At 41.3% G+C, this 230,686-nt stretch carries 235 protein-coding genes, 8 tRNA genes, 2 rRNA genes, 2 other RNA genes, 1 pseudogene, 2 riboswitches and 2 other annotated features (1 of these 252 only partly in view); of the genes and pseudogenes, 231 read left to right on the top strand and 17 right to left on the bottom strand.

Translation table 11 applies throughout. The features are described from left to right. The first annotated feature begins 245 nt into the window (after positions 1-245). Positions 246-3,670: ribosomal RNA gene (locus SRRS_RS13920) — 23S ribosomal RNA — on the top strand. A 363-nt stretch (positions 3,671-4,033) separates the two neighbouring features. On the opposite strand, the gene SRRS_RS13915 is transcribed toward SRRS_RS13920, so the two are convergent. Continuing rightward, complete coding sequence (locus SRRS_RS13915; RefSeq protein WP_371361376.1) at positions 4,034-4,456, bottom strand: HutP family protein; 423 nt, start codon at positions 4,454-4,456, stop codon at positions 4,034-4,036. A 164-nt stretch (positions 4,457-4,620) separates the two neighbouring features. Here SRRS_RS13915 and SRRS_RS13910 point away from each other — a divergent pair, with 164 nt between their 5' ends. The 3 genes from SRRS_RS13910 to holA are packed head-to-tail and all read left to right on the top strand — an operon-like array spanning position 4,621 to position 8,671. Next, on the top strand, positions 4,621-5,223 hold the full coding sequence (locus SRRS_RS13910; RefSeq protein WP_371361375.1) for a helix-hairpin-helix domain-containing protein: 603 nt from the start codon (positions 4,621-4,623) through the stop codon (positions 5,221-5,223). An 11-nt stretch (positions 5,224-5,234) separates the two neighbouring features. Then, the gene (locus SRRS_RS13905; protein ID WP_371361373.1) at positions 5,235-7,610 is read left to right on the top strand and encodes a DNA internalization-related competence protein ComEC/Rec2; all 2,376 of its coding nucleotides are present in this window, start codon (positions 5,235-5,237) and stop codon (positions 7,608-7,610) included. 20 nt (positions 7,611-7,630) lie between these two features. Next, a complete protein-coding gene (gene holA, locus SRRS_RS13900) occupies positions 7,631-8,671 on the top strand; it encodes a DNA polymerase III subunit delta (protein WP_371361371.1) in 1,041 nt (346 codons plus the stop codon). A 42-nt stretch (positions 8,672-8,713) separates the two neighbouring features. Here holA and rpsT read toward each other — a convergent pair whose 3' ends face one another. Continuing rightward, on the bottom strand, positions 8,714-8,986 hold the full coding sequence (rpsT, locus tag SRRS_RS13895) for a 30S ribosomal protein S20 (protein WP_371361369.1): 273 nt from the start codon (positions 8,984-8,986) through the stop codon (positions 8,714-8,716). Between the two features lie 149 nt (positions 8,987-9,135). Between rpsT and gpr the strand changes: the two genes are divergently transcribed. The 37 genes from gpr to SRRS_RS13710 all read left to right on the top strand — a co-directional run bounded on the left by gpr (position 9,136) and on the right by SRRS_RS13710 (position 45,679). Beyond that, positions 9,136-10,107, top strand: coding sequence for a GPR endopeptidase (gene gpr / locus SRRS_RS13890; protein ID WP_371361368.1), 972 nt, complete (start codon positions 9,136-9,138; stop codon positions 10,105-10,107). A 109-nt stretch (positions 10,108-10,216) separates the two neighbouring features. Then, complete coding sequence (gene spoIIP, locus SRRS_RS13885) at positions 10,217-11,320, top strand: stage II sporulation protein P (RefSeq protein WP_371361366.1); 1,104 nt, start codon at positions 10,217-10,219, stop codon at positions 11,318-11,320. Positions 11,321-11,340: 20 nt separating this feature from the next. Then, on the top strand, positions 11,341-11,841 hold the full coding sequence (locus SRRS_RS13880) for a hypothetical protein (protein WP_371361364.1): 501 nt from the start codon (positions 11,341-11,343) through the stop codon (positions 11,839-11,841). Positions 11,842-11,931: 90 nt separating this feature from the next. Then, positions 11,932-13,728 (top strand): translation elongation factor 4, encoded by a 1,797-nt coding sequence (lepA, locus tag SRRS_RS13875; protein ID WP_371361363.1) that lies wholly within the window; start codon positions 11,932-11,934, stop codon positions 13,726-13,728. Between the two features lie 13 nt (positions 13,729-13,741). Next, complete coding sequence (gene hemW, locus SRRS_RS13870; protein WP_371361361.1) at positions 13,742-14,881, top strand: radical SAM family heme chaperone HemW; 1,140 nt, start codon at positions 13,742-13,744, stop codon at positions 14,879-14,881. Positions 14,882-14,994: 113 nt separating this feature from the next. After that, positions 14,995-16,023, top strand: a complete 1,029-nt coding sequence (gene hrcA / locus SRRS_RS13865; protein WP_371361360.1) for a heat-inducible transcriptional repressor HrcA — start codon at positions 14,995-14,997, stop codon at positions 16,021-16,023. Between the two features lie 14 nt (positions 16,024-16,037). Beyond that, entirely contained in the window at positions 16,038-17,621 is a 1,584-nt protein-coding gene (locus SRRS_RS13860; RefSeq protein WP_371361358.1) for a TCP-1/cpn60 chaperonin family protein, read from the top strand. Between the two features lie 19 nt (positions 17,622-17,640). Then, positions 17,641-18,195, top strand: a complete 555-nt coding sequence (gene grpE / locus SRRS_RS13855; protein WP_371361356.1) for a nucleotide exchange factor GrpE — start codon at positions 17,641-17,643, stop codon at positions 18,193-18,195. 27 nt (positions 18,196-18,222) lie between these two features. Continuing rightward, positions 18,223-20,064, top strand: coding sequence for a molecular chaperone DnaK (gene dnaK / locus SRRS_RS13850; RefSeq protein WP_371361355.1), 1,842 nt, complete (start codon positions 18,223-18,225; stop codon positions 20,062-20,064). Positions 20,065-20,084: 20 nt separating this feature from the next. Then, complete coding sequence (dnaJ, locus tag SRRS_RS13845) at positions 20,085-21,227, top strand: molecular chaperone DnaJ (RefSeq protein WP_371361354.1); 1,143 nt, start codon at positions 20,085-20,087, stop codon at positions 21,225-21,227. Between the two features lie 40 nt (positions 21,228-21,267). Beyond that, positions 21,268-22,206 (top strand): 50S ribosomal protein L11 methyltransferase, encoded by a 939-nt coding sequence (prmA, locus tag SRRS_RS13840; protein WP_371361352.1) that lies wholly within the window; start codon positions 21,268-21,270, stop codon positions 22,204-22,206. 12 nt (positions 22,207-22,218) lie between these two features. Then, positions 22,219-22,956: a 16S rRNA (uracil(1498)-N(3))-methyltransferase gene (locus SRRS_RS13835; RefSeq protein WP_371361350.1), complete on the top strand. Its 738-nt coding sequence runs from the start codon at positions 22,219-22,221 to the stop codon at positions 22,954-22,956. Between the two features lie 2 nt (positions 22,957-22,958). Then, a complete protein-coding gene (mtaB, locus tag SRRS_RS13830) occupies positions 22,959-24,281 on the top strand; it encodes a tRNA (N(6)-L-threonylcarbamoyladenosine(37)-C(2))-methylthiotransferase MtaB (RefSeq protein ID WP_371361348.1) in 1,323 nt (440 codons plus the stop codon). Positions 24,282-24,379: 98 nt separating this feature from the next. After that, on the top strand, positions 24,380-24,727 hold the full coding sequence (locus tag SRRS_RS13825) for a histidine triad nucleotide-binding protein (RefSeq protein WP_371361347.1): 348 nt from the start codon (positions 24,380-24,382) through the stop codon (positions 24,725-24,727). 96 nt (positions 24,728-24,823) lie between these two features. Further along, entirely contained in the window at positions 24,824-25,000 is a 177-nt protein-coding gene (gene rpsU, locus SRRS_RS13820) for a 30S ribosomal protein S21 (protein ID WP_021167731.1), read from the top strand. A gap of 19 nt (positions 25,001-25,019) precedes the next feature. Then, positions 25,020-25,472: a GatB/YqeY domain-containing protein gene (locus SRRS_RS13815; RefSeq protein WP_371361345.1), complete on the top strand. Its 453-nt coding sequence runs from the start codon at positions 25,020-25,022 to the stop codon at positions 25,470-25,472. Positions 25,473-25,920: 448 nt separating this feature from the next. Beyond that, positions 25,921-27,234 carry a nodulation protein NfeD gene (locus tag SRRS_RS13810; RefSeq protein WP_371361344.1) on the top strand — a complete coding sequence of 438 codons (1,314 nt, stop codon included), beginning with the start codon at positions 25,921-25,923 and terminating at the stop codon, positions 27,232-27,234. An 11-nt stretch (positions 27,235-27,245) separates the two neighbouring features. Continuing rightward, positions 27,246-28,247 carry a flotillin-like protein FloA gene (gene floA / locus SRRS_RS13805; RefSeq protein WP_371361343.1) on the top strand — a complete coding sequence of 334 codons (1,002 nt, stop codon included), beginning with the start codon at positions 27,246-27,248 and terminating at the stop codon, positions 28,245-28,247. An 11-nt stretch (positions 28,248-28,258) separates the two neighbouring features. Next, the gene (locus SRRS_RS13800) at positions 28,259-28,633 is read left to right on the top strand and encodes a hypothetical protein (RefSeq protein WP_371361341.1); all 375 of its coding nucleotides are present in this window, start codon (positions 28,259-28,261) and stop codon (positions 28,631-28,633) included. Between the two features lie 115 nt (positions 28,634-28,748). After that, positions 28,749-30,317, top strand: a complete 1,569-nt coding sequence (locus tag SRRS_RS13795; protein WP_371361339.1) for an ATP-binding protein — start codon at positions 28,749-28,751, stop codon at positions 30,315-30,317. A gap of 227 nt (positions 30,318-30,544) precedes the next feature. Continuing rightward, entirely contained in the window at positions 30,545-30,820 is a 276-nt protein-coding gene (gene yqfC, locus SRRS_RS13790) for a sporulation protein YqfC (RefSeq protein WP_371361337.1), read from the top strand. After that, positions 30,810-32,024, top strand: coding sequence for a sporulation protein YqfD (gene yqfD / locus SRRS_RS13785; protein WP_371361336.1), 1,215 nt, complete (start codon positions 30,810-30,812; stop codon positions 32,022-32,024). Before yqfC ends, yqfD begins: the two co-directional genes overlap by 11 nt. A gap of 25 nt (positions 32,025-32,049) precedes the next feature. Further along, on the top strand, positions 32,050-33,000 hold the full coding sequence (locus SRRS_RS13780; protein ID WP_371361334.1) for a PhoH family protein: 951 nt from the start codon (positions 32,050-32,052) through the stop codon (positions 32,998-33,000). A gap of 55 nt (positions 33,001-33,055) precedes the next feature. After that, complete coding sequence (locus SRRS_RS13775; protein WP_371361332.1) at positions 33,056-35,242, top strand: HD family phosphohydrolase; 2,187 nt, start codon at positions 33,056-33,058, stop codon at positions 35,240-35,242. Then, positions 35,184-35,636: an rRNA maturation RNase YbeY gene (gene ybeY, locus SRRS_RS13770; protein ID WP_371369830.1), complete on the top strand. Its 453-nt coding sequence runs from the start codon at positions 35,184-35,186 to the stop codon at positions 35,634-35,636. Before SRRS_RS13775 ends, ybeY begins: the two co-directional genes overlap by 59 nt. Positions 35,637-35,646: 10 nt before the next feature. Then, the gene (locus SRRS_RS13765; protein WP_371361331.1) at positions 35,647-36,003 is read left to right on the top strand and encodes a diacylglycerol kinase family protein; all 357 of its coding nucleotides are present in this window, start codon (positions 35,647-35,649) and stop codon (positions 36,001-36,003) included. A gap of 1 nt (position 36,004) precedes the next feature. Then, positions 36,005-36,409: a cytidine deaminase gene (locus SRRS_RS13760; RefSeq protein WP_371361330.1), complete on the top strand. Its 405-nt coding sequence runs from the start codon at positions 36,005-36,007 to the stop codon at positions 36,407-36,409. Then, positions 36,402-37,295: a GTPase Era gene (gene era, locus SRRS_RS13755; protein WP_371361328.1), complete on the top strand. Its 894-nt coding sequence runs from the start codon at positions 36,402-36,404 to the stop codon at positions 37,293-37,295. Before SRRS_RS13760 ends, era begins: the two co-directional genes overlap by 8 nt. Positions 37,296-37,488: 193 nt before the next feature. Beyond that, complete coding sequence (locus SRRS_RS13750) at positions 37,489-38,073, top strand: DUF502 domain-containing protein (protein WP_371361326.1); 585 nt, start codon at positions 37,489-37,491, stop codon at positions 38,071-38,073. Beyond that, positions 38,021-39,421, top strand: coding sequence for a hemolysin family protein (locus tag SRRS_RS13745; protein WP_371361324.1), 1,401 nt, complete (start codon positions 38,021-38,023; stop codon positions 39,419-39,421). Before SRRS_RS13750 ends, SRRS_RS13745 begins: the two co-directional genes overlap by 53 nt. Before the next feature lie 83 nt (positions 39,422-39,504). Further along, positions 39,505-39,672, top strand: coding sequence for a YqzL family protein (locus SRRS_RS13740; RefSeq protein ID WP_371369828.1), 168 nt, complete (start codon positions 39,505-39,507; stop codon positions 39,670-39,672). Next, on the top strand, positions 39,663-40,406 hold the full coding sequence (recO, locus tag SRRS_RS13735; protein ID WP_371369681.1) for a DNA repair protein RecO: 744 nt from the start codon (positions 39,663-39,665) through the stop codon (positions 40,404-40,406). Before SRRS_RS13740 ends, recO begins: the two co-directional genes overlap by 10 nt. A 56-nt stretch (positions 40,407-40,462) precedes the next feature. Further along, complete coding sequence (locus SRRS_RS13730) at positions 40,463-40,903, top strand: DUF4342 domain-containing protein (RefSeq protein WP_371369679.1); 441 nt, start codon at positions 40,463-40,465, stop codon at positions 40,901-40,903. Positions 40,904-41,226: 323 nt separating this feature from the next. Further along, positions 41,227-42,102, top strand: coding sequence for a glycine--tRNA ligase subunit alpha (gene glyQ / locus SRRS_RS13725; protein ID WP_371369677.1), 876 nt, complete (start codon positions 41,227-41,229; stop codon positions 42,100-42,102). Between the two features lie 4 nt (positions 42,103-42,106). Beyond that, entirely contained in the window at positions 42,107-44,170 is a 2,064-nt protein-coding gene (gene glyS, locus SRRS_RS13720; protein ID WP_371369675.1) for a glycine--tRNA ligase subunit beta, read from the top strand. A gap of 41 nt (positions 44,171-44,211) precedes the next feature. Continuing rightward, positions 44,212-44,865 (top strand): helix-turn-helix transcriptional regulator, encoded by a 654-nt coding sequence (locus SRRS_RS13715; protein WP_371369674.1) that lies wholly within the window; start codon positions 44,212-44,214, stop codon positions 44,863-44,865. After that, the gene (locus SRRS_RS13710) at positions 44,858-45,679 is read left to right on the top strand and encodes a pyruvate, water dikinase regulatory protein (RefSeq protein ID WP_371369826.1); all 822 of its coding nucleotides are present in this window, start codon (positions 44,858-44,860) and stop codon (positions 45,677-45,679) included. The genes SRRS_RS13715 and SRRS_RS13710 overlap by 8 nt, the downstream gene beginning before the upstream one ends. Before the next feature lie 187 nt (positions 45,680-45,866). Here the strand turns inward: SRRS_RS13710 and SRRS_RS13705 are convergent, their stop codons facing one another. Next, complete coding sequence (locus tag SRRS_RS13705) at positions 45,867-46,340, bottom strand: LptA/OstA family protein (RefSeq protein ID WP_371369672.1); 474 nt, start codon at positions 46,338-46,340, stop codon at positions 45,867-45,869. 137 nt (positions 46,341-46,477) lie between these two features. Between SRRS_RS13705 and SRRS_RS13700 the strand changes: the two genes are divergently transcribed. The 15 genes from SRRS_RS13700 to rnpB all read left to right on the top strand — a co-directional run bounded on the left by SRRS_RS13700 (position 46,478) and on the right by rnpB (position 57,389). Then, positions 46,478-47,473, top strand: a complete 996-nt coding sequence (locus SRRS_RS13700) for a deoxyguanosinetriphosphate triphosphohydrolase (RefSeq protein ID WP_371369670.1) — start codon at positions 46,478-46,480, stop codon at positions 47,471-47,473. A 292-nt stretch (positions 47,474-47,765) separates the two neighbouring features. Then, the gene (gene dnaG, locus SRRS_RS13695; protein ID WP_371369668.1) at positions 47,766-49,577 is read left to right on the top strand and encodes a DNA primase; all 1,812 of its coding nucleotides are present in this window, start codon (positions 47,766-47,768) and stop codon (positions 49,575-49,577) included. A gap of 56 nt (positions 49,578-49,633) precedes the next feature. Next, positions 49,634-50,743, top strand: coding sequence for an RNA polymerase sigma factor RpoD (rpoD, locus tag SRRS_RS13690; protein WP_371369667.1), 1,110 nt, complete (start codon positions 49,634-49,636; stop codon positions 50,741-50,743). A 63-nt stretch (positions 50,744-50,806) separates the two neighbouring features. Beyond that, positions 50,807-50,882, top strand: a tRNA-Asn gene (locus tag SRRS_RS13685). A 50-nt stretch (positions 50,883-50,932) separates the two neighbouring features. Further along, positions 50,933-51,007: transfer RNA gene (locus SRRS_RS13680), tRNA-Ile, on the top strand. A 78-nt stretch (positions 51,008-51,085) separates the two neighbouring features. Continuing rightward, positions 51,086-51,160, top strand: a tRNA-Glu gene (locus tag SRRS_RS13675). Between the two features lie 73 nt (positions 51,161-51,233). Beyond that, a tRNA-Val gene (locus SRRS_RS13670) sits at positions 51,234-51,309 on the top strand. Positions 51,310-51,507: 198 nt separating this feature from the next. Continuing rightward, positions 51,508-52,197 carry a tRNA (adenine(22)-N(1))-methyltransferase TrmK gene (locus tag SRRS_RS13665; protein ID WP_371369665.1) on the top strand — a complete coding sequence of 230 codons (690 nt, stop codon included), beginning with the start codon at positions 51,508-51,510 and terminating at the stop codon, positions 52,195-52,197. After that, a complete protein-coding gene (locus SRRS_RS13660) occupies positions 52,188-53,306 on the top strand; it encodes a Nif3-like dinuclear metal center hexameric protein (protein ID WP_371369663.1) in 1,119 nt (372 codons plus the stop codon). The genes SRRS_RS13665 and SRRS_RS13660 overlap by 10 nt, the downstream gene beginning before the upstream one ends. A gap of 76 nt (positions 53,307-53,382) precedes the next feature. Further along, positions 53,383-53,492: riboswitch (TPP riboswitch) on the top strand. 58 nt (positions 53,493-53,550) lie between these two features. Continuing rightward, the gene (gene thiS / locus SRRS_RS13655; protein WP_371369661.1) at positions 53,551-53,751 is read left to right on the top strand and encodes a sulfur carrier protein ThiS; all 201 of its coding nucleotides are present in this window, start codon (positions 53,551-53,553) and stop codon (positions 53,749-53,751) included. A 3-nt stretch (positions 53,752-53,754) separates the two neighbouring features. Beyond that, a complete protein-coding gene (locus tag SRRS_RS13650) occupies positions 53,755-54,540 on the top strand; it encodes a thiazole synthase (RefSeq protein WP_371369659.1) in 786 nt (261 codons plus the stop codon). Positions 54,541-54,592: 52 nt separating this feature from the next. Beyond that, the gene (thiH, locus tag SRRS_RS13645; RefSeq protein ID WP_371369657.1) at positions 54,593-55,693 is read left to right on the top strand and encodes a 2-iminoacetate synthase ThiH; all 1,101 of its coding nucleotides are present in this window, start codon (positions 54,593-54,595) and stop codon (positions 55,691-55,693) included. A 5-nt stretch (positions 55,694-55,698) separates the two neighbouring features. Continuing rightward, positions 55,699-56,304, top strand: a complete 606-nt coding sequence (gene thiF, locus SRRS_RS13640; protein WP_371369655.1) for a sulfur carrier protein ThiS adenylyltransferase ThiF — start codon at positions 55,699-55,701, stop codon at positions 56,302-56,304. 15 nt (positions 56,305-56,319) lie between these two features. Then, positions 56,320-56,970, top strand: a complete 651-nt coding sequence (gene thiE, locus SRRS_RS13635; protein ID WP_371369653.1) for a thiamine phosphate synthase — start codon at positions 56,320-56,322, stop codon at positions 56,968-56,970. 69 nt (positions 56,971-57,039) lie between these two features. Next, positions 57,040-57,389, top strand: an RNA gene (rnpB, locus tag SRRS_RS13630) — RNase P RNA component class A. Between the two features lie 52 nt (positions 57,390-57,441). Here rnpB and SRRS_RS13625 read toward each other — a convergent pair. Then, positions 57,442-58,002, bottom strand: a complete 561-nt coding sequence (locus tag SRRS_RS13625) for a nitroreductase family protein (RefSeq protein WP_371369651.1) — start codon at positions 58,000-58,002, stop codon at positions 57,442-57,444. 132 nt (positions 58,003-58,134) lie between these two features. On the opposite strand from SRRS_RS13625, the gene SRRS_RS13620 reads away from it, so the two are divergent. The 13 genes from SRRS_RS13620 (at position 58,135) to SRRS_RS13560 (ending at position 70,350) form a co-directional block, all read left to right on the top strand. Beyond that, on the top strand, positions 58,135-58,806 hold the full coding sequence (locus tag SRRS_RS13620; protein WP_371369650.1) for a TMEM165/GDT1 family protein: 672 nt from the start codon (positions 58,135-58,137) through the stop codon (positions 58,804-58,806). Between the two features lie 288 nt (positions 58,807-59,094). After that, positions 59,095-61,005 (top strand): glutamine synthetase, encoded by a 1,911-nt coding sequence (locus tag SRRS_RS13615; protein ID WP_371369648.1) that lies wholly within the window; start codon positions 59,095-59,097, stop codon positions 61,003-61,005. Between the two features lie 218 nt (positions 61,006-61,223). Next, positions 61,224-61,727, top strand: coding sequence for a ferritin family protein (locus SRRS_RS13610; protein WP_371369646.1), 504 nt, complete (start codon positions 61,224-61,226; stop codon positions 61,725-61,727). A gap of 151 nt (positions 61,728-61,878) precedes the next feature. After that, positions 61,879-62,550 carry an NAD(P)/FAD-dependent oxidoreductase gene (locus tag SRRS_RS13605; protein WP_371369644.1) on the top strand — a complete coding sequence of 224 codons (672 nt, stop codon included), beginning with the start codon at positions 61,879-61,881 and terminating at the stop codon, positions 62,548-62,550. Positions 62,551-62,656: 106 nt separating this feature from the next. Next, positions 62,657-63,910 (top strand): Zn-dependent hydrolase, encoded by a 1,254-nt coding sequence (locus SRRS_RS13600; protein WP_371369643.1) that lies wholly within the window; start codon positions 62,657-62,659, stop codon positions 63,908-63,910. 41 nt (positions 63,911-63,951) lie between these two features. Further along, positions 63,952-64,653 (top strand): 2-phosphosulfolactate phosphatase, encoded by a 702-nt coding sequence (locus SRRS_RS13595; protein ID WP_371369641.1) that lies wholly within the window; start codon positions 63,952-63,954, stop codon positions 64,651-64,653. Positions 64,654-64,783: 130 nt separating this feature from the next. Next, positions 64,784-65,569: a 3D domain-containing protein gene (locus SRRS_RS13590; RefSeq protein ID WP_371369639.1), complete on the top strand. Its 786-nt coding sequence runs from the start codon at positions 64,784-64,786 to the stop codon at positions 65,567-65,569. A gap of 97 nt (positions 65,570-65,666) precedes the next feature. Then, positions 65,667-66,386, top strand: coding sequence for a L,D-transpeptidase family protein (locus SRRS_RS13585; protein WP_371369637.1), 720 nt, complete (start codon positions 65,667-65,669; stop codon positions 66,384-66,386). Between the two features lie 105 nt (positions 66,387-66,491). After that, a riboswitch (cyclic di-AMP (ydaO/yuaA leader) is annotated at positions 66,492-66,637 on the top strand. Further along, the gene (locus SRRS_RS13580) at positions 66,636-67,241 is read left to right on the top strand and encodes a 3D domain-containing protein (RefSeq protein ID WP_371369635.1); all 606 of its coding nucleotides are present in this window, start codon (positions 66,636-66,638) and stop codon (positions 67,239-67,241) included. It overlaps the preceding riboswitch by 2 nt. A 179-nt stretch (positions 67,242-67,420) precedes the next feature. Further along, positions 67,421-67,873 carry a DMT family transporter gene (locus tag SRRS_RS13575; protein ID WP_371369634.1) on the top strand — a complete coding sequence of 151 codons (453 nt, stop codon included), beginning with the start codon at positions 67,421-67,423 and terminating at the stop codon, positions 67,871-67,873. A gap of 105 nt (positions 67,874-67,978) precedes the next feature. Then, entirely contained in the window at positions 67,979-69,112 is a 1,134-nt protein-coding gene (locus SRRS_RS13570) for an acyl-CoA dehydrogenase family protein (protein ID WP_371369632.1), read from the top strand. A 60-nt stretch (positions 69,113-69,172) separates the two neighbouring features. Further along, positions 69,173-69,249 (top strand) — tRNA-Val (locus tag SRRS_RS13565). Positions 69,250-69,495: 246 nt separating this feature from the next. Beyond that, entirely contained in the window at positions 69,496-70,350 is an 855-nt protein-coding gene (locus SRRS_RS13560) for a carcinine hydrolase/isopenicillin-N N-acyltransferase family protein (RefSeq protein ID WP_371369630.1), read from the top strand. 127 nt (positions 70,351-70,477) lie between these two features. Here the strand turns inward: SRRS_RS13560 and SRRS_RS13555 are convergent. The 4 genes from SRRS_RS13555 to SRRS_RS13540 all read right to left on the bottom strand — a co-directional run bounded on the left by SRRS_RS13555 (position 70,478) and on the right by SRRS_RS13540 (position 71,297). After that, a tRNA-Met gene (locus SRRS_RS13555) sits at positions 70,478-70,554 on the bottom strand. A gap of 9 nt (positions 70,555-70,563) precedes the next feature. Next, positions 70,564-70,639: transfer RNA gene (locus SRRS_RS13550), tRNA-Thr, on the bottom strand. Between the two features lie 2 nt (positions 70,640-70,641). After that, a tRNA-Met gene (locus tag SRRS_RS13545) sits at positions 70,642-70,717 on the bottom strand. 217 nt (positions 70,718-70,934) lie between these two features. Then, a complete protein-coding gene (locus SRRS_RS13540; RefSeq protein WP_371369628.1) occupies positions 70,935-71,297 on the bottom strand; it encodes a hypothetical protein in 363 nt (120 codons plus the stop codon). 93 nt (positions 71,298-71,390) lie between these two features. Here SRRS_RS13540 and SRRS_RS13535 point away from each other — a divergent pair, with 93 nt between their 5' ends. From SRRS_RS13535 to SRRS_RS13500, 8 genes are all read left to right on the top strand, one after another. After that, positions 71,391-72,995, top strand: coding sequence for a peptide chain release factor 3 (locus SRRS_RS13535; RefSeq protein ID WP_371369626.1), 1,605 nt, complete (start codon positions 71,391-71,393; stop codon positions 72,993-72,995). A gap of 15 nt (positions 72,996-73,010) precedes the next feature. After that, positions 73,011-73,337, top strand: coding sequence for a GRAM domain-containing protein (locus SRRS_RS13530; protein ID WP_371369624.1), 327 nt, complete (start codon positions 73,011-73,013; stop codon positions 73,335-73,337). A 79-nt stretch (positions 73,338-73,416) separates the two neighbouring features. Next, a complete protein-coding gene (ytxC, locus tag SRRS_RS13525) occupies positions 73,417-74,316 on the top strand; it encodes a sporulation protein YtxC (RefSeq protein WP_371369622.1) in 900 nt (299 codons plus the stop codon). A gap of 310 nt (positions 74,317-74,626) precedes the next feature. Further along, entirely contained in the window at positions 74,627-76,537 is a 1,911-nt protein-coding gene (thrS, locus tag SRRS_RS13520) for a threonine--tRNA ligase (protein WP_371369620.1), read from the top strand. Positions 76,538-76,600: 63 nt separating this feature from the next. After that, positions 76,601-76,732 (top strand) — a sequence feature (ribosomal protein L20 leader region). A 24-nt stretch (positions 76,733-76,756) separates the two neighbouring features. Beyond that, positions 76,757-77,290, top strand: coding sequence for a translation initiation factor IF-3 (infC, locus tag SRRS_RS13515; RefSeq protein ID WP_371369824.1), 534 nt, complete (start codon positions 76,757-76,759; stop codon positions 77,288-77,290). 21 nt (positions 77,291-77,311) lie between these two features. Then, complete coding sequence (gene rpmI / locus SRRS_RS13510) at positions 77,312-77,509, top strand: 50S ribosomal protein L35 (protein WP_371369619.1); 198 nt, start codon at positions 77,312-77,314, stop codon at positions 77,507-77,509. A 39-nt stretch (positions 77,510-77,548) separates the two neighbouring features. After that, entirely contained in the window at positions 77,549-77,902 is a 354-nt protein-coding gene (gene rplT, locus SRRS_RS13505) for a 50S ribosomal protein L20 (protein WP_371369618.1), read from the top strand. A 238-nt stretch (positions 77,903-78,140) separates the two neighbouring features. Beyond that, positions 78,141-78,989, top strand: a complete 849-nt coding sequence (locus tag SRRS_RS13500) for a ketose-bisphosphate aldolase (RefSeq protein ID WP_371369616.1) — start codon at positions 78,141-78,143, stop codon at positions 78,987-78,989. A 61-nt stretch (positions 78,990-79,050) separates the two neighbouring features. On the opposite strand, the gene SRRS_RS13495 is transcribed toward SRRS_RS13500, so the two are convergent. After that, positions 79,051-79,446, bottom strand: coding sequence for a hypothetical protein (locus SRRS_RS13495; protein WP_371369615.1), 396 nt, complete (start codon positions 79,444-79,446; stop codon positions 79,051-79,053). A 65-nt stretch (positions 79,447-79,511) separates the two neighbouring features. On the opposite strand from SRRS_RS13495, the gene SRRS_RS13490 reads away from it, so the two are divergent. The 14 genes from SRRS_RS13490 (at position 79,512) to SRRS_RS13425 (ending at position 96,031) form a co-directional block, all read left to right on the top strand. Then, positions 79,512-79,844 carry a DUF4406 domain-containing protein gene (locus SRRS_RS13490; protein WP_371369613.1) on the top strand — a complete coding sequence of 111 codons (333 nt, stop codon included), beginning with the start codon at positions 79,512-79,514 and terminating at the stop codon, positions 79,842-79,844. An 83-nt stretch (positions 79,845-79,927) separates the two neighbouring features. After that, positions 79,928-81,295, top strand: coding sequence for a TrkH family potassium uptake protein (locus tag SRRS_RS13485; RefSeq protein ID WP_371369611.1), 1,368 nt, complete (start codon positions 79,928-79,930; stop codon positions 81,293-81,295). 16 nt (positions 81,296-81,311) lie between these two features. Further along, positions 81,312-81,971, top strand: coding sequence for a TrkA family potassium uptake protein (locus SRRS_RS13480; protein ID WP_371369609.1), 660 nt, complete (start codon positions 81,312-81,314; stop codon positions 81,969-81,971). Then, positions 81,968-82,786, top strand: coding sequence for a TrmH family RNA methyltransferase (locus tag SRRS_RS13475; protein ID WP_371369607.1), 819 nt, complete (start codon positions 81,968-81,970; stop codon positions 82,784-82,786). The genes SRRS_RS13480 and SRRS_RS13475 overlap by 4 nt, the downstream gene beginning before the upstream one ends. 70 nt (positions 82,787-82,856) lie before the next feature. Further along, positions 82,857-82,946 carry a YqzL family protein gene (locus SRRS_RS13470; RefSeq protein ID WP_371369605.1) on the top strand — a complete coding sequence of 30 codons (90 nt, stop codon included), beginning with the start codon at positions 82,857-82,859 and terminating at the stop codon, positions 82,944-82,946. 266 nt (positions 82,947-83,212) lie between these two features. Continuing rightward, positions 83,213-84,235, top strand: coding sequence for a phenylalanine--tRNA ligase subunit alpha (pheS, locus tag SRRS_RS13465; protein WP_371369603.1), 1,023 nt, complete (start codon positions 83,213-83,215; stop codon positions 84,233-84,235). 23 nt (positions 84,236-84,258) lie between these two features. Beyond that, a complete protein-coding gene (pheT, locus tag SRRS_RS13460; protein ID WP_371369601.1) occupies positions 84,259-86,688 on the top strand; it encodes a phenylalanine--tRNA ligase subunit beta in 2,430 nt (809 codons plus the stop codon). A 188-nt stretch (positions 86,689-86,876) separates the two neighbouring features. Continuing rightward, a complete protein-coding gene (locus tag SRRS_RS13455; RefSeq protein WP_371369599.1) occupies positions 86,877-88,280 on the top strand; it encodes an amino acid permease in 1,404 nt (467 codons plus the stop codon). 112 nt (positions 88,281-88,392) lie between these two features. Continuing rightward, positions 88,393-88,647 carry a cell division protein ZapA gene (locus tag SRRS_RS13450; RefSeq protein WP_371369597.1) on the top strand — a complete coding sequence of 85 codons (255 nt, stop codon included), beginning with the start codon at positions 88,393-88,395 and terminating at the stop codon, positions 88,645-88,647. A 74-nt stretch (positions 88,648-88,721) separates the two neighbouring features. After that, positions 88,722-89,393, top strand: coding sequence for a DUF421 domain-containing protein (locus SRRS_RS13445; RefSeq protein WP_371369595.1), 672 nt, complete (start codon positions 88,722-88,724; stop codon positions 89,391-89,393). 275 nt (positions 89,394-89,668) lie between these two features. Further along, positions 89,669-90,574 (top strand): alkaline phosphatase family protein, encoded by a 906-nt coding sequence (locus SRRS_RS13440; RefSeq protein ID WP_371369593.1) that lies wholly within the window; start codon positions 89,669-89,671, stop codon positions 90,572-90,574. Beyond that, a complete protein-coding gene (locus SRRS_RS13435) occupies positions 90,571-93,081 on the top strand; it encodes a DUF3656 domain-containing protein (RefSeq protein ID WP_371369592.1) in 2,511 nt (836 codons plus the stop codon). The genes SRRS_RS13440 and SRRS_RS13435 overlap by 4 nt, the downstream gene beginning before the upstream one ends. A gap of 19 nt (positions 93,082-93,100) precedes the next feature. Next, positions 93,101-95,458, top strand: a complete 2,358-nt coding sequence (locus SRRS_RS13430; RefSeq protein WP_371369590.1) for an endonuclease MutS2 — start codon at positions 93,101-93,103, stop codon at positions 95,456-95,458. Between the two features lie 42 nt (positions 95,459-95,500). Further along, positions 95,501-96,031: a ferredoxin domain-containing protein gene (locus tag SRRS_RS13425; RefSeq protein WP_371369588.1), complete on the top strand. Its 531-nt coding sequence runs from the start codon at positions 95,501-95,503 to the stop codon at positions 96,029-96,031. Between the two features lie 109 nt (positions 96,032-96,140). On the opposite strand, the gene SRRS_RS13420 is transcribed toward SRRS_RS13425, so the two are convergent. Further along, positions 96,141-96,746: a hypothetical protein gene (locus SRRS_RS13420; RefSeq protein WP_371369586.1), complete on the bottom strand. Its 606-nt coding sequence runs from the start codon at positions 96,744-96,746 to the stop codon at positions 96,141-96,143. Between the two features lie 12 nt (positions 96,747-96,758). Then, positions 96,759-97,079 carry a YbaB/EbfC family nucleoid-associated protein gene (locus tag SRRS_RS13415; protein WP_371369584.1) on the bottom strand — a complete coding sequence of 107 codons (321 nt, stop codon included), beginning with the start codon at positions 97,077-97,079 and terminating at the stop codon, positions 96,759-96,761. A 410-nt stretch (positions 97,080-97,489) separates the two neighbouring features. On the opposite strand from SRRS_RS13415, the gene SRRS_RS13410 reads away from it, so the two are divergent. After that, complete coding sequence (locus SRRS_RS13410; RefSeq protein ID WP_371369582.1) at positions 97,490-97,612, top strand: hypothetical protein; 123 nt, start codon at positions 97,490-97,492, stop codon at positions 97,610-97,612. Positions 97,613-97,986: 374 nt separating this feature from the next. Here SRRS_RS13410 and SRRS_RS13405 read toward each other — a convergent pair whose 3' ends face one another. Continuing rightward, a complete protein-coding gene (locus tag SRRS_RS13405; RefSeq protein WP_371369580.1) occupies positions 97,987-100,173 on the bottom strand; it encodes a transglycosylase domain-containing protein in 2,187 nt (728 codons plus the stop codon). 271 nt (positions 100,174-100,444) lie between these two features. Further along, positions 100,445-100,684, top strand: a binding site (T-box leader). 61 nt (positions 100,685-100,745) lie between these two features. On the opposite strand from SRRS_RS13405, the gene tyrS reads away from it, so the two are divergent. Continuing rightward, positions 100,746-101,963 (top strand): tyrosine--tRNA ligase, encoded by a 1,218-nt coding sequence (tyrS, locus tag SRRS_RS13400; RefSeq protein ID WP_371369578.1) that lies wholly within the window; start codon positions 100,746-100,748, stop codon positions 101,961-101,963. A gap of 42 nt (positions 101,964-102,005) precedes the next feature. Here tyrS and SRRS_RS13395 read toward each other — a convergent pair whose 3' ends face one another. Continuing rightward, complete coding sequence (locus SRRS_RS13395; RefSeq protein WP_371369576.1) at positions 102,006-102,335, bottom strand: small, acid-soluble spore protein, alpha/beta type; 330 nt, start codon at positions 102,333-102,335, stop codon at positions 102,006-102,008. Between the two features lie 127 nt (positions 102,336-102,462). Between SRRS_RS13395 and yunB the strand changes: the two genes are divergently transcribed. The 39 genes and pseudogenes from yunB to SRRS_RS13200 all read left to right on the top strand — a co-directional run bounded on the left by yunB (position 102,463) and on the right by SRRS_RS13200 (position 141,425). Next, positions 102,463-103,167 carry a sporulation protein YunB gene (yunB, locus tag SRRS_RS13390; protein WP_371369574.1) on the top strand — a complete coding sequence of 235 codons (705 nt, stop codon included), beginning with the start codon at positions 102,463-102,465 and terminating at the stop codon, positions 103,165-103,167. 569 nt (positions 103,168-103,736) lie between these two features. Then, positions 103,737-105,527: ribosomal RNA gene (locus tag SRRS_RS13385) — 16S ribosomal RNA — on the top strand. Between the two features lie 841 nt (positions 105,528-106,368). After that, on the top strand, positions 106,369-107,385 hold the full coding sequence (locus tag SRRS_RS13380; protein WP_371369572.1) for a DUF3231 family protein: 1,017 nt from the start codon (positions 106,369-106,371) through the stop codon (positions 107,383-107,385). A gap of 256 nt (positions 107,386-107,641) precedes the next feature. Beyond that, positions 107,642-107,932 (top strand): annotated as a pseudogene (locus tag SRRS_RS13375) (IS3 family transposase); the annotation flags it as partial. Between the two features lie 618 nt (positions 107,933-108,550). Further along, positions 108,551-108,736, top strand: a complete 186-nt coding sequence (locus tag SRRS_RS13370) for a SymE family type I addiction module toxin (RefSeq protein WP_371369570.1) — start codon at positions 108,551-108,553, stop codon at positions 108,734-108,736. A gap of 144 nt (positions 108,737-108,880) precedes the next feature. Beyond that, positions 108,881-109,636 carry a Rossmann-like domain-containing protein gene (locus SRRS_RS13365; RefSeq protein ID WP_371369568.1) on the top strand — a complete coding sequence of 252 codons (756 nt, stop codon included), beginning with the start codon at positions 108,881-108,883 and terminating at the stop codon, positions 109,634-109,636. Between the two features lie 219 nt (positions 109,637-109,855). Further along, the gene (locus tag SRRS_RS13360; protein WP_371369566.1) at positions 109,856-110,593 is read left to right on the top strand and encodes a YebC/PmpR family DNA-binding transcriptional regulator; all 738 of its coding nucleotides are present in this window, start codon (positions 109,856-109,858) and stop codon (positions 110,591-110,593) included. A 110-nt stretch (positions 110,594-110,703) separates the two neighbouring features. Then, the gene (locus SRRS_RS13355; RefSeq protein ID WP_371369564.1) at positions 110,704-111,318 is read left to right on the top strand and encodes a BofC C-terminal domain-containing protein; all 615 of its coding nucleotides are present in this window, start codon (positions 110,704-110,706) and stop codon (positions 111,316-111,318) included. Positions 111,319-111,400: 82 nt separating this feature from the next. Then, complete coding sequence (gene ruvC / locus SRRS_RS13350; protein WP_371369562.1) at positions 111,401-111,907, top strand: crossover junction endodeoxyribonuclease RuvC; 507 nt, start codon at positions 111,401-111,403, stop codon at positions 111,905-111,907. Beyond that, a complete protein-coding gene (ruvA, locus tag SRRS_RS13345; protein WP_371369560.1) occupies positions 111,891-112,517 on the top strand; it encodes a Holliday junction branch migration protein RuvA in 627 nt (208 codons plus the stop codon). Before ruvC ends, ruvA begins: the two co-directional genes overlap by 17 nt. A gap of 19 nt (positions 112,518-112,536) precedes the next feature. After that, positions 112,537-113,562, top strand: a complete 1,026-nt coding sequence (gene ruvB, locus SRRS_RS13340) for a Holliday junction branch migration DNA helicase RuvB (RefSeq protein WP_371369558.1) — start codon at positions 112,537-112,539, stop codon at positions 113,560-113,562. Between the two features lie 10 nt (positions 113,563-113,572). After that, the gene (locus SRRS_RS13335; protein WP_371369556.1) at positions 113,573-114,121 is read left to right on the top strand and encodes an epoxyqueuosine reductase QueH; all 549 of its coding nucleotides are present in this window, start codon (positions 113,573-113,575) and stop codon (positions 114,119-114,121) included. Between the two features lie 6 nt (positions 114,122-114,127). Continuing rightward, on the top strand, positions 114,128-114,355 hold the full coding sequence (locus SRRS_RS13330) for a DUF2905 domain-containing protein (protein WP_371369554.1): 228 nt from the start codon (positions 114,128-114,130) through the stop codon (positions 114,353-114,355). An 18-nt stretch (positions 114,356-114,373) separates the two neighbouring features. Then, positions 114,374-115,726 (top strand): SpoIID/LytB domain-containing protein, encoded by a 1,353-nt coding sequence (locus tag SRRS_RS13325; protein WP_371369552.1) that lies wholly within the window; start codon positions 114,374-114,376, stop codon positions 115,724-115,726. A 22-nt stretch (positions 115,727-115,748) separates the two neighbouring features. Further along, the gene (gene queA, locus SRRS_RS13320) at positions 115,749-116,768 is read left to right on the top strand and encodes a tRNA preQ1(34) S-adenosylmethionine ribosyltransferase-isomerase QueA (protein ID WP_371369550.1); all 1,020 of its coding nucleotides are present in this window, start codon (positions 115,749-115,751) and stop codon (positions 116,766-116,768) included. A 16-nt stretch (positions 116,769-116,784) separates the two neighbouring features. Beyond that, the gene (tgt, locus tag SRRS_RS13315; RefSeq protein ID WP_371369548.1) at positions 116,785-117,894 is read left to right on the top strand and encodes a tRNA guanosine(34) transglycosylase Tgt; all 1,110 of its coding nucleotides are present in this window, start codon (positions 116,785-116,787) and stop codon (positions 117,892-117,894) included. A 61-nt stretch (positions 117,895-117,955) separates the two neighbouring features. After that, entirely contained in the window at positions 117,956-118,249 is a 294-nt protein-coding gene (gene yajC / locus SRRS_RS13310) for a preprotein translocase subunit YajC (RefSeq protein ID WP_371369546.1), read from the top strand. An 81-nt stretch (positions 118,250-118,330) separates the two neighbouring features. Continuing rightward, a complete protein-coding gene (locus tag SRRS_RS13305) occupies positions 118,331-118,912 on the top strand; it encodes a 5-formyltetrahydrofolate cyclo-ligase (RefSeq protein WP_371369544.1) in 582 nt (193 codons plus the stop codon). A 106-nt stretch (positions 118,913-119,018) separates the two neighbouring features. Further along, the gene (locus tag SRRS_RS13300) at positions 119,019-119,687 is read left to right on the top strand and encodes a phosphohydrolase (protein WP_371369542.1); all 669 of its coding nucleotides are present in this window, start codon (positions 119,019-119,021) and stop codon (positions 119,685-119,687) included. A gap of 58 nt (positions 119,688-119,745) precedes the next feature. Further along, positions 119,746-120,951: a protein translocase subunit SecD gene (gene secD / locus SRRS_RS13295; RefSeq protein WP_371369540.1), complete on the top strand. Its 1,206-nt coding sequence runs from the start codon at positions 119,746-119,748 to the stop codon at positions 120,949-120,951. A gap of 13 nt (positions 120,952-120,964) precedes the next feature. Continuing rightward, positions 120,965-121,873: a protein translocase subunit SecF gene (secF, locus tag SRRS_RS13290; RefSeq protein WP_371369538.1), complete on the top strand. Its 909-nt coding sequence runs from the start codon at positions 120,965-120,967 to the stop codon at positions 121,871-121,873. 108 nt (positions 121,874-121,981) lie between these two features. Next, positions 121,982-123,010, top strand: coding sequence for a hypothetical protein (locus SRRS_RS13285; protein ID WP_371369536.1), 1,029 nt, complete (start codon positions 121,982-121,984; stop codon positions 123,008-123,010). Positions 123,011-123,053: 43 nt separating this feature from the next. Beyond that, positions 123,054-123,521, top strand: a complete 468-nt coding sequence (locus SRRS_RS13280) for a DUF456 family protein (RefSeq protein WP_371369534.1) — start codon at positions 123,054-123,056, stop codon at positions 123,519-123,521. 143 nt (positions 123,522-123,664) lie between these two features. Beyond that, positions 123,665-123,955 carry a lipopolysaccharide assembly LapA domain-containing protein gene (locus SRRS_RS13275; RefSeq protein WP_371369533.1) on the top strand — a complete coding sequence of 97 codons (291 nt, stop codon included), beginning with the start codon at positions 123,665-123,667 and terminating at the stop codon, positions 123,953-123,955. 87 nt (positions 123,956-124,042) lie between these two features. Continuing rightward, a complete protein-coding gene (gene recJ / locus SRRS_RS13270) occupies positions 124,043-126,094 on the top strand; it encodes a single-stranded-DNA-specific exonuclease RecJ (protein WP_371369531.1) in 2,052 nt (683 codons plus the stop codon). A 15-nt stretch (positions 126,095-126,109) separates the two neighbouring features. Beyond that, a complete protein-coding gene (locus SRRS_RS13265) occupies positions 126,110-126,622 on the top strand; it encodes an adenine phosphoribosyltransferase (protein WP_371369822.1) in 513 nt (170 codons plus the stop codon). A gap of 173 nt (positions 126,623-126,795) precedes the next feature. Then, positions 126,796-129,024, top strand: a complete 2,229-nt coding sequence (locus tag SRRS_RS13260) for a bifunctional (p)ppGpp synthetase/guanosine-3',5'-bis(diphosphate) 3'-pyrophosphohydrolase (protein ID WP_371369529.1) — start codon at positions 126,796-126,798, stop codon at positions 129,022-129,024. Beyond that, positions 129,024-129,473 carry a D-aminoacyl-tRNA deacylase gene (gene dtd, locus SRRS_RS13255; protein ID WP_371369527.1) on the top strand — a complete coding sequence of 150 codons (450 nt, stop codon included), beginning with the start codon at positions 129,024-129,026 and terminating at the stop codon, positions 129,471-129,473. The genes SRRS_RS13260 and dtd overlap by 1 nt, the downstream gene beginning before the upstream one ends. Before the next feature lie 18 nt (positions 129,474-129,491). Next, on the top strand, positions 129,492-130,112 hold the full coding sequence (locus SRRS_RS13250; protein WP_371369525.1) for an MBL fold metallo-hydrolase: 621 nt from the start codon (positions 129,492-129,494) through the stop codon (positions 130,110-130,112). Between the two features lie 12 nt (positions 130,113-130,124). Then, complete coding sequence (locus SRRS_RS13245) at positions 130,125-131,177, top strand: AI-2E family transporter (RefSeq protein WP_371369524.1); 1,053 nt, start codon at positions 130,125-130,127, stop codon at positions 131,175-131,177. A gap of 6 nt (positions 131,178-131,183) precedes the next feature. After that, positions 131,184-131,633 (top strand): Fur family transcriptional regulator, encoded by a 450-nt coding sequence (locus SRRS_RS13240; protein WP_371369522.1) that lies wholly within the window; start codon positions 131,184-131,186, stop codon positions 131,631-131,633. Beyond that, positions 131,623-133,200 (top strand): coproporphyrinogen dehydrogenase HemZ, encoded by a 1,578-nt coding sequence (gene hemZ, locus SRRS_RS13235; protein ID WP_371369520.1) that lies wholly within the window; start codon positions 131,623-131,625, stop codon positions 133,198-133,200. The genes SRRS_RS13240 and hemZ overlap by 11 nt, the downstream gene beginning before the upstream one ends. After that, positions 133,194-134,459: a histidine--tRNA ligase gene (hisS, locus tag SRRS_RS13230; protein ID WP_371369518.1), complete on the top strand. Its 1,266-nt coding sequence runs from the start codon at positions 133,194-133,196 to the stop codon at positions 134,457-134,459. Before hemZ ends, hisS begins: the two co-directional genes overlap by 7 nt. 35 nt (positions 134,460-134,494) lie before the next feature. Next, positions 134,495-136,291, top strand: coding sequence for an aspartate--tRNA ligase (gene aspS, locus SRRS_RS13225; protein WP_371369820.1), 1,797 nt, complete (start codon positions 134,495-134,497; stop codon positions 136,289-136,291). An 80-nt stretch (positions 136,292-136,371) separates the two neighbouring features. Further along, positions 136,372-136,548: non-coding RNA, 6S RNA (ssrS, locus tag SRRS_RS13220), on the top strand. A gap of 293 nt (positions 136,549-136,841) precedes the next feature. After that, a complete protein-coding gene (locus SRRS_RS13215; RefSeq protein ID WP_371369516.1) occupies positions 136,842-138,104 on the top strand; it encodes a replication-associated recombination protein A in 1,263 nt (420 codons plus the stop codon). Between the two features lie 167 nt (positions 138,105-138,271). Beyond that, entirely contained in the window at positions 138,272-138,541 is a 270-nt protein-coding gene (locus tag SRRS_RS13210) for a metal-sensitive transcriptional regulator (protein WP_371369514.1), read from the top strand. A gap of 32 nt (positions 138,542-138,573) precedes the next feature. Then, positions 138,574-140,997 carry a heavy metal translocating P-type ATPase gene (locus SRRS_RS13205; protein ID WP_371369512.1) on the top strand — a complete coding sequence of 808 codons (2,424 nt, stop codon included), beginning with the start codon at positions 138,574-138,576 and terminating at the stop codon, positions 140,995-140,997. A gap of 5 nt (positions 140,998-141,002) precedes the next feature. After that, a complete protein-coding gene (locus SRRS_RS13200) occupies positions 141,003-141,425 on the top strand; it encodes an EamA family transporter (RefSeq protein WP_371369510.1) in 423 nt (140 codons plus the stop codon). Between the two features lie 116 nt (positions 141,426-141,541). On the opposite strand, the gene SRRS_RS13195 is transcribed toward SRRS_RS13200, so the two are convergent. Then, positions 141,542-142,159 (bottom strand): acetate uptake transporter, encoded by a 618-nt coding sequence (locus SRRS_RS13195; protein ID WP_371369508.1) that lies wholly within the window; start codon positions 142,157-142,159, stop codon positions 141,542-141,544. Positions 142,160-142,458: 299 nt separating this feature from the next. On the opposite strand from SRRS_RS13195, the gene SRRS_RS13190 reads away from it, so the two are divergent. The 50 genes from SRRS_RS13190 (at position 142,459) to SRRS_RS12945 (ending at position 182,680) form a co-directional block, all read left to right on the top strand. Next, entirely contained in the window at positions 142,459-142,893 is a 435-nt protein-coding gene (locus SRRS_RS13190) for an Rrf2 family transcriptional regulator (protein ID WP_371369506.1), read from the top strand. Between the two features lies 1 nt (position 142,894). Then, positions 142,895-144,106, top strand: coding sequence for a cysteine desulfurase NifS (gene nifS, locus SRRS_RS13185; protein WP_371369504.1), 1,212 nt, complete (start codon positions 142,895-142,897; stop codon positions 144,104-144,106). Between the two features lie 26 nt (positions 144,107-144,132). Continuing rightward, positions 144,133-144,504 carry a Fe-S cluster assembly scaffold protein NifU gene (gene nifU, locus SRRS_RS13180; RefSeq protein ID WP_371369502.1) on the top strand — a complete coding sequence of 124 codons (372 nt, stop codon included), beginning with the start codon at positions 144,133-144,135 and terminating at the stop codon, positions 144,502-144,504. Between the two features lie 7 nt (positions 144,505-144,511). Then, entirely contained in the window at positions 144,512-145,609 is a 1,098-nt protein-coding gene (gene mnmA / locus SRRS_RS13175; protein WP_371369818.1) for a tRNA 2-thiouridine(34) synthase MnmA, read from the top strand. Positions 145,610-145,691: 82 nt separating this feature from the next. Continuing rightward, a complete protein-coding gene (locus SRRS_RS13170; RefSeq protein WP_371369500.1) occupies positions 145,692-146,204 on the top strand; it encodes a PRC-barrel domain-containing protein in 513 nt (170 codons plus the stop codon). 11 nt (positions 146,205-146,215) lie between these two features. Beyond that, positions 146,216-146,413 carry a hypothetical protein gene (locus SRRS_RS13165; RefSeq protein WP_371369498.1) on the top strand — a complete coding sequence of 66 codons (198 nt, stop codon included), beginning with the start codon at positions 146,216-146,218 and terminating at the stop codon, positions 146,411-146,413. 1 nt (position 146,414) lies between these two features. Continuing rightward, complete coding sequence (locus SRRS_RS13160; RefSeq protein ID WP_371369496.1) at positions 146,415-146,615, top strand: hypothetical protein; 201 nt, start codon at positions 146,415-146,417, stop codon at positions 146,613-146,615. Positions 146,616-146,727: 112 nt separating this feature from the next. After that, positions 146,728-147,753, top strand: a complete 1,026-nt coding sequence (locus SRRS_RS13155; protein ID WP_371369494.1) for an AI-2E family transporter — start codon at positions 146,728-146,730, stop codon at positions 147,751-147,753. Between the two features lie 92 nt (positions 147,754-147,845). After that, complete coding sequence (alaS, locus tag SRRS_RS13150; protein WP_371369492.1) at positions 147,846-150,464, top strand: alanine--tRNA ligase; 2,619 nt, start codon at positions 147,846-147,848, stop codon at positions 150,462-150,464. A 127-nt stretch (positions 150,465-150,591) separates the two neighbouring features. Continuing rightward, positions 150,592-150,849, top strand: coding sequence for an IreB family regulatory phosphoprotein (locus tag SRRS_RS13145; protein WP_371369490.1), 258 nt, complete (start codon positions 150,592-150,594; stop codon positions 150,847-150,849). Next, the gene (locus tag SRRS_RS13140) at positions 150,850-151,797 is read left to right on the top strand and encodes an aldo/keto reductase (protein WP_371369489.1); all 948 of its coding nucleotides are present in this window, start codon (positions 150,850-150,852) and stop codon (positions 151,795-151,797) included. Between the two features lie 48 nt (positions 151,798-151,845). Then, entirely contained in the window at positions 151,846-152,268 is a 423-nt protein-coding gene (gene ruvX / locus SRRS_RS13135; protein WP_371369487.1) for a Holliday junction resolvase RuvX, read from the top strand. Between the two features lie 78 nt (positions 152,269-152,346). Beyond that, a complete protein-coding gene (locus SRRS_RS13130) occupies positions 152,347-152,685 on the top strand; it encodes a DUF1292 domain-containing protein (RefSeq protein ID WP_371369485.1) in 339 nt (112 codons plus the stop codon). A 216-nt stretch (positions 152,686-152,901) separates the two neighbouring features. Then, on the top strand, positions 152,902-153,915 hold the full coding sequence (mltG, locus tag SRRS_RS13125; RefSeq protein WP_371369483.1) for an endolytic transglycosylase MltG: 1,014 nt from the start codon (positions 152,902-152,904) through the stop codon (positions 153,913-153,915). Position 153,916: 1 nt separating this feature from the next. Further along, the gene (locus tag SRRS_RS13120; RefSeq protein WP_371369481.1) at positions 153,917-154,528 is read left to right on the top strand and encodes an O-methyltransferase; all 612 of its coding nucleotides are present in this window, start codon (positions 153,917-153,919) and stop codon (positions 154,526-154,528) included. Next, on the top strand, positions 154,525-155,757 hold the full coding sequence (locus SRRS_RS13115; RefSeq protein ID WP_371369480.1) for a U32 family peptidase: 1,233 nt from the start codon (positions 154,525-154,527) through the stop codon (positions 155,755-155,757). The genes SRRS_RS13120 and SRRS_RS13115 overlap by 4 nt, the downstream gene beginning before the upstream one ends. Continuing rightward, positions 155,757-155,975, top strand: a complete 219-nt coding sequence (locus SRRS_RS13110; RefSeq protein WP_371369478.1) for a DUF4911 domain-containing protein — start codon at positions 155,757-155,759, stop codon at positions 155,973-155,975. The genes SRRS_RS13115 and SRRS_RS13110 overlap by 1 nt, the downstream gene beginning before the upstream one ends. A gap of 66 nt (positions 155,976-156,041) precedes the next feature. Further along, on the top strand, positions 156,042-157,712 hold the full coding sequence (locus SRRS_RS13105) for a peptidoglycan D,D-transpeptidase FtsI family protein (protein WP_371369476.1): 1,671 nt from the start codon (positions 156,042-156,044) through the stop codon (positions 157,710-157,712). Positions 157,713-157,844: 132 nt separating this feature from the next. Beyond that, a complete protein-coding gene (gene aroQ, locus SRRS_RS13100) occupies positions 157,845-158,297 on the top strand; it encodes a type II 3-dehydroquinate dehydratase (protein WP_371369475.1) in 453 nt (150 codons plus the stop codon). A gap of 3 nt (positions 158,298-158,300) precedes the next feature. Further along, positions 158,301-159,371 (top strand): aminopeptidase P family protein, encoded by a 1,071-nt coding sequence (locus SRRS_RS13095; RefSeq protein WP_371369474.1) that lies wholly within the window; start codon positions 158,301-158,303, stop codon positions 159,369-159,371. A gap of 22 nt (positions 159,372-159,393) precedes the next feature. Next, positions 159,394-159,951 carry an elongation factor P gene (gene efp / locus SRRS_RS13090; protein WP_371369472.1) on the top strand — a complete coding sequence of 186 codons (558 nt, stop codon included), beginning with the start codon at positions 159,394-159,396 and terminating at the stop codon, positions 159,949-159,951. A gap of 104 nt (positions 159,952-160,055) precedes the next feature. Continuing rightward, a complete protein-coding gene (locus tag SRRS_RS13085) occupies positions 160,056-160,529 on the top strand; it encodes a CD1247 N-terminal domain-containing protein (protein ID WP_371369470.1) in 474 nt (157 codons plus the stop codon). A gap of 154 nt (positions 160,530-160,683) precedes the next feature. After that, entirely contained in the window at positions 160,684-161,688 is a 1,005-nt protein-coding gene (gene spoIIIAA, locus SRRS_RS13080; protein WP_371369468.1) for a stage III sporulation protein AA, read from the top strand. Continuing rightward, positions 161,679-162,197 carry a stage III sporulation protein SpoIIIAB gene (gene spoIIIAB, locus SRRS_RS13075; protein ID WP_371369466.1) on the top strand — a complete coding sequence of 173 codons (519 nt, stop codon included), beginning with the start codon at positions 161,679-161,681 and terminating at the stop codon, positions 162,195-162,197. Before spoIIIAA ends, spoIIIAB begins: the two co-directional genes overlap by 10 nt. A gap of 33 nt (positions 162,198-162,230) precedes the next feature. Further along, positions 162,231-162,428, top strand: a complete 198-nt coding sequence (gene spoIIIAC, locus SRRS_RS13070) for a stage III sporulation protein AC (protein WP_371369464.1) — start codon at positions 162,231-162,233, stop codon at positions 162,426-162,428. 11 nt (positions 162,429-162,439) lie between these two features. Next, positions 162,440-162,826, top strand: a complete 387-nt coding sequence (gene spoIIIAD, locus SRRS_RS13065; protein ID WP_371369462.1) for a stage III sporulation protein AD — start codon at positions 162,440-162,442, stop codon at positions 162,824-162,826. A 12-nt stretch (positions 162,827-162,838) separates the two neighbouring features. Beyond that, positions 162,839-163,996, top strand: a complete 1,158-nt coding sequence (spoIIIAE, locus tag SRRS_RS13060) for a stage III sporulation protein AE (protein ID WP_371369460.1) — start codon at positions 162,839-162,841, stop codon at positions 163,994-163,996. Positions 163,997-164,009: 13 nt separating this feature from the next. Beyond that, positions 164,010-164,624, top strand: a complete 615-nt coding sequence (gene spoIIIAF / locus SRRS_RS13055; RefSeq protein ID WP_371369458.1) for a stage III sporulation protein AF — start codon at positions 164,010-164,012, stop codon at positions 164,622-164,624. Between the two features lie 14 nt (positions 164,625-164,638). Beyond that, positions 164,639-165,253, top strand: coding sequence for a hypothetical protein (locus tag SRRS_RS13050; RefSeq protein ID WP_371369457.1), 615 nt, complete (start codon positions 164,639-164,641; stop codon positions 165,251-165,253). 11 nt (positions 165,254-165,264) lie between these two features. Then, positions 165,265-165,807: a SpoIIIAH-like family protein gene (locus tag SRRS_RS13045; protein ID WP_371369455.1), complete on the top strand. Its 543-nt coding sequence runs from the start codon at positions 165,265-165,267 to the stop codon at positions 165,805-165,807. Between the two features lie 134 nt (positions 165,808-165,941). Further along, a complete protein-coding gene (locus tag SRRS_RS13040; RefSeq protein ID WP_371369453.1) occupies positions 165,942-166,343 on the top strand; it encodes an Asp23/Gls24 family envelope stress response protein in 402 nt (133 codons plus the stop codon). 155 nt (positions 166,344-166,498) lie between these two features. Then, positions 166,499-167,038: an alkaline shock response membrane anchor protein AmaP gene (amaP, locus tag SRRS_RS13035; RefSeq protein ID WP_371369452.1), complete on the top strand. Its 540-nt coding sequence runs from the start codon at positions 166,499-166,501 to the stop codon at positions 167,036-167,038. 12 nt (positions 167,039-167,050) lie between these two features. Then, positions 167,051-167,278 (top strand): DUF2273 domain-containing protein, encoded by a 228-nt coding sequence (locus tag SRRS_RS13030; RefSeq protein WP_371369450.1) that lies wholly within the window; start codon positions 167,051-167,053, stop codon positions 167,276-167,278. A 23-nt stretch (positions 167,279-167,301) separates the two neighbouring features. Then, positions 167,302-167,718, top strand: coding sequence for a transcription antitermination factor NusB (gene nusB, locus SRRS_RS13025; protein WP_371369448.1), 417 nt, complete (start codon positions 167,302-167,304; stop codon positions 167,716-167,718). Continuing rightward, on the top strand, positions 167,715-168,668 hold the full coding sequence (locus SRRS_RS13020) for an O-sialoglycoprotein endopeptidase (RefSeq protein ID WP_371369446.1): 954 nt from the start codon (positions 167,715-167,717) through the stop codon (positions 168,666-168,668). The genes nusB and SRRS_RS13020 overlap by 4 nt, the downstream gene beginning before the upstream one ends. Before the next feature lie 67 nt (positions 168,669-168,735). After that, positions 168,736-168,873 carry a hypothetical protein gene (locus SRRS_RS13015; RefSeq protein WP_371369444.1) on the top strand — a complete coding sequence of 46 codons (138 nt, stop codon included), beginning with the start codon at positions 168,736-168,738 and terminating at the stop codon, positions 168,871-168,873. A gap of 139 nt (positions 168,874-169,012) precedes the next feature. Then, the gene (xseA, locus tag SRRS_RS13010) at positions 169,013-170,224 is read left to right on the top strand and encodes an exodeoxyribonuclease VII large subunit (protein ID WP_371369442.1); all 1,212 of its coding nucleotides are present in this window, start codon (positions 169,013-169,015) and stop codon (positions 170,222-170,224) included. After that, entirely contained in the window at positions 170,217-170,474 is a 258-nt protein-coding gene (gene xseB / locus SRRS_RS13005; protein WP_371369440.1) for an exodeoxyribonuclease VII small subunit, read from the top strand. Before xseA ends, xseB begins: the two co-directional genes overlap by 8 nt. A 1-nt stretch (position 170,475) precedes the next feature. Then, positions 170,476-171,363, top strand: coding sequence for a polyprenyl synthetase family protein (locus SRRS_RS13000; protein ID WP_371369438.1), 888 nt, complete (start codon positions 170,476-170,478; stop codon positions 171,361-171,363). A 10-nt stretch (positions 171,364-171,373) separates the two neighbouring features. Further along, entirely contained in the window at positions 171,374-171,832 is a 459-nt protein-coding gene (locus tag SRRS_RS12995) for a divergent PAP2 family protein (protein WP_371369436.1), read from the top strand. Positions 171,833-171,940: 108 nt separating this feature from the next. Further along, on the top strand, positions 171,941-173,833 hold the full coding sequence (gene dxs, locus SRRS_RS12990; protein WP_371369434.1) for a 1-deoxy-D-xylulose-5-phosphate synthase: 1,893 nt from the start codon (positions 171,941-171,943) through the stop codon (positions 173,831-173,833). Next, entirely contained in the window at positions 173,830-174,648 is an 819-nt protein-coding gene (locus tag SRRS_RS12985) for a TlyA family RNA methyltransferase (protein WP_371369432.1), read from the top strand. Before dxs ends, SRRS_RS12985 begins: the two co-directional genes overlap by 4 nt. Before the next feature lie 15 nt (positions 174,649-174,663). Next, the gene (locus SRRS_RS12980) at positions 174,664-175,533 is read left to right on the top strand and encodes an NAD(+)/NADH kinase (protein ID WP_371369430.1); all 870 of its coding nucleotides are present in this window, start codon (positions 174,664-174,666) and stop codon (positions 175,531-175,533) included. Continuing rightward, complete coding sequence (locus tag SRRS_RS12975; protein ID WP_371369428.1) at positions 175,520-176,095, top strand: class I SAM-dependent methyltransferase; 576 nt, start codon at positions 175,520-175,522, stop codon at positions 176,093-176,095. The genes SRRS_RS12980 and SRRS_RS12975 overlap by 14 nt, the downstream gene beginning before the upstream one ends. Continuing rightward, positions 176,092-176,553 (top strand): arginine repressor, encoded by a 462-nt coding sequence (gene argR / locus SRRS_RS12970; protein ID WP_371369427.1) that lies wholly within the window; start codon positions 176,092-176,094, stop codon positions 176,551-176,553. The genes SRRS_RS12975 and argR overlap by 4 nt, the downstream gene beginning before the upstream one ends. A 23-nt stretch (positions 176,554-176,576) precedes the next feature. Beyond that, on the top strand, positions 176,577-178,277 hold the full coding sequence (gene recN, locus SRRS_RS12965) for a DNA repair protein RecN (protein ID WP_371369426.1): 1,701 nt from the start codon (positions 176,577-176,579) through the stop codon (positions 178,275-178,277). Positions 178,278-178,489: 212 nt separating this feature from the next. Continuing rightward, on the top strand, positions 178,490-179,860 hold the full coding sequence (gene spoIVB, locus SRRS_RS12960) for a SpoIVB peptidase (RefSeq protein WP_371369425.1): 1,371 nt from the start codon (positions 178,490-178,492) through the stop codon (positions 179,858-179,860). Between the two features lie 174 nt (positions 179,861-180,034). Further along, positions 180,035-180,820, top strand: a complete 786-nt coding sequence (gene spo0A, locus SRRS_RS12955; RefSeq protein WP_371369816.1) for a sporulation transcription factor Spo0A — start codon at positions 180,035-180,037, stop codon at positions 180,818-180,820. Positions 180,821-180,929: 109 nt separating this feature from the next. Beyond that, positions 180,930-182,000: a butyrate kinase gene (gene buk, locus SRRS_RS12950; protein WP_371369424.1), complete on the top strand. Its 1,071-nt coding sequence runs from the start codon at positions 180,930-180,932 to the stop codon at positions 181,998-182,000. A gap of 17 nt (positions 182,001-182,017) precedes the next feature. Beyond that, positions 182,018-182,680 carry a hypothetical protein gene (locus SRRS_RS12945; RefSeq protein ID WP_371369422.1) on the top strand — a complete coding sequence of 221 codons (663 nt, stop codon included), beginning with the start codon at positions 182,018-182,020 and terminating at the stop codon, positions 182,678-182,680. Positions 182,681-182,718: 38 nt separating this feature from the next. Here SRRS_RS12945 and SRRS_RS12940 read toward each other — a convergent pair whose 3' ends face one another. Further along, a complete protein-coding gene (locus SRRS_RS12940) occupies positions 182,719-182,844 on the bottom strand; it encodes a hypothetical protein (RefSeq protein ID WP_371369420.1) in 126 nt (41 codons plus the stop codon). 77 nt (positions 182,845-182,921) lie between these two features. Here SRRS_RS12940 and SRRS_RS12935 point away from each other — a divergent pair, with 77 nt between their 5' ends. From SRRS_RS12935 to SRRS_RS12845, 19 genes are all read left to right on the top strand, one after another. Further along, the gene (locus SRRS_RS12935; protein WP_371369419.1) at positions 182,922-183,461 is read left to right on the top strand and encodes an NUDIX hydrolase; all 540 of its coding nucleotides are present in this window, start codon (positions 182,922-182,924) and stop codon (positions 183,459-183,461) included. A 1-nt stretch (position 183,462) separates the two neighbouring features. Continuing rightward, positions 183,463-184,647 carry an endonuclease Q family protein gene (locus tag SRRS_RS12930; protein WP_371369417.1) on the top strand — a complete coding sequence of 395 codons (1,185 nt, stop codon included), beginning with the start codon at positions 183,463-183,465 and terminating at the stop codon, positions 184,645-184,647. A 114-nt stretch (positions 184,648-184,761) separates the two neighbouring features. Continuing rightward, positions 184,762-185,406 (top strand): stage II sporulation protein M, encoded by a 645-nt coding sequence (spoIIM, locus tag SRRS_RS12925; RefSeq protein WP_371369415.1) that lies wholly within the window; start codon positions 184,762-184,764, stop codon positions 185,404-185,406. A gap of 612 nt (positions 185,407-186,018) precedes the next feature. Further along, positions 186,019-186,906 carry a site-specific tyrosine recombinase XerD gene (xerD, locus tag SRRS_RS12920; protein ID WP_371369414.1) on the top strand — a complete coding sequence of 296 codons (888 nt, stop codon included), beginning with the start codon at positions 186,019-186,021 and terminating at the stop codon, positions 186,904-186,906. Positions 186,907-186,948: 42 nt separating this feature from the next. Then, positions 186,949-188,136, top strand: a complete 1,188-nt coding sequence (locus SRRS_RS12915) for a phosphopentomutase (protein WP_371369412.1) — start codon at positions 186,949-186,951, stop codon at positions 188,134-188,136. A gap of 4 nt (positions 188,137-188,140) precedes the next feature. Further along, positions 188,141-189,472, top strand: a complete 1,332-nt coding sequence (locus tag SRRS_RS12910) for a pyrimidine-nucleoside phosphorylase (RefSeq protein ID WP_371369410.1) — start codon at positions 188,141-188,143, stop codon at positions 189,470-189,472. Between the two features lie 74 nt (positions 189,473-189,546). Further along, the gene (locus SRRS_RS12905) at positions 189,547-190,722 is read left to right on the top strand and encodes a D-alanyl-D-alanine carboxypeptidase family protein (protein ID WP_371369408.1); all 1,176 of its coding nucleotides are present in this window, start codon (positions 189,547-189,549) and stop codon (positions 190,720-190,722) included. Between the two features lie 121 nt (positions 190,723-190,843). Then, complete coding sequence (gene spoIIAA / locus SRRS_RS12900; protein WP_371369406.1) at positions 190,844-191,182, top strand: anti-sigma F factor antagonist; 339 nt, start codon at positions 190,844-190,846, stop codon at positions 191,180-191,182. Between the two features lie 16 nt (positions 191,183-191,198). Then, a complete protein-coding gene (gene spoIIAB / locus SRRS_RS12895; protein WP_371369404.1) occupies positions 191,199-191,645 on the top strand; it encodes an anti-sigma F factor in 447 nt (148 codons plus the stop codon). A gap of 9 nt (positions 191,646-191,654) precedes the next feature. Continuing rightward, positions 191,655-192,404, top strand: a complete 750-nt coding sequence (locus SRRS_RS12890; RefSeq protein WP_371369402.1) for a SigF/SigG family RNA polymerase sporulation sigma factor — start codon at positions 191,655-191,657, stop codon at positions 192,402-192,404. A gap of 69 nt (positions 192,405-192,473) precedes the next feature. Continuing rightward, the gene (locus SRRS_RS12885) at positions 192,474-192,674 is read left to right on the top strand and encodes a hypothetical protein (RefSeq protein ID WP_371369400.1); all 201 of its coding nucleotides are present in this window, start codon (positions 192,474-192,476) and stop codon (positions 192,672-192,674) included. Between the two features lie 20 nt (positions 192,675-192,694). Next, on the top strand, positions 192,695-192,892 hold the full coding sequence (locus SRRS_RS12880; RefSeq protein ID WP_371369398.1) for a dodecin family protein: 198 nt from the start codon (positions 192,695-192,697) through the stop codon (positions 192,890-192,892). Between the two features lie 137 nt (positions 192,893-193,029). Then, positions 193,030-193,485: a stage V sporulation protein AC gene (spoVAC, locus tag SRRS_RS12875; RefSeq protein ID WP_371369397.1), complete on the top strand. Its 456-nt coding sequence runs from the start codon at positions 193,030-193,032 to the stop codon at positions 193,483-193,485. 14 nt (positions 193,486-193,499) lie between these two features. Then, positions 193,500-194,504 carry a stage V sporulation protein AD gene (gene spoVAD / locus SRRS_RS12870; protein ID WP_371369395.1) on the top strand — a complete coding sequence of 335 codons (1,005 nt, stop codon included), beginning with the start codon at positions 193,500-193,502 and terminating at the stop codon, positions 194,502-194,504. Positions 194,505-194,538: 34 nt separating this feature from the next. Next, a complete protein-coding gene (gene spoVAE, locus SRRS_RS12865) occupies positions 194,539-194,877 on the top strand; it encodes a stage V sporulation protein AE (RefSeq protein ID WP_371369814.1) in 339 nt (112 codons plus the stop codon). An 11-nt stretch (positions 194,878-194,888) separates the two neighbouring features. After that, positions 194,889-195,275 carry a hypothetical protein gene (locus SRRS_RS12860; RefSeq protein ID WP_371369394.1) on the top strand — a complete coding sequence of 129 codons (387 nt, stop codon included), beginning with the start codon at positions 194,889-194,891 and terminating at the stop codon, positions 195,273-195,275. Positions 195,276-195,298: 23 nt separating this feature from the next. After that, a complete protein-coding gene (locus SRRS_RS12855) occupies positions 195,299-195,985 on the top strand; it encodes a hypothetical protein (protein ID WP_371369392.1) in 687 nt (228 codons plus the stop codon). Between the two features lie 11 nt (positions 195,986-195,996). Beyond that, complete coding sequence (locus SRRS_RS12850; protein ID WP_371369390.1) at positions 195,997-196,611, top strand: stage V sporulation protein AE; 615 nt, start codon at positions 195,997-195,999, stop codon at positions 196,609-196,611. After that, positions 196,589-198,139 (top strand): spore germination protein, encoded by a 1,551-nt coding sequence (locus SRRS_RS12845; RefSeq protein WP_371369388.1) that lies wholly within the window; start codon positions 196,589-196,591, stop codon positions 198,137-198,139. The genes SRRS_RS12850 and SRRS_RS12845 overlap by 23 nt, the downstream gene beginning before the upstream one ends. 41 nt (positions 198,140-198,180) lie before the next feature. Here the strand turns inward: SRRS_RS12845 and SRRS_RS12840 are convergent, their stop codons facing one another. Further along, positions 198,181-198,924 (bottom strand): hypothetical protein, encoded by a 744-nt coding sequence (locus SRRS_RS12840; protein WP_371369386.1) that lies wholly within the window; start codon positions 198,922-198,924, stop codon positions 198,181-198,183. Between the two features lie 180 nt (positions 198,925-199,104). Here SRRS_RS12840 and SRRS_RS12835 point away from each other — a divergent pair, with 180 nt between their 5' ends. The 6 genes from SRRS_RS12835 (at position 199,105) to ytfJ (ending at position 203,189) form a co-directional block, all read left to right on the top strand. Next, the gene (locus tag SRRS_RS12835; RefSeq protein ID WP_371369385.1) at positions 199,105-199,725 is read left to right on the top strand and encodes a site-2 protease family protein; all 621 of its coding nucleotides are present in this window, start codon (positions 199,105-199,107) and stop codon (positions 199,723-199,725) included. Positions 199,726-199,740: 15 nt separating this feature from the next. Next, positions 199,741-200,718 carry a tryptophan--tRNA ligase gene (gene trpS, locus SRRS_RS12830; protein WP_371369384.1) on the top strand — a complete coding sequence of 326 codons (978 nt, stop codon included), beginning with the start codon at positions 199,741-199,743 and terminating at the stop codon, positions 200,716-200,718. A gap of 6 nt (positions 200,719-200,724) precedes the next feature. Further along, on the top strand, positions 200,725-201,432 hold the full coding sequence (locus SRRS_RS12825; RefSeq protein ID WP_371369382.1) for a ScpA family protein: 708 nt from the start codon (positions 200,725-200,727) through the stop codon (positions 201,430-201,432). Between the two features lie 4 nt (positions 201,433-201,436). Further along, on the top strand, positions 201,437-201,961 hold the full coding sequence (gene scpB, locus SRRS_RS12820; RefSeq protein WP_371369380.1) for an SMC-Scp complex subunit ScpB: 525 nt from the start codon (positions 201,437-201,439) through the stop codon (positions 201,959-201,961). A gap of 117 nt (positions 201,962-202,078) precedes the next feature. After that, on the top strand, positions 202,079-202,756 hold the full coding sequence (locus tag SRRS_RS12815) for a DUF2953 domain-containing protein (RefSeq protein WP_371369378.1): 678 nt from the start codon (positions 202,079-202,081) through the stop codon (positions 202,754-202,756). Further along, on the top strand, positions 202,749-203,189 hold the full coding sequence (gene ytfJ, locus SRRS_RS12810) for a GerW family sporulation protein (RefSeq protein ID WP_371369376.1): 441 nt from the start codon (positions 202,749-202,751) through the stop codon (positions 203,187-203,189). The genes SRRS_RS12815 and ytfJ overlap by 8 nt, the downstream gene beginning before the upstream one ends. Positions 203,190-203,256: 67 nt before the next feature. Here the strand turns inward: ytfJ and SRRS_RS12805 are convergent, their stop codons facing one another. Then, positions 203,257-203,445: a rubrerythrin family protein gene (locus SRRS_RS12805; RefSeq protein WP_371369374.1), complete on the bottom strand. Its 189-nt coding sequence runs from the start codon at positions 203,443-203,445 to the stop codon at positions 203,257-203,259. 172 nt (positions 203,446-203,617) lie between these two features. On the opposite strand from SRRS_RS12805, the gene SRRS_RS12800 reads away from it, so the two are divergent. The 24 genes from SRRS_RS12800 to spoIVA form a co-directional block, all read left to right on the top strand. Continuing rightward, positions 203,618-204,766, top strand: coding sequence for a D-alanyl-D-alanine carboxypeptidase family protein (locus SRRS_RS12800; RefSeq protein ID WP_371369372.1), 1,149 nt, complete (start codon positions 203,618-203,620; stop codon positions 204,764-204,766). A gap of 71 nt (positions 204,767-204,837) precedes the next feature. Next, complete coding sequence (locus SRRS_RS12795; RefSeq protein ID WP_371369370.1) at positions 204,838-205,419, top strand: nucleoside recognition domain-containing protein; 582 nt, start codon at positions 204,838-204,840, stop codon at positions 205,417-205,419. Positions 205,420-205,438: 19 nt separating this feature from the next. Then, complete coding sequence (locus SRRS_RS12790) at positions 205,439-205,975, top strand: spore maturation protein (RefSeq protein ID WP_371369369.1); 537 nt, start codon at positions 205,439-205,441, stop codon at positions 205,973-205,975. 108 nt (positions 205,976-206,083) lie between these two features. Beyond that, complete coding sequence (locus tag SRRS_RS12785; protein ID WP_371369368.1) at positions 206,084-207,364, top strand: FAD-dependent oxidoreductase; 1,281 nt, start codon at positions 206,084-206,086, stop codon at positions 207,362-207,364. A gap of 14 nt (positions 207,365-207,378) precedes the next feature. Next, complete coding sequence (locus tag SRRS_RS12780) at positions 207,379-208,362, top strand: hypothetical protein (RefSeq protein ID WP_371369366.1); 984 nt, start codon at positions 207,379-207,381, stop codon at positions 208,360-208,362. A gap of 28 nt (positions 208,363-208,390) precedes the next feature. Next, on the top strand, positions 208,391-209,125 hold the full coding sequence (locus SRRS_RS12775; protein ID WP_371369365.1) for a pseudouridine synthase: 735 nt from the start codon (positions 208,391-208,393) through the stop codon (positions 209,123-209,125). A 77-nt stretch (positions 209,126-209,202) separates the two neighbouring features. Next, positions 209,203-210,450, top strand: a complete 1,248-nt coding sequence (locus SRRS_RS12770) for an NAD(P)/FAD-dependent oxidoreductase (protein ID WP_371369363.1) — start codon at positions 209,203-209,205, stop codon at positions 210,448-210,450. Between the two features lie 21 nt (positions 210,451-210,471). Beyond that, complete coding sequence (locus SRRS_RS12765; protein ID WP_371369362.1) at positions 210,472-211,029, top strand: hypothetical protein; 558 nt, start codon at positions 210,472-210,474, stop codon at positions 211,027-211,029. Positions 211,030-211,151: 122 nt separating this feature from the next. After that, positions 211,152-212,180 carry a 3-deoxy-7-phosphoheptulonate synthase gene (aroF, locus tag SRRS_RS12760; protein ID WP_371369360.1) on the top strand — a complete coding sequence of 343 codons (1,029 nt, stop codon included), beginning with the start codon at positions 211,152-211,154 and terminating at the stop codon, positions 212,178-212,180. A gap of 13 nt (positions 212,181-212,193) precedes the next feature. Then, complete coding sequence (gene aroA / locus SRRS_RS12755) at positions 212,194-213,492, top strand: 3-phosphoshikimate 1-carboxyvinyltransferase (RefSeq protein WP_371369358.1); 1,299 nt, start codon at positions 212,194-212,196, stop codon at positions 213,490-213,492. A 12-nt stretch (positions 213,493-213,504) separates the two neighbouring features. Continuing rightward, the gene (gene cmk, locus SRRS_RS12750) at positions 213,505-214,167 is read left to right on the top strand and encodes a (d)CMP kinase (protein WP_371369357.1); all 663 of its coding nucleotides are present in this window, start codon (positions 213,505-213,507) and stop codon (positions 214,165-214,167) included. A gap of 3 nt (positions 214,168-214,170) precedes the next feature. Further along, positions 214,171-214,776, top strand: coding sequence for a lysophospholipid acyltransferase family protein (locus SRRS_RS12745; protein WP_371369356.1), 606 nt, complete (start codon positions 214,171-214,173; stop codon positions 214,774-214,776). A 3-nt stretch (positions 214,777-214,779) separates the two neighbouring features. Next, a complete protein-coding gene (locus SRRS_RS12740; RefSeq protein ID WP_371369354.1) occupies positions 214,780-216,504 on the top strand; it encodes a LytS/YhcK type 5TM receptor domain-containing protein in 1,725 nt (574 codons plus the stop codon). Further along, complete coding sequence (locus SRRS_RS12735) at positions 216,497-217,264, top strand: LytR/AlgR family response regulator transcription factor (protein WP_371369353.1); 768 nt, start codon at positions 216,497-216,499, stop codon at positions 217,262-217,264. Before SRRS_RS12740 ends, SRRS_RS12735 begins: the two co-directional genes overlap by 8 nt. Before the next feature lie 240 nt (positions 217,265-217,504). Further along, positions 217,505-219,358, top strand: coding sequence for a carbon starvation protein A (locus SRRS_RS12730; protein WP_371369351.1), 1,854 nt, complete (start codon positions 217,505-217,507; stop codon positions 219,356-219,358). A 152-nt stretch (positions 219,359-219,510) separates the two neighbouring features. Then, complete coding sequence (locus SRRS_RS12725; protein WP_371369349.1) at positions 219,511-221,475, top strand: bifunctional 4-hydroxy-3-methylbut-2-enyl diphosphate reductase/30S ribosomal protein S1; 1,965 nt, start codon at positions 219,511-219,513, stop codon at positions 221,473-221,475. An 8-nt stretch (positions 221,476-221,483) separates the two neighbouring features. Next, positions 221,484-222,563, top strand: coding sequence for a type 2 isopentenyl-diphosphate Delta-isomerase (gene fni, locus SRRS_RS12720; RefSeq protein ID WP_371369347.1), 1,080 nt, complete (start codon positions 221,484-221,486; stop codon positions 222,561-222,563). 80 nt (positions 222,564-222,643) lie between these two features. Next, positions 222,644-223,411: a DUF1614 domain-containing protein gene (locus SRRS_RS12715; protein ID WP_371369345.1), complete on the top strand. Its 768-nt coding sequence runs from the start codon at positions 222,644-222,646 to the stop codon at positions 223,409-223,411. Continuing rightward, entirely contained in the window at positions 223,401-224,603 is a 1,203-nt protein-coding gene (spoIIP, locus tag SRRS_RS12710) for a stage II sporulation protein P (RefSeq protein ID WP_371369344.1), read from the top strand. The genes SRRS_RS12715 and spoIIP (SRRS_RS12710) overlap by 11 nt, the downstream gene beginning before the upstream one ends. A 133-nt stretch (positions 224,604-224,736) precedes the next feature. Beyond that, positions 224,737-226,044, top strand: coding sequence for a DUF512 domain-containing protein (locus tag SRRS_RS12705; protein WP_371369342.1), 1,308 nt, complete (start codon positions 224,737-224,739; stop codon positions 226,042-226,044). A gap of 167 nt (positions 226,045-226,211) precedes the next feature. Next, complete coding sequence (gene der / locus SRRS_RS12700) at positions 226,212-227,537, top strand: ribosome biogenesis GTPase Der (RefSeq protein ID WP_371369340.1); 1,326 nt, start codon at positions 226,212-226,214, stop codon at positions 227,535-227,537. A gap of 19 nt (positions 227,538-227,556) precedes the next feature. Continuing rightward, positions 227,557-228,177: a glycerol-3-phosphate 1-O-acyltransferase PlsY gene (gene plsY, locus SRRS_RS12695; RefSeq protein WP_371369338.1), complete on the top strand. Its 621-nt coding sequence runs from the start codon at positions 227,557-227,559 to the stop codon at positions 228,175-228,177. Continuing rightward, a complete protein-coding gene (locus SRRS_RS12690) occupies positions 228,152-229,216 on the top strand; it encodes an NAD(P)H-dependent glycerol-3-phosphate dehydrogenase (protein WP_371369336.1) in 1,065 nt (354 codons plus the stop codon). Before plsY ends, SRRS_RS12690 begins: the two co-directional genes overlap by 26 nt. Before the next feature lie 149 nt (positions 229,217-229,365). Next, on the top strand, positions 229,366-230,686 hold the 5' portion of the coding sequence (gene spoIVA, locus SRRS_RS12685) for a stage IV sporulation protein A (RefSeq protein ID WP_371369334.1). 158 nt of this gene lie beyond the right edge of the window; 1,321 of the gene's 1,479 nt are visible here — the first part of the coding sequence; it begins with the start codon at positions 229,366-229,368; its stop codon lies off the right edge, out of view.

Below are 230,686 nucleotides of genomic sequence, written 5' to 3'. Positions count from 1 at the left end.
CTTTGAAAACTGCACAGAAGAAAGCAAAAGTAAAGTAATGCCTCATATATAAATATGAGAAGTTCTTTACGCGCAATTAGGATATACTGAAGGCAAAACGTAAGCTATGTAACGGCTTAGGCTGTTTAGTGTGCGTTAGCTGCTAGGCGGACCGGAGAAGTGAGCCGCGCGCGTACTGGTAAGTACGTAAGCAAACACTTTGAGGACCAACGACGCAGATGACGTGCAATAAACTGCCGTAATTAAGTCAAGTTAGTAAGGGCATACGGTGGATGCCTAGGCGCCAAGAGCCGAAGAAGGACGCGGTAAGCTGCGAAAAGTCATGGGAAGCCGCAAGCAGGCATTGATCCATGAATGTCCGAATGGGGGAACCCGGCGGTGGTAATGCACCGTCACCCATGCAATTACGCATGAGGAGGGCACCCGGGGAACTGAAACATCTAAGTACCCGGAGGAAAAGTAATCAAACGAGATTCCCTAAGTAGCGGCGAGCGAACAGGGAAGAGCCCAAACCCTGTTCGACATTGGATTTTCGACATGCGACATTCGAAGGGAGACGAAAGTCTGTCAAACCCTATCGAAAGTCTAAAGTCGAAGGTCGAATGTCGAGCAGGGGGTTGAGGACTGACAAAAGTTAGGCCAGGTCTAGTCGAACTACCTGGAAAGGTAGGCCGCAGAAGGTAAAAGCCCTGTAAGCGAAAGACAGAGCCTAATGGTCAGAATCCAGAGTACCACGGGACACGAGGAACCCTGTGGGAAGCAGGGGGGACCACCCTCCAAGGCAAAATACTCCTTGGCGACCGATAGCGCATAGTACCGTGAGGGAAAGGTGAAAAGCACCCCGGGAGGGGAGTGAAAGAGAACCTGAAACCGTATGTCTACAAGCAGTCGAAGACCCTTATGTGGTCGACGGCGTGCCTATTGAAGAATGAACCGGCGAGTTACAGTAACTAGCGAGGTTAAGTGGAAAACACGGAGCCGAAGCGAAAGCGAGTCTAAATAGGGCGAGAGTTAGTTATTGTAGACCCGAAACCGCAGTGATCTATCCATGTCCAGGTTGAAGCGCAGGTAAAAATGCGTGGAGGACCGAACCCGTGAGCGTTGAAAAGCTTTGGGATGAGATGTGGATAGGGGTGAAATGCCAATCGAACGCGGAGATAGCTGGTTCTCCCCGAAATAGCTTTAGGGCTAGCCTCAGGTAATGAGTATAGACGGTAGAGCTCTGATAGGGCTAGGGGCCATATTGGTTACTGAACCTTGTCAAACTGCGAATGGCTATACTTTAACCTGGGAGTCAGACTGCGAGTGATAAGATCCGTAGTCAAGAGGGAAACAGCCCAGACCATCAGCTAAGGTCCCAAATGCCGTGCTAAGTGGCAAAGGATGTGGAATTTCCGAAACAACCAGGATGTTGGCTTAGAAGCAGCCACCATTTAAAGAGTGCGTAATAGCTCACTGGTCGAGAGATTGTGCGCCGAAGATGTCCGGGGCTAAAGCACGGAACCGAAGCTATGGCTTTTCGACAGTCGATTTTTGACGTTCGACATTCGATAGGAGTGTGAAAATATGTCTGGCTATAAAGACTTAGCGATATATCAGAAATCATATGATGTATCACTAAGAATTCATAGATTGACACTCACATTTCCAAAACATGAAACGTATGAACTAGGCAGCCAAATGCGTAGAGCGGCCATTTCCGTAGCGCTAAATATAGCGGAAGGGTATGGACGAAAAATACATCAAAATGATTTTAAATCATTTTTGATAAACGCATTAGGCTTCTTGTAATGAAATGCAAGTATTACTGGAAATGGTTAAAGATCTTGGATATATTGGCCAAGAGTATGATGAATTGAAGGATTCATATGACCATTTAGGTAGACAAATTACGAAGTTTATACAGGCCATGCAATAGCGAAAGTCGGAAATCGTAAATCGACTGTCGAGAGGGGTAGGGGAGCGTTCTTATTGGGTAGAAGCATGACCGAAAGGACATGTGGACTGATAAGAAGTGAGAATGCCGGTATGAGTAGCGAAAAGACAAGTGAGAATCTTGTCCACCGAAAGCCTAAGGATTTCTGAGGAAGGATCGTCCGCTCAGAGTAAGTCGGGACCTAAGCCGAGGCGTAAATGCGTAGGCGATGGACAACTGGTTAAAAGTCCAGTACCACCTAAAATCGTTTGAGCAATGGAGTGACACAGCAGGGTAGATGAGCGCGAGGATGGAAATTCGCGTCGAAGCTTGTAGGGTGCAGAGTAGGCAAATCCGCTCTGTGAAAAGCCTGAGGAGTGACAGATAGCTGTTAGAGATAACGGCGAATTCATTGATCCCACACTGTCGAGAAAAGCTTCTAGTGAGAAATTAGGTGCCCGTACCGTAAACCGACACAGGTAGGCGGGGAGAGAATCCTAAGGTGCGCGGGAGAACCCTCGTTAAGGAACTCGGCAAAATGTCCCCGTAACTTCGGGAAAAGGGGAGCTTTTACACCGTGTAGATTAGAAACGATCGAAGCGGAAAAGAGTTGCAAAAAAGAGGCCCAAGCGACTGTTTACCACAAACACAGGTGCCTGCTAAAGCGAAAGCTGACGTATAGGTGCTGACACCTGCCCGGTGCCGGAAGGTTAAGAGGAGCGGTTAGAGCAATCGAAGCTGTGAATTGAAGCCCCGGTAAACGGCGGCCGTAACTATAACGGTCCTAAGGTAGCGAAATTCCTTGTCGGGTAAGTTCCGACCCGCACGAAAGGTGTAACGACTTGGGCACTGTCTCAACGAGGGACCCGGTGAAATTGAAATACCTGTGAAGATGCAGGTTACCCGCGACTGGACAGAAAGACCCCATGGAGCTTTACTGCAACCTGACATTGAGTTTTGGTAAATGATGTACAGGATAGGTGGGAGACTTAGAAGATAGGACGCAAGTCTTGTTGGAGTCGATGTTGGGATACCACCCTTTATTTACTGGAGTTCTAACCGAAAGAGTAACGACCTTCGGGACAGTATCAGGCGGGCAGTTTGACTGGGGCGGTCGCCTCCGAAAGAGTAACGGAGGCGCCCAAAGGTTCCCTCAGCGCGGATGGAAATCGCGCGAAGAGTGTAAAGGCAGAAGGGAGCTTGACTGCGAGTCAGACAAGACGAGCAGGGACGAAAGTCGGGCTTAGTGATCCGGTGGTACCGAGTGGAAGGGCCATCGCTCAACGGATAAAAGCTACCCTGGGGATAACAGGCTAATCTCTCCCAAGAGTCCATATCGACGGGGAGGTTTGGCACCTCGATGTCGGCTCATCACATCCTGGGGCTGAAGTAGGTCCCAAGGGTTGGGCTGTTCGCCCATTAAAGTGGTACGTGAGCTGGGTTCAGAACGTCGTGAGACAGTTCGGTCCCTATCCATCGCGGGCGTAAGAGACTTGAAGGGAACTGCTCCTAGTACGAGAGGACCGGAGTGGACGGACCAATGGTGTACCAGTTATTCCGCCAGGAGTACAGCTGGGTAGCTACGTCCGGAAAGGATAAACGCTGAAAGCATCTAAGCGTGAAACCAGCCTTAAGATGAGGTCTGTCATTCGAAAGAAGTAAGGCCCCTTGTAGATGACAAGGTTGATAGGCCAGATGTGTAAGTGGCGCAATCCACTCAGCTGACTGGTACTAATAGGCCGAGGACTTGACTTAAATACCTCGTTTGCACATGTGCAAACATTGTATATATATCTAATGCGTATGCTTAACTTCTGTGGAGTTTTTAGGGAACATGACACTCACTTTGTGGGTGTTTTTTATTTTTATTGGTTAGATGCGGAAAAATTTTGATATAGGAATAATAAAACCTTATGCAAGAGTGGTATTTAGGGGGGAACAATTATAAGGAAGTTCCGCGCTCCGCTTGGAACTAAGCGATTCACACAAGTTCTAGCGTCGCTGGCGCTCCTAATAACTCGGCTCTCTGCTTATCGCTGGCGCTCCTAATAACTTAGTTCTCTGCTTAAAAAGAACAGAGTACCGATAATGGTACTCTGTTCTTGTATATCCAATAAATTATTCCAAAGGTAACGAACGATGAGCAAGTCCTACGGCGACTTCATTTAGATTCAGTACACCTACTCCAAAATAGACAGCCACACAAAGATGTTCGCCATGACGAGCAATGCCAATCTTACCGCCAACGTTAAGTCCTAATGCTTTTGGTACGATTTGCTCTAAAGCTGCGTGTACAGCTCCGGCAACCGCGCCTTCACCAATGTGGTTGGAAGGCACTAGGTTTTGACGTTGGGCTGCTACAACAGCCCGTTCAATGATTTTCTTTACGGAAGTAATAAATTCCCCACCAAAGTCAACAGCTACCGTTTGTATGTTCTGTTTTGCAAAGATGTGGCGGGTATCATGCTCTTCCTGTCTGGATTCACTGATTGCCATTCGCAAAGCAGCTCGTCCGACTGCTATACTGGTTATTTCACTCATTATCAAAGTCTCCCTATGACTGTATTCAATATAATGGTAATCACCGGCCCAAATAATGTCAATGGTGATATATGTAAGCTTGTTTCCAGAAAATGAAATTTCTTGCAGGATTTTGATTTACTATGTTGAAATATACTGAAAAAGTATTTGGGTGGGATAGACCAATGGAAATTCTGCAAAAGAAGCTTATAATTATTATTGGGTTAGCATGCGGGATGTTAGCCTATAGCTTTTATAGTTTTATTCAAAAAGGTTCGGACCCCCAAGAGTTGAACACCATAAATTCTCCTGCCGATGCACCGTCGGCAAGTAACACGACAAATACTGATGTAGAAGTTGTTGTTTATGTTAGTGGTGGGGTTAATAAGCCGGGTGTATATAAGCTGATACAAGGGAGCCGGGTAGTTGATGCAGTTACTTTAGCCGGCGGTTTTGCTCCAGGGGCAGATGCTGCAAAAATTAATTTGGCTTTACTTACTAAAGATGAAATGCATATTAATGTTCCTTATGCGGCAGTACCTGCCGCTACTACTGCAAATTCGACGAGCAACCCTAGCCATAGCGGCAGCCAAGATGATAAAATAAGTATAAACATGGGCTCAAAAGCCGATTTGGATAAGCTCCCGGGTATTGGGCCGTCATTAGCTGAACGAATTATTGAATACCGGACAAACAACGGACAGTTTAAAGATATCTCCGAATTAAAAAAGGTTCCAGGGATTGGTGAATCAAAATATAACCAATTCAAAGATAAAATATCGTTATAGCTATGGGTATTTTGAATAATATTATTGTCTTTGCCAGTACTGCTTTTGCGGCTGGTATTTGGCAAGCAGAACAATATAATTGGCATATTCCCACGCTTATTATTTTAGCTGCCACGCTGGGGGCAATTGCCCTATGGCGTATTAGAAATAATTTCCAATATAGTTTTTGGCCGATTGTCGGCCTGTTTTTTATTGTGGGAATGATTTATTTTAGTCAAGATAGTATAATACAACCTGACGATATTAGTAATTTCGTGGGAAAGACAGTGAAAATAGAAGGAATAGTGGATGCTGTTCCTGAAATAATGGAATCGGATGGGGAGAATAAGCGGGTACGATATGTAATCAGAGTCGAAAAAGTTAAGCAAGAAAGAACAAAGGAATTTATCAAGAGCAGCGGCCGTCTACGGCTAAGTATTCAATATAAAAGCGACAATTGTAAAGTCGCCTCTTATGGGGATAACCTAGTTGTTCATGGAAAAGTTCTAGAATTGCATGGTTATAACAACCCCGGGCAGATAGATATGACGACGTCTCTTAGACGCGAGAAAATTACTGCCAGGATGGCAGTTCAAGAGCAGGATAGCACAGTTATCGGGTTACTTAAGGGCGTCTCCTGGCAGGAAACGCTTGCCAGCTGGCGTGAGGGAATTATTAAAGCATTTCAAAGAGTAATGCCCTTAAACGATGCTGGGATTATAACGGCCTTACTTTTTGGCGGTTATCAAAACATAAATAAAAGTGTAGTTAATGATTTCGCTGCAACAGGCTTAATTCACATTTTATCTGTATCGGGAGCACATATCGCGCTTGTCGCTGGCTTGATACGATGGATATGCGGACGTTTACGTTTGAGTTCTTTAGTAACCGCAAGCTTAGCGGCGCTCCTGATTACTCTGTACGCCGTTATGAGCGGTCTCACTCCACCGGTGATACGTTCAGCAATTATGGGGTTGATCAGTCTGCTGGCAGTAGTATTCGAAAGGGAGAGCTATGCGCCGACGGCCTTATCCATAACAGCCTTGGGCATGCTTATTTATCAGCCCTTGCTGCTGTTTGATATTAGTTTTCAACTATCATTTGGTGCTACTGCCGGGCTGGTATTTTTATATCGTCCAACAGTAGAATATTTATCTAGATTACCTGATTGGCTGGCTGGACCATTAGCGGTTACCCTAAGTGCTCAAATAGGGGTAATACCACTCATTGCATGGTATTTTAATAATTTCTCTTTGATTAGTTTTGCGGCAAACATACTTGTTTTACCTATCGTTGAACTAGTGATATTGCTTGGTTTGGCCGGCGTAATTATTTATATGGCAATTCCTGTTGCTGGCAATATTATCTTTGTTGTTAGCAGCCTTTTAATAGGCTGTATCATTATGTTTACAAGATTTTTAGCTGAAGTACCGTATAGCTCAATCTATATACCGACAATGGGATTAGGCGCAAGTATAGTTTTCTATCTTTTAGTAGCTTGGGTGTACGGCTGGAGGCCTTTTGCGGTGCCAGGACCTAAACAACTGTATGTACAATGGCCAAAAAACTGTATACTTATAGTCGTAATACTGACTGGGATGTTTGTATTTTACGGAGGATATCCTCAACCGCTGACAGTACATTTTATTGATGTTGGACAAGGCGATGCTTCATTAATTATTACTCCACATGGCAGAGCAGTTTTAATAGATACTGGCGGCAGTTTTAGTGGTTCCAATTTTGACATTGGTGAGAGGGTAGTCGTTCCTTATATCAAGCATTACGGTGTGACAACAATTGATTACCTGATTTTGACTCACGGTCACCAGGATCATGCGGGAGGTGCGGCAGGTGTTGCGAGTAAAGTTAACGTCAAGCATCTCATGCTGCCACAGGAACAGTACACACCTGCAGTGCAAGCGCTTATTCGTGCCAGATCCGATATGGTCATTATACCTACCTCAACAGGCCAGACGTTCGAGCTTGATGGTGCTGTAGTTTATATTGAGCAAGCTATTGCTACTATTGAGAAAGATCAAGCTGCTTCTAGTAACGAAGTTTCCAACGTAATTAGAGTAACCTATGGGCAGCATAGTTTTCTTATAACAGGGGATTTAGAGGAAAAAGGAGAGAAATTATTACTGGATAATGATGTTAAACCTTGTACTGTGCTGAAAGTAGGGCATCATGGCTCTAAAACGTCTACGACGGCACCCTTTTTGCAAGCTGTTAGCCCCCACTTTGCCGTTATTTCTGTAGGATATGCAAACAGGTTTGGTCATCCTCATCCTGAAACTTTAAAGCGTCTTGAAGCAGGGAAAACTACAATCTACCGTACAGACATGCACGGAGCTGTAATATTTAAATCAAATGGTAAGAAACTGGATGTCGATACTTATATTAAATAAACTGATAAGAATGGTGAAATATGGATTACAAAGCAATATGTGCGGCAATTAGCCGCAATGAATTAGCTTCTATATACCTTTTGCACGGCGAAGAGAATTACTATCTGCGGCAGATTGAGAAGCGGCTTATTACCGCAGTAGTACCACCGGAAGACAGAGACATGAACCTTATCATTTTTGAAACTGACCCATCCATTGAAGAATTAATAAATATAATAGAAACAGCGCCGTTCTTAGGCGAAAAAAACTTAATTTTGGTTCGCAACACTGCGCTATTTAGTGCCGGTCGCAAGAGTAGCAGCAATGAATCACAGGATAAGGCGGATCCAGTAATGGACCGGCTGATTAATTTATTTAGCAGCATGCCTTCTTATAGTCTTGTGGTGTTTAATACCTCAGAAAAACCTGACAAACGGCGAAAACTGTATAAAGCTATTGAGAAAAACGGAATAGTATTTGAAGCAGCACCGCTTAAGGGAAAGGAGCTAAGGGGATGGCTTGTAGAACGCCTAAAAGAGCTCAAAATACGAATGGCTCCTGACGCGCAGGAGCATTTACTGACAGCGGTTAGTATGATGCCGCAGGTATCTCTTGATTTTATAAATAATGAATTAGAGAAATTGATCTTATATACAGCAGGGAAACAGAATATTAGCAGCCAGGATTTGATGCAAATTTTATCGTCTGTTCCAGAAGTATCTATCTTCGCTATGGTTGAAGCACTAAGTCAAAAGCAAACAAGTCAAGCAATTGCACTTCTACGCGAACAATTGACTGCAGGAGAACATCCGGTAAGGATATTGGCGCTGTTAGCACGGCAGGTAAGGCAGTTATGGCAAGCTAAAGAACTCGGAAATAAGGGATATGGCAGCCGGGAAATAGCAGAGTTTTTTAAAGTTCCCGGGTTTATTGGCGAAAAATTAGGAAGGCAAAGCCGGGGATTTTCGGAAGATAAATTAAAATCAGCTATGTTGAACTTGGCGAGTGCTGACCGCGATTTAAAAATGAGCAGGACTGGTCCAGTAGTATTAGAAAAAATAATAATTGAACTGTGCGATTAAAACGAAAACCCTGTCCACTTTTAGTGAACAGGGTTTCAATTATTATTGAGCTTGTTGAACTGCATTAGCTTTACGAGCTAAACGAGACTTCTTACGAGCTGCGGCATTTTTATGAATAACGCCCTTGGCGGCTGCTTTGTCAATAACGCTTGCGGCATTAGTCAGGAGGTTCTTGGCCTCATCTGCTTTACCGGTGCGTACAGCTTCATCCAACTTACGAGTAGAAGTTTTAATCGCTGATCTTACCGAATAATTGCGGGCACGCCGTTCAGCGTCAGTTTTTACGCTACGCTCAGATGCTTTAATATTTGGCAAGTAATTCACCTCCTTATGTACATATTACTGAACTATTTTAGCATGCTCTCCAGGAAAAAGCAAGCAATAAATACCTATTATAATTGTATAGCTACCTTTTTTTCCGGATAAGATAGGTCTGAAACAATTGGTATACAGGAGGTTAATTTATGGATCAAAATTTTAACACGGTGAGAACTGATCTTGCCTTAGAGGCGCGCGAAATGTTGACTAAACAAGTGCGCGAAGACGTTCCTGGTGTGCTGGTGGAGACAAGTGCAGATGATGATGTAATCATAACTCGCGTAAATGTTACTACTCCTGAAGCTGAACGAATGATGGGAAAGGCCAAAGGGCGCTATATCACAATAGAAGCCCCAGGGCTGCGGTATAAAAATACTCCGCTGCAAGAAAAAATTATGAATCTCTTAGCCTCTGAATTGGCTGGGATGGTTAATTTGCCACGAAATGCAACGGTACTGATAGTTGGGCTTGGTAACTGGAACGTTACCCCAGATGCACTAGGACCAAGGGCGACACATAAAATTGTTGTTACCCGCCATTTACAGGAAATGCTCTCGCCAGAGTTAAAAGGCGGTGTACGCTCGATATGCGCTATTGCTCCGGGTGTACTTGGAATAACCGGTATGGAGACCGCCGAAATTATTCAAGGAATTGTTAGCAATATCAAGCCTAACCTGGTAATTGCCATAGATGCATTAGCGGCAGCTTCCAGTCAGCGGGTGATTACAACTGTTCAGTTAGCTAATACTGGTATCCATCCAGGATCAGGTGTAGGTAACAAACGCTTTGGCATTACTCAAGCATCTTTAGGCGTACCTGTTATTGCTATTGGTGTTCCCACCGTTGTACATGCTTCCACCATTGCTATGGATACTTTGAATACGCTTCAGGAACATGCTGCTTTTGCCCGATATTTCAAAAGTATGGCTAACCTGTCAGATCAGGACCGCCACACTATTATTCGTCAGGTCTTGCCGGAAATGCTTGGTGACCTTATGGTTACGCCTAAAGAAGTAGACAGATTGATTGAAGATATTGCGGCTGTTGTGGCCGGTGGAATTAACCAAGCCATGCATCCTAACATTGATTATGAAAATATTCATATGTATTTACATTAATGAGCTAGTCCGGATAAAATGTAATATCATTTCGCTGCCAAGCATATACATTGTATGTAAACAATAATAGCGGAGGGACAACCAATACGGTGGTCTGGCGGAGGCGGCGATGGTAACAAGAAAAGAGCGAAAACAAAGCTCCAAAAAAACTTTTCGGTATGCTTTCCTGCGATTTTCAAACACCTCTAACGTTTTTAGCATAATTTCTATTGCTTTAATGATTTTGGTTGGCGGTGGATTATTTTTCGGTACCTATATTAATCTGACAAGCAGTGCGGTCCCTGTAAGCGGGTCTGCCTATAATCACCAATATTTACCGTCTTTATGGCCAAGTGGTAAAGATGTTCTTTTCCAGGGCATACCTGGTTTGTCACAAACGACCCAGATCCAAAGTGCAGTAAAAATAACTCCGGAGCTTAATGCCGAAAACTTCGCTCATAAAATGGTATTATTACTTTCCGGGATTGATTTCAAAGATCTTAGATCACTTTTTTCTCAAGAAATTCCGTTTATGATGGCCTTCAAAAAAACTGGTACACCTACGGTTAGTGCGGCCACATTACCCAATTTCCCCAAATTTGACAGCAAAATAATGCAAAATAACGATAAACCCTTAGTAGGTATATACCATACACACACCGCGGAAGCTTTTGTACCTAATTCAGGGGTAGCGCATCGTCCAGGTGGCCAACGTGGTGATATTGTTGATGTAGGGGCTGCTTTAGTTAAGCAATTAGAGAAAGATGGCGTAAACGCCATTCAAAGTACCAATATTCACGATTATCCGAGCTTTATGAAAGCATATGGCCCTTCAGAGGTAACAGCACAACAAATGCTTGCCGATAACCCTTCAATCCAGATGCTCTTTGACATTCATAGGGATGCCGATAAACGGCAAAACGTAACCGCCAATATCAATGGTGTACAAGTAGCGAAAATCACGATAGTTGTAGCTACCGGCCAGCAAGACTTGCCACAGCCGCATTGGCAGCAAAATCATGCCTTTGCCAAATTGATTGATGCCAAATTAAATGCTAAGTATCCAGGGTTATGTCGAGGGATACAATTAGTCGAATGGCGATATAACCAGCACCTTCATCCGCGGGCTCTTTTAATTGAAGTAGGATCTCAAGAAAGCAGCAAGGAAGAAGCTGTGCGTAGTATGGAAATCTTGGGTGGTGTACTGGCTGAAATACTTGCTGAAAGCCGGTAGTTATAGTTAGGAGGAAGAGCGTGTTTGAACGGGTGCCAACAGGTGATATTGGACTCATTGCCCGTGGTTTACTCATATTATTAGCAATCGTGATGATTGGTGTCGGAGTTGCCGAACACCAGTTGGGGACGCTAACTCAACGACCTGAACAAGAGCGTTTTTTTTATCTTGGCCGCAATCAGGAACACGTATATTCAGCCTATGCTTTTGGTTATGGTTTAAATCTGGGGAAAATATATCCGTTGGGCAGCATATCGATAGAAGAAGCCAGTGTTCGGTTAGCAATTGCGGATTATACTGTAACTTTTCCTACCAAGATTGGACTTGATGGTTCCCGTTTATGGTATTGGGTGGACATATGGCGCCGACAGTTCATTGCTGAAGCGTTTGCGGCAAAAACAACAGCCACTGCGTATTGGAATCAAGCCAGACCTTATGCGGAGGCCATTCTCCAAAATGTGAGAGTTCAAATTCAGCATGCTAATGAAGAGCTTAATGAATACCTTCGCGAAATTCGGTAAAGCTTGCAGTTAGCGGGCGGCAGATGGTATAATTTATAGAAATATGTAAAAATACATTTATTAATTATACCAGGGAGGAGCCCCAGTTAGATGGATACAGGACATATACGCAATTTTTCTATAATCGCTCACATCGACCATGGCAAGTCCACCCTTGCAGACCGATTGTTGGAGTATACAGGCGCTCTCTCTGCCCGGGAAATGGAAGACCAAGTGTTAGACCAGATGGAACTTGAGCGCGAGCGTGGCATTACAATCAAAGCGCAGGCTGTCAGATTGTCATATACAGCAAAAGATGGCGAAAGTTACATGCTTAACCTTATTGATACTCCGGGACACGTTGACTTTACGTATGAGGTTTCACGCAGTTTGGCGGCATGCGAGGGAGCGCTATTAGTCGTTGATGCCGCGCAAGGTATTGAAGCTCAAACACTGGCCAATGTTTATCTAGCCCTTGAGCATGACCTTGAAATTGTTCCGGTAATTAATAAAATTGATTTACCTAGTGCTGAGCCGGAAAGGGTTAAACATGAAATCGAGGAAGTTATTGGTCTTGATACCTCGGATGCTGTTCTATCTAGCGCAAAAACCGGTATTGGCATCGAAGAAATCTTGGAAGCCATTGTAAAAAAAGTTCCACCACCAAAAGGAAACATGGATGAACCTTTAAGTGCGCTAATTTTTGATTCTCATTTTGATTCGTACAAGGGCGTTATTGCCTATGTACGGGTAATGAATGGCTGTATTAAGCCAGGGATGAAAATTAAAATGATGGCAACTAATAAAATTTTTGATGTAACAGAAGTAGGGGTATTCAAGCCATATCTGGCCAATATTGACCAATTAGGCCCTGGACAGGTAGGTTTTGTTGCCGCAAGCATTAAAAACGTAAAAGACACCAGAGTAGGCGACACAATTACTTCCGCAGACCGGCCAGTTAAAGAGCCGCTTCCCGGTTATAGGAAAATTACCCCGATGGTATACTGCGGCCTTTATCCGGTTGACAGTTCCGACTACGAGAATCTGCGTGACGCATTGGAAAAATTGCAGCTTAATGACGCATCTTTGGTGTTTGAGCCTGAGACTTCGATTGCTCTAGGTTTTGGCTTTCGTTGCGGATTCCTGGGACTCTTGCATATGGATGTTATTCAGGAACGCCTGGAACGAGAGTACAACTTAACGTTGATTACCACTGCGCCAAGTGTAATTTATCGTGTATTCAGAACAGATGGTGAGGTTATTGAGATTGAGAATCCGTCAAAACTCCCCACTACTCAAGAAATTGAATACATTGAAGAGCCATATGTAAGAGCTACTGTCATGGTTCCTAATGATTTTGTAGGCGCTGTTATGGAACTATCGCAAGATAAACGCGGTGAATTTAAGGATATGAAGTATGTAGATACAAACAGAGTCATGTTGACATATCATTTGCCGCTGAGCGAGATTATTTTCGATTATTTTGACAAGCTAAAATCATCGACCCGCGGTTATGCTTCGCTTGACTACGAATTATCTGGCTACCAAACTTCAGCTCTCGTTAAATTAGATATATTACTAAATGGCGATCCGGTTGACGCTCTTAGTGTCATTGTTCATAAAGACCGGGCAACACAACGGGGGCGGCTGCTTGCAGAAAAATTGAAAGGTATTATCCCTAAACAAATGTTCGAAATTCCTATTCAGGCTGCCGTTGGGAACAAGGTAATTGCTAGAGAAACCGTGCGCGCTATGCGTAAGGACGTACTTGCTAAATGCTACGGCGGCGATATTACCCGTAAACGTAAACTGCTCGAAAAGCAAAAAGAAGGCAAGAAGCGTATGAAACAAGTTGGCAGCGTCGAAGTTCCTCAAGAAGCCTTTATGGCAATATTGAAGATGGATTAGCGGTAGGGATAGTATGAGTAAGCTTGGCCTATATGTTCATATTCCCTTTTGCAAACAAAAATGTTTGTATTGCGATTTTTCTTCTTATACGGGTCTGGAACATCTGTTTGTGGCCTATACTACCGCCTTGTGTCAGCAGATTGCTGAACAAGGCGGTATGTTATGTAAGCCTGTAGTTGACACAGTTTATATTGGCGGCGGAACACCAAGCCTGTTGCCTGCTGAATCAATGGAACAGATACTAAGAAGTCTTTATAGTAGTTTTACCATTGAGGACAAAGCCGAAATCAGCATGGAAGCCAACCCTGGTACAGTGACGCTAACGCAGTTGGCACGCTTGAAAACTGCAGGTATAAACAGAGTAAGCTTTGGAGTCCAGTCTTTTAATAATGAGTTACTTAGACGTTTGGGGCGGATTCATACCCTGTATGACAGTATGACTGCTTTGGAATATGCTCAAGCTGTTGGGTTTAATACTATTAGTATTGATTTAATGTATGGATTGCCGGGACAGACCTTGTCAGGCTTTGCCGCAGATCTTAAACAGGCGGCAGCATTACCTATCCAGCATATTTCGGTGTATGGACTTAAGTTGGAAGAAGAAACTCCGCTAGCCTTGGCCTACGAACGGGGCGAGCTTGAGCTGCCTGACGAAACAGAAGAAGAAGCAATGTATGATTTAATGACAAGCTTTTTACCTGCACAAGGTTTATTCAGGTATGAAATATCCAATTTTGCTTTTACCGGCAGGGAATGCCGGCATAATCTGAAATATTGGCGTTATCAACCATATTTGGGACTTGGCTGTGCCGCGCACTCATTCTCCCATGGGCAGCGCATAAGTTCAACGGCTAGCGTCCAAGAATATATAAGTGCTATAGCGGGAGGCCGTTCGCCAATTGTTATGCGTGATATCCTGACTCCAGGTCAGTCGATGGCTGAATATATTTTTTTAGCACTGCGAACTACCCGGGGAATGGTTGTGTGTGATTTTAGCCAGCAATTTGAAACTGATTTTTTTGAGCATTTTGGCATTACTTGCGAAAAACTTGAAAACCAAAGCTTGATAGCAACAGATAAAAAGCAAGTATGGCTGACTGAAAAAGGTATGAAGTTTGGTAATATTGTATTTAGAAGTTTTTTACCAGATTAACTCCAGCAGATGAGCCTTTACTATCTTGACATTACACCCAATGAGTGGTATTTTTTTAGTAGGTGTTAGCACTCGACTGGTATGAGTGCTAACAACAAGGAGGTGGAGTCGATATGGATGAAAGAAAGCAACAAATCTTACAAGCCATTATTGATGATTATATATCTACCGCCGAACCGGTCGGCTCGCGAACAATTGCCCGTAAGTATAATTTAGGTATAAGTCCTGCCACCATCCGTAATGAAATGGCCGATTTAGAACTTTTGGGTTATCTTGAACAACCGCATACTTCAGCGGGTAGAATTCCATCGGTTAAAGGCTATCGATTTTATGTTGACTGTTTACTGGCACCTCCGCAAATTTCTGAAAGAGATATACAAATAATTGATAATTGGTATCAAACCAAAGCGCGCAGAATTGACGAAGTTTTTCAGGAAACCGCAAAAATTCTTTCACGAATGACACGGAATGTTTCAATGGTGCTGGCACCACAAGTGTCCCAATGCATGTTTAAATACCTGCAGTTTCTGCCGCTTGACGAGCGCCGGTCGATTGTTGTTATTGTTACAGATACCGGCCTTTTAGAAAATAAAATAATCGAAATCCCCGAGGGGCTTAGTCACGATGACTTAGGCCGCGTAGCTGCTGCGATAAATTCCCGTTTAGGGGGATTGGCAGTTGAGCGGATAACAACACCCATGCTCCAGGATATTCAAAATGACATTTTACCTGATCCACAATTATATGAACGGGCTGTTAGTCTGCTCAAACATGTTCTTGCTACTGAGAAAAATGAAAAAATTTATCTTGGCGGTACAACACAAATGCTGAATCAACCAGAATTCCGGGATGTTGATAAAGTCCAGGGACTACTATCCATGCTGGAAGAAGACCGGCTTTTATGCGACATTCTTCACATGGCTAATAGTGATGGTGTTGTTGTTACAATAGGTCAAGAAAATAAATATACTGGTATTCATGACTGCAGTGTTGTTCAGGCAACATACCGTATTGATGGTCAGGTAGTAGGAACTGTTGCTGTGCTCGGCCCTACACGGATGGAATATGGCAAAACGATGTCTGTTCTTAAATTTATGCAACGCCATTTAGGTGAAATCCTGAATAAGTATAAAGTTTTATAGGTGGGAGGAAATCCATGAATTTGAAGCAAGCAGGCAGTGGCGCTGATGTTGATGAAAGACTGGCGGCTCTGTTAACTAACGCTAATGCAGTGCGGGCAATTACTGCTGCTGTTGAAGGTACGATAGGTCCAAAAGGTCTTGATACAATGTTGGTGGACCGTTTTGGCGAAGTAATTATTACTAATGACGGTGTTACAATTTTAGACAAAATGGATGTCAACCATCCGGCTGCCAAAATGTTAATTAATACGGCCAAGGCTCAGCAGGCAGAGGTGGGAGATGGTACAACCACTACCACGATTATGGCTGGCAGCCTAGTATCAGAGGGTGTAAATCAAGTTATGCGCGGTGTCCCTGTTGCCCGCGTTATAGAAGGCATTAAATACGGTGTTGCCAAGGTTCTTGACAGTGTAAAAGAACGTGCTCGCACTATTACTGAGATTGATGATCCCATACTTCGCAGTATTGCTATGATTGCGGGGCGTGAACATGAGGATATCGCCGATTTAGTTGTAGAGGCAGCTAAACTCATTGGTGTAGAAAAACTAAATGAGTATAATTTTAGACTGTCTGAAATTATTACTGCGGAAGCGGGCGCTAGTAATGAAGTATTTATGGGTGTAATTGTTGATCAAGAACGCATGACCCAGGAAATGCCTGATGAAATACTTAATGCTAAACTTCTGCTTATTGACGATGCCCTTGAACCTGAAGAAATTGAAGATGAGGCATTAAGCACAGAAGCCGGATTTAAACGGTATATTGATCTTCAAGATGAGTTTAAGAAGAATGTTCAAAAAATTGTAGACCTTGGCATTAACATTGTTATGGTTGACCGTGGCGTACATAGTGCTGCAGAAGAAATCCTTACAGACGCTAATATCATGGTTATAGAACGCGTATCTTCCAAAGATCTACGCCGGGTAGCAGACCATACCGGTGCACGAATGATTAAACGCACCGGACTGAAAAAAGAATTGGCTGATATTGAAAAATACTTGGGTGCCGCCGAAAAAGTTTATCAGGATGAAAAACTCGAGCAAGTACGCGTTATCGGCGGTAATGGTAAGCCGATGGCAACAATTCTTGTCGGTGCTGCCACCGAAGAAGTGGTAGGGGAGCGTGAACGCATCGCTAAAGATGCAGCATCCAGCGTACAGGCGGCTGTAAAAGGAGGTTACGTACCCGGAGGCGGTTCGATTGAAATCGCCATGACGCGTGAAGTAGGCAAATACCGGGAAAATCTAAAAGGAATGGCTGCTTACGGTCTTGATTGCGTTTCGCACGCTTTGAAGCAACCGTTATCGCAAATTGTAGAAAATGCAGGTTTTAATCCACTGGAAAAAGTAGAAGATGTAATTACTGCCCAAGCAGCGCAAAACCTTGATTCACTTGGTGTTGATTGTGATAGTGGCGAAGTAATTGACCTGTTGGAACGTGGGGTTATTGATCCTGTTCCGGTAAAACTGCATGCCATTAAGGCGGCCGGCGAGGTAGCTGTAGCTATTTTGCGTATTGATACAATTATAAAGAAAAAAGAAGAAGGCGCTAATGCCCAGAAGGCGGGCGGTTCAGAAAGTGGAATGCCTGACTTTTAATATAGCGGAGGTGGAGTAAGTGGCAGAAAAAGAACAAACTGAGGCAGTTCAGGAAAATTTAAATGCCGAAACTGTAAATGATAGTAATCCTGAAGTATGCTTTAGTCCGGATGAGGTAAATCAATTTATAACCGCATTAAACGAAAAAAGCCAGTTGCTTGATGAAATGAGTGACAGGTATAAGCGGCTGCAAGCCGATTTTGATAACTTCCGGCGGCGTACCAGACAAGAGAAAGAAGAATTATCAAATATAGTGGCTGAACGAATTATATGTGAATTGTTACCTGTTGTTGATAATTTTGAAAGGGCAACTGCCACTACTGCGACAGATGTCGAGACTTTGGCTACTGGGGTGCAAATGATATTCCGCCAACTTAATAACGCGCTTTCTCAATTAGGAGTAGAGTCAATAAATGCTGTTGGGAATATCTTTGATCCTACCCAGCATGAAGCCGTTATGCGAGTGGAAGATGCCAATCAACCTGAAGGTATGATTATCGAAGAATTGCAAAAAGGTTACAAAGTTAATGGACGGGTAGTTCGTCCAAGTATGGTAAAAGTAGTAGGCAATTAATAAGGTTATATAAGGAGGAAATTAACGATGGCAAAAGTAATTGGTATTGACCTTGGCACAACAAATTCCTGTGTATCTGTAATGGAAGGCGGGGAGCCTGTTGTTATTCCGAATCCAGAAGGCAGTCGAATTACCCCTTCGGTAGTAGGTTTTTCGAAAAATGGTGAGCGCTTAATCGGACAAATTGCAAAACGTCAAGCAGTATCTAATCCTGATGGTACCGTTAGCTCGATTAAACGGCACATGGGAACAAACTATAAAGTGAACATTGAAGGAAAAGACTATACTCCACAAGAAATTTCCGCTATGATTCTGCAGAAGCTTAAAGCCGATGCCGAAGCTTATTTGGGAGAATCCGTAAACCAAGCAGTAATTACTGTTCCTGCATACTTTTCAGACAGTCAGCGCCAAGCAACCAAAGACGCCGGCGCAATAGCCGGTCTGGAAGTACTAAGAATTATCAACGAGCCTACAGCTGCCGCTTTGGCTTATGGTATGGATAAAGGCGATGACCACACCATCCTGGTATTTGATTTAGGTGGCGGTACCTTTGACGTTTCTATTCTTGAATTAGGTGACGGCGTATTTGAAGTTAAAGCAACCAGCGGTAACAACCGTCTTGGCGGCGATGACTTCGACGAGCGTGTTATGAATTGGTTAGTAGCTGAGTTCAAAAAAGAGCAAGGCATTGATTTATCTGGCGACCGTATGGCGATGCAACGTTTGAAAGAGGCTGCTGAAAAAGCAAAAATCGAACTTTCCGGAGTGCTTACCACTAATATAAATCTGCCGTTCATTACTGCTGACCAAACTGGTCCTAAACACTTAGACCTTAATTTGTCCCGTGCTAAATTTGATGAATTAACTGCGGATCTTGTAGAAGCCACTATGGGACCAACCCGTCAGGCTTTAAGTGATGCAGGACTTACAGCCAAAGAAATTCATAAAGTTATTCTTGTTGGCGGTTCAACCCGTATTCCGGCTGTACAAGAAGCAATTAAAAAGTCCTTAGGCAAAGAACCGCACAAAGGAGTTAATCCTGACGAATGCGTAGCAGTTGGGGCAGCTATCCAAGCTGGTGTACTTGTTGGTGAAGTTAAAGATGTATTGCTGCTTGACGTTACTCCTCTCTCCTTGGGTATTGAGACCTTAGGTGGCGTATTTACCAAAATTATCGACCGCAATACTACTATTCCGACCTCTAAGAGCCAAACTTTCTCGACTGCTGCTGATAACCAACCTTCTGTTGACATTCATGTACTGCAAGGCGAACGTGAAATGGCATCCTATAACAAAACTTTAGGACGCTTTGAATTATCAGGAATTCCTCCTGCTCCCCGGGGTGTACCGCGCATTGAAGTAACTTTTGACATTGATGCCAACGGTATTGTCCATGTATCGGCTAAAGATCTAGGTACAGGCAAAGAGCAAAAGATTACCATTACTTCCTCCGGCGGTCTTGATAAATCCGAAGTCGAAAGAATGGTTAAAGAAGCTGAATCACATGCAGCTGAAGATAAAAAACGCAAAGAAGAAGTAGAAGTCCGCAACAATGCTGACTCACTAGTATACAATGCAGAGAAAACCATTAAAGAGTTTGGTGATAAAGCTGACAAAGCACTGGTAGAAAAAGTGCAGCAAGCAGCGGATAAGCTGAAAGAAACATTAAAAGGCAGTGACCTTGAAGCTATTAAAGCTGATACGGAAGCACTCACCAAACCTCTTTATGAATTATCTTCCGCAATGTATCAGGCCAATGCCCAAGCGGAAGGTGCTCAGCCTGGTAATGAACAAACTTCGCAGGGAGCTCCCCATGACGATAAAGTAGTTGACGCTGAATACAAAGTGGTGGATGAAGACAAGAAATAATTTTTTTGGGATGGTGTGAAGTGAGTAAGCGAGACTATTATGAAGTGCTGGGCGTACCTAAAACAGCGACTGAAGACGATTTAAAAAAGGCATACCGCAAATTGGCCCGCAAGTACCATCCTGATGTTAATCGTGATAACCCTAAAGAAGCCGAAGAAAAGTTTAAAGAAGTAAATGAAGCTTATGAAATACTATCCAATGCTGAGCGCCGGGCGCAGTATGACCAATTTGGTCATGCTGCGTTCGATGGCGCTAACGGTGCTGGTGGTTTTGGCGGGTTCAGTGGTGGTGCCGGCGGGTTTTCGGATATATTTGACATGTTTTTTGGTCAAGCTGGGTTTGGATTTGGCGGCAGCCGCCAAGCTGGTCCTGAGCGGGGTGCCGATTTACGTTATGATATGGAGATTAGCTTTGAGGAAGCTGCTTTTGGCTTAGAAACAGAAATTCAAATACCGCGTACAGAAGATTGTAGTGTCTGCCAGGGGTCTGGCGCTGCACCGGGAACACATCCGGAAACTTGTCCTGAATGTCGCGGCACAGGTCAAATTCAGGTAACCCAAAATACTCCGTTTGGCCGTATGGTCAATGTAAAACCTTGTGGTCACTGCCATGGGGAAGGAAAAATTGTCAAAACACCTTGTAAAGAATGCCATGGACGAGGTAAAGTCCGTGTTAATCGCAAAATTAAAATTAAAATTCCCGCTGGTGTTGACAATGGTTCCAGACTACGAGTGGCACATGAGGGGGAAGCCGGACAGCGTGGTGGTCCTCCTGGGGATTTATATGTTTATCTTTTTGTAAAACAGCATAAACTGTTTACGCGTGAAGGCAACGATGTTGTTTGTGAAGTACCAATTAATTTTGTGCAAGCTACCTTGGGTGATGAAATTGAAGTTCCCACCCTTGATGGCAAGGTTAAACTTAAAATTCCTGAGGGCACACAGACAGGCACAGTATTTCGCATTAAGGATAAAGGAATACCCCATTTACGCGGTCACGGTCGCGGCGACCAACATGTGCGCGTAAAACTAGTAACGCCGAAAAAATTAACAGACCGCCAAAAAGAGCTTTTACAGGAATTTGCTAAAGCCGGTGGCGCTGATCCTACATCTGAAGAAAAAGGTTTTTTTAAGAAGTTTAAAGGCGTTTTTAATGTTATGTAATAATTTTTATAGATAATTGAAGTTTAAGGGGCGATGGCGCATGAAATGGGCTGAAATCAGCATTCAAACTTCCCATGAAGCTACAGAGGCAGTGGCTAATATTTTTCATGACTTGGGTGCAAGCGGGGTAGTTATAGAAGACCCTGAATTGGTGAATGCTTATAGGCGCTCAGGTAGCTGGGATTACTGCGACATCCCCGAGGAATTGGAAACGGAAGTTGTAACAATCAAGGCATATCTGCCTGTCGATGACCAATTGGATGACAAACTTCGTATTTTTGAGGAACGTGTCAACCGGTTGCATGAACATAATCTGGATAAAGGACGAGGTTGTATAAATTGCCGGGAAGTTCAGGAAGAAGATTGGGCTTCTTCCTGGAAAGAATATTTTCATCCCGTGCGGGTTAGTGAGCATATTGTTATAAAGCCGTCATGGGAAGAATATCTACCTGTAGAAGGTGATATTGTTATTGAACTGGATCCCGGTATGGCTTTTGGAACAGGTACTCATCATACAACTTCTATGTGCATTCGCTGCTTAGAAGATACCATAAAAACTGGAAATATAGTTTTTGATGTTGGTACAGGTTCCGGCATATTAGCGGTATCTGCAGCAAAACTTGGTGCTACTCAGGTACATGCTATTGATCTTGACCCAGTAGCCGTGCGGGTAGCCAAAGAAAATATTGCTTTTAACAATGTTGAAGCAGTTGTCGGGGTTACCCAAGGTGATCTTTTGACAGGGGTAGAGGGAAAAGCTGATGTAATAGTCGCAAATATTATTGCTGATATCATTATAAAAATGCTTCCCGATGTCCGGATGCGCCTGGTGGATAACGGTACATTTATTGCCAGTGGTATTATCGCTGAGCGACTGAGTGATGTTACCGAGGCTCTTATTGAAAACGGCTTTGTTGTTGACAAAGCTATTGAAGAAGGCGGCTGGGTAGCCATTGTGGCTGGCAGCGGCAGCCGTTAAGGAGGCGCATATATGCGCCGTTTCTTTATTGATACGCCGATTAGCCAAACTATGAGGATTACTGGGATTGATGCCAGGCATATTGTTTCCGTGCTTAGACTAACTATTGGCAATACAATAATGGTATCTGGTCAGGACGGACAGGCTTGCAAAGCTGAGATCACGCAGGCAAGTCCGGAAATTGTGGAACTCAAATTACTTGAAGTTATAGAAGATAAGACAGAATCACCGATTGCAGTTTGGCTGGCACAAGGGTTGGCTAAAGGCGAAAAAATGGACTTTATAGTACAAAAAGCTGTGGAGCTTGGGGTGCACGGTATAATTCCTGTTATCACAGAACATTGTGTTGTGCGTTACGATTCTGCCAAACAGGCAGATAAAGTAACCCGCTGGCAAAAGATAGCCCGTGAAGCTGCTAAGCAATGCGGTAGAAGCCAAATTCCCCAAGTATATCCCATAGTTCATTTAGCCGATGTATTATTGAATAACGATCTCACTAATGCTAATAAAATAATGCTGTATGAGGGGGAAGCTTCCAAAGGGTTAAAGCAGGAGCTTGCTCAGTCTAGTTTCCAAGCATATGTGCTTTTTATTGGTCCAGAAGGCGGCTTTAGCAGTGCCGAAGTTGAGTTATGCCAACGACATGGTGTTAACATTGTTACTATGGGGCCAAGGATTATGCGTACTGAAACAGCCTCCTTGGCAGCTTTAACTTCTGTTATGTATGAGTGCGGCGATTTGGGGGGCTAACGATGCGGCAAGTAGCTTTTACAACATTGGGCTGTAAGGTAAACCAGTTTGAAACCGAGGTAATGGAGGGTCTATTCAAGGCTCAAGGTTACAAGGTTGTTAATTTTGACGAACAAGCCGACGTTTACGTTGTTAATACTTGCTCGGTTACTAATTTAGGTGAAAAAAAGTCACGCCAGCTCATTCGAAGGGCTAATAGGCTTAACCCTCAGGCTATTATTGCCGTCGCTGGTTGCTACTCCCAAGTTTCGCCCGAACAAGTGGCTAAAATAGCGGGAGTTGATGTTATTGTTGGAACACAAGATAGAGCACGAGTTGTGGAACTGGTAGAAAAGGCGGCCGCAAACAATAAAACGGTCCAAGTGAATGCAGTTACCGATATCATGCAAGCCAAAGAATTTGAGGATATACCGCTCTTTTCCATACCTGGGCGAACGCGAGCCTTTCTAAAAATTCAAGAAGGTTGTACAAACTTCTGTACCTATTGCATTATTCCTTACGCTCGCGGTCCTTTACGTTCCCGACCGCTCGCCAGCATTGCCGCGGAAACTGAAAAATTGGTAACAGCGGGTTTTAGTGAAATTGTTCTCACCGGTATACATTTAGGCGCCTTTGGACGTGATTTATCCAACGATGATAAGGATATTACCTTAGTTTCCGCTATAGAAACAGTACTAAAAGCTGGCGGCACAAAACTTAAGCGTCTTAGACTCGGTTCACTTGAATCAGTTGAAGTCTCGGAACGATTGATCCACTTAATGCAGACAGACATCCGGTTTTGTCAGCACTTGCATTTGCCCTTGCAGTCTGGTGATGATAGTGTTCTAAAAGCCATGAATCGGCATTATACGACTGCCCAATACCGGGAACTTATTAACAGCATTAAAACGAACGTGCCTAATATCGCTATCACAACAGATGTTATTGTTGGGTTTCCCGGAGAGACTGAGGATATGTTTGAAAATACACTGGCGTTCATTAAAACAATGGATTTTGCTAAAATTCACGTATTTCCTTACTCGCGTAGGACTGGTACGCCGGCCGCTAAGTTTCCTGAGCAGATATCTGAATCAGAAAAAAAGCACCGTGTGCAAATTTTACAGCAGTTAGCTGATAAGCAAACTGAAAATTATCAGCAGTTATTTATAGGGCAAAATCTAGAAGTTTTATTTGAGTCTAGTGAAGCTAAAGGTATGATTTCAGGTTTAACTGCTAATTATGTTCGAGTTTATGCAACCGGGTCCCAGGAAAACGTAGGACAAATTCGTAATGTTAAACTTGAACACCCCTATCAAGAAGGGTTATGGGGTCAAATAATTGAATAATTTTCTTCTTTAGCATAATTTCGGCAGGAATTTGCCCAGTTAGGCAGAATAAATTAGAGAGCAAGTGTGTATTACTATCTACTGCGGAGGGATTGCCCATGCAGCAAGACTGTATATTTTGTAAGATTGCGAATAAAACCATTCCGGTAAATGCCGTATATGAAGATGAACAGATTATTGCTTTTCCTGATATAAATCCGGCTGCGCCTGTACATCTGCTGCTTATACCGAAAAAGCATATTGCTAATATTCTAGAAGCATCGTCAGAAGATGCCGCTTTGTTAGAACATATTATGACGACAATACCTAAAATTGCTGCAATTGCCGGTCTAGCCGAAGATGGATTTCGTACAGTCATAAATACAAAAGATAATGGTGGACAAACCGTATACCATCTCCACTTTCACATTTTAGGTGGTCGTTTTATGACTTGGCCTCCAGGTTAATATTGACAGCATTTACGTGTTTAGTGTATAATAATTGGGTGTATGTTATTCAAGTACACTTCCTCGTAATGGTTCTAGTGGAGGGAGGGAGATCAGATGTCTGAAGTAAAAGTAGGCAAAAATGAAACGCTTGACAGCGCACTCCGTCGGTTCAAGCGCACCTGCCAAAAAGCTGGGGTTCTTGCGGAAGTTAGAAAACGCGAGCATTATGAGAAACCCAGCGTAAAGCGCAAGAAAAAATCCGAAGCAGCGCGTAAACGTAAGTTTAACTAGTTTCGGAGGTATCAAACTCATGTCTATAAAAGACAGATTAACAGATGATATGAAGCAGGCTATGAAAGATAAAGAGGCTGGCAAATTACGGCTTTCTGTTATTCGCATGGTTCGTGCCAATATCAAGTATGTTGAAATCGACAAAAAGAGAGAACTTTCTGAAGAAGAAGTTCTGGATGTATTGGCTAAAGAAGTCAAAATGCGCCGGGATTCGATGGAAGAGTTTAAAAAAGGAAATCGTCCTGATTTAGTGGAGACCCTTGAACAAGAAATCGACATTCTGATGCAATACCTTCCTCAACAATTAAATGAGCAAGAAGTGCGTATACTTGTAGCTGAAGCTGTTAAAGAGGTGCAAGCTATTAACGCCAAGGATATGGGCAAGGTTATGGCTGTATTGATGCCAAAAGTTAAAGGACGTGCTGACGGCAAGCTCGTAAACAACACTGTGCGCGAGTTCTTAAATCAGTAGAACAGATTTAAATCCGGCGTTTATAACGCCGGATTTTTAGTCTTATTGGCAATTAAAAGAAAAAAAGACAAGCAATTAGCTTGTCTTTTGGTTAGTTAGTGAAGCATATAGTATTAAAATATTTACTGAAACTAATTAAAAATGATAGTGTAATGTAATTTTTAGTTATTATTTCGAAATACTACAATGATTATAAAAAAAGTACCGAAAAGTTTGCTGTAAGTGAAGCGTAATTAAACTATATCGTTGCTGCAAATAGTATTGAAAGCTTCACAACTATACTAAGACAATAACATACACCATTCGACAAGTCAATACAATATAAAGATGTAAAAATTTTCAAACTTTCGACAAGCCATATTCTCTGCCAAACAGGAATGATGGAATTTGTTGCCGAATAAACTAATAAGAGATTCTAAAAATTAAGTATCGTTTTTGAGGTGAGTAGATGCAGCATAAAATTTTTCATAAAAAATTATTCATTTCAATGATGCTCTTGTGTACCATATTGATTTTGGACAAGCCGGTATATGCCGAAGCCGGCCCGATTATCAGCATAGCTATAAAAGGGGAAATAAATGGTGGTCAGGCCGCTCTTGTTCATAAAGCTATGAACGATGCACGCAGCAAGCAGGCGCAGGCTGTATTAGTTGAGATTGATACTTTTGGCGGGCTGGTAGATGCAGCTGTTAGTATTCGCGATATGATTATTAACTCGCCTGTTCCAACAATCTGCTATATTAAAAACCGTGCATGGTCAGCCGGTGCGCTTATAGCTATATCTCATAAACATATTGCTATAGCGCCGGGAGGGAGCATAGGTGCGGCTGAACCTATCCCGACTACAGAGAAAACGGTAGCTGCCTTAAAAGCCGAGTTCGCAGCTACAGCCAATCAAACAGGTCGAAATCCGCAGGTAGCGGAATCCATGGTAGATAAATCGCTTGGATTCCCTGGCTATGCTGAACCAGGCCAGATTCTGGCGCTTACCGATTATCAGGCCACTCAAGTTGGGTATGCTGATATTGTCGCACCAGACCGTGAAACTGTATTAGCTCATTTTGGCTTATCAGGAAATACTGTGATAGAATATACACCAGGATGGCAGGAAAAAATGGCAGGCTGGTTGTCTGACTCCACTGTTAAATCATTTTTAATGTCGATAATCTTTTTGGCAGTATTAACTGAAATAAAAACAGCTGGCTTAGGGGTTGCTGCTTTTATTGGCTTAGTAGCAGCGCTACTGTTCTTTGGCAGTCAATGGATAACGGGTATTGCCGGCTGGCTAGAAATTATTTTATTTTTAGGCGGTATTCTACTTATTTTGTTTGAACTTTATACACCAGGAGTGGGTATCTTCGGAATAAGTGGAATTATAGCTATCTTTGGCAGCTTATTTTTGTCCTTAGGAGCCAATGCAGCTGCTGTGAATATGCTGGCAATCAGTTTGATGATTGCGATTATTCTTTTCCTGGCAATTGCTAAAAGCTTGCCTTCAAGCAAGCTTTGGTCTCGGTTGATTTTAAAAGACGTCGAAACCAAAAACGCCGGGTTTAGCAGTAGCCAAGATTACAGCTCATATCTGGGGAAGACAGGAATAACACCAACTGGACTCAGGCCTGCTGGGGCTATGATTATTGATGGCGTGCAACTTGATGTAGTATCAGAAGGGCAATTCGTTGCACCTAAAGAATTAGTTAAGGTGGTGAGCATAACCGGAAACCGTATTGTTGTACGACCTGTAAATTCTAATAATATATAGGAGGTAGTATTGTGTCAGCTTTAATTGGTAGTGCTTTTTTTATCATTCTTGTAATTGTAGGAATCAGTATATTCCTTCATTTTGTTCCTATTGGTTTGTGGATTTCAGCTTTGGCAGCAGGAGTTAATGTCGGAATCTTTACGCTTGTTGGTATGAGACTCAGACGAGTTCCCCCCAGCCAAATTGTGCTTCCTTTAATTAAAGCCAACAAAGCCGGCCTTGATGTCAACGTTAATCAACTGGAAGCTCACTTTTTGGCAGGTGGTGACGTCGATAAAGTAATCGATGCCCTAATTGCCGCCCATCGTGCCGAAATTCCGTTGCCATTTGAACGTTCAGCTGCTATTGATTTGGCTGGCCGGAATGTTCTTGAAGCCGTACAGATGAGTGTTAATCCAAAAGTCATCGAAACGCCGTTTGTTTCTGCAGTAGCAAAAAACGGTATTGAGCTGAAAGTCAAAGCCCGGGTTACTGTAAGAGCAAATATTGATCGTCTGGTTGGCGGCGCCGGCGAAGCTACAATTTTAGCCCGTGTCGGCGAAGGTATTGTTACAACAGTAGGCTCAACTGATGATCACAAAGAAGTTCTAGCTAATCCGGATTATATTTCGCGTACGGTATTAACCAAAGGTTTGGACTCAGGTACTGCCTTTGAGATTTTATCCATTGATATTGCGGACGTTGATGTAGGCCGCAATATCGGCGCTGAATTGATGACAGACCAAGCTGAGGCTGAAAAACGAATAGCGCAGGCTAAAGCGGAAGAGCGCCGGGCTATGGCTGTTGCCCAAGAACAAGAGATGCGGGCTTTTACGCAAGAAATGCAGGCTAAAGTAGTAGAGGCTCAAGCTGACGTACCTAAAGCCCTTGCCGTTGCTCTCAAAGAGGGGAAAATTGGGGTTATGGATTATTACAATATGAACAATGTATTAGCAGATACTCAAATGCGCGAAACTATTGCTAAAACTGGACCGGTAGAAAATAATCCAAAATCTGATGATTCTAAGAAATAGGTCGGTGTGCTATGGATATATTAATACCATTGCTAATCCTGTTCATAATGTATGTTATACCTGAGCTGTTAAAACGACGTAAGCAACCAAAAGAATATAAATATCCGGATATTCCGGATAAAGTTACTCAACCGGCTGAAATGAAACCCAAACACGTAGAGATTAAGAAAAAACCACAATTAGATTATGACTTGCCAAAAAATGCAGCAATTCATCAGAAACCCACTGTCGCAATGCCGGTTCAGGTAGTTGTGCCTCATAGTGTCGAAGCAGAGTCACCTTGGCAAGGTAAACTATCCCCTCAGATAGTGCAAAATGGATTAATTTTTGCAGAAATACTTCAGCCCCCTCGTGCTTATCGGCCTATTTGGCGGTCACGAAAATAAATATAGTAATTGAAGAATTTAGTGTAAAACAGGGAAAAATAATCCCTGTTTTATTTTTTTATGATCTACGCACACTAAAAGGGATAACAAATAATTTAAAAAGGGGGCAAAACATATGTCAGATTATAAGGGCCGCCTTACTTATGCAAAAGGGACCTATATGGAATTTGTCGTTGCTCCTAACCAGGACGTAGATTTTGGTGATATCTTAGTAGTTGAGGGTAAAAACGATGATAAGTTCTATATTCGTGCTTACGATTTTAAGATTAAATCCCGTTGGTCAGGAATGAATGGTGTCAGTTACCTGATGAGTAAACTTGACGAGAATGGTCAAGTAGCCAATCAAGAAGAACTTGATTTTTATTTGGGTGGTAATCACACTGTAAAAATTGGAATTGCTGAACAGCTTTGTTATGCTGATGCCCAAGGGCAGCTATTTAATCCTAAAACCTGTCCTGATTTCTTTTGCGAAGTGCGTGGGCTGACAGAAGGCGATACAGCTTTACTGAATGAAATGAAAGGCGATTTAGAAATTGGTTATTTAAAAAGTGGTAGAGAAGTATTAAAGTTACCTGTAGGCATTTTTGGCTCAAAAGCGATCACTGAACATATAGGCATTTTTGGAACAACTGGTTCAGGAAAAAGTAATTTGGTAAAAGTGCTTTCCAGTTCTATTATCGACAGTGAAAATTATGGCTTACTGATATTTGATGTTCATAATGAATATTACCGGGATTTATCTATGCATCCAGAGGTTAATCAAAGACTAGTCGTATATAATACCAGCCCTGAAGCGGAACGGGAAACTGTGCGTAAACTTGCACTTAACTATAATGAGGTCGATCCGGAAGATATTACTGCTTGTGCTACTTTTAGTGAACCCCAGCTTGACGCTATTTATAAATTGTCATCAGTTTGGCAAGATCGTTGGATGGATTATATTCTTAAGTATGATACGGAAGATATAATTGAAGAAATTGCCGGTTGTACTGGGCAAAAGTTCCAATCAAGAACGATTAGTAAAATAAAAAGTATCTGTTGGAATCTAGAACAGGAGCTTAATATTAGTGATGAAGTAAAAAGCTATGATGGAGTTACCGCAATTAGCCAAATGCTTAACGATTTAGAACAGGGAAAGGTTGTTCTTGTTGAGTTGAAAAATATTTCAACTATTGGCGAACAGGCTTTATCAACCTTATTATCAAAAAAAATGCTGCTGCATTATGCCAATAAAACAGAAGCTGAGCGTGCGCAAACTAAGCCTGTACTAATTGTATTGGAAGAAGCACATCGCTTTTTGGGTAAAAAAGAGCAAAGTTCACAAAATGTCTTTGCTCGTCTGGTCAGCGAAGCCCGGAAATTTAATATAGGTTTGTGTGTCGTAGATCAACAGCCTAGATTATTAGCTGATAAAGTATTATCGCAACTAAATACCCTGTTCATATTAGGGTTGGCCTCGAAGGCTGACAGAGGAAAATTGGAATCTATGTGCCGGAAGGATATTCTGCAGCAGCGTAATGAAATTAAAAATCTTGATTGCGGCGAAATGATCGTAGCTACTAACTATATGCGATTTGCTGCTCCAGTAAAGGTTCATAAATTTGATGAATATTTAATGCGGAGCCATAATACAATTACTGAGCCCCTGAGCTCGACAATTGTGCAGCCATCGCTGGCAATATGAAATAAGGACTAGGATTCAGGTAGATTTTAACTTCATCTAAGTCCTAGTCGAACTAATTGGAACTTAGCTACTCGCTTATATCCGTAGGGATATAACTCCCACTTTAAAGATAAGAGTCATAGAGTGACTTAACCGTTGTATAAATTAATTTATACTAAAGTCCCCCCTTATCATGTACTAATAAGCCTATTAATTGGCATACATTTGTATATGAGGGGGGATTTGTCATGTTACGCCGTAAAGGGAACTTACACTCTCTGGCAGGTCTTTTAGAAATACCACAAGATATAGTGCTAGATTTACCTAGAATAACCATGCTTGGCAACAAACAGCTTTTAGTGGAAAATCACAAAGGGATTATTGAATATACCCCTTCATTAGTTCGCATAAAATTAACCCAGGGAGAACTATTTATACATGGTGAAAATTTATCTCTAGGAAACTTGCAGGCAGAACAAATTCTTGTGGAAGGCGTTGTGCAGGAGGTTAAATATGATATTTAATCCTAATTACCTGCGCGGTGCCGTCAAAATACGCGTTATCGGTACAATGCCCGAACGATTTATAAATCTCTGTATAACAGAGCAAATATTATTATGGGGCATCAACAAAAAGGGAGAAGATCTGATTGTATGGATAGGGCTAAATGACTTTTTTAAAATCCGCCCTTTGGTAAGGTGCAGCCGGACAAAAGTAAAAGTGTTAGCGTATCGTGGACTGCCTTTTGTTATAAAGCGTATGAAATATAGGAAAGTTCTAGTGGCTGGTGTTGTACTATTTATTATTTCGCTTAATGTACTTTCCTCATATGTTTGGTTTGTAGAAGTAAAAGGCTTGAAAAATGTACCTGAAACAGGAATACGATATGTGGCTGAACAACATGGACTAAAACTTGGGTCAGTTAAAGATGGTCTTGATGTTAAAGCAATAGAGCGTGAAATATTGCTTACTGTTCCTGAAGTAGCATGGGTTGGCATTAATTTTACTGGGACAAGAGCTGTTATTGAAATAGTAGAAAAAACAATGCCCAAGCAAGAAACCAAAGCTCCAGCTCATATCGTCGCTTCAAAAGATGGGGTAATTACCGAAATAATTGCGTTGGCAGGTCAACCAGCGGTAAAAAACGGTGACACTGTAAAGAAAGGAGATTTACTAATAAAAGGATTTGCTCCGCAACCTGCGCCAGTTATTGAAGAAGGTCAGCCACCAATAATAAATGTTCCCCAGGAACTTATTCGTGCAAAGGGAATAATTAAAGCGCATGTATGGTATGAAAGTTATGCGGAAGCCGAACTTAAACAGCTTGCTGTAAATCGAACAGGTAATCGCCAAGTTGGTGTTGCTATTAAATTGGCGGGCAAAGAAGTGTCTTTTAATACAACCTCGGTTAGGCCATTTCAGGAGTTTGAAACTGAGATTATACATAAACAACTGCCTGTGTGGAGGAATAGTGACTTAATTGTCGAATCAACTATTACTGTGTATCATGAAATCAATTCGACATGGGCTGAAAAATCGTTTGAGCAAGCTAGAGAGCAGGCATATACAAAAGCTATTCAATTAGTACAAAACGCTATTCCCGAAGCAGCTCTAATATTAACTCGCAATTACGAAGTGCTAAGAACGCCCGAAGAGAATATCGTTAGAGTAAAAGTCAATGTGGAAACAATTGAGGATATTGGGCAAACTATAAATATTTCCCAGTGAAAATTATGTAGGGGGCATTGTATATTTGGAGAAACGGATAAGCTTTGCAGACACTAAAGAAGCAATAGCAGTTCTTGGAAGAAATGATGAGTTTTTAGATTTATTTACACAACAATTCTCTAGCAAAATAACCGCTAGAGGGCTTGAAGTAGTTTTTGATGGTGAACCCAGCGATATAGATAAACTTCAAAGATTATTTACTGAATTGATTTATCTGTATCGTCAAGGGAATCCGGTAACAAGTCATGATGTACGTTATAGCATACGTATGATTTTAGATGGTCAAGCCGATTTTCTTCATCAAATGTATTCTGATATTGTTATCGTTACTGCTAAAGGGCGTCATGTCAAACCAAAAACATTAGGGCAAAGCCAATATTTAGAAGCAATTCGACACAACTATATTACCTTTGGAATAGGACCAGCGGGAACAGGGAAGACTTATCTTGCTGTTGCTATGGCAGCATTTTCCTTAAAAAATAAGCAAGTTGAACGAATAATTCTTACGAGGCCGGCAGTTGAAGCCGGAGAAAAGCTCGGTTTTTTACCAGGAGATTTACAAGAAAAAGTAGATCCTTACTTACGACCGTTGTATGATGCCATGTATGACATTATGGGGACAGACACAGTCCAAAAGTTCATGTCTAAAAATATTATTGAAGTAGCTCCTTTAGCTTACATGCGGGGGCGAACTCTGGAAGATTCCTTTATTATTCTCGATGAGGCACAAAACACCACTACCGAGCAAATGAAAATGTTTCTGACAAGAATGGGCTTTGGTTCAAAAATGGTTATAACTGGCGATATAACGCAAATTGATTTGCCGGTAGGTGTTAAATCCGGACTTAAGCATGCCCAAGCCGTGCTAGGCAATGTTCCTGGAATTGGAGTGCTTAATTTAAATGAAAGTGATGTTGTAAGACATGAAATAGTCAGCCGAATCATCAAGGCTTACGAAGAGTACGGTCAAAAGTAAGAACAAATATCAAGCATTTGTAAAAATGATTGATATTTAATGGAGTGAAGAAAAGATGATGTCGGTTAATAGTAAGTTGCGAGAACTGTTTGTTCCAAACAGTTCTTATGCTAGACCTTTAGTTCGCCGAATCGGCTTGTTTATAGTTTTTTTTGCTTTATATATGCTTTGTTTATCTGCTGATTTTATTCCGGAAAAAGTGTCTTTGCAGATTGGTCAGGTAAGTGACAGAGACGTGGTCGCACCAAGGACGGTATCCTACGTAGATGCCACCAAAACTAAAAAACTTGAGATGGAAGTAATGGCTAGTGTCGTTAATGTCTACGACATGGATATTTCTGTTATGGCTAAAGCTGAAGAAGAAGTCAGCGCCATCTTCCGGTCAACGCAAATGGTGCAGACCGATAAAACATTAAACACTGAACAAAAGTTGCAAAAATTAACTCAGGATTTGCCAGCAACTCTTTCAAGCACAGTTGTTACTAGCTTACTACAGTTAGATGAAACCGAATTAGTAAAGACAGAAGACTATACTAAGTCAATATTACGTAAGTATTTGCAACGTGGTATTCGCGATGACGATTTTGATATTGCCAGAAAACAGGTAGTGCTTGAAGCGGAAGAACTTGGATTGGGTAAAAATGCAGAAACTGTTGTGGCTGGTATTGCTCAAACTCTTATCAGACCAAATTTTATTCTGAATGTGCGCGAAACCGATAAACGTAAACAATCAGCATTAGCCAATATTGAGCCAGTTCGTGAAACCGTAAAAAAAGGCCAAGTATTAGTACGGCGTGGAGATATAGTAACCGGAGAACAAATTCATGTAATGGAAGAACTCGGGCTATACGCCGGCAATGTTAGTGAAGTTCGGATTCTGGGGCTTACCATTTTTGTGCTCCTTATAATGGGTATTTCATTGGGTTACTTGTACAAATTTTCTTGTCAGGTATACGAAAACGACAGATATTTAGTTTTGCTGGGGCTTATTGTCCTGGTTACTATGCTAATTGCCAAAGTAGCTCATTATTATTCAGATTTTGCAGCACCAATTGCTGCTGGAGCATTATTAACCGCTATTCTCATAAATACGAGAGTAGGGCTTTTAATCAGTATAATTATGGCAATGTTTTTTGGCGTGATTGTTGAAAATGATTTAAGAGCTGTAGCTGCAGCTCTTGTTAGTGGCATGGCAGGTGTATATAGTGTCACTAAAATGGCTCACGGTTATAGTCTGACCAGAGCCGGGGTTTGGATTGCAATAGTTAATTTTTTAGCAATTGCTTCAACAGGCCTGATTGAACAACTTGATAGTGCAGAAGTACTTTTTCAATGCTTGCTCGGTGCTTTTAGCGGAATTACCGCCGCTGTTATCACGACGGGTCTGCTGCCTTATCTTGAACATGCATTTAATATAACTACTCCAATTAAGCTCTTAGATATGGCAAAACCTAATCACCCTTTGTTACAAAGGCTGTTACTAGATGCACCAGGAACTTATCACCATAGTGTACTTGTCGGTAACCTGGCTGAAACTGCGGCCGTTACTGTTGGAGCCGATCCAGTAGTTGTTCGGGTAGGTGCCTACTATCACGACATTGGAAAAATTAAGCGACCATATTTTTTTATTGAAAATCAAGTAGGCTGCGAAAACCCTCATGATAAGATTGCACCCTCGCTGAGCACGCTTATTGTTACGTCGCATATTAAAGACGGTCTTGATCTGTGCCGTGATTATAAACTGCCACAAGTGATCACAGATATTGTCGAGCAGCATCATGGTACTACCTTGGTATCCTTTTTTTATAAGCGGGCTACTGAAACTGAACATGGCGAGTGCGTCATAGAAGCAGATTTCCGGTACGAAGGACCGACTCCGCAGACAAAAGAAGCGGCTTTGATAATGCTTGCTGATGCTTGTGAAGCAGCCGTGCGATCAATTAGTAAACCAAATGTCAATAGAATCGAAGCTACTGTTCGTAAAATAATTAGGGAACGGCTACAAGACGGTCAGCTTGACGAATGTAACCTTACATTAAAGGATTTGAAGATAATCGGTGATGTGTTCATTAGGCTATTATCTAGCATGTTCCACACCCGTATTGAATATCCTGAGGCCTTGAAAGAGCTTGAGAGGAGAAAAGTTAAATATGGAAATAATAATAAACAACCTGCAGGAAAAGATGAAGATAACTTCGGAAATGGAACAAACGTTGACGCAGGTACTAAACAAAGCGTCTGAGGTTTATGGACTCGAACCGCAAGCTGAAGTAAGTGTAGTGTTGGCCGATGATGAATATATTCGTCAGCTTAATCGCCAGTACCGGAGTAAAGATACACCCACTGATGTGCTGTCGTTCGCAATGAACGATCATTGTGCGGAGGATCATGAACCAGACATTGCTGAAGCGCCGGAAGATATAGAAATTTTACTGGGTGATATTGTAATATCGCTGGAAACTACCGCTAGGCAGGCGCAAGAGTTCGGCCATAGTTTGGAACGTGAACTGGCATATTTGACTGTTCACGGCATGCTGCATCTTTTAGGTTATGATCATGAGGAAGAAGAAGATCGGGCTGAGATGCGTCAGGAAGAAGAATATGTACTATCGCTTCTTGGCATTACGCGTGAGTGAGTAATTATTAATGCAGAATCTTGCTGCTTTTAGATACGCAATTGCTGGAATTCTTTACTGTGTCCGGCAGGAGCGGAACATGAAAATTCATGTAGTGGCTGCGTTAGCGGCAATTTTTGCGGCTTGGCAAATGGATCTCAGCAGTACGGAATGGGCGATCTTACTAATCAGTATAGCGGGAGTAATTACTGCAGAGTTATTTAACACTGCTATAGAATCCGTTGTAGATAGAGTTTCCCCAGAAATGCATCCACTTGCTAAAGCTGCCAAAGATGCCGCTGCCGGGGCCGTACTTGTGCAAGCTATGGCGTCTTTAGGTATTGGCTATATTTTATTTTTTAACAAATTAATAAAATGGTGGGGATAATATGGGCGAGTTAGGAGAAGCTGCTCTTTTGGCAAGAGAGAAGGCATACGTGCCATATTCCAAGTTTAAGGTAGGAGCAGCGGTCAAAGGAAAAAGCGGCAAAGTATATACTGGCTGTAATATTGAAAATGCGTCCTATGGCTTAACCAATTGTGCTGAACGTACTGCAATTTTTAAAGCTATATCTGAAGGCGAACGGGAACTTACCGCAATAGCCGTAGTAGCCGATACACCCGCGCCATGTTCACCCTGCGGTGCCTGCCGGCAGGTTATGGCCGAGTTTGGTATTAACGAGATTATTCTAATGAATCTGAAAGGTGATAAAAAAGTAGTTAATATGGAAGAGCTTTTGCCTTTTAGCTTTTCCAAAGGGGATTTTACAGGAGACGGTGATAAGAATGAATAAAGAAAACTACAAGTCCGGATTTGTGGCAGTTATTGGCCGCCCCAATGTCGGCAAATCCACATTAATGAATAATCTAATCGGTCAAAAAGTTGCTATTATGTCGGACAAGCCTCAAACGACCAGAAATAAAATTATGGGGGTTCTAACCCTGGATGATGCGCAAATTCTATTTATAGATACCCCTGGCATCCACAAACCAAAACACAAACTGGGCGAGTATATGGTTAAAGAGGCGGAAGGCTCATTACGCGAAGTTGAAGTCATCTTATTTGTTGTTGACGTAACTGCCGAAATGGGACCTGGGGAACGTTACATTTTGGACAACTTAGTTAACGTCCGGACACCGGTAATTTTGGTCGTGAATAAGATAGACAAAATAGAAAAGGCTAAACTCTTTCCTATTATTGAAAAATACACATCACAATTCAAATTTGCCGCGGTAGTACCAATCTCGGCGATTGACCATACTAATTTCGACGGATTAATAATGGAAATCAAGAATTATCTTGAACCTGGCCCGCAATATTACCCGGAAGATATGATCACTGACCAGCCTGAACGCTTAGTGATTGCGGAACTTATCCGGGAAAAAGTTTTACATTTAACCAAAGAAGAGATTCCTCACGCTATTCTTGTTGACATAGAGGAAATTGCAACCAGACCAAATGACGACTTATATGTAAGGGCTGTTATTTATGTCGAGCGTGATTCACAAAAGGGAATTGTCATTGGGGCCGGTGGACGCCTGCTTAAAGATATAGGTCGCATGGCACGTGCTGATATTGAAAGTTTGTTAGGATCTAAAGTATATCTTGACCTATGGGTAAAAGTAAAAAAAGATTGGCGTAATCGGCCAAATGTGTTAAAAAGCTTTGGTTTTGAGTAATAAAAAAATAAGTTTGGGAGCTGCCGCTCAGCGGTGGCTTTTTTTATCCAATAGAAATAAAATTTTCTCATGAAAGCAAGATCGACTTCGCTGTCGTCAAAAGGCTGTGGTTTTTTATAACATGAGGATTAAGTCCGAAGCTTATTGACCAATACGGTGCTTAATGGTATCATTTGTAAAGAGAGGTGTATTAATGAAGTGGTCTTCAAAGTATTTTATTAACGGGTTAATTATAATTGTACCAATTGCAATTACTGCAGTTGTTATTATTAATATCTTTTCCTTTACTGAAAGTTTGTTAGGAAGATATTTACCGATTCATTTTCCAGGTCTAGCGTTTGTTGTCGTACTTATTTTAATAGTAATTGTCGGCTGGTTATCTTCCCACTGGCTTTTAAAAAAAGTTATTGGTTATGGTGAACGCCTGCTTGGCTCAATCCCTATCGTAAAATTTATTTACAATAGCGTCAAGCAACTATCTACCGCAGTATTTGAATCACAGAAGTTATTAAAAAATGCAGTCTTGGTACCCTATCCGCATCCGGGAGTTAAAGCGCTGGGGTTTGTTATGCCGGAATTATCGGCGCCATTAGCAGAGAAATTTGATGAAGAGCATGTTTGCGTCTTCGTCCCCATGAGCTTAAACTTGACTTCCGGGTTTAATATTATCTTACCTAGACGGGATATAATACCTTTAGATGTAACAAGCGAAAGCGCATTACAATATGTTATTACCGCCGGCGCAATTATGCCGCGCGGTAATGATTCCAATAACTAGGGAGAGATGCTTTATCGATTCGCCTTTACTCAGTTTATTAAAACTGACGGCTGCTTTATTGCTGGTCTTATTAAATGGTTTTTTTGTTGTAGCCGAATTCTCGCTGGTCAAAATCCGTAAAACTAGGCTGGAAGAGCTTGCTCATCAGGGAAATGGGCGTGCAAAGCAAGCTTTGAAAGTAGTATCATCGTTCGATACCTATTTAGGTGCAACCCAATTGGGCATTACGCTGGCCTCCTTGGCACTTGGTTGGTTAGGTGAGCCGGCCGTATCATCTTTATTGGAACCTGTTTTAATTGAGTATTTTCCGGATTCGGAGTGGATGGTCACAACTATAAGTATTGCTTTAGGCTTTACCATTATAACTTTTTTGCATATTGTTATTGGAGAACTTGTTCCCAAATCAATGGCTATTCAACGAACAGAGAGCCTGGCAATGGCTTGCGTATGGCCACTATATATTTTTCATAAACTTGGGTATCCTATTATCCTACTGTTTAATCGCTCCGCTAAGGCAATTTTGGGCATGATGGGAATTGAGGCCGCTAATGAGGCTGATTTAACCCATTCTGAAGAAGAATTACGAATGATTGTGAGTGCCAGTCACCGTGGCGGGGTTCTTAACCAAATGGAAAGCGAACTCATTGATAATGTTTTTGATTTTGCTGATCGCTTGGCACGGGAAATTATGGTACCCCGTCAAGATATGATTTGCTTGTTTTCTGATGATTCTTTCGAAGAAAACATGAAAGTAGTAAAAGAAACAGGTCATACCCGGTACCCCTTATGTATCGAAGATAAAGACCATATTATCGGTATGGTCCATCTGCGGGATTTAATGGATTTTGATGTTTGTCCAGATGGTGAACGTGATTTGACTTCGATTGTTCGGGAGATATTAGTAGTACCGGAAGGTATGTCAGTCGCTCAGCTATTGCAGGTCATGCGCCGTAAACGTACTCATTTGGCAATTGTTGCTGATGAATACGGCGGCACTGCCGGCTTGGTAGCCCTTGAGGATGTTATTGAGGAAATAGTCGGCGATATCCAAGACGAGCATGATATTGTCGATGATATTGAAATTCAACGGCTAGCAGATGGCAGTTACGAATTTGATGGCAGAGTGCTTCTGGATGATGTCACAGAACTTTTAAATATCCGCCTGGATGAGCATGAAGAGGATACCCTCGGCGGTTATATTTTTGGAATGCTGGGACGTCGCCCGGAAACCAGTGACCAAGTAGATATCGGTGATTACTCATTTGCAGTGCTTAGAGTTAATGGTTTTAGAATTGTAAGGGTTAAGGCAGTACCACTTCTTCCGCCACAAGTTGCGGAAGAAGATTAAAATAATTTAATAAGTTTTTGTGGCTAGTCCTGCTTGTTAATCTTAGTGTGAAGGGATGATGTCGAGTGTTATTACGGGAAACAATGTGGGAAATCTTTTTAAGTACCGGTAATATCGATGCTTACCTTGCCTATCGTGCGTGTTTAGATTGTCATACCGACCAAATTGAACCGGCGGATGAGTCCACAGAATCCGAGCTCGTCACAGAATTTTTTTCAAATAATTTAATGCGTGAGGTTAGATGGCAGTAGAGTATCAAATGGAAGCCATTCTGTTAGCAGTACGCGATTGGAGTGCTGCTGACAGAGTGGTCACTTTATTTTCACGTGAATATGGTATAGTTGTCGCTATGGCTTACGACGCACGTAAACCCAAGAGTAAGTTGGGAGGCTGTCTTCAGCCTTTTATCAAACTTAATATGTTAATGACTAGCGGAAAAGGAATGGATGTAGTAAAGCAATGTGAGGTTAATACCTCTTTCCGCGAGATACGGGAAGATTTGACTCGATTAGCCTATGCCAATTTCATTGCTGAATTAACTACAGGACTATGGCCGGAACGCCAAAGTGAAGCGGCGGCGTATGATATGTTATCCGCGATATTTCATTTACTTGCAGTCCGTAATCCACGCATTGCAGCCTTAGCAGGGGCGTGGCAATTAATGGCGCTCGCAGGTTTTCAGCCGGAGTATAGAGAGTGTACTCAGTGCGGGCGGGCTCTAGTTCTACCGGCCTCATTTACCTATAATGCCGGTGGTGCTACTTGCAGCCAATGCAGTAGTCCGGATTCAATTCCATTTACTCAAGAAGATAAAGAGTTTTTAGATAAGCTACTTTCCTTAAATTTAAATGCCCCGGGGTCTTTTGTTATTACTAGCAGAATCCTGGTAAATGCTGAAAAAATACTTTATGGTTTTGTGCGCCATCAATTAGAACGGCCTTTAAAATCACTGGAATTTATTAAGCAAATTAGTTTATTAGACTGAGAATAACTATTGGCTAAACTGAAAAAACTAACCCAAAAAATATTGGGGGTTTTTAAATGGACATTAATCTGGAAAAAATTGATTTAATTCGTGAGCGCACAGGTGTTTCATACCGGGAAGCAAAAGAAGCGTTAGAACGCAATCAAGGTAATGTGATTGAAACATTGATAGAGTTAGAGGATAAAGACAAAACCAATTGGACCGAAGAATTTTCAGTGCGTTCTACAGAAGTAATTGACAAAGTAAAAGAATTGGTTCGTGAAGGTAACGTAAACAAAATTCGAGTGAAGCACGATGGACGGGTATTGGTTGAAATCCCAGTTACATTAGGTGCAATTGGTGCCGTAGTACTTCCTCAGATAGCTGCTTTGGGAGTCCTGGCAGCTGTCTTCAAGCGCTGTACGATCGAGGTTGTCCGTAAGGAACCGGAACAAAATGATAGTAGCAAGGAAGCCGTTCAGTCGGAAATGGATAGATATTCAAATGACGAGTTTTAGTATTTGACAAACCTAGGGACATTTGTTATATTTTAAATAAAATATGGCAAAGCGGGAATCAAGTAATCTTTTTAATACAGCGAGCCAAGGACAGTGTAAGCTTGGCACTTAAAAGGTGAAGGCCTTCCCAAGCCGCAGGAGGAAATCATGAGCCTGGTTAAGCAAATGATTTACCAGTGCCGGAGAGTAAAACCTGTAATAATTAAAGAGGGTCGCAGTTTGCGATCAATCAGGGTGGAACCGCGGGAATAACATCTCGTCCCTGTAACTTAACTAAGTTACGTGGACAAGATGTTTTTATTTTTTAGTAGGAGGTTACAATTATGACATTTCAGGAGATAATCCTGACATTACAAAAATTCTGGGCTGAACAAAATTGTATTATCCAACAGCCTTATGATGTGGAAAAAGGCGCAGGTACTATGAATCCGGCAACTTTTTTGAGGGCACTCGGACCTGAACCTTGGAATGTAGCGTATGTTGAACCGTCACGCCGGCCTGCTGACGGACGGTACGGTGACAATCCTAACCGTTTATTCCAGCATCATCAATACCAAGTAATAATGAAGCCTTCACCGGCTAACATTCAAGAATTATATTTGGCCAGTTTGGCAAAACTGGGTATTGACCCAGCCAAACATGATATCCGTTTTGTTGAGGATAACTGGGAATCACCTACTCTTGGTGCCTGGGGATTAGGTTGGGAAGTATGGCTTGACGGTATGGAAATTACCCAATTTACCTATTTTCAGCAAGTAGGCAGTATTGATGTCAAGCCGGTAGCTGTTGAGATTACATACGGCTTAGAACGTTTAGCCATGTATATTCAAGGTGTGGAAAATGTATTTGATATTGAATGGGTAAATGGTATTACTTATGGCGACGTTTTTCATCGCAATGAAGTAGAACAGTCCTACTATAATTTTGAAATTGCTGATATCGACCTTTTATTCAATTTATTCGATATGTATGAAAAAGAAGCTATTCGCGTTGTTGAGCTAGGGTATGTGCTTCCTGCTTATGATTACGTTTTAAAATGCTCTCATAGCTTTAACCTGCTTGATGCCCGTGGTGCTATTAGCGTTAGTGAACGTACCGGTTTTATTGGCAGAGTTCGTAACCTGGCCCGGCTGTGTGCGCAAGGTTATTTAGAACAGCGTGAGAAACTGGGCTACCCGCTCCTAAAGGGAGGTAAGTAAGGTAATGACTAAAGATTTGTTATTGGAAATTGGAACAGAAGAAATTCCTGCAAAGTTTATACCTAATGCTTTAAAGCAACTTGAAACAACAGCTAAAACTAAACTAACTGACCTTAGGATTAGTCACGACGAAATCAAAGTTATTGGTACTCCGCGGCGTCTGGCACTTGTTGTGAGAAAAGTTGCTGATACGCAAGCAGACAAACATAGTGAAAATAAAGGACCTGCTGTTAAGATAGCTTTTGCCGAAGATGGTACCCCTACTAAAGCGGCTTTAGGGTTTGCCCGCGGTCAAGGTGTTGAGGCTTCGGATTTGGTTGTTAAAGACGGCTACGTATATGCTATTGTGCAAGAAGTAGGCCGGCCCGTTGCCGAAATTCTTCCGGAATTGTTAAACGATATTGTTACTCATTTATCTTTCCCTAAGAATATGCGCTGGGGCAATTTGGACATGAAGTTTGTTCGTCCTATCCGGTGGATAGTAGCTTTATTTGGTGACCAGGTTATACCATTTGCTTTACCTGGTGTTACTTCCGGAAAAATTACACGCGGACATCGCTTTTTAGGAAAAGCTGAGGTAGAAGTTAACTCGGTGGAAGATTATTTTGCTAAACTAGCCGACAACTTTGTTATGGTCGATCAGGATGTACGCCGCCGTGTAATTAAAGAACAGATTGAGAATTTGGCTGTAAGCCGGGGCGGAACAGCAACAATTGATGAAGAGCTGCTTGAAGAGGTAGTTCATCTGGTTGAATACCCAACAGCGTTATGCGGTAGTTTTGAGGAAAAATACCTAAGCCTTCCGCCGGAAGCTATTATTACTCCGATGCGGGAGCATCAACGCTATTTTCCGGTTAAGGATAAATCAGGCAAGCTGCTACCAATATTTATTACCGTACGGAACGGTGGGCCTGAACATATTGATATCGTACGTCATGGTAATGAACGGGTACTAAAGGCGAGATTGGCAGATGCCAAGTTCTTTTTTGAAGAGGATAAAAAAGTGCCGCTGGCAGAGCGAGTGGAAAAGCTAAAAACAATTGTCTTCCAAGAAGGATTAGGTACTCTTTTTGATAAAGTTCTGCGGTTAGAACGCTTGGCAGTTGGCATTGCCAAAATGCAGGACGCTTCCCAACCAGAACTCGACACAATTAACCGCGCTGCCCATTTGGCAAAAGCAGACTTGGTAACTGGAATGGTTTTTGAATTTACCGAGCTGCAAGGTATAATGGGCCGTGAATATGCTCACATAAACGGCGAAAAACCAGAAGTGGCTGAAGCTATCTTTGAGCACTATCTGCCGAGATTTGCCGGAGATGTGTTACCGCAGACAATAGCTGGCCGGATGATCAGCATAGCTGACAAAATGGATAATATTGTTGCGACTTTCAGCAGGGGACTTGTCCCCACAGGATCACAGGATCCCTATGCTCTAAGACGGCAGGCGCTTGGTATTGTAAATATTTTAATTGACGCAAAATATCATGTTTCATTAAATGCAATTGCCAACCAGGCTATGGATTTACTTGGTATAACCGATACCGAGCAGCGGGCAAAATTATTAGACGAAATTCAAGAGTTTTTCCGTCTCCGTATTAAGAATATTTTAACTGACGAACAATTACGGTATGATATGATTGATGCTGTGCTGGCAACCGGAAGTGACGATATTTATGATACCTGGCTAAGAGCTAGGGCAATATCTGTCGAAGGTGGCACAATTGCGATGCAAAAAACGGTGCAAGCACTTACTCGTGTTGGTAATTTAGCAAAAAATGCTCAATCGGACAGCATTAATGCAAATTTATTCGAAACCGACGCAGAGCATGCTTTATTTAAAGCTTATACAGAGGCCAAAGTTGCAATCGAAAAATACCAACAAGAAAAGAATTTTCAAGGCATACTGACAATTTTAGCTTCATTAGCGGCTCCGATCGATGCATTTTTTGGAGCTGTTATGGTTATGGTTGAAAATGCCGCTGTCAAGAATAACCGGTTGGCTTTGCTAAAAGCGATATCTGGTTTAGCGGGAAATACGGCAGATTTAACTAAAATTGTTGTTATGTAGTTTTTTATGTATGCCTTTATGCACGAAAGGGGGGATAGTTATTGGGTTTAACGCCGCGGCAAGAAAAAATTGCTGAGATGGTTAAAACTTTAGGCCCGATTACAGGTGAACAGATTGCTGAGCGTCTTAATGTAACTCGAGCGGCACTCAGACCAGATTTAGCTATCCTGGTTATGTCCGGTATGGTAGAAGCCCGCCCTAAAGTAGGCTATTACTATACCGGCAAGAATGCGCTAAGCTTGTTTACCGAGCAAATAAGCAGGATAAAAGTCCAAGATGTTCAGTCCGTACCTGTTGTCGTAACAGTAGTGACAAGTGCGTATGATGCCGTTGTCACTATGTTCCTGGAGGATGTTGGTTCGGTGTTTGTAGTAGAACCGGGTGGAATTCTGGCCGGAGTTGTATCACGTAAGGATGCACTTAAAGTAGCGATGGGTGGCAGTGATCTTCACAAGATGCCTGTTAAAGTGCTAATGACACCGGTGCCTAAAATAATTGTAACGTCCCCTGACGAATCTGTTTTAATGGCTGCAAAGAAGATTATTGAGAATGAAGTAGATAGTCTTCCTGTTGTTTCTCCAGTCAGTCAGGGGGGGAATAAAGCACAAGAAGTCGTCGGACGGCTTACCAAAACTAATATCGCCAGATTATTTGTTGAGCTTGGCGAAGGACGAGGAGGGAACACTTATAGCTAATCTACCGATTGTTTATGCACTGTCAGATTCTATCGGTGAAACTGCCGAAATGGTTGCTCGTGCAACGGCCAGCCAGTTTAGTTCAGCAGACATTGATATTATTAGGGTACCCTATATCAATTCTGCCGAGCAAATTGCCGAAACAGTACGGGAAGCAGCAAAACATACTTGCGTTATCTGCCATACCTTGGTTTCTCCAGATCTAAGAGAAGCACTCCAACAGCAGGCTAAAGATTATAACATTCCCACAATTGATATTATGGGTCCGATGATTGATGCCGTACAAAACGTTACGGGCTTAGTTCCACGACTTAAACCAGGTCTTGTTCATAAACTGGATCAGGAGTATTTTAAAAAAGTGGAGGCAGTAGAATTTGCTGTTAAATACGACGATGGGAAAAACCCTTTAGGGCTGTTAAAAGCCGATATCGTTATAATTGGTGTGTCTCGTACGTCTAAAACTCCGCTTAGTATGTATTTAGCCTATAAGAAAGTTAAGGTGGCAAATGTACCGCTTGTACCAGAAGCGCCATTACCGCAAGAGCTTTTCCAAGTACCGTCACAACGTATCGTTGGGTTGGTTATCGATCAGTTTAAACTCAACGAAATTCGCAGCGAGCGCTTAAAAACAATGGGTCTAGCGCCGGATGCCAGCTATGCCAATATTGAGCGAATAAACGAAGAACTGGAGTATGCCAGATCCATTATGCGCCGCTTAGGCTGTCCGATCATTGATGTATCAAACAAAGCGATAGAAGAAACTGCTAACCGAATATTAGATGTAGTCCATAAAAATAAACTGGCCAATCAATAAGGATGAATTGTTTACACCCTTAGAGAAGTAATAGTTTCGTCCGGATAAAGAAAACACGGCTTACGCCGAGCCTTTGGCGAAAGCGGAAGCCGATGTTGCCCTTATTCAGGCGGAAAGTTATACTTTCCTACAGGACAAAAAAAATCCCTGACGGCTTTTTGATAAGTCGCCAGGGATTTTAATTTACTTATAAAAAATTATTTGAGTCTACATTATAGCTTACCGAATTGGCAGACCAGTTACCGCCATCTTGAGAAACCTGGACATTACCGTTAAATACTGCAATACGGGTACGCCAGTTAAAATCAACACTATCGGCTGTGATGGTTAATCCATTGCGTGATAAATTTACTCCGCCATCGATTTTAGCTCGATCTTTAATTCCATAAACATAGACACTGTCACCTGTGAAATAAATATCGTCTTGAGTTACTGTTATACCACCCGAGCCCCAAACTTCAAGTGTGGCCGGGTTTACTTTTGCTTGACCAGCGGTTACAACTCTATTGCTTACTTCAATGCGAACATTGCCATTTAGAACATATAGACCTGTATTAATATCAAAGTATGTACGATCAGCATTTACAACTGGTTTTGCTAATGCGACACCTGTTAAAAGGACTAGTACCAAAATAGTTGATACCAATATTCTGGATCTCATCCTTACTCACCCCTTTCCTGTTCCTATTATAGCAAATAATTAACATTTTTTCTCTGGCAAAAAGTGTAATCCTAATTATATGATAGTGTATCAGAGGTAAATAATGTTATAATATAAGGTAGAAGGAGGCTGATTATATGAAAGTTCGTGAACGTATTGAAGAACAAGAATTTAAAATACTATCCAAATACGCAGCGAAGAGTCGTGAAGCTGTCCGGGATCGGGAAGAGCCGTTTTGTGACTTTAGAACAGCTTTTCAACGGGATAGGGATCGTATTATTCATAGTAAAGCCTTCCGGCGATTAAAACACAAAACCCAAGTTTATATATCTCCTGGCGACCATTACCGTATGCGTATGACACACAGCCTGGAAGTAGCACAAATATCCCGGACAATCGCGCGTGGACTTAGGCTTAATGAAGATTTGACCGAAGCGATTGCTGTAGGACATGATGTCGGACACACCCCGTTTGGTCATGCCGGAGAATATGCTTTACGTGAACTTATTGGTCACTATAATCATAATGAGCAAAGTTTACGAGTTGTTGAACATCTGGAGCGGGGTGGACAAGGATTAAATCTGACCGCTGAGGTTAGAGACGGCATCTTAACTCATACAGGTGATAATAAACCATTTACACTTGAAGGAAATATAGTTCGCAGCGGCGATCGTATTGCTTATTTATGCCATGACTATGACGATGGTATTCGCGCGGGTATGTTACAGCCTCAAGACTTACCAGCAAGTGTGAGTAAGGTATTGGGCTCAGACCCGTCGACAATGATTACGGTAATGGTGTCAGATATCATTACCGAATCGGATGAAAAAAACGAAATTATTATGTCCAGGAAGGTTAAAGCCGCTATGGATGATTTTCGTGAATTTATGTTTAAAAAAATATATCATTCCACAGAGCTTGAACCTGACCGGAAAAAAGCTAAGTATGTTATTAGCAAGCTTTTTGAATATTATATATCCAATCCAAGCAGTTTACCTCAGGAATTTCTGGAACGAGAAGAGCGGTGGGGGCTTCAGACAGTGGTGATTGACTATATTGCAGGTTTGACTGATCTATACGCTATAAAGCAGTTTGAAAAATTGTTTATTCCAGCGACCTGGGCTGTACGTTAAATAGCTGATAGAGCTCTTATTGAGCTCTGTTTTTTTTTTGAGCAAATATTATTACATTTGTCAAGGCACAAAAGAGGAATTTTGTCATTGATATTGAATAATAATTACTAAATAAAAAAATGCTAAAGGAAAAGTAAAATTACTATTATGAACAACTTTATATCATTTGCTGGCCTTTGGCAGGAATATTATTTTTTATGTAGAATTAAGTCAAATGCTGGAACATTTTGCATATCGAACAAATTTGAATCACAGCAGGAAAATTTGCTCATTGCCTGGATAAGGTGAGTTTATGAAGGATGCAGTTTTCGATGATTTTATCGATAGATTGCGCTCAGAGAGTGACATTGTAAGTGTTGTTTCTGATTATGTCGCGTTAAAAAAGAAAGGGAAAAATTATTGGGGTTGCTGCCCTTTTCACAATGAAAAAACTCCTTCGTTTTCGGTTACACCGGACAAAGGTTTTTTCTATTGTTTTGGTTGTCAAACCGGTGGTAATGTTTTTAATTTTTTAATGAAGGTTGAAAACATTACTTTTTTTGAAGCAGTTAAACTGTTAGCCAAAAAATTAAATATACCCTTACCGGAAAAAGATAAAACACCATTGGAGCTAGCCAGAGAGCAGGAACTTGCCAAACTATATCAAGTTAATGAGCTGGCCGTTGATTTTTTTCATGCATGCTTAACAAAAACCAAATTTGGCAAACCTGCACGAGAATATTTGGCAAGCCGTGGTATTTCAGCTGAACATATTAGCTTTTTCAAATTAGGGTTTGCGCCACCATTATGGGATAAACTATCTCTAGCATTTAGTAAACGGGGCATAGATCTCGACATTTTATTAAAATCAGGATTATGCGCTGCGCGCACGTCGGGTGAAGGTGTTTATGACCGGTTCCGAAATCGGATTATGTTTCCGATAAGGGATGTGCGTGGGCGGGCAATTGGTTTTGGCGGCAGGGTTTTAGATAATTCTCAGCCAAAATACTTGAATTCGCCAGAAACTCAGCTTTTTAATAAACGGCATGTTTTATATGGGTTCGATAAGGCTTACAAGCATATCCGTGAGTCTGGTCAAGTGATTATCGTCGAAGGCTATATGGATGCTTTAACACTGTATAGTCACGGAATCAAAAATGTAGTGGCATCACTGGGGACAGCTTTTACGCCGGAGCAAGCTAGAAACCTAATAAAACTTAATGCAGAACTATTGTTTTCATATGATACTGATGCTGCTGGTCAAAATGCTACTGTGAGAGCGTTAGCTACAGTGCGTTCCATGGGGGCTGCGATTAAAGTAGTATCAATGCCTGATGGTAAGGATCCGGACGAATTTGTTAGAAAGCATGACAGCTCAGCTTTCCAAGAGCTAATTGCGTCTGCTCAGCCATTGTTAAATTATCAACTGGATCAGGCATTAAAATCAGATGATTATACTACAGTTCAAGGGAAGATTGCTGTTGTCGGTAAATTGGCGCCTATCCTGGCTGAGGCTGAAAATGCTGTAGAAGTAAATGCACACATTACTAGGCTGTCTCAAGTATTAACTGTGGATGAAAGCGCTTTACGTACTGAAATTACAAAATATATAGTTCAATCCAAAAAGGATAAAAATGTAAAAAACGGGAAAACTATAAATATTGCATTATTATATAAGCAACCAGCACCGGCTGTAGTTCAGGCGGAACGGCAACTTATTAGAATGATGTGCGAAGATTTATCGCTTATCCCTTATGTTTTTTCTCAAATTTCTCCGCAAGAAATACAAGGGGTTTTACAGCAAGAGATAATTAATTTAATATTTAATGCGTATAATATGGAAAAAAATATTACACAGACCGACCTAAATACAATAGTTAATAACCTGAGTGAGAAAGCAAACAATGAATTTTCACATATTATGTTGATGGAAATACAATTACAGGATGTAGTTAAATCAGTAGACGATTGTATCAAAACAATTAGGCTGGCACATTTAACTACTTTGTATGAACAACATCGGTTGATGGCCGATGAATTAGAACGCATGGGGGATAGTAGCTTTCTGCAGGAACTGGCGGAAAGTCAGCGAATTAAACATGAAATTAGTAAATTGCATCATTAACAAGCAAGTAAGGATATACCAACTATCGTCAATTACCAGGGGAAGGGGGGAAAACTATGGCCGATAAAAAAAATGCACCGGTTGAACATGTGAATGAACTTCTACACAAGGGTAAAAAACGCGGTGTACTAACGTATTCTGAAATTATGGATACAATGCAGACTGAAGACATGAGTCCGGATGAAATTGATGATATGTATGAAATCTTTAATAACAAAGGTATTGAAATTGTAGATGAAGTTCCAGACGTTGAACTTATTGAAGGCCCAGATATGTCTGAAATTGAAGAAACGGCCGAAGAAGAAGTAGATATAGATCTCACCATTCCTGAGGGTATTAGCATTGATGATCCTGTCCGTATGTACCTCAAAGAAATTGGCCGGGTTCCGCTCTTGACAGCTGATGAAGAAATTAAACTGGCCAAACGTATGGAACAAGGGGATGAGGAAGCAAAGCGGCGACTTGCTGAAGCTAACTTGCGTTTGGTAGTTAGCATCGCGAAACGGTATGTTGGCAGAGGTATGCTATTCCTTGATTTAATTCAAGAAGGAAATTTAGGCTTGATTAAGGCTGTAGAAAAATTTGATTATAACAAGGGATATAAGTTTAGTACGTACGCTACTTGGTGGATTCGTCAGGCAATAACCAGGGCTATCGCTGACCAAGCCAGAACTATTCGTATTCCAGTTCACATGGTAGAAACCATAAATAAGCTAATCAGGGTATCACGCCAACTTCTGCAAGAATTAGGCCGTGAACCATCTCCGGAAGAAGTAGCTAAAGCTATGGATGTTAGCGTAGAAAGAGTACGGGAAATCATGAAGATTGCCCAAGAGCCAGTCTCCCTAGAAACGCCAATTGGTGAAGAGGAAGACTCGCATCTAGGTGATTTTATTGAAGATCAGGATGCCCCGGCTCCTGCTGAAGCAGCATCTTTCATGTTGCTTAAAGAACAGCTGGAAGAAGTATTAGAAACACTAACTCCACGTGAGGAGAAAGTATTGCGCCTTAGGTTTGGTCTAGACGATGGTCGCGCTCGTACACTGGAGGAAGTTGGACAATATTTTGGCGTCACCCGTGAGCGCATACGTCAGATTGAAGCTAAAGCTCTTAGGAAACTTCGTCATCCTAGCCGCAGCAAGAAATTGAAAGATTTTCTTGAATAAAAACTAAATAAAGCACTTGACGTAATAGAGACATTGTTTTATAATAATCAACGTTGGCGATATTCCTCGATAGCTCAGTTGGTAGAGCAATCGGCTGTTAACCGATCGGTCGTAGGTTCGAGTCCTACTCGAGGAGCCAGATAAGTTTATTAAACAGGCTTTCTTCGGAAAACCTGTTTTAGTTCTTTAGGGCCTATAGCTCAGCGGTAGAGCAGCCGGCTCATAACCGGCTGGTCCCTGGTTCGATCCCAGGTGGGCCCACCATTTCGTTGTTAGAAATTCGATATACGACATTCGATTATTAATGTTAAGTACGAAAGTCTAAAGTCGAACATCAATTATGGCCCGTTGGTCAAGCGGTTAAGACACCGCCCTTTCACGGCGGTATCAAGGGTTCGATTCCCTTACGGGTCACCATCTTTGATATTCGATGCTCGATTTTAGACATTCGATAAAACATTTCGAAAGTCAAAAATCGAACTTCGAATACGGGCGATTAGCTCAGCTGGGAGAGCGCCTGCCTTACAAGCAGGATGTCGGCAGTTCGATCCTGTCATCGCCCACCATAAAAACCTGCGAATATATTCGCAGGTTTTTTGCTGTCTTGAACCGTTAACTTTAGCTGAAAAGGCAACTTTTATATCGCACGCTGCATTAGTTATCGCGCAAGCCGTGTATACATATTTCGAGGTTTTAGACTATTAACAGGATTTTTTATCCATAGACCGAAATACTATCTAGGATGATAGGAGGAATTATAATATATGAGACTAGGAGAACGGTTACAGACAATTGCGGACATGGTTCCTGAAGCTTCCATTTTAGCTGATATAGGTACTGACCATGCATATTTACCAATATACCTTGTCGAGCAAAAAAGAGTTAGTCGGGCAATTGCCGGAGACATTCATCACGGTCCATTTCTTTCAGCCAAAAATGCTGTTGCTGACACTCAATTGGAACAATATATTGCCGTACGTCAAGGCAATGGTCTTGATGTTCTTAATCCCGGGGAAGCGGATGTTGTCGTAATCGCTGGAATGGGAGGAGCTAATATTATTGACATTCTAAGCTCCCGTCCGGAAATAACCGCAAAGCTAAAGCGTGTTATTCTACAACCTATGATTGCGGCGTCGCTCGTTAGAATTTGGCTGTATAAAAATAATTGGAAGATTGTCGCTGAAGAACTAGTAGAAGAAGAGGGTAAAATGTATCAAATTATCGCGGCGGAACCAGGAACTGACTGCCAGATCGAAGCTGTACTATACGAGATTGGTCCGCTGCTCTGGAAGAATAAACATCCTTTGCTAAAGCGTCATATTCAAGAGCTGCTCAGGCATTTGCGTGGCGTACTATCGGCAATGGCAGATAGCAAGGAAGCTGTTAACTCTGAAAAGTATAAAGCTTTTACTAAAAAACTAAACGATTTGGAGGATAAAATGTCATGCCTATAAAGTGCCGCGCCCTTATGGCTGAACTTGAAAAATTAGCGCCAAAGCATCTGGCTGAAGAGTGGGATAACGTCGGTTTGCTTGTAGGAAATCCTGAGCAACTGATACATAAGGCTATTGTTGCTTTAGATGTTGATGGGGACGTTGTTGATGAAGCATTGACAGTGGGTGCTGATATGATAGTTGCTCATCACCCCCTGATCTTTAAAGGCATTAAGAACATCAGAGCGGATTTGCCATTAGGCAGCTTATTAACAAAGTTGATTAAAAACGGCATTGCCGTATATGCCGCACATACTAATCTGGATAGTGCTCCCGGGGGAGTTAATGATATCCTGGCGCAAAAGTTAAAACTAACAGATATCAAAGCATTGACGTCAGTACATCAGGATAAACTTTGCAAATTAGTAGTATTTGTTCCTGTTTCTCATGTTGAAAAAGTAAGAATGACCATGTCGGAGGCTGGGGCTGGTCATACAGGTAATTACAGTCACTGTTCGTTTGCAACAGAGGGGATAGGATCATTTCTTCCGTTAGCGGGGACTAATCCGTACATTGGCAAAACAGGTTCCCTTGAATTCGTGCCGGAGTATCGATTAGAAACCATAGTGCCTATGCATTTAAAGACTCAAGTTATTAATGCCATGATAGCCGCACATCCTTATGAGGAAGTCGCTTATGATGAATATTTGCTGCTAAATTCAGGGGCAAGCTATGGTTTAGGTCGTATAGGAGGTCTTGCCGAACCCGTAAGTCTTGAGATGTTTATTGGTCAAGTAAAAGCGGCACTAAATATTACCGCGGTGAAAGCAGCCGGATCCGTTACCACCAAGATTACCAAAGTGGCAGTATGCGGCGGCAGCGGTGCAGATTTGATCAAAAACGCGGTTAACGCCGGTGCGGATGTACTGATAACTGGCGATGTAAAATATCATGAAGCCCAACAAGCTGTTGCTGAAGGCTTAGCGATTATCGATGCAGGTCATTTTGCTACCGAGCAACCTGTAGTAGAATGTGTCGCCTCCTACTTAGCAAATTTTATAAGTAAGAATGGCTATAGTATAGAAATTATTGCTAGTGCCTCAAATAGAGATATATTTACAGTTTATTAACAAATTTGCCCAAATAAAAGCTTATACCAATTTTGACGATTATTTCAGTATGCTATAAAATAGTAATAAATAAATATTGAGTGACCGAGGGAGCTCATGTTATGGGCTGAGAGTGGAACTAGTGAGTTCCTGACCTCCATACCTGATCGGGATAATACCTGCGGAGGAAGGTCGTGTATAATAATGCGCGTCATTACCATTCGGGGGACGTGTTTTTTATTTTTTTAAAAGGAGGAATTCCCCCATGCTATTAATTGTAAATGGTAAAAAAATCATCGGCGCAGAAGGTATTACTATAGCCGAACTGGTTGGTCAAGAGGGTTTTAATCCTGAAGTGGTTATCATCGAATACAACGGTAACATCGTCAGAAAAGAAGACTGGCAAACCGTTGTATTACAACAAGAAGACTGCCTTGAGGTAGTTAGTTTTGTAGGAGGAGGCTGACCTATGAAAAAAAATCCAGTGAATGACATTCTACAAATTGGTGAAACAAAATTAACTAGTCGGTTATTTTTGGGAACAGGGAAATTTGCATCTAATACACTTATCCCAGAAGTTGTAAATGCCGCTGGAGCACAGGTTATAACGGTGGCATTGCGGCGAGTAGACCTCGATCACAAAGAGGAAAACATTGTTACTTATATACCTAAGCACTGTACATTATTACCGAACACATCTGGCGCTAGAAATGCTGAAGAAGCTATTCGCATAGCTCGTTTGGCCCGAGCTGCCGGGTGTGGCAATTGGATCAAAATTGAAGTTATTTCCGATAACCGGTACTTACTGCCTGATAATATGGAAACAATTAAGGCAACTGAAATCCTTGCTAAGGAAGGCTTCGTTGTACTCCCTTATATGAGTCCTGATTTGATGGCAGCCAAACGTTTGGTAGAAGCTGGTGCCGCTGCTGTCATGCCACTTGGGGCACCTATTGGAACAAATCGTGGGTTAAAAATGAAAGAACTTATTAAGATACTAATCGAGGAAATATCATTACCCATTATTGTAGATGCGGGTATCGGCCGCCCTTCGGAAGCAGCCGAAGCCATGGAAATGGGTGCAGCAGCAGTTTTGGTAAATACAGCGGTAGCAACAGCCAGCGATCCCGAAGCAATGGCCGAAGCCTTTGGTTTAGCGGTTGCCGCCGGCCGTAAAGCTTTCTTGGCCGGACCTGGGGCTATTCAAGAATATGCAAACGCTTCGTCACCGTTAACCGGATTTTTAGATAAATAGAGCAGGTTAGTTAAGGATAAATAAATTTTCTTAGCGTGATTGGAGGGGAAAAATGAGCTTTTATCAAGAAATAGAAAAGTATCGGGACTGGAACTTTGCCGATACTTCTAATCAAATAACCGATGCTGATATTTCACGGATTATTGCAAAAGATAATTTAACAGTTTGGGACTATTTGACCTTACTGTCACCAATGGCTGAAAACCATTTAGAAGCAATGGCGCAGAAAGCGCATCGCCTTACTGTACAGCATTTTGGCCAAACGATATTGCTTTATACACCGCTTTACTTAGCAAATTATTGTGTGAATCAATGTGTCTACTGCGGTTTTCATGCGCATAATCAAATTGAGCGCAAAAAACTATCGCTTGAAGAAGTTAAAGCCGAAGCAAAAGCGATTGCCGCCACTGGCTTAAAACATCTTCTAATTCTTACCGGTGAATCACGATACCATTCTTCGGTGGAATATATTAGGCAATGCGTAGACATATTAAAAGAATATTTTACCTCTATCAGCATTGAAGTATATCCACTCAATACGGAAGAGTATAACGTGCTAATTGAAAATGGCGTGGACGGTATGACAATCTATCAGGAAACATACCATCAAAAAGTATATGCCGAGCTTCACCCCGCAGGTCCTAAACGTGACTACCATTATCGGCTTGATGCTCCTGAACGTGCATGTCAAGCCGGCATGCGCAGTGTCAATATTGGTGCGTTGCTTGGTCTTGATGATTGGCGCAGAGAAGCATTTTTTACAGGCATACACGCAGATTATTTACAACGTAAGTATCTTAATATTGAAATAAGCATATCACCACCGAGAATGAGACCCCATGTCGGTGGTTTTCCGCCCAAAGTTATTGTCAGTGATAAAAACCTTGTTCAATATGTGCTTGCATTTCGTCTGTTCATGCCGCGAGGCGGCATCACTTTATCTACGCGTGAAAGTGCCGTATTACGTAATAACATGGTTAAACTCGGAATAACCAAAATGTCTGCTGGTTCATGCACTGCTGTTGGCGGGCATTCAACACAGGCGTCTGTCAGCCAGTTTGAGATATCGGATGAACGAAATGTAGCCGATATTGCGGCAATGCTGTATTCACAAAATTATCAGCCTGTTTATAAAGACTGGCAAATGTGGTGATAGCTATGAATCAATTTGAGCAGGGAATTAACAGATACATAGCAGCTAGCATTTTGGATAAGTTCTCTCGTATTAAAATTGGTATTGCCGGAGCAGGGGGACTTGGCTCCAATTGCGCCCAAATGTTGGTACGTACAGGTTTTAAATTGTTTAAAATTATTGATTTTGATAAAGTTGAAGCCAGTAATTTAAATCGGCAATTCTTCTTCCTGCATCAAATCGGGATGCCTAAGGTTGAGGCACTTAAAAGTAACCTCACGCTTATTAATCCGGATGTACAGATTGAAGTAACACAACGAAAATATAGTACTCAGGATACCTTCTTTGAGGATTGCGATGTTATTGTTGAAGCATTCGACAGACCGGAATGCAAAAAGCTGATTGTAGAAAATTACCTAAATTCTCCTAAACTATTAATAGCCGCATCTGGTTTAGCCGGCTGGGGCAACAGTGACAATATTACTATCCATAGGATAAGAGATAACTTTTTCGTAGTTGGCGATCTAACATCAGCAGTCAGTGCAAAATGTCCCCCGCTTGCGCCCAGAGTACAAGTTGCTGCCGCTAAACAGGCGGATATCATAGTCAGTCATTTTTTAGATAATAGATAATGGAGGGCTAATAAAATGGCACCAAGAAAAGGTATGGCTAATTTTTTATCAACAGATATTTATGCCCTTACGGATGAGGAACATTCTCTTGGCAGAAATAATGTTGAAGTCGCAGAGTTGTTGATTGCAGGTGGTATTAAAGTAATTCAATACCGGGAAAAATATAAAAAAGCTGGAAAAATGTATGATGAATGCTTGAAAATTCGGGAACTCACCAAAAAAGCCGGCGTAACTTTTGTCATTAATGATCATATTGACTTAGCTTTGATGATTGGTGCAGACGGTGTCCATGTGGGACAAGAAGATCTGCCTCCAGTAAAGGTTAGAGAATTAATTGGCAATGACATGATCTTGGGGCTGTCCACCCACTCGCCGGAGCAAGCGAGAGCGGCGGTGGAGATAGGATGTATAGACTATATTGGTGTTGGACCCATCTTTCCTACTACTACAAAAAAAGATGTATGTCAGGCTGTGGGGTTTGAATATCTAGAGTACGTTGCCAAAAATCATGATGTTCCTTTTGTTGCAATTGGAGGAATAAAAGAACATAATGCCCGTGAGGTCAAACAACATGGTGCAAAGATGGTAGCAATAGTAACAGACATTGTTGGTGCAGTTGATATTCCAGCTAAAATAAATACCATTCGCAAAGCACTCAATCCCTAATACATTTAATTAATCATGATTGACTTGTTATTAACATAGTGCTATTATTAAATATCTAAATTGAATATCTGAGTATGAAAGATGATCGCGGATGCTTGTCATCCGAGGAAAGTCCGAGCTCCATAGGGCAGGGTGCTGGATAACGTCCAGCGAGGGCGACCTTAGGGAAAGTGCCACAGAAATGTAGACCGCCTGATTTTTCAGGTAAGGATGGAACGGTGCGGTAAGAGCGCACCAGCAATCAGGTGACTGATTGGCTAGGTAAACCCCACCTGGAGCAAGACCGAATAGGGAAGGGATGAAGCTGCCCGCTGAACCTTCCGGGTTGTGTCGCTTGAGCCTACAGGCAACTGTTGGCCTAGATAAATGATCGTCGCCGCTAACGCGGAACAGAACTCGGCTTATTGACTACTCAGATGCTACCCGACGTATAAAAACCCCGCGAACCTTTATTGGTTGCGGGGTTTTGTATTATTTCCAAAATAATATTTCAGGATTATTTCTCGGGACAGCAGGCGGATTAACTTTTGGATATCCCAAAATGATTGGTGCCACAGCTTCATAACTGTCTGGAATATTGAGTTCATTTTTTACCTCTGGGGAGTTTAAGAAGGGACGGGCAAAACCAATCCAGCAAGTTCCGAGATCAAGACTGTGCGCAGTCAACATGAGGTTCTGTGCCGCTAAACAGCAATCTTCATTACTGTATAATCCTTTAGATTTTGCAAAAATGGTAATTAATGACTGAGCATTATAAAAAATATTAAAATTAGGATTCTCAAGCGCCGTTTCATATTTGTTAAGTTCCGGCACTTTATCAAGTAAACCGAGAAGAAGTTGTTTGCTTCGGTCAGAATACTCCTTCAATAAGTTAGCATCTTGTATAACGGCATAGGCCCAAGGTTGAGAGTTCATGGCGCTTGGAGCCTGTATTGAGGCGCTTAGTAACTTTTCGATTGTCAGTTTATCCACTTTCGCATTAGTATAATTTCGTACAGATCGCCGGTTATAGATTGCATCCAATAACTCCATCTGCTAATCACCCTTTCGATATTTATAGAAACATATTAGCCTAAACCTATATCATTGTAAAGTTTTGGGTTTCAAATAATACTGATTTTGGCCATACTATATATGGTTAAATATGAATACGGAGGGATCGATTTGACAGCATTCATAACGGCACTTACCTTTGTGGTACTTGCTGAGATGGGGGATAAAACTCAATTACTCGGGATGGCCTTTGCTACCCGTTATCCATGGCCAACTGTTTTGTTAGGTGTTTTTGTTGCCACAATACTGAATCATTTGTTTGCAGTCATTGTTGGCAGTTACATAACCATGTTTATACCATTACAGTATGTGCAAATTGCCGCAGCGGCATCATTTATTATTTTTGGATTGTGGACAATCCGGGGGGATGAACTTAATGGTGAAGACAAACCCACTCACCGCAGTCCCTTTTGGACGGTAACTATTGCGTTTTTTATAGCTGAAATGGGGGATAAAACACAGTTAGCAACGGTTGCATTAGCTGCTCAGTTTGCCAGCGAGATCATACCTGTTTGGTTAGGAACAACCGCAGGCATGATGATAGCTAATGCAATTGGCATTGTCATCGGTGTAGTATTAGGTAAGAAAATCCCTGAACGAATAGTAAAATGGTTTGCAGCAATAATCTTTATCTTCTTTGGCATATATGGCTTATATGAATATTTACCTCGTCACATTTTAACAACTCCTGTTATGATAATCGCTTTAATAGCAATTATCGCCTTGATGATTTTGGTTGCCCGCATGGGGAATAATGGCAAACTTCCCCGCGAACAAGAATAATGAAGCCTATTAAAAAAATAAAAAAAGCGAAAATAATGTATAGACAAAACATTTTTTTGTGCTATAATTAGTACATAATTTAAAAATTCCTGAGTCAATGACGACTCCTTCACATTATTTAGGTGGAGGAGTCTGTTTTTTTGAACTGGAAAGTTTAACTTTCTAGATAAGGTTAACATTGCCTGGCATCTTCGTTAAAGCTTGGTGCTCGCGTGTTTTCTTTATAGAATTGACTAGGGTTTATTGAGGGAACCTATACTAAACATATTTATGTATGAGGTGAAGGAAATGATTAAAGATTTAGTGTACGTAATTCCTGCTGGTAAGTTTAACAAAGACGAACTTAAGAGCTTGCTCAATAATCATCCGGAAATTAAGTTTGCTTCGTTGGTCGGCATTGATTTAGCTGGTAATGATACTGATGAAAAAATTCCAATCCAAATCTTTACTAAAGACATGGATGATTTCTTCAATGGAAATGCGGTACAAACAGACGGATCGTCCGTTGTCCTCACCGGTATAGCTACATTAAACAATGCTAAATTAGATATGCTGGCAGATGGCAGTGTTAACTGGATTGTAGATTACAATTATGAACATATTGACGAGGAAACCGGCAAACCAGTCGGTACGCTTCGGATTCCTGCATTCCTTGTGCATAATGGTTTACGAGTTGATTCGCGTTCTATTTTAGCGCAAAGTTTAGAGTACATTAAAGCCGAACTAAAAGAACTCTTCCAAAAAAATGATAAGATTGCCGGCTTAGATCATATAAATGGGGCAGATGTTGAGGACATTATCTTTACTGCCGCTACTGAATTGGAATTCTGGGTTAAGACTCCGGCGAACAAAGCTGAAGTAGAGGAACTTTCCGCATCCCAGGTTTTGCAGGAACAATACTGGCAACGGACACGCGGTAATGTCCGCACTGCTATGGAACAGGCCATAATTACAATGTCTAAGTATGGTCTCGAACCGGAAATGGGCCATAAAGAAGTCGGTGGCGTTAAAGCAACAATTGATGAAACCGGTCATTTAAATCACGTAATGGAACAACTTGAGATTGACTGGAAATTCTCTAATGCTCTTCAATGTGCCGACAATGAACTGCTGGCTAGAATTATAGTAAAAGAAGCTTTCCGCGCTAACGGTCTTGAAGTAACTTTTAAAGCTAAGCCTATAATTGGTGTTGCTGGTAGTGGTGAACATACCCATGTTGGTATAGCAGCAAAGCTTAAATCAGGTAAAATTATAAATTTATTCGCGCCTACTGATATGAGGAAGGCTTTCTTGAGTGCTATTGGCTATGGAGCTATTATGGGTCTTTTGAAGCACTATGAAGTTATCAATCCGTTTATTTCCTCCACCAATGACTCCCTTAACCGCTTAAAACCAGGATTTGAGGCTCCGGTATGTATTGTAACTTCATTAGGACATAATCCGTCTGTGCCTTCGCGCAACAGAACAATTCTTGCGGGACTTGTTCGTGATGTTAATAATCCAATGGCTACCCGGTTTGAAGTACGTTCACCAAATCCTTACACAAATACGTACATTGCCATTACCGCATTTTATATGGGCATGCTTGATGGTATCAAAGCTGCTGTTAATTCCGGAAAATCGTTGGAAGAACTGGACACCGAGTTGTCGAAAGATGCAGGGCAACAGGGCTTCTACTTGGAAACAGATCGCGCCTATCGCAGCGAGCATGACGTATTTGACGATTATTCCGAAGAAGAACGCAACCGTTTATTCGGAAAACCGCCTGCTACGGTTTGGGAAAACATGCAGAACATCAGTAACTATCCTGATAAAGTTAAGACGATGACTACTGGCGGAGCTTTCCGTCCAGAACTTGTTAAAGCATTTGTGGCCGGTGCGCTTGTTCGTTGGAAAACCGAATTGTTAAATCGTATTATTCCTGAAAACCTTGACATAGTAAAAGAGGCTAAACCTCTCCATGATGCTGATTTCGCCAGTGATCTTGATCTATCTAATTGGGAAAAGATCAATGCGCTTAGACTTTGTTTGGCAAAGGATTGTTTCTCTCAAAAAAGCATGTTTACCCGTATAAAAGATGCTATTCAAGCTGGCGATTATGATACAGCATCTCAATTGCAAATCGAGATGTCAGATAAGGTTAATGAGTTAAAGCTCCTGTATCGCCAATACGAAAAGAATATGATTCATATTTGCTAACAGGAGTCAATTAGAAAAAACCTCGATAATTTTCGAAGTGTAATCTCTCGTAAAAAATCCGCTTTCGTAAGCATCTGCACGAAAGCGGATTTTTTTTATTATCTTAAATAATATGATATTTTAGAGCTAAAAAGTTAAAAAAGTCACAAAAATAACAGGATTTTGAATGAAAATATGGAATATAAAATAAATGTATCTTTAACCGTCAAGGAGGGTATATGATGGAAAAAAAATCTTGTAACATGGGTAATTTATTTAGTGATCTGGAAGGTTTACGAATCGCCATTGATATGGAAGCACGGGGTCGCGATTTTTACAAGAAAGCGTATGAACAAGCTGAGACGAAAAGTCATAAAGATTTGTTTATGTTTTTAATGAATGAAGAAAGTAAACATTATGAGCAATTTACTGGAATCTACCAAAAACTTAGAGAGAGTAAAAATTATGATTCAGATGATTACCTTTTCGACCCGGAAACTTCAAAATACCTGACAGCCCTTGCCGAACCGTGTATTTTTCCTAAAGACAAGGAAGAAAGAGCTAAAACTCTTACTGATATTATAAAAGCTGCTATACAAGATGAAAAAGATTCTATTTTATTTTATGATGCCCTAGCAAAGTATGCTAAATTTGAAGAAGCCAGAAATATCTTTAATTTATTAAAAGAAGAAGAACAAAAGCATGTAGTAAAATTAAGAGAAATATTAAATTTGTTAGTGTAAAAATCAAATAGTCATAAAATATAGCGTCCAAGCGCTATATTTTTTTAGCACTTTGTGAAAAATATTTTTTTATAGCAGGAAATTTATAATCAATATCTAATTATAATAATATTCCGGTACATATGGTTATTTTATGAAGGAGGATAAAATTATGGAGACTAAAACAGATTTACTTGAAAAAGGTGCAATTGTGCAGCGTGATAAAGAAACCTATGCGATTGCTCCACATATTCCCGGCGGTGTAATTCTTGATGTAAATGTATTGAGGAAAATAGCAGATGTTTCTGAAAAATACGGTGCTAAAGCATTAAAACTTACTTCGGCACAACGGATTGCTATTGTTGGTATAGCTGAAGATAAAATCGATGCCGCCTGGGAAGACCTAGGCCTGGACAAAGGTGCTGCTATTGGGTTATGTGTAAGAAGTGTAAAAATTTGCCCGGCAACTCATTTTTGCAAAAGAGCACAGCAGGATGGTTTAACATTAGGACTAGAACTTGATAAATTATACCATGGCTTGGAATTGCCGGGAAAACTAAAGTTGGGGGTTAGCGGCTGTACAAATTCTTGCGCTGAAAGTTCAGTTAAAGACATTGGTCTTATCGGTACTGCAAAAGGCTGGAAGATAGTTATCGGTGGCTGTGCTGGTGCCAGAGCGAGAATTGGCGATGTATTAATTGAGCAGGTTCCACAAGAAGAAGTGCTGTCGATTATTGAAAAAGTAATTGCATACTATAAAGAAAACGCCCGCAAATTCGAGCGTATCGGAATGATGATCGATCGTCTTGGTCTAGACACTGTAAAACAAGGAATATTAGGGTAAAAGATAAAAACGCTTGGAAATCCAAGCGTTTTATCTTTTAAAATCGATTATGGAATTTTTACCAAAATAGAGTTATACTGTCAGTAGAGATTTATTTAAGGGGGCGATGGCTATTCAAACTAATAACTCGCAAGACATATCCTGGGTTTTGGCACAAATAGAGCATATCGCTCAGTTTGGACAAAATGCGTCTGGTATCACACGCCTGGCTTTTACTGATGATGATCTTCAAGCGCGAAAATATATCATTGAACTAATGCAAAGTGCAGGTCTTGCCGTAATTACTGATGCTATTGGAAATATCATCGGGCGGTATGAACCAGAAGGAATTAATCCCGAGGCTGCAACTGTGATGACAGGTTCTCATCTTGACACCGTACCTTCCGGAGGAAAGTACGACGGGGTGCTAGGAATAGTGTGTGGACTAGCGGCTGTCAGTCGTCTAAAGACTCGAGATGAACTTAAACATCCTTTAGAGGTCGTTGTGTTCGCCGCTGAAGAATCCAGCAGATTTTCCTTTGCCACTATAGGAAGTAAGGCAATGGCCGGACTAACTAACCCTGCTGTATTGAAACGAATTAAGGACCACGAAGAAATTAGCTTAGCCTCAGAGTTAGAAAAAATCGGGCTTAAAATTGATAACGCTCTAAATGCGGCGCGACCAGCTAATAGTATTAAAGGATTTGTAGAATTGCATATTGAGCATGGTGAACTTTTAGATGAGAAGAGTATCAATATTGGTATTGTAGATAGAGTTTCCGCACCTACTAGACTAAAGATAACAGTCACTGGGATGCCTGGTCATTCTGGCGCAATCTCCATTGCAGAACGACAAGACGCTTTAGTGAGTGCATCTTTGATAGTGTTGGCCATTAGGAACATTGCGGCCGAATATGAATACAAAGGCGCCATTGGAACAGTAACAATATTGAAGACACGTCCTGGCGCTATTAATGTAATTCCCGGAAAAGTCGAAATGTGGGTTGATATACGAGGAACAGAGCATGAGAGTATTGTTGAAATGCTGCAGGAAATAAAAGACGCGGTAAGTTCTATTGCCGACGACAATGATACTGCAGTTGCTATTGAAGTATTAGCATCTGAAAAGCCGGTTTCTCTCAGTCAAAATTTGAATCAGATTATCGAAACTGTGTGTTCCAAACTGAGACTGTCCAGCCTTAGGCTTGATAGCCGTGCGGGGCATGATGCCATGAACATAGCTTATGTAGCACCCGCCGGATTGATATTTGTTCCTTGTAAAGACGGCGTGAGTCACAACGAGAACGAATACATTAACCCGAAAGACATTGAAGCAGGATTAGATGTATTAACAGAAACACTATACCAATTGGCAAAATAACTTTAAAAAATATATTTAAATCAAGCGAGGTACATATATAGTTGAACATTGATATTTGTTTTACACCTAACGACTTTAATGCTAAGGAATATGGCGGTTACGCTGCGGTAGTTATTGACGCCTTTCGCGCGACTACAAGTATTGCTACAGCCTGCGCAAACGGTTGTAAGCGAATCATCCCGGTAAAAACGGTGGAAGAGGCCCTCCAGATCAAGAACAAATATCCTGAAGTATTCCTGGCTGGGGAACGGGAGGGCTTACTTATACCAGGGTTTAACCTAGGAAATTCGCCCTATGAATATACAAGAGAACAAATTGCTGATAAAACCCTCGTTATGACAACTACCAATGGAACCCTGGCATTGACAAAAGCGGCTTCACTTCCCAGAGTATATGTAGCAGCTTTTGTTAACGCGGCTGCTGTTACTAACGCTTTGCGTCAGCAGCAGGAAAACATAGTTATTTTGTGTGCAGGCTCCGAAGGGCGTTTTTCGTTAGAAGATACTTTATGTGCTGGTCTGCTTGCAGAACGACTAAGTAGCATGTCTAAGCTTAGCGATACTGCTTTAGCTGCCAAGGGAATGTATTGTGATTTTAAAAATGATCTGCTAAACCGCGTTTCCGAATCATCACATGCCAAATATTTAAGTAGTATAGGCTTTGAACAAGATATCGCCTATTGCTTAAACCATGACACGTTGTCAGTAGTACCAATATTTGCAGAAAACAGTATAACGGCTTGATTATACGTCGGTATTGCCTGAATGATAACATTCAGGCTTTTTATTTGTTCAATTTTCCCTCTGTTATTTATGTAAACCATATGATAAAATGTCTACTGAGCCAAGCCATCAAATGAGAGGAGTTTTATATTTGAAGAAAAAAATAGCCGCGATCCTGTTGATGGTTTTTTCAGTGCCATTTTTTACGCCTGTAGTACCTAAAGCCAATGCAGCATTTTTGGATGATAAACTGGCCCAAGTTGCCGGCAACCTAACCGCCACCCAGATACAAGAGTTAATAAAAGTAAAAGAGACGTTAAATGCAAGTGATAGGCAAGCCTTATTGGGCAGAATAGCGCAAACGGCTCTGGAACGTTCTGGAAATGCTACTGTTGCTAATAATATTACCGCACTTGCTGAACAATTAACACCGAAAGAGCAGACTGTTTCGCGGGATAATCTTACTCAGATGGTAGAATCTACAGTACGCAATAAAGTACAAGAGAAAGTGCAAGGAGAAGTAACCAATCATTTCGCTGGTTATCAGAAAGAAATTGCACTTCTTTCACAGTTGTTTAATAACAGCAATAACCTAACCCCTAAAGCGGTTGAAAATAATAACACACTTGCTGGAGCACCGGAGAATTACCGCAGAATGCTTGATATGACTGCGACTGCTTACGGTCCAGGAATGCTCGATAACGGCAAATGGAATAATTCAACCTATGTGGGTGGCAAAGTAAAAAAAGGGGTAGTAGCTGTTGACCCTAAAGTAATTCCTATGGGAACAAAACTCTGGGTCGAGGGCTACGGCCCGGCTGTAGCTGAGGATCAAGGCAGTGCCATTAAAGGCAATCGGATTGACTTGGCTTTCGACACAAGACAGGAAGCTCTTGACTATGGTATTCAAAAAGTAAAAGTGTACGTTTTAAATTAACCGGCCAATGGCCGGTTTCTTTTATTCCTCTTTTCATACCCCTTTGAAAATGCGCATATATTTTGTGGAAGAGTAGTTTGCATGAGGAGGGAGTTTAGTGAATTCATTCCGGTCTCTCAGAATTAGGCGATCCCGGATATTTTATAGTATTGTAATTTTGGCTATTATTAGTATTGCGTTTAGCATAATTAGTTTCGAGTACATAGATGAACAAGAGTTTGCATCAATTGGAACAAACCAACCGACAGAATCTCCCAAAGGCAAAGTAAGTATTGTGGTAAAGATACAGTCAAGGGTGCTCGAACTTTATAATGACGAGCAATTATATAAAAAATATCGCATCGCGGTAGGGAAAAGTAAAACTCCGACACCAATAGGTGAATGGAATGTAGTTTGGAAGGATTACGACTGGGGAACAGGTTTTGGGACTCGGTGGATGGGCCTAAATGTACCGTGGGGCACCTATGGTATTCATGGTACTAATAAGCCATGGTCAATTGGCCAGTTTGCCAGTCATGGCTGCATCCGAATGCGTAATAAAGACATCGAAGAACTGTTCGAATGGATTCCTATTGGAACTCCGGTGCGAATTGAAGACAGAAAAGTAAGTGTAAATAGGAATCTGAAATTAAAAACATCCGGCGCTGATGTTGTAGTATTACAGCTGAAACTTAAAGAACTGGGGTATTTTCAAGGCAGGGCAGATGGTTTGTTTGGCACTATGACCGAAGAAGCCGTTAAAGCTTTCCAGGCAGATAAGGGAATACCTGTTACCGGTGTGGCCAATAAGGAACTATACACAGTCTTAGGAATATAAAATTAGTTAACGTGTCATAAATAGGAAACAATTCGCGCTATTTAGTGATAACATAAAAATTTAGCTATTTAAGAAATTTGACCAATTTTACAATAATGTGTATTATTATTTATAATGCCGAATCCTTATAAGGTACGGGGGAACCAATAGATATACAGGGGTGAAATCCGCTATGGCGGAGGGGTGATTCTCTTTTCTTCTCTTTGACCCTAACCCGACAGCTAACCTCGGAGGCATAAATAAAGAGAGGTGGTACAACTGAAGAGAGCATTTTTTGCAATTTTGTTTGTATTTACCGTGTTGTGCTTAACTACCAACCCGGCTGTCGGATTGGCTGCACCGCCGCAGGATATGGCGGCCTTAACTATCGGGGCACGCGGTGATGACGTACGATTGGTACAGAAGCTGCTGGCAGATGGCGGTTTTTATGCCGGAGAGATTGATGGGGTTTTTGGTCCTGTTACCGCAAAAGCCGTAAAAGAATTTCAACAAAGTGCTAACCTTACTGTAAATGGGATTATAGACAAAGAAAACTTTGTCTATCTTGAACGGTTGGCTGGTGAACCCAGCAGATACAGTCGTTCCCTTATTATGAGAGCATCAGGCTATAGTGCGTTTGACCCAGGTAATGGAAACCGCACCTATTCCGGTAGCCTTTTGCGGAAGGGCTTGGTTGCTGTTGATCCATCAGTGATTCCTCTGGGGACTAGGTTGTATATTAAGGGGTACGGCTATGCGATAGCTGACGATATTGGCAGTGCTATTAAAGGCAACCGTATTGACTTAGCTTTTGACAGCCACCGCGAAGCGTTAAACTTTGGATTGCAGAAAGTTACAGTATACGTGCTGGACTAAGAAAGTTGGCAGGCCGTGGCCTGCTTTTCTTTTTATAATAGCTAACTTCCCGGAATATTAACAGGCCCTAAGTATTATACTATTTTTATCCTGTGACTAACCTTCTGATGGGGTTAAAACCCAATCTGAAGCTAAGTCTACTTTATAATTATGTATAGTACAAGGGGGCGTGTTTAGGCTTGAACTTTATTTCGAACGAAATGCTGCCATTAGTATTAGCATTGGTTTCAGGGGTATTAATGGCAGTACAAGGTTCGCTTAATACTGCATTAAGTAAAGTTATCGGTCTTCTAGAAGCTACTTTTTTTGTCCATATTACGGGAACTATTTTGGCTGTGATCTTGCTTTTTTTCTTTAAAATGGGAAAAGGTAATTTGTATGCATGGCAAGATGCACCTTGGTATTCATGGCTGGGTGGTTTTATTGGCGTAGCTATAATATATTTAGTAGCAGCTAGTATTCCGGGAGTCGGTGTAGCTAATGCTACAACGGCTATTATTGTTGGGCAAGTCTTAACGGCTATAATTATTGACCACTTTGGCGGCTTCGGTCTTGAGCGTATGTCATGCAGTCCTCAGCAGATATTTGGACTGGTATTACTTGCAATAGGCGCTAAATTGTTATTAAAATAGCGTTTTTTTATTTTTTTCGCTATTAGGTGTTAACAAAAAAAAAATTATAAGGTATACTTATCATTAGAATTTTTTGGTATCATGTCACCAACAAGGAGGCAAAGCATGGATTTTAACTTTACTCCCGATCAACTGGATCTGCAAAAGATGGTTAGAGAATTAGTTACTAAAGAAATCACTCCTCACGCTTTAGAAATGGATAAAGAAGGCGTGGTTCCTCCAGAACTTTGGAAAAAATTGGACGAAGCTGGATTGCTTAATCTAACCGTTCCTGAAGAGTATGATGGTCCGGGTCTCGAAGCTCTCTCAATTGCTCTTATTTATGAAGAATTAGGCAAAGGTTGCGCTGGTGTTGCCACGACAACAGCTGCAAACGCATTAGCTTCGTATCCAGTGGTATTGTTAGGCAATGATGATCAAAAACGCAAGTTTTTTGATATCATAAATAACGGTAAATTGGCTGCTTTTGCACTAACCGAACCAGGTGCCGGATCTGATGCCGGAGCCGTTGCTACATCTGCAGTCAAAGACGGTGAACACTATATACTTAATGGTACTAAGTGCTTTATTACCAATGGTGGTATTGCCGATATTTTTGTAATCTTTGCTAATACACGTAAAACAGCCGGTATCCGTGGGTTAACCGCGTTTATCGTTGAGCGCGGCACCCCTGGTTTCTCTGTAGGTAAAGAAGAAGAGAAGATGGGCATCAGAGCATCTAACACCTGTGAATTGGTTTTGGAGAATGTGCGTATTCCTGCAGCTAACAGGATTGGCCGCGAAGGAGAAGGCTTTAAAATTGCAATGAAAACTCTGGATGCAGCCCGTCCATTTGTCGGCGCAGTTTCAGTAGGCTTGGCCCAATCTGCCTTTGAGCTTGCTGTTAAATACTCTAAAGAGCGTGTTCAATTTGATAAGCCGATTGCTTCGTTCCAGCTTATTCAAGCAATGTTAGCAGATATGGCTATGCAAATCGAAGCAGCTCGCCTTTTGGTATATAAAGCTTGCTGGATGAAAGACCAAGGAGTTGACTATGCTAAGGAATCCGCCATAGCCAAATGTTTTGCTGCCGATACGGCTATGAAGGTTACAACCGATGCCGTACAAGTACTTGGCGGTTATGGGTATTCCAAAGAATATCCGGCAGAAAAGTATATGCGCGACGCTAAGATTATGCAGATTTACGAAGGCACTAATCAAATTCAGCGTTTAGTAATTGCTAATAATATCTTATATTAATTTATATTTCTGGATGCTTGACTTTTAAAGTTAACCGTAATATAATTACATACGTAGTAAGGGATTATAGCTCAGTTGGTTAGAGTACTACGTTGACATCGTAGGGGTCACTGGTTCGAGTCCAGTTAGTCCCACCAGAAATTTTAGGCTAGTAGATTAATCTACTAGCCTTTTTTATGTGCCGAGATTAGACATACCATCTCTTCACCGTGCGAAGAGACTTCAATAAACTATATGAAACTACAACTGGCCAACATATTCACTGTCGGCCAGTTTTTTGCCTTAAACTCTACTGTTTTATTGGAAATGTAGTAAAATAAATACAGCGAAAATAAGTATCGGTAAAAATCAATAATTTATATTCTATGTATCGGAGTGATATTGTGAAAAGGACGATAGTAATTGTAATACTATTATTGATTATGTTTACTTTTGGTTTACAGGCACACGCATGCACACTTTGGGCTGCTAATGGCAATATTGTTCAAGGAGGTGGAAGTTTAATCGTTAAAAATCGTGATTGGGCTCCTGATCATCATCAAAAATTAAAATTAATTTCACCAGCAAACGGGTACAAATATATTGGACTTTTTGTTATTGACGGCAATCATAAGGGACTAAAAGCAGGAATAAATGAAAAAGGATTAGTTACAATCAGTGCATCAGCAGGATCTATAGCGTTTAAAGAAAGAAAAATACTGCCATATACCCATGCGCTCTATGAGCAATTATTAAATGAATGTGGCAGTGTAGACGAAGCAATTGCTAGAACTGAATTATTTTTAGGACCGCAGTATTTAATGCTGGCTGACCGGAATAAAGTAGCTACTATTGAAATTGGGCCAGATGGCAAGTACGCCGTCATAATGAAGGATAGCCAGGCTATTTTCCATACCAATCACTATGTTGATGAATCAATGTTGGAATTTAACAGAGTAGACGGACTGAGCAGTAATACCAGGTATAAACGTATTGCAGCATTACTAAGTAATGCTGCAACGCCGTATAATCTTGATACCTTTCTAGATTTTAGCAACGATCAAAACGATGGACCTGATAACAGTATTTTTAGAATAGGAAGCTCGCCCCAAAAACAACGAACTATGGCGACCTGGGCTGTATCAATACCACCGTATGGCTCTCCCGAATTATATGTTAAAATATTAAATCCTGGAGAGAGTGAACAAATCAAAAAGGTAAAGGTTGAAGATATTTTTGACGAAAAACTAGAACTTTAATGCGCATAACATTAGTTATGATTGTTTAGCAGAGGAGTGGTAGGTATAAAAAAGAAATATAATTCTAAAATAACAACTAGGAATGATAAACAGAAAAGAACTTGTCTTAACGACAAGTTCTTAAAATTGGTGGCGGCGCAGGGATTTGAACCCCGGACACTGCGGGTATGAACCGCATGCTCTAGCCAGCTGAGCTACGCCGCCGTATTAAAATGGAGCTAGTGACCGGGATTGAACCGGTGACCTTATCCTTACCAAGGATACGCTCTACCGACTGAGCTACACCAGCGTTGGTTGCGGGGACAGGACTTGAACCTGTGACCTTCGGGTTATGAGCCCGACGAGCTACCAACTGCTCCACCCCGCGATAAATTTTTGTCACAAATTTAATTATATAGTACGGGCAATACTATGTCAATCAATTTTTCAATCTAATAGCATTGCAACTATTGGGAAGGCAGTGTCATTGACTACTGTTAATTAATGGTGTATATTAAATTATTGTACTGTTTGCGTTATTCCTTAGAAGATTAGTATTTGCGGTGTAACTAATACTAATAGGCGCTAATCCAATGCGTAACCTGTCAGTCGCCGATAAATTTGCTATAAAAATAATCAGGGCTGATAGCACAAGGAACAACTGCGTGAAATCTGAGCCATTCCTTTCCGGCTATATTCTTGCTTAATAAATATGTTTTTGTCGGAAAATCTCGGTTGTCTACGGTAAATAACTGGTCCTCTTCCAGGGCGCCTTCAAGGTCATCTTGGGAAAACCGGTCTGTATAAAAATATTGGTCGACTGACTGCAGATTGCCGTCATTATCATAGACTGCACCAAAATATACAGCATCACAATCAACTGTGAATTCGTATGTACCGTTCTCTGAGAGTGTACGAACGTCAATACATATTTTTTTGACGGGAAGTTGGCTCATATGTATACTCATAAGTGTACCTCCATTAATGGTCTCGATATGATTATTCCCGCTAACCAGACAGTTATGCTGTAAATTTAACAGAATTAACTTTAGGAGGCAATAATGTCAAATCTTGCTCCCGAAATTAGTAAACGGCGTACTTTTGCTATTATATCTCATCCGGATGCCGGCAAAACAACGTTAACTGAAAAACTGCTACTCTTCGGCGGTGCAATTCGCTTAGCTGGATCTGTAAAAGCCAGAAAAGCCCAAAAGCACGCTGTATCTGACTGGATGGAAATTGAAAAACAACGTGGTATTTCAGTCACTTCCAGTGTCTTGCAATTTGATTATGATGGTTTTCGGATTAATATCCTTGATACTCCCGGTCACCAAGACTTCAGTGAAGATACCTATCGTACACTAATGGCCGCCGACAGCGCGGTGATGCTTATTGACGTTGCCAAAGGCGTCGAAGAGCAGACAAAAAAGCTATTTCAGGTTTGTAAACAGCGGGGAATTCCCGTATTTACTTTTATAAATAAGCTTGATCGCTATGGCCGCAGCCCGTTTGAATTAATGGAAGAGATTGAAAAAGTATTAGGAATTCGGGCTTATCCTATGAATTGGCCCATTGGCATTGATGGTAACTATAGCGGTATTTACATACGTAAACAGGCTCAAATAGAATTGTTTGAACGTGGTGGAGTTCATGGGCAATGGGTTTTGCCCTCAACACAGGGTAATGTCGATGACCCTGCTTTTAAAGAAGCACTTGGTGCAGAGGTTCATCAGGCGCTATGTGATGATATTGAACTTTTAGATATGGCAGGGGACCAATTTGACTTCGACAAAGTAGCTCAAGGGGAACTTACCCCTATGTTTTTTGGCAGTGCTATGACTAATTTTGGTGTCAGATTGTTTTTAGAAGACTTTTTAAAATTAGCTCCGCCACCAATGCCTAGAGTTTCCTCAGAAGGATCTATTGATCCAACGGAAGAAAAGTTTTCGGCGTTTGTATTTAAAATTCAGGCAAATATGAATCCAGCTCACCGTGACCGACTGGCTTTTATGAGAATATGTTCCGGCAAATTTGAAAGGGGAATGACTGTCCATCACGCGCAGTCGGGTAAACCGGTCAAACTGGCTCAGCCGCAACAGTTTTTGGCGCAGGAACGCACAATTATTGACGAAGCATACCCGGGAGATATTATCGGATTATTTGATCCAGGGATTTTTGGCATTGGAGATACCTTGTGTCAGGAAGGATCTAACTTTACATTCCAAGACTTTCCGGTATTTCCGCCAGAGCAATTTGCCCGTGTGCAAGCTAAAGACACAATGAAGCGAAAGCAGTTTGTTAAAGGAATGACCCAGCTTACTCAGGAAGGAGCCGTACAAGTATTCCGCCAGCCTGATTACCCTGTAGAATCCTTTATTGTCGGAGTTGTTGGATCATTACAGTTTGAAGTGCTTGAGTACCGTTTGAAACATGAATACGGTGTAGATATTCTGATGAACAAGCTTCCTTATTCGGTTGCCAGGTGGTTATACGGCGAAAATCTTGACGTAAAAGCAATGAAAAATATGGACAACGGACTGTTGATTGAAGATATAAAAGATAGGCCGGTAGCCTTAATCAATAACGAATGGCAGCTTAGGTGGGTCATGGAGCGCAATCCGGAAGTCCAGTTCCTTGTTGTGCCTGAGGATGCCCGTCAAGTGTAGGAGTGGTGATACGTTATGTATAGTTTTCCTTTGGAAGAAAATGAAACGATCATCAAGAAATGTTTAGCAAGTTACACGAGTGATAATGACGTCTTAAACGGGGCACTTTATTTAACAGAATACCGACTTGTGTTTGTTGGCTACGCACTGAGTGCAGCCAATAAATACATGGATGAAGTACCATTGACCCACATCAAAGAACTACGAGCAGAAAAAACATTTTATATAATTCCTAACGCACTAAGAGTCATTACTATCAAAGATAAAGTAATTAATTTTGTAGTAAAAGGCCGTGATGAATGGTTTAACGCTATCAATGACCAGATCGCAGAAGGTAACTAACAACTTACATTACTTCACTACCCTCGTTGTATGCAAATAAGCTGTAGCACATATACTATATGAGAAGGGAGTGAGGGTGGTGAAGTTACTTTCGATCGGCCTGAACGGAACAACCGGAAATATCAGGGAAAAGTTGGAATACGACTGTAAAACGCTGACCCAAGAAGGCTTCCGTATAGTTATAGAAGAACTTGATAAAGGCGGCTATAAATTTCTTGGTTTAAATATCAGTGATGGTGAACTGTCTTTCCGCAATTATGAGCGGATAAAAAATATGCTAAAAAACAGCGTATCCCAAATACTTGCCGACTGGATCATCAGCAACGAAGAACACCGGCTCATAAATAAAATAGTCAATAATAACTATTTTTATTTTAATCCTGATGAACGTGCGATAGTTGAATCAAATGCGCTAAGAATCCTCGGCGTTAGTCCGGCTGACCGTTATAAGTTAATATTATCCAGAATACTAGAGTACTTAGATAATCATTACGAGTTAGTTTTGGATGGCTTTTTAAATTTTCGCCTTAAAGATTATCGCCTGCAGCTAGCGCAAGTCATTGATAATGTTGTTGATGATTTTATGATGGAGTTGGAATACAAAGAATTTATCAGGGTTTTGCGTTATTTTGTGGATGTGCAGGAACCAAGGGTGGAAGAAGCTCATGTTGTCATAAGCGGAAATAGTGTTTTTAAAATATACGATGCACATGGAAAAATAATAAATAATCAGTATTTGGAGAATACTTTAATGCAAAGTCATAATGAGAATGACACAGACAATCTCAATTATGAAGATTTGCTCATAAGCGCGTTAATAACTGTTGCTCCCCGCAATATTATGGTGCATAGCACTAATAAGCTGAGAGATAAAGACGTTTTAGAGACAATAAAATGCGTTTTTGAAAGTCGGGTTTTGGTTTGTGATGGCTGCGAAATGTGCACTAATGCCGGGAAATCTAATAATACTGAGTTGTAGGCTTGACAAAGCAGCTTGAGTTATATATAATATTTGATAATTAAACTATCGATAATAGTAATGCCGAGGATATGATGATGTTTTGAAAGGCGTGCCAGAGAGTAGATGTCATAGGCTGAAAGCATCTTTACGCAAACCAAGCATGATTACCACCTCGAAACTGCTTAGCTGAAATTAGTAAGCTTAGCCGGGACTTTTCCCGTTATCAAAGTCTGAGATGGCATGTTGCCAAACAGGGTGGAACCACGGGTATTAACTCTCGTCCCTATAGGGATGAGAGTTTTTTATTTTGTTAAGGAGGCTCCGAAACATGGGAAAAATTAAGATGACACTAAAAGATGGAGCAGTACGCGAAATCGAACAAGGAAAAACTTTAGCTGAAGCTGCTGAATCAATCAGCAGAAATTTAGCTAAAACTGCACTTGTTGCTAAAATCGATGGACAAGTAACAGATTTGTCGGCTAAATTAGAAAAAGACGCTGCAGTCGAATTTTTAACATTTGAAGACGGCGATGGCAAAGATGCCTTACGTCATACAACTTCTCATATTTTAGCGCAAGCCGTAAAACGCTTATATGGAGATGTTAAATTAGGTATTGGCCCGTCTATTGCCAATGGTTTTTACTATGATTTTGATACCGCACATACATTTACCCCTGAAGATTTAGAAAAAATTCAAGCTGAGATGGAAAAAATCGTTAAAGAAAATCTTCCGCTTGAGCGCCTGACAGTCAGCCGTGAAGAAGCCCTAAAAATGTTTGGAGAGCAAGGCGAAATCTATAAGCAAGAGCTAATTCGCGATTTGCCTGAAGATGTTGAGATATCGCTGTATAAACAAGGGGATTTTATTGACTTATGCGCAGGACCGCATGTTCCGTCGACCGGACGCGTTAAAGCCATTAAACTGCAAAGTATTGCCGGTGCTTATTGGCGTGGTGATGAAAAACGCAAGATGTTACAGCGGATATACGGAACCTGTTTTGAAAAGAAAGCAGATTTAGATGCCTACATCACCATGATGGAAGAAGCAGCAAAACGTGATCATCGCAAACTAGGCCGGGAACTTGATTTGTTCAGCATTCAAGAAGAAGGTCCCGGTTTCCCGTTCTTCCATCCTAAAGGCATGGTTATCCGTAACGAATTAGAAGCATTCTGGCGCAAACTACATGTCAAGTATGGTTACCAAGAGATTAAAACCCCGATTATTCTTCACCAAAAACTTTGGCAGCAGTCGGGACACTGGGATCATTATCGCCAAAATATGTATTTTACCAAAATTGATGACGAAGGTTATGCTGTAAAACCTATGAACTGTCCGGGCGGTATCTTAGTATATCGCACGCAGCATCACAGCTATCGTGATTTCCCGCTTCGTACCTGCGAGCTTGGTCTTGTTCACAGACACGAAATTTCTGGTGCGCTGCATGGTCTTATGCGCGTACGCAGCTTTACTCAGGATGATTCTCATATCTTTATGCTGCCGTCTCAAATCAAGAGTGAAATCAAGAAAGTTATTGAACTCTTTAATACGGTATACAGTGTTTTCGGCCTGACTTATCACGCCGAATTAAGCACAAAGCCGGAAAAGGCTATGGGTTCCGATGAAATATGGGAGACTGCAACAACAGCACTGCAAGAAGCCTTAGAAGAATTGAATATGCCTTTCATAATTAACCCTGGCGACGGTGCCTTCTACGGCCCTAAGATTGATTTCCACCTTAAAGATTCCATCGGTCGCACCTGGCAGTGCGGCACGATTCAGCTCGATATGCTGATGCCGGAAAAATTCGACCTTACTTATATAGGCGAAGACGGGCAAAAACACCGTCCGGTTATGATTCACCGTGTAGCTTACGGAAGCATTGAGCGGTTTATTGGTATTTTGATTGAGCACTATGCCGGAGCATTTCCTATGTGGCTGGCACCCGTGCAAGCAAAAATTCTGCCGATTAGCGAACGTCATGCTGAGTATGCCAGAGAAATTGCCCAAACAATGCGTGATAAAGATATTCGGGTTGAAGTCGATGACCGGAATGAAAAAATTGGCTATAAAATCCGTGAAGGCCAGTTGGAAAAAGTTCCTTACATGCTGGTTGTCGGCGACAAAGAAGTCGAAACACATACTGTCGCTGTACGGAAAAGAGGGCAGGGCGATATTGGTGTAATGCCTGTTGACGACTTCATTTCAACAGCAATCACTGAAATTGTTGCCAAAAGCTGATAATATTTAAAGAAATAGCTTGACTTAACTGGTATAAGGTGCTAATATAACTAAGTAAATTGAATTTTTAAGTAGAAGCCATCCGCTTCTCACCTTGCAACGCTCTGAGCAGTTAGTAAGGTTATAATAAGCAAAATCGTTTTGGGATTATGCTATTGCGCGGGTGGTTTGTACCACCCGCTTTTTTATTTAACAAAGTACATCAGGAGGTGAGCGGCAATTAGCAAAGAGACTTTAAAGATTAATGAAGAAATTCGGGCAAAAGAAGTTCGGTTAGTCAGCAGCACCAATGAACAACTTGGGATTGTGTCGCTAAGGGACGCATTGCGTATGGCAGGGGAGCAAAACCTAGACTTGGTTGAGGTAGCGCCAACTGCTAAGCCGCCGGTGTGCCGGATTATGGATTTTGGTAAATTCCGGTACGAGCAGCAAAAACGCGACAAAGAAGTCAGAAAGAAGCAAAAGGTAATTACGCTTAAAGAAGTTAAAATCCGTCCCAATATAGAGGATCATGATTTTAATGTTAAGCTTAAAAACGCCCAACGCTTTTTGGAAGATGGCGACAAAGTCAAAGTTACCATTATGTTTAGGGGGCGGGAACTCTCTCATCCTGAACTGGGTAAACAAGTTTTAGTTCGAATGGCTACTTTACTTAAAGATATGGCTACTGTCGAACGTGAACCCAAGCTCGAAGGTAAAAATATGATTATGATTGTAGCTCCTAAGCCTAACACTACGCAATCTAGCACATAAATAGAAAGGGGATATCCAACTATGCCAAAAATGAAAACCCGTAGAAGTGCCGCTAAACGCTTTAAAGTAACAGGCAGCGGTGAATTTAAACGCGCTAAAGCTTTCAAGAAACATATTCTTGAGAAAAAATCTCCATCCCGTAAACGTAATTTGCGTAAAGCAGCTCTGGTTAGCAAATCTGACCATGAGCGCGTAGTAAAAATGCTTCCTTATGCCTAAGCTGTAAAACAATTATAAGTAAACCAGGAGGTATGTGACATGCCAAGAGTTAAAAAAGGCGTTACTGCACATAAACGTCATAAAAAAATACTTAAATTAGCTAAAGGTTATCGCGGTTCGAAGAGTAAACTTTTCAAAAAAGCAAACGAAACAGTAATGAAAGCCCTTTATTATGCGCGTAGTGACCGTCGCGCCAAAAAAGGCGATTTCCGTAAACTGTGGATCACTCGGATCAACGCGGCTGCCCGTATTAACGGTATTTCATACAGCCAGTTAATCAACGGTCTTAAAAAAGCCGGAGTAGAAGTTAACCGTAAAATGCTTGCAGACTTAGCAGTTAATGATATGGCTGCTTTTGGCAAGCTGGTAAGCACTGCTAAAGAACAACGGTAAGTTGTTAAAATATAAAACTCCCATTTTTTTGGGAGTTTTTTTATTTTTGATGCATAATATATATAAATATTGGAATTACTAGTAAACAAATCCAGCATTTACTCGCAGGTTAAAAATTTGATTTTTTAAAATTTTTCTATAATTGGCAGGTTTTTTACCCCATGCGGCGAATAAAATATACAACAGAAATTAATTACAATTAAATATTGGCTTACTAAAACAAAAGGAGGAGTTAACCTTGGCCCTGGTAACAATGAAAGAATTACTCCAGGATGCAAAAAGAAGGAAGTATGCTGTAGGTGGTTTTAATGTTTTTAATTTCGAGACTTTAGGCGCTGTTATTGAGGTGGCGGAAGAATTAAAAACTCCCCTGGTGCTTGGTATTCCCGAGCGTTTGTTTAAATTTGTCGATGTTGATACCCTGAGTGCAGCAATGAGGAAAGCTGCTCAAAAAGCGGCTGTGCCTGTTGCGCTTCATCTCGACCATGGATACACTTATGAAGGAGTAATGAAGGCCATTCGTTGGGGGTTTACTTCTGTTATGTTTGATGGTTCATCCTTATCAATTGAGGACAACTTAAAAAGAACAAAAGAAATTACACGCATAGCCCATTCTCTCGGAGTGTCAGTCGAGGGTGAATTGGGCTATGTTGGCTGTTACGGCAATATTAAAGATATAAACGAGGAAAATTTAGTTAAACCGGAAATAGCTCACAACTTTGTGGAAAAAACTAAAGTCGATGCACTGGCTGTGGCTGTAGGAACCAATCATGGTGTTTACCGGGGCAATCCAAAACTTAATTTCTCCCGCCTCTCTGAACTTAGCAATACGGTAAATGTACCGTTAGTTATGCATGGTGGTTCTAAGCTTACTAAAGAGGATTATCAAAGTTCAATTCAGTCCGGCATAACCAAAATTAATGTCGCTACCGATATGTCAATGGCAGCAGGGGAGACTATAAAAGCAGAGCTGGCAAAAAATCAGGCTGCGAACTATATTCACCTCATGTCAATGGTGAAAAAAGGCGTAAAAGATTCTGTGCGGAGATACATGTTATCATTTGATTGTATCTCCAAGGCAATATAGCAAAAAAAATAGTTGCATAAACCCCCCTGTCCTTATGACGAGGGGGGTTTTTTTAGTTCTTTTAAACTTCGCCACCATTTTTCTTTATGAGCGCAACTGCTTCTTCAACTCGGGATTCTGGAACAAATGCAATAAGGGAAAAAGCATGTCCGCCGGCCATGCCATAGCCTCTTGAACTCAATCCGCTAACTGACGGGTCAGCTCCCATAAGTACTCTTTCTGCCGAATTGGTCTCGTTAGACGTATTCATGGAAAACAGGGTTAATCCTGTCAGTGTTTCAGCAAGGTTAGCAGTGGCATCATTGCGTTCAGTATCAAATGTTACACCATAGCGGCTGCTTCGCTTAATGTGGTTGTCATTCATTCCGCTTTTGGACAACGCATCTGCAGCTGACTGTGCTTTGGTGCTAGAAGAAAAATAGGAAATAATAGTTTGTTCTTTTTCTTGTTCTTGCATAAACTCCCCTCCGATTTATCATGATAATGTTTGCCGAACCGAAACTTGAAAGGAGAGTGACGTCAGTGAAAAAAGTGTATATTGCTCATCCACTACGCGGCGATATAGCCAGTAACATAGATTCGATTTCCCACCTTTGCCGAAATATAATCGACACTGACAGTAGTATCTTACCATTATCACCGGTCCTTGCATTTAGCTTCTTTGACCCTGACAAAGAGCCGGTAAAAGCTATGCAGTACTGCTTAGAACTTCTAAGAGCAAGTGACGAGCTATGGGTTTATGGGGATTGGAAAAAATCTGAAGGCTGCTTAGCAGAGGTTGCAGTTGCAAAATGTAACAATATCCCAATAAAGTTTAAATCGTCGCCTGCTGAACCCCAAAATATCACCTCCTGAAAAATAGTTTATCCAGAATCTTGTTTAGTTTTCTCGATTTGGGTATAATTTTAAGGTACACTTAATTTAGGGAGTGGAAGATTTTGGGGGCAAAAATTAATAACCTGCTTGATATTGCCCAATGGAAGCTTACACCATATCAAATACTTGTATTGGGGTTTGCCGGGTTAATATTAGGGGGAGCAGTTCTTTTAACAACACCGCTTGCTTCGGCAACAGGCGAGCGGTTAAGCTTTGTAGACGCCTTGTTTACAGCAACTTCTGCTGTATGTGTCACAGGCCTGGTAGTTGTTGATACAGGTACATATTTTTCATTATTTGGGCAGCTTGTGGTAATCTTTCTCATTCAAGCCGGCGGTTTAGGCATTATGGCCATGGCTACATTAATGGCGATATTAATCGGTAAGCGAATTAATTTTAGAGAACGGTTAGTAATGCAGGAAGCGTTAAACCAACTTACCGTATCCGGGGTTGTACGCCTGACTCAGTATATTATTAAAGTAACACTGGCAATAGAGTTTATTGGCGGGACAATTCTTGCTGTACATTTGTACCAGGATTTGGGACTTAAAGGTATTTACTTCGGCTATTGGCATGCTATTTCATCATTTTGCAACGCCGGATTCGACTTGTTCGGCAGCGTAACCGGCAAATTCTCCAGTGCCACCAGTTATGTAGACGATATTGTTGTCAACCTTGTTATTACCTTCCTTATAATCTTAGGCGGCATAGGTTTTACGGTTATTGCCGATATTTGGACTAACCGTTGTTTCCGGAAATTTTCGTTGCATACTAAAGTGGTATTAATGACAACCCTGGTTCTGGTTATTTTTGGTTCGATCGTAATTTTTCTTCTTGAATATAATAACGCGGCTACTTTAGGTAATCTGTCCTGGCAGGGAAAATTTTTAGCCAGCTATTTTCAGTCAGTAACGGCACGAACTGCCGGATGGAATACCGTAGATTTGAGCAGCCTGAAAGATGCTACCTTATTTTTCATGGTTTTACTTATGTTTATTGGCGCATCCCCTGCTTCAACAGGTGGTGGTATCAAAACTTCAACGGCTGCCGTTTTAGCCGCCGCAATTTGGGCGTTAGTTAGAGGCCGTAGCGATGCAGAGCTATTTAAACGCCGGATTCCATATGCAATTATTTATAAGGCATTTTCAGTACTATTGATATCTGCCGCTTTGGTCATCTTTGTAACTATGATGCTAAGCATAACTGAGAATCAACCATTTATTAAATTGTTATTTGAGGTGACTTCAGCCTTCGGAACCGTAGGCTTATCAGCAGGAGTTACGCCTACACTGAGTACTGTTGGTAAACTCTGGATTATTTTAACAATGTTTGCCGGACGGGTAGGGCCTGTTACGCTTGCACTTGCTTTCGCGCTTAGAAACCGTAAAGGCAATTTACAATACCCGGAAGGAAAAATTATCATAGGTTAAGAGGAGAAGGATAAGCATGAAAAGTAACAAGCAATTTGCCGTTATAGGGCTAGGCCGTTTTGGAACTAGTGTGGCAAGCGCATTATATAACCTTGGCTATGAAGTTTTGGCTATCGACGCCGATGAGGAAAGAATCCAAAAGTTTAGTGAAGAAGTCACTCACGTCGTTCAAGCCGATACAACAGACGAAAACTCATTAAAAGCTTTAGGCATCCGCAATTTTGATGTTGTTGTTGTGGCTATCGGTGAAGATATTCAAGCGAATGTATTGACTACGCTGCTTTTAAAAGACCTTGGCGTAAAATATATTGTTGCCAAAGCCCGGAACGAATTACACGGCAAAATGCTAGCCAAAATTGGTGCCGACAGGGTAGTTTATCCCGAACGTGATATGGGACAGCGCGTAGCGCATAATCTTGTATCCACTAATGTCTTAGAATACATTGAACTATCACCAGTACTAAGCATTGTTGAAATTACAGCTCCCAAAGCACTCGTTGGCAAGAGCTTGGCCGAGACTAATCTGCGGGCAAAATATGAAGTTAACGTAGTCGCGATTAAACGTGACGAAGAGCTAATCGTTCCACCTCTTCCTGATGAAAAAATCAAACCAGGAGATATTTTGATTTTTGTCGGTCATACCAAGGGTATTCAAAAGCTGGAGGAATTAGAATGACCGAGTTTATTTCCAGTCCGGAAAATAAACTAATAAAAGAAGTTGCATCGCTTAAACAAAAAAAGTACCGTGATAGTTTAGGTATGTTTGTAGCTGAAGGTGTGCGCTTAGTAGAAGAATGTATCAATGCAGGCTGGCCTGTCGAAGTATGTATTTATACGGAAAATGCCGCCGCTAAGAATCGAACACACAGCCTGATTGAAAAAATAACTAATATGAATTGCAAAATGGTAGTAGTACCGGAAAATATCTATAATAAAATTTCTGACACTGATCAACCGCAGGGTATTATGGTTATTTTAGAAAAACGGCCATCAACAATTGACACCATGGTATCTGGTATAAATAAGCAACCTTTGCTTATTATACTAGATGGAATTCAAGACCCTGGAAACGTCGGAACCATTATTCGAACTGCCGACGCGGCTGGATGTACTGGTGTAATCGTTCTTAAAGGGTCAGCCGATATATACGCCGGTAAAACAGTGCGGGCAACAATGGGATCTTTATTTCATTTACCTATTACCGAAGCATTATCGCCATCGGAACTACTACCGGTACTTAAAGAAGCCGGTATTAAAGTGATGGCAACAGGTTTACAAAAATCTTTCTCTTACTATCAGGCTGATTTTAATAATCCTGTAGCTATTGTATTAGGTAATGAGGGACAAGGAGTAAGTGCTGAGTTGCTAAAAGCAGCTGACAGCTGTTTAACTATACCGCTGGTTGGTCAAGCCGAATCACTTAATGTGGCGGTTGCTGCTGGTATAATTTTGTATGAAGCCATAAGACAACGGTCAACTTGTAATTTGTAAAATGCTGTGCTATAATACGTTTAGCAATGACGGAAATTGCCATTAAGGGCAGAGAGGGTGGGTCTTACGGATGATGACCGCCGAATTCTTCTGGAGAATGTTTGAAGCTACCGGTTCCATTGCTGCGTATTTGTGGTATAAACGGTTAATGATGCAGTAAGTTAATATTGATTTATTGCCATACGATGAGGAAGAGAGTATGTTAGTCACGTTTGTACAGGGAGGATGCCGCCATAGATTGAGAGCGGCGCCGAAACAACTGGCAGAAGTTCACTTCTGAGTATCTAGGCTGAAGGGATATTCTTGTGTAGGCCTGGCGTTTTCCACGTTATAGGAATTTGAGTCTAATTAGGGTGGTACCGCGAAGTCAAGACTTTCGCCCCTTGGGGTTGAAAGTCTTTTTATTTTTATCTTTAGGAGGCATGTATGGAACAAGAGCTCAAATTATTAAGAGAAACAGCTCTCAAAGAGTTGTCTCAAATTGCTGGTAAAGAAGCACTGAATGAATTAAAAGTTAAGTATCTAGGAAAAAAAGGGCTGCTTACTGCTGTGTTGCGCGGTTTAGGGGCATTAAGCCCCGAAGAGCGGCCACGGGTTGGTCAAATAGTTAATGAAATCAGAAACGAGCTTGAGCAGATAATTGCCGATAAGTCTGAGACTATAAAGCAGGAAGAGCTGACTAGTAAGCTGGCATCAGAAACAATCGATGTTACTCTGCCTGGGCGTCGGAACGTTCTAGGGCATCTTCACCCATTGACCTTAACTTTAAATCGCATTAAAGACACTTTTATGCGTATGGGCTTTGAGATTGCAGAAGGACCTGAAGTAGAGCAAGATTATTATAATTTTGAGGCACTCAACTTACCTCAGGATCATCCGGCCCGTGATATGCAAGATTCTTTTTATATAACTAAAGAATTTTTGCTTAGAACACACACTTCGCCGGTACAAGTGCGGACAATGCAGTCGGCAGAACCAAATCAACCCATCCGCATTATTGCTCCCGGAAAGGTTTACAGACGCGATTATGACGCCACTCATTCACCTATGTTCCAACAAGTGGAAGGCTTAGTAATTGATAAAGGTATCAGTTTCGCTGATCTTAAAGGCACACTAGAATTGTTTTGCAAAGAAATTTTCGGTAACAGAGTTAACATTAGACTTCGTCCCAGCTTCTTCCCATTTACTGAACCCAGTGCTGAGGTTGATATTTCCTGTGTTATGTGCGAAGGCAAAGGCTGCCGCGTATGTTCCGGCACTGGCTGGCTGGAAATCTTAGGTTCCGGTATGGTTCATCCGCGTGTACTTGAAATGAGTAATTTTGACCCTGCCAAAGTAAGTGGTTTTGCTTTTGGCATGGGGGTTGAACGGATCGCTATGCTGACATATGGAATTGATGACCTCAGATTGTTTTTTGACAATGATATGCGCTTTTTGCGTCAATTTTAAAGGTTTGGATAAGGGGGAAAGATATGAGAGCGTCAATTAAATGGCTTAAAGACTATGTTGAAATAAAGGAAACACCGGAAAAACTGGCAGATATGCTGACAATGGCCGGAGTACCTGTTGCTACTGTAGAATACTTAGGACAAAATATCTCAGGAGTAGTCACAGGCAAGATCATGGAGATAAATCCACACCCCGACGCTGATAAATTGTCGGTTTGCAAAGTAGATATTGGTAAAGAAATAGTAACCATTGTTACCGGAGCTACTAATGTCCGTAAAAATCATATTGTTCCGGTAGCTACCGTAGGGGCGAACCTCCCCAATGGGGTAAATATACAGCCGACAAAACTTCGTGGCTTGTTGTCAAACGGTATGTTATGCTCGGTAGAAGAACTTGCTATTGATAGCAAACTAGTATCACCTGAGGCCAGAAATGGTATTTATATTCTGCCTGCAGATACTGAGGTAGGTATAAATATTCGTACTGCTCTTGGCCTCGATGATGTTGTACTTGAGTTTGAACTCACTGCTAACAGGGCCGATTGCTTCAGTATCATGGGTATTGCGCGCGAAATAGCGGTGCTTACCGGCGCCACACTTAAGAAGCCAATGCTCAACTTAAAGGAAGCAGGAACGGAGAAAGCACAGAATATGACCTCTATACAAATTGAGGATTCTAGTCTTTGCTCGCGCTTTGCTGCACGAATTTTGACCAACGTAAAGGTTGGACCATCACCTGCCTGGCTGCAGCATAGGATCCAGGCAGCCGGTATGCGGCCAATCAACAATATCGTTGATGTTACTAATTTCGTAATGCTGGAATTAGGTCAGCCTATGCATGCTTATGATTATAACCTGCTTTCACGCCACAGTTTAGTCGTACGAAAAGCTAATCCCGGTGAAAGACTAACTACACTCGACGGCGTAAAACGCGAACTTACTCCAGATATGCTGGTAATTGCGGATGCAGTACAGGCAGTTGGTATCGCCGGCGTTATGGGCGGTTTGGCAACAGAGGTTACTTTTAATACACAAAATGTTCTCCTGGAAGCTGCAAGCTTCAAAGGAGCAAGTATTCGCCGGACATCACGCGCTTTAGGACTTCGTTCGGAAGCATCTGGACGGTTTGAACGTGGTGTAGATACAGTAAATATCATGAAAGCATTAGACAGAGCGGCAACCCTACTTGAAGCTATGGGCGCATGCCAGGTTTGTCCAGGAGTTGTTGATGCATACCCCAATATGCATTTGCCTAAACAAGTCACGTTTACTCCAGCACAGGTAAATAGCTACTTAGGTACTGATATTCCGGCAAAAACTATGGTTGAAATACTGAAGAGTCTCGAATTTGACGTCGATGCTGCTTCGGAAAAAATTACCGTGACTGTGCCTACTTGGCGTGGCGACGTTTCCCTGCCGGCAGATATTTGTGAAGAAATTGCCAGGATTTACGGTTTTAATAATATACCTGCCACAACTCCTGCGGGCAGTATGGCGCAAGGGAAACAGAGTTACGGACAATCAATCATTGACAAAGTAAAAACTGTCCTCACCGGTAATGGTTTTTCGGAAGTTATTTCTTTAAGTTTTTCTCATCCCAGCGCCTTCGACAAACTAAACATTCCCGCTGACAGCTCTTTAAGACGGGCGATTGAAGTCTTAAATCCGATTACCGAGGATTTTCCTATTTTGCGCACTACTTTGTTAGGCGGTGTGATGGACACTATTGTTCGGAATCTATCACGTAAGAATGAAGACTTAAAGATCTATGAAATTGGAGCCATTTATTTGCCAAAAGAATTACCGCTTAACGATTTACCCCAGGAACCGGTAATGTTATGTGGCACCATGCTTGGCAAACGCCAAACCCTGGCTTGGAATCAAACAAAAGATACCGTAGACTTCTATGACGCTAAAGGCACTGTTGAAACAATTTTAGAGGCTTTAGGGATTGATGAATATGCCGTGGTAGCAGAAGTAAGTCCATATTTACACCCCGGTAAAACAGCTGCATTCAAAGTGGATGATGAATTATTAGGATTTGTCGGCGAAATCCACCCGCAAGTTCTTGATTCTTATGAAATTACCAAAAAAGTGTATTTATTTGAATTAAATGTGGGTGCACTGGTCAAACATGCTGCTATCAAAATAAACTATCAATCTTTACCGAAATTTCCGGCAATTGCTCGAGATTTGGCAATCGTTCTGCCTGAGAATGTTTCTGCCAGCGATGTAACAAATGCCATTCGTGCCAATGCGGGTCCGCTCTTAACTGCAGTACAGCTGTTTGATGTTTATACAGGGCAGCAAGTAACAAAAGGGTTACGAAGCCTTGCATTTTCACTTACCTTCCAAGCAAGTGACAGAACATTGACAGATGCTGAAATTGAAGAGTATTTTAAAAGTATAATTGTGTATCTGGAAAGAACTTTCATGGCGAAAATTCGCGAATGATGCGGAATTTTGTGTTTTATATACAGACAAAAAACGCTTTACCTCAACCTCTTTTTGTGTTAAACTGTTAACCGAGATGGACAAATGATGTAAATGTCTGTATCGGTTAGATATTTACAGAAAGATCTGTCTCTTATCGACAGATCTGTTTTTTTGTCCTTAAAAAACTAATGAAGAGGTGAGGGAAAATGGGAGTTCTTCGCACAAAAAGTATTGGTTTGCTTAGGGAAAACGCAGAAAAGAACGGTTTGAGAAAGAGTCTTGGTGCATCAGATTTGATACTCTTAGGTATTGGTTGCATTATCGGAACAGGGATCTTTGTCTTAACTGGTGTTGCGGCGGCTAAATATGCCGGACCTGGTATCATGCTATCATTCGTATTATCTGGTTTGGCATGTGCGTTTGCCGCATTGGCGTATGCTGAACTAGCTGCAATTGTACCACTCGCAGGAAGTGCTTACACATATACCTATGCCGCGCTAGGTGAAATTATTGCCTGGATCGTAGGCTGGAATCTTATACTAGAATATTCTGTTGGATCAAGTGCAGTAGCCGCCGGCTGGTCAGGCTACGTAGTTGGCTTACTAAAATCAGGAGGAATTGAATTGCCTAAAGCATTTACGGCGGTTCCTGCTGATGGCGGTATAGTTAACTTACCAGCAATGATTATTGCCTTATTCTTAAGTTTGTTATTGGTTCGTGGAACCAAAGAAAGCGCAACACTTAATAAAGTACTAGTTGTAATAAAACTGGTTGCCGTATTCATTTTCTTACTTTTGGCTGGTCCTAAAGTTAATCCAGCAAACTGGACCCCGCTTATGCCCTATGGTTTTTCTGGTGTAGCAGCCGGTGCAGCAATCATATTCTTTGCTTATATCGGTTTTGATGCTGTTGCTACAGCCGCTGAAGAATGTCGTAATCCTAACCGCGACCTGCCTATCGGTATTATTGGTTCCCTCGTGGTATGTACGATTCTATATATTGCCGTTGCCGGTGTCTTGACTGGCGTTGTACCTTATCAAGATCTTAACAACGCCGAACCTGTTGCCTATGCGCTCCGGGCTATCGGTTATAACTTTGGTTCGGCATTGGTTGGTACCGGTGCAATCTGCGGTATCACTACAGTTCTTTTAGTCCTGATGTACGGTCAAACCAGGATTTTCTTCGCCATGTCCCGCGATGGGCTTATCCCCGCAAGCATTTGTAAGGTTCATCCTAAATACGGTACCCCTCATATTATTACCATAGTAGCTGGCATCGCAGTTGCTTTGATTTCCGGTTTTACACCGATCGGTATTATCGCAGAGTTAACAAACATTGGTACATTATTTGCCTTTGTTGTTGTTGCAATTGGGGTTTTTGCACTCCGCTATACCCGCCCTGATCTTCCCCGTCCATTCAGATGCCCGGCAGTTCCAATTGTTGCTCCGTTAGCCGTTTTATCTTGCGGCTATTTAATGATTAATCTGCCTGTTGAAACTTGGATACGGTTCGGAGTTTGGTCAGTAATCGGCTTTATTGTGTATTTTGTTTATAGCTATAGAAATAGCGTTCTTAACAAAAATGAAGTTAAGGATAAAGCTGCTGGTTAATATTAAAACTAATAAAGGCGGGTTAAACCCGCCTTTTTTCTTTTTTTTGCAGGAATTAGTTTTTTAGTGGTAGAAGTATATGCTGTAGTAAATCTTTTAGTTCAGGTGGAATATGTCAGATAAAAAAAATAAAGTTACCGTTGAAATATACGGTGAAAGCTATGCACTAAAAGGCGATATTGAGCCAGATAGAGTGAGACAGTTGGCTGCTATGCTTGACGAACGTATGAAAAAAACAGCCAAAGCTAATCTTCGACTGTCACCGACAAAAATTGCCGTACTTACAGCCCTAAATATCGCGGATGAATTTACGCGGTTAGAACAGGATTACTTGGAGCTTCTTGAACTAATAAAAGAAGATAAATAAAAAAGTCTCTGTAATCGCTACGGTATAACCCTTTGATGTCATGCTAATAATACTGACAGAAAAGGAGTGGTATCGTGTTCGATTTTGGTATGATCGGTCAAGTTTTACTCCGTTTAATGATATTGTGCGCTGTTGCCCTTATTGTTGTCAGAATGATGGGGAATCGGACTGTCGGTCAATTGTCACCTTTTGACTTCGTTATCATGGTAGGTATTGGTGATATTATCGTTGCCGGCACAATGGATCAAACTCCGACTTTAGCTGCAGGAATTGAAGCTTTAATCGCTTTGTTGTTACTTCAGCAACTTTTGGGATACTTAGCCCTCAAGAATAGCACGTTACGTAAATGGTTTGAGGGTACCCCAGTAACTTTAATACATAAAGGCCGAATACTTAGCGAGAATTTTGTCGCTACTCGTTTTAACTATGATGATTTACGCCAGGAACTTCATAAAAAAGGTCTTGATATGACTGATGTAAGCACGATAGAGGCAGCTCGCTTAGAAAGTTGCGGAGAGTTTACCATACTTCGCGCGTCCGAAAATGATCCACTGACAAAAAGCGAGTTTGAGCAATATATAAAGAATATATACGATAATCCATTAAGCCTGGCCGGCGAAAAGTGGACAAAAATTGAAAAACTTATGGATAACGTTCAATTCTTAACCGACCATATACGTGAACAGCAGACTCATAAAAATTGCCCTGAGGAAAAATCCGTAAACGCTCAAAAGGAATTACACTAAAAAGAGGAAGGGGAATCAGTCCCTTCTTCTTTCTTATCCAGTGACTTAGCCTCAAATGTGGTTTTAACCTTATCTGAAGCCAAAAAATAAACTTCGAATGAATAAGTACAATCGGCTTCCGCTGTCCAATGCGCGGTGAAAGCCGAGTTTGACTTTACATGATAGACAGCTATAACCTTACTGTACGGTATAAACACCTGAGACTTCGACTTAGCTCTTGCGGGCGGTAGAAGCAAACTTTATCTATGCTATATCTATATAAGGGCGGTTTCAAAATGCGAGTCTTGTTACTATTTATTGACGGTTTCGGTTTAGGAGAAAATAATTTAGAGACAAATCCATTGGCACGTTTTAATTTCCAAATCATTCAAGAGTTATTTGGTTTTACTTTAACTAAAGAAATAGGGCGAGTTCTTTCTCCTAACCGCTGCTTACTTCCAATTGACGCCACACTAGGAGTGCCAGGACTTCCGCAAAGTGCAACTGGTCAGGCCGCCATTCTTACCGGTTTAAATACCGCAAAGATGATGGGACGTCATATTCAAGCATTTCCTGGTCCACAGTTATCTGGAATAATTACTGATAATAATATTATGAAAAGACTGGTGGAGAAAGGCCTGACTGCAACCTCGGCCAATATGTATCTGCCAAATTATTTTGACTTGGTGGCTAAACGAAAACGTCGACATTCGGCGATAACACTGGCTGCTTTAAGTACAGGTATGTCATTAAGAACTATACCTGAAATGAATAATGGCCAGGCTGTATTCCAAGATATTACAAACGAAATGCTGCCTAGCCTCGGGGTAGAACTTGTTCCCGTTTTACGCCCCTTGCAAGCTGCTGAAAATTTGGTTAATATTTCCAGGAAATATTCTTTTACAATTTTTGAATATTTTCAAACAGATAGGGCCGGACATAAGCAGGATTGGCAATATGCACAAAAGATTTTAGCGACACTTGATAGCTTTATCGGCAGCGTGTATAAGCGGCTGCCTGATGATACCCTATTACTGATAACTAGCGATCATGGCAATTTTGAGGATATGACCGTTAAAACCCATACTCTGAACAAAGTGCCACTGATTGCGTTAGGATATAAAGCACAAAAAACTGTAGACAATATTTCTGATTTGACAGGTATTGTCCCTGCGTTAATAGATGTTTTAGTGAAAGGATGACTTATGTGATCGAATTACTTGCGCCTGTCGGCAGCAAAGAGGCCCTTATTGCCGCCGTAGAGAGCGGTGCAAATGCTGTTTATCTCGGTGGAAAAATGTTTGGAGCCAGACATTATGCACCTAACTTTACTGATGAGGAATTAGCTGACTCTGTACGTTTTGCTCACTTACGCGGAGTATTAGTATATGTTACTGTTAATACACTGCTGGACGATACTGAAATCCCAGTGCTGGTTGATTATTTGCGGCATTTATATACTATTGGCGTAGATGCAATTATCGTACAAGATCTGGGAGTTGCTGTAGTTGCTAAAAAGGTAGTGCCTAATTTGCCCCTTCACGCCAGTACCCAAATGACTGCTCATAACTTAGAGGGGGTTAATTTTTTAGCAGATATGGGTTTTAAACGGGTGGTATTAGCCCGCGAACTGCCTCTTAAGGATATTGAACATATTTGTAAAAATACTACAGTAGAAATAGAAACATTTATCCACGGTGCCTTATGTATATCCTATTCAGGCCAATGTCTAATGAGCAGTATGATTGGTGGCAGAAGCGGCAACCGTGGTCGCTGTGCTCAGCCTTGCCGTCTTCCGTATACTCTTGTTGATGACAAAGACAATAACCTGTTAAGCCAAGTTGATGCCGGTGAATACCTGTTAAGTCCAAAAGACTTTAATACCATTGAAATTTTACCTGAACTTATTCAATCAGGAGTAACTTCATTTAAAGTCGAAGGACGAATGAAACGTGCAGAATATGTTGCTGTCGTTGTAGATGCTTACCGCCGGGCTATAAACAGTTATTTGCTGCAGCAAGCAGAATATCTAATCAGCGAGCAGGATAAGAAGGATTTAGCACAAATATTCAATCGCGATTTTACTATCGCGCATCTGTACGGTAAAAATGGGCGTGCTATGATGAGTGACCGGCGCCCCAACAACCGTGGAGTACGAGTTGGGCGGGTAATAAGTTATCAGCCAACCACCAAAACGGCAGTCATAAAATTGGATGAGCCGCTCGCAATCGGTGATATTATTGAATTTTGGGTTAAGGTGGGTGGCCGGGTTAATGTTACAATTAACGCTATGGTCGTTGATGGAAAAAATGTTGACCAGGCCCCTGCCAATACGGCTGTTAGTATTCCCGTAAGTTCGCCTGTTCGTGATAATGACCGGGTATTTAAAGTTTTTGATTCCATACTTATGGAGCGAGCTAGAGGTTTTTTCAGTAAAGCAGATGCCGTCCGACGCATACCTATTAATGTCACAGTAACGGTGGCTGAAGGTAATCCATTAATTATAACCGCACAAGACAATGAAGGCTTTACCGGCCAAGCGGCAACTGAATTTATTGCTGAAAAGGCATTAAAACGACCGTTGACCACTGACACAATCGCTAAACAAATTGAAAGATTGGGAACTACTGTTTTTTCATTAGATAACCTGGACTGCGATATCCAAGGCGAAGTAATGGTTCCTCTAAGTGAAATAAATGATGCCAGACGTAGAGCTATAGAACAACTGGAAGTTGCCCGGCTTGCCAAATTTAATAGAGCGCCTTTGCCCAAAGATAAATCCATTGAAGTTTTAATGCCGGAGCATCAAACATTGAAATCAGGGAATAAACCGAAACTCGTTGTTAACGTCGATGCGGTAGATAAAGCTAAAACTGCCGTGGATAACGGTGCTGATATTATCATGTTCGGCGGCGAGTGCTTTGGAAAACGTACATTATCTGATGAAGATTATCATTCTGTCGCAGATTATTGCAAAAAACATGACTGTAAAATTATCTTAAATACACCGCGCTTGCTGCAGCGAAATCAAATAAAAGAAATAACGGATCATATTGCGTTATTTAACGCGATCGGCCCTGAGGCAATAAGCGTAGGAAACATCGGGACATTACATTTACTGAAGGAATTAATCGATATACCCTTACATGGAGATTATCCGCTGAATATATATAACAGTATTACCGCCAACTATTTGACCAACATAGGCTTATCCAGCTTGACATTATCTCCGGAACTTAATTTTGCCCAGGTTGAAGAATTAAGCACAAAACAATTGGCTCCTTTGGAATGTTTAGTACATGGCTACCTTACGCTTATGATCTCTGATTACTGTATGCTGGGAAGCCTTTTAGGCGGACCCAATATTCAAAAGTGTACTAATACCTGCCTGCGTGGTAAGTTTTGGCTAAAGGACAGAATGAATGAGCTATTTCCGGTAGTGACAGATCTATTTTGTCGCATGCATATTTTAAATGCAAAGGAATTATCTATGCTGCCGCATGTACCGCGCTTAATCAGGAGTGGTATAAGCCGGCTAAGATATGAAGCAAAATATAGTTCTATTAAGGAGATCGCCTATATTACCAGATTGTACCGGGAATTAATTGATCAGGGGGAAAAACATCCACTTATTAATAATGATAAAAAAATAACGGAAATTGAGCATGAACACATAACAAGGGGGCACTATTTCCGTGGAGTATTATAGGATTTAGGAGAGAATTTGCATGGAATTATCGGTGTATTCAACATTAGAGTATAACAAAATCATAGAAATGCTTGCTGATCGCACGGGATCGATTATCGGGCGTGAACTTGCAGAAGTACTGCTACCTGTCAGTGATACCGGTCAGGTTCGAGACCGGCTTGCAGAAACAGCGGAAGCCCGAGATATCATGAACAATTTTACCAGCATACCGCTTGGAGGAATACGTGATGTCAGAGCAAGTATAAAAAGAGCCAGCTTGGGTGCCGTTTTGGAGCCGCATGAACTGTTAGCGATTGCTAGTACCTTATATGCTGCGCGGCGTATGAAAACGTTTTTATCTGATTTACCAATAGAAACACCACTTCTTAGCGCCAAAGCAGGACAAATAGTATTGCTAAAAAATATTGAAACAACCATTGAAGCAACGATCACTGAACAGGGATCTATCCGGGATGATGCAAGTAGTGAATTGTTAAAGCTGCGTCGTGAAATAAAACAGGCTCAGAGCCGTGTTAAAGAAAAATTGGATAATATTTTACGTTCAGGCGAATATCAAAAGTACTTTCAAGATGCGTTGGTAACCATGCGGGGTGATAGGTACGTAATCCCTATTAAGCAAGAATTTCGCAATAGTTTCCCAGGCATTGTTCACGATCAGTCTGCAAGTGGTGCGACACTATTTATTGAACCTATAGCCATAGTTAACCTTAATAACGATATAAAACAACTTATCGCAGCAGAAAAAGCTGAAATTGAACGAATTTTGATCGTAGTTTCAGGACAAATTGCAAAAGTAGCGGATTGTATTAAGGAAAATCTTGATATCTTAGCTCATCTGGATTTTGTTTTTGCCAAGGCGAAGCTAAGTATTGATATGCGGGCAATTAAGCCAATTATTAATACGCAAGGGTATATTAACCTCCTTCAAGCCAGGCATCCACTTATCCCCGGTGAAAATGTTGTGCCCATAGATGTCCATCTAGGCCGTCATTTTACTACGTTACTTATAACAGGCCCGAATACCGGCGGCAAAACCGTAACGCTAAAAACAGTGGGCTTATTTGCGCTTATGACGCAAGCAGGTTTATTTATTCCCGCAGCTCCTGACTCCGAGATGCCGGTTATTGGCAAAATTTTTGCCGATATCGGTGATGAACAAAGCATTGAACAAAGTCTTAGCACATTTTCGGGGCATATGACAAATTTAGTTGGAATATTAAAAGATGTTTCTGCCAATGATTTAGTACTTATTGACGAAATTGGAGCAGGAACAGACCCCAGTGAAGGCGCTGCCTTAGCCATGTCAATCTTAGAATACTTCCATAAACTTGGAACAAAAACAATTGCGACAACACACTATAGTGAATTAAAAACATTTGCTTATACTAGACATGGAATTGAAAATGCCAGCGTAGAATTTGATATACAAACCCTGCGACCAACGTACCGTTTACTAATTGGTATACCCGGCAGCAGTAATGCTTTTGCCATCAGCAGCAGGCTGGGTTTATCCGATCAGATTATTTCTCGCGCAAAAGAATTAATCAATAAAGAACACGCAGATTTCGAAACAATTCTTCAAGCATTAGAAGAAGAAAAGAAAGCATATACAGCCCGTTTGGATGATGTAAAGAGCTTAGAGCAGGAATTAAGCAGGACTAGAGAAAAGATAGACGCTGAAAAGCAGCGAATTAATGAGAAAAAGACAACGGTATTAGCCAAAGCGCAGGAAGAGGCTGCCACTGTTATTCGCCAAGCTCGGCGCAGCGCTGAAGAAATTATTACTGAACTTAAATCACAGTTTTCCGAACATAGTGGACGTGAACGCCAAAAAGCGATTGAAACAGCCCGGAAGAAATTAAAGGAAAGCAGCAGCAGTGTTAGCGGGTTTAGCTTGGACGAAGAGACAGATTCTGAATTATCCGCCGATATGGTCAGGCCTGGCATGGCTGTATATGTTACCACCCTGAAACAAAAGGGAGAAGTATTGGCGCTAAACAATACAGATGTAACCGTACAGATGGGAGTTTTAAAACTTACTGTACCGCTTTCTGCCTGCCGGTTGTTAACTGAAACTGTTAAACACAAGGAAAGCCCAGTCACTAAACGTGTTAGCATAGCGAAGACCGAAGCGCCGGCAAGACAAATAGACATTCGCGGCATGACAATTGAGGAAGCAGAAACGGTACTTGATAAATATATTGATGAAGCAATATTATCAGGCTTAAACGAGGTGCTTATTATCCATGGAAAAGGTACCGGCGCTCTGAGAAAAGGAGTAAAGATGTACCTCGAAAATCACCCACATATAACTGGTATACGCATAGCTGAACTTAACGAAGGTGGCACCGGAGCTACCGTAGCTAGGTTGGCTTAGTATAGAAATTTACCGGAATCTAAATGTATGGGGGAGAAGAGCATGATTATTCAAAGTAAGGAGCTTGAGCAGCGCGCCATTGAACAAGTTGCCGAATTAATGTGTGTAGCTGCCAGAACAGCGCCTAAAGGACGAGGTACCGACAATCTTGTTACAATGGTTGTAAAAGGCAGAACAAAAGACCAGATAGCGGAAGAAATGAAAAAAATTGCTCAATCAAGTGGCGCACAATTTTTTGAACGCGATGCCAAATGCTTAGAGAAAACACCAATGGTAATACTCTTAGGACAGAAAGTTAAGCCATTGGGGGTTAGTCCTTGTGGCTATTGCGGATACGCAAACTGTAAAGAAAATACCGAAAAATCCGGCCAGTGTGCTATTAGTATCGGGGATTTAGGAATTGCTATTGGTTCGGCTGTTGGAGTTGCTGCCCAGCATCATATTGACAACAGGATAATGTTTTCTGTGGGGCGGGCCGCTTTAAATCTTGCTATATTTGAAGAAGATGTTGAAATTGCTTACGGCATACCGCTCAGTGTTTCAGGAAAAAGTCCGTTTTTTGATCGCACCTAAGTTAAATACATATATAAAACCGGTGGTTACTCAATTTGTGAGTATTACCACCGGTTTTTTTGTTTAATGAAAACAGCTAAATTTTTCCGTAGGCCGCTTATTAATTCATTTAGAAGTTGTTTTTCCAATTTAAATATCTTCCGTAGTTTTTACCTTCAGGCTCTTCTGAAGTTTCGGTGTCTTGTGGGGATGGATTTTGTATTGGGGGCGATGTAGGTTGTTGGACAGAAACAGATGGTTGGACGGTCGTTTCCGGTTCCTTTGTTGACTTAGAAGCTTCGGTTTTGCTCTCAGATTTACTTTCATTTTTAGGCTTATCCTGCGAGGAATTCGAACCAAGTCCACCCATATTATTCAACAACCCTAAAACACTTCCAATAGTACCCGGATTAAGCTTTGATTTAAGTTGTGGGTTATTCAACAAAGGAAGAAGAGACATCAGACTGTCGGGTGATAAACCACCCCCGTCATTGCTAACGCCTTTTGTTAAATCACCTAATAATTTATGTAGAGGATTGCTGCTGTTAGCTGTCGATTGTATTTGAGATGGCTGATTGACAGTTTGGTTACGGCTAACTATAGAAATTAGGCATAACAGTGATAGGACAGTTATTAAATTATCAAGTCCTGATCCAGCGGAAATATTGGAGTCTAACAATCGTACTACTGAACTGAGCAGCGTCGATGACCCATTATTCTCGGTGTCATTCGGCATAGGACCGCCTCCTTAAAAAACGCCGGGAATTTTGGGCAGGTTTAAGTCTGTAGCAAGCTTGCTCATTGCAGTTTGATTAAGCTCCCGGGACTTAGTCAACGCATTGTTTATAGTAGCTAAAAGTAAATCCTGCAGTAAAGCGGCGTTTTCAGCAACTAAATATTTGCTATTAATTTGAATAGAGATAAGTTCCTGCTGACCATTTACCGTTATTTTAACAACATCGCCGCTATTCACTTCGATTTTTTCTTGTTTAAGTTGATCCTGTACACTATCTACATTTTGTTGAACCTTTTTTACCATTTCCATAAGATTACCAAACTGTTCAAACACTGTCTAATCACCTCCATATTTCTTATCTAATTTATTCAATTTAACAAATTTTGTGAGTGTCCAAACTTCAGGAGAAACAAAATACCTTCGAACTTCATATATTGGATTAAGAAAATCATAATTTGAGGGGTCGTGAAAACATGCGTGTGCGAAAATACCACCGAAACTCGGGAGTACCGCCTGTAGATGGGCCTGTTACAACGTTAAGAACTAATATTGAAAAATCAACAATAGATAAAGCACCAGCGGTTACACCAATAAACCAATCCTCGTCTAAAGCCACGAGTTCCAGAGGACCTGCAGCTTTGTTCAGAAAGATAATGCAAAATCCTAATCTTAACCTTCAACTAGTGGTCATCCTTTTGACATTGACATCAGAAAACTTTTCAATGGATAGAAGGATTGACTCTATGTCTACTACCGTAGATAAAATTCGCAATATGACTGATGTTATTAACAATACTATGAAGTCGGTAAAAGTGGCATCAGAAGCACCTAAACAAATTAGAAGTCTATTTAATAGGCCAAATTAGTAACTTGATGTCAGCCTTGCTCAGTAACACTTCCACAATAAGATGTATATATTGAAGTAGAAGGGCGGACGGTACCTCGCCTTCATTAATGATAATTAAGGAGGTAGCTTACATGTCGCGTGGTGGATTTGGCCGTCATGGTTTTGGTGGTATTTGGATTATCATTATAATTTTATTATTGTTCTTCTTTGAAGGTGACGACACTTGCCTATAGTATTCATACTTATATCCAGGAACGGCCCCGGGCAGCGTGTTCCCCTAACAGTCTATAATAATGTATATGCGCAAACGCAAAAAAACACGCGTAAAATACGCGTGTTTTTTTTATTTTTATAAGCGGAAAAATTACGATATATACCACATCATTTACTAATCTAGTTTTTCTTACCAGAATCCTTAGGTGGGGGCGGCGGTGCCAAAGGAGTGCCCGTATTTTTGTCGCTCTTAGACGGCGGTGGCGGCGCAGTTTTATCTACATTTGTTGAAGCATCGGAGGCAGGATTAGCTTGATCAGACTGCTTGATATCTTTACCGTCTTTGTCTTTTCCATCTTTAGATGCAGGAACAGTCGATACTTTTGTGGGCTGAGTACCTTCCACAAAGATTTCATTTCGTCCTTCCTGATTATTGGGATCATTTAGCAGTAAGCCATCCTTAGTTGAAACTCTGGCACCCACAATTCCCGAAGGCTTGGCAAAGTCTCTCGCCACATATTTAGCAGCAACATCGCTCATAAAAGTACGCCAGATATTCGCAGGAATTGTCCCGCCGGTTACCCCGCTCAGATAGTCAGAATTGTCATAACCAAGCCAAACGGATGTAGATAAATCTGGGGTAAATCCAACAAACCAAGCATCTTTATAATCATTGGTTGTACCGGTTTTACCCGCGGCCGGACGCCCAAAATAAGCGCCGGTACCAGTACCATTATTAATAACACCTTTCATCATATCTGTAAGAAGATAAGCGCTGCGCTCATTAACAACTACTTTTTCTTTAGCAACATGTTCTTCAATAACTTTGCCATTGCGGTCTACAACTTTAACAATAGCTGTCGGTTCAACCCGAACCCCGTTATTGGCAAGAACGCCATAGGCGCTGGCAATCTCTAGCGGAGTAACACCGCGGGTAAGTCCGCCTAGCGACATAGCTAAATTGCGATCGTTGGTATCACCATTAAGAACTAGTGTGGATATTCCCATTTGCTGTGCATAATATAAGGTTTTATCAATACCCACTTGTTGTGCTAATTTAACAGTAACAACGTTAAGTGACTGTTCGAGGGCCGAGCGGATAGTTACTGGTCCACGGAAGCTCCTGTCATAATTCACTGGTGACCAACTACCGAAGCTGATAGGGCTGTCATCAATAATACTAGCTGGTGTATACCCACTTTCAATAGCAGCCAAATAAACAAATGGTTTAAAGGCAGAACCTGGTTGACGTTCAGCCAATACCGCGCGGTTAAATTGATCGTTACCGCGTCCGCCAACCATTGCCTTAATATATCCGGTATGAGGGTCAATTGCGACAAGTGCGCCCTGCGGTTGTTTTATCCCATTTTCAGTGCGTCTTGTTGGCAACTGTTCCATTGCCCGTTCAGCCGCTTTTTGCATATCTAAATCAAGTGAAGTATATACTTTCAGTCCATCTTTATATACTGCATCCGCACCATATTTATCAATAAGCTGTTGCGTAACATAATCAATAAAATACGAAGCAGTAGTAGGGGTAGCCGTCGCCGGACGACTAGCTATCTTAATTTCTGTATTCTTTGCTTTTGCTGCTGTAGTCGCATCAATATAACCATACTTAACCATCTGATCAAGGACGACTGCTTGACGTTCTTTAGCAGCTTTTAAATTACTTGAGGGAGAATAGTAATTTGGGCTTTTGGGAATACCAGCAATTATTGCACATTCTGCAAGGTTAAGATCTTCAACATTTTTCCCAAAATAGACTTGAGCTGCCGTTTGAACCCCATAAGCGCCTTGCCCAAAATAAATCTGATTCATATACATCTCTAAAATTTCGTTCTTGCTATATTGCCGTTCGATTTGTAAAGACAAAAAAGCTTCTTGAATTTTACGCTTAATCGTTTGATCTTGAGAGAGTAAAGCATTTCTGGCTAATTGTTGAGTTATCGTACTGCCACCCTCAGAAATCCCTCTATCTGTCATATTAGACCATATAGCGCGCAAAATACCGCGAGGGTCGATGCCACTATGCTGATAGAAGCGAACATCCTCAGCCGCAATAAAAGCGTTTTGTAAGTTCTTAGGTATTTTATTCATTGATACAGGCAAGCGATTTTCAACCGAATGAATAGTTGTAATCAGTTTTCCATTAACGTCGAAAATTTGAGAAGAAACGGCCGGACGTATCTCGCCCTTTAAGCTCGGCATGGTATGGATACTGGCTGTTAAAAATCCTAAACCAGCTCCTGTAAGCATTACCAGGAACACGAGAACAGCAACTATTGTAATCGCTCGTGTGTTCTTTTTTGAGCGCCGTCTGCCATTTTCCCTATTTTCGTTGAATTCATTATTTTTATCTTGCATGGTTTCCTCCCCTTACAGATTCAATACAAATACATTCATTTTAAATTGTAATTAGGCCAAGGACTAGATTCGCTAATCATTATACCATAAAACGACTCATGATAGGGTATATGTTTATCTGCAGTTCGCATTATTAAATTCGTTATGTTATAATACGGCGTAATATGGGAAAAAGTACTAATGTATTGTAAAATAGCCGAGCTTTAACATAGAGTGGCTAAAATTGACAATATGCTTATATTGCGGTATAGTTAAAATAAAATAATAGCAAAAAAAAGTGATGAGTAGGAAAAGTAAGTCAGAATAGCTTTTTAGAGAGCTGGGGGCTGGTGAAACCCAGTAAGCTGGCTGACTGAAATACACCTAGGAGCAGCAGGTTGAAAACATATTTGTTAGTAAGCCGAGCCGGTACGCTACCGTTATATAGCAGAGAAGAAGTTTTTAACTTCGCTTGAGTGGCTATTTAGTAGCAACAAGGGTGGTACCACGGGTTTATAGTCCCGTCCCTAACCAGGGACGGGATTTTATTATTTTTACCGGTCTTGATCCGGGCAATTAAGGAGGATATAACAATGTCTGTATTAGATATTCTTAAAGAACGGGGCTTTGTTCAACAACTGACCCATGAAGAAGAAATTGCGGAGTTATTAGAAAAAGAAAAAATCACATTCTATATTGGTTTCGATCCTACTGCCGATAGTTTGCATGTAGGACATTTTCTGGGAATGATGGTAATGGCGCATATGCAGCAAGCCGGTCACCGCCCTGTTTGTCTCATTGGTGGTGGAACGGCAATGATTGGAGACCCTTCGGGGAAATCGGATATGCGCAAAATGTTGACCAGAGAAGATATTGAGCACAACGGCGAACGGTTTAAAAAGCAAATGCAGCGGTTTATCGATTTTACTGATGGCAAAGCATTGATGATGAATAATGCTGATTGGCTGCTGGATCTCAACTACGTTAAGTTTATTCGTGAAATCGGTGTTCACTTCTCCGTTAATCGAATGCTTACAGCAGAATGCTTCAAGCAACGGCTGGATAAAGGATTATCGTTCCTGGAATTTAACTATATGCTAATGCAAGGGTATGACTTCCTGGAACTTAACCGCCAGTGCAACTGTGTAATGCAGATGGGCGGTGATGATCAATGGTCGAACATTCTGGCCGGTGCAGATCTTATCCGTCGTAAAGAAAGCAAACCGGCGTATGGATTAACCTTTACTTTATTGACCACTAGTGATGGACGCAAGATGGGCAAAACCGAAAAAGGAGCTCTCTGGCTGGATGCTGAGAAAACATCCCCCTATGAGTTTTACCAATACTGGCGTAATATTGATGATGCGGACGTAGAGAAATGCTTGGCACTGTTAACATTCTTACCTATGGATGAAGTTCGTCGTTTGGGCGCGCTTAAAGATAAGGATATTAATATCGCGAAAAAAACACTGGCCTTTGAAGTAACTAAATTAATTCACGGCCAAGAAGAAGCAGAAAAAGCGGCCGAGGCTGCGGCAGCACTGTTTGGTGGCGCAGGAAATCTGGATAATGCTCCAACTGTATCAATTACCAGTGAAACAGTAGGTACAAAGTTACTAGATATCCTCGCAAGCACCGGGATTGTTGCCTCCAAAAGCGAAGGGCGGCGTTTAGTTCAGCAAGGCGGTCTCTATCTTGGCGATACCAAGATCACAGATCCGGACTTTTTACTAACAGCCGACCACTTCAGCAATAACAGCGTTCTTATTCGGAAAGGCAAGAAAAACTACCATCGTATTATTATAGAATAAAAATAATAAAACTGGGTCGCAGCCTGCGACCCAGTTTTATTTTCACTTTTTACCTTCCAAATGATCCTTTGCATCTTCAATACTTGCTTTGTCAACGGGGGCCATCTGCGATTCTGCCATAGCGATCAGTTTTTTTACCATTTGACCGCCAATATGACCTCCCACATGACCACCAATCTTACCTACTTCTTTAGTTGTCATGTTTTCCCAACCAACATTTTCAATCTTATCTTTAAGTCCTAATTCTTCTGCTACTTCAGCCTTTTTCTCATCAAGCACATTTTCATAATTATCAGGTGTTATTTCTTTTTGCATTTCGTGGCCTAAAGTTTCATTGGCAGCTTCTAATTTTAACTTTTGTAAACCGTCCATACAATCACCTCATATAGTAGTATTCCCGCAATTTTATTTTATAATGAACTTTAATTTAGTAACCAACAGCCAACTTACACCATATATATAATAATCAAGATGGGAAAGCCTGAAGGAGGGGGGAGAGATGCGGTTTTCAGTGCGGCGCAAACGTACAATACCACTCTTTCCTTTAGTTTCTGTTCTTCTAGGAATTCTGGTGGGGTTTACTTTCTGGCAGGTTGAAAACCACCTAAAGCCTACCCTGATGGCGATTGCAGAAACACGGGCAACACTCATTGCAACCCAGTCAATTAATAATGTTATTAATAACAGAGTAAGCCTTACTGTTGATCCTAAGACACTGGTAAATGTTACCGTTGATGAACACGGGCGAGTAGTTCTTATCCAGCCTAATACCATGGAATTCAACAGATTAGCTGCTGACACTACCATTAAAGTACAAGATGCTTTAAAAGAGATAACTGAAGAAAAAATAGATATTCCTATTGGCCAAGTGTTAGGAAACCAATTACTGGCAAGTATGGGGCCTAAAATTACAGTTACTATAATTCCTGTAGGGACAGTTCAGGTTAAAGTAGTAGATAAATTTGAACAAGCCGGTATTAACCAAACCAGGCATATGGTTTATTTGGTTGCGACTACCCAAGTCCGCATCGTTGTTCCGCTGGTAAGCCAAAGTGTTAGCGTCAATACACAAGTGCCAATTGCCGAGTATGTTGTTGTTGGTGAAGTACCTAATACATATGTACAATTCCCATTCCCGTTTGACAGTGAGTTGCTAAATGGCGGCAATAACAACAATAATGGTACTCCTAAGGCCAATAATTAACCAGAATTAGAATTTGTTATAATTGAATAGTTATGATCATCTCAACGTAAGCCACAGGTAAGTAATACTTACTGTGGCTTTACTATTTCATTCCTTGTACTGTTGGCTGGAGAAAGTTTGACACAAGGTAAATCTGTATGATAATGTATATAGCATCGTCGATACAGCAATAATCCAATAAATACTATTTGACATGTTATTATAAGCATGATAGTATATGTAAACGTCGCCGATGCGACAGTATTATGCTCCGATGTGTTCCCTGAAAACTGAACAATGTAAGTAATGCATCATAGCGTACTATCGTATGAGCTTCATAATATGCATGGCTGTATAGGCCGTCATGTTATGGCGTCTCAATACAATGTACGGAAAGCCAGATGTGCGGTGCTCATTGAGCACACAAAAACAATTTCTTTTTTTTGAATTTATGAGCCAACAAATGGCTCCATAATAATGAAGTCAAAAATGACTTTGAACTTTTGCCTGTCTCTTCTGATATAGTAGTTTATCTGCTTATCGAGATAGCAGCCGGCAAATAGCAATAAGGCATATAGACGGCATACAATTTTATGGAGAGTTTGATCCTGGCTCAGGACGAACGCTGGCGGCGTGCCTAACACATGCAAGTCGAACGGTCTGCTGTTCAACACCGAGAGTTTTAGTGATGGTGAATTCCGACAGCGTCAAGCGCGAACGAAAGAGAGTGCTTCACGCAAGGAAGTCGAGCTTTATTGCCGTCCATGGCAAGCTCGACATTAGACCCATCCAGGGTCGTCACAACACAAAAGCCTTGGGTGTTGAATAGCAGATAGTGGCGAACGGGTGAGTAACGCGTAGATAACCTGCCTCTAAAATGGGGACAACACCGCGAAAGTGGTGCTAATACCGAATGTGGTATCTTTATCGCATGATAAAGATAAGAAAGATGGCCTCTATATATAAGCTATCGTTTAGAGATGGGTCTGCGTCTGATTAGCTAGTTGGTGAGGTAAAGGCTCACCAAGGCGACGATCAGTAGCCGGTCTGAGAGGATGAACGGCCACACTGGGACTGAGACACGGCCCAGACTCCTACGGGAGGCAGCAGTGGGGAATCTTCCGCAATGGACGAAAGTCTGACGGAGCAACGCCGCGTGAGTGAAGAAGGTTTTCGGATCGTAAAACTCTGTCGTTTGGGACGAACGTGCTTTGGGTAAATAATCTAAAGTAATGACGGTACCAAAGGAGGAAGCCACGGCTAACTACGTGCCAGCAGCCGCGGTAATACGTAGGTGGCAAGCGTTGTCCGGAATTATTGGGCGTAAAGGGCGTGTAGGTGGATTCTTAAGTCGTGTGTCTAAGTGCGGGGCTCAACCCCGTATAGGCGCAGGAAACTGGGGATCTTGAGTGCAGGAGAGGAAAGTGGAATTCCCAGTGTAGCGGTGAAATGCGTAGATATTGGGAGGAACACCAGTGGCGAAGGCGACTTTCTGGACTGTGTCTGACACTGAGGCGCGAAAGCTAGGGGAGCGAACGGGATTAGATACCCCGGTAGTCCTAGCCGTAAACGATGGGTACTAGGTGTAGGAGGTATCGACCCCTCCTGTGCCGGAGTTAACGCAATAAGTACCCCGCCTGGGGAGTACGGCCGCAAGGTTGAAACTCAAAGGAATTGACGGGGGCCCGCACAAGCGGTGGAGTATGTGGTTTAATTCGACGCAACGCGAAGAACCTTACCAGGGCTTGACATTGAGTGAAAAACTTAGAGATAAGTTCCTCCCTTCGGGGACACAAAAACAGGTGGTGCATGGCTGTCGTCAGCTCGTGTCGTGAGATGTTGGGTTAAGTCCCGCAACGAGCGCAACCCTTATCCTTTGTTGCCAGCGCGTAAAGGTGGGAACTCAAAGGAGACTGCCGCAGACAATGCGGAGGAAGGCGGGGATGACGTCAAGTCATCATGCCCCTTATGTCCTGGGCTACACACGTACTACAATGGGCTTAAACAAAGCGAAGCAAGCCTGCGAAGGTAAGCCAAACGCATAAACAAGCTCTCAGTTCGGATCGGAGGCTGCAACTCGCCTCCGTGAAGTCGGAATCGCTAGTAATCGCAGGTCAGCATACTGCGGTGAATACGTTCCCGGGCCTTGTACACACCGCCCGTCACACCACGAAAGTTGGAAACACCCGAAGCCGGTGGGATAACCGATTCGACATTGGATTTTCGACATACGATATTCGAAAGGGAAGAAAAACCTACGAAAGTCAAAAGTCGAAGGTCGAATGTCGAACCGGGGTCAGCCGTCTAAGGTGGGGCCGATGATTGGGGTGAAGTCGTAACAAGGTAGCCGTATCGGAAGGTGCGGCTGGATCACCTCCTTTCTAGGGAGAACTGCTCGACGTTCGATAAGAGAGTCCAAGAAGGCGAAGGCTGATTGGTACGAATCGCTTAGTTCTAAGCGGAAGCGAAGAACATCATTAAGTTTATCGACATAAAAATCGAGCTACTTCTAGGTCGGTACATTTGGCAGATGTTAACTCTTACATTGTTTGGTTTTGAGGGAATGAAAAATTACGCTGTTTAAATAAATAGGCAGACCTAACAACATTGTATTCCTGAAAAATGGGGATATAGCTCAGCGGTTCGATCCCGCTTGTCTCCACCAGGAATATCAAAACTTACGAGGTTTTTACTTCGTAAGTTTTTTTCGTTGTACGCCCAGCATGGGCGTCATCTTTAGGGTGAAAGTCCTGAGCGGGGGCAGGCGAGCGCCTACCGTTAGCCAAGAGCAGGGGGGTCTACTGCGAGGCAGAATCTAAAGGAAGCTGGAGGCAAATGCTCGACCCGAGGTACACGAAGCCAATTTGAGGCTGTTTCAGCCGGACGAGTCTCCAACGCAAGACAAAGTCCTAAGCCGCCAAAGGCTGGAGTGTAACTCTGGACGGGTACATGAGCAGAAAGATGACGTTCTTATCTGGGGAGACCTGCATGATAGACCAAGTAACTTGGCAACCGCTATCGAAAGGTGGCGCTGAATCTGGAGGAGTCAACAGAGGCCATAGTATCGTTTATTTTGTATTCCCTGGTTTTCTACAATGCCCGCCGCTTCTTTGACGGCGGGTATTGTCATTTTCGCCTGGTTGAGATGAAGAGTGGATAAATAAAAACTTTGCAACTGCCTAATACTAATTGTTAGTAGTAGAAATGAGCGGAGGAATAAGTATGAACCTAACAGAACATAACATTCGTCTCACGGCGGCTGAGATTGGTAGCCTCTGGATACAGTACATGAATGACAGCATGGCAACATGCACTATAGGATATTTTCTAGAGAAAACCGAAGATACACAAATTAAACCTGTTTTACAGCAGGCATTGTATCTGGCGCAGTCGCACGTGCAGCAAATTAGCAACTTTTTTACTCAGGAGGGATTCCCTATTCCCATTGGATTTACCGCGAATGACGTGAATCTCACTGCACCAAGGTTGTTTTCTGATCCATTTCATCTAAATTACCTTAAAAATATGGCCAAGACTGCGATGCTTGCCTATAGTCTTGCGTTATCATTAGCTACACGGGCGGATGTTCGGAGTTTTACGATGGAGTCGATGAAAACAGCGGCTGACTTAGACGAAATGGCTACGCAAGTGATGCTGTCTAAAGGATTATACGTACGGCCCCCGTATGTTACGGCAGGTAACCAACCTGCATACATTCAAAGCACAGAATATCTCGGCAGCTTTTTTGGTGACAACCAGCGCAGGTTAAGTTCCATTGAAATTATGCACTTATTCTTAAATGCACAGTCTAATGCGATTGCCAAAGCAATATTAGTCGGTTTCAGCCAGGTTGCACAATCAATGGAAGTTCGGCAGTTGTTTGTTCGGTGTGCTGACATTGCCGAAAAGCATATTAAAATATTTACACAGACCCTAGAGGACAGTAATATACCAGGGCCAATGAAATTGGATACAGATATTATGGCGTCTACTGTTGCGCCTTTTTCCGATAAGCTTATGCTATTCCATATTATCGCTCTTACAAACATGGTGCTTGGCTATTACGCGGCTGCTATCGGTGTGACTTTAAGGAAGGATATAAGTGTGGACTACAATCGTTTAGCTGCTGAAATTGAATTATTCTCATATGATGCCATTAGGATTTTAATAAACAATGGATGGGCCGAAGAGCCCCCAATGGCGCTTGACCGTAAACAATTGGCCCTTACGCCATCATAAGGAGTAGCGCTTTCCGATGAGCCAGAGAGGATGAGAAGGAAAAAGGGATAGTCAGGTTAGTATCAGCTTATCTTAGCGGACATTCAAACCTATTTTCTTTGACCGGGGTTTCTGCGGATAGGCGTATAACTGACATCCTGATTTTCCGCCATCTTGATCAGCAGTGCACCGGATTGTTCTTCCGCTTCGATTTGGCTTCCCGTGGTGAAGCCCAGCTTCCAGAGCCATTGCCTTCGAATGGAGATGCCTACTTTAAAAAATTGAATGCCTTAGTTCAAGAGCAGGAAAAGTCACAGAGAGAAACAAAGCGCAAGTAATCTATGAGCTAAGGCATGAATTCAAGATAGTTGAGCTTATCAAAATAGCCCAAATACCCCGTAGTACTTATTATTATCATACAAAAAAGATGAGTAAGCCCGATAAATATGACCAAGTCAAAGAACAAATACAGCATATCTTTCATGAATATAATAATCGCCGTATCAAGGCGAATTTAAAAGGAATGAGTCCTGTTAATTACAGAACTCATTCCCTAAAATCTGCTTAATTTAATTTTGTCTAACTTTTTGGGTTCAATTCAAGCCAAGGCATGCGGTTGTTTCTTAACAACCCAACTGAGGCTAATCGTTTCCGGTTAGACAATCTGCGGGGATGGCGTGTATCGAGCACGTCAGTCCTTTTCTAATATTATACCCATTTGCCGGAGAATATTCACTGCTGAAAAAATGAATTCAATCTATATTATTGTTTTGTCGAACGATTTTTCGTCAAATACCCTTGAAAAATTTCCTAAATATACTATACTTAGAAATGGATGGCAATTGAAAATCGTCGCGACCTGAAAGTGTTGACGCACTTTCAGGCACGCGCAGGTGAAAAGCCCACCTACACGTAACAGTTTCCTGTCCACGACGACAATATTAATTATAACCAATTATTTCCTGAAAAACAAGCAAAGGTATGTTTGGTTATAACAGGTTGTTGCTGTGGCACGGGCTGTTCAGTTGCATGCAATGGAAAACGCATAGGAATATGCAAACGCAGAAATCAAGTCGCATGTGTAGGTAGTAAGCCTAGCATGCGATTTTCAATTCCTCCAGAAAAAACAGGCTACTCGCGGACATATTGTCCGCGGGCGGTCTGGAATCTTGGAGGGAATATAGAAATGGAAGAGCAGAGAAAAATATACCGGTTGAATTCGGTAAGCAGTATTTATCGAGACAAGAATTTGATACCGTATATTCGGCTGGAAGGCAAGTGGTTGAGTAGTTTGGGGTTTCAGTATGAAGAACGGGTTCTGGTGGAAGCAGAACCCGGGCGGGTAGTGATAAGGGCGATTAATTGGAAATAGTAATATAAAGCTCCAGCAATTTTTGAGAAAATTTTGCAGGAGCTTTTATATTATAAGGTAAATATAAACTCTAAAGATTTTTTTGAATGGGAAAGATGGGATTTGATGATATTACTAATCACTTTTAACTAAAAGGGGGATACTATGATGCTAACTGTGCAAAAACGCTTGATCGATTTCTTACTGCCTCATGCAAAGCAGGTAAAGATTAATGATGTACGCATCGGCCTCGGGTTTACTGCCGTAAAGATAGAAAGTGGTCATGGGGGAGTAGCGTGGACTCCGAATTCGCCTGCGACCAGTTGTACCCATTTCGCAAGCGCCGGAACCCTTGTTGGCCGGCCTGCACAAGAAATGCTATCCATGCTCGGTGATGAAGTCTCCGACTTGGCGCGAGCACTGGGCTTGGCAACGGCAAATGCTTTACTGGCCACTTTACCAGCTCCTCGTTCCCTAAAAGAAGACATCATCTCATCGCTCAATATTTCGCAAAATGACCGGGTAGCTATGGTTGGATATTTTGGCCCAATAATAGCCCAATTGCGCAAAACCGGATGCCAGCTCGACATTCTGGAACTGAATGATAACCACGCAGAAACGCTTCCTCCTGAAAAGGCCGGTACTGTCTTATCTCAGTGTACCATAGCTATTATTACAGGCACTTCGCTTATTAACGGAACCTTTGATGAACTTATTAGCAAACTTGGAAAACCGCGTGCAGCGGTATTATTAGGACCGTCCTCGCCCCTGTGCAGTGCCGTCTTCCATGATACCAAAATCACTCATGTGGCTGGCTCCCGGGTACGCAATACTGATGCGATTCTACGCATTGTTTCCGAAGGGGGCGGTACTATGCTTATGAAGCCGTATCTTGATTTTGAGACAGTGTTAACTATTTAAAAAATATATAATCACAATACTGTTGTGATGCATATACAAATCAAGGGTTTCCCCTCTTGCTATTACTGCGTAATTAAGTATTTCACTGCATAGCCTAAATTTATTAAATTGTAAAGAAAAAAGGACTTTCATAAGTGAATTAGCAAAATTGCGCTTTGCCAATTCCTTGCTATTATGTTACAATATTGCCGATTCACATAGTCTGAGAGGAGTATTACAATGTCAGGACATTCAAAATGGGCGAATATTAAACACAAAAAAGGTAAGATGGACGCTGTACGCGGCAAAGTTACAACCAAAATAAGCCGTGAAATTACTGTGGCAGTACGTATGGGTGGTTCTGACCCGACTGGTAATATGCGCTTAAAGTTGGCGTTGCAAAAAGCCAGAGAAAATAATATACCAAAAGAAAACATCCAAAGAGCTATACAAAAAGGGTCGGGTTCTTTAGAAGGCAGCAATTACGAAGAAATCAAATATGAAGGTTATGGTCCTGGCGGCGTAGCTATTATGGTAGAAGCTATGACCGACAATCGTAACCGGACAGCTGCTGATGTAAGACATTTGTTTTCCAAATACGGCGGAAATCTTGGCGAATCCGGCTGTGTATCCTGGATGTTTAAACAAAAAGGGGTATTTGTCGTTGATGGCGAGGGTCTAAATGAAGAAGAATTAATGCTCATGGTCTTAGACGCTGGTGCAGAAGACTTTGAAGCAGTTGACGATCAATTTGAAATAACTACCGACCCGGATGATTTTGAAACTGTACAAGAAGCTTTAGAAAAGAACGGTATCAAAACAGAGGTTGCGCGGATTACCATGGTACCGGAAACAACTTCCAGCTTATCTGGAGATGATTCCGTAAAAATGATGAAATTATTGGATGCCTTGGAAGATCACGACGATATCCAAGAAGTTTATACTAATTTCGATATTCCGGAAGAATTGGAAGATTAATTAGCAGGCATAGCCTGCTTTTTTATTTTCAGGCTATGGTACGTTAGTATATTTTTTGTATAATTTGGCAAAACTACTGGCGACACTAGAGAGAAAGGAGTGTTGTTAGTATGTTGTCAAAAATTATTGCGAAATTTACTTCCTTACGCCAAATAAAAATATTTGGTAAACCCATCCCGGTTAAGCCTATCCTAATTGGCGGCCTAATTTTATTATTATCCGGTATTGGTTATTCGGTTTTTCAGTTTAACAAAAATATAACTATCCCTGGTCCGGAGCTAGGAACTGAGGCTGTAAAAAAGGATGGAAAAATTAAAATTTCAGCTGATACAAATATTGTGCAAAAGATTACCTATACTAAGTGCAAAGATGAAGAAGTATTTCAGACTAAACCACCGGATAACTTAATCGGTCTCAATTTTAATCAGGTTCAAAAAATCTATTCAGGCTGGGCTATCGATAAATTTGATACTAAAGAAGTAGAAATGACGTTGAAAGTTGATAGTTTATGCCGCGAACATGCCAACAATATGTTTATTGGTATTAAAGATGGTTATGTCGCTGTTTTCCATGGTGTTCCCGGACCAAAGGCATTGATAAAGGAAGTAACCAAGATTCCAGTCACCGGTTTAATGCCGCAAGACGTACAGGAGTTGAACCAGGGTTTAGTCGTACAAACAAAAGAAGAACTTCTAAGGACACTAGAGGGAATGCAAGCACGCTAAGAGAGGGAAACCTCTCTTTTTTCTTATAGTAACAGGAATATAAGGTAAACCCGTCGAATGTAGGCTGTAAAGGGGGCAGCACATGATAGCATTAGGAATCGACCCCGGCACAGCAATATGTGGTTATGGATTGGTCGAAGCACAAGGAAGCAGATTAAAGGCGCTAGCGTACGGTGTTATAGAAACTACACCCGACATGGAAGCAGCTATGCGGCTAAAAAAGATACATCAGGAGATTGATCGTCTTATAAAACTATATACTCCGGATATTATGGGCGTAGAGCTGTTGTTTATGAATAAAAATGTACGCACGGTTATGGCTGTAGGACAAGCCAGAGGTGTTGTTCTTTTGACTGCAGCCCAAAATGACCTTCGGCTGGCAGAATTTACACCGCTACAGGTGAAACAGGCAGTTACCGGTTATGGCAAAGCAACTAAAGAACAAGTTATCTACATGACGCAACGACTTTTAAATTTACCAAACAAACCGCATCCTGATGATGCCGCAGATGCTTTAGCTGTAGCAATTTGCACCGTGCATTGCGGAAGTATAAATAAAATGAGGGTATCGAATGATAGGTTATGTTAAGGGAATAGTTACTCATTTATTTACCGACTATTGCTTTGTTGATGTACAAGGTATTGGTTATCGGGTTTTTATACCAAACTCTACTCGTCAGAAGTTAGCAATCGGTCAACCGGCAACATTATTTACATATCTTAATGTTCGCGAGGACGCTCTAACCTTGCATGGTTTTTATACCAAGGAAGAATACGAATTATTTTTGAGTCTCATCTCAGTGGCAGGAATCGGACCAAAAGTAGCTGCGGGAGTTCTTTCTGCCATTACACCGCAGAATTTTCGTTCAGCTGTCGGCGCAAATAATGCCGCAATGTTGACTAAATTGCCCGGCATCGGTAAGAAAACAGCTGAGAGAATTATCCTGGAACTAAAAGATAAAATCGGTATTACCAGTACTGATTTTGCTAGTACCGACTCTGGGCAACTATCACCAGATACAACGGGGCTTGGAAACGTTATGCAAGAAGCCATACTAGCGCTTGCTGCTCTGGGATATAACAATGCTGAAATTACTCCGGTTATTAAAAAAGTCTTTGAACGGGAGAGCAAAACACAAAAAGAACTGTCAGTAGAGCAACTAATTCGGTTTACATTAAAAGAATTTGGCCGGAGGTAATTAGGAGGAGATTTAACTGGTGGAAGAACAACGAGTTTTGGCACCAGATGAGCAGGACGTTGATTCATGGCAATATAGCCTGCGGCCTCGCCGTCTGGTTGAATATATCGGACAAGATCAAGTAAAAAATAACCTGTCTATTTTCGTCCAGGCTGCACTTGCCCGTAATGAAGCGCTAGATCATGTATTGTTATATGGCCCGCCAGGATTGGGCAAAACTACATTAGCTGGAATTATTGCGAATGAGCTTGGCGTTAGCTTTCGGATTACTTCAGGCCCGGCAATTGAGCGCCCGGGTGATTTAGCCTCATTGTTAACTAACCTTGGCGAAAAAGATGTATTGTTTATTGATGAAATTCATCGCTTATCCCGAGCTGTCGAAGAAGTATTATATTCGGCGATGGAGGACTATGCGCTTGATATTATAATTGGCAAAGGGCCATCTGCCCGTTCCATTCGCTTGGATTTACCTAAATTCACTTTGGTCGGAGCGACAACCAAAGCCGGTGCATTGGCAGCTCCGCTTAGAGACCGTTTCGGGGTCATTTGTCGTCTCGAATATTATGAAACAGAGCATTTAGAGTGTATCGTTAACAGAGCAGCTGAGATTTTAAAGGTTGATATCGAACCCCGCGGCGCCCTTGAGATCGCCAGAAGGTCAAGAGGAACACCGCGCATTGCCAACCGCCTGTTAAAGCGGGTACGGGATTTTGCCCAGGTGACAAGTGACGGCATCATTACCGATACTATTGCCGATAAAGCATTAGCCCTGTTGGAAGTAGATAAACGCGGGCTGGACAAAACCGACAGAAGTATGCTTACTGCCATTATCAAAAAATTTAACGGTGGTCCTGTTGGCCTTGATACTCTGGCTGCCTCTATTAGTGAAGAAACAGAAACTATTGAGGATGTTTACGAACCGTTTCTATTGCAAATGGGTTTTATAGCCCGGACACCCCGCGGTCGAGTAGCTACTCCCGCTGCTTATTCTCATCTTAACATACTGTACAAAGACAAAGCCGATACTCAAGAAAAATTGTGGTAGGTGACTTACGATGCGCATGCTCTTACACGTATGCTGCGGCCCATGTTCTGTTTTTCCGGTAAAGCATTTGCTGGAAAAGTATCCGGAATATGAAATTACCGGATATTTTTATAATCCTAACATTCACCCGTATAAAGAATTCGCCAGACGGTTAGACACTCTTAAAGAATTCGCAGAAAGAATAGGGCTTAAAAACCTGATAATTGATGAAAGTTATACTTTAGAAGCTTTTTTGCAGCAAGCATTAACAGCTCCTGGCGGACGTTGCCGTAACTGCTATGATATTCGTATGCAGCAAACAGCACAGTATGCAAAAGAAAATGGGTTTGATTGTTTTAGTACCACATTATTAGTCAGTCCCTATCAGCAGCACGATTTAATAAAAGAATCAGCCGCAGCAGCCGCAGATGCTGCTGACGTAAAATTTTGCTATATTGATTTTCGACCTGGCTGGCAGGAAGGCGTCAAAATAAGCAGAGAATTAGAAATGTATCGTCAGCCTTATTGTGGCTGTGTTTTTAGCGAAAGAGACCGTTATTATAAACCACGGAAGGGGTAAGACTGAATGCTTGGGGGATTCGACTCATTTGGTAAGCTGCTAATGCTAATTGGCTTAATTTTATTGATTGCCGGAGCAGTATTCCATTTTGGGGGTAAGTTTCTAAGTTTAGGCCGGCTTCCGGGTGACATACATTTGGAAAAAGGTAACTTTAGCTTCCATTTTCCAATAGTTACATCAATTATTTTAAGTATCGTACTAACGATACTATTAAACTTATTATCAAGAAAATAAGACACCGGAGGTATGCTAGTGCATAAATATATGCTAAAATGGTTACTGCTGGCTGCTAGTCTGTTAATTATTTTCACTCCAATATCCGGACAAGCTACGACGCCTGTAACACTTGAAGGTGCTTCTAGTCTTGAGCCAACTCTTCGTGTAGGAATTTTGAGCAATCAACAAACTGTTCACATTTCAGCAGACTCTACCTTTGACCTTGTTGCTGCTGGAACAAATACGCTGTTAGGAAGCTTTCGTTCCTATGAAGCAGTAACAATTTCCGTAAACGATAGTGGCTTTACTATTAATGACCTGCCGGTAGCAGCTACAGGGATAAACGTTGTTCAAAAAAAAGATGACGTTATGGTATATATTGAACAATATATACATGTTAATAAGCGGCGCTATCGCGGTGATATAGGTATTCATCGCACTATGGGTAAGGCAGGTATGACCGTTGTTAACACGCTGCCTATCGAACAATATCTATACGGTATAATAAAAAATGAGATTTCTCCCGAGTGGCCAATGGAAGCGGTAAAAGCTCAGGCGGTAGCTGCACGAACCTATGCATTGGCTAATTATAATAAACATAAAGCCGATGGTTTTGATGTGTGTGCAACTACCGATTGCCAAGTATATGGCGGCCGGGAGAGTGAAGCTCCCAGATCTTTGGAAGCGGTAAACGATACAAGGGGTTTGGTGCTGCTTCATAATGGCAAACTAATTACAGCCTATTTTCACAGCAGTTCCGGCGGCTATACTGAAAACAGTGAAAATGTCTGGCAAACATCGCAGCCTTACCTGCGGGGAGTTACTGACTATGACCAAAATTGCCCTTATTTTAAATGGGAAAAAAAGCTGACTTTAGCCGAACTTAATCAGGCTGTAATTAAAGCCGGCTACAATATCGGCGCTCTCAAAGCGATTGAATTATCTCCGCTCGCTGCTCCACCTATTATCAGCAGTGATCGTGGTGTGTCGGGTCGGGTTAAGACAATTCGACTGCTGGGAACTAGTGGCAATATCGAAATTTCCGGGACGAAATTTCGAAGTATGTTGGATTTAAAAAGTACCTTGTTTGATATATCTGTGATATCCAATGAATTTGCCAAACCAGTTCTAGCCAGTACTGAGAAAAAGCTGTCACAGCCGCAAATTTCGTTTGCTTTACCAACTCTGGATAATCCCAATACTCATCTGGTTACCGGGGAACCAGCCGATCTATTAGTAATTAATGGCTCAGGCTGGGGACATGGATTAGGATTATCCCAGTGGGGAGCCAAGGCTATGGCTGAAAAATCACCAACAGGCAGTACCGAATATTTTAAAGAGATATTGAAACACTACTACCAAGGTATAGAAATAAAAAAAGCCTACTAGTAGGCCATAAAGAGGGAGTTACATGCTGGTTTCAGATTTTGATTATTATTTACCTGAGGAACTGATAGCTCAGCAGCCGATAGAACCGAGAGACCAATCCCGGCTGCTGGTGCTTGACAGAAAAACCGGTTCGATTGAACATAAAAAGTTCTATAATTTACCACAATTTTTACAACCAGGGGATACCCTGGTTTTTAATGATACGCGGGTTATACCTGCGAGGCTTTTAGGATTTAAACCGGAAACAGGTGGCAAGGTAGAGGTATTTTTGCTAAACCGTACAACCAAAGATGATTGGGAAGTCCTGGTTAAACCCGGAAAAAGAGCCAGACCGGGAACCGTTATTGAGTTTAGTGAGAAATTACGTTGTGAAGTAATTGATACCACCGATTTCGGTGGCCGCGTGGTCCGATTTTCCTACCAGGGAATATTTGAAGAAATTCTTGATGCGCTAGGAGAAACGCCATTACCTCCTTATATTAAGGCTCAATTATCTGACAAAGAGCGTTATCAGACTGTATACGCCCGGGAGCGGGGATCAGCTGCAGCCCCCACCGCCGGGCTTCACTTTACCCGTAATCTCATGGAAAATATTGAGAAAATGGGAGTTAACCTGGCTTTTGTTACATTACATGTCGGATTAGGAACTTTTCGTCCGGTAACTGCAGAAAATATTTTAGAGCACGTTATGCATCGTGAATACTATTCAGTGCCGGAAGAAACAGCAGCCATCGTAAACAAAACTCTTGCTGCCGGAAACAGGGTTATTGCTGTAGGTACTACGGCGGTACGCACACTAGAATCTGCGGGAACGAATGGAATTTTGGAAGCGAAAAGCGGCTGGACCGAAATTTTTATTTACCCTGGCTATGAATTTAAAATCGTAAAAGCGCTTATTACAAATTTTCATCTGCCCAAATCAACTTTACTGATGTTAATTAGTGCCTTGGCTGACCGGGAACTTATTTTTAGTGCCTATCAGCAGGCGATCGAAGAACGCTATCGTTTTTTCAGTTTTGGTGATGCCATGCTTATTGTTTAAAATGGAGGTGTAATTGTTGGCTATTACATATGAACTTATTAAACGCTGCTCAAAAACAGGGGCAAGGGTGGGCCGGATCTATACGCCGCATGGCGTGTTTGACACACCTATTTTTATGCCTGTCGGTACCCAGGCCACAGTAAAAGCTATGTCGCCGGATGAGCTAAAAGCTATGGGGGCAGGAATAATTTTAAGTAACACTTACCATCTATATTTACGTCCAGGCCATGATTTGGTAGCCGAAGCCGGGGGACTCCACAAATTTATGCAATGGGACAGGGGAATTTTGACCGATAGTGGCGGATTCCAAGTATTCAGTTTAGGCCCCTTACGTAAAATTACGGAAGATGGAGTTACCTTTCGCTCGCACATTGACGGATCTAAACACTTTTTATCTCCGGAAAAGGCTACAGAGGTACAAATGGCATTAGGTGCAGATATCATTATGGCTTTTGATGAATGTGTTCCTTATCCGGCGGACCATGAATATGCCAGACAATCCACCGAGCGCACAACTCGCTGGGCCGAGCGTTGTAAAAAGGCGCATACCCGCAAAGATCAGGCCTTGTTTGGAATTGTTCAGGGGGGTATGTATAAAGACCTGCGAGCTATGAGTGCTAAGGACCTTGTTGCCCTTGATTTCCCTGGCTATGCTGTTGGCGGTCTTAGTGTCGGTGAACCCAAATCCCTTATGTACGAGATGCTTGAACACACTGTGCCGTTGCTGCCGGATAACAAACCCCGCTATTTAATGGGGGTAGGTACTCCTGATTGCTTGGTTGAGGGTGTAATGTATGGTATTGATATGTTTGACTGTGTTTTCCCAACAAGAGTAGCCCGTAACGGTACTGTTATGACAAGCCGTGGTCGTCTAGTTGTAAAAAATGCCGAGTTTGCCCGGGATTTCCGTCCTATTGACCCTGATTGCAATTGTTATACCTGCCGGAATTTCTCTCGTGCCTATATCAGGCACTTACTAAAAACAGAAGAGATATTTGGACTGCGGCTGACGACTACCCATAATCTGCATTTCTTACTTAACTTTATGAAAGAAATGCGTAAATCCATTCTTGAAGACCGCTTTTTAGATTTTCGGGAAGAGTTTCGGGCTCATTATCGTAAATAATAAGAGGAATTAAAGAAAGCGTGTGGAATATATTGCTAAAGTAACAGGAGGTGATTGAATAATGCCAGAGTTTTCACCCGAAGTAATGCAAGCCATTCAAGCTTCGTGGCCGATTGTATTAATGGGCGTAATTTTCTATTTTTTACTATATCGTCCGCAGAAAAAAGAACAACAACGCCGCCAGGAACTTTTGAATAATCTAAAAAAAGGTGAGCGAGTTGTTACTATCGGTGGATTATATGGTACTATCACTGCAATAAGTGAAAAAGTGGTAACCATTAAGATCGCCGATAAAGTGGAAGTTGACGTATCCCGTTCTGCTGTGAGCCACTTACAAAATCAACCCAAATCCTAATAATGTCACCTTTATTTATGGTGTCGTCCTGAGGACTTGGTATAAAAACCAAGTCTTTTATTAAGGGGAGGGGGAAACATCATGGAAGGTAATAAACAAGCCAAAAAAGATTTGCGTAAAAGTATTTTAGCTGTTAGACGGGACATGACCCTAGAGGAAGTTGCCTCCGGAAGCGATCGTATTGCAGAGCATCTATGCTCTTGGCCGGTATATCAAAATGCTAAAAAAATTATGCTGTATCTGGCAATGCCTGATGAACCTCATTTGGAAAAAGTTATCGTGCATGCACTTGCTGCGGGTAAAACTATTTGCGTACCGCATATGCGTGAAATTAGAGGGTTAATGGATGCTGCTATTATCTCTAATCTAGATGATTTGATTGTGGGACAATTTAACCTTCTGGTACCTAATCCAAACACCCTAAGACTGCTAGAACCAAGCGAACTTGACCTCATTATTGTTCCAGGAGTAGCTTTTGCCAAAGATGGACGCCGGTTGGGAATGGGTGCTGGTTATTATGACCGCTTTTTACCAAAAGCAAACAATGCTAAACTAATTGGCGCAGCTTGGTCGGCTCAAATCCTTGATTCGGTACCGACTGCTCCTCATGATCGTCCAGTAAATTATTTAATTACCGAAAATGGCATATTTACTTGCAAGTAAGGCAAAATGTAATTAGTTGCATTTTGCCTGCATTCTGCCTAACCGATAAGGCTCCATGATATTTGGCAGACAAGGGCTGATTTTTAGATAGATGGAGGATTAGTCAATGTCACAGACTGTTACTATCGCGCAGTTAAAAGTAGATCACGAAGTACAGGTTTATCTCACACGGAGTACCGAATATCTGGGCCACTTAGGCTTTACGGAACATGGACTTAGACATGCTGGAATTGTTTCGGCTTTGGCCTACAAAGTATTGCAGGAGTTAGAATATCCCGCACGTGATTGTGAGATTGCGGCAATAGCCGGTTACTTACACGATATTGCAAATATGATTAACAGGTTTAATCATGGCGGCTTCGGTGCTGTCATGGCTTTTGACATTTTAACCCGCATGCAGATGCCGCCAGAAGAAATTGCCCTCGTAATTTCAGCTATCGGTAACCATGAGGAAGAACGGGGAAATGCTGTTAACCAAGTAGCGGCAGCGCTAATATTAGCAGATAAATCAGATGTTCATCGTGCACGGGTCACTAACCGTGATTTTGCTAAGTTTGAGATTCATGACAGGGTAAATTATGCTGCCGAAAGTAGCAAACTATTAGTTGATAAGACTTCACGCACTATAACACTGGCAGTCACTATTGACACTAAAATTTGCCCTGTCATGGAATACTTTGAAATTTTCTTGCTGCGTATGGTTATGTGCCGTCGGGCAGCAGAATTTTTAGATTGCTCCTTTAAATTAGTGATTAATGACTATGAATTGCTCTAGTTGCAGAATAAATACTTTATGAGCAAAAATGTATAGAGTAAGAATGGAGGAAATGTAGTTGAGGTGGGAGAATTTAACCAAATTTTTGGTTGTTGTTCTGGCAATTCTCGCTGTCGCAGGTTATTACATGCTGCCCTTAGCTTTGTCCATCAAACAGGGGCTTGATTTACAGGGCGGTACTCATGTAGTTCTGGAGGCTTCCGATACTCCGGAATCTAAAGTCAATGACGACGCCATGCAGCGGGTTGTTCATATTATTGAACGCCGGATTAACGAACTTGGTCTTACCGAACCAATAGTTCAACGTCAAGGGGAACGCAGGGTAATTGTGGAACTCCCTGGAGTAAAAGACCCGGAAAAAGCAATTGAAATGCTGGGAAGAACCGCTCTGATGGAGTTTCAGGATGAGAGTGGAAATGTTGTACTGACAGGTAAAGACTTAAAAGATGCCAAGGCGCAAGCGGATCAAAGTGGGCAAAAACTTGTATCCATCGAATTTACCAGCGAAGGCACGAAGAAATTTGCTGATCTGACTGCCAGAAGCGTTGGCAAACATATTGCCATACTGTTGGACAAGCAGATGCTGACTAATCCGGTTGTAAACGAACCAATTCCTAATGGTAAAGCAGTTATCACCGGTAACCGTTCTATGGAAGAAGCAGAAAGACTTGCTATTCTTTTACGGTCTGGTGCTTTGCCGGTTAAACTTGATGTCTTGGAAACGAGAACGGTTGGTCCGTCTTTAGGCGAAGATTCTAAAGCAAAGAGTATGCATGCATTTGTCATAGGTATTGCTTGCGTTGTTACCTTTATGCTGCTTTTCTATCGGCTTTCGGGCTTTGTGGCCAATGTCTCGTTGATTTTGTATGTAATGTTGCTGTTATTTGGTTTAAAATTGCTTAATGCGACGTTAACCTTGCCAGGTATTGCCGGGATAATCCTGTCTATTGGTATGGCCGTTGATGCTAACGTACTCATCTTCGAACGGTTTAAAGAAGAAATCCGTAGCGGAAAAACGCTGCGGGCTGCCATGGACGCCGGATTTAGCCGTGCATTTGCCACCATAGTAGATACAAATGCGACTCATGTCATTGCAGCTGCAGTACTGTTTTTTCTAGGTACAGGACCTATTAAAGGCTTTGCAGTAACTTTGGGGTTAGGGATAATTTTAAGTTTGTTTACCGCCGTTACAGCTACCAGATTTATATTAAAAATGCTCATTCATTCCAATGTAATTAAAAATAGCAAGTTTTTTGGGGTTTAGGGGGGAAAAGGACATGAAATTCGATGTTGTCGGTAGACGTAAATGGTGGTTTATACTCTCAGCGCTCATCCTAATCCCCGGCCTGATCTCTATGATGACTCAAGGCTTTAATCTAGGCATTGATTTTACCGGGGGCACTTTGCTTGACCTTAAATTTGCTCGCCCGGTCACAGTTGCGGAGGTCCGCGACGTACTCAAGGATTATCAATTAGAAGGCAGTACCATTCAGTTGGCTCTGACCGGTCAGGAAGAAAGGTCACCTAACGTATTCATACGTACCCACGTGCTCAATGAAGATGAACGACGGACGGTACTTACAGGTTTTGAGACCAAACTGGGTGCTTTTGAATTGCTCAGGGTTGAAAAGGTTGGAGCCATTATTGGTTCAGAGCTTACCCAACAGGCATTTTTTGCGCTCTTAATCTCTTGGGCGCTCATAGTTGCCTATCTAACCTATCGCTTTGAATTTAAATTTGCTGTTTCTGGGATTGCAGCACTACTTCACGATGTTTTGATTGTGTTGGGTTTGTTTTCAATTCTGCAAAAGGAGATTGACGCTTCCTTTGTTGCTGCTATTTTGACAATTGTCGGTTATTCGATTAACGATTCAATTGTTATTTTTGACCGTATACGCGAAAACCTGAGAACGTATAAAAAAGCAGATGGTCTTGAAGATCTTGTCAACCGCAGCATCTGGCAGACCATGACCCGCTCGATTTATACCGTGTCTACGGTGCTGTTTGCAACAGGATCGATCTATTTGTTTGGCGGAGAGACTACGAAGAACTTCTCGCTGGCGCTTTTGATTGGTTTTACCAGCGGTGCCTACTCTGCGATATTTAATTCCAGTCAGATCTGGGTTTCCTGGAAGCTATATGAAGACCGGCGGCGTCTTGAGCTCAAGACAAAAGGCGCTAAATAATAGCGAACGGTTACATCGGGCCTGCAGCAGTGATTTCACTGCTGCAGGCTTTTTTGCACCATTATGGCCCTGCAGCATATCATATAAGCAAGGCAGGGGGCGATGCATTTGGGAGTTATACTACCGGCGTTGTCGTTGGCGATTTTGCATATTGCTGGTGATAATGTAGCTGTTGTTCCGGCCATGGCTTCATTAATTGGAAACGGCATTTATGCTACAGTCTTCTTATCCTATGTAATATTTGGTTCAGTGGTAGCGGGAACATCGGCCTGGATAGGTGCAAAAAGCGGACGTGAGTTGGCGGTTGTGGTAAAAAGGTTATTTGGTAACCAGGGTAAAATGCTGCTAGCGCTGGCCGTTTTAGCGGTCTCAGTACCTGCCAGCTCATTGACCGGTGGCTATTTTGCTGGCCATATGCTTAATAATCTTACTGGAATTCCCTATTTATGTGCCGTTCCTGTTTGTATAATATCCTGCTCATTGTTGGCAGCCGGCTACGGTCGGGAATTATTACAGATATCTAACTATGTGGCGCTTCTGTTTATTCCGGCGACCGCTATAATGTTAGTTTTGCAATCAGATACGTCTGCGATAATACCTTCTATAAATTTGTTTTCTTTTGATTATATCAGTTGGCCGTTAGTACTTGCACTTATCGGCTATAACGCCGGTGGTATGCGTTCAGCATTAGTGGTAGAAGCAGGCACTTATCTAGCAGATCGAAATTATAAGGGGGTATACTTGGCGGTACTTGCCAAATTCTTTGAGGGTTCTTTTACTTTGCTGTTAGCTCATCTATCCTTAACAAGCGGAACAAATGCGATTATGCCGCTGCCGGTTATTGCCAATCGAGTATTTGACTCATGGTTTGCTTTCGGATTTAACGGCAGTTTGCTATGTGTTTTAATAAACACGATGGTTCCGGCGATGCTAGTCAACGCCAAGCAGCTTAGTGTAATTACCGGCTTAAGCTTTTGGCAAGCTTTGACATTATCAGTAATGTTAGTATGGGGTGGCAGTTTTATTGATTTAGAAGTAATCCTTATGCTGATGAGCGGCACCGGTCTAACAATGATTGCTTTCGTTGTCTTCGTGGCATATTCTCTACATAAACATGGCTGTAATAAGTCACAATAATACTACCAACAGTTAAATTGGTAAGAAACGGGGTAAATAACTTTTGTTGGTTAAATTTTTAGTAACACTTATTATGGTGGCAGGCCTTCTATGCACAGTATCAATAAAAATGCCCGGAACATTGCTCATCTTACTAGGTATTGCAATTTACGGTATATTTACCGGTTTTTCGACTTTCAGTACACCAATTATTGTTGTATTAATAAGTATTTCTGTAGCAGCCGAATTAGGTGGCAGAATGCTGAGAATATACTTAACGAAAGACTATTCAGTTTCAAGAGTGTTTAGCGTTAACAGCTCCATCAGTCATATTGGAGGAGTGGTTGCAACTAATGCATTATTTGGACCTCTTTGGGGACTCATAGTTTGGGAGTTACTTGCCGGTAAGACACTTTTGCCACGTAGTAATACTATAGTCAAAGTACTTACCCGTTTAGCCGGAGTTGCGTTAATCAGAATAATGTGTGGAATAGTTATGATCATACTTGTGCACGTGTATATATTTATATAACAAATTTGTAAATTAACAGGCATTCTGCCTGTTTTTTACGTTATTTTGGTAGTTTATTTGGTAATATAGTCAAATTTTTAAAGGAAAACTCAAGTTTTTGCGAGAATATTAACCCAGATATATGTTTTATGGATGTGATAATAATGATTAACTTGCTGTTTGCATTTATGTTTACTTTATTAGTGGCTATCTTTGCGGTGCAAAATTCTTTGCCGGTCACTGTAACCTTCTTAGCATGGGGCTTCCAAACTTCACTTGTTTTCATTATATTAGGTTCTGCTATTTTTGGTGCTATGACCATTCTATCAATCGCTTTGCTTGTTCAATTTAAACTTAAAAGAAGTCTACATAAAATAAGAACATCACATCAAGAACTAGAAGCTGAACTACGTGAATTAAAGGAAAAACAAGATATCATGCAACAAAATACATAAAAACTAAGAAAAATCCAGCCAAAGTTGCAAAATGTTACACTGTATACTACAATTATCTAGTACAAGGTTACGGAGGTATGTAAACTCATGGCTCGGCGGCAAAAAGCATGGAAACTCTTTCCGGTCAAACATGAATTGGCACTTGAACTTAGCCAAAAACTTAACATATCAGAATATATTGCGCAGACATTGATAAACCGCGGTCTTACGGATGAACAGAAAGTTTCTGAATTTTTGCATGCCGGTGCCGACCATATTGCAAATCCTTACGATCTTAAAGACATGAGAATCGCGGTCGCGAGAATTGTTAAGGCTATTGAAAATAGCGAAAAAATAACGGTGTACGGCGATTATGATGTAGATGGAATTACAGCCTGCGCTACGCTTTATAAAACACTAACCCGTATTGGAGCTAATGTCGCATTTTATATTCCTGACAGGCAAACGGAAGGATATGGTCTTAATATTGAGGCTCTTGACAGCCTTATTAAAACAGGAACCAAATTACTTATTACTGTTGACTGTGGTATTAGTGCCGTGAGCGAAATAAAAACAGTAAAAGAGCTGCTTGACGTTATCATAACCGACCATCATCAACCACCACCGGAATTACCCTCAGCTTTGGCGATTATTAACCCGAAACAATCTGGCTGCACCTATCTTGAAAAAAATTTAGCAGGAGTTGGTGTTGCTTTTAAATTGTGCCAGGCTTTATGGCAGCACTATTACGGAACAGAAACAATTTTTCTTGACTATCTTGATATTGTTGCTATTGGTACAATCGCCGATATTGTACCGCTTACCGGCGAAAACCGGATATTAGTAAAACTAGGGCTTGAACGGCTTACTAAAACAGAAAATCCTGGACTCAAAGCTTTAATAGAAGTCTGTGGACTACATGGTAAAAATATTGATAGTGGTAATGTCGGCTTTGCTATTGCACCACGCCTGAATGCAGTAGGACGTGTCAGCAGGGCGACGGCTGGGGTAGAACTGTTAATCACGAATGACCCGGAATACGCACAGCAGTTAGCTAGTCTTTTAGATGAAGAAAATTCAGCTCGCCAAGCGATAGAAAAATTAATTTTAGCGAAAGCGGAAGAGCAATTAGAAAAAATTGACATCAATGCTGCGAAAGTCTTAGTGTTGTCAGGAGAAGATTGGCATTCAGGTGTAATTGGTATTGTGGCTTCCCGTTTAGTTGATAAATACTATAAACCGGTAATAATGATTAGTGTTCGCGATGGCTATGGTAAAGGTTCCTGCCGCAGTATACCTGCCTTCAATATTTATGAAGCATTGGCCGCTTGCTCTGACCTCTTAACGCAATTTGGTGGCCATCGTCAGGCCGCAGGTCTTACGATACCGGAACAAGATATCCCGCTCCTTAGAGATCGGCTAAATACTCTTGCTGCGAACACCTTATCGGAAGCGGATTATGTGCCTGTACTTACAATCGACTCAGTTTTACCGCTTGAAAGTATCTGTACAGCATTTGTCGAGCAATTAGCCTGTTTGGAGCCATATGGGTTTGGCAATCCTAGTCCCATATTTGCCTGCCACGATGTGCCGCTACGAGAAAAGAAGCTTGTGGGACAGCAAAGCCGTCATTTGAAGCTGAAATTGAAAAATACTGGGGTTAGTGATGTAATAGCCTGGAACATGGGTGAGTTATCTGACAACCTTAGTTGTAAAGACAATATAGATTTGGTATTTGTGCCTAAATATAATGAATGGCAAGGGCAAAAAAACTTGCAGCTTTCGGCGCATGACGTGCGCCGATCCTTAAGCAGAAACATAAAAAAAGACCTGGATGACATTGCACCAGACCGCAAAAGTGTCGGTTTAGTGTACTTAACCATAAAAAAACTCTGTCAGTCAGGAAAAACCAGTGTAACGCTTCAATATCTAGCCGACAAAATTTTTAATGGTTACAACGTTGTTTTCTCAGAAAACATTATTGATATGTCACTAACAATTTTAGAGGAACTGAAGCTTCTAACAAGAGGATTAAAAATGCAAGGTGTGTTTGAACTTCACCTTGCCCCTACGCCACAAGAGAAACTAGATTTAACTGATTCAGCTACCTTTCAGAGAAGTCTAAAATTACGGGAAAACTACTTGAATCAACATATTTAGTTTAGGAGGTTCATGATGGATCTAAGCGAAAAGATTAGAAATGTGCCTGACTTTCCTCAACCTGGAATTCAATTTAAAGATATTACAACTTTACTCAAAGACGGAAAAGCATTTCGGGTAGCTATTGATAGGCTGGTAGAAACTTATAAAGATACGCCTGTCGATGTCGTAATAGGCCCCGAAGCACGAGGATTTGTCGTGGGAGCACCCGTGGCCTATGTATTGGGAGCAGGCTTTGTTCCTATTCGCAAACCAGGTAAATTGCCGGCTGAAACAATAAGTTACGGCTACACATTAGAGTATGGCAAAAATTCGCTAGAGATTCATAAAGATGCTATAGAACCAGGAAGTAAGGTCCTTATTGTTGACGATTTACTGGCCACAGGCGGCACTACTATGGCTACAATAAAAATGGTAGAGCAGCTTGGCGGCGAAATAGTGGGATTGGCTTTTTTAATTGAACTTTCTTTTTTAAATGGCCGAAAAGTCCTAGAAGGTTACGATATAACTTCACTAGTTAAGTACTAATTCGATAAAGTAGACTTACCTTTCAGATGGGTTTTTAGCCCCACCTGAAAGGTAGTCGCCCTTATCCAGGAACTTAACGCTCTAAGACTCCCTCTTGGAGATGAGGAAGTCTTAGAGCGAGTTAGTTATCTGATAAATTAAGCTATTAAGCAGCGGCAAGCAGAGGTGAAATCATGGGAAGTGACGCACAAGGAAAAAAGGAAAACAAGCCAACTATTGAGGATATACTAGCGAAAATTAACGCTAATCAATCTGATGCACCGTTGCTGCTAGTCGAAAAAGCCTATCAGATGGCTCAGAATGCCCATAAGGGGCAACTTAGAGTATCAGGAGAAGAGTATATTTGTCATCCATTAGGTGTTGCCAATATACTGGCTGACCTGCAAATTGATGCCGTTACTATTAGTGCCGGCTTATTGCATGATGTGGTGGAAGATACTGATGTTACCCTAGAAATGCTTGAAAAAGAATTTGGCAAAGAAATTGCCATGCTTGTCGACGGTGTTACTAAGCTAAACCGCATTGAGTATAAATCGAAAGAAGAGCAGCAGTTAGAAAACTACCGTAAAATGTTTTTAGCGATGGCCAAAGATATTAGGGTAGTTTTGATAAAACTTGCAGACCGGTTACACAATATGCGTACGCTCAAATATATGGCATCCTATAAGCAGCAAGAAATATCCAGGGAAACTTTAGAAATATTTGCGCCGCTTGCACACCGGCTAGGCATTTCAAACATTAAATGGGAATTAGAAGACTTATCCTTTAGATTTTTAGAACCTGAAAAATACTATAGGCTTGTTGAACAAGTTAAACAGAAACGAAAAGAACGGGAAGAGATCATAACCGATGCGATTGCCCTTATGGTCGAACGCTTGGAAAGTGTTGGTATAAAAGCTGAAATTCAAGGCCGGCCTAAACATTTTTATAGTATCTACAAAAAAATGAAGAAAAGTCATAAGCAGGATGTCAGTGAAATCTATGATTTATCTGCCATCCGTATTGTTGTTGATACGGTAAAAGACTGCTACGGAGCTTTAGGAATCGTTCATGCGTTATGGAAACCATTACCGGGCAGGTTTAAAGATTATATTGCTATGCCTAAATCCAATGGGTATCAGTCGCTGCACACAACGGTAATCGGACAATCCGGTCAACCGCTTGAAATCCAAATTCGGACGCTGGAGATGCATCGTATTTCTGAATACGGTATTGCCGCTCATTGGCGTTATAAAGAAGGCGGTAAGGGATCAGCAAATAAAGACACTGATCAAAAACTGGCTTGGCTGAGGCAGCTTTTGGAATGGCATGGAGATTTACGAGATCCGCGCGAATTCATTGAGACAGTAAAAATGGACGTTTTTGCCGATGAGGTTTTTGTATTTACGCCCCGTGGAGATGTAATTGATTTGCCTGCCGGTTCAGTACCGCTTGACTTTGCTTATCGTATTCACACCGATGTTGGACATCGCTGTGTCGGTGCAAAAGTAAATGGTAAGCTTATTCCGCTTGAGTCTAAACTGAATAACGGCGATATTGTAGAAATAATCACTGCAAAACAGAGTAGTGGTCCCAGCCGTGATTGGTTGAATGTTGTCGGCTCCTCTGAAACCAGAAATAAAATTAGGCAATGGTTCAAAAAAGAAAAACGAGAAGAAAATATTGCTAAAGGCCGGGAAATGATTGAACGTGAAACCAAGAAACTCGGCTATGAATGGCGCGATCTTACAAAAGGTGACCGCCTGATGGAAGCAGCCAAAAAAATGAATATTTCTAGTGAAGAGGACTTATTTGAAGGATTAGGCTATGGCGGTGTAACACTGCATGGTGTTATGACCAAGCTAATCGAAGCTTATAAAAAGGAATTAAAAAGTACAACACCGCCAGATATCTCTGCCATGCTGGCGGAGCTAAAACCTAAGCGTCCTAAAAATAAGTCTGGTCATGGTATTCTAGTTAAGGGTGAATCCGGGCTTATGGTCAGGTTGGCAAGGTGCTGCAATCCACTGCCTGGTGATAGTATCGTTGGTTATATTACCAGAGGCAGAGGCGTATCTGTACACCGCGCAGACTGTCCCAATATACTCAATAACCAGGAAGAATATGAACGCATGATTGAAGTAACCTGGGATATTCCCGGAGATACATTATATAAAGTTTCGATTGAAATTACGGGAACAGACCGTTCTAACCTTCTTTCCGATATCATGATGGTTGCTGCCGATTCAAAAATTAATGTATCATCACTTAATGCCAAAGTGCACAAAAATAAAAGTGCCTTTATAAACATAGATCTCGATATAGGTAGCTTAACGCAATTAGAACACCTTATGACTAAAATACGTAGAATCCAGGATGTATATACTGTGCATCGTACGACCCAAACCTTAGGAGGATTTTGATGCGAGCTGTTGTTCAACTAACCGATCAAGCCAGTGTTACTGTAGATGGCCAGGTTATTGCCGATACTAAAGCAGGTTTAACCGTTTTTCTAGGGGTAGGACAGGAAGACACTGAACAGGATGCAAAATATCTTGCGGAAAAAATTGTAAATTTACGAATTTTTCCTGATGATGCGGGGAAAATGAATTTATCTCTTTTGGATATAAATGGTGAATTATTAGCTGTTTCCCAATTCACACTATATGGTGATTGCCGTAAGGGCCGTCGTCCAAGTTTTGACGCCGCTGCGCCGCCTCAGGCCGCCATAGAGCTTTACGAGTATTTTATTAAGCTTTGCCGCGATCTGGGAGCAAATGTTTCGTGCGGTCAATTTCAGGCTGAGATGGTAATTCGTTTAACTAATCATGGGCCGGTCACAATGCTACTAGATAGTAAACGGCTGTTCTAATAGGAGAGTGTAATTTAAGTGAAAATAATTCAACTGGAAGTAGGAAATCTGGGAACAAATTGCTATATTGTATATTGTGAACAAACTAAAAAAGCGGGAGTCATTGATCCCGGCGGAAGTGCTGCATCTATAATTGCAGAAATCCATAGAGCTAACCTGGAGGTTGAGTATATTATAAATACTCATGGGCATGCCGATCATATTGCCGCCAATGACGCTGTTCAGAAGGCTACTGGGGCAAAAGTACTAATTCATCATAGCGATGCGAATATGTTGACAAGTGCCCAAGCCAACCTTTCCATGTATATTGGCGGTGCGATTGTTTGCCAGGAGGCCGATCGTTTGCTTAGCCATAACGATACTATTACTATTGGAACTATAGAGTTTAAGGTTCTGCATACACCTGGACATACTCAAGGTGGTATTTGCTTACTGGCAGATAAAGTATTGATAGCAGGTGATACTCTGTTTGCTGAGTCAATTGGGCGAACAGATTTTCCTGGTGGATCATACAGTGAATTAATAAATGGAATAAAGGAACACCTAATGATACTTGACGATGATGTTAAAGTCTTGCCAGGACATGGTCCGTCAACGACTATTGGCACAGAACGTAAACTCAATCCCTTTATACAGTAGTACAGAAAGCCTATGTTTATTTCAATTGCTGTTTGGATAAAGGTCGTCATTTTAATTTTAGGGGTTTACGTTCTCAGTCAGGTAACGCCCATCTACCTGCCTATTATCGTAGCAGTAGTGGTTTCTTTTGTACTTAACCCAATTGTTACCTTGCTGACCAAAGTACCTTTAGGTACCAAAAAATTTTATTTACCCCGTGGTATTGCTATTCTGTTAACTTTTCTGCTGGCAGGCGTACTTCTTTCCGTTGTAACAAGTTTTATTTTGTTGCCATTTGTTAATGAATTTAATAATTTTGTTGTAGATTTACCTAAACTCGCTAAGAGAATTAAGACTTTAACCGATCTAATTGAAAAACAGGCATATTCTACATATATACCTGATAATATTCGCACGGTAGTGGAAGAAGGATTAGGGAGTGCCGCTTCCTACGCTGTGGGATTAGTAAAAAGTGCAATCAATGCATCAATTGCTTTTGCTTCACAAGTAATTGAATTGGTAGTCGTACCGGTTTTAGCCTATTACTTTTTAAAAGATTGGCAAAGTCTTAAAGCGAGTTTTGTAACGATTTTTCCCCGTTCCGCTCACGCTGCAGCTAGAACTATCATTGAAGAAATGGGCGCCGTTGTCAGTAATTATATTCGAGGTCAAGTAGTTATCAGTGTTATAATGGGCTTGCTGGTATTTAGCGGTATGTATTTTTTAGGAGTAGATTATCCGCTGGTGTTAGGACTATTGGCTGCATTAACCGAAACTATACCGATAATTGGCCCAATTATTGGCGCAATACCCGCTATTTTATTAGCTTATTTAATATCACCACTATTGGCAACAAAAGTTGCAGTTTTTTACATAATTATCCATCAAGTTGAAAATCACATAATTGTTCCCAATATCATGGGGCATACTATTGATTTACATCCAATCTTAGTAATTATAAGTTTACTAATTGGTGGACAGTTGTACGGAATCATGGGCATGATTGTGGCTGTACCGGTTGCAGCATTGCTAAAAGTACTGCTCCGGCACCTATGGTATCTTGATGATGTTAATAAAGATAGGTGAAGATGAATGACGATTGATTTATCCAAAATGCGCCAAAAATTTAGAGAGCGGGAATATAAGCTCACACCGCAGCGGCAAATGATTTTACAGGTTTTTATGGATAATCGTGGCAAACATTTAAGTGCTGAGGACGTTCACAATATCGTAAGGCAGCAATCCAATGATATTGGATTAGCCACAGTTTATCGCACACTTGAATTATTGAGTGAGCTAGAAATCCTGCAAAAAATGGATTTTGGCGATGGCCGGAGCCGATACGAGCTTAATGAAAATAGTACTCCTCACCACCACCATCATCTTATCTGTATTACCTGCGGGAAAGTAATAGAATTTGAAGATGACCTGCTTGAAGACCTTGAAAATGTAATCGCCAAAAACAGTAACTTTACAATTATTGACCATCAAGTTAAGTTTTACGGACATTGTCAGGAGTGCCGGGAAAAACGTGAAGGTTAAAAACTTTTTTTACTTACCGGCAGCTGATAGTGAAATTAATGTATTAGCAGCTATTCGTGGCACTATGGTGTTATTTAAGGTTGATTATGCAGGTAGTTGGATAAAAGAAACTGGAATGGCACAGCTTGCTAACGGCAGCGTACTAGTAGAGGATGCTATAAGCTATAAAAATAACGAAATATCAGTTAAAATAACAATAAGTTTTTATGACTTTGATGGTAATCTAACCCGTTTCGATACCTCGAAATGCAAGTCATTAGCATCGAGTGAGATTGAAGAAGATACAACCTCTCTTGCCAGACGGTTAGTACGACTTAATGTTCTTTCGCTTATGCGTAAAATATCGGAAGAAGATCCCGGTCCATGGGGCATTTTGCGCGGGGTACGGCCAACGAAAATTGCGCACCGGTTGCTTGATCAAAATCACAGTAGGAATGAAATTATTAATAAACTTATTGATGACTATGCATTAGATTCAGCTAAATCAGAGCTTATTACCGGTATAGCAATCCATCAACGGCCAATAATAGCAAACCCTACGAATTCTATAAGTGAAAGAAAGATCGGTATTTACATAGGTATACCCTACTGTCCATCGAGATGTTTATACTGCTCATTTCCATCCTATATCTTGCCCGAGCGTAGAGAACAGCTTGATTCTTTTTTACGGGCAATTAAGAGAGACATTGAAAGCGCAGCCGAATTAATAGCAAAAAATAGTTTAATTGTAGAAAATATATATGTAGGAGGGGGTACTCCTACAAGTTTAGCGGCTTCTGACTTAGCAGAGCTGCTTGATTTAATTAAAAAATCCTTTAGTGTAACAAAAACAACAGAATTTACTGTTGAGGCCGGTCGTCCGGATAGTATGAATAACGACAAAATTGATGTGTTACGGCAAACCGGAATAACTCGTGTTAGCATAAACCCCCAAACAATGCAGGATAAAACTTTAAAACAAATTGGACGACGGCATACCGTTCAGGATATAATAGACATATTCGGGAAAATACGCCATGCTGGCATTCCAACGATAAACATGGACATAATTGCCGGACTTCCCGGTGAAACAGTAAACGATTTGGAAGATACTATGCGCCAGATTACCTCACTGAATCCTGAAAATATTACAATACACACGTTAGCTTTAAAACGTGGTTCGCTGCTAAAAGAATCGTTGAATTCAGTAGGCCATGATTTACCTAGCGAAGAGACGACCAAACAAATGCTGGCTATTGGTGCTGAATATACCAAAGATATGAATATGCATCCATACTATCTATACCGGCAAAAGTACATGACCGGTAACTTAGAAAATGTAGGTTATGCTAAACCAGATACCGATTGCATTTATAATATTCAGATCATGGAAGAACGCCAGACTATTATTGGAATCGGTCCTGCTGCAGGCACTAAGGCAGTAAACCCCAAAAACTGGCATTTGCAAAGCTCCTATAATGCAAAGGACGTTACTTCTTATATAAAAAATTTAGATATATATTTAAACGAAAGATACACCCTGCTTTCCAGACTGTATGGCAATCGTGAGGAGGATAAACAATGCTAACAACAGCCCCAAGGGGAACAAGAGATATATTGCCTGACACTAGCGGCTACTGGCAGTATGTTGAAAAAGTGCTACGCGAAGTATGCCGTAATTTTGCTTACCAAGAGATCCGTACACCAATTTTTGAGCATACTGAACTTTTTTTACGTGGTATTGGAGAAACAACAGATATTGTTGAAAAAGAAATGTATACATTCACCGACAGAGGCAACCGCAGTATTACCCTACGACCTGAAAATACCGCTTCTGTAGTCAGATCATATTTAGAAAACAAGCTTTACTCCGGACCGCAGCCATCAAAACTATATTATGTTGGCCCTATGTTTAGATATGATCGTCCGCAAGCCGGCCGTTATCGTCAGTTCCATCAATTTGGAATTGAGGCTATAGGGGCAAAAGGACCTGCAATAGATGCCGAAATTATTAGTCTCGCCGTTGAATTTCTCAATAAATTAGGATTAAACGATTTAAAATTATTCATAAACTCGGTCGGATGTCCAAATTGCCGTCCGGTTTATCGTAAAAAGCTGCAGGAATTTTTCCAAGACAAGCTGACCCATTTATGCAGCGATTGTCAATCACGTTATGACCGTAATCCAATGCGCATATTAGATTGCAAAAATGAAAAATGCTCCGAACTTTCAGACGGGGCTCCGCACATGGTAGATTGCTTATGCGACGAGTGCAGCAGTCATTTTACTGGATTCAAAGAATTATTGACAGCAGCAGGTATCAGCTTTGTAATCAATCCCCGCTTAGTTCGTGGCCTTGATTACTATACCAAAACTGCATTTGAAATTCAGTATGCTCCGTTAGGAGCACAGAGTGCTGTATGTGGCGGCGGACGTTATGATGGTCTAATTGCTGAGTGCGGCGGGCAACCAACGCCTGGAATTGGTTTCGCTATTGGCATAGAAAGAGTACTTTTGGCACTGGAGAAACAAGAGTTATTCCCGCAAATAACTACCGCTATTGATGTATTTGTAGCTCCTCTGGGCATTGAAACACAAGCGGCAGGATTTCAGATACTCACCGATCTGCGCCGGGCAGGCCTTACCGCAGATATGGATTTTATGAGCCGCAGTTTAAAAGCGCAAATGAAGTACGCCAATAAATACCCAGCTAAATTTGTAGCCCTAATCGGCGAAGATGAACTGGTACAAAATAAAATAATGCTAAAGAATATGGAAACAGGGAATCAGGAACTAATTAACAAATCTGACCTGTTACATATGATTATAGAGGGGATGGAGAAATAATGACTGAAATGGAAGCAACTTATGAAGCAAATAGTATCGACACTATGCAAGGGTTAAAACGTACTCATTCATGCAATCACTTAAACCAAAATCATACTGGACAAGAGGTAGTATTGTGTGGGTGGGTATCACGCCGGCGTGACCACGGTGGATTAATTTTCGTTGATCTTAGAGACCGCTCAGGTATTGTTCAGGTAGTATTCTCACCTGACGTTAATAAAGAAGCTTTTGTAAAAGCTGAAATGGTTCGCAACGAGTATGTACTTGCCGTCCGCGGTATTGTAAAAGCCCGCTCTGAAGAAACCATCAACCCGAACATGGATACAGGTACTATCGAAGTATACGGTAATGAACTGAGAATTTTAAACGCGGCAAAAAATCCGCCATTTTATATACAAGATGAGATTGATGTCGACGAACTGCTGCGTCTGAAACACCGTTATCTAGATTTGCGTAGACCTGAAATGCAAAAAGACCTTATGCTGCGCCATCGGGTAACAAAATCCATGCGAGACTTTTTGGACAAACACACTTTTGTTGAAGTGGAAACGCCAATTCTTACTAAAAGCAGCCCGGAGGGCGCCCGCGACTATCTTGTTCCTAGCCGCGTTAACCCTGGAAAATTCTACGCATTGCCACAATCTCCGCAAATCTACAAGCAACTATTAATGGTTGCTGGTATGGAGCGCTACTTCCAGATTGCCCGCTGCTTCCGTGATGAAGATTTGAGAGCAGACCGTCAACCGGAATTTACCCAGCTTGACATTGAAATGTCCTTTATTGACCGGGAGGATATTCTGTCGCTCACAGAACAAATGATAGCCCATATCTTTAAAGAAGGTGTTGGTAGAGATGTTCCTACGCCAATTGTCCGCTTAACCTATGATGAGGCTATGGCTCGCTATGGTTCTGACAAACCAGATATTCGTTTTGGCATGGAGCTAATTGACCTGTCTGATATCTTTAAGGATTCCGGTTTTAAAGTATTTGATAGTGTCTTAGCAAACGGTGGACAAGTTAAAGCAATTAATGTCAAAGGCTATGCCAATGCACCACGCCGTGAACTAGATGGTCTTGTTGACTATGTAGCTACATATGGCGCAAAAGGGTTGGCCTGGATATGCTATACAGAAGAAGGATTAAAGTCTCCAATCACTAAGTTCTTTAGTGAAGAAACGATTAACAAAATGACAGCCGCTACTCAGGCTGAAATCGGGGACTTAGTATTATTTGTTGCCGATAAACCAAAAGTGGTTGCGGCCGCTCTTGGCCAGCTCCGGTTAGAAATGGGCAGAAGACTGGGCTTAATTGACCCGGATAAGCTTTCCTTCTTATGGGTTATTGACTTCCCCATGTTTGAATACGACGAAGAGTCTAAGCGCTGGGTTGCTATGCACCATCCGTTTACCTCACCGCGTGATGAAGACATCCAATATCTCGGCAGCGACCCTGGTAAAATCAAAGCAAAAGCTTATGATATGGTGCTAAATGGAATTGAACTTGGCGGCGGCAGCCTCCGGATATTCAACCGCAGCCTGCAGGAGAAAGTATTTTCAGCTATCGGGCTTACCCAGGAAGAAGCTATGGATAAGTTTGGATACTTACTTGAAGCCTTCGAATACGGTACTCCACCGCATGGCGGCATTGCCTTCGGATTAGACCGTTTGGTTATGCTTATGGCGAAACGCGCTTCGATCCGCGACGTAATCGCCTTCCCTAAAACGCAAAGCGCTTCTGATATGATGATGCAGGCCCCTTCAGATGTTGGAGCACGGCAGCTTAAGGAGCTCTATATTAAATCGGAAGTCGTCACAAAAAAGAAACCTGACTAAATGGAAGAATATTCCGTGATCTAAACACTTGCAATTGCGTGATTTATTTGATAATATAAAAACGAACTAAAGAAAGCACTCAACCCCTGCTGTGTGCGTGTGATGTCTATGTTTTGAGCCAACACATTGACTTAGGGAACTAGGCTCTGGTCATAGCGTGTATGCCCTGAAATTAGGGACACATAAAGTGATTAGGCGAGTACCCACCTGCCGAGGGCAGGTTCAAAACACAGGCGGTACGGCATAGTGGGGATTGAGTTTTTCCGTTTATAATTTTATGGCCATTGCTCCAATTACTTTGGACGCAATGGCCTATTTTATAGCAGTCATATTTTTACTCCTTATGTTGCAATCCAGTTAAACGGAATATTTTCTACTTTTTTTGATTGAGTATTTAAGGAAAAACCCAGGAATTTCAGTTCTTAACCAGAATACTAAATATATATATTTCTTATTTGGGGAGTGAATTAATTGATACCGTACCCACAGGTAACTTTTAATACATTCACTGATTAAAAAAATGATGATCATTTCTCGGGGAGATATAACCATGGACCTTTTTAGCTATCAAAATAATGCTGTATCAATTCAGCAGCCTCTGGCAGAGAGGATGCGGCCAAGAACGTTAGATGAATACATAGGACAAGAGCATTTACTGGCAAAAGGTAAAGTATTACGCAAACTGATTGAATCCGACCAAGTTCAGTCAATGATTCTTCAAGGTCCGCCGGCAACAGGAAAAACTAGTCTTGCATCGATAATAAGTGCTACAACAAGCGCAGAATTTATCAAATTGAATGCGGTATCACTTACGATAGCTGAGCTTAGGTCAGTTATTGAAAAAGCACGGGAAAATTTGAAATACTACCAAAAGAGAACCATTGTCTTCATCGATGAAATTCATGCGATGAAATCAAATATCCAGATGTCTCTGTTGCAAGTGGTTGAAAACGGTACATTCATCTTGATTGGAGCAACGACTGAAAGTATAACCCATGATATCATTCCGCCGCTTGTCTCCCGCTGCAAAGTATACAACCTATATGCTTTAAAGACAGCGGAAATAAAAAAAATAATTATTACGACTCTTACTGATTCTAAGCGAGGGTTAGGTAATAGAAATCTTGAAATAACCCCAGAAGCGTTAGACTATTTAGCAGATGTATGTAATGGGGACATCCGCAGTGCCTTAAATGCTCTGGAATATGCTGCTGCGTCAACCGGCAATGAAAGTACTATCGACTTAGAGACGCTGCAGCAAACTTTTCAACTTAAACTAAATGGTATATCAACAACCGATTCCTATGACCTAATATCCGCTTTTATCAAATCAATGAGAGGAAGCCAAACAGATGCCGCTTTGTATTGGCTTGCTCGAATGCTGGATTCAGGAATGGATCCGCTCTTCATTGCGAGAAGAATAGTAATCCAAGCTGCTGAGGATGTTGGCATGGCTAATCCCCAAGCATTACAAATTGCTGTCGCGGCCAAACAAGCGATCGAGTTTATTGGTATGCCGGAAGCCAGAATTCCTTTAGCTGAAGCTGTAATATTTGTTTCTGAAAGTCCAAAATCCAATTCAGCCTATAAAGCAATTAACCGTGCTTTGGAAGTAGTAAGAAATACCCGAGCCTATCCTGTGCCAAGCCACTTGAAAAATAGTAGCGGGTTATATGTCAATCCGATAGATAATCCGAAAGCACGACTTGACTATTTGCCTCCAGAAATACAAAATTCGAAGTTTTACAAACCGCAAAATTCTGGTATTGAAGCAAAGCTGTTTTCTAAGCATAACAATGGCAAGTCAGAGTAAGCCCACAATAGTGGGTTTATTTTTTTTATAACAGTAACGATCCTAATTTATTAGCAGTGCATTCTGAAGGTTTAAGTTGTTTTTCTTAGGCAAGACTAACTTCATTGACAGGTACAATCAACAGTTATATAATATATACTATACAGGGGTATAGTAAGGAGGTCCAAATGCTAAACGAAAAAGAAAAGTCAGGCATTAGTAAAAGAATGCGCCGGATATGCGGACAAATTAACGGTATCGATAAGATGATTGATGATGGTCGCTACTGCGTAGATATTCTCCAACAAATTATGGCCGCCCGAGCAGCGCTTAATCAAGTGGCATTAATAATCATTGAGAGCCACACAAAAAGTTGTGTGGTCAATGCCATTAAAGAAAACCGTACCGATGAAGCGGTTGAAGAACTGATGGAAGTTTTATCGAAGTTTACTAAATAAATTGATGCTGAAAATGATAAGGAGAAAAAATTATGAATGAATCAAACAAAGCATCATTACAGACCGTTTTTTTTAAGATAGATGGTATGAGTTGTGCCGCATGCTCAAGCAGAGTCGAACGCGTACTCTCAAAGCTACCGGGAATTGAAAAAGCGGCTGTAAATTTGGCAGTTGAAAAAGCTACTGTCACTTTTGACAGTACTCAGATTACGTTTAATGAAATAACGAAGAAGGTTCAGGATCTAGGATATCGGGTTATCACAGATAAGGTAGATTTAAAGATTACCGGTATGACCTGTGCAGCTTGCTCAGGCCGGGTGGAAAAAGTTTTGGATAAATTGCCTGGCATTGCAAGCGCAGTTGTTAACTTAGCATTAGAAAGAGCTACAGTAGAATATTATCCGGGTGTAATTACTGTAACCGAAATTAAAAGCAGAATTGAAAAACTTGGTTTTGGTGCACATGATAGTTCAGATAATGCAGAAATAGATAAAGAAAAACAAGCACGTGAAGCTGAAGTAAAAAGACAGCGGCTTCGCCTGCTCATTGCTGCTGTATTTTCTCTGCCGCTGGTACTGGCAATGGCCTTGCATATGCTTGGCGTAATGGGTAACACTACCGAGTTGCTGATGAATCCTTATCTACAACTGATACTAGCTACTCCAGTACAGTTTATTGCCGGCTGGCAATTTTACCGTGGAGCCTATATGGTGCTTAGAAATGGCAGCGCAAACATGGATGTTCTGGTCGCACTCGGAACGTCGGCCGCCTATTTTTATAGTATCGCAAACATACTGCGTCACTCGCACGATTTATATTTTGAAACCTCAGCCATTTTAATTACGCTAATTATACTGGGTAAACTGCTGGAGGCCACTGCCAAAGGGAGAACGTCAGAAGCTATAAAGGCGTTAATGGGGCTGCAGGCGAAAACAGCCAGAGTGGTTCGTGACAACCAAGAAATTGATATCCCGTTCGAATTAGTTTTAGCCGGTGACATTGTAGTCGTGCGGCCTGGAGAAAAAATTCCGGTGGACGGCGTTATAGTTGAGGGAACATCAACTGTAGACGAATCTATGCTTACAGGTGAAAGCTTGCCTGTCGATAAAAAGACTGGCGACCCGGTAGTTGGTGCCACTATTAATAAATTAGGCACATTTAAGTTTGAGGCAACAAAGGTTGGCAAAGATACTGCCCTGGCGCAAATTGTACGTATCGTCGAAGAAGCGCAAGGGTCGAAAGCACCTATCCAGCGTTTTGCCGATGTGGTTTCTGGTTATTTTGTGCCGACAGTTGTAGGGTTGTCATTATTAACTTTTGCGGCTTGGTTCTTCCTCTTTGATCCAGGCAATTTTTCCAGAGCACTGGTTAATTTCACTGCAGTCCTAGTTATCGCTTGTCCGTGCGCCCTTGGTTTGGCAACACCTACCTCAATTATGGTAGGTACTGGCAAGGGAGCTGAGAACGGTATTTTGATAAAGGGTGCTGAGCATTTAGAAAATGCTCATAGATTAACAACCATCGTTCTTGATAAAACAGGAACAATTACCAAAGGGGAACCTGAAGTTACAGATATTGTGTCCCTGGCTGAACTTACAGAAGCAGAACTCCTGCAGCTGGCTGTCAGAACAGAAAAAAACTCAGAGCATCCGTTAGCACAAGCAATTGTTAACTATGGCAAAAAACAATCTTTATCTTTGGAAGACCCTGAAACATTTTCAGCAATTCCCGGTCATGGGGTTGCTGTTACCATTGACGGTAAACAAATATTCATGGGTACCCGAAAGCTCATGAAAATCCATAATATTGAGTTTGAGTCTGCCAGTTCCCAAATAGAAGCCCTAGAACTACAGGGTAAAACAGTCATGTTATTTGCTCTTGATAATAAGCTTTGCGGCCTTTTCGCAGTAGCAGATACTGTTAAAGATAATTCAGCCCAAGCGGTTGACGCACTAAAACAAATGGGTATTGAAGTATGGATGATAACAGGCGATAATACACGTACCGCTAACGCCATTGCGCAAAAGGTTGGTATAAAAAATGTTATGGCTGAAGTATTACCAGAAAACAAAGCAGAAAAGGTTGCCGCTTTGAAAAAAGAGGGGCAAGTTGTAGCCATGGTTGGTGACGGCATTAACGACGCACCGGCTTTAGCTACGGCCGATGTTGGTTTTGCAATCGGTACAGGTACTGATGTGGCCATTGAAGCAGCCGATATAACCCTTATGTGCGGGGATCTGACAGGGATTGTAGCTGCTATCCGTTTAAGTAAAGCTACAATGCGCAACATTAAACAAAATCTATTTTGGGCGCTTATCTACAACTCATTAGGTATTCCAGTGGCGGCAGCGGGATTTTTATCTCCCGTTTTGGCTGGAACCGCTATGGCGTTTAGTTCAGTTTCGGTAGTAACCAATGCGCTAAGGCTTAAACAGTTTAACCCTTATAAGGAGTGACCAGAGTGCTTAATGCTTATCTATTTGCCGGTATAGCAATGATACTTTGGGGACTTGCTCCGATTTTGGGGAAATTGGGGTTAGGGGCTACGCAGCCCTTAGCGGCATTAACTATCCGCAGCTTAGTTGTTACTATAATACTTTTGATTTTCGTAACTGCTTCAGGCCAGTGGGGTAATGTCACCGAAGTAAGTGCAAAAAGCGCTATATATATAGCGTTCGAAGGTATTTGTGCAGCCTTATTAGGCCAGTTGGCATACTATTATGCCCTTAAGTACGGGGAGGTTGGCCGAATATCTCCTGTTGTAGCTGCATTCCCTTTGGTAGCCTTAGCATTAGGAATTATAGTATTCGGTGAAAAACTCACCTTGAGTAAAATTATTGCAACCATAATGATTGTCGCGGGAGTAGTTATTTTAAAATATTAATTTAACTACACCCTACATTAATAATTAGAATCCAAGTATTAATTACAAAATAAAAGAAGCTCCCGTAGGAGCTTCTTTTATTACCATAAATTACAGATAAATTATTTATAAAAATATTATTTAAAAATTCCGAAGGGCTTTCCCACAGGAAGAAATGGTTTACCAAAATGCGTATTTAAAGTAGCGGCAGCACTGCCATAGAAGCCAACCAGTGCAATTATTAATTCAGCCCAAGCAGCAATTCCATGCCATGCATGACCTAAACCAAATGAATCAGCAGCAAGTCCAAGAAACAATATATCGATAAGAACGAAAATGGTAAAAAGAACTTTATGTGTTTCCATGGCACCGATTGTCATAAACACTGAAAAAATAAAAAAGCCGGCGAAAGCGACTCCGAGTTGTACACCATCAACATTAGAGGCTAATGCCGGGCCAAAAACTCCCATTTTAATCATCCACGACGTAGCTACCGATAACCAAAACAGTCCGTATGCCCCAAAGGCTGTTGCCCCAAATGTGTTATTGTGTTTAAAATCATTAAAGCACGCAATCATTTGAGCAATTGCTCCAAGAAAAACAGCCCACGGAATAACAAAAGAAAACCCTGTTGTCCAACCTAATTTTTGTGTAGAAGCTACTAAGGTAACCATTGCCAACCCAAAAAGACCTAGGCCACTAGGGTCAGCAGTAACGATTTTTACTGCCTGAACATTATTGGTATTGTTGCTCATGCAAGACCTCCTAAATATGTAATATCATTTAAAATATCATAACGGCAATATTATGTCAATCTGATGTTTTTTTTAATCACTGTGGAACTTATTTCTTTCTAACTCAAGCCAATTTAATGGTATAAATTTACTTTATAAAACTAATAGTAAAGTTACTTTTACGTTTACGGTTCCATATAAAAACAAATAATAAAAAATAATTGCCTATTGCTTTTGACAAGCATTGATAATTTTGGTATATTTAAATAAAGAAAACCTATCATAATACTCGGAAAAGCCAAATTGGGAGAGAGGCTACTGTGAAACTTTCAACTAAAGGTCGTTATGGCGTTGCTGCTATGTATGATTTGGCCTTACATTATGGAGAAGGAGCCATTTCGCTTAAGAGTGTGGCTCAACGTCAGGGAATTTCTGAACATTATCTAGAGCAGTTAATGGGCACACTACGGAAGGCCGGGTATGTTAAAAGTGTTAGGGGAGCACAAGGTGGCTATGCCTTAACAAAAGACCCGACAAAAATTTCCGTTGGGGATATTATCCGGGTTATGGAAGGTCCTATTGCCCCGGTTGACTGTCTGTTAGCAGATGATGGCAGCAGAACTTTCTGTGAACGGGTTGATATATGTGTGACCCGTGGTGTTTGGGCTAAAGTTAGAGACAGCATTACGTCAGTACTGGATTCAATTACTCTTGCTGATTTATGCAAAGAAGAAAAGGGACAAGGAGTTGAGTAATATGAAACGTGTTTATTTTGACCATTCGGCTACCACCCAAGTTAACCGGGAAGTTGCCGAATTGATGCTGGAATATATGACCGAAAAATACGGCAACCCGTCCAGCGTCCATTCTTTTGGCCGTGAAGCGCGGAAAGCAGTTGAAGAAGCCCGTGAAAGAATAGCTGCCCTGTTTAATGCCAAACCAAACGAAATTATCTTCACTAGCGGTGGTACAGAAGCAGATAACTTAGCTCTTAAAGGTGTAGCTTTAGCAAACCGTAAGAAAGGTAATCATATTATTACTACAGGTATTGAACACCATGCAATTATGCATACCTGTGAATATCTTGAGAAACAAGGCTTTACTGTTACGTATTTGCCTGTTGACGAAAATGCTATGATCCGCATGGAAGACTTAAAAAATGCCATTACCGACAAAACGATACTTATTAGCATTATGTTTGCCAATAATGAAGTTGGTACAATCCAGCCAATAAAGGAAATCGGGCAGCTGGCGCGAGAAAAAGGCATCTATTTCCACACAGATGCTGTCCAGGCCGTTGGCAGTCATCCTATTGATGTAGAAGAATTAAATATTGATTTGCTTTCACTGGCAGGTCACAAATTCCATGCCAGTAAAGGGATCGGGGCCTTGTATGTACGCCGTGGCGTTAAATTAGAAGAAATCCAACATGGCGGCGCTCACGAACGCAACATGCGTGCCGGTACTGAAAACGTGCCGGGAATTGTTGGCTTAGGTAAAGCAGCCGAACTTGCCAAGCGGGATCTTGACAAAAAGATTGCCTACATTAAAGGCTTACGTGACAAACTTATTGCCGGTGTTATGGAAAAAATTCCGCATGTTAAGCTCAACGGCCATCCTGAGAGCAGACTGCCAGGTAATGCTAATTTTAGCTTTCTCTATATTGAAGGTGAGTCTTTACTCCTGAATCTTGACATGAAAGGTATTGCCGCTTCAAGTGGTTCAGCCTGTACTTCCGGCTCGCTTGATCCATCACATGTATTATTAGCTATGGGTTTAACCCACGAAGTAGCTCATGGCTCACTTCGAGTCACCCTTGGCCAGGACAATACAGAAGAAGAAGTTGACTACTTCTTAGAAGTGATACCCGAGATTGTAGAACGTCTGCGCAGCATGTCGCCGCTTTATGGCAGTGCAGCAGAGTTTAAGCCGTCCAATCCTTGTTCCGCCTGTCATCACCACCACTAATTGATTTTTAGAGGAGAGGAAATATTATGTATAACGAAAAAGTCATGGATCATTTCACAAATCCCCGCAATGTTGGTGAAATAAAAGATGCTGCGGGAGTTGGTGAAGTTGGAAACGCCAAATGTGGCGACATTATGAGAATCTATCTACAAGTAGAGAACGACATCATTACTGATGTTAAATTTAAAACTTTTGGATGCGGAGCTGCCATTGCTACCAGCAGCATGGTAACTGAAATGGTAAAAGGTAAAAAACTTGATGAAGCCTTAGAAATTTCTAACCAGGCGGTAGCAGAAGCTCTGGGTGGTTTACCCCCAGCAAAAATGCACTGTTCTAATCTAGCAGCCGACGCACTACATGAAGCTATCAAAGACTACATTGCTAAAAAAGGAAAGTGATTCATTAATGGCAGACAAACCCAGAGTGGTTGTAGCCATGAGCGGAGGGGTGGACAGTTCTTTAACTGCCGCCCTTCTTGTTCATCAAGGCTATGATGTTATAGGCGCAACAATGCAAATATGGGAAAAGGAACGGGAAAATAATGACAATCCTGACAGCAGAAGCTGTTGTTCAATTTCCGCTATCGATGATGCCCGGCGAGTTGCAAATACACTAGGAATTCCTTACTACGTCCTTAATTTTAGGGATATGTTTCAAAAAACTGTTGTTAACTATTTTATGGATGAATATTCAGCAGGCCGGACACCTAACCCATGCATTGCATGTAACCGCTATGTAAAGTTTGAAGGTCTTTTGCGCAAAGCATTGGAGCTCGGAGCGCAGTATGTGGCAACAGGACATTATGCACAAATTATGTACGATGAACAGCGCCAGCGTTACATTCTCCGTAAGGGTGTTGATCCTGCCAAAGATCAGTCGTATGCGTTATATCATCTTAACCAGCATACCCTTAAGCATTTTTTAATGCCATTAGGCAGTTTTAATAAAACCCAGACACGAGCAATGGCTAAAGATTTAGGGTTATCAGTTGCCAATAAACCTGACAGTCAAGAAATTTGTTTTGTACCGAATGACGACTATAAAGCGTTTCTTAAAGAGCGTATTCCAGCATCATTAAAACCGGGAAACATTATAGATGTTTCCGGTAAAGTTTTAGGAAAACATCAAGGGGTACAGCTATATACTATTGGGCAGCGTAAAGGGTTAGGCTTAGCGGTAGGTAAACCATTATATGTTGTTGCCCTTGACGCTGAACGCAATGAAGTTATTGTTGGCTCAGATCAAGATGTTTTCGCATCTGAGCTGATTGCCGGCGACCTGAATTTCATTACAATAGATAATATTGAAAATCCTATGGTGGTAGAGGCCAAAATTCGGTATAGCGCGCCGCCCGCACAAGCTGTCGTAACCCCAATAGGCGGCGGACAAGTTCACGTAAAATTTGATGGTTTGCAGCGAGCAATAACACCCGGACAATCTGTAGTATTTTACCATGATGATATTGTTATCGGCGGCGGCATTATTTCAAAAGTAATTAAATAGCAACAATTTAATAATACTTCAATTGATATAAACATCCTCAAATTGGTCATACTAATAATACAATCTGTTCTGGAGGCCTACTATGCAAAAATTACGTGATTTACTTGGCCTGCCGGTGCTTATCATCGGGACTGGTGTGCAGATTGGCGAGGTAAAAGAAGTAATTCTTGACTTGGAACACGCTGCCGTCCGTGGTATCCTTCTCAGTGATGCAACTTGGTTTTCTAATGATCAGGGTATATTATTTAAAGATATATTCCGGGTAGGCAGAGATGCTGTTATGGTTCGAGCAGCCTATGCCATTCAAGAACTATCAATGACCAAAATGCCTGGAATTGTCTATCACTTGTGTGATTTGCTTGATAAGCAGATCTATACTGAGACTGGAGTAAGTATAGGAGTCCTAGTAGACGCCATTTACAATGAGGCCACAGGTGAAATAAAAGCTTACGAAATTTCGGACGGTCTTATCACTGATTTGTTATATGGCCGCAAAATTATGCCTTTACCACAAGCACAAGTTGTCGGTCAGGATAAATTAATAGTTCCAGACACTATGACCAATCTTCTTATACCTGAATCAAAAGAGGTGTGAGGTGTTATATCATGACAACTTGTCCTGTATGCGGACAACGAGGTATTGGTAAAGTAGGTGCCGACCAGTACTACTGTTGGGATTGTTGTGTAGAGTTTATGGTGCGCAATCAGGATCTAAAAGTTTTCAACGTTGAGGCCGATGGCACATTAACTCTATATGACGATTTGACGCAGGGTACTGTTAATCTAGAGGTACAAAAGGGGTGATATGATGCGCAGCAAGTTTTGGCAAGGGTTACTATTTGGCGGACTTGTAGGAACAGTACTCGGCGCCATCATAGGTCCCATGGCTAAACCACAGAAAAAGCCGCTGCTTGAGCGCAGTACCAACGCAGTAGCCGATACGACCAAGGTTTTAATGAGGGATGCGCGACGGGCTCGCAAGCGGTTGATGAAAAAACTGGATTAATTTTCCGGTGAACATGGAGGCCAGCAGGGTCTCCTTTTTTTACCCAAATGAGTAGCCTAGCAGGATAGGGGCAACGCCTTGACGCAAGCCGCGTTTATGTCGGGAGGAAAATATGCGGTTTACAAAAAAGCAATTCAGACTTATTATTATACTGATATTTATAACTGCAATTGTATATTTTCTATGGCTGGTTCGCAGTGAACTTTACCCATTTCTGATTGCATTAGTTCTGGCATATCTACTCAATCCGGCTGTATGCTTTCTGGAAGAAAAGGGATTGTCCCGGAGTTTGGCAATTACATTAGTATATATTGTTTTATTTACAGTTGTTGTGTTAGGCGGAGCCAAGCTAATTCCTATTTTTTTACGAGAGTTAGAAAACTTTTCCGGAGCATTACCTGATATTTTAAGTAAAGGTGAAGAATTATTCTATCTTATACAAAACCAATATCAAAATTCCGCTTTGCCGCATTCGATGCGTACCGCTATTGATGATTCAATATTATTACTACAACAGGAAGGACAAAACTTTACCCGGGAATTAGCAAATAGCGTATTGGGTCTGGTATCCCATTTCATTGGTATTGCCATTACACCAATTTTGACATTCTATTTTTTACATGATTGGCATGAAAACAAAGAAAAAATTATGTCCTTAGTGCCTTGCCGCTGGCGCCATGAATTGCTCTTAGCAATCAAAGATATTGATAAGGTGTTAAGCGGAGTTATTCGAGGCCAAATTACGATCGCCATTATTGTAGGTATACTGGTTAGTAGCGGATTGTACCTGTTTAATGTTCCATTTGCGTTGCTAATAGGAATTGCCGCTGGCCTGTTGGACATCATTCCGTATTTTGGTGCCTTTATTGGAGCGGCACCGGCAATAATGCTGGCATTACTAGAATCACCTATTTTAGCTGTAAAAGTGGGACTATTATTTTTGGTTATTCATCAATTAGAGGGCAGCATAATTAGTCCTAAAATCTTAGGGGAAAGCGTAGGTCTTGATCCAATAGCAGTTATCTTCTTTTTATTTGCCGGCGGCGAACTATTCGGTGTTTGGGGCATGCTGTTGGGGGTTCCTGTCGCAGCTATTGGTAAAGTAGTACTTAAACATAGTATTAAGTTATTGATGTAGTCTTTTTCACCAGATATTGACACTAAATCTTAAATCGTAGTATAATTCCACCAGAATATTGGATAAAATTGCGCACATTGGAGCTGATTAAATTGAAACAATTAACCGGAAACGAACTAAGAAAACTGTTTCTGGATTTTTTTGCTAGTAAAGATCATTTGATTCAGTCAAGCCACTCACTTATTCCTGAAAATGATCCTACCTTACTTTTAATAGGTGCCGGCATGGCTCCGTTTAAACCTTTTTTTACGGGAAAAATGAAGCCGCCCCATCCTCGCATTTCCACAAGCCAAAAATGTGTTCGGACAGGTGATATCGAGAATGTTGGCCGTACTGCCCGCCATCATACTTTCTTTGAAATGCTTGGTAATTTCTCTTTCGGAGACTATTTTAAAAAGGAAGCTATTACTTGGGCCTGGGAATTTTTAACCGAACAGCTTGAGCTGCCCAAAGACAAGCTGTGGATTACCATACATACTGGTGATGATGAGGCTTTCGATATTTGGCATAACGATATTAAAATACCCGCCAATCGCATTATTCGGATGGAAGAAAACTTCTGGGAAATTGGCCCTGGACCTTGCGGACCTTGCTCAGAGATACATATTGATTTAGGCGAAGAACGCGGTTGCGGCAAACCTGATTGTGCCGTTGGCTGTAACTGTGACCGGTACTTAGAAATTTGGAACCTTGTCTTTACCCAGTTTGACCGCGATGAAGCAGGGAACTACACCCCGCTTGCCAAGAAAAATATTGACACCGGTGCTGGCCTTGAGCGAATTGCTTCGGTATTACAGAATAAGCGTTCAAATTTTGAAACCGACTTATTATACCCAATAATTGAATATGCGGCCAAGGTCGCCGGAGTTACTTATGGAAAATCTCCTAAAACTGACGTATCTCTTAAGGTAATTGCTGATCACGGGCGCAGTATGACAGTCATGATTGGTGATGGGATATTACCGTCCAATGAAGGTCGCGGCTATGTTCTAAGAAGAATCCTCCGCCGGGCTGTGCGTCACGGCCGCCTAATGGGTATTGAAAAACCATTCCTTACCAGTATTGTGGATGTAGTTACCGATATTTTCGCTGAAGTATACCCGGATATCAACGACAAAAAAGCCTATATTAAAAAAGTAATACAATTAGAAGAAGAGCGCTTTAATACTACATTAGCCCAAGGCATTGAACTTTTGAACAAAGAGGTTCAAGAGCTTTCACAAGCTGGCCAAACCGTACTTGACGGTACAACTGCTTTTAAACTTTATGATACCTTTGGCTTCCCTTGGGAACTTACCGAAGAGATTCTAAGTGAACATAACATGACTTTGGATAAACAAGGCTTCGATCAGGCCATGACGGAACAGCGCGAACGTGCGCGTGCCGCCCGCCAAGATAATGAGGAAAAGGTTGTTATTCCCGACTTATCCCATTTAGTGACAGAAAATCTTCGTCATGATCCTAAAGCAGAAGCTGCTAACATAGTTTTACTCCTCAAAGAAGGTAAAATTGTTGAAGAAGCTTTTGACGGGGACGACATAGCTGTGATTTTAGACGTTACACCGTTCCATGCTGAAGGCGGCGGCCAAGTTGGCGATACAGGCGTTATTAGCAGCTCACTAGGCAAAATTAAAATTAGTAATACAAAAAAACTGCCTGACGGAACCATTTATCATGTAGGTCAAATTACTGAAGGTTCGTTTAAAACCGGAGAAGCTGTAAGGGTTAATGCCGATGTTATAAGACGTCGTCATATTGCCCGAAACCATACAGCAACTCATTTACTACACGCAGCATTAAAACAAGTACTAGGCGACCATGTCAACCAAGCCGGTTCTTCTGTTGACGATAACCGCCTACGCTTTGACTTTACCCATTTTGCCCAAGTTACCCCGGAGCAACTCGCGAAAGCCGAAGAAATTGTAAATGATGTTGTCTTAAATAATTTCACGGTAGGCATCATTGAAACCACCCAGGATATTGCTAAGGGAATGGGTGCTATGGCACTATTCGGAGAAAAGTATGGCGACATAGTGCGGGTAGTAGTTATTGATGGGTTTAGTAAAGAATTGTGCGGGGGCACGCATGTAGATGTCACTGCAGAAATTGGTTTATTTAAAATCGTCAGTGAAGCCGGCATTGGTTCAGGTGTACGCCGTATTGAGGCTGTTACAGGCTACGGAGCGCACGAATACTTAAAAATCCAAAACGAGCTGATCAAAGAAGCTGCTGTAGCACTGAAAACCCGTCCCGAAGAAATTGTATCCAGAATTGATGTACTTAACGGGCGTGTTCGTGAGTTAGAAAAAGAAGTAAGTACATTAAGTACTAAACTTGCCAAAAACGAAGTGCAAGACCTCTTAACTAGCGTCAAGGATATTAACGGCGTGCAGGTAGTTCTTGGTCAAGTAGCTGCAGCCGATATGGAAAATTTACGCGCTACGGGGGATATGGTACGAGACCGTCTTCAGTCTGGTGTAGTGGTTCTTAGTGCCGTCTGTGGTGATAAAGTTAATTTCGTTGCTATGGCAACAGCTGACTGTATTAAAAAAGGAATTCACGCCGGTAACATTATTAAAGAAGCAGCGAAGGCAGCTGGCGGCGGCGGCGGTGGTCGTCCTGACATGGCACAAGCTGGTGGTAAACAACCGGAAAAAATCGGAGAAGCTTTACAGGCCGCCGAGCAAATGATTAAATCTCAGATTAAGTAAGTATAAGTAACAGGCAGGCTTTTCGCCTGCCTGTAAAAATTTAACCTAAATTAACAGGAAAAATAAAGTGCAAGGTAGAATATATAGGTCAATACTTTGTAGATAATATAAGGGAGGAGGAGGCTTCATGACCAACACATCCCAAGAAACAATGATGTTTAAAGTGAATAATGACGAAACAAATGCAGCCGAAGTGATCCTAACTACTGTTTACCAGTCCTTAAAGGAAAAAGGATACAACCCGATAAATCAATTGGTTGGGTATCTTTTATCAGGTGATCCGACGTATATTACTAGCCACAATAATGCCCGTAGTTTGATAAGAAAGCTAGAACGCGACGAAATAATTGAAGAGTTAGTTCAGGCCTACCTAAAAGGTAAATAAATGGATTACCGTTTACTTGGCCGAACAGGACTTTCGGTATCAAGATTATGTTTTGGTGGATTAACCATTGGCCCCTTGCAGTCAAAACGACCGTTGGCAGAAGGTGCTGCCGTTATTCGGTCTGCGTTTGCTGCTGGGGTCAACTTTATTGATACTGCGGAATTGTATGGTACATATCCCTATATTCGAAAAGCAATCCCCGGCATCAAACAAGACATAATTATTTCTTCTAAGTCCTATGCTTATACTTATGAAGATATGCGTAAGAGTGTAGAAAACGCCTGTCGTGAGATTGGGCGGGATTATATTGATATATTTATGCTGCATGAACAATCATCCCGAATGACGTTAAAGGGCCATGCCGACGCACTACGATATTTATCCGATGCTAAACAACAAGGAATTATCCGGGCAACAGGAGTTTCAACCCATACAATTGATGTAGTCCGGGCTGCCGCGTTAATAGAAGAAATAGATGTAATCCATCCCATAATAAATATCAAAGGTATTGGAATTACAGATGGAACTGCCGAAGAAATGCTTGAGGCTATCCGTTTTGCAGCAGAATGCGGCAAAGGCATTTATTCCATGAAGGCTTTAGGCGGCGGTCACTTAAATGGTATGGCGGCACAAGCATTCGCTTGGATATTAGCGCAAACCGGCATTACTTCAATTGCCGTAGGCATGCAGACAATCGATGAAGTATTACTTAATACAGCGATTTTTTCAGGTAAGACTCCTGACAACGGTTTGTGGGATAAGGTAATTACTGCCCCCAGAAAACTTCTTGTTGAAGAATGGTGTGCCGGTTGCGGACAATGTGCTATACATTGTCCAATGGGGGCAATAACTGTCGTTGACGGCAAAGCTGCTGCAAACTACGATAAGTGTGTACTTTGCGGCTATTGTGGCGCATACTGTCCGGAATTTTGCTTAAAAATAATTTAAGGCTAAAGAGTAAAAACAATGGATTTTGACTAATATTTTGGAGGTTTTATGCGTATACTAGCACTTGATGTTGGGGATAAAACCATTGGTGTAGCTGTCTGTGATGAATTGAAGCTAACAGCCCAAGGGGTTGAAGTCGTTAAACGTACAACACCAGCTAGAGACTTTGCCAGGCTTAAGGAGCTAATCGTCCAGTATCAAGTGGGACTTATTGTCGTTGGCTTACCTAAAAATATGAATGGTACAATTGGGCCGCGGGGCGAACTAGTCAAAGACTTTGCTGAATCAATGTCACAAGTTATCCCAGATATCGAAATTAAGTTCTGGGATGAAAGACTTTCTACCATAGCCGCGGAAAAGTCATTAATAGCCGCTGACGTCAGCCGAGCCAAACGGCGTCAAGTAATCGATAAAATGGCAGCGGTATTTATATTGCAGGGTTATCTTGATAGTTTACCCCGAACAGAATAGCTCTTCCATAGGTTTCCTTGACAGGATATGGTTTGTAAGATACAATTACATTGCGTATGAGTAAAATGAGGTGAAAAAATGTCTAACGAAAAAGACGATATTATGGAGTTTGAAGATGAGCCAGTAGTAGTCATGACTGACGAAGAAGGCAACGAATACTATTATCGCGAAGATATGATTGTTCCTGTTGGTGAAAAACGTTTTGCCATTCTGGTTCCAATTGATGTGGATGAAGAAGGCTGTGAATGCGGCGACGATAGATGCGATTGTGGCTGTGAAGATGAAACTGACGTATTTATTGCACGTATTGATGTCGATGAAAACGGCGAAGAAATCTATGTTGATCCAACTGATGAAGAATTTGAAGCCGTTCGTAAAGCCTACGAAGAAATGGTTTTTGAAGACGAGGAAGAGTAAACGAAAGAAGCCGATAGGCTTCTTTTTTTTCCGGGTAGAAAATATATGACTTTCACTTGATTAACCTTCTGTGCCACATTTATTTTTACTAATTGTCTGGCCTGCCATTCTTCTTTACGGTCCCCAAAAACGCCTTATTATATATATGTTTGTCTATATTGACTATTTTATATTATAATGTAATAAGCTTGTATTAAAAGGAAAGGGCGTTAGTGAATGCTAATGTTAAATAATTTAATATCAAAACAAGTTATAGTTGGAATACTAGCTGTTTTTATTCTAAGCCTTAGCATTATTCTTGGCTGGATATTTTCCCAGCCTGCTGGTACCGGCAAAGAACCAGTAGTTATAACTATCAAAGCAGGCACTCCTGCCAAAGTCATTGCAGAGAATTTAGAAGGTCGCAACCTCATTAAAAGTTCTTTAGTATTTCGTGTAGCGGCCAAAATCGAAGGCATGGATAATTCACTGCAAGCCGGAGAATATGTAATTAGTCCGAATATGTCTGTCCGGCAGATTCTTCTTATGATGTCACAAGGTCAGACAGCTTACCAGCAAATTACTATTCCCGAAGGATATACTGTTGACCAGGTTGCTGAGCTTTTAGGAGAGAAGAAGCTAGCCAACCCTGACAAATTTAAGTCTTTGGCTAAAAAATATGCTCCATATCCGTATATGCAACCTAATCCAAATACAAAATACAGTGCCGAAGGATTTATTTTTCCTGACACATACCGTCTAGCGAAAGGAATTAGCGAAGAAGAAATTCTGGTAATGATGGTTAAACAATTTGATTCGAAATTCACTCCCGAAATTCGGCAACGGGCAAATGATTTAGGCATTTCTCTGCGTGATGTAATTATTATGGCCTCACTGGTCGAAAAAGAAGCAAAATTAAGTGAAGAAAGATCAATAATTGCCGGAGTATTCGCCAATAGAATTAAGTTAGGGATGCCTTTGCAATCATGTGCTACTATCCAATATATTTTAGGGTATCCCAAGGCAGAACTTACCATTAATGATACTCAGATTGCTTCTCCTTATAACACTTACCAAATTCCCGGGTTACCACCGGGCCCGATCGCGAATCCGGGCATTGCCTCGATTAAAGCTGTACTTTTTGCGGACAAGACCGAGTACTTATATTTTGTTGCTGATAAACAAGGCAAACATCATTTTAGTAAAACCTATGAGGACCATTTGGCGGCGATTAGTCAGGTGCAGATATAATATGGTTAATCTAAAAAAAATAGTAACTGATATGCAAGAATACGCCTCTATACATAATGTGCCAATTATTAGCCCGGAAGGCAGTCGCTTGCTGCAAGAGGTAGCTGACGCTGCTAAGCCTTTATCAGTCTTAGAGCTTGGAACAGCAATTGGGTACTCAACGCTTCTTCTGGCTACTTCGATGAAACAAGGCGGCCAAATAACGACAATTGAGCAAGATGAAGAACGGATAAGTATTGCAAAACACTTTATAACGCAAACTAATTTAGTCGACCAAATTAACTTTATTGCCGGTGATGCAGGGGCAATATTACCTGAACTAACTGGCAAGTATGACCTAGTATTCATTGATGCGGCCAAGGGACAATATCTTGATTATTTGCGCAAAGTTCTGGATAAACTTTCTCCAGGAGCCGTTATCCTTGCTGATAATGTGTTATTTAGGGGTTGGGTGCTAGGAAATAGCACCGCGCCGAGACGTTTTCGCACAATTGTTAAACGGCTCAGAGATTACCTGGACTTTGTGACAACTGACAAACGGTTTAAAACAGTGGTTCACCATATTGGTGATGGTATAGCCGTATCGTATTATCAGGGAGAGACAAGTATATGAAAAAACCGGAACTTTTAGCGCCTGCGGGCAACCTAGAAAAATTAAAAATGGCACTTATGTATGGTGCGGATGCAGTCTACATGGGTGGTAAAGCCTTTGGCCTACGTGCATTTAGCGATAATTTCGAAGATATCGAGCTCAAACAGGGGATTAATTTCGCTCATAGTTTAGGCAAAAAGGCCTACATAACTATAAATATCTTTCCTCATAATGAAGATTTACCGGATTTGCCGGATTATATAAAATCGGTTGCGGCTATGGGTGCAGATGCTATCATTGTTTCTGACCTTGGGGTATTTCGCATTGCCCGCGAGGTTGCTCCAACATTGCCTGTCCACATTAGTACCCAAGCCAATAGCGTAAATTGGTCTACAGTTAAGTTCTGGCAGGAGCTTGGCGCTTCAAGGGTAGTTTTAGCCAGAGAGCTTTCCCTGGACGATATAACACTTATTCGAGATAAAGTTGATATTGAGCTAGAGGCTTTTATTCATGGCGCTATGTGTATATCGTATTCCGGACGTTGCCTGATAAGCAATTATTTGACCGGCCGGGATGCTAACAGAGGCCAATGCGCACAACCTTGCCGCTGGAAATATCATTTAGTTGAAGAAAGCAGACCGGGTGTATATTTACCCGTAACAGAAGACGAACGGGGAACATATATATTTAACTCCAAAGATTTGTGTCTCATTAATCACTTACCAGAACTGATTGATAGTGGGTTAAACAGTTTCAAAATTGAAGGCCGCATGAAAAGCGTTCACTATGTTGCCACAGTTGTTAAAGTATACCGTGAAGCAATTGATAGTTACTGCACTTCGCCGGATACTTTCCATATTAAACAAGAATGGCTCGATGAATTGCAAAAAGTGTCACACCGCGAATATACAACTGGCTTTTACTTTAATAAAACCAATGAAAATGATCAGATTTATACATCCTCAAGCTATACGCAAACCCACGATTTCATTGGCCTTGTAAAAGAATATAATTCGGAAACACGCCTGGCAGTTGTTGAACAGCGTAATAATATGAAGGTCGGCGAAGAAATCGAAATTACACAGCCTGGGGAAGAACCTTTTATACAAAAAATCAGCCAAATGTTTGACGCAGAGGGTAGTTCGATCGAAGTAGCTCCACATCCGCAACAAATTGTTGCTATGCCTATGGCTAAACCAGTAAAACCGTATGCTATGCTGAGACGGCCTGAAATACGGCGGGAGCGCTAATGGAAAGTATAACTAATAAACCAATTTATATTCAAGTCGAGCCTAAGAACATCAATTTCGTTAATCGCATTATGGAAGGTTATGAATATTTAGGAGTGGTAAGCACACTCGATCACACAGAAGGAATACTGGTTATTCGAGCAACTCCGGATACTGCAGTTGAAGCCCGTGAAATACTAGATCATCTTCCGATTGACATTAAGTATATTGAACGCTGAAATTGCATAACTGTTTGCTGATATAAGCCATACTATACCTATCTAATAAGCTTAGAAGGTGGCAGTGTGGCTTATTCCAGTACACGGTTGATAAAATTGGTTTTATTTTTTTTGGTCCTGTCGGGACTCTTAATAACAAGGTTGTTTTATCTGCAAATAATTCAAGGTCCGTACTTGGCGTTAGAGGGGCTTAGTATTCGTATCCAAGAGTTGCCGGTAGAAGTCTCCAGAGGCGAAATACTTGACCGTAACCGTCTGCCATTAACTAATACTGCCCAACAATTTAGTGTAATTGTTTTTCCTGGACAAGTCGAAAATAAAACTACTCAAACATTGATTGCGCTTAATTCTGTGTTAAATTTGTCCTCAGAGCAGCTAAAAGCAGCTGTAAACCATTTAAACACCAGTGAATATCCCTTTAGGTTAGCGGGCGATATTGGTAGCGAAACTGCATTTAAAATCAACCAGTTGCAAATACCTGGAATAATTGCGGTTGCGGAAAAAGTCCGCTATGGTCATGGAGTACTGGCTGCTCATGTAGTAGGTTATATCAATTCTGCCGACAATAAAGGGGTAAGTGGAATTGAAGGCATGTACGATGAATTGTTGCACGGCAGTCAACCCGAATATGTTGCCGCAATAGTAGATGCCGGACAACAATTGATTCCTGGTCTGGGTTATAAACGCATGAAGCTGACAACAAATAACCGGGAAAACAATGTTGTGTTAACTATTGACAAACAAATTCAACAAAAAGTCGAAGAAATCATGGATCATACTATTGTAAAAGGCGCTGTGGTGATTATGCGGCCAACTACGGGTGAAATAGTAGCGATGGCTTCGAGACCAGCATTTGATGCCAACAATCTTAGTCGATATTTAGATCAGAGCAGTGCTCCTTTATTGAATAGGGCAATTTCTGCCTATCAGCCTGGGTCAGTATTCAAACTAGTTGTCGCTGCTGCTGCTTTAGAAAACAAAACAATACGCATGAATGATGTTTTTTTTGATGCAGGATATATAGATGTCAATAATGTCAGATTTCAAGGCTGGGATTATGACCAAGGACCAAAAGGCCGGTTGACAATTACCGAAGCTATGGCCCATTCCAGTAACCCTATTTTTATTGAGGTGGCTCTAAAACTAGGAGCTGACAAGCTTATTGAGATGGCGCAAAAGTTGGGGTACGGTTCGCGAACCAATCTTGATTTTTTAGGTGAGAGTGAAGGAAATTTACCTAGTGCAAGTCAACTCTATCCGGGGGATTTGGCTAACTTAGCTATCGGTCAGGGATTTTGTGAGGCAACTCCCGTACAATTAGCGCAGACGGTGGCCACCATTGTAAATGACGGAGTAAAGGTTGAACCTTATATTGTATCCATGCTGACAAGTACTGACGGTGCTACCGTAAAAGAGTTCCAAACACGTCCCAGCGTAAGGGTAATGTCTCGTCAAACGGCTGAGAAGCTAAGAACTATGATGACAGCGGTAACTCAGTACGGTACCGGACAAGCGGCTTACGTCGAAGGCTTTGGCTCAGCAGGAAAAACCGGATCAGCCGAAACCGGACGAACCAATACCGTGGGGAAAGGCATAAATCATGCTTGGTTTGTCGGCTATACACCACTCGAGCACCCTAAATATGTTATCGTTGTTTTTGTGGAAGAAGGGATGTCTGGCGGCAATGTAGCTGCCCCCATTTTCCGAGAAATTGCAGCATCCATCTTAAAAAATTAGCCCTGTAAGATTGCCTATAAACAGTAGTAGTCAAAATAAAAAATGTATGCTAAAATGTAAAAGTTGGTATATACATACACTTATAAATTGGACAAACAAGTGCCGAATTTGAGTGTTGCTGGAGATGATGAAGTGGAAGTTAAAACCGAAAAAGTTTTGATTATTCATGGACCTAATCTGAACCTGCTTGGTCAACGCGAGCCTGGAATATATGGTTCAACTACGCTAGAAAATATCAATAGTTTGTTACATGAACGCGCAGCAGAACTGGGTTTGGAATTGAGCATTATTCAAACCAATCATGAAGGTGTTATGGTTGATACCATTCAGCAAGCGCAAGGAGAATATGCTTGCATTATAATTAATCCGGCAGCATTCACTCATTACAGTATTGCTGTTCGTGATGCCTTGGCAGCTGTAACTATTCCGGCAATTGAAGTGCATTTGTCTAATATTTACCGTCGCGAGGAATTCCGACATCATTCAGTTATCTCACCTATAGCAATTGGGCAGATATCCGGTTTTGGATCACATGGCTATCTTCTGGCCTTAGAGGCAGCTTGGCGTTTAATAAGGAGCGCATAAATTATGATACAAAAACGTTTGACAAATTTGCATCAATTGATGGAAAAACATAATCTTGGCGGCATTATTATAACCAAACCGGAAAACCGCCGATATTTTAGCGGCTTTACCGGTTCGGCGGGATTGCTGCTAGTTAATAGACAATCCCAAAAGTTAATTACTGATTTTAGGTATATTGAACAAGCTAAACAGCAAGCACCACTTTACCAAATTGTCCGTCATAAAGCTTCTATTTTGGATACATTGGCAGAGAATGCAAACAAATTAGGGAAGGTGCGCATAGGTTTTGAGAGTGATTTTGTAACCTGGGAAATTCATAGAAACCTTGTAAATTGCCTCCCCAATGCAGAACTAATCCCAATTCAAATTGATGCTTTACGGATGATCAAAGATGATAATGAGCTTACATTGCTCAGGAAGGCTGTCGAAATTGCCGATTCGGCGTTTAACCAAATACTGAGCATAATTAAACCGGGTGTAACCGAACTTGAAATTGCATCAGAACTGGAATATCAGATGCGCAAACTTGGTTCGGCCAAACCGGCTTTTGACACAATTGTTGCATCAGGAGCAAGAGGAGCTCTACCACACGGTCTAGCTTCTACTAAAGTTATTGAAACTGGAGATTTTATAACCATTGATTTTGGAGCAGTCTACCAGGGTTATCATTCCGATATGACACGAACCGTAGTAGTAGGGAAAGCTACTGCTAAGCAACGTGAAATATATAATATTGTTTTAACTGCCCAACTGGCAGGCATTAAAGCTGTAAAAACCGGAAAATCCGGGAAAGATGTCGATGCTGTATCCCGGCAGATAATTAGCGATGCCGGTTATGGTGAATATTTTGGCCACGGTTTAGGACATGGGGTTGGCCTTGTTATTCACGAAGATCCCCGGCTTTCGCCCTCAAGCAACAGTATCTTAGCGGAAGGCATGATCGTGTCTGTCGAACCCGGGATTTATCTTCCGGACTGGGGCGGTGTACGCATTGAAGATTTGGTTGTTGTTTCTGCTACTGGTTGTACCATTCTTACAACCAGCGGCAAGGACTTAATAGAATTAGGTATTTGACCGACTATGGGGAGGCTTATTAATGATTTCTGTTAGTGATTTTCGTACAGGAGTAACCGTTGAAATTGATGGCGATGTTTGGCAAGTAGTTGACTTCCAGCACGTGAAGCCGGGCAAAGGTGCGGCATTTGTTAGAGCCAAATTAAAAAATGGCCGTACTGGTGCCGTGGTTGAACGTACTTTTAATCCTAGTGAAAAAATGCCAAAAGCACATGTTGACCGTCGCGAGATGCAATTCTTATATGAAAGCGATGGAATGTTCAATTTAATGGATAACGAAACTTTCGAACAAATTGAGTTATCCGCTGAACAAATGGGAGATGCCCGTAAATTCTTAAAAGAAAATATGAACATCGCCGTGTTATTCTTCCAAGGAAACGTTATTGGTATTGATTTGCCAATGTCAGTTGAACTTACTGTTGTTGAAACCGACCCGGGAATCCGTGGCGATACTGCTACTGGCGGCACCAAACCGGCTAAGCTGGAAACCGGCCATGTTGTACGTGTGCCACTGTTCATTAATATTGGTGAAGTTTTAAGAATAGACACCCGTACTGGTGATTATATTGAACGCGCCTAATTAGCGGTTCTTAAAACCCCCTGAAAGTTATGTTTTAATAAGCATTGGACATACTAGAAATAGTATCCGAAGCTTAAGATATAGCTAAAGGGGGTTTTATTTTTATGAGAAATCTTAAGGAAAAAGTTGCCTACTTACATGGCTTAACCCAAGGTCTTAATGTTAATGAGCATTCATCTGAAGGCAAGATTTTGCTCCAAATTATTGACGTACTTGATTCTTTCGCTGATGAGGTACAGCATGTTAATTTGGTGCAAATGGAACTGGAAGAATATGTAGAGTCTATGGACGAGGACTTAACCGATCTCGAAGAAGAAATTTACGAAGAAGAATATGATATCGATGATGACGATGAAGATATGTATGAAGAAGTTTTTGAAGATGATATGGTCGAAGTCGCTTGCCCGGAATGCCATGAATTAGTTACCTTTGAGTCGGATATATTGGACGACGATGAAGCTATTGAGGTTACTTGTCCCTATTGCGGCGGTGTAGTGTATGATAATTCTTTGGACGTTACCGGCGACTATACACATAATATAAGAAGCTCCAATCACATCATGCATCCTGGAGTATAATAAGCACTTCATCCCGGGTGAACCCCGGGATTTGTTATGACTTGGACTAACCAAGTCTCTTTTTTTTTGGCATAAATTATTTTTACCAACATATCTATGTAAAGAAACGGTAAGAGACAAGTTTCTTTATCAGAATTTCTAAGGATGAAAAAGAATGAAAAGTATTCGAGTAATTCTTAATCGGGACATTTGTCCTGTTTTGCCTTCTCATATTGCTAATTTAATTATGTCCCTATCAGACAATACTCTAAATAAGGTTACCGAGATTCGCATAAGAAGTAATCAACCATTATTACTTATCTTAGATAATCGTGACATTATGGTCACTATATCCAACCCAACCTCAGGCAAATCTGAAAATTACTACTGCAGCAGTGAGGACTTGGCCAGAACATTCCAGCTAATTTGCAAAAACTCTGTTTACGCCTTTGAAGAAGAAGTAAGACAAGGGTATTTAACAATTAATGGTGGTCACAGGGTTGGCTTAGCTGGACAGGCAACAGTCTTCGACGGAACAATTAACACCCTAAAAAATATTAGTTCTTTAAATATCCGTATTGCCAAAGCTATCCCTGGATGTGCCGATAAAGTTCTTCCGTTTATAATTGACACTCGAAATCAAAGAGTATTCAATACTTTACTTATTTCACCGCCTCGTTGTGGCAAAACAACAATTTTGCGGGATTTAATCCGGCAATTGAGTATAGGAAATCCTAATTTAGGAATTACAGGTGCGCAAATTGGTATCGTCGATGAAAGGTCAGAGATTGCAGCATGTAAAAATGGTATTCCCAGTATTGATTTAGGGCCGCGGGTTGATGTTTTGGATGCTTGTCCAAAAGCTAGCGGAATGCTGATGCTAATTAGATCGATGGCTCCCGACATAGTAGCAACAGATGAACTGGGCCGATTGGAAGACGTTACGGCTATACGTGAAGCTCTTCAAGCTGGGGTTAGTGTACTTGCTACTGCTCACAGTCAGACTCTTCAAGATTTAAATGAACGTCCCTATGTTAACGAATTAGTAAAACAAAATTTTTTTCAACGGTATGTAATTCTTAGTAAACGATTTGGGCCAGGTACTGTCGAGGAAATATTTGATTCCTGTCAAAGCAAAGCTTTATATACCTGTCAAAATGAGGTGAAAGTATGTGGCTGAAAATTATCGGAAGTCTGATGGTTATTACGGCTACAGCCTGTATTGGCTTTAACCTAGCGGCACAATACATAGAACGGCCAAAACAAATCAGACAGTTAATTAGTTGTCTTTCGGCTTTAAAATCCCATATTAATTATGCAGCAACTCCTTTGCCGGAAGCATTGAACATATGCACAAACGGTATCACCGGTCCGGTAGCAGATCTGTTTCATACCATGTCAGAATTATTAACTACTAATGGCTGGTTGACACCACAGGCAGCTATGGAACAATCCTTTAACGAGGTAAATAATCTGGTACTTAAAAAATCGGAACAAGAAGTGTTGGCAGTATTTAGTGCTAATTTGGGCGGGATGAATCGGGAAGAACAGCAAAAATCTTTGAATTTGGCACATGAACAACTGTCCCGGATTCAGTATGAAGCTGAAAAACTATGCGAACAAAATGTCAAAATGTATCGGTATTTAGGCATTTGCGGAGGTCTCATTGTAGTAATCGTCTTAGTATAACTTATTTTAGCATTAGAAAGGAGAGAAGATGGGATGGGGCTGGATGTTCTATTTAAAATTGCGGGGGTAGGTATTCTGATTTCAGTTTTTCACACGGCATTAAAGCAAGCCGGTAAAGAGGATATGGCTCATTTATGTACACTTGCCGGTTTTGCCCTTGTATTGCTATGGGTTGTACAACTACTAGGGCGGCTATTTACCACCGTCCAGGACGTTTTTAAGCTGTTCTAAGGAGCGAAACTATGGAAATCATCCAAATTATTGGGTTGGGCTTTGTAGTTACGGTACTGATTTTAATAATTAAACAGCAACGCCCCGAAATCGCCGTCCAACTTGGATTAACATTGTCGGCTATTATATTTCTAATGGTCTTAAGCAAACTTAATGTCGTCCTTGACCTGTTCCGTGATTTAGCCGAAAAGGCTAATGTCAGTCAAATGTACCTAAATACCATCCTAAAAATTATTGGTATTGCTTATGTAACAGAATTTGGTGCGCAGATATGCCGAGACGCTGGTGAAGGTGCTGTTGCCGGTAAAATAGAATTTGCCGGAAAAATACTGGTGATGGTTATGGCTGTCCCGATAATTGCGTTAGTATTAGATACAATCGTTAAACTCATTCCTTAAGGTGGAGGGTGCATGAAAAAATTAGTAATAGTACTAATGTTAATTTTATGCAGTAATATTGGAATGGCGGCCCCAGATACCAACCAGGAATTACCTCTTGATTTACTGGAGAGCTCGTCTGTTAATAATATCAATCATTTTATCCAAACGGTAAATTCAGAACTAAACGAGGATATTCCCCTCTTAACTGCCTCCACCATAAAAGATATTGCTGCTAAAGGCCTAGACTTCAATTGGCATACATTGAGCAATAAATTGATTACCTATTTATTCAAAGAACTGGCAACTAATATCCATCTTATGGGTAAATTATTGTTTTTAGCTGTTTTATGTGCCCTTTTACAAAATCTACAGAATTCTTTCGAGAGATCTGCTATTTCCCTAATATCGTACAGTGTTTGTTTTATATTCTTGAGTGTAATAGCCCTTAGCGCCTTCTATCAAGGATTAACAATGGCCAGAGAAACGGTAGGCAATATGGTAGGTTTCATGGAAGCCTTGCTGCCACTCTTATTATCTTTGTTAGCGGGTGTGGGCGCACTGACCTCTGTAGCACTTTTTACACCACTTATGCTGCTTGTGGTAAGTATGACCAGTGTAGTTGTAAAAGATATTATTTTACCTCTTCTTTTTTTGACAGCCATTTTGGAATGTGTAAATTTTCTGTCGGGAAACTATAAACTCAGTAACCTGACGGGGGTTCTGAAACAATCCGGTATGGTAATCCTAGGCTTAGTATTGGTCGTATTTATTGGGATTATCAGCATTCAGGGAGTTGCCGGAAGTGTTGCCGACGGTTTAACTTTGCGAACGGCTAAATATGCAACAGCGACATTTATTCCGGTAGTAGGTAAAATGTTTGCTGATACAGTTGAACTGGTTATGGGAGCTTCACTCTTACTAAAAAATGCAGTTGGTATTTTTGGTGTTCTTGCTATCTCACTCTTATGTGCCTTGCCGCTAATCAAGCTCATTTCTTTGGTCATAGTCATAAAGATAGCGGGAGCGCTCATTCAGCCAATGGGCGATGAAAAAATGGCTAAATGCCTTGATGCCATGGGAAATAATCTTTTATTAGTATTCGGAGCGTTACTGACAGTTGCATTGATGTTCTTCTTAGTTGTAACTATGATTATCGGTGCTGGCAGCATCGCTATGATGCTTCGTTAGTGTAGGTGATGATATGATAGAATCCATTACACTTTGGATAAAAAGCATAATATTTGTAGTATTATTTGCTTCATTTTTGGAGCTACTGCTACCTAGTAATAATATGCAACGATTTGTTCGGGTCATTCTGGGCTTGTTCATAATGCTGGCGATTTTGAATCCTGTAATCGGTGTTATTGAGAAAGGATTGGCTTCAGATCAATTACCGGCACTGGCAGCACGAACAGAAAATAATCTTGATCTAAATATTCTTAGTGCCGCCAATAACGTTGCTGGAAAACGTGAGCAAATTGCCCGTGATATGTATATAAGAGATTTATCAAAACAGATTAGGGCAACGGTATTACCAATTGATGGTGTTGCTGACGCAAAAGTAACTGTGAGTATTGATACGGAGTCTGACCAAAAAAGTAAGAGCATCGGAAAGATAAAGAATGTGGTTATATATATAGAACCTGGTATACCAGCCGAAAGAAAGGTTACCAAAATTACTATAAACCATAGCGCCGCTGAGGTAGCGAATGATTCGGAAAAATTGCCCTCGGCTCTAGTCGCTAAGGTAAAAAAGTCAATCTCAGAGTTATATCAAATTAAAGCCAATCAAATAGAAGTTAAGCGTTTAAATTAAGGAGGTCGAACATAGTGGCACCAGGAACGTCCCTAAAGGAATGGCTTTCAGGAACCAAAAAAATTATGCCTAGCCAAATTTTAAAAGCTGGGGCTGTTAACACAAGATTAATCTGGCTGGGATTGCTCGGAATTACATTGCTGATGATTGGCGGAATTTATGAACCGTTTACCGAAAAACCTAAACCTTCTGTAGCTGCTGAAACACCAAAGAGTGCTCAAATCACAAGCCGCAGTTACGAAGATGCTCTTGAAAGTAAGCTAGCTAATTTATTGGCACAAGTAAAAGGAGCAGGGACAGTATCTGTGAATATAACTCTCGAAACCAGCGGTGTACAGGAACATGCCAAAAATATTACTAAAGAAACAAAAACTATCCAGGAAAAAGATACATCAGGTGGGATTCGCACGACAACCGAAACCAAAGAATCTGAACAAGTTTTACTAAGTAAAGAAAACGGAGCGGACAAACCTGTCATGATACGGGAATATAAACCGGTAATTAAAGGTGTGTTAGTTGTGGCCGAAGGAGCATATGATTCCACTGTAAAAGCAAATCTTACTAAAGCTATCGAATCAGGCTTGGGGATTCCACCATACAAGATTACAGTTCTCCCCCAAAGAAAGTGAGGTAGAAGAGAATGAAGATAATCTCTGTTTTTTCACTAAGTAAAATAGGAAAAATTGCTGCCTTTGTAGTAACGATAGGTATACTTTCCATAGTAGCCACCAGCGCTTGGAATTGTGTTCAGGACATGCGCCAAGCCAGGGCCAATCGTTCAAATGCTTTGCAAGTTACCAAACCAATGGTTCCTGACCAGGTTATTCCAGTCATGGCTCCGGACTTTTTTACTGAATATCGCTTAGAGCGCGATAAAATTAGAAGTGAAAGATCTGATCTATTGCGTGAAATTATCAAAAATGCAAAAACAGAAGATGACCGGCACCAAGCACAAGAAACTATTATAAAAATGACTTTAGAAAAGCAACGTGAAGTCGAAATGGAAAACCTAATTAAAGCGAAAGGTTTTAACGATGCATTAGTTTTTATTCGGGATAATTCGGTTAGTGCAGTAGTAAAAACAACAGCACTTACTAAAGAAGAAGTTGTACAAGTGGCCGAAGTCATTAGCCGTGTTGCCGGAGTAAAACCTGAAGATATAACGGTTAGTGCCAAACCATAGCAGAGTTTTTCGCTCTGCTCATCTTTTTTTTAAGCCAAATTGTAAAATTGGAAAAACCTTGGTATAATAATGTAGTTATAAGATATTTATATATGTAATAGATTTTAATGTAAGAGATTTTTGGGGGGGTTGGCGTGGAAAAGAGGGAACGCATGGAAAAAACAGAACATACTGATGTTGGCTCTATTAGGATAGCTGATGAAGTTGTTGGTATTATTGCCGGACTTGCCGCAACTGAAATTGATGGGGTTGCTGGCATGAGTGCTGGTCTGGTAGGCGGTATCGCCGAAATGCTGGGTAAAAAGAACCTTTCCAAAGGTGTTAAAGTTGAAGTTGGCGAGCGCGAAGCGGCAGTAGATTTATATATTATTGTTGAATATGGTGTACGTATTCCCGATGTAGCTCTTCGAGTTCAGGAAAACGTCAAACGAGCTATTGAGTCAATGACTGGACTTGAGGTTGTTGAAGTTAACATTCACGTTCAAGGTGTAGGTTTTGCTCAAGAATCTAAAGAAGAAGATATCAGGGTAAGATAAAGTAGACTTAGCTTCAGAGGAGGGTTTAACCCCACTGAAGGTTAGTCGCCCTTATCCAGGGACTTAGCCGAACTTAACTCCAGCTTTGAAAAGCGGGAGTCTTAGAGCGGGTTAGTCATCGGATAAATTGGAAAAGGCCAAAGAAAGGAGACACTATGGGAATCATTGACCGCATTATTCTATCTATTTACACATTTTTACTGACCTTTTTGTCAGTTGCTGTACTTCTCCTGTCTTTACGCCTTATTCCTTTGGAATTGGCGTGGACAAGCCTCACGTATGTGTATGGTCAATGGGAAGCTTCGCTGGTTGGTGCCGTATTCTTCTTAATAAGTATTAGACTACTCTTGGCCGGTCTACGTTCGCGTAAGGCGAAAGATACCATTGTTCACCATAACGACATGGGTGATGTGCATATTTCTTTAGATGCCGTGGAAAATTTGGTGGAGAAAGTTGCAAGGCATATTCGTGGAGTACGCGGCATTAAAGTTAATATTAAACTGGCTGACCAAGGAATTGCCGTCCAGATGAAAGCTATTGTAAGTCCTGAAAGCCATGTTCCGACTGTCGCTAGTGAAATTCAAACGCGGGTTCATGAATACATAAAAAACACCGTGGGTATAGAATTGGCTGACGTGCAGGTTATGGTAGAAAATATCAGTAATGATTTCAAAAGTAAACAGCGAGTTGAATAGGGGTGTCAGAAATTGAATACCAAGTTATGGGAAGAAATCTGGCAGCATCATAGTGGCAAGATTCTTGGTGTACTGTTAGGCTTTATTATCGGTATTCTAGTCATAACTTTCGGCTTTTTCCGTACACTATTTATTGCATTGTGTGTAATTGCAGGTTATGTAGTCGGCAAACGAATTGACCAAAAAGAAGATATCATGGAAATATTGGACAAACTGTTACCGCCTGGCTATAACCGGTAACAGTTTTAAGAAAGAGGGAGCTTATGAGCCGCAGAAAGGCCCGTGAAATGGCTGTGCAAGCATTATTTCAACTAGATTTTAATTCAGATGTAACCAAAGAAGAAGCACTTAATTCAGTGTTTAGTGAGCGTGAAGACATTAATGAAAGCACCAAACTTTACGCACAATCATTGGTGGAAGGTACTCAGAACAATTTAGCAGCAATTGATGAATATATCTCCGCGCTTTCACGGGAATGGAAAATCGATCGAATGGCTGGTGTTGATCGTAATATTGCAAGAATGGCTATTTATGAAATGAAATATAGTAACGAACGCCTCCAGGCCGGTGTTGCAATTAATGAAGCTGTCGAATTAGCCAAGACTTTTGGCACCGAGGACTCTAGCCGTTTTATTAACGGAATCTTAGGGTCAATTGTAAAAAATAAAGAATTATCATGAGCTATGTATTAGGGATAGATACTAGTTGCTATACTACCTCAGTTGCTATACTGAACAATGAGGGACAACTAGTTGCAGACAGCCGGCGAATTTTGCAGGTAAAAGCCGGTAGGCGCGGCTTGCAACAATCGGAAATGGTATTTCAGCATACCCGTAACTTACCTGAACTATTTATTGACGCATGCCAACAGCTTGATACGCCTATACGCTTTAAAGCCATAGGCGTATCCGCTTTTCCCAGACCATTACCCGACTCATATATGCCTGCTTTTTTAGTGGGAGAAGGTTATGCCAAAGTACTGGCTCTAAGCCAGGGTGTTCCATTATATCGCATAAGCCATCAGGAAAACCACATGTTTGCCGGCCTGTGGTCAGCTAACGGCCCTACTGCCGAAAGTTTTTTAGCCGTACACTTATCTGGAGGAACAACTGAAGTTCTTCAAGTAACTAGAAGGTCAGATACAAAACGCCTAGATATAAAAATCCTGGGCGGAAGCCAGGATATCCATGCCGGTCAACTAGTTGACCGTATTGGCGTTTTGCTTGGACTGAATTTTCCAGCCGGTGTTCACTTGGAAATTTTGGCTAAAACGAATCAAGAAAGTCTTATTAAGATACCTGTAACTGTCCGTGATGCTTCTGTTAGTTTTGCAGGGCCGGAAACCTATGTCCGAAAACTTGTTGCGCAGAATGTACCAGCAGCAACCATTGCCGCCAGCGTACAATTATGTATAGCTCGTGCCGTAACCACCATGATTAAGAACGCTATAACACAAACCTCACTTCCTAATGTACTACTGGTTGGTGGAGTAATGGCAAATCAGTCTATTAGACAATATCTTTTTCAGGAATTAGAGGCCGTAAATATTGCTAAATTACACTTTCCAAATAACGTTTACAGCCCCGATAATTCGGTTGGTGCTGCTTATTTTGCATTAACCTGCCAATAGCTTTTCAAGCACCATTCCATTGTCCTTGGCATATGATACAAAAACTCATACGCCAGGAGGTGACACCATGGTACCCTACGTTCTAGCAGGTGCTGTAATCGGCTCAATAGTTGGCCATCTTATTCCACCAGGATATTGCTTCTGGTTCGTGGTGGGAGGGGTAAGCGGGTATTTAGCACAACGCTATTGGGGATCAAGGTTTTAGGATCGGTTTAGTGTGAATAAACTTTTTACCCAGACTTATGTCTGGTTTTTTTTGCATTTATAGGTTATTATTATTAACAGTTGTGATATAACAGGGTAATTTAAAAATACTATAAAATTGTGGGATTAATGGAGTAAATATGAATAATATTTATACCGTCACAGATTTAACAAAATATATCAAGACTTTATTTGACCGGGATCACAAATTATTATCGGTTTTTATAAGAGGAGAATTATCAAATTTTAAATGCCACTATTCGGGGCATTGCTATTTTACATTAAAAGATGCTAATTCCCAAATTAAGGGAGTAATGTTCAAAAGCCGTGCTCAGTTCTTAAAATTCGAGCCGCGTAACGGCCTTAAAGTAGTAGCTTGTGGTCAAGTTACAATATTTGAACGCGATGGACAATATCAGCTTTATGCTGACCAGCTTATACCAGATGGGGTAGGAGAACTTAATATTGCTTTTGAGCAGCTCAAAGAAAAGCTAGCCGCCGAAGGACTGTTTAATGAAGACCGTAAGCAGCAACTGAGATTATTGCCTAGGTCAGTTGGAGTAGTGACATCCCCTACTGGAGCGGCACTTAGAGACATAATTACAGTAGCCAAACGCAGACATCCCAGCATCCCGCTTGTTCTATATCCTGTTCAAGTCCAGGGAGCGGAAGCGCCTGGACAAATTGTTGAGGCTATTCGTACTTTTAACCACTTAAAAAATGTAGATGTTATCATTGTCGGTCGCGGAGGCGGTTCGATAGAAGAGTTATGGGCTTTTAATGATGAAAAAGTGGTACGAGCTATAGCTGCCTCAGTGATTCCGGTAGTATCGGCAGTTGGACACCAAACAGACTATACATTAGCCGACTTTGCCGCCGACCGCCGTGCGGCAACGCCTTCGCAAGCAGCGGAAATTGTTGTACCAGATGTTCAAGAATTGAAACGGTATATAACCACATTACAAACCATGTTGGAAACTGGAATTAAATCATATATTAAAGAGCGAAGGCAAGTTGTCTCCAAGCTACGTGACAGTAGAGTATTTACTCAACCGGAACGGCTTCTTGCCGAGCACCGGCAATTAGTTGATTCTTATGTAGAAAGACTCGGACAAGCAACGCGAAAAATTATAGTAGCAAAACAACATGATTTAAAAGTAAACACCGAAAAACTTGCCATGTTAAATCCGCTTGCTGTTCTTGCCAGGGGTTATGGTCTAGTTCGTACTCAAGATGGACAAATTGTAAGCAATGCTGATCAGGTAAATACAGGACAGCAACTAGAGATAATTTTGAAACAAGGACGCCTTGAAGTTGAGGTAATAAAGGCAAAGGAGGAAAAAAATGGCTAATAAGACAAGTAATAAGCAAAACAATGTATGTTTTGAAGAAGCTCTTGGTAAATTAGAAGTAATTGTAAAACAACTAGAAACGGGCGAATTACCCCTTGAAGAAGCTTTAGATAAATTCAGTCAAGGCATCTCCCATGCTAAGCTCTGTTTTGAACGCCTAAGTGCCGCGGAAGCACAGGTTGATAAAATTCTCCAGCAAGAGAATGGGAAGTTAGTAGAGCGGCCGCTCAATTTGGTAGAGGGGAATTAAAATGACAAAAAACACATTATCTCAGTATTGTAAAGATAAAATCCAATTAATCGATAAGGCTCTTTCACAATATATCCCAGAGCAAAATTATCCACCAATTATATATGAATCCATGCGCTATAGTCTGTTTGCCGGCGGTAAACGCCTCCGTCCAATTATGCTAATGGCCGCTGGTGATGCTGTAGGCAAAGATGGCACCAGTTTTTTGCCTGTGGCCTGTGGTTTGGAAATGATTCATACCTATTCACTTATCCATGATGATTTACCGGTTATGGATAATGATGACTACCGTCGAGGCAAACTTACCAATCATAAGGTATACGGAGACGGAATTGCCATCCTGGCAGGAGATGGGCTCTTAACTGCTGCTTTCGAGACCATGCTGTCCCAAACCAATGTCGAACCCCAAGTCCTTATTACGGTTGTCAAAGAAATTGCGGCAGCTGCTGGCCCTGCCGGTATGGTCGGCGGACAAGTGGTAGATCTTGAATCCGAAGGAAAAACTATAGATGCAAAAACGTTGGAATTTATGCATCAGGCAAAAACAGGTGCGTTATTCAAAGCGGCCTTGCGTGCCGGAGCCATGTTGGCAGGTGCTAATCAGGAACAACTCCGTGCCTTATCTTGCTACGCTGACCAATTTGGTTTGGCATTTCAAATTACTGATGACATCTTGGATGTTACTGGCACGCAAGAGAAAATCGGTAAACCGGTAGGCAGCGACATAAGAAATCACAAAGTAACTTATGTAACTCTCCATACGTTGGAAGGTGCTAAGCAATTAGCACATCAGGCGGTAAATAGTGCATTATGCAATTTAAATGACTTTGGTCCGAAAGCTGAAACACTGCGCCAATTGGTAAATCATTTAATAAATCGAGAAGCTTGAGGTGTAGATTATGGCCGAATTCCTGGCTGGATTAGGAAAAAATACTATTTTAATGTCAACAATAACTGCTTGGTTTACGGCTCAGATTTTAAAAACAATAACATCTTTTTTACGCAAAGGCTCTTTCACCGCCGAGCGGCTTGTCGGCGCCGGCGGTATGCCCAGCTCACATACAGCTTTAGTAGTAAGTTTGGCTGTAGGTATTGCTCTCCGTGAAGGGCTCGACTCTGATTTGTTTGCCCTGGCGGTAGTACTGGCAGGGATAGTAATGTATGATGCAGCCGGAGTACGTAGAGCGGCCGGCAAACAAGCTAAAGTTCTTAACAAGCTGGTACGCGAAATGCGGGTAGAGCACAAGGTAAAAGATACTAGACTTAAAGAACTGTTAGGCCATACACCGATCGAAGTATTAGGTGGTGCTGTTCATGGTACTCTTATTGCCTATTTGTTTTATATATTTTATAGATGAATGTTAATCTGCAGTTATGCTATAATAGTTTTGGTAAAATACTTTTTACCATAGCTGCCATTAAATAGCATAAATAGCAGACATTAGTCAAGGAAGCGGGGAACTAGTTTGGGTAAACTGCTTGATAGTATTAACGAACCGCGCGATCTCAAGAAACTTTCATTAGCCCAATTGGAAACGCTTGCCGGAGAAATCCGTCAGCTCCTTTTAAATACAGTCGCAGCCAATGGCGGACACTTAGCTCCTAATTTGGGAGTTGTCGAACTTACGCTGGCTCTCCATAAAATGTTTGAGAGTCCTAAAGATAAGTTCATTTGGGATGTCGGTCATCAAGCCTATGTACATAAAATTTTAACAGGGCGCCGGGAAGATTTTTCAACCCTTCGTACTGCCGGAGGCATTAGTGGCTTCCCCAAACGTTGTGAAAGCCAACATGATGCTTTTGGTGCCGGCCATTCTAGCACCTCAATATCATCAGCACTGGGAATCGCATTGGCCCGAGACCTGTCCGGAGAAAAGCATAATGTTATTGCTATAATTGGCGATGGCTCAATGACAGGTGGACAGGCCTTTGAAGCGCTTAATCATGCTGGCCATTTAGGCATCAATCTTACGGTAATTTTAAATGACAACGAAATGTCTATTGCAAAAAATGTAGGTGCTCTCTCCGAGTACCTGGCTAAGATGCGTACAGCACCTACTTATTCAAAAGTAAAGCATGATATAGAATATTTGCTCAGGCGTATCCCGGCAATTGGCGACAGCGTTGCCAACACAGCCGAGCGGGTTAAAGACAGTTTGAAATATCTATTAGTACCTGGAGTTTTATTTGAAGAACTGGGCTTTACCTATTTCGGCCCGATTGACGGACATAATATTCCTTCCATCATGGATGTTCTTAATAAAACTAAAAGTGTTAAAGGCCCCGTGCTTATACACTTACTCACCCAAAAAGGCAGGGGGTATGCCCCGGCGGAGCGTAATCCGGATAAATTTCACGGTGTAGGGACTTTCTGTATTGAAACAGGTGAAGTAAAAAAGAAAGCGGGTGCCGCACCTGCTTATACTCAAGTATTTGGTGACGCACTGGTTAAACTAGCTGACCAGAATAATAATATTGTGGCTATAACGGCAGCTATGCCAGATGGTACAGGATTAAAAAAATTTGCCGCAAAATTTCCAAAACGTTTTTTTGACGTTGGCATTGCGGAACAACATGCCATAACCTTGGCCGCTGGTATGTCAACGCAGGGAAAACGCCCGGTAGTTGCTATCTATTCTACATTCATGCAACGGGCTTATGATCAAATTTTACACGATGTATGCCTGCAGAACCTCCCGGTTACTTTTATGCTTGACAGGGCGGGCATAGTTGGCGAAGATGGGGCAACACACCATGGTGTATTTGATTATTCCTTCTTACGCCATATTCCTAACATAGTAATAATGGCTCCAAAGGATGAAGATGAGTTGCAGCATATGTTATATACCGCAACTGAAATAAATGCTCCTGTTGCAATTCGTTATCCACGTGGAAGTGGTCTTGGGGTAAACCTAAAACCTGAATTCACCAAACTTGAAATTGGTAAAGCCGAAGAACTAAAGACGGGTAACGATGTTGTCTTTCTTGCAGTAGGAGCTATGGTAGAGCCTTGTTACAGAGCCGCCGCCATTTTAGCTGAAAAAGGAATTTCAGCCGGTATAGTAAATGCTAGATTTATCAAGCCACTGGACGGTCAATTGATTCGGCATCTAGCGCGTGATACCGGTCTTATCGTTACTGTTGAGGATAACGTCTTAGCGGGAGGGTTTGGTTCGGCCGTACTTGAATATATAAATTCTCAAAACCTCAACTGGGTAAAATTACTCAGGCTTGGCTTACCTGATAAGTTTATTGAGCATGGTACCCGTAATTATTTATTAAATAAATACGGCTTAGATGAACAAGGCATTGTAGCTAGTGTAGAAACTTTTATCCGGCAGTTTGGAGTACGAAGATGACAGTAGAGCGATCCAAAGAACGGCTTGATGTTTTATTAGTAGAAAAAGGCTTGGCTGCCAGTCGCGAACGGGCTAAAGCCTATATTATGGCTGGAATTGTAACCGTTGATGGCCAAAAAATTGATAAAGCCGGTTCTCTTATACCCGTTACTGCAACAATTACCGTTCATGGCGATAGTATTGGCTATGTAAGCAGGGGCGGACTGAAACTGGCTAAAGCACTTGCTTATTTTAGACTTGACTTAACAGGAAAAGTAATGGCAGACGTAGGCGCTTCAACAGGCGGGTTTACTGATTGCGCACTAAAAAATGGAGCTGCAAAGGTATACGCCATTGATGTTGGTTACGGACAGCTTGCATGGTCACTGCGCACAGATGAGCGTGTAGTAAATATGGAACGAACTAATATCCGCAATATTAAACCTGGGGATTTGGGGGAGCCGTTGGACTTTGTATCCATAGATGTTGCTTTTATTTCCCTCGATAAGGTTTTGCCTGTAGTAAAATCATTGCTAACACCTCAGGGTACCGTGATTGCACTTATTAAACCGCAATTTGAGGCAGGACGCGAAAAAGTTGGGAAAAAAGGCGTAGTGAGAGATCCGGCCATTCATCGTGAAGTTATTAACAATGTTGTTGCCACAGCAAATTCGCTATCTCTCACGCCGTTAGGTCTTACTTATTCGCCAGTAAAAGGCCCCGAAGGCAACATAGAGTACTTATTGTACCTGGCTAATAATTTAACCGATACGGTAATAGATGCTGAAATGATTGCCGCTATAGTCATTGATGCTCATGCCAATTTAACGGGATGACGGAGGACCATAGATGTGTTGACTGTAGGATTGTTTCCTAACACTAAAAAGCAAAGCATTAGTACTGTGTTGGGTTGGATTATACAATATTTTAAAGAACGAAATATAAGAGTAGTAATGCCTGAAGATACTGCGTTTGAGCTTAATTATTCTCATTTGGCAGGCAAAATGGAATCTCTCAAAAGCGAAATTACATTTGGAATTACTTTGGGCGGGGACGGAACACTGTTAAATACCGCCAGGGAAATCGCCCCTTTTGGTATACCTGTCTGTGGCGTAAATATGGGGAATCTTGGTTTCTTGACTGAAATTGAGTTGCCAGAATTAAACACTGCATTAGATAGACTGATTAACCGCGATTATTACATAGAAGAACGGCTTATGTTAGATGCTGTTGTAATTCGAAATGGCAGCCCGATTTACATTTCGCCAGCTTTAAATGATGTCGTTGTCGCCAAGGGTGGATTTTCCCGCATGATAAAACTAAAACTATTTATTGACGAAGCACTAACTGCCGAGTACCCTGCCGACGGACTTATTATCTCTACGTCCACCGGTTCAACAGGATATTCTTTGTCTTCAGGCGGACCTATTGTTAATCCAAAACTTAAAGTAATTGTTATTACCCCGATCTGCCCGCATACCCTTCATTCCCGTGCCTTAGTTATTTCTGAACGGGAGGAAGTAAAGGTACGGATGCAGGCTACTCACGATGATATTGTGCTTACAGTAGATGGTCAGAATGTATATAGCTTATTGCCAGACGATACAGTAGTCGTCCGGCGTTCGCCCTTTAGAGCAAGGTTCATCAGATTTACCGGTAAAAGCTATTACGAAACACTGCGCACCAAATTAAGACGAGGCGATCGCGATGGAAGTTGTTAATGCGGTCACGATGGCACATCATTTTATACACCCGAAGCTAAGTACTGCGAACCTGGTGATTGATGCTACCGCAGGCAATGGTTATGATACTTTATTTTTAGCCGAAAATACGCCAAAGAAAACCACTATTGTTTCCTTTGATATTCAGGCTGAGGCTCTAGCCAAAACCGAGATTTTATTAAGTAAGCATAGTCTCCTCTACAAAGTTCGACTGATTTTAGATAGTCATGCCAATATTGCCAATTATATTAATCAACCAATTGATGCTGCTATGTTTAATCTTGGTTATTTACCAGGTGGTAATCATTTAGTAAGTACATCCCCGGATACGACACTACAAGCGATGACCAACATATTACAATGTCTTAAAACTAAAGGACTTATAACTATTGCTGCCTATCCAGGCTATGAACATGGCAGGGTTGAGTGTCAGACAGTCCATGAATATTTAACTAATTTAAATCAAAAAGCTTTTACCGTTGGTTGTTGGTCTATGGTTAATCAGAAAAACAATCCTCCGGTTTTGTATATAATTCAAAAAAATAAGGAGTGGACAGCTTGAAAGCTCTACGTCACTCAAAGATTAAAGAAATAGTTGACCGCCATATAATTGAAACCCAGGAAGAGTTAGCCGATATGCTTAGTAAACAAGGAATTGATGTTACGCAAGCCACCGTTTCGAGAGATATCAAAGAACTAATGCTTATAAAAGTACCAACAGGTGACGGGAGATATCGCTATGCTTTTCCCCCTGAACAAAATGTAGTTTTGTCGCAAGCCCGAATGGAACGCACTTTTCAAGACTCAATAGTAACTATCGATTATAGCCAAAATATTATCGTCCTGCGTACTTTACCTGGTACCGCCCAGGCTGTCGCTTTTACGATAGACTATGTAAAATGGCCCCATATTCTCGGTACAGTTGCTGGTGATGACACTATTTTTGTGCTTGTAAAAACACTTGACGCCGTTCCACAAGTCATAGCAAAATTCCAATCGCTAATGGGCAATGGAATGTAGCTTGTTTTGAGGAGAGATAAGAAATGCTAAAGTCAATGACTGTCGCCAATTTTGCGCTGATTGATAGAGCGCATATCGAATTTGTCTCCGGTCTCAATATCTTAACTGGTGAAACTGGGGCCGGCAAATCTATATTAATTGATGCGTTATCAGTTATTATCGGCGGCAGAGCCTCAGTCGATTCGATTCGCACTGGGGCTGACCATTTCCGTGTTGAAGCTGTTTTTGATATTTCTAATGCAGATTCTATAAACAATATTCTTAACGAACAAGAAATAGCTCTGGAAGATGATGGTACCTTAATTCTGACCAGGCGGTTAACCAAACATGGCAAAAATTCCATTTTTATAAATGGCTGTCAGGTTACGCTGGCCACATTAAAAAAACTTGGTGAAAAACTTGTTGATATGCACGGTCAACACGAAAATCAGGCGCTTCTAAAACCGGAAGTTCATTTAGCTCTTACGGATTCGTTTGCCGCCGAAATTAATCCCAAGCTAGAGGATTACCAACAAGTATATAAATCCTGGCAAAAAGTTAAAACCGAACTTAGAGCAATTACGCAAAATTCACGCGAACGTTTGCAGCGAGAAGAAATGCTAGCCTGGCAAACACAAGAAATTGCTGCAGCTGCTTTAATCCCCGGGGAAGAAGAGAAACTGGAAAGCCAGGTAAAAGTACTAGCTAACGCTGAAAAAATTTCTAACGCTATATCCCGCTCCTATATGTTGTTAAGCCAGGGAAATAACAAAGGTTTCAACGGTATCGTCGCATGTCTTTCTGATATAAAGCACGACCTTGAAGTTGTTACTAGATTTGATAAAGCTATTGATCAGCCGCTCAATGTTATTACCGAGTCCTTATATCAATTAGAAGAAACGATGACAGAACTAAGGGATTACCGGGAGAACATTGATTTTAATCCGACAAAATTAACAAAACTTCAGGACCGGCTTGACATAATCTATAAGCTTAAGAAAAAATATGGCGCAACAGTAGAAGATATATTGGAGTATTATGAGCGTGCCAATTCTGAGTTAGCTGCCATTACGAACTATGATGAACAGTTAAATCAGCTCGAACAAGAGGAGAGAGAGTTAGCACTTAAACTCGTACAGTTAGCAGATCAACTCCACGAACTCCGCTGTAAAGCGGGTCAAAAAATGGCTGAACTTGTATCGTCTCATTTAGCTGATTTGGGTATGTCAAAAGCACAGTTTATTGTTGATGTTAATCGACACCAGCAATTTACCGCCAATGGAGCCAGTGATGTCATTTTTCTTTTTTCTGCAAACCCAGGTGAAGAGCCTAAGTTGTTGCACAAAATTGCATCAGGCGGGGAACTGTCTCGCATAGCACTGGCTATTAAAACCGTTTGCTCTGAACGCGATGAAACGACTACTATGGTATTTGATGAAGTCGACACGGGAATTGGCGGGCAAACAGCCCAGAAGGTGGCTGAAAAAATTGGAAGAATTGCGGCTTTTGGCAAACAAGTTTTGTGTATAACCCATCTTCCACAAATCGCCTCAATGGCGGATTGCCACATTTATATTGATAAAATCGTCGAGGAAAATCGAACCATAACACGCATTGCTATCTTAAATACTGATGCTCAATTAACTGAATTGGCTAGAATGTCTTCCGGTGAAATAACCCAACTTTCTATCGAAAACGCGGCTCAAATGTTAGAAACTGCAAAGATAAAAAAAGAAAACTGGTAAAATAAAGCGCAAGCGTGAGCTTGCGCTTTATTTTGTCTAAATACATAGGAAAATCAGCTTCCAAGACAATAAATGCTAATAAATCCGGAATAATCCCCTTGAAATTCGGGAAATTCTAAATTTGCAGCCGGTTGAAATATAAAAATTTTTACGAGGTGAACGCAGTAGACGTAAATTTGGGAAGAATGTAATAGGGAGTGATGGAAGAAAACATGACAAGATTTAAACAGCTATTAAGTAGCAGGTTAATTTTGGCAATCTTGATTATTAGTGCACTCTTTGCATTTTGTTTTTCTCCCCAATTCCGAAATATTTACGGTCTTCCCATGCATATCAGGGTTATTGAAGGCGAAACAGCTCTATTTGAGGTAAATTTCCCGCTTTCTGTTAGTGTTAAGCATGATAGTGACAGTATCCGTATCCAAAACTCTGATTTTTTACCAATAATGGCATTATCAAGACCAGTATTCCTAGAACCTGTCAAGCTTGGTCAATCAACGGTAGAATTTAAGTTATTTGGTATAATACCGTTTCGAACTGTACAAGTTGATGTTTTGCCACCAGTCAGTTTAATTCCCGGAGGCCACTCTATTGGTGTTGTATTACGTTCTCAGGGAGTTATTGTTGTTGGTAACTCACCGGTATTAAACACGCAGGGCCAATATGTTACTCCAGCCAAAGACGCAGGTATCGTAGTAGGCGACGTAATTATCAGCATTAATGGCACACCGGTTCAAAGTGATACTCAAGTAGCAGAAATAATTGACGAAAATGGCAGAAACAATCATAATATTGATATTTTACTTAAACGAACAGAAGGTCAGCAGCATGTTGCAGTAACACCTGTTTTATGTAATGATACTAAACGATATCGGATTGGACTATTTGTACGTGATAGTGCAGCCGGAGTAGGTACATTATCTTTTTACGATCCAGAATCTCAAGTATATGGAGCGTTGGGTCATGTAATAACCGATAGTGACACGAATCTGCCAATAGACTGCGAACAGGGTAAAATTGTTCTTGCCACAGTTTCAGGCATCCAACATGGAAAACGGGGACATCCGGGAGAAAAGATAGGTGTTTTTATTGAAGAAGACCAGCTATTGGGGAATATTAACAAAAATACCCAGTTCGGAATTTATGGTGAGTTAACTTCTAAATTACCAAATGAAAAATATCCTCAAGCCATCCCGGTAGCTTCTATGAGCCAAGTTCAAGTTGGACCAGCTGAAATGCTTACGGTGGTTGACGGCCAGACAATTGAACAATTTAGTATAGAGATACAAAAAATTAACCTCCAAGAAGCGCCGGAAAGTAAAGGTTTAGTGATTAAAGTCACTGACCAAAGACTCTTAGAAAAGACCGGTGGAATTGTACAGGGTATGAGCGGAAGTCCTATTATTCAAAACGGTAAAATTGTTGGGGCAGTAACCCATGTTTTTGTTCATGATCCAACTAGCGGCTACGGCTGTTTCATTGATTGGATGCTTATGGAAAGCGGCATTATTCCTAAAAATCAACGTCATTCTGCCAAGAAACTGTTTACGTTTTTTGGCAGTTTTTTTATGCAATTTACTTAATCGCTATTGGTTTACTGTATTGTTATTAATTATATCTAAGTATATAATTAAAATAATGTTGGCAATAAATTTAAAAAATATGGTTTTTTTTTCCAAGCCAGGAAGGATATGGCGCAAGCTTGTCGAATACATTCTATATACATAGAAGATTTTGCAGGGAGGATGCCAATGGTGATGGTAAGAGAAACAATTAAGGTAGCTATCGCTGACGATAACAAAGAGTTTTCGGAAATTCTGCAAGAATGTCTCAACCGGGAACCCGACATTGAGTTAGTTGGTGTAGCTTATAATGGAGAACAAATGTTGTCCATTATTGATGAAAAATCCCCAGATGTTATTGTCTTAGATATTATTATGCCTCATCTCGACGGTATCGGTGTTTTAGAGCGAATTAACGTATCCACTAATAAACGGCCAAAGGTTATTATGCTAACCGCATTTGGTCAGGAAACCATAACACAACGGGTAGTAGAATTAGGCGCTGACTATTATGTTTTGAAACCATTCAATATGGACGTGCTCATCAGTAGAATTAGACAATTAGCCGGAGCCGTCACAACTAGCAGACCGATTGCTGCAGCCGCCACTATGCCGGTAGTTAAGACGCGGCCAATGGATGTGGAAGTTACAAATATCATTAGAGAAATTGGTATCCCGGCCCATATTAAAGGATACCAGTATCTTCGCGATGCAATTATGATGATTGTAACAGAAGTAGAGCTTTTAGGAGCTGTAACGAAAGTCCTATATCCTATGATTGCCGAGAAGTACTCCACCACCCCTAGCCGAGTAGAACGGGCTATTCGTCATGCTATTGAAGTTGCGTGGAATCGAGGAAATATTGATATGATTAATAAATTGTTCGGTTATACTATCAAACTCGATAAAGGGAAACCTACTAATTCAGAATTTATGGCGATGATTGCCGATAAGCTTCGTATGGAAATGAGAGCTAGCTAACTTAGCAAACCTTCAGACAATCAGTCTGAAGGTTTGTTTTTGTATTGCAGGATTTTTTATACAAACAATGAATAAAATAACTTAGAAAAAAGATATCTGGAGGCATGCGATGCAGCAATATAAAATACTTGCAATTAATCCAGGTTCAACATCAACTAAAATTGCTGTGTATACGAATGAACAAATAGATTTTGAACAAGTTATCCGCCACAGTACTGAGGAACTTAAAAATTTCACTAAAATTTACGATCAGTATGATTATCGGCTGCAGTTAGTAGAAAAAACGTTAGAAGATCATAATATTGAAATCAGCCATTTATCAGCGATAGTAGGGCGTGGTGGTCCATTAAAACCTATCACAAGCGGTACCTATACCGTTAATAAGACCATGTCTGAAGATCTAAAAGTGGGTGTACAAGCTGAACATGCATCCAATCTAGGCGGATTACTAGCTAAAGGTATCGCCGGTAAGGTAGGAATCCCATCTTTTATTGTTGATCCTGTGAGCGTAGATGAATTTGATCCCATCGCCAGAATTTCGGGTATCCCGGAAATTCCCCGCCGCAGCTTGATCCATGCGTTAAATATGAAAGCAGTGGCTCATAGGGTTGCTAATGATTTACATCGAGAGTATAACTCACTCACGCTAATCTTGGTTCACCTAGGCGGCGGAATTACCGTAGGAATTCAAACAAGCGGAAAAATGATTGATGCATCTAATCCTGTTGATTCGGGCCCGTTTTCGCCTGAACGTGCCGGTGGTGTACCTTCCAGCGATTTAGTTAAAATGTGCTATTCCGGTGAGTACAGCTTTAATGAAATGAAGAAAAAGCTCGTCGGTAACGCTGGCTTGGTAGCACATCTAAATACCAATGACGGGCGCGAGATAGAAAATCGTATAGCTAACGGTGATGCTAAAGCAGCACTTATTTATGAAGCCATGGCTTATCAAATCGCCAAAGAAATCGGGGCCATGGCAACCGTTGTAAATGGTGAGTTGGATGCAATTGTCTTAACCGGCGGCATGGCTCACTCCAAACTGCTGGTTAATATAATAACAGAACGGGTTAATTTTATCGGCAAAGTTTTAGTGTATCCTGGAGAGGATGAACTACAGGCTCTGGTAGAAGGAACGTTACGGGTGTTGCGCGGGGAAGAGCAAGCCAAAGTATATGAATAAAGTAGGTAGGGAACGATATGGAAAAAAATCGCATAACAATTTTCCTAGGGGAATTCGGCAGCGGTAAAACTGAGTTAGCGGTCAATTACGCATTACAATTAAAAGCACAGGGATCAGATACTGCCATAGTGGATATTGATTTAGTGAAACCTTATTTTCGCACGAGAGAAAATCGTCAATTATTAGAAAAAAGTGGAGTTAAAGTAATTGCACCCGACTCCCGGTTATCACACGCTGACTTACCGGTTCTGCCGCATAATATGATTGAGGTGTTCTCACAAGCACAAATTAAAGTTGTAATGGATGTTGGCGGTGGTGAATCAGCCATTGTATTAGGCCAACTCAACCGCTATTTTGAACAGGCAGGTTATCAAGCTTTACTCATTATTAATACCAAACGCCCGTTTACTAAAGATGTTGATAGCATTATAGGTACCCTACAGCGTATTGAAGCAGTATCACGTCTCAAAATCAGCGGGCTTGTAAGCAACTCCAATTTAGGCCAAGAAACTACTGTTGAACATATCTATCAAGGTTTGGAAATTGTAAAACAGGCGGCTGAACAATTATCTTTGCCGGTTGCCTGGGTAGTTGTTCCTGAATGGCTCCAAACAAAAGTTACCCTTGACGAACCAATGTTTGTCCTAAAACCCTACACGCAATATCCGTGGATGGATTAACGGTATAGAAAAACCGTGGCTTGTCCACGGTTTTTCGCTTAATGTATGTTTCTAGTAATAACTTCACGCAGAGTATTATAATCTTTACTTAAATTTTGTAATTCCTTAAGTAAATCTTTAACCTTGCCACTAAAATAAAGGCCGTTTTTTACAACTGCCGTCATTAGGACATCCCTCCTTATGGAGGTAATATATGTTTACATTTGGAAGTTTATACCATTTTCTTTTTTAGGAGGCTATTATGTCACGCTCAAATAATGATTTATATGAGAAACCACTTACTTCCACCAGCATATTTGAAGGAAAAATTCTTAAATTAAGACGCGACGAAGTACTTCTCCCAAACGGAAAGACAGGCACTAGGGAAGTAGTAGAGCATCCTGGCGCCGTTGCAATCGTACCCAAAACGAAAGATGGCCATATTATATTAGTTAGACAGTTTCGTCATCCAATCAGACAAGTTATTCTTGAGGTGCCCGCAGGCAAACTTGATCCGGGTGAAAAACCAGAAGCGTGCGCTTTAAGGGAGTTAGCCGAAGAAACCGGATTTGTTGCGAATAAGTTGCAAAAATTAACTTCCATATTTACAACCCCCGGCTTTTCTAATGAGATTATCCATTTATACGTAGCCGAAGATTTAGTTAAATCAGACAAACAGCCTGATGAAGATGAGTTTATAAATACTGAATTGTATAGTCCTGACCAAATTCGCCAAATGATTGCTCACGGCGAAATTTGTGACGCAAAGAGTTTGGTAGCACTATGTTTGGCTGGGATATAAGATGCTAAATCAATATTTTGCAGATTTACATATTCACGTCGGAATGAGTGAAAGCGGTAAATGGATAAAAATCCCTACTTCCCGCCATCTAACTGTCCGAGAAATATTACAGGAAGCCGCAGAACGCAAGGGTATGAATCTTATCGGTGTCATAGATGCTCTGTCACCGTTAGTTTTAGCTGATATTAGGGTGCTAATCGAAGAAGGTCTGCTTGTTCCGGTTAGTGGTGGAGGTTATCTTTATAAAGACAAGCTTCTTCTGATACTTGGTGCAGAAATCGAAACGAGAGAATTACATGGTGGCTTAGCACATACATTAGTTTTCACGCCGGATATTGATACAATGGTAAAGTTTTCAGCTTATATGAGCCAATTTATCCGCAATATTAACCTTAGTTCCCAAAATGCTCATATGCCCCTAAAACAACTTGTGCAGATTGCCTCAGGCTTTGAATCACTGATTGTTCCAGCTCACGTTTTTACCCCGCATAAAAGTCTATACGGCGTATGCTGCGCCAGAATATCACACATTTTATCGGATAAGGACATGTATAAACTAGCAGCCGTCGAACTTGGTCTTAGTGCTGACAGCATTATGGCAGATAGAATTGCTGAATTAAATGAATATACATTTTTCACTAATTCAGATGCCCATTCTTTAGACAAGATCGCACGTGAGTACAACATACTTGCCATGGAAAATTTATCGTTTGAAGAATTAGCAAAAACCATGTCCCGAACCGGTACAAGGCAGGTTAAAGCAAACTATGGTCTTGATCCCCGGCTAGGAAAATATCATCGAACTTTTTGTGCTAATTGTAATTATACCGACACCGATGGGCTTCAAGAAAATCACTGTCCTAAATGTAATAGCAGCAATTTAATTAAAGGCGTATTTGATAGAATCAATGAAATAGCTGATTACCCTAAACCACATCATCCTAGTCAGCGGCCACCATATCTCTATCAAATTCCTTTGGAATTTATCCCCGGGCTTGGCAAAAAAACACTTGTTAAACTCTTAACAGAGTTTAACACAGAGATGAATATTTTGCATAACGTTTCCTACGAGGCGCTGTGCGAAGTATCTGGCAGCAAACTAGCTGATTTTATTATCAGTGCCCGTACCGGGACCGCGGCTATTGCTGCAGGCGGCGGCGGTATTTATGGCCGGGTATTAAAATAAATAATAAAAGAATCGTACGTAGTCAGCTATCCCATTAAAAATAGGTGGACAAATAGGTCTAAATAGTTTTAGCGGAACATATATTGTAGCAGGTACTTGCAGGGAGGTACATGCATGCTAAAACTGCTTCGCAGGAATGTTATCGACTACATTCGAGCCCATATTGTCGCCTATTTTTTTATGATACTAATTTTTGTTATTGGGATAGTAATTGGAGCAATGGCTGTAAAAACACTGCCTGATGAGCAAAAAAGCGAGCTCATTGGCTACTTACGAGTATTCTTTCAAGGCTTAAGCGAACATCCGGAAGGGATAACCGATACCCATACACTTTTAATCAATGTACTCGTAAATAATGCCAAGATTATTGCCATTATGTGGTTGTTAGGTTTTACAATTGTCGGAATACCATTTGTATTATTTATAGTATGTTTACGGGGATTTGTTATTGGCTTTACTGTCGGCTTCCTTGTTAACGAATACATAATGAAGGGATTATTGTTTGCAATTGCCTCCGTACTGCCACATAATTTTCTGGCAGTACCGGCCATTTTAGCCACAGGGGTGTCTGCAACTACTTTTTCATTAATGTTGGTACGACAAAAGAATAAAGGTAAAACCAATCTCTTTTATAGCTCAATCGCTTATTCAATATTTTGCTTGACCATGCTGGTAATTATGCTGGGAGCTGCCTTGGTAGAAGTATATGTTTCACCAGTATTTATGAAAACGGTAGCACTTATAATCCTTAAGCAATAATAAGCTGCACCATAGTGTGTAGTTTTTTATCCTGATAGAAAGTTAACTTTCGCCTGGATAAGGGCAACATCGGCTTCCGCTTACGCCAAGGCTCGGCGTAAGCCGTGTTTTCTTTATTGTATTCTTACAAATAACTCCTAAAATGTGAATAAACCTAGTCTCTGTGGAATATGTATGATATTAAGTAATCCAGAACCATTTATATACTGTTACGGGGAGGAGTGAAGTGAAAGCGAATGGTAGTGACGTTTTCTTGGCGAGGTGCCCTAAAGAAATCTAGATTAGTTGTTAAAATCGTCCTATTAACGCTTATTCTCTTCTACATTCTACCCAAATTAGTGACTTTGTTTTGGCAGTTTAATAGTCCTGGTCTGAAAATACGTGACCAACATTTGCTTGAAAAACCGTTACGGGTTATGGCTGCTTCCAATATGGCTGACCATTTCAGTAATGACATAGATTATCAGGCTTTTACAAAAAAACACTAAAAATTCACAAAACATTTTCATACAAATAAAGGAAAAGTAAACTTCATGTTGAATAAAGAACTAGACCAGATACTGTAAATATGTCAGCCGGAAATCTGGGAAGGAAAAAGGGTGGTAAAATAAAATGGAATCGTATGTTAACGAATTTATTAACTATCTTGCAGTTGAGCGTGGCTTAGCTCAAAATACGCTAGAATCCTATGGGCGGGATTTACGGCAGTTTCACACATTTTTGCAAAATAGTCAATTAGATTTTTTACGGAACTCTAATCGTGACACCATCCTAAGTTATCTTAACAGTCTTCAAGTAAAAGGACGGGCTGTTTCAACCATATCACGAAATCTTGCTGCTATAAAATCCTTCTACCAATATCTTGTTAGAGAACGCCATATTGAAAAAGATCCCGCTGTCAATTTAGAATCGCCCAAGCTTGAAAAAAAACTGCCGAAAATTCTTAGTATTACCGAAGTGGAAGAGTTGTTAAAACAGCCTAACACTTTCCAGCCTACCGGTCTTCGGGATAAAGCGATGCTGGAATTGTTGTACGCAACAGGCATTAGGGTTTCAGAATTAATCTGCCTCAACATATCCGATGTCAACTTAGATATGGGATACATAAAGTGCTATGGAAAAGGCGCTAAAGAACGTATTGTTCCGTTAGGTTCAATTGCTGCTAAATGTGTGCAAGAATACATTGGCAAGGGACGCACAAAGTTAGTTCGTACCTATGATGAGCCTTCTTTATTTGTTAACCATCATGGCAATCGGCTTACACGCCAAGGCTTCTGGAAAATCATTAAGAAGTACGCATTAGAGGCTAATATCACTAAGGAAATTACTCCTCATACTCTGAGACACTCATTTGCCACACACCTCTTAGAAAATGGCGCAGATCTACGCTCGGTTCAGGAGATGCTTGGTCATGCAGACATTTCTACAACACAAATTTATACACATGTAACCAAAAATCATCTAAAAGAAGTATATGATAAAACCCATCCTCGAGCATAATAGTAGGAGTAATATACACACTAAACAGAGGAGCTACTAAAGTTGTTTAAACGGATATTTGTTATCGTACTTGATAGTGTTGGAATAGGCGCTATGCCTGATTCAGGCCAATATGGTGATGCTAAAGCTGACACACTAGGACATATTGCTGAACATGTGGGCGGACTTAATTTGCCGGTAATGGCCAGCATGGGTTTAGGTTTTATTCGACCCATAGCCGGTATTCCCGCAGATTGCCGCCCTATTGCTGCTTTCGGTAAAATGTCAGAATTATCCAAGGGCAAAGATACCACGAGTGGCCATTGGGAACTTGCCGGATGTCCTTTATTCACTTCTTTTCCGGTTTATCCTAATGGATTCCCTCCCGAACTGATTGATAAGTTTAAGCTTTATACAGGACTAGATATCCTTGGAAACAAAGCAGCTTCCGGAACAGAAATTATCGCTGAATTAGGCGAAGAACATATACGTACAGGCAGACCAATTGTCTATACATCAGCAGATAGTGTATTTCAGATTGCTGCCCATGAAGAAATTATTTCGTTAGAAAAATTATACGAAATATGTAAAATTACCCGAGAGAGGGTTTGCGTCGGCGACCATGCTGTAGGTCGTATTATTGCCAGACCTTTTATAGGTAAGCCTGGCAATTTTGTGCGTACTGCCAACCGCCACGATTATAGCTTAGAACCACAGTCACCAACTGTTCTGGACATATTAAAACAAGAAGGTCTTGCCGTTGTAGGCATTGGTAAAATTGCAGATATTTATGCTAATCGGGGTTTAACACAATCTTATCCAACAAAATCTAACAGACATGGTATGGAAATTCTCACTGACCTAGTCAATAAAGAACTGCCTAACGGATTAATTATGATCAATCTTGTTGAATTTGACAGTCTTTATGGTCACCGCAACGATACACATGGCTATGCACTTGCACTGGAAGAATTTGATAAAGCCTTAGGTAATCTTCAATCCAAATTAGCGGCTGACGATTTATTAATAATTACCGCCGACCATGGTTGCGATCCTACACTTCCTGGAACAGACCATACCCGTGAGTATGTGCCAGTATTAGCGTATCATCATGGACTGAAACATAAAAACCAACCAGTAAATATTGGAATAAGAAGTACTTTTGCTGATGTAGGTGCAACAATAGCCGCTAACTTTTCTCTGTCCCCATTAGCTTACGGACAAAGTTTCTTGAATGACCTTTTGAGGTGAAAAAATGCGTGCTATTGATATAATTACTAAAAAACGTGAGGGTATAGAACTATTAGAAAGCGAGATTGAATGGCTGATAAGCGCCTATACCAACAACGAAATACCTGATTACCAAATGGCCGCCTGGCTCATGGCAGTGCTTTTTCAAGGCATGACTGCCAAAGAAACAGCAGCGCTTACTTTAGTTATGGCAAAATCCGGGGATATGGTTGATTTAAGCGAAGTACCTGGAATTAAAGTAGATAAACACAGTACTGGCGGAGTAGCTGATACTACCACAATGATACTGGCACCATTGGTTGCTGCTGCTGGTGTCCCGGTAGCTAAGATGTCTGGTCGGGGATTAGGGTTTACTGGTGGTACTATTGATAAATTAGAAGCTATTCCCGGTTTTGAAACCACACTTGATCGTTCTCGCTTTATTGCGAATCTAAATAAATACAATATTGCAATAACTGGCCAATCTGCTTCCATTGCGCCTGCCGATGGTAAACTATACGCGTTACGGGATGTGACTGCAACAGTTGAAAGTATACCGCTAATCGCCTCCTCCATTATGAGCAAAAAAATAGCATCAGGCGCCGATAAAATTGTACTAGATGTCAAAGTTGGCAAAGGCGCTTTTATGAAGAATACAGAATCTGCAATTAAACTTGCCGAAACTATGGTTAATATTGGTCAGCTCGTAGGCAGAGAAACAGTTGCCGTATTAACAAGTATGGAGCAACCGCTGGGTACAGCTATTGGGAATAGTTTAGAAGTAAAGGAAGCGATTGAAATACTGTCCAATCGCGGCGAACCGGCATTACGTGATGTTTGCCTTACACTTGGCGCTCATATGCTGGTGTTATCAGGAAAAACGCCAACAGCAGCCGAGGGACGAAAACAACTAATAAATTTATTAAATTCCGGACAGGCATTACAAAAATTTCGTGATTTTATTACTGCCCAAAGTGGTGATTCTACTGTAGTAGATAATCCTACTCAGTTGCCGCAGGCACGTTTCGTTCAAGAAATTACCAGCCCCGGTCAAGGTTATGTTACGGCTATCGACGCCGACCAAATTGGCTTCGCGGCTATGCGACTGGGAGCAGGTAGGGAATATAAAGGACAAGTAATAGACCTCGCTGCCGGCATTGTATTGCAAGGCCGAATTGGGCAATATGTTAAAACCAATCAAGTACTAGCAACCCTATATACTAATGATGAAACTAGACTTAAACACGCGGCATCCTGTTTAAACCAAGCGATCAAACTTGATGAATTACCTGTTTCTGCTCCGCCTCTGGTATTAGGAATTATTAATAAAAATGGGTTTCATGAGCGACTGGATTGAGCCAGTCGTTTTTTTTGCTCGAATTTCCTGTTTAAGCTCCTTTAATATGGGAAACCATAATTCAAAAGAAAGGAGTGTTTTCTTTGATTCGAAAAATATCGATTGTTACGTTACTATTTTTTATTTTGACCGCAGCTACTGCTTTTGGAGCCCCGGCAACACCAGAAAAATCCCAATCAGGCAAACAATTAGAGACAAGTGCAGTATCAGCTGTGTTAATGGACGAAAATGGCACAATATTGTTTGAGAAAGATTCCCACAAGAGGTTACCGCCTGCCAGTGTTACCAAGATTATGACATTACTTCTTGCAGTAGAAGCAATTGAACAAGGGCGAATAAACCTTGCCGATGAAGTGTATGCGAGTGAGAATGCTTGGCGTCAAGGCGGATCGCAGATTTGGCTTGAACCAGGAGAAAAAATGTCTGTCAAGGATATGTTATCAGCAGTGGCTGTCGTTAGTGCAAATGACGCCGCCGTTGCGCTAATGGAACATATTTATGGCAATGAACAAGCAGCGGTTGAAGCTATGAATAAACGAGCTGAATCCTTAGGTCTGGCCGATACTCATTTCAGCAATGTAAATGGTTTGCCAATAGCCGATCATTACATGAGTGCCTATGATGCCGCCTTAATTGCTAAAGAAGCCATAACACATCCCTTATATCTTGATATGTGCAGCATAAAAGAGACCTGGCTGCGCGATGGTAAAAACTGGCTTGTAAACACCAATAAATTATTATGGTGGTACAAAGGAGCTGACGGTCTCAAAACGGGTTGGACAGAAGAGGCAAAATATTGTTTTGTCGGTACTGCCAAACGTGATGGACTTCGTCTTATTGCTTCGGTATTTGCCACACCTGAACCGCGTTCTCATTTACGCGAAAGTATGAAACTCCTGGACTGGGGCTTTGCTAACTTTACCGCAGTACCAATTGTAACCCAAGGTACTGTAGTTGAACGCCTTAAAGTCAATAGAGGGGTAGAAAAAGAAATTCAATTAATAGCTGCCCAGGATTTAAATTTAATCATTAGCAAAGGGCAAAATAAAAACTTACAGAAAAAGATAGTAGCCGATTCTAGTGCTAATGCCCCTGTGGAAGAAGGGCAGAAATGCGGCGAACTCGTAGTAATTAAAGACGGCAAAGAGGTCGGAAAAGTTGACCTTATTGCCGAAAAATCTATACCTAAAGCCGGATTGATGCGAATTTTCCAAAATATGATAACCAGTATGTTTAATATCTCAAATTAACAATAATAAAATATTTTTTTAAGAAACTGCGGATTTTTTCCGCAGTTTTTTATATACTCTGCAGGAAAATATTTCCTTTTATCGAATCTCCTAGTTAGAAAGTTTAACTTAGGAGGTTATATTGTTGAAAGTCGTTACTTTTATGAAGCAAGGTGTTCTGGTCGTAAGGCTCGAAGGCGAATTTGATGTTTGTGGAGCTAATGAATTTCGCACCTTGGTCGATGAAGCGTTAGAAACCACTGGCACCAAGTACATTTTACTTAATATGCAGGGAATTACTTTTATTGACAGTTCCGGGTTAGGTGTAATCCTTGGCCGTTATAAACAAATTACCCAGCTCGGCGGCAAAATTCTTGTTGTTCATCTCGAACCACAAGTACAGAGGATATTTGAATTAGCCGGACTAATGAAAATTTTCGAAATCCACGAGTCAGAAGACCAAGCATTAGAGCAACTATAAGGAGGAGGCAATGCTAATGGGACCCCAGTTAAAAAATCAAATAAAACTTTCGATACTAAGCATTAATGAAAATGTTGCTTTTGCCAGAGCATCAGCTGCCGCTTTTGCAGCACAATTAGATTTAACACTTACCGACATTGATGAAATTAAAGTTGCTGTTTCAGAAGCTGTATCCAATGCCGTAATTCATGGTTATGGTAATGATACCAATACGAAAAAATATCTAGAGTTAACCATGAACTTATATCAGGACAAGCTTGAATTTATAATAGTTGATTATGGGCGAGGAATCGCCAATATTGAGGAAGCACGTCAGCCTTCATTTTCTAGCGATCCTGAACGTATGGGATTGGGATTTGTGTTTATGGATTCCTTTATGGACGAACTTGAAGTTATATCCAGTCTTGGACAAGGTACAACAGTAAGAATGGTAAAAGTGCTTGAACCAAGCACTCATCACTAGGTGATGGCTATGCTCAAAGATGAAGAATTTAAAGATTTATTATTGAAAGCTCAATCACCTGACCCCAATATACGCGAGGAAGCAAAAGAACGGATTCTTGAGAGTAATTTAAACTTAGTTCGAAGTATTGTTCATCGCTTTACTAATCGAGGCTACGAATGGGATGATTTATTCCAAATAGGTTGTATTGGCCTTCTAAAAGCTATCGAACGCTTTGACCAAAACTTCAGTGTAAAATTCTCTACGTATGCTGTACCCATGATTATTGGCGAGATTCGCAGGTTTATTAGAGATGACAATCCAATTAAAGTTAGCCGTCCAATTAAGGAGCTTGCCTATAAAGTTCATAAGACCCAGGAAAGATTACAGGGAACTTTAGGAAGAGAGCCTACTATTACTGAAATATCAAAAGAACTTTCGCTTGCCCCACAAGAAATCGTATCGGCTCTTGAAGCTATTCAGCCACAGGTATCATTATATGAACAGGCTTATCAAGGCAATGAGGGCGGGGACACGATTCACCTCCTTGATCAAGTTATGCTGGCAGATGGTCAAGATAGTTCTTATTTCGAAAAGCTCGCTTTAAAAGAGGTTTTAGCTCGGTTACCCGTTAAAGAGCGTACGGTAATTTATTTACGATTTTTTGCTGATAAAACGCAAGCCGAAATTGCAGCGGCAATTGGTTTATCCCAAGTACAGGTTTCAAGAATCGAAAAGCAAGCACTTAAAATCATCAGGGAATTAATGCAGACCTCCTAAATGAGGCCTGTTTTTTTTAGTATAAAAACGAGGATTGGATATAATAACAAAAAAGAGAGAGGTGATAGTATGAACAGTAGTAATAATAAAAATAAATACAAAGGATTTATTTATCTATTATTAGTTTTTTTGGTTATGGCTGGCAGTACTATTGCCTGGTTTTACTTCGATTCAGATTTACCGAAAAAAATACCGCTAAGAGCTAAACAGGTTTTTCTATGGCATAACAATGTTGAGATTAGTACAGACTATAATTGTCACCAAACATAATATTTACAGGGGGTAATAATATGGTTGTAAAAGTTATTGAACTTGTTGGAACTTCCCGTCATAATTGGACAGACGCAGTAGACAATGCCGTTCTGGAAGCTGGAAAAACAGTTGACTCCATTTTGGGAGTTGAGGTGACAAATTTTACTGCGAACGTAGATAACGGACATATTGCTGAATACAAGGCCGACGTAAAAGTAGCTTTCCAAGTTCACTAATTGTTCTAATAGTACAGTTACTATCAAAGAGTGCCGCAGGCACTCTTTGTCATTATATGAATTAATCAGTTTAGCTATGGTCAAAATATAAGCGAACCGTTAAGCTGACAGGTAACAACATAGCGGAGGTGACACAATTGTTTGACAGCAAGGCCAGTAAAGCAGATCAACAAAAATATCAGGATAAGTTTGAACAAGTAAAACCCAAAACACCTCTATTAAAAAACCTAATATGGGCATTTATTGTTGGCGGCTTAATATGTGTATTGGGGCAGTTTATTTTAAATTATTTTGTGAGCCTTGGTCTGAGTAAAAAAGATGCAGGTGGCCCTACTTCAACAGTATTAATTCTTTTAAGCGCCTTACTCACTGGTTTAGGTGTTTATGATGAAATTGGCCGCCGGGCTGGTGCCGGCTCTGTTGTACCAATAACCGGCTTTGCTAATTCGATAGTTGCTCCCGCCCTAGAGTTTAAGAGGGAAGGATACGTCTTTGGTATTGGCGCAAAAATGTTCGTGATTGCGGGTCCTGTGTTAGTGTATGGGATAGCAACAGCCGTTTTGATTGGTTTTATTTATTGGCTTAGGTTATAAGAGAGGTGAACATTGTGAATAAGAAACGAGGTCAGCAAAGTGTTGTTTTCGACTCCCCACCCGTTATAACAAGTACTGCTAATATTGTTGGACCAATGGAAGGAGAAGGAATTTTAGCCGAGTTTTATGATCGAATATTGCTAGATAATTTGAATGGTAATGATAATTGGGAACAATGTGAGTCCTATATGATGGAGTGGGCAATAAAGAAAGCGATAGAAAAGGATAACAGTACAGTTGATGATATTGACTATGTACTTGCCGGTGACTTGCTTAACCAACTAATGAGTACTCATTTCGCGCTAAGAAATATCGGTCGTCCGTTTTTGGGTATGTACGGCGCTTGCTCTACTTTAGCAGAAAGTATGCTTGTTGGCTCTACATTAATTGACGGCGGATTTGCTAATAAAATTGTTACTTGCGTTTCGAGTCATCACGACACCGCTGAACGTCAGTACAGATTTCCTACTGAACTTGGTGTGCAAAGACCGATGATCTCTCAATGGACTGTCACGGGATCAGGAGCCGTATTAGTTTCAGCGAATGGTACAGGACCAAGAATTACCGCAGCAACAGTGGGCAAAATAGTAGACATAGGAATGAAAGATCCTAATGCTATGGGGCCAGCCATGGCTCCGGCGGCGGTGGACACATTGTGGCATCATTTTGACGATACTGGCCGTCAACCAAATTATTATGACATGATTTTTACCGGAGACTTAGGTAGTGTCGGCAAGAATCTGGTCATTCAATTATTCAAAGAGCAAGGCGTTGACCTATCTACTAATTATGAAGACTGTGGCTGCATGATTTTCAAAGAAGAGCAGGACGCCCATGCAGGCGCAAGTGGTTGCGCCAGTTCAGGCGTGGTATATACCGGATATATTCACAAACAACTTTTGAAACAAAAATTACGTAAAATATTGCTCGTTGGAACAGGTAGCTTACATAGTACAACTTCGTACCAGCAGAAAGAATCCATTCCCTGTATTGCACATGCTGTCGCAATTGAAATGTAGTTAAAGGAGGCAAGTTGATTTGCAAGAATATATAATGGCTTTTGTTATCGGCGGCTTGATTTGTGTAATTGGTCAGCTTCTTATGGATCTTACTCCATTCACACCAGCTCACGTGCTTGTGTTGTTTGTCGTATTAGGCGGTGTTCTAAGCGGATTAGGACTATATCAGCCCTTGGTTGATATAGCCGGAGCAGGAGCTACCGTTCCGCTGCCGGGTTTTGGCCATTCACTGGTTTCCGGCACTATTGAAGAAATCAACAAGACTGGCTTCTGGGGAATTTTTAGTGGCGCCGTCAAAGCAAGTGCAACAGGAATAACGGCCGCAATTTTCTTTGGTCTTGCCGTAGCTTTAGTGTTTAATCCCAAAGGTTAGGTGCAAAATACATGTTATCCATAGATATTGTTGGTTTGGTGATATCAGTATGTTTAGTAGGTATTAGATACCCGCACTACGCATTTGCTGCCGCTGTTATAAATGCTATGGGGCAAATTATAATGGTAATCTTTTTAGCGGGCAACGTTGAAAAAATTGTAACAGCCGGAGCTTTTAGTTCAGCAGCTGTAACTAATTTAGGTGGATTAAGAACTATGCTTTTTACTATTAGCGGGCCTTTAGCAAATTTCATCATTAGCAAATTTGCGGGAGGTATAGAATTTGTCAGCACAAATCATATCGTAAATCCAACGGTTATGTTAAAACATCCGTTAGCTGTAATAAATCTTAGATTTGCAGTAATATCACTAGTTTTAAGTCTTTTTCAGCTTTTTTAGTTTTAAGCGAGGGGTGACAAGTGGTGACAAAACGTGTTTCAAGCAAATTAGCAAGTTATATTAGTAAACCTAATCAACAACAACAAAACCAAGATCGTTCACAACAAGTTGACGAGAAGGTAATAGCTGATATGGCGAAAGGCTTTTTGCAAGCACAGGCCAATGTAAACAATACATCGTGTACGGTTAACTCACAGGAAGTTGTAGACCTCTTGAATAAAATTAATTACCAATTAACCAGCCTGCAAGGGGCTCTGAATGTAAGTAATAATTCTGGCGGACAAGCTTCACAGTCGTCGCAGCCAACCGGTGAATCTCAACAGTTGCAAGAATCACAAAACCAGCAAGGAGGACAACAAGCAGAAGATTTACAATCCGAAAATGATGTTTCCCAAGAGTTGCGAACCTTGTTTAGCATGCTGCTTAACAATAACAACAAACAAAATAATCAAACCAATTCCAACCAGGGAACAAATAATAATTCAACACAAAATCAACGGCAAGGACAGGTTAACGGTCAAAATAACCGGCAAAATAGTAATTCTATTGCCGTCCAGACCGCAGCCCAAGCACTCGCCCAAGCCCAATATGAGCTTTCTAACGAGCTTGAAGCAAGTTTAACCAAACTAAAACAAGTGATAAGCGAAAGCGAAAAAATCGCTAACAAAATTAGCAGTTTGTTAGGAGAAGAAAACAGTCAAAGTCAATGAGGTGATTAAATTTGAAGTTAGACAAGGACACAGCGGTTAACAAAAAAATTCGCGTAATTCTTGTTACTGACGGAGATAGAGTGGCCCAACAGGCAGTTGAAAATATCGGCGCATCATTAGGACTACGATGTATTTCAGCTTCAGGAGGTAATCCAACACCTATTAGCGGGAAAAAAATTGTTGAACTACTGAAAACAGTCCCTTATGATCCGGTACTTGTCATGTTCGATGATAAAGGACGGCAGGAAAAAGCCGAAGGTGAACAAGCCCTTGAATACGTCGCAAATCATCCCGACATAGAAGTGCTAGGAGCAGTAGCGGTAGCATCAAATACATCCGGGATCGCCGGAGTTCCTGCAGATGCATGTATTGATTGTCAAGGACATGTGATTGACTTTTCCGTCGATAAAAAGGGAGAAGTCAAAGCAAAGGATCCTTGCAACTGTAAACCAGTAATTACAGGTGATACGGTAGATGTGCTAAATGATGTTGAAGTACCGGTAATTATCGGTGTAGGAGACATAGGCAAGATGGATAAACATGATGATTTAAGCCGGGGCGCCCCCATTACCCGCAAAGCAATTGAGGAGATATTGAAACGGAGTGGCATTGATTATGGCCGATGAGAAAAAAATTGCAAAAGAGATTGATACTAACATAAACTACATTAAAGACAAGCTTGGTATTGGCGAGACTTTTGATATAATATTTCGTGAATATAGAGTAGGCAGAAAGCGTGCAGCGTCTTTTTCAATTAACGGTATGACAAATGACGTTGTATTATCTAATGTATTTGAAGAGTTAACTGCCTATAATCAAGAAGAATTGACTATAAATACCATGCAGAAGCTATTTTATTCACGTGCCACCCACTCCCAAGCTAAGCTAGTTGAAAATATGAATGATGCAGTAACTAGCCTTTTATCCGGTGAACTTCTATTCTTTGTTGACGGCGAAGAGCAGGTAATTGTTTTAGACGCCAGATCTTATCCGGCCAGAACTCCAGCGGAATCAAATATTGAAAAAGTAACAAGAGGGTCACGTGATTCTTTTGTGGAGACTCTTGTTTTTAATACAGCATTAATCCGTAGGCGTTTGCGCGATCCTAATCTCAGATTCGAAATCGTAAAGATTGGAACACGTTCGCAATGTGATATTGCCGTTTGTTATATTAAAGACATTACTAACTCAGATCTAGTAGCTACTGTCAAAGACAGGCTGAATAATATTAACATTGACGGTATTCCTATGGCTGAAAAAGCGATAGAAGAGTATATTGTTGCCGGTAGTAAATGGAATCCGCTGCCCAAAGTACGATATACCGAAAGACCTGATGTCGCGGCAGTTCATTTACTCGAGGGTCATGTATGCGTGCTTGTAGATACTTCCCCAAATATAATGATTCTGCCAACAACTTTATGGCATCACGTTCAACATGTTGAAGAATACCATCAGAATGTAGTTGTTGGCTCCTATTTACGTTTGGTTAGATTAGCAGGTGTTATATTATCTCTAATATTGCCACCCTTGTGGCTGGCATTGGTTTTAAACAGACATTTACTGCCTGAATCACTTTCCTTCTTAGGTCCCCAGGATTCAGGAGTCATTCCCATTGGTATCCAATTCATCTTAGCCGAATTCGGTATTGAGTTGGTAAGAATGGCCACAGTACATGTTCCTACAGCACAATCGACTGCTCTCGGGTTTATTGGCGCTTTCATGCTAGGTGAATTTGCTACCAAAGTAGGCTTATTTGGTAATGAAATAATCTTCTATACAGCGGTTGCAGCAGTAGGTGCATTCGCAACACCTAGTATGGAATTTGCTATGGCGATGCGGCTCTTTCGGGTTATGATTATTGTCTTGGTAATGATGTTTAAACTGCCCGGATTTATTGGCGGGATAGCAGCCGTATTCCTGCTTATGCTGACAACAAAATCATTTAACATTCCTTATTTGTGGCCGTTATTGCCTTTTAATTTCAGTGCTATGAAAGATGTTTTATTTCGCTTACCTATACCCAATAAAATTTTACGGCCGGCAGTACTTAAACCCCAAGACCAAGACCGTCTTGAAAGTGCTGGCGTAAAAAATAACAAACAAGACGATACCGACGACAAGGATAATAATAAAAAGAAGGATAAGAAAAAATAAAAAACGCCGTCTGCACTGGCAGGCGGCATTTTCTTTATCGGTTATTTGCCTCTGAAAAAATTACGGATTCGGCCCATGCTTTCATTAATATTAGCTTGTAAATCTAAAAATGATCCTTTGTTCTCGGCGTTTACTGCATCTCTCATTTGATTTACTAATGCATGTGTTTTAGTTATCTCTCCTAAGATCCCAACTTGTTCCATACTTGGTTTAACTTGTCCCCACGTACCTTGTAGTTCTTTTACTTTGCTTGCTGCCTTTTGCCAATCCTTATCCTCTACATAGAAACTGACATTACGGATTGCATTGCCGACAGCGATGATGTCAGATATTGGCGAAAGTTTGTATGACTTACCGATATCGCCGACACTGCCCATAAATTTAATAAGACTTTCATAAGACTCGGTTGCTTTTTTGTCATTAATAGCGGCTGTCAGTTTGGTAATTGCTTCGTCACCTTCCTTAACTCCTTTTTTCTCACCAACAGAAACTTTAGCTTGCTGCCATAAATTTTGCAGATTAGCGATACTTTCCTGAGCTTGATTCCAATTTTCTTTGTTAATTCCCTCAAATACTACTCCGGCAGTAGCCTCTAGGTCATAAAGCTCGACAGGGGCTGAGTAAAGTCTTTCTAAAAAAGGAGGATTCGGCTTCGATTCCACCGGTTTTCCAGCCGGACCAACTTCCGGCTTGGCAGCAGGCCCAGACAATAAGCTGCAGCCACTCATCAAAAATGATAAAATCAGAGTAACTGTTACAATTTTTACCGAGAATGTTACCCGCATAGTAATTAAATACCTCCCTTCTATATAGGGCACCTACTATCAAGTTAGCCCAATATATCTATTCTGAGCATCTTTTACTACTTTTAGTATAAAAAAATGTCAACGATTTATTTTGCTTTTTATAGCTTTTTTAGTATAATTTAGTAGTACATTGTGTGAAAGTATAAGGAGGACATTCATTTGTTTGGTCTTGATGCAGATATGATATTCCGTATCCCGGCGCTTCTAATAGCCCTAACGGTACACGAATATGCTCATGCCAGAGCGGCAGTTACTTTAGGAGATCCGACCCCACGGTTTATGGGGCGGTTAACACTTAATCCCGTCGCACACCTAGACGCGCTTGGGTTGTTAATGTTATGGCTTTTCAAATTTGGCTGGGCCAAACCGGTACCAATCAATCCCAGCTATTTTAAAAATTACCGTCAAGGCACGTTAATAGTATCACTAGCCGGCCCGGTAGCAAATATGTTGCTGGCTTTGATAACCGCTTTTTTGATTGGCTTATTAGCAAAACTTCAGTTATTAAGTGGAAATTGGGTAAAGGTTTTGTGGATGACATATAGTTATAACATTATCCTTGCGATCTTCAATTTAGTACCAATTCCGCCTCTTGACGGCTCAAAAGTACTTGCCAGCATACTGCCTGAAAGACAAGGTCAAATATTTGATCAAATGGAACAATATGGACCTTTCATTTTGATGGCGCTTGTTTATGTTGGTGTTATTGGTATGATTACCTACCCTCTAGAAAGAGGTTTGGCGTATATGATTAACACAATAGTTATGACAATTTTGTAATAGGAGGAGATTAACGTGGCTAAAGGTCGTATTTTTAGCGGTATGCAGCCGTCAGGAAATTTTCATATGGGAAACTATCAGGTGCTTACCAACTGGATAAAACTCCAGGAAGAATATAATTGTGTTTATTCAATAGTAGACTGGCATGCACTTACATCTTCATACGAAAATACGAGTAAACTCCCAGAGCGTATTGAAAATATGGCTCTTGACTGGTTTAGCGCCGGTCTTGATCCGGAAAAAAATATTATTTTTATACAATCCCATGTAAAAGAGCATGCTGAATTGCATCTGTTACTATCAATGATGACACCGCTGTCCTGGTTGGAACGCGTCCCTACCTACAAGGATAAATTACAGCAATTGGGGGAAATGGGTAAAGAAATCAATACTTATGGTTTTCTGGGTTACCCGGAACTGATGGCTGCCGACATAATGCTATATAAGGCTGACGCTGTTCCTGTAGCTGAGGACCAAATACCGCATCTTGAACTGACACGAGAGATTGTTCGCCGTTTTGCTAATATATACAAACCGGTATTTCCCGAGCCTCAGGCAATCTTAAGTCCGCTCCTGCCAGGCATTGATGGGCGCAAGATGAGCAAATCGTACGGTAATGAAATCCCTTATGCCGCTGAATCGGATGAACTGCATTCTCGTGTTCGGCTTATGGTAACTGATCCTAAACGCATTAAGAAAACCGATCCTGGTGATCCTGATATTTGTACTGTATATACTTTTCATAAGATATTTAGTCCGGAGCAAAACGAAATTGCCGTACATTGCCGCAACGCCGGTATTGGCTGCGTAGACTGTAAAAAACGACTGGCTGAAAAGATGGTTTCAACACTTGCTGATGTTCATGGCCGCCGTAAAGAGCTGTCTCTTAAACCTGGCAAAATAAAAGAAATTTTAGCTTATGGGGCTGAACGCGCCAGAAAGTTAGCATCGGCCACCATGGATGAAGTCAAATCAGTAATGAATTTAGGCTAGTTATGTATGTCTGACTATAAGATTAAATTAGAAGTTTTTGAGGGACCATTAGCCTTACTAATGCATCTAATCGAAAAGAGTCAGATTGATATCTACAACATTCCCATAGCTACAGTAACTAAACAATACTTAGACTATCTAAAGGCCATGGAAGATTTCAATATTGAAATTGCCAGTGAATTTTTAGTTATGGCGGCAACTCTGCTGCAAATAAAATCACGCATGCTATTGCCACGCCCGGTTATTGACGAAATAACCGATGAGGTAGTAGATCCGCGGCAAGAATTAGTAGAACGTCTGATTGAATATCGGAAATTTAAACAATTTGCAGAAACTCTTGATCAACTTAATAATGAAAGAAGTAAATATTTCTTTCGAATACCGCAAGAGTTTGCTAAGCAGTTTCCTTTGCCTGAAGGCTTATGTCTTGATGATCTATTAAAAGCCTTTGCAGCCCTTTGGGAAAGCGCAGCTCCTGAATTTGCCCTAATAGCACCCGAGGAAATTAGTGTTAAAGACAAAATGCATGATATTATCACGCTGCTGAGAAATAATAACGGAAGCATGGATTTTAGTAAAACTATTATCCGGACAGGCTCCCGTTCAGAATTTATTGCTGCCTTTTTAGCTTTACTTGAGCTAGTCAGATTAAGGCGGATAGTTATTCATCAAGAAAAGCAATTCACTTCCATCCGCCTTAGTTTAAAGGAGTGACAAAATGTTTTACCGGCATTTGCAAGGTGCAGTTGAAGCCCTACTATTTGCCAGTGGCCAGCCGCTCCCAGCAGAGAAAATTGCTGCGATCTTAAATATCCATATTGATCATGTACATGCGTTAATTGCTGAAATGTCGGAGGCTATGAAACCCGAAGAGCGGGGGTTAGTAATTGTTGAAGTCGGCGAAGGATATCAACTTTGTACTAAGCCTATTCTTGTTGATATTGTTAATAAGCTGGCAGAAGTCCAAGACAGTAAGCTATCAACAGCTGCTTTAGAGACTTTGGCAATTGTGGCTTTTAAGCAACCCGTAACCAAACAAGAAATTGAAGGTATTCGCGGAGTTAAAGCGGATAGGGTAATTACTACATTGCTAGAACGTATGCTCATCAAAGAAATAGGACGTAAAGAAGCAATCGGTCGCCCTATTTTGTACGGTACCACAAATGAATTTCTTCAATGCTTTGGTCTGCGAAGCTTAGAAGATTTACCAGACATATCTGCATTACTTCCTAACATTAGCTAAAGACAACCAATATGGTTGTCTTTTTTTATGGATTTATTCTTATGTATTTAATTGCAAAAACGCATACTTCTTTGCAGGACTGTAAAGAATCTATATAGTTAGCAAAGAGGTGAGAAAATGAGCAGTTGGCTATTGGTCTTGACAACCACCTTTATTTTGATGTTTGCGCTTTTGCGAGTCAGTGTGTATATTGATTTGCATTTTTGTCGCAAAAAAGATGATGACTTTGTTTCCGTTACAGTATATGCGTTACGCAGAATCATCAGCTATTCTATTAAAATACCGGTAATCGAGATCAAAGAATACAATGATTTACCCTGGATTTCGTCAGAAATTAAAACTACTGACAGCAAGACTGAGCCACATATATCAGGTGAACAACGCTTCGTCAAAAAGCTTATGAAAATATTGTTTCTTGACCCACAACGTTTTTTACATATTTATAGCACAACTAATCGCTTTGTTAAAAGTTATCTCAGCTACATTGATAAGTTATCCCGGAACATCCATTGTGAGAAATTTTATATAAATGTAAAATATGGGTTCGATGATGCTGCATTTACTGGTATTATGCTGGGAGTATTCGGAGGGCTGGTGGAAAAGATGCTGTTTTCTATGCGTCATCGACTAATCTTAGATACTAAACCCGACGTAAATTTAATCCCATTATTTAACAAGAGTCATTTTGAAGTAGAGCTAAAGTGTATATTCAGAATAAGACTTGGCAATGTTATTACTGCAACTATAGCAAGAATAACAAAATTATTAAACAGGGAGGCGACTCGCAGTGGCTGAACATCCTATACAAGGTTTGATGAAAACCGCTATGGAAAGTATAAAAGGTATGGTGGATGTAAATACCATTGTCGGCGATGCGGTAGAAACTCCGGACGGAACAGTCATAGTTCCTATTTCTCGTGTAGCATTTGGTTTTGCGGCTGGCGGCGGGGACTATGAGGCTGAAGAACCAGCTGCTTCGAACCATCCGTTTGGTGGTGCCAGCGGTGCCGGTATTAGTGTTAAACCAGTTGGCTTTTTGGTATGCTCCCCAACTAGCGGCGTACGGTTTATGTCGGTAGAAAGTAATCTGCTTTATGATCGCCTTATTGATATGGTTCCTCAGGTTATTAATAAATTGGAAGATATATTTAACAAAAACGATGATTTGGATGAACTTGCTGAAACTGCTGAAACGCAGTATGACCCTCAACATTCGACTCACCTGTAATTAACTGATATATTTTTAAAACCCACACATAAAGGTGTGGGTTTTTACATATAAATCTAGTAAATTATTAAGCTAATTCATCGAGTTTATCTTTGATTTGAGTTGCGTGCAGTGCTTCTGCCTCAGCAAAATGTTTAAACATTTTAGCTACTTCTTTGTCATTTACACGATCGGCATAAGACTGGTAATCACGCACAAGTTCTTGCTTTTGCGTAAGAGTATTACGTAAGGATGTTTTAATGTCTAGCATTTCCATTATTAATCACCTCCTTGAGTTTGTTACTATTATCTCCGTCAAAAGTTTAATTAATGCCAGGATTATTACATACCAAAATTAGACAAGCTTGGTAATTCCTATTTTTGACCTGCGGCGAAATACATTATATAATAGTGTTTGTCTTATCCTATAGGAAAGGATTAAAAAATTGATGCGACGACTATTTAAACTCGGAATACTGTTATTAACGTATCTTACAATGCTTCCCACAACAGTATTGGCGCAACCACCGCTGCCGGATATTACGGCTAAATCTGCAATTGTAATTGAAGCCGCAACAGGGAAAGTGCTTTATGAAAAAAACGCCGATGAACGGCGTTATCCTGCTAGTACCACCAAGGCCATCACCTTAATTACTGCATTAGAGTACGGTAAACTCGATGATATCGTTACTGCCAGTGCCAATTCTGCCAGCACAGAAGGTTCCTCCTTGTGGCTTTCACAAGGAGAGCAACTAAAGCTGTTAGATATGTTGTACGGAATTATGCTTATCTCTGGCAATGACGCTACAGTGGCTGTTGCCGAACATATCTCGGGATCTGTGGATAACTTCGCAAAGCTTATGACCGAGAAGGCTCATTCTATCGGAGCAGTAAACAGTAATTTTACTAATACCAGTGGTCTTCCTAGCGAAAATCACTATTCCACAGCACATGACTTAGCAAAAATTACAGCATATGGGTATAAAAACCCAATATTTGCGCAAATTGTTTCTACCCAGCATAAAGTTATTCCTTGGCCAGGCAAAGATCATGATCGGGATTTATATAACGAAAATAAAATGCTATGGTTATATGATGGAGCAAATGGTGTAAAAACAGGATATACCGACGCGGCAGGCCGTTGTCTGATATCGGGAGCAAAGAGAAACGGTATTCAGCTTATTGCCGTAGTATTAGATAGCGAACGCATGTGGAATGACTCGATAAACCTATTAGATTATGGTTTTTCCCAGCTTGAACAAGTGCCTCTTATTAATAAAAACGATATTTTAAAAACAGTTAAAATAAACGAAGGAAAAACAGATGACGTTAAATTACTGGCAGCTACTGATATTGCTGTAGCTATGACTGAAAATGACCATAGTAAGTTTACTACCGTTATTTGTGCACCTAATAAAATTGATGCCCCTGTCTCAGAAGGACAAAAGCTAGGCATCGTTAAGGTTATGTACAACAATGTAGAAATAGCCAGAGCTGACTTAGTCGCTGATAAATCAGTGGAAAGAAAATCATTTTTCGGGTTGCTTTTGGGATCAGTACGGGGCTTTGTCAATTTTGTAATTGCTCGTTTAGCCTAAGGACGCTTATTGCGTCCTTTTTACGTTCTAGTATGAAATCCATGCTCATAACATCATAATGGGTGATGCTTATGATTAACGTAATTTGGCTAGTCCTAATGGCCTGCGGCATTATATATGCCGGTATCAATGGTCGGATTGAAGTTGTCACAACCAGCGCTATTAGCGCTGCTAAAAGTGCTGTGGAACTGTCAATTAACTTGATTGGTGTGATGTGTTTATGGCTCGGTATTATGAGAATTGCCGAATTATCCGGTTTAATTAAAGTTATTTCCTATATTTTAAATCCTATTATCGGTTTACTTTTTCCCAGCGTGCCTAAGAATCATCCGGCTATGGGTGCAATTATTATGACAATCAGTGCCAATATGCTTGGACTTGGCAACGCCGTTACCCCTCTTGGCATCAAAGCCATGCAGCAATTACAAACCCTTAACCCCAAAAAAGATACAGCAACACCGGCCATGTGTACCTTGCTGGCTTTATGTACTACCGGGTTTACTCTAGTGCCTGCCACAATAATTGCTTTACGGTCAGCTGCCGGTTCGGTTAACCCTACTGAGATCGTAGGGCCAACATTATTTGTTAGTTTGTTTGCTACCATATTGGTTCTCATAGTTGATAGGCTGTGCCGAGCCTTGTTTAATCGGTAGTCAGGGAGGTTACACATCGATGTTGGTGGAATTGTGCGAACAATTATCCGTATGGGCAATTCCTGCTGTGTTGTTAATTATCCCAATAATTGGCTATCTACGAAAAGTTAAAGTATACGAAGCTTTTGTTGAAGGTGCAGGAGAAGGCTTCCATACAGCTATCCGTATTTTGCCATGCCTAGTGGCAATGCTGGTAGCTATAAGTATTTTTCGAGCGTCTGGTGCAATGGATGCTTGTGTGTCATTTATGGAGCCGGTACTTAGGGTATTGGGAGTTCCGTCTGATTTAGTTCCACTCGCAATTATGCGGCCATTATCAGGCACTGGCTCGCTTGGTCTAGCGACAGAACTTTTGAATACTTATGGTCCTGACTCACTTGTTGGGAAAATTGCCTCTACCGTCTTAGCAAGCACAGATACAACTTTCTACGTACTTACCGTTTATTTTGGTGCAGTTTCCGTCAGTAATCCCCGTTATGCTATTATTGTAGGACTATCTGGCGACATAGCAAGTTTTTTTATTTCAGTTTATATATGTCAATATTTATTTACCTAGCTGGTAACCTAAAGTTACCAGTTTTTTCTATACCATCAATAGTGGCACTTCCCCTATAGGCGAATACACTGTAATGTGATTTTAACGCAGGAAATGGGAGGGGAGTCCATGATAAAAGTCGTGGTAGTTGGGGGTGGCTGGGCTGGCTGTGCCGCAGCGCTATCAGCCGCTAAAGCCGGGGCACAGGTAGTTTTGCTTGAGCGCACCGATTTGTTATTAGGAACCGGCCTGGTCGGCGGTATTTTTCGCAACAACGGCAGATTTACAGCAGCAGAAGAAGCCATCGCGATGGGCGGTGGGGATCTATTTGTTGCTATGGATGCTAATTCCAGGCATCGGGGAATTAACTTTCCCGGGCACAGCCACGCTTCGTTCTATGATGTAACTACCATGGAACCGCTAGTCAAAAAAATCTTACAAAACTATGGTATTGAAATAAAAACCAGAACAAGGGTTTCCAGCGTGGTGAAATACGGTAAAAAAATTCAATCCCTTGCCGACGATAATGATGAGGTTATCTCCGGTGATGCATTCATTGACACCAGCGGCACATCTGGACCCATGGGAAATTGCTTAAAATATGGCCATGGTTGTGCAATGTGTATTCTTCGCTGTCCGACCTTTGGTCCAAGAGTAAGTATCTCCGCCAAAGCTGAAGTAAAAGAAATAATGGGTAAAAAGGCCGATGGAACCTATGGAGCAATGAGCGGCTCCTGCAAATTAAATAAAGACTCTCTTAGTCCGGAACTAAAAGAGCAATTAGAAAAAGAGGGTATGGTAGTTATACCTCTGCCGGAAAATCTCAAAAAATCAGGTATGCTTGGTAAAAAAGCATGCTCCCAGTATGCCATTGCAGATTATGCTGAAAATATTGTTTTGATTGATACAGGCCATGCTAAACTTATGACACCATTTTTCCCCTTGGATATGTTAAGAACAATCCCCGGACTGGAACGCGCACGGTACGAAGACCCCTATTCCGGAGGAGTAGGCAATTCTATGCGTTATTTAGGCATCGCTCCATGCAGCAACTCACTCAAGGTTGATGGAATAGACAATTTATTCTGTGCAGGTGAAAAATCAGGGATACTGGTGGGGCATACGGAGGCAGTTGTAACAGGGCTTTTGAGCGGGCACAATGCTGTTCGCTGTTGCCTTGATATGCAGTATCTCGAACTGCCACCAGAACTAACTTCTGGCGATTTTATTAACTATATCCACGAACAAATGAAAACAGAAGAGGGGATTAAACTAAGATACACATTCTCTGGATCAATATATTTTGAACGCATGAAAAAATTAGGCCTTTATTCCGCACAACGCAGTGAAATTAATGATCGGGTCATCAAAGCCGGGCTAAATGATGTTTATAATACATGTTTGGTATAACAGGAGGGGTGAAAATGCTTAATAAATTAACAATGAAGTGTATTGATATCAACTCACCCTACTGTCCCTGTTTGCTTTCGGAAACAAATCACTGCACCTTTTGCAGTCATTTAAAAGGTGAACCTGTGTGTGACTGTAACTGGAGCGGAATGTGCATACTATATGAAAAACAGTGGCAGACAAAAAAACAAAACCGTCTTGTTGATGCCGATGCACCTACGCGTTTGGAATCTGATACCGAATTTGTTATTAAAGAAAAAATTTCTGAACATACATACCTATTAGAAATAGAAATATCCTCAGAACTAGCTCAAGCAGTTGAAAAATGCGGTTCGTTTGTATTCTTAAGAAGACCATCTGATCAACATTTCTACCATTTTCCCGTAGGTATTATGAAAGTAACCGGTAACACTATCCAAGTAGTTGTTGAAACCATCGGCCCCAAGTCTGCTCGCTTGTTAGCAAATGACAATCACCAGGTACTAGTGCGAGGACCGTATTATAATGGTATTTTTGGTCAACCCTGGATTGACAATATAGATAATGGTAAAATATTATTAATAACTGGGGGTATGGGACAGCCACCCGCTGTATCAATAGCTTACCGACTTACCCAAAAAAACAATAAGGTCAAAGCTATAATTGCTCCGGGTAAAATCGGCAAAATATTCATTGCCGACGAACTTGCCAGCCTTGGTATCAAGGTCCAAGAAGTAACCTCTATGCGTCACTTTGGTATGCATATTCTATCCGAAATTCTTACTGCTAACCAAGAATGCCCCGAACTCATCGTCAGCGCCGGACCTGATGATCAGCATTACGGGATTATTGCCGCCATGCAGACAGCCGGAGTTAATCTGCCAATGGCTGCTACCAACAATACTACTATGTGTTGCGGTGAAGGAATCTGTGGTAGTTGTGAACGCAAAACCAAAGACAATAGGCGAGTACGAACTTGTAAAGTTCAGACTGATTTTAGTCAATTCAACCAAGAATAATAAGTTTGAAAGTAGGCGTAGAATTTCTATGTTGGAACGTTTGCAGAAAGTTATTGCACAAGCTGGTGTTGCTTCCCGGCGAGATGCTGAAGAACTCATTAAAGAAGGAAAAGTAACTGTTAACGGAAAAATTGTTACCGAACTTGGCAGCAAAATTGAGCCTAAACGGGATCGGGTCACCGTAGATGGTAAACCGCTTAAAGCCGAAAAGAATGTTTATATCTTACTTTATAAACCCAAAGGGGTTGTAACAACATTAGATGATCCCCGGGGACGAAAAACGGTAGCTACGCTTGTTGCCGCTATTTCGGAAAGAATCTACCCGGTTGGAAGGCTGGATTATAATACTGAGGGACTGCTTATTATGACTAATGATGGCGATTTGACCCACGCCTTAACCCATCCTAGTCACGAAATTGCCAAAACATACTTAGCTAAAGTCCAAGGTTTTCCGCCTGAAGAGAAGCTTGATAAATTAAGAGCGGGAATAAAATTAGAAGATGGTGTAACCGCTCCCGCAAAAATCAACATTGTAGCCATCGACCAGGAAAAAGAACTAACCACATTGGAGCTTGTCATTTATGAAGGAAAAAACAGACAAATTCGCCGCATGTGTGAGGCTATTGGTTATCCAGTAAAAAATCTGAAGCGCGTAAAATTTGCCTTTCTAACGCTAGAAGGCCTTCGCCGGGGGCAGTACCGCCAGCTGCTTGCCGGTGAAATCGAAGAGTTAAAGCGATTAGCAAAGAAAAAAAACAGCTAAATCTCTCCACCCTTATTTCGGAGGTAAATAAGGGTTTTTTGCTAGTTTAAAAAATTACGGAAAAGCGAGTGTGAAACATGCACGTTCTTATTATCGGCGGTGGAGCCGCCGGCCTTATGGCCGCAGTCAGCGCCGCACAGCATGGAGCTCATGTAACAATATTAGAAAAAATGAAAAGCATTGGCCGAAAAATTCTTATTACCGGCAAAGGCCGATGTAATATTACTAACAGCTGTGAACTCTCGGATTTAGTCAAAAATATGCCGGGAAATGGAGCCTTCTTATATAGTTCATTTCATGCATTTAGCAATCAAGACATCACTGATTTCTTAAACCAAGCCGGGCTATCCACCAAAGTTGAACGTGGTGGACGTGTTTTTCCGGTGAGCGACCAAGCCAAAGATGTCATTAAAACCTTTGCCAAAGAGTTATCAAAACTAAAGGTGACTGTGAAAACAGATCACACGGTAAAAAAATTAATAATCGAAAATAATCGAATAATCGGCGCAGCCACCGCAGATGCTGAATATAAAGCAGATGCTGTGATTATCGCAACAGGTGGTGCTTCCTATCCTGGTACAGGTTCGTCCGGCGATGGTTACCGGTTGGCTCAATCAGCAGGTCATACCATTGTGCCGATTAAACCTTCCTTAGTGCCGCTCGAAGTTGAAGAAGAGTGGATTACCGAACTTCAGGGGTTATCCTTAAAGAATGTGACAGCAACCGTAGTTAGCGATGGGAAAAAGGCTGCTGAAGAATTTGGCGAAATGTTGTTCACCCATTATGGCCTGTCAGGCCCTATAATCTTATCCTTAAGCAAAAAAGTGTCCGAGTTGTTCGCGGCAACACCTCGTCACGAAGTAATGATAGAAATCAACCTTAAGCCGGCGCTTAACGAAGATACATTGGACAAGCGACTCCAACGGGATTTTGCTAAATTCGCCCGAAAACAGATAAAAAATGCATTACACGAATTACTTCCAGCCAAATTAATACCTGTTGTTATTGATCTAGCTTTCCTTGACCCGGATAAATTCGTCCATCAAATCACCAAAGAAGAACGATTACGATTCCTCAATGTCTTGCGGCATTTAACCTTTATAATTTCGCGAACCAGACCAGTAGCCGAAGCCATAGTAACAGCCGGCGGAGTGGGTACCAAAGAAATTAATGCTAAAACAATGGAGTCAAAATTAATATCCGGATTATTCTTTGCCGGAGAAGTTATTGATATTGATGGCTACACTGGTGGCTTTAATCTCCAAGCTGCTTTTTCTACAGGGTACGTTGCCGGGAAACATTCAGTTACCACTCGAAATATATAGTTTTAGGACAGGGGAATGGGTATGGAAAACAGGAACGATAAATTTCGCCGCGCACAATTTTCCACTATAGACCGGCTGCTTATAAAACTAGCAACCATTGCCGTTATTCTTGTGCTAGTTGTTCAAGTACTCCTGTTAAATGGAGAAACGCGGAAATACCTTTCCTTAGCAGATAAATTAGAGGGAGAGCAAATTACTTCACCCGCTACCATGTATGCTGCTGATGTACCCTGGCCTAACCCGGATAAAACTACGAATCCAGTAAACAAAGTTGTTGCCAAATCTATACGGTCATTACGACCAAACAAGGATATCACAATCCGGATGATTACCCCTCCGTCACAAGCTGATGCACTTGTTACAGTAAATGGTGAGGCAGTTGGAAACTTCGGTAAAGGAAAAGTTGATATTACTATATTTGATGGTGACTATATTGAAATTGATGCTTCACAAATGCAAACTCCGGCTCAATTTGTTATTGATACTCATAAACACGATCTTATTTTCCCTGCCGACGGTATCCTGTTGGAAAGCCAAAAGAATATTATCGTCGTAGGTAAGGTTATTTTTAAAAAATAATTAATTCCGGAGCAAGATGAAATAGTTATAAAACCTCCTAACTAATTACAAAGATTGGAGGAAATTTCTGTTGGATAGGGAATTATAAATAATACATTTTTGGATATTTGTGGAGGCCTGCAATGATTATAATGATGAACGCACCCACTGCAGATCAAATTAGCCGGGTAATGGACAAGCTTTGTCAGTTGGGTTTAGACAGTCACTTGATAACCAGTTCGGATAAAACTATTATCACTGCGAGTGGAAATTTGTCCGCATGTAATCCCGAATTATATGAAAGAATGCCGGGTGTTGATAAGGTCGTTATCGTTGAAACCCCTTATAAATTGGTAAGTCGGGAGTTTCAACAAAATAATACGGTAGTTACTGTCGGCGATGCCCATTTTGGCAGTGACAGCATCCCTGTCATTGCCGGTCCCTGTGCCATCGAAAGCTACGATCAACTTTATCAAGCAGGTGTCGACGCCAAAGCGGCCGGAGCAGCCATGCTTCGCGGCGGCGCTTATAAACCACGCACTTCACCTTATAGTTTTCAAGGACTTGAAAAAGATGGACTTGAAATCATTAAGACTGTCGGGCGCGAATTAGGACTTCCTGTAGTCTCAGAAGTTACCGATCCGCGTAAAGTCGACCTTATTGCGGATTGTGTTGATATGTTACAGATTGGCACACGCAACATGCAAAACTATGTATTACTAAAAGAAGTCGCCATAACAAAAAAGCCTGTCCTTCTCAAACGAGGCCTTTCAGCTACTATTGAAGAGTGGTTAATGGCTGCCGAATATATAATGTCAGGTGGCAATAATCAAGTGGTTCTTTGTGAACGGGGTATTCGTACTTATGAAACCTATACACGTAATACGTTAGATTTGAATGCTGTACCTATAATAAAATATTTAAGCCATCTCCCTGTTATCGTTGATCCTAGTCATGGTACCGGCAGTTGGCGCTGGGTCACTCCAATGGCTAAAGCTGCTATAGCAGCAGGTGCGGACGGTCTCCTAATTGAAATGCATCCTTGCCCGGAAGAAGCCCTGTCAGATGGCCCACAATCACTAACGCCCAACAACTTTGCCCAACTCATGGAAGAATTAGAGAAATTATCTACTGTACTTGGTCGGTCTTTACACAAAAATAATAAGAAGTAGTAAGAGGGATAACATGGGAAACTATATTAGTCTCAAACCGACTACCAAATTATCAGGAATAGTCAACATTCCTGGAGATAAATCGATATCACATCGCAGTATCATGCTGGCCAGTCTTGCAGATATTCCCGTAACGGTTACCAACTTTCTGCACGCTGCCGATTGTTGGTCGACCGTCAATTGTATGCGAGCACTAGGAGTAACGATCGACCAGAATAAGGAAGGGGATCTAACCGTTACCGGTAATGGCTTTTATGGACTTAATGAGCCCTGTGATGTGCTTGATGCCGGCAATTCTGGAACCACTATGCGGCTATTAACAGGCCTTTTAGGCGCTCAACCGTTTTTTTGCATTATGACTGGTGATGCTTCATTGAAAAAGCGTCCAATGGGACGAGTTATAGCACCCTTAACAAAAATGGGATTAAATATTATCGGGCGCGAACAATCCCGTTATGCTCCGCTGGCACTTACAGAAGCAGAACAAGTTACAGGTATAGAATATGATATGCCTGTAGCCAGTGCCCAAGTGAAATCGGCAATTTTACTGGCTGCGCTATACGCAAACAGCCCAACCGTTATTACTGAACCTATGCCATCACGTGACCATACTGAACGGATGTTCGAAACGTTTGGTATACCGATAAAACGCTCGGGCAAATCCATCATAATCGATCCGGTAGGGCAGATTTGGGCCCCCGAACGTATCAACGTACCTGGTGATATCAGTTCAGCCGCCTTTTGGTTGGTTGCTGCCACGATTATTCCTAATAGTCAGTTGCTATTGGTTAACGTAGGTATTAACCCTACTCGCACAGGTATTATCGACATTCTTAAGTTAATGGGTGCAGATATAACGATTACCAATGAACGTTGGAGCGGCCGTGAACCGGTAGCTGATATCATAGTTCGGTCTGCTAACCTGACAGGTATAACAATTGAACCGGAAATAATTCCCCGTCTTGTTGACGAAATACCAATATTGGCTGTAGCGGCTCTGTTTGCTGAAGGACAAACCGTTATCAAAGGCGCAGAAGAGCTTCGTGTAAAAGAAACTGACCGGCTGAAAGCCATAACCCTTGAACTCAATAAAATGGAAGCTCACCTTGTTGAAACAACAGATGGCCTTATTATAAATGGCCCCCAAAAATTAAGCTTTGCTAAATGCATCTCCCATCACGATCATCGTATGGCGATGTCTCTGGCCATTGCAGGAATCGCAGCTCAAGGTGTTGAACTCGTAGAATCGGATTGTGTTAAAATTTCTTATCCTGACTTTTTTACTGTTCTCGAAAAACTAAAGCAGGATTAGCAGGAGGTTACTATGAAACGTTTGAATATTGCAATTGATGGACCAGCTGGTGCAGGAAAAAGTACTGTAGCCAAACTTGTAGCACAAAGATTAGGATATATCTATATCGATACAGGTGCTATGTACCGGGCAGTTGCTTGGCAGGCCATCAATAACAAGATAGAATTAGACAGCACAGCTATTGCTAACCTTGCTCGCCAACTCGAGCTAAAACTTGCATATATAAATGGAAAAACCGAAGTAGCAGTTAATGGCCAAGACATTACAGAAGCTATCCGTACCCCGGAAGTTAGCAGAGTGGTAGCAAAAGTGTCCCAGGTTCCTGAACTGAGGGAGATCATGTTGAAGCTTCAGCGGGATATGGCCAAACAGGGCGGTGTTGTCATGGACGGCCGCGATATCGGAACTCACGTTCTGCCTAACGCCGAAATAAAAATCTTTTTAACAGCTTCCATTAGTGAAAGAGCCAAACGTCGGTGGCAGGAGCTAACAGCTAAAGGATATAGTATAGACTTAACAGAACTCGAAGCAGAAATTGCTTGCCGTGATAGAGAAGACTGTGAACGCGAAATTGCCCCGTTGATTGCAGCCGCTGATGCAGTAACAGTTGACACTACTTCCTTATCGATTGAAGCCACTGTAGAAAAAATATTAGAATTATGCGAGGAGAAATAGACCGTGTATGGTTTGGTTCATGTTATACTAACTACTTTTTTCTCAGTTTTTTTTCGCTTCAAAGTATCAGGGCTTGAGAATATTCCCGCTAGCGGTGCAATTGTTGCGGCAAATCATATAAGTCTTTGGGACCCGCCTGTCGTTGGTTGTGCAATGCCCCGGCAGCTTCATTTTATGGCCAAAGAAGAGTTATTCAGAAATCCGGCATTTAACTGGCTGATCCGAAAATTAGGTGCTTTTCCTGTAAAGCGTGGTTCTCCTGACCGAACAGCAATCCGGAATGCGATAACGCTTCTTCAAGAAGGTTCTATTCTCGGAATTTTTCCGGAGGGCACCCGGAGTAAAAATGGAATTTTAGGTGCGCCAGAACCGGGATTGGCCTTAATAGCAATAAAAGCAGGGGTTCCCATTATACCTACTGCGGTTATCGGAACCAATAAAGTATTCTGCGATGGACATATACTCCCTCAGTTCGAAGTACGTTTTGGTAAACCAATTGTACTTAAGAGAGAAAATGATGCGAAAGAGAGTATGGAAGCCATGAGTAACAAAGTCATGATCGAAATTGGCCGTCTTCTACAAACAGACAACACGAATAAGCAAGGTTAGCCCATGGAAACCTATGCAATTGGAGTATTGGACACTAATTTATCAATAGTCTTAGTTCAACGTATCTCGATAATTGCGGTTTTCGCCTATGTATTATCACACACACAAGCCTTCCGTTTAATTTTTAAAGAAAATGCAACTCTTCGTGAACAGCTATTATTGATATTTATTTTTTCGTCACTTTCGATTGCCGGTACATATTTTGGTATACCGATTGAAGGGGCAATTGCTAATGTTCGGGATACTGGTACTATTGCTGCCGGTCTTCTTGCTGGCCCGCTGGTAGGAACTATTACTGGGCTGATTAGTGGTTTGCATCGCATTTATTTAGGTGGTTTTACAGCACTTCAATGTGGCATTGCGACCATAATTGGTGGTATTCTAGCCGGCTATATCCATGTGCGTATAAAGCCAAAATCACCGGAATGGATTACCGGCGTAATTACCGGAGTTGGTGTTATCTTACTTAGCATGGCCTTTATATTGTTATTTGTTAAACCTTACGAAGCCTCTTGGTCGCTTGTCTCACAGGTAGCAATACCCATGTCATTGGCGAATGCTATCGGCATTGCTATTTTTATGATTATTATTCATAATGCCAGAGAGCACCAGACTAAAATAGCCGCACTGCAAACTCATAAAGCTCTTAAGATAGCTAACGTCACACTACCGCATTTTAGACAAGGACTTAACCCAACATCAGCAGAAAAGGTGGCTGCCAATATATTAAATATGACTTCGGCTGCAGCAGTAGGAATTACCGATCTGGAAAGGGTATTAGCCCATGTTGGCCTTGGAAGCGATCATCATACTAAAGGCATGCAAAAATTTACTAAACTGACGCAAGCGTGTTTAAGTCAACGGCAAGTAACAGTAGCACAAACGCAAAATGAAATTGGGTGTAATGTTCATGACTGCCCTTTAAAATCAGCCATCGTTGTACCGCTGTATTGCCGGGATGAGCTTGTGGGTACTCTAAAAATTTATTATGCTCACGAAGAAGCGTTGACTGCTCTCGATATCGAATTCACACAAGGTCTTGGCCAGGTTTTTAGTACACAACTTGAACTGGCCGCTCTGCAGCACAAGGCTGAACTAGCGGCAAAAGCAGAGCTGAAAGCTCTCCGCGCCCAGATTAATCCCCATTTTTTATTTAATGCACTTAATACCATTGTATCTTTTTGTCGTACTAATCCTGAAAATGCCCGCAGTCTCTTAATTGAGCTAAGTGATTTCTTCCGGCGCAGTTTAAAAACTGCCCGTGATTTTGTCACCCTCAAAGAAGAACTTGAACATGTCGATTCCTATCTGACTTTAGAACAGGCTCGCTTTGGAAACAGACTTACTATTGAACAAGATATTGCCCCTGATGCACTTGATGTCTTAATACCAACATTTACACTTCAGCCGTTAGTAGAAAATGCGGTAAAACACGGTCTCTTAGCTAAAACAGACGGGGGTACTATAAAAATCTCCGCAAAAGTAATTGAGAAGCAGGTCGAAATTTCAATAACAGACAATGGGCTAGGCATACCACTAGATATACAACAGCAGATATTACAATACGGTTTTGGCAAAGGAGCCGGTGTAGGTTTAACCAATGTTAATGAACGCCTTAAAGCTATTTATGGCCCTAAACATGCACTTAGTATCAATAGCGTGGAAGGTAAGGGGACAATAGTAATAATTCATATTCCTATTGGCACGGAGGTTGTAGTTAATGGCTGACCAATTACGAACAATCAGAATAGTTATTGTCGATGATGAAGAGCCGGCGCGCAGCGAATTAAGATATCTGCTGGAGCAATTCCAAGATGTTGAAATTATTGGCGAGTTTTCAAATGGTGAAGCAGCAGTCAAAACCATACCATCCTTAAATCCACATTTAATTTTTATTGATATTGAAATGGCAGGTCTGAATGGTATTCAAACGGCAGAAAAGATAAATACCTCCAATGTTATACCATTACTTGTTTTTGCTACTGCACATGAGGAATTCGCCCTAAAAGCATTTGAGCTTAATGCCGTGGATTATTTACTAAAACCATTTTCGGCAAAGAGAGTAGCGCAGTGCATTGAAAAAGTCCGCACAATGCTGGCTGAGGTTGTAAAAACAAGTCACGATAAACGAGAACCGAATTCAATACCAACCTATAGCCTCCAAAAGCTGGCTATTGAACATAACGGTAAAGCTTCGGTAATCGATACAAGGGATATTGTTGCTGCCTATTGTAACGAAGGGCAATTATCTATTCGTACTTCCGATAAATGCTACTATACAAACATGCCCCTCCAGGATTTGCAGTCGCGCCTGGATGATCGTTTGTTTTTCCGAACACATCGTGCCTACCTTGTTAATATCGAAAAGATTAGAGAGATAATTCCTTGGTTTAACGGTACTTATAATCTAATCTTAGAGGGTTTCACAGAAGAGATTCCCGTCAGCCGCCAGCAAGTCCCAAAATTAAAAAAGATGTTTGGTTTATAAAGTAATGTAACTATGTAAACTGACTTGTGCTATTGACCAGGACGACAGTGTATTTCGCCCTGGTTTTTTGTCATTTCACCACAAAGCTGTTGCCTGGTAAATATACCATGTTGTATTATTTAAATATATAGAAAATTCATTCTCAATATTAAAAAAATTGGTAAAGGGGGGAGTATCAGGTTATTTATTGTTACCATGCGATAACTTTCTCTATGGAAATCTTGAAAGGAGGACTTATTCATGAATTCAGTTAGTTTATTAATTGTTTCCGTTTGCGTGTATGTATTAGCTTATCGCTATTATTCCGCATTCATTTCGGCAAAAGTTCTTGCTTTGAATGATGCCAACATAACCCCTGCCTATCGCTGCAATGACGGCAGAGAATTTGTACCAACCAACAAATGGGTGTTGTTTGGTCATCACTTTGCTGCAATTGCCGGCGCCGGTCCGCTTGTCGGCCCAGTATTAGCTGCACAATACGGCTGGGGTCCCGGCTTTGTGTGGATTCTTTTAGGTTCAGTTTTTGCCGGTGCAGTTCACGATTTCATTATTCTTTTTGCTTCCGTACGTCATAATGGGCAATCCTTGGCAGTTATTGCCCGCCGTGAAGTTAGTCCGCTAACCGGTGTAACCACTTCATTATCAATTCTCTTCATTATTATTGTAGCTCTTGCTGGTTTGGCTATCGTAGTTGTAAATGCCCTGTTTAAAAATCCTTGGGGTGTTTATACATTATTCATGACCATCCCAATTGCAATTGCCGTTGGTCTTTATATGTTCAAAATATGCCCGGGCTCCATTCGTTCTGGTTCTATTGTCGGCTTCCTTTTGGTATTGGCCGCTGTATTTACAGGTCATTGGTTAAGCCCCGGACAGCCTTGGTCCGGAATTGCCAGCATATTTGACCTTACTAAGCAGCAATTATCCCTCGCATTACCAATCTATGGCTTCTTTGCAGCCGTTCTTCCGGTATGGTTTCTGTTAGCTCCCCGTGACTATTTAAGTTCCTACATGAAAATCGGTACAATCTTAGCTTTGGCACTTGGTATTCTTATTGTTCAACCTACCGTTAATATGCCTTTTACCACCAGATTTATTGATGGTGGCGGACCAATTATTCCCGGACCGTGGTGGCCGTATGTATTCATTACTATTGCCTGCGGTGCTATTTCCGGTTTCCACTCCCTTATCAGTTCAGGTACTACACCTAAGATGATTGAACTTGAATCTCAAGCACGTCTGATCGCCTATGGTGGTATGCTCACCGAGGGCTTTGTTGCTGTAATGGCTGTTATTTCAGCAGTTGTACTCATGCCCGGTGATTATTTTGCAATCAATAGCCCAGCAGCTGTTTTCGCTAAATTGGGTATTCCTACCGTTGAAATCAAAGAATTATCCCGTCTGGTACAGATGGATGTAGCTCATCGGCCTGGTGGCGCCGTATCGCTTGCAGTTGGTATGGCTCACATCTTCTCAACCATCGGCGGTATGAAACACCTCATGAGTTACTGGTATCAATTCGCTATTATGTTTGAGGCGATGTTCATTCTAACCACAATTGATGCCGGTACCCGTGTAGCTCGTTATATCCTCCAAGACATCATCGGTACTTACCTGTACTCTCCACTTAAGCAAACTAACTGGTGGCCTGGAATTCTCTTTACCAGCGCTATCGTAACTTTCAGCTGGGGCTACCTGCTCTATAGCGGTGACGTTGCTACCATTTGGCCGCTCTTCGGTGTTGCTAACCAGCTCTTAGCAGTAGTTGCTTTGGCACTTGGTACTACTATTATCCTAAAAATTGCTCCTAAAAAATCCTATGCTTGGATAACTTTTGCGCCGCTTGCTTTCTTAACGGTAACAGTTATCGCTGCAGGCGTAATGAACGTACAAATGTTCTTCAACCGTGGTGATACCTTAGGCAATACCAATGGTACTGTAAGTGTTTTCCTTATCATTCTGGTAATTATCACCTTGCTTGATTCCATTAGACTGTGGCTCAAGCTATTAAAGAATGATAAGCCTATCGGTATGAACACAGAAATCACCGCTTTCACTTGCCCGGTTGACAATAAGCCTAATATTCCAAGCTAACAGTTGATAGGTAATGCAACCTAATGAACCGCCACTACTACAGACTTTGTCTGAGTAGTGGCGGTTTTGGTTTGCATTTTATTTGAAACACTAGAACAAAGGGGTTATAATAAAAAGATGAGTATGCCAAACACTACCAACAGGAGGCTTTTATGAAAATATACCTGGCCGAACACCGGGGTTTTTGTTATGGAGTAAACCGGGCTATTGATATTGCCTTAAACGCTAGAAATGAAAAGTTACCGGTACATACTTTAGGTCCGATTATCCATAATCCACAAATGGTAAGCCGCCTAAAGGAACAGGGTATTGACGTAGCCGAAAAACTCACAGACATTTCCACCGGCAAAGTCATAATCAGATCACATGGCGTTGGGCCTGACGTTTATAAACAGGCTGAAGATAAAAACTTGGATGTGGTTGATGCCACCTGTCCACATGTAAAGAAAGCGCAGCAAGCGGCGTATAACCTGCTGCAGGCTGGCTATCAGGTTGTTATTATCGGCGAAGAGAATCACCCAGAAGTTAAAAGCATATTTGCGTGGTCCAATTCTAATGCGCATGTAATAGAAACTAGTGAGGACGCAAAAGCACTGCCGGATTATCCACGGCTTGGAGTAGTAGCACAAACTACATTCGCTGCCGACAAATTCCTTACCATAGTTAAAATTCTGGAAACAAAATGTGACGAACTAAAGATTGAACGCACTATTTGCACAGCAACTGATCTTAGGCAGCAAGCTGCGATCGATTTAGCCAAAAAAGTAAATGTCATGATCGTAGTAGGGGGTAGAAATAGTGCTAATACGGCAAGATTAGCAAATGTCTGCCGGGATACTGGCTGTACAACTTACCATATAGAATCAGCAGCCGAATTAAGACCAGAATGGTTCTCTAATGTACAAGCCGCCGGAATTACAGCCGGTGCGTCAACCCCTGATTGGGTAATTGAGGAGGTATATAGTAAAATGGAAGAAATGAGCCTAGGAAATGTTGTTAAACTGGAAACCGGCAGTGTAATAAAAGGTACTGTTGTAGGTATTCGCCATGATGAAGTATTCGTCGATATTGGTTATAAGGCGGAAGGCGTCATTCCCCTAACTGAACTTGCATATCCGACCCCGCAAGCGGCTGCTGATGCCGTAACCCTAGGTCAGATCATTGACGTTTTGGTAGTAGAGGCGGAAAGTAGCGACGGCCAAGTTAAACTGTCCAAAGTACAAGCCGATAAAATTACTGCCTGGGATAAGTTGGAGACGGCGTACACCACCAAACAACCAGTCGAAGCTAAGATAACCGAAGTGGTTAAAGGTGGACTCGTGGCAGCAGTATTTGGTATACGCGGCTTTATTCCCGCGTCACAGGCAGATGCGCGTTTTGTTGAAGATTTAACTCTTTTTGTTGGTCAAATCATTCAAGCATTGCCAATCGAAATTAATAGAGAAAAACAAAAGGCTGTTCTTTCCCGTAAACAACTTCTGCTCGCTGAAAAAGAGGCTAAAGAAAAAGAGATATTTGCGAAACTGTCTGTAGGACAGACTATTGATGGTAAGGTAAGCCGTTTGGCTAACTTTGGAGCATTTGTTGATATTGGTGGAGTAGACGGACTTATTCACATCTCTGACTTATCGTGGCAGCGGGTTAAATCCCCGGATGAAATAGTCCATGTTGGCGATGAAGTCAAGGTTGTCGTACTTAAGGTCGACCTTGAAGCCAAAAAATTATCACTAAGCTTGAAAGATGTTGAGCGTGACCCTTGGTATGCGTCCGCTGATAAGTTGACTATCGGATCAATCGTGGCCGGTAAAGTTGTCAAAATTGCTAAATTTGGTGTTTTTGTTGAGTTAATAGACGGTATTGAGGGCTTAGTACATATCTCAGAGTTATCCGAAAAACGAGTAACCAACCCGGAAGAGGTAGTGAGTATTGGTAATCAAGTTTCTGTCAAAATATTAAGTATCGATCAAGAAAATAAACGAATCGCACTTAGTATTGCCCAGGCCGAACAAGACAAAGAAAGAGCTGAATTCAGCGAATATTTATTTAAGCAGCCTTCAGCTTCGTCCGGAGTTACGCTGGGTGATAAATTTGGGCATTTGTTTAAGCGGGAGGACTAAAATAAAGCATGTTACGGCAGTCACGCAAACTTGAACACATAAAGTACTCCATGTTATTAGAAGATGGCCCGGCGGCTGCCGGATTTACTGATTTTCACCTAGTCCATAATTGCCTGCCTGACTTGGCTTGGTCTGATATTCATGTCGAGACGGCTATAGCAGGTATTCCACTGACACAACCTATCATTATTAATGCCATAACCGGCGGTGCCGAGGACGTTACATCGATTAACCGTGAATTAGCGGAATTTTCTTCTCTCACGGGCGCGGCTATGGCCGTAGGTTCTCAATATGCTGCCATCGAAGATCCCGCTGTCGCTGCTTCTTATAAGATTGTAAGAGAAGTGAATCCTGATGGTATACTATTTGCCAATCTTGGTGCGCATGCTACCTTGGATGCTGCCCGCTATGCCGTTGAAATGATCGGGGCTCAGGCCATACAAATTCATCTTAACGCCGGACAAGAAATTATTATGAGTGAAGGCGACCGAGATTTTAGCGGCTATTTGGCACAGATAGAAATGATAGCAAGCCACGTTGATGTGCCGGTAATTGTTAAAGAAGTCGGCTGCGGCATTGCGCATGAACAAGCTAAAGCACTAAGCAATATTGGCATTAAAGCTATAGATGTAGGCGGTACAGGAGGCACAAATTTTCTTGCTATCGAAGCAGCCCGGAGTAAGTTGGAATTGAACAAAGATATGCTGGAGTGGGGTATCCCTACCGCAATTTCAGCGGTAGAAACAATTTCGACTGCCTCACCTATTGATGTTATTGTATCAGGCGGCGTACGAACACCGATAGATGTCGTAAAAGCTCTTACCATCGGCGGTAAAGCAGCAGGTATTGCCGGACCTGTACTTAAGATATTACGGCAAAAAGGAATCGAAGGTGCGGTCAGCTGGTATAATGATTTTATTACAGATATTAAACGCTATATGCTCTTGGTAGGTGCTGGCACGCTGCAAGACTTGCATTCTACGCCAATCGTAATTACCGGGTTCAGCCGCGAATGGCTCAATCTTCGTGGTATTGATACAACCCCATTCGCCAATCGAAAAAAACGTACAAAAAGCATGGTCAAATGACCATGCTTTTTGTATTAATACGGCAAAGTTAGTACAAACTAGATTTGACACGTTAACATCAAGGCTATGAGGTGAAAAACATGACTAATATGCCACTTGGTATGATTTTGCTATTAGTTGTCAGTGTACTGGTTTACTTTGGGTTAGCACAGCGAATCCTGGATCGTATGCGGATGACTGATAAACAAGCATTACTATTTATTGGGGGTATTGTTGTCGGCAGCTTTATTGACATTCCAATTATGCGTTCTCCCATGCAAATTACCATCAATGTCGGCGGTGCTATATTGCCTGTTGCTCTCTGCACTTACCTAATTGTTAAAGCTGATGAAACAGCCGAAAGAGTACGAGCAATTGTTGCTTCAGCACTGGTTGCAGTGGCGGTTTCTTTAGGCTCACGCTATTTGCCGTATGAACCCGAAAATATGTTTATGGATCCCAAATTAATTTATGGAGTAACAGCAGGTTTAATTGCCTATATCGCTGGGCGTTCACGCCGCAGTGCCTTTATTGGCGGCATACTAGGGATAGTTTTAAGTGATATTATTCATATCATAACACTATACGGTGTTGGCGTTCCCGGTACAACGTCTATCGGCGGCGCAGGAGCATTTGACGTAACTATTATCGCCGGTATCGTTGCCGTTATGATAGCCGAGTTAGTAGGAGAAACCAGAGAAAAACTGCAGGGTGGACCCGTTCTTGGACCAAATCGCCCGGAAGGATTGTATGAGTTCAGCAAAGAACTGCATCCCAACGAGAAGCAAGGTGATAAACCACAGACTAACCAACAAAATGAAACAAGTAATAAATCCTCCAATAGCGGAGGTGAACACAATGAAAACTAGGCTTAGTATACTTATACTCTTAGGGTTTTTGCTTATCGCTGTAAGCGGCCTAGCTTATGCTAACGAACACAATGACGGCGGCTATTCGACTATAGTAGATGAAGCAGGCAACGCTGTTTATTTGACAGGCTGGCAGGTGCGTGTAGGTGATCAGGTACTTACTGAAAACAATCGTCGTTATGAAGTCGTCCGTATAGAAGGCAATATTGCTCATGCAAAATTGGTTGGCGAAGTAAACCTGACCATGTATGACCCTAACAATCAAGGAATACTTACTCGTTTACAATCTTTTCTCCAGCCGTCTATTGCTAAAGCGCAAGGTGGCGGCAAAGTCTGCATCTATCATACCCACTCTGACGAATCATACGTACCTACCGACGGCAAGGAAAGCATCTTAGGTGCTGGCGGTATTTACAAAGTTGGCGATGCATTTGCCGCGGGCTTAGAAAAGAATGGCATAACTGCAATTCACTCCCAAGCCAAACATGATCCACATGATGATATGTCATATGAACGTTCACGTCGAACCGCTCTCGACTTAGTAAAAAAGGAACAACCTGATGCGATATTCGATGTTCATCGGGATGCTGTTCCACCGCAAGTGTATTCAGCAAATATCGACGGTCAGAATGTAAGCAAAGTTCAATTAGTTGTCGGTAAATATGGTCCGAGCGGTAAACAAATTGAAGACTATGCTCTTCAAATTAAAGCAGCAGCAGACAAACAGCACCCCGGGTTGATAAAAGGGATATTCTTCGCCAAAGGCGGCGACTATAATCAAGATATTCACCCACGTTCTATGCTTCTTGAAGTTGGTGCCCACACGAATGATAGAGAGTCGGCAGAAAAAGGGGTTGCACTATTTTCTGACGTAATACCCACAATCCTGGGAAAATCCAGTGCTCCCACCGGTACTAATGCAGCTGGCGCTAATAATGCAGCAGGCTACGCGGGGCTGGGATCGGCGGCTGGCGGAGCCTCTGGTGCTACTAAGTCTATGGGTTGGATTTTAGGAATTTTAATTGTAGGCGCTGCCGCTTTCTTGTTCTTAAGTACCGGCAGCATGAAAGAGGCAGGCGCTAAACTTAAGAATTTTGCCTCTAATGAATTTGCTAACTTTTTTGGTCCCAGAAAGCGTCGTAGTGCTGATAAAGATTCCAGGAAGTCTGAAAAAGACGATGAGAAAAAGTAAAGTAACAATCAGGCAGGCTATGTCCTGCCTTTTATATTTTTTTTTAAACAGAACATTTTATTTTACCGTTTAATACTACGCTTTGCAGGAAAATATATCTACTAACGGAATATTAAAAGAAGGGGGGAATACTTTGACATATAAAGGCGTTATATCTAAAGTCAGAAATGACAGTATCGGTGCTGAAATCGGCCTAATCCCCGGTGACTGTTTACTAGAAGTAAATGGAGAGGCTGTTCAAGATATTATTGATCTCAGCTTTGCCTTGGCTGAAGAAGAAATTGAACTGCTGATAGAGCGAATTTCTGGTGAACAGGAATTAATAGCTATTGAAAAAGAATTTGACGAAGATTTAGGGTTAGAGTTTGAAACTGCTGTATTTGACAGGGTTCGCCCGTGTGCGAACAAATGTATTTTTTGCTTCGTTGACCAAATGCCGCCAGGAATGCGGGACAGCCTGTATATCAAAGATGACGATTATCGACTGTCTTTTTTATATGGTAATTTCATAACACTTACCAATCTAGGTCCTCGGGATCTTAACAGAATTGCCAGACTGCATTTATCACCGCTCTATGTTTCAGTACACACCACGAACGGTGAACTAAGAGAGAGGATGCTCGGTGGTAAACAGGCGGGTAAAATAATGGACCAACTTACAGAGTTGGTAGATAAAGATATTAGCCTTCACACCCAGGTAGTGCTATGCCCAGGCTACAATGATAGCAAAGAATTAGAAAAAACTATCAGCGATCTATATGCTATGCATCCATCGGTGCTGTCATTAGCTATTGTTCCGGTTGGACTTACGCGCTACCGTGACAATTGTCATCCTTTAACCAAGTTTTCGCCTGAAGCAGCAGCGGAAGTCATTAAAATTGTTCACAAATGGCAAAAAAAATGCCGCAAAGAAAGCCAGGAATCCTTTGTATATCTGGCGGATGAATTTTACTTAGCTGCCGGTAAAGAAATCCCTGGTTACGAATCCTATGACGAGTTTCCGCAACTAGAAAACGGCATTGGGCTTGTTCGTAGTTTTCTGGCTGAATGGGAAGAAGCACAAGTAACCGCTAGTGGTTATGATCAGCCACATTATATTGATGTTGTTTGCGGTGTTTCTGCAGAAAGAATCCTTTCACCGCTTCTTGCTAATTTTTCAATTCCCAATTTAACAGTTCGAGTTATCCCTGTTGACAACAAGTTTTTTGGCCGTGATGTCACCGTAACGGGCCTATTAACCGGCGGCGATATAATTAATGCTTTGGAAAAACTTTCGGAACCGCGGGCGGGTATTATAATTCCAGGAGTAGCCCTTAGAAAAGGTGAACAAGTTTTCCTGGATAATCTCACACCCGATGCTATTGCCGATGAACTTAAAGTGCCTATACGCAGCGCTTATTCTGCCCAAGATTTAAAACAATTGCTTGCCGCTTGGCGATAGCAAGCAAGTTATGATGTAACAGGTAAATCCGACACTCTTATTTCATCAAGTATATATAGGCAATGGTAAAGGAAAAACTACGGCTATATAATAAGCATAAGCAGCCTTTAGCCTGACATTCTGGTATACTAGGAATAGATTTTTATAAATGTACAAGGTGGTATTCAATGAGTAAACCAATCGTTGCAATTGTTGGCCGGCCTAATGTCGGTAAGTCTACACTATTTAATTATATTGGTAAAAACCGTCTATCCATCGTTGAAGATATGCCCGGAGTTACCCGTGACAGAATTTATATGGATGCCGAATGGCTGGGACGAGAATTTACTATGATTGATACAGGCGGTATTGAATTTGAAACCAATGACAAAATTCTTACTGCAATGCGCAATCAAGCCAAACTAGCCATTGACGAAGCTGATGTTATCATGTTCATTGTCGATGGCAAAACCGGAATGACTTCAGCGGATAATGAAGTGGCCATAATTTTGCGTAACACCAGAAAACCCGTTTTGTTAGTAGTTAACAAAGTAGACAATATGAAAAATGAAGCCGATATCTATGAATTTTACAATCTCGGTTTAGGCGACCCAATTGCCATTTCGGCTACTAATGCCCTTAATATTGGCGATATGCTTGACAGACTTGTTGAAAACATGCCGCAAGAACATACTGAGCAAGAAGACAATGATCAAATTAAAGTTGCAGTTATTGGGCGGCCTAATGTCGGCAAATCATCTTTGGTGAATTCAATTATCGGTGAAGAACGGGTTATCGTCAGTGACATCCCTGGCACAACTCGTGACGCAATTGATACACACTTTACTAAAGACGGCCAGGCTTATGTTTTGATCGATACAGCCGGTATGCGCCGCAAAGCAAAAATCGATATGCCGGTCGAACGTTACAGCGTTATCCGTTCCTTACGGGCTGTCGACCGTTGTGACGTCGTATTAATGGTTATCAATGCCGAAGAAGGCGTAACAGAACAAGATAAAAAAATTGCCGGTTATGCCCATGAAGCGGGCAAAGCCAGCGTAATTGTCGTTAATAAATGGGATTTAATTGAAAAAGACGGTAAAACATCACTAAAATTTACCGAAACAATTCGTGAAGAACTTGGTTTTATGCAATACTCACCGGTGCTGTTTACCTCCGCGCTTACTAAGCAAAGGGTTCACCGGGTAACTGAATTAATAAAATATGTAGCTGAACAACATTCCATGCGGGTAGCTACAAGCGTACTTAACCAAGTAATTGAAGATGCCACTGCAATTAATCCACCGCCGTCAGAAAGAGGCCGCCGTCTCAAAATTTATTTTACCACTCAACCTGACGTTAAGCCGCCTACTTTTATTTTCTTTGTCAATGACCCAGAGATTATGCATTTTTCGTATTTGCGCTTTTTAGAAAATAGACTAAGAGAAGCGTTTGGGTTTGAAGGCACTCCACTTAAATTAGTGGTTCGTGGCCGCAAAGAAAAGGATGAGTAACAAATAGGAGAGTGGAATAATGGAATATATGCTGGTTATTCTCACCAGCTATTTAATTGGTTCAATTCCCAATGGGCTAATAATCGGCCAAAGCTTTTATAAAGTCGATCTAAGGCTGTTCGGCAGCAAAAACATTGGAGCTACTAATGCATTTAGAACGCTTGGTCCGTGGCCCGCGTTCTGGGTATTTCTTACCGATGCATTGAAGGGTGTGGCTGGGGTACTCATTGGACAGTACCTCGGCCATACTGCTTTGACTGAATTAATCGGCGGCATTGCTGCTATTGCTGGTCATAACTGGTCAGCATTTTTAAAGTTTAAGGGTGGTCGCGGTGTAGCGACAGGTCTTGGTGTTATTGCAATTATTGTTCCTAAAGTTACGCTAATTGTTTTTATTGTATGGGCACTCATAGTATATTTTACACGCTATGTATCATTGGCATCCATTGTTGCAGCGGCTTTGGTACCTATTACTATGTGGTTATTAAATGCCAGACAGGAGTTTTTTTATTTTGGCATATTGGCCGCTTTATTTGTTATTGTCAGACATCGCCCCAATATTGAACGTCTCTTAAAAGGTCAAGAATCCAAAATTAAAGCCGGGTGCAAGCCGGATGTCAGTTCCGAAAAGGAGAAGTGATTTTAATAAAATGCATATTGCAGTAATCGGCGCAGGCAGCTGGGGCACAGCTTTAGCTTCCGTATTAGGACAAAAGCATAGTTCTGTTATGCTGTGGGTTAGATCTGGCAAACTAGCTGAACTTATCGCGTCAACTAGAGAAAATCCCGACTATTTGCCTGGTTGTAAATTACCGGAAGCAGTTCAAATTACAAATGATTTAGCTAAAGCCGCAATTAACGCACAATTACTCGTGTTAGCTACACCATCGCATGCGATACGCGAAACAGCCGCAAAATTATCACCGCTTATCCAGACTAACGCAGTTATTGTTAATGCCGCAAAAGGTTTAGAACTAAATACTGTAAAACGTATGTCAGAGATAATTGCTGAAGAATTGCCTGTAGTTGCTAATAATATTGCCGTTTTATCCGGTCCTAATCATGCCGAAGAAGTAGCACTAAGGTCTCCTACGGCCACAGTAGCTGCGGCTGAATCCCGCAAAATAGCCGAGTATGTACAAGAGACCTTTATGCTGCCATTCTTTCGTGTATATACTAACCCTGATATTGTCGGTATAGAGTTGGCGGGAGCACTTAAAAATATCATTGCTCTTGGAGCTGGTATTTCCGAGGGGTTAGGATTTGGTGACAACGCTAAATCAGCCTTAATGACCCGTGGTTTAGCCGAGATTACTAGACTTGGTATGGCGATGGGCGCAAATCCGTTAACTTTCGCCGGCCTTGCTGGTATTGGTGATCTTATTGCTACCTGCACCAGCAAGCACAGTCGCAATCGTCGTGCCGGCCTTCTGCTGGCAGCAGGTAAAACTTTCGAACAAATTCAGGATGAAACTTCTATGGTCGTTGAAGGCATACGCGCAACAAAAGCGGCAAATCAGCTTGCCACCAAATATAACATTGAAATGCCGATAACCGAACAAATTTACCAAGTTCTCTACCAAAATAAATCCCCTAAAGATGCTGTCCTTGATTTGATGACACGTACCAAAACCAATGAAGTTGAAGAAGTTGCACTTAATAATTTAAATTGGAACTAAATAAACTTGGCATAAAAAAGTATGGTAGCTAATAAAGTAAGGTATGATTTACTTTTTAGTTACCATACTTTTTTATATTTTGTAATATTTGGAGTGGCCTGTCATATATTTATAATGACAATTACCGTAATCAGGGAGGGAGACGCCAGATGGAAAAATTCGACCTGTTTAGAGATATCGCCGAACGCACCGGTGGAGATATTTATATTGGTGTAGTCGGCCCAGTCCGCACTGGTAAATCTACTTTTATTAAGCGTTTTATGGAGACCATGGTACTGCCTAACATTACTGATCCTTATGACAAGGAACGCGCAAAAGATGAGCTGCCACAAAGCGCAGGCGGCAAAACTATTATGACTACCGAACCTAAGTTTATTCCCAATGAGGCAGTCGAAATCAATGTTAAAGACAATGTAAATGTTCGGGTGCGGGTTGTAGATTGCGTTGGCTACACAGTAGATGGCGCACTTGGCTACGAAGAAGAAGAAGGCCCTCGCATGGTGCTCACACCCTGGTTCGAAAATGAAATTCCGTTCCAGGAAGCAGCCGAGGTTGGCACCCGTAAGGTAATAACCGAACACTCAACAATCGGTTTAGTTATTACTACAGACGGTTCTGTTACCGATCTGGCTAGAGATAAATATATTCCGGCTGAAGAACGCGTTATCACAGAACTAAAAGAACTTCAAAAACCCTTTTTAGTTCTTCTTAATACTAATAGACCAAATTCTAAAGATACCCGGGAACTTGTAGCTAAGTTAGAAGGAAATTATGACGTACCGGTTATTCCTGTAGACTGCGCTCAATTAACACATGATGACATCTATGGTATTTTGCAAGAAGTATTATATGAATTCCCCGTTAAAGAAGTTAACATTACACTGCCTAAATGGGTCGAAGAACTTGATAAAGACCATTGGCTTCGTCAAAAATTTGAGGGAGCAGTTAGTGATGTAGTTCAATATATCCGTCGACTACGCGATATAGACAGAGCGATTGATGATTTATCAGGTTATGACTTTGTTGCCGACGTAATCCTTCACGACATGGATCTTGGCAGCGGCATTGCCGTTATTGAAATGACCGCCCGCTGTGATCTATTCTATAGTGTTCTTGAAGAACTAACCGGCTTCACCATTACTGGCGAACATCATCTATTACGTCTCATGAAAGATCTTTCTGTAGCCAAACGGCAGTATGATAAGATTTCCACGGCTCTTGAGGATGTTGAACAAACAGGCTATGGTATAGTACCGCCACAGCTTGATGAAATGATATTGGAAGAACCCGAAATTATACGTACAGGCAATCGTTTTGGTGTAAAACTTAAGGCTTCTGCACCATCTTTACATATTATTAGGACAGATGTGCAAGCTGAAATTTCACCAATTATCGGTACTGAAAAACAAAGTGAAGAGCTAATACAATATCTTATGCGTGAATTTGAAGGAGAACCTGAAAAAATCTGGC

Source organism: Sporomusa rhizae (assembly GCF_041428845.1).
GTDB classification, from domain to species: Bacteria; Bacillota; Negativicutes; order Sporomusales; family Sporomusaceae; genus Sporomusa; species Sporomusa rhizae.
The sequence above is the reverse complement of the archived record's forward strand: the minus strand, read 5'-3'. Positions and strand labels throughout refer to the sequence as shown.

Coding starts and splice junctions, on each gene's coding strand:
- SRRS_RS13800 (WP_371361341.1), top strand. CDS start 28,259: ATGGATATATTAATACCATTGCTAATCCTGTTCATAATGTATGTTATA.
- gpr (WP_371361368.1), top strand. CDS start 9,136: ATGGATCAAAATTTTAACACGGTGAGAACTGATCTTGCCTTAGAGGCG.
- xseB (WP_371369440.1), top strand. CDS start 170,217: ATGGCTAATAAGACAAGTAATAAGCAAAACAATGTATGTTTTGAAGAA.
- ybeY (WP_371369830.1), top strand. CDS start 35,184: ATGAAGATAACTTCGGAAATGGAACAAACGTTGACGCAGGTACTAAAC.
- thiS (WP_371369661.1), top strand. CDS start 53,551: ATGCTATTAATTGTAAATGGTAAAAAAATCATCGGCGCAGAAGGTATT.
- recO (WP_371369681.1), top strand. CDS start 39,663: ATGGCAGTAGAGTATCAAATGGAAGCCATTCTGTTAGCAGTACGCGAT.
- nifS (WP_371369504.1), top strand. CDS start 142,895: ATGAAACGTGTTTATTTTGACCATTCGGCTACCACCCAAGTTAACCGG.
- mnmA (WP_371369818.1), top strand. CDS start 144,512: ATGGCAGACAAACCCAGAGTGGTTGTAGCCATGAGCGGAGGGGTGGAC.
- recN (WP_371369426.1), top strand. CDS start 176,577: ATGCTAAAGTCAATGACTGTCGCCAATTTTGCGCTGATTGATAGAGCG.
- queA (WP_371369550.1), top strand. CDS start 115,749: ATGCTGGTTTCAGATTTTGATTATTATTTACCTGAGGAACTGATAGCT.
- SRRS_RS13435 (WP_371369592.1), top strand. CDS start 90,571: ATGACTTATGTGATCGAATTACTTGCGCCTGTCGGCAGCAAAGAGGCC.
- SRRS_RS13240 (WP_371369522.1), top strand. CDS start 131,184: ATGACGATTGATTTATCCAAAATGCGCCAAAAATTTAGAGAGCGGGAA.
- SRRS_RS13910 (WP_371361375.1), top strand. CDS start 4,621: ATGGAAATTCTGCAAAAGAAGCTTATAATTATTATTGGGTTAGCATGC.
- spoIIP (WP_371361366.1), top strand. CDS start 10,217: ATGGTAACAAGAAAAGAGCGAAAACAAAGCTCCAAAAAAACTTTTCGG.
- SRRS_RS13335 (WP_371369556.1), top strand. CDS start 113,573: ATGCGCATGCTCTTACACGTATGCTGCGGCCCATGTTCTGTTTTTCCG.
- SRRS_RS13120 (WP_371369481.1), top strand. CDS start 153,917: ATGGTTAATCTAAAAAAAATAGTAACTGATATGCAAGAATACGCCTCT.
- SRRS_RS13330 (WP_371369554.1), top strand. CDS start 114,128: ATGCTTGGGGGATTCGACTCATTTGGTAAGCTGCTAATGCTAATTGGC.
- SRRS_RS13195 (WP_371369508.1), bottom strand. CDS start 142,159: ATGAGCAACAATACCAATAATGTTCAGGCAGTAAAAATCGTTACTGCT.
- SRRS_RS13155 (WP_371369494.1), top strand. CDS start 146,728: ATGCGGTTTACAAAAAAGCAATTCAGACTTATTATTATACTGATATTT.
- prmA (WP_371361352.1), top strand. CDS start 21,268: ATGAAATGGGCTGAAATCAGCATTCAAACTTCCCATGAAGCTACAGAG.
- ruvC (WP_371369562.1), top strand. CDS start 111,401: ATGATAGCATTAGGAATCGACCCCGGCACAGCAATATGTGGTTATGGA.
- thiE (WP_371369653.1), top strand. CDS start 56,320: ATGGCACCAAGAAAAGGTATGGCTAATTTTTTATCAACAGATATTTAT.
- der (WP_371369340.1), top strand. CDS start 226,212: ATGAGTAAACCAATCGTTGCAATTGTTGGCCGGCCTAATGTCGGTAAG.
- SRRS_RS12885 (WP_371369400.1), top strand. CDS start 192,474: ATGAACAGTAGTAATAATAAAAATAAATACAAAGGATTTATTTATCTA.
- xerD (WP_371369414.1), top strand. CDS start 186,019: ATGGAATCGTATGTTAACGAATTTATTAACTATCTTGCAGTTGAGCGT.
- SRRS_RS12780 (WP_371369366.1), top strand. CDS start 207,379: ATGCTTAATAAATTAACAATGAAGTGTATTGATATCAACTCACCCTAC.
- SRRS_RS13665 (WP_371369665.1), top strand. CDS start 51,508: ATGAGACTAGGAGAACGGTTACAGACAATTGCGGACATGGTTCCTGAA.
- SRRS_RS13475 (WP_371369607.1), top strand. CDS start 81,968: ATGACCGAGTTTATTTCCAGTCCGGAAAATAAACTAATAAAAGAAGTT.
- SRRS_RS12735 (WP_371369353.1), top strand. CDS start 216,497: ATGGCTGACCAATTACGAACAATCAGAATAGTTATTGTCGATGATGAA.
- yqfD (WP_371361336.1), top strand. CDS start 30,810: ATGATATTTAATCCTAATTACCTGCGCGGTGCCGTCAAAATACGCGTT.
- tyrS (WP_371369578.1), top strand. CDS start 100,746: ATGTCTGTATTAGATATTCTTAAAGAACGGGGCTTTGTTCAACAACTG.
- SRRS_RS13410 (WP_371369582.1), top strand. CDS start 97,490: ATGTCTACTACCGTAGATAAAATTCGCAATATGACTGATGTTATTAAC.
- rpmI (WP_371369619.1), top strand. CDS start 77,312: ATGCCAAAAATGAAAACCCGTAGAAGTGCCGCTAAACGCTTTAAAGTA.
- SRRS_RS12800 (WP_371369372.1), top strand. CDS start 203,618: ATGCGACGACTATTTAAACTCGGAATACTGTTATTAACGTATCTTACA.
- spoIIIAA (WP_371369468.1), top strand. CDS start 160,684: ATGAAAAGTATTCGAGTAATTCTTAATCGGGACATTTGTCCTGTTTTG.
- SRRS_RS13245 (WP_371369524.1), top strand. CDS start 130,125: ATGTTTATTTCAATTGCTGTTTGGATAAAGGTCGTCATTTTAATTTTA.
- dnaK (WP_371361355.1), top strand. CDS start 18,223: ATGGCAAAAGTAATTGGTATTGACCTTGGCACAACAAATTCCTGTGTA.
- SRRS_RS13015 (WP_371369444.1), top strand. CDS start 168,736: ATGGTACCCTACGTTCTAGCAGGTGCTGTAATCGGCTCAATAGTTGGC.
- hemW (WP_371361361.1), top strand. CDS start 13,742: ATGAGTAAGCTTGGCCTATATGTTCATATTCCCTTTTGCAAACAAAAA.
- aroA (WP_371369358.1), top strand. CDS start 212,194: ATGGGAAACTATATTAGTCTCAAACCGACTACCAAATTATCAGGAATA.
- SRRS_RS13615 (WP_371369648.1), top strand. CDS start 59,095: ATGATTAAAGATTTAGTGTACGTAATTCCTGCTGGTAAGTTTAACAAA.
- buk (WP_371369424.1), top strand. CDS start 180,930: ATGCAGCAATATAAAATACTTGCAATTAATCCAGGTTCAACATCAACT.
- SRRS_RS13440 (WP_371369593.1), top strand. CDS start 89,669: ATGCGAGTCTTGTTACTATTTATTGACGGTTTCGGTTTAGGAGAAAAT.
- spoVAE (WP_371369814.1), top strand. CDS start 194,539: ATGGCTTTTGTTATCGGCGGCTTGATTTGTGTAATTGGTCAGCTTCTT.
- glyQ (WP_371369677.1), top strand. CDS start 41,227: ATGACATTTCAGGAGATAATCCTGACATTACAAAAATTCTGGGCTGAA.
- era (WP_371361328.1), top strand. CDS start 36,402: ATGAATAAAGAAAACTACAAGTCCGGATTTGTGGCAGTTATTGGCCGC.
- rpoD (WP_371369667.1), top strand. CDS start 49,634: ATGGCCGATAAAAAAAATGCACCGGTTGAACATGTGAATGAACTTCTA.
- spoIIIAD (WP_371369462.1), top strand. CDS start 162,440: ATGGAAATCATCCAAATTATTGGGTTGGGCTTTGTAGTTACGGTACTG.
- pheS (WP_371369603.1), top strand. CDS start 83,213: ATGGAACAAGAGCTCAAATTATTAAGAGAAACAGCTCTCAAAGAGTTG.
- spoIIP (WP_371369344.1), top strand. CDS start 223,401: ATGAAAACTAGGCTTAGTATACTTATACTCTTAGGGTTTTTGCTTATC.
- SRRS_RS13275 (WP_371369533.1), top strand. CDS start 123,665: ATGATTAACTTGCTGTTTGCATTTATGTTTACTTTATTAGTGGCTATC.
- hrcA (WP_371361360.1), top strand. CDS start 14,995: ATGGATGAAAGAAAGCAACAAATCTTACAAGCCATTATTGATGATTAT.
- SRRS_RS13085 (WP_371369470.1), top strand. CDS start 160,056: ATGAGAAATCTTAAGGAAAAAGTTGCCTACTTACATGGCTTAACCCAA.
- SRRS_RS13425 (WP_371369588.1), top strand. CDS start 95,501: ATGATTATTCAAAGTAAGGAGCTTGAGCAGCGCGCCATTGAACAAGTT.
- SRRS_RS13530 (WP_371369624.1), top strand. CDS start 73,011: ATGTATAGTTTTCCTTTGGAAGAAAATGAAACGATCATCAAGAAATGT.
- plsY (WP_371369338.1), top strand. CDS start 227,557: ATGGAATATATGCTGGTTATTCTCACCAGCTATTTAATTGGTTCAATT.
- xseA (WP_371369442.1), top strand. CDS start 169,013: ATGAATAATATTTATACCGTCACAGATTTAACAAAATATATCAAGACT.
- spoIIIAF (WP_371369458.1), top strand. CDS start 164,010: ATGATAGAATCCATTACACTTTGGATAAAAAGCATAATATTTGTAGTA.
- SRRS_RS13760 (WP_371361330.1), top strand. CDS start 36,005: ATGGGCGAGTTAGGAGAAGCTGCTCTTTTGGCAAGAGAGAAGGCATAC.
- secF (WP_371369538.1), top strand. CDS start 120,965: ATGAAATTCGATGTTGTCGGTAGACGTAAATGGTGGTTTATACTCTCA.
- SRRS_RS12725 (WP_371369349.1), top strand. CDS start 219,511: ATGAAAATATACCTGGCCGAACACCGGGGTTTTTGTTATGGAGTAAAC.
- SRRS_RS13740 (WP_371369828.1), top strand. CDS start 39,505: ATGTGGGAAATCTTTTTAAGTACCGGTAATATCGATGCTTACCTTGCC.
- SRRS_RS12790 (WP_371369369.1), top strand. CDS start 205,439: ATGTTGGTGGAATTGTGCGAACAATTATCCGTATGGGCAATTCCTGCT.
- holA (WP_371361371.1), top strand. CDS start 7,631: ATGGATTACAAAGCAATATGTGCGGCAATTAGCCGCAATGAATTAGCT.
- SRRS_RS13610 (WP_371369646.1), top strand. CDS start 61,224: ATGATGGAAAAAAAATCTTGTAACATGGGTAATTTATTTAGTGATCTG.
- SRRS_RS13395 (WP_371369576.1), bottom strand. CDS start 102,335: ATGGACGGTTTACAAAAGTTAAAATTAGAAGCTGCCAATGAAACTTTA.
- SRRS_RS12770 (WP_371369363.1), top strand. CDS start 209,203: ATGCACGTTCTTATTATCGGCGGTGGAGCCGCCGGCCTTATGGCCGCA.
- thrS (WP_371369620.1), top strand. CDS start 74,627: ATGGGAAAAATTAAGATGACACTAAAAGATGGAGCAGTACGCGAAATC.
- SRRS_RS13495 (WP_371369615.1), bottom strand. CDS start 79,446: ATGCAAGAACAAGAAAAAGAACAAACTATTATTTCCTATTTTTCTTCT.
- SRRS_RS13095 (WP_371369474.1), top strand. CDS start 158,301: ATGATACAAAAACGTTTGACAAATTTGCATCAATTGATGGAAAAACAT.
- SRRS_RS13365 (WP_371369568.1), top strand. CDS start 108,881: ATGATGCTAACTGTGCAAAAACGCTTGATCGATTTCTTACTGCCTCAT.
- SRRS_RS13430 (WP_371369590.1), top strand. CDS start 93,101: ATGGAATTATCGGTGTATTCAACATTAGAGTATAACAAAATCATAGAA.
- efp (WP_371369472.1), top strand. CDS start 159,394: ATGATTTCTGTTAGTGATTTTCGTACAGGAGTAACCGTTGAAATTGAT.
- SRRS_RS12860 (WP_371369394.1), top strand. CDS start 194,889: ATGTTATCCATAGATATTGTTGGTTTGGTGATATCAGTATGTTTAGTA.
- SRRS_RS13815 (WP_371361345.1), top strand. CDS start 25,020: ATGTCTATAAAAGACAGATTAACAGATGATATGAAGCAGGCTATGAAA.
- SRRS_RS13110 (WP_371369478.1), top strand. CDS start 155,757: ATGGAAAGTATAACTAATAAACCAATTTATATTCAAGTCGAGCCTAAG.
- scpB (WP_371369380.1), top strand. CDS start 201,437: ATGTTTTACCGGCATTTGCAAGGTGCAGTTGAAGCCCTACTATTTGCC.
- SRRS_RS13605 (WP_371369644.1), top strand. CDS start 61,879: ATGGAGACTAAAACAGATTTACTTGAAAAAGGTGCAATTGTGCAGCGT.
- SRRS_RS12940 (WP_371369420.1), bottom strand. CDS start 182,844: ATGACGGCAGTTGTAAAAAACGGCCTTTATTTTAGTGGCAAGGTTAAA.
- lepA (WP_371361363.1), top strand. CDS start 11,932: ATGGATACAGGACATATACGCAATTTTTCTATAATCGCTCACATCGAC.
- SRRS_RS13260 (WP_371369529.1), top strand. CDS start 126,796: ATGGGAAGTGACGCACAAGGAAAAAAGGAAAACAAGCCAACTATTGAG.
- SRRS_RS13600 (WP_371369643.1), top strand. CDS start 62,657: ATGGCTATTCAAACTAATAACTCGCAAGACATATCCTGGGTTTTGGCA.
- spoIIIAE (WP_371369460.1), top strand. CDS start 162,839: ATGAAAAAATTAGTAATAGTACTAATGTTAATTTTATGCAGTAATATT.
- SRRS_RS13115 (WP_371369480.1), top strand. CDS start 154,525: ATGAAAAAACCGGAACTTTTAGCGCCTGCGGGCAACCTAGAAAAATTA.
- rpsU (WP_021167731.1), top strand. CDS start 24,824: ATGTCTGAAGTAAAAGTAGGCAAAAATGAAACGCTTGACAGCGCACTC.
- SRRS_RS13745 (WP_371361324.1), top strand. CDS start 38,021: ATGTTATTACCGCCGGCGCAATTATGCCGCGCGGTAATGATTCCAATA.
- SRRS_RS13145 (WP_371369490.1), top strand. CDS start 150,592: ATGACCAACACATCCCAAGAAACAATGATGTTTAAAGTGAATAATGAC.
- SRRS_RS12930 (WP_371369417.1), top strand. CDS start 183,463: ATGCTAAATCAATATTTTGCAGATTTACATATTCACGTCGGAATGAGT.
- SRRS_RS13570 (WP_371369632.1), top strand. CDS start 67,979: ATGGATTTTAACTTTACTCCCGATCAACTGGATCTGCAAAAGATGGTT.
- SRRS_RS13300 (WP_371369542.1), top strand. CDS start 119,019: ATGTCACAGACTGTTACTATCGCGCAGTTAAAAGTAGATCACGAAGTA.
- SRRS_RS13265 (WP_371369822.1), top strand. CDS start 126,110: ATGGATCTAAGCGAAAAGATTAGAAATGTGCCTGACTTTCCTCAACCT.
- SRRS_RS12890 (WP_371369402.1), top strand. CDS start 191,655: ATGCTCAAAGATGAAGAATTTAAAGATTTATTATTGAAAGCTCAATCA.
- SRRS_RS13455 (WP_371369599.1), top strand. CDS start 86,877: ATGGGAGTTCTTCGCACAAAAAGTATTGGTTTGCTTAGGGAAAACGCA.
- SRRS_RS13420 (WP_371369586.1), bottom strand. CDS start 96,746: ATGCCGAATGACACCGAGAATAATGGGTCATCGACGCTGCTCAGTTCA.
- glyS (WP_371369675.1), top strand. CDS start 42,107: ATGACTAAAGATTTGTTATTGGAAATTGGAACAGAAGAAATTCCTGCA.
- SRRS_RS13130 (WP_371369485.1), top strand. CDS start 152,347: ATGTCTAACGAAAAAGACGATATTATGGAGTTTGAAGATGAGCCAGTA.
- SRRS_RS12805 (WP_371369374.1), bottom strand. CDS start 203,445: ATGGAAATGCTAGACATTAAAACATCCTTACGTAATACTCTTACGCAA.
- spoIIIAC (WP_371369464.1), top strand. CDS start 162,231: ATGGGGCTGGATGTTCTATTTAAAATTGCGGGGGTAGGTATTCTGATT.
- SRRS_RS12935 (WP_371369419.1), top strand. CDS start 182,922: ATGTCACGCTCAAATAATGATTTATATGAGAAACCACTTACTTCCACC.
- SRRS_RS13915 (WP_371361376.1), bottom strand. CDS start 4,456: ATGAGTGAAATAACCAGTATAGCAGTCGGACGAGCTGCTTTGCGAATG.
- amaP (WP_371369452.1), top strand. CDS start 166,499: ATGGGAATCATTGACCGCATTATTCTATCTATTTACACATTTTTACTG.
- SRRS_RS13045 (WP_371369455.1), top strand. CDS start 165,265: ATGAAGATAATCTCTGTTTTTTCACTAAGTAAAATAGGAAAAATTGCT.
- mtaB (WP_371361348.1), top strand. CDS start 22,959: ATGCGGCAAGTAGCTTTTACAACATTGGGCTGTAAGGTAAACCAGTTT.
- SRRS_RS12730 (WP_371369351.1), top strand. CDS start 217,505: ATGAATTCAGTTAGTTTATTAATTGTTTCCGTTTGCGTGTATGTATTA.
- fni (WP_371369347.1), top strand. CDS start 221,484: ATGTTACGGCAGTCACGCAAACTTGAACACATAAAGTACTCCATGTTA.
- SRRS_RS12910 (WP_371369410.1), top strand. CDS start 188,141: ATGCGTGCTATTGATATAATTACTAAAAAACGTGAGGGTATAGAACTA.
- thiF (WP_371369655.1), top strand. CDS start 55,699: ATGAATCAATTTGAGCAGGGAATTAACAGATACATAGCAGCTAGCATT.
- hisS (WP_371369518.1), top strand. CDS start 133,194: ATGCTAACAACAGCCCCAAGGGGAACAAGAGATATATTGCCTGACACT.
- ruvX (WP_371369487.1), top strand. CDS start 151,846: ATGCGTATACTAGCACTTGATGTTGGGGATAAAACCATTGGTGTAGCT.
- SRRS_RS13765 (WP_371361331.1), top strand. CDS start 35,647: ATGCAGAATCTTGCTGCTTTTAGATACGCAATTGCTGGAATTCTTTAC.
- pheT (WP_371369601.1), top strand. CDS start 84,259: ATGAGAGCGTCAATTAAATGGCTTAAAGACTATGTTGAAATAAAGGAA.
- SRRS_RS13660 (WP_371369663.1), top strand. CDS start 52,188: ATGCCTATAAAGTGCCGCGCCCTTATGGCTGAACTTGAAAAATTAGCG.
- mltG (WP_371369483.1), top strand. CDS start 152,902: ATGCTAATGTTAAATAATTTAATATCAAAACAAGTTATAGTTGGAATA.
- yajC (WP_371369546.1), top strand. CDS start 117,956: ATGCCAGAGTTTTCACCCGAAGTAATGCAAGCCATTCAAGCTTCGTGG.
- SRRS_RS13825 (WP_371361347.1), top strand. CDS start 24,380: ATGCAGCAAGACTGTATATTTTGTAAGATTGCGAATAAAACCATTCCG.
- rplT (WP_371369618.1), top strand. CDS start 77,549: ATGCCAAGAGTTAAAAAAGGCGTTACTGCACATAAACGTCATAAAAAA.
- SRRS_RS13700 (WP_371369670.1), top strand. CDS start 46,478: ATGAAAGTTCGTGAACGTATTGAAGAACAAGAATTTAAAATACTATCC.
- SRRS_RS12975 (WP_371369428.1), top strand. CDS start 175,520: ATGGAAGTTGTTAATGCGGTCACGATGGCACATCATTTTATACACCCG.
- SRRS_RS13480 (WP_371369609.1), top strand. CDS start 81,312: ATGAAAAGTAACAAGCAATTTGCCGTTATAGGGCTAGGCCGTTTTGGA.
- SRRS_RS13835 (WP_371361350.1), top strand. CDS start 22,219: ATGCGCCGTTTCTTTATTGATACGCCGATTAGCCAAACTATGAGGATT.
- SRRS_RS13470 (WP_371369605.1), top strand. CDS start 82,857: ATGATGACCGCCGAATTCTTCTGGAGAATGTTTGAAGCTACCGGTTCC.
- SRRS_RS13000 (WP_371369438.1), top strand. CDS start 170,476: ATGACAAAAAACACATTATCTCAGTATTGTAAAGATAAAATCCAATTA.
- SRRS_RS13795 (WP_371361339.1), top strand. CDS start 28,749: ATGTCAGATTATAAGGGCCGCCTTACTTATGCAAAAGGGACCTATATG.
- SRRS_RS13860 (WP_371361358.1), top strand. CDS start 16,038: ATGAATTTGAAGCAAGCAGGCAGTGGCGCTGATGTTGATGAAAGACTG.
- aroF (WP_371369360.1), top strand. CDS start 211,152: ATGATTATAATGATGAACGCACCCACTGCAGATCAAATTAGCCGGGTA.
- SRRS_RS13170 (WP_371369500.1), top strand. CDS start 145,692: ATGCAAAAATTACGTGATTTACTTGGCCTGCCGGTGCTTATCATCGGG.
- SRRS_RS12740 (WP_371369354.1), top strand. CDS start 214,780: ATGGAAACCTATGCAATTGGAGTATTGGACACTAATTTATCAATAGTC.
- spoIIM (WP_371369415.1), top strand. CDS start 184,762: ATGCTAAAACTGCTTCGCAGGAATGTTATCGACTACATTCGAGCCCAT.
- nifU (WP_371369502.1), top strand. CDS start 144,133: ATGTATAACGAAAAAGTCATGGATCATTTCACAAATCCCCGCAATGTT.
- SRRS_RS12985 (WP_371369432.1), top strand. CDS start 173,830: ATGACAGTAGAGCGATCCAAAGAACGGCTTGATGTTTTATTAGTAGAA.
- SRRS_RS13730 (WP_371369679.1), top strand. CDS start 40,463: ATGGACATTAATCTGGAAAAAATTGATTTAATTCGTGAGCGCACAGGT.
- SRRS_RS13540 (WP_371369628.1), bottom strand. CDS start 71,297: ATGAGTATACATATGAGCCAACTTCCCGTCAAAAAAATATGTATTGAC.
- spoIIIAB (WP_371369466.1), top strand. CDS start 161,679: ATGTGGCTGAAAATTATCGGAAGTCTGATGGTTATTACGGCTACAGCC.
- SRRS_RS13370 (WP_371369570.1), top strand. CDS start 108,551: ATGGAAGAGCAGAGAAAAATATACCGGTTGAATTCGGTAAGCAGTATT.
- SRRS_RS12840 (WP_371369386.1), bottom strand. CDS start 198,924: ATGCGGGTAACATTCTCGGTAAAAATTGTAACAGTTACTCTGATTTTA.
- yqfC (WP_371361337.1), top strand. CDS start 30,545: ATGTTACGCCGTAAAGGGAACTTACACTCTCTGGCAGGTCTTTTAGAA.
- SRRS_RS13140 (WP_371369489.1), top strand. CDS start 150,850: ATGGATTACCGTTTACTTGGCCGAACAGGACTTTCGGTATCAAGATTA.
- SRRS_RS13360 (WP_371369566.1), top strand. CDS start 109,856: ATGTCAGGACATTCAAAATGGGCGAATATTAAACACAAAAAAGGTAAG.
- SRRS_RS13535 (WP_371369626.1), top strand. CDS start 71,391: ATGTCAAATCTTGCTCCCGAAATTAGTAAACGGCGTACTTTTGCTATT.
- SRRS_RS13705 (WP_371369672.1), bottom strand. CDS start 46,340: ATGAGATCCAGAATATTGGTATCAACTATTTTGGTACTAGTCCTTTTA.
- nusB (WP_371369448.1), top strand. CDS start 167,302: ATGAGCCGCAGAAAGGCCCGTGAAATGGCTGTGCAAGCATTATTTCAA.
- thiH (WP_371369657.1), top strand. CDS start 54,593: ATGAGCTTTTATCAAGAAATAGAAAAGTATCGGGACTGGAACTTTGCC.
- SRRS_RS13650 (WP_371369659.1), top strand. CDS start 53,755: ATGAAAAAAAATCCAGTGAATGACATTCTACAAATTGGTGAAACAAAA.
- recJ (WP_371369531.1), top strand. CDS start 124,043: ATGGCTCGGCGGCAAAAAGCATGGAAACTCTTTCCGGTCAAACATGAA.
- spoIVB (WP_371369425.1), top strand. CDS start 178,490: ATGACAAGATTTAAACAGCTATTAAGTAGCAGGTTAATTTTGGCAATC.
- ruvA (WP_371369560.1), top strand. CDS start 111,891: ATGATAGGTTATGTTAAGGGAATAGTTACTCATTTATTTACCGACTAT.
- SRRS_RS13450 (WP_371369597.1), top strand. CDS start 88,393: ATGTCAGATAAAAAAAATAAAGTTACCGTTGAAATATACGGTGAAAGC.
- SRRS_RS13205 (WP_371369512.1), top strand. CDS start 138,574: ATGAATGAATCAAACAAAGCATCATTACAGACCGTTTTTTTTAAGATA.
- SRRS_RS13305 (WP_371369544.1), top strand. CDS start 118,331: ATGGAAGGTAATAAACAAGCCAAAAAAGATTTGCGTAAAAGTATTTTA.
- SRRS_RS13210 (WP_371369514.1), top strand. CDS start 138,272: ATGCTAAACGAAAAAGAAAAGTCAGGCATTAGTAAAAGAATGCGCCGG.
- SRRS_RS12815 (WP_371369378.1), top strand. CDS start 202,079: ATGAGCAGTTGGCTATTGGTCTTGACAACCACCTTTATTTTGATGTTT.
- SRRS_RS12945 (WP_371369422.1), top strand. CDS start 182,018: ATGGAAAAAAATCGCATAACAATTTTCCTAGGGGAATTCGGCAGCGGT.
- cmk (WP_371369357.1), top strand. CDS start 213,505: ATGAAACGTTTGAATATTGCAATTGATGGACCAGCTGGTGCAGGAAAA.
- SRRS_RS13215 (WP_371369516.1), top strand. CDS start 136,842: ATGGACCTTTTTAGCTATCAAAATAATGCTGTATCAATTCAGCAGCCT.
- SRRS_RS13750 (WP_371361326.1), top strand. CDS start 37,489: ATGAAGTGGTCTTCAAAGTATTTTATTAACGGGTTAATTATAATTGTA.
- SRRS_RS12775 (WP_371369365.1), top strand. CDS start 208,391: ATGTTGGAACGTTTGCAGAAAGTTATTGCACAAGCTGGTGTTGCTTCC.
- SRRS_RS12825 (WP_371369382.1), top strand. CDS start 200,725: ATGTCTGACTATAAGATTAAATTAGAAGTTTTTGAGGGACCATTAGCC.
- SRRS_RS12995 (WP_371369436.1), top strand. CDS start 171,374: ATGGCCGAATTCCTGGCTGGATTAGGAAAAAATACTATTTTAATGTCA.
- SRRS_RS13810 (WP_371361344.1), top strand. CDS start 25,921: ATGCAGCATAAAATTTTTCATAAAAAATTATTCATTTCAATGATGCTC.
- SRRS_RS12880 (WP_371369398.1), top strand. CDS start 192,695: ATGGTTGTAAAAGTTATTGAACTTGTTGGAACTTCCCGTCATAATTGG.
- SRRS_RS12795 (WP_371369370.1), top strand. CDS start 204,838: ATGATTAACGTAATTTGGCTAGTCCTAATGGCCTGCGGCATTATATAT.
- SRRS_RS12765 (WP_371369362.1), top strand. CDS start 210,472: ATGGAAAACAGGAACGATAAATTTCGCCGCGCACAATTTTCCACTATA.
- SRRS_RS13160 (WP_371369496.1), top strand. CDS start 146,415: ATGATGCGCAGCAAGTTTTGGCAAGGGTTACTATTTGGCGGACTTGTA.
- spo0A (WP_371369816.1), top strand. CDS start 180,035: ATGGTAAGAGAAACAATTAAGGTAGCTATCGCTGACGATAACAAAGAG.
- SRRS_RS13165 (WP_371369498.1), top strand. CDS start 146,216: ATGACAACTTGTCCTGTATGCGGACAACGAGGTATTGGTAAAGTAGGT.
- SRRS_RS12690 (WP_371369336.1), top strand. CDS start 228,152: ATGTCAGTTCCGAAAAGGAGAAGTGATTTTAATAAAATGCATATTGCA.
- SRRS_RS13020 (WP_371369446.1), top strand. CDS start 167,715: ATGAGCTATGTATTAGGGATAGATACTAGTTGCTATACTACCTCAGTT.
- SRRS_RS13380 (WP_371369572.1), top strand. CDS start 106,369: ATGAACCTAACAGAACATAACATTCGTCTCACGGCGGCTGAGATTGGT.
- dnaG (WP_371369668.1), top strand. CDS start 47,766: ATGAAGGATGCAGTTTTCGATGATTTTATCGATAGATTGCGCTCAGAG.
- SRRS_RS12715 (WP_371369345.1), top strand. CDS start 222,644: ATGACTAATATGCCACTTGGTATGATTTTGCTATTAGTTGTCAGTGTA.
- SRRS_RS12785 (WP_371369368.1), top strand. CDS start 206,084: ATGATAAAAGTCGTGGTAGTTGGGGGTGGCTGGGCTGGCTGTGCCGCA.
- spoIIAB (WP_371369404.1), top strand. CDS start 191,199: ATGGGACCCCAGTTAAAAAATCAAATAAAACTTTCGATACTAAGCATT.
- dtd (WP_371369527.1), top strand. CDS start 129,024: ATGCGAGCTGTTGTTCAACTAACCGATCAAGCCAGTGTTACTGTAGAT.
- yunB (WP_371369574.1), top strand. CDS start 102,463: ATGCGGTTTTCAGTGCGGCGCAAACGTACAATACCACTCTTTCCTTTA.
- SRRS_RS13355 (WP_371369564.1), top strand. CDS start 110,704: ATGTTGTCAAAAATTATTGCGAAATTTACTTCCTTACGCCAAATAAAA.
- SRRS_RS13625 (WP_371369651.1), bottom strand. CDS start 58,002: ATGGAGTTATTGGATGCAATCTATAACCGGCGATCTGTACGAAATTAT.
- SRRS_RS13775 (WP_371361332.1), top strand. CDS start 33,056: ATGATGTCGGTTAATAGTAAGTTGCGAGAACTGTTTGTTCCAAACAGT.
- SRRS_RS13405 (WP_371369580.1), bottom strand. CDS start 100,173: ATGCAAGATAAAAATAATGAATTCAACGAAAATAGGGAAAATGGCAGA.